The sequence below is a fragment of the Burkholderia metallica genome (assembly GCF_902832845.1).
GTDB classification, from domain to species: domain Bacteria; phylum Pseudomonadota; class Gammaproteobacteria; order Burkholderiales; family Burkholderiaceae; genus Burkholderia; species Burkholderia metallica.
The window spans coordinates 1-230,686 of the sequence record NZ_CADFDB010000009.1 but is presented as its reverse complement, the minus strand read 5'-3'; the positions used below and the strand labels follow the sequence as shown (position 1 = coordinate 230,686).

At 67.6% G+C, this 230,686-nt stretch carries 179 protein-coding genes, 2 tRNA genes and 4 pseudogenes (1 of these 185 cut by a window edge); 130 read left to right on the top strand and 55 right to left on the bottom strand.

What is annotated here, in order from left to right:
• Positions 1-1,173 carry the 3' portion of a phosphate regulon sensor histidine kinase PhoR gene (phoR, locus tag HWX08_RS24355; RefSeq protein WP_174921328.1) on the top strand. It extends 147 nt beyond the left edge of the window, so only the last 1,173 of its 1,320 coding nucleotides appear in the window; its start codon lies beyond the left edge, outside the window; the stop codon is at positions 1,171-1,173.
• Between the two features lie 127 nt (positions 1,174-1,300).
• Here the strand turns inward: phoR and ppk1 are convergent, their stop codons facing one another.
• On the bottom strand, positions 1,301-3,364 hold the full coding sequence (gene ppk1, locus HWX08_RS24350; protein WP_107310447.1) for a polyphosphate kinase 1: 2,064 nt from the start codon (positions 3,362-3,364) through the stop codon (positions 1,301-1,303).
• A 278-nt stretch (positions 3,365-3,642) separates the two neighbouring features.
• Between ppk1 and ppx the strand changes: the two genes are divergently transcribed.
• Complete coding sequence (gene ppx, locus HWX08_RS24345) at positions 3,643-5,157, top strand: exopolyphosphatase (RefSeq protein ID WP_069256311.1); 1,515 nt, start codon at positions 3,643-3,645, stop codon at positions 5,155-5,157.
• Between the two features lie 88 nt (positions 5,158-5,245).
• Here ppx and HWX08_RS24340 read toward each other — a convergent pair whose 3' ends face one another.
• Positions 5,246-5,680, bottom strand: a complete 435-nt coding sequence (locus HWX08_RS24340) for a hypothetical protein (protein ID WP_174921327.1) — start codon at positions 5,678-5,680, stop codon at positions 5,246-5,248.
• A gap of 326 nt (positions 5,681-6,006) precedes the next feature.
• Between HWX08_RS24340 and HWX08_RS24335 the strand changes: the two genes are divergently transcribed.
• Positions 6,007-6,243 (top strand): hypothetical protein, encoded by a 237-nt coding sequence (locus tag HWX08_RS24335; RefSeq protein WP_069256312.1) that lies wholly within the window; start codon positions 6,007-6,009, stop codon positions 6,241-6,243.
• A 192-nt stretch (positions 6,244-6,435) separates the two neighbouring features.
• A pseudogene (locus HWX08_RS34785) lies at positions 6,436-6,552 on the top strand (IS3 family transposase); the annotation flags it as partial.
• A 24-nt stretch (positions 6,553-6,576) separates the two neighbouring features.
• Here the strand turns inward: HWX08_RS34785 and HWX08_RS24330 are convergent.
• A pseudogene (locus HWX08_RS24330) lies at positions 6,577-7,120 on the bottom strand (DUF932 domain-containing protein); the annotation flags it as partial.
• 355 nt (positions 7,121-7,475) lie between these two features.
• Between HWX08_RS24330 and HWX08_RS24325 the strand changes: the two are divergent.
• From HWX08_RS24325 to HWX08_RS24310, 4 genes are all read left to right on the top strand, one after another.
• Entirely contained in the window at positions 7,476-17,261 is a 9,786-nt protein-coding gene (locus HWX08_RS24325; RefSeq protein WP_174921326.1) for a hemagglutinin repeat-containing protein, read from the top strand.
• Positions 17,258-18,142 (top strand): PoNe immunity protein domain-containing protein, encoded by an 885-nt coding sequence (locus tag HWX08_RS24320; RefSeq protein ID WP_174921325.1) that lies wholly within the window; start codon positions 17,258-17,260, stop codon positions 18,140-18,142. Before HWX08_RS24325 ends, HWX08_RS24320 begins: the two co-directional genes overlap by 4 nt.
• A gap of 55 nt (positions 18,143-18,197) precedes the next feature.
• A complete protein-coding gene (locus HWX08_RS24315; protein ID WP_425128475.1) occupies positions 18,198-19,940 on the top strand; it encodes a ShlB/FhaC/HecB family hemolysin secretion/activation protein in 1,743 nt (580 codons plus the stop codon).
• Between the two features lie 228 nt (positions 19,941-20,168).
• Positions 20,169-21,428 carry an IS256 family transposase gene (locus HWX08_RS24310; protein WP_174921323.1) on the top strand — a complete coding sequence of 420 codons (1,260 nt, stop codon included), beginning with the start codon at positions 20,169-20,171 and terminating at the stop codon, positions 21,426-21,428.
• Positions 21,429-21,522: 94 nt separating this feature from the next.
• Here the strand turns inward: HWX08_RS24310 and HWX08_RS24305 are convergent.
• Positions 21,523-21,599: transfer RNA gene (locus tag HWX08_RS24305), tRNA-Pro, on the bottom strand.
• Positions 21,600-21,760: 161 nt separating this feature from the next.
• On the opposite strand from HWX08_RS24305, the gene sixA reads away from it, so the two are divergent.
• Positions 21,761-22,222, top strand: a complete 462-nt coding sequence (sixA, locus tag HWX08_RS24300; RefSeq protein WP_069256315.1) for a phosphohistidine phosphatase SixA — start codon at positions 21,761-21,763, stop codon at positions 22,220-22,222.
• Positions 22,223-22,393: 171 nt separating this feature from the next.
• A complete protein-coding gene (locus HWX08_RS24295; protein WP_011351620.1) occupies positions 22,394-23,200 on the top strand; it encodes a GNAT family N-acetyltransferase in 807 nt (268 codons plus the stop codon).
• Positions 23,201-23,402: 202 nt separating this feature from the next.
• Here HWX08_RS24295 and HWX08_RS24290 read toward each other — a convergent pair whose 3' ends face one another.
• Complete coding sequence (locus HWX08_RS24290; RefSeq protein ID WP_167375364.1) at positions 23,403-23,573, bottom strand: hypothetical protein; 171 nt, start codon at positions 23,571-23,573, stop codon at positions 23,403-23,405.
• Positions 23,574-23,709: 136 nt separating this feature from the next.
• Between HWX08_RS24290 and HWX08_RS24285 the strand changes: the two genes are divergently transcribed.
• On the top strand, positions 23,710-23,886 hold the full coding sequence (locus tag HWX08_RS24285; RefSeq protein WP_174921322.1) for a hypothetical protein: 177 nt from the start codon (positions 23,710-23,712) through the stop codon (positions 23,884-23,886).
• 18 nt (positions 23,887-23,904) lie between these two features.
• Here the strand turns inward: HWX08_RS24285 and HWX08_RS24280 are convergent, their stop codons facing one another.
• From HWX08_RS24280 to HWX08_RS24255, 6 genes are all read right to left on the bottom strand, one after another.
• On the bottom strand, positions 23,905-25,293 hold the full coding sequence (locus tag HWX08_RS24280; protein ID WP_174921321.1) for an MATE family efflux transporter: 1,389 nt from the start codon (positions 25,291-25,293) through the stop codon (positions 23,905-23,907).
• Between the two features lie 10 nt (positions 25,294-25,303).
• Positions 25,304-25,627, bottom strand: coding sequence for a DUF2288 domain-containing protein (locus HWX08_RS24275; RefSeq protein WP_174921320.1), 324 nt, complete (start codon positions 25,625-25,627; stop codon positions 25,304-25,306).
• 75 nt (positions 25,628-25,702) lie between these two features.
• Entirely contained in the window at positions 25,703-27,322 is a 1,620-nt protein-coding gene (locus HWX08_RS24270) for an acyl-CoA synthetase (protein WP_174921319.1), read from the bottom strand.
• A 55-nt stretch (positions 27,323-27,377) separates the two neighbouring features.
• Positions 27,378-27,680: a hypothetical protein gene (locus tag HWX08_RS24265; protein ID WP_167375358.1), complete on the bottom strand. Its 303-nt coding sequence runs from the start codon at positions 27,678-27,680 to the stop codon at positions 27,378-27,380.
• A gap of 7 nt (positions 27,681-27,687) precedes the next feature.
• Entirely contained in the window at positions 27,688-28,389 is a 702-nt protein-coding gene (locus HWX08_RS24260; RefSeq protein WP_069256319.1) for a peptidoglycan DD-metalloendopeptidase family protein, read from the bottom strand.
• Positions 28,390-28,541: 152 nt separating this feature from the next.
• On the bottom strand, positions 28,542-29,453 hold the full coding sequence (locus tag HWX08_RS24255) for an aldose epimerase family protein (RefSeq protein ID WP_174921318.1): 912 nt from the start codon (positions 29,451-29,453) through the stop codon (positions 28,542-28,544).
• Between the two features lie 478 nt (positions 29,454-29,931).
• Here HWX08_RS24255 and HWX08_RS24250 point away from each other — a divergent pair, with 478 nt between their 5' ends.
• The 11 genes and pseudogenes from HWX08_RS24250 to HWX08_RS24200 all read left to right on the top strand — a co-directional run bounded on the left by HWX08_RS24250 (position 29,932) and on the right by HWX08_RS24200 (position 44,621).
• Positions 29,932-30,762, top strand: coding sequence for an undecaprenyl-diphosphate phosphatase (locus HWX08_RS24250; protein ID WP_069256321.1), 831 nt, complete (start codon positions 29,932-29,934; stop codon positions 30,760-30,762).
• 175 nt (positions 30,763-30,937) lie between these two features.
• Positions 30,938-31,014: transfer RNA gene (locus HWX08_RS24245), tRNA-Arg, on the top strand.
• A gap of 884 nt (positions 31,015-31,898) precedes the next feature.
• Positions 31,899-34,898, top strand: coding sequence for a type VI secretion system Vgr family protein (locus HWX08_RS24240; protein ID WP_174921317.1), 3,000 nt, complete (start codon positions 31,899-31,901; stop codon positions 34,896-34,898).
• On the top strand, positions 34,898-35,767 hold the full coding sequence (locus HWX08_RS24235) for an ankyrin repeat domain-containing protein (protein ID WP_069256323.1): 870 nt from the start codon (positions 34,898-34,900) through the stop codon (positions 35,765-35,767). The genes HWX08_RS24240 and HWX08_RS24235 overlap by 1 nt, the downstream gene beginning before the upstream one ends.
• A gap of 42 nt (positions 35,768-35,809) precedes the next feature.
• Positions 35,810-36,253 carry a hypothetical protein gene (locus tag HWX08_RS24230; protein WP_174921316.1) on the top strand — a complete coding sequence of 148 codons (444 nt, stop codon included), beginning with the start codon at positions 35,810-35,812 and terminating at the stop codon, positions 36,251-36,253.
• A 62-nt stretch (positions 36,254-36,315) separates the two neighbouring features.
• The gene (locus HWX08_RS24225; protein WP_006482386.1) at positions 36,316-36,774 is read left to right on the top strand and encodes a DUF1795 domain-containing protein; all 459 of its coding nucleotides are present in this window, start codon (positions 36,316-36,318) and stop codon (positions 36,772-36,774) included.
• Between the two features lie 21 nt (positions 36,775-36,795).
• Positions 36,796-41,058 carry an RHS repeat-associated core domain-containing protein gene (locus HWX08_RS24220; RefSeq protein WP_174921315.1) on the top strand — a complete coding sequence of 1,421 codons (4,263 nt, stop codon included), beginning with the start codon at positions 36,796-36,798 and terminating at the stop codon, positions 41,056-41,058.
• Positions 41,059-41,070: 12 nt separating this feature from the next.
• Positions 41,071-41,496, top strand: coding sequence for an NTF2 fold immunity protein (locus tag HWX08_RS24215; protein WP_076605941.1), 426 nt, complete (start codon positions 41,071-41,073; stop codon positions 41,494-41,496).
• Positions 41,497-41,968: 472 nt separating this feature from the next.
• Positions 41,969-43,390 (top strand): annotated as a pseudogene (locus HWX08_RS24210) (RHS repeat-associated core domain-containing protein); the annotation flags it as partial.
• Positions 43,390-44,016, top strand: coding sequence for an Imm43 family immunity protein (locus tag HWX08_RS24205; RefSeq protein ID WP_174921313.1), 627 nt, complete (start codon positions 43,390-43,392; stop codon positions 44,014-44,016). The pseudogene HWX08_RS24210 and the gene HWX08_RS24205, both read left to right, overlap by 1 nt.
• 44 nt (positions 44,017-44,060) lie before the next feature.
• Positions 44,061-44,621 carry an imm11 family protein gene (locus tag HWX08_RS24200; RefSeq protein ID WP_174921312.1) on the top strand — a complete coding sequence of 187 codons (561 nt, stop codon included), beginning with the start codon at positions 44,061-44,063 and terminating at the stop codon, positions 44,619-44,621.
• A gap of 551 nt (positions 44,622-45,172) precedes the next feature.
• Here the strand turns inward: HWX08_RS24200 and glmS are convergent.
• Together glmS and HWX08_RS24190 are read right to left on the bottom strand one after the other, a co-directional pair.
• Entirely contained in the window at positions 45,173-46,990 is a 1,818-nt protein-coding gene (glmS, locus tag HWX08_RS24195) for a glutamine--fructose-6-phosphate transaminase (isomerizing) (RefSeq protein WP_174921311.1), read from the bottom strand.
• A 48-nt stretch (positions 46,991-47,038) separates the two neighbouring features.
• Positions 47,039-48,133 (bottom strand): hypothetical protein, encoded by a 1,095-nt coding sequence (locus tag HWX08_RS24190; protein WP_174921310.1) that lies wholly within the window; start codon positions 48,131-48,133, stop codon positions 47,039-47,041.
• A gap of 1,364 nt (positions 48,134-49,497) precedes the next feature.
• Here HWX08_RS24190 and wecB point away from each other — a divergent pair.
• Complete coding sequence (gene wecB / locus HWX08_RS24185; RefSeq protein WP_069256329.1) at positions 49,498-50,715, top strand: non-hydrolyzing UDP-N-acetylglucosamine 2-epimerase; 1,218 nt, start codon at positions 49,498-49,500, stop codon at positions 50,713-50,715.
• Between the two features lie 61 nt (positions 50,716-50,776).
• Here the strand turns inward: wecB and HWX08_RS24180 are convergent, their stop codons facing one another.
• On the bottom strand, positions 50,777-51,154 hold the full coding sequence (locus HWX08_RS24180) for a hypothetical protein (RefSeq protein ID WP_174921309.1): 378 nt from the start codon (positions 51,152-51,154) through the stop codon (positions 50,777-50,779).
• A gap of 545 nt (positions 51,155-51,699) precedes the next feature.
• Between HWX08_RS24180 and HWX08_RS24175 the strand changes: the two genes are divergently transcribed.
• The 23 genes from HWX08_RS24175 to HWX08_RS24065 all read left to right on the top strand — a co-directional run bounded on the left by HWX08_RS24175 (position 51,700) and on the right by HWX08_RS24065 (position 89,218).
• Complete coding sequence (locus HWX08_RS24175; RefSeq protein ID WP_069256331.1) at positions 51,700-52,161, top strand: (2Fe-2S)-binding protein; 462 nt, start codon at positions 51,700-51,702, stop codon at positions 52,159-52,161.
• On the top strand, positions 52,158-54,482 hold the full coding sequence (locus tag HWX08_RS24170; protein ID WP_174921308.1) for a xanthine dehydrogenase family protein molybdopterin-binding subunit: 2,325 nt from the start codon (positions 52,158-52,160) through the stop codon (positions 54,480-54,482). The genes HWX08_RS24175 and HWX08_RS24170 overlap by 4 nt, the downstream gene beginning before the upstream one ends.
• A 765-nt stretch (positions 54,483-55,247) precedes the next feature.
• Positions 55,248-55,490 carry a hypothetical protein gene (locus HWX08_RS24165; RefSeq protein ID WP_069256333.1) on the top strand — a complete coding sequence of 81 codons (243 nt, stop codon included), beginning with the start codon at positions 55,248-55,250 and terminating at the stop codon, positions 55,488-55,490.
• Positions 55,491-55,654: 164 nt separating this feature from the next.
• Complete coding sequence (locus HWX08_RS24160; RefSeq protein WP_069256334.1) at positions 55,655-56,926, top strand: HlyD family secretion protein; 1,272 nt, start codon at positions 55,655-55,657, stop codon at positions 56,924-56,926.
• A gap of 11 nt (positions 56,927-56,937) precedes the next feature.
• A complete protein-coding gene (locus HWX08_RS24155; RefSeq protein WP_174921307.1) occupies positions 56,938-59,157 on the top strand; it encodes a peptidase domain-containing ABC transporter in 2,220 nt (739 codons plus the stop codon).
• Entirely contained in the window at positions 59,158-60,588 is a 1,431-nt protein-coding gene (locus tag HWX08_RS24150) for a TolC family protein (RefSeq protein ID WP_174921306.1), read from the top strand.
• Positions 60,570-62,174 carry an acyltransferase domain-containing protein gene (locus HWX08_RS24145; RefSeq protein WP_175807093.1) on the top strand — a complete coding sequence of 535 codons (1,605 nt, stop codon included), beginning with the start codon at positions 60,570-60,572 and terminating at the stop codon, positions 62,172-62,174. Before HWX08_RS24150 ends, HWX08_RS24145 begins: the two co-directional genes overlap by 19 nt.
• A gap of 76 nt (positions 62,175-62,250) precedes the next feature.
• Positions 62,251-68,283 carry an SDR family oxidoreductase gene (locus HWX08_RS24140; RefSeq protein ID WP_174922272.1) on the top strand — a complete coding sequence of 2,011 codons (6,033 nt, stop codon included), beginning with the start codon at positions 62,251-62,253 and terminating at the stop codon, positions 68,281-68,283.
• Entirely contained in the window at positions 68,280-72,308 is a 4,029-nt protein-coding gene (locus HWX08_RS24135; RefSeq protein ID WP_174922273.1) for a cytochrome P450, read from the top strand. Before HWX08_RS24140 ends, HWX08_RS24135 begins: the two co-directional genes overlap by 4 nt.
• Before the next feature lie 18 nt (positions 72,309-72,326).
• The gene (locus HWX08_RS24130) at positions 72,327-73,736 is read left to right on the top strand and encodes a flavin-containing monooxygenase (RefSeq protein ID WP_174922274.1); all 1,410 of its coding nucleotides are present in this window, start codon (positions 72,327-72,329) and stop codon (positions 73,734-73,736) included.
• The gene (locus HWX08_RS24125; RefSeq protein WP_174922275.1) at positions 73,733-74,449 is read left to right on the top strand and encodes an ABC transporter ATP-binding protein; all 717 of its coding nucleotides are present in this window, start codon (positions 73,733-73,735) and stop codon (positions 74,447-74,449) included. The genes HWX08_RS24130 and HWX08_RS24125 overlap by 4 nt, the downstream gene beginning before the upstream one ends.
• A complete protein-coding gene (locus HWX08_RS24120) occupies positions 74,449-75,855 on the top strand; it encodes an ABC transporter permease (protein ID WP_174922300.1) in 1,407 nt (468 codons plus the stop codon). The genes HWX08_RS24125 and HWX08_RS24120 overlap by 1 nt, the downstream gene beginning before the upstream one ends.
• Before the next feature lie 51 nt (positions 75,856-75,906).
• Positions 75,907-76,686, top strand: a complete 780-nt coding sequence (locus tag HWX08_RS24115) for an outer membrane lipoprotein-sorting protein (protein WP_174922276.1) — start codon at positions 75,907-75,909, stop codon at positions 76,684-76,686.
• Complete coding sequence (locus tag HWX08_RS24110) at positions 76,683-78,020, top strand: hypothetical protein (protein WP_174922277.1); 1,338 nt, start codon at positions 76,683-76,685, stop codon at positions 78,018-78,020. Before HWX08_RS24115 ends, HWX08_RS24110 begins: the two co-directional genes overlap by 4 nt.
• Positions 78,021-78,036: 16 nt before the next feature.
• Positions 78,037-78,453: a DUF4345 domain-containing protein gene (locus HWX08_RS24105; RefSeq protein WP_069256343.1), complete on the top strand. Its 417-nt coding sequence runs from the start codon at positions 78,037-78,039 to the stop codon at positions 78,451-78,453.
• 1 nt (position 78,454) lies between these two features.
• Positions 78,455-79,564: an esterase/lipase family protein gene (locus HWX08_RS24100; RefSeq protein WP_425128474.1), complete on the top strand. Its 1,110-nt coding sequence runs from the start codon at positions 78,455-78,457 to the stop codon at positions 79,562-79,564.
• Positions 79,565-79,567: 3 nt separating this feature from the next.
• The gene (locus HWX08_RS24095; RefSeq protein ID WP_174922279.1) at positions 79,568-80,587 is read left to right on the top strand and encodes a lipase secretion chaperone; all 1,020 of its coding nucleotides are present in this window, start codon (positions 79,568-79,570) and stop codon (positions 80,585-80,587) included.
• A gap of 412 nt (positions 80,588-80,999) precedes the next feature.
• Positions 81,000-81,776 (top strand): Crp/Fnr family transcriptional regulator, encoded by a 777-nt coding sequence (locus HWX08_RS24090; protein ID WP_174922280.1) that lies wholly within the window; start codon positions 81,000-81,002, stop codon positions 81,774-81,776.
• A gap of 166 nt (positions 81,777-81,942) precedes the next feature.
• Entirely contained in the window at positions 81,943-84,342 is a 2,400-nt protein-coding gene (locus tag HWX08_RS24085; RefSeq protein WP_174922281.1) for a putative bifunctional diguanylate cyclase/phosphodiesterase, read from the top strand.
• A 19-nt stretch (positions 84,343-84,361) separates the two neighbouring features.
• Positions 84,362-85,099 carry an iron-containing redox enzyme family protein gene (locus tag HWX08_RS24080; protein ID WP_069256347.1) on the top strand — a complete coding sequence of 246 codons (738 nt, stop codon included), beginning with the start codon at positions 84,362-84,364 and terminating at the stop codon, positions 85,097-85,099.
• Positions 85,100-85,214: 115 nt separating this feature from the next.
• Complete coding sequence (locus HWX08_RS24075; protein ID WP_174922282.1) at positions 85,215-85,961, top strand: response regulator transcription factor; 747 nt, start codon at positions 85,215-85,217, stop codon at positions 85,959-85,961.
• 319 nt (positions 85,962-86,280) lie between these two features.
• Positions 86,281-88,110, top strand: a complete 1,830-nt coding sequence (locus HWX08_RS24070; protein WP_174922283.1) for an acyl-CoA dehydrogenase — start codon at positions 86,281-86,283, stop codon at positions 88,108-88,110.
• 127 nt (positions 88,111-88,237) lie between these two features.
• On the top strand, positions 88,238-89,218 hold the full coding sequence (locus HWX08_RS24065) for an NADPH:quinone oxidoreductase family protein (RefSeq protein WP_174922284.1): 981 nt from the start codon (positions 88,238-88,240) through the stop codon (positions 89,216-89,218).
• Positions 89,219-89,283: 65 nt separating this feature from the next.
• Here HWX08_RS24065 and HWX08_RS24060 read toward each other — a convergent pair whose 3' ends face one another.
• Positions 89,284-89,928, bottom strand: coding sequence for an SGNH/GDSL hydrolase family protein (locus tag HWX08_RS24060; RefSeq protein WP_174922285.1), 645 nt, complete (start codon positions 89,926-89,928; stop codon positions 89,284-89,286).
• A gap of 30 nt (positions 89,929-89,958) precedes the next feature.
• Positions 89,959-90,495: a PadR family transcriptional regulator gene (locus HWX08_RS24055; protein WP_069256350.1), complete on the bottom strand. Its 537-nt coding sequence runs from the start codon at positions 90,493-90,495 to the stop codon at positions 89,959-89,961.
• Positions 90,496-90,644: 149 nt separating this feature from the next.
• On the opposite strand from HWX08_RS24055, the gene HWX08_RS34630 reads away from it, so the two are divergent.
• The 6 genes from HWX08_RS34630 (at position 90,645) to HWX08_RS24025 (ending at position 98,361) form a co-directional block, all read left to right on the top strand.
• Positions 90,645-92,669, top strand: coding sequence for an oxidoreductase (locus tag HWX08_RS34630; protein ID WP_174922286.1), 2,025 nt, complete (start codon positions 90,645-90,647; stop codon positions 92,667-92,669).
• Between the two features lie 43 nt (positions 92,670-92,712).
• Positions 92,713-93,153, top strand: coding sequence for a nuclear transport factor 2 family protein (locus HWX08_RS24045; RefSeq protein ID WP_069256352.1), 441 nt, complete (start codon positions 92,713-92,715; stop codon positions 93,151-93,153).
• A 261-nt stretch (positions 93,154-93,414) separates the two neighbouring features.
• Entirely contained in the window at positions 93,415-95,505 is a 2,091-nt protein-coding gene (locus tag HWX08_RS24040; RefSeq protein WP_174922301.1) for a TonB-dependent receptor, read from the top strand.
• Positions 95,505-96,302, top strand: a complete 798-nt coding sequence (locus HWX08_RS24035; protein ID WP_174922302.1) for an ABC transporter ATP-binding protein — start codon at positions 95,505-95,507, stop codon at positions 96,300-96,302. Before HWX08_RS24040 ends, HWX08_RS24035 begins: the two co-directional genes overlap by 1 nt.
• Positions 96,303-96,307: 5 nt before the next feature.
• Positions 96,308-97,327 carry an ABC transporter substrate-binding protein gene (locus HWX08_RS24030; RefSeq protein WP_418219850.1) on the top strand — a complete coding sequence of 340 codons (1,020 nt, stop codon included), beginning with the start codon at positions 96,308-96,310 and terminating at the stop codon, positions 97,325-97,327.
• Entirely contained in the window at positions 97,324-98,361 is a 1,038-nt protein-coding gene (locus tag HWX08_RS24025) for a FecCD family ABC transporter permease (protein ID WP_069256355.1), read from the top strand. The genes HWX08_RS24030 and HWX08_RS24025 overlap by 4 nt, the downstream gene beginning before the upstream one ends.
• Before the next feature lie 68 nt (positions 98,362-98,429).
• Here the strand turns inward: HWX08_RS24025 and HWX08_RS24020 are convergent, their stop codons facing one another.
• Positions 98,430-99,806, bottom strand: coding sequence for an ATP-binding protein (locus tag HWX08_RS24020; protein ID WP_174922287.1), 1,377 nt, complete (start codon positions 99,804-99,806; stop codon positions 98,430-98,432).
• The gene (locus tag HWX08_RS24015; RefSeq protein ID WP_069256357.1) at positions 99,807-100,532 is read right to left on the bottom strand and encodes a response regulator; all 726 of its coding nucleotides are present in this window, start codon (positions 100,530-100,532) and stop codon (positions 99,807-99,809) included.
• A 246-nt stretch (positions 100,533-100,778) separates the two neighbouring features.
• On the opposite strand from HWX08_RS24015, the gene HWX08_RS24010 reads away from it, so the two are divergent.
• The 3 genes from HWX08_RS24010 to HWX08_RS24000 all read left to right on the top strand — a co-directional run bounded on the left by HWX08_RS24010 (position 100,779) and on the right by HWX08_RS24000 (position 102,349).
• Positions 100,779-101,525 carry a MipA/OmpV family protein gene (locus HWX08_RS24010; protein ID WP_069256358.1) on the top strand — a complete coding sequence of 249 codons (747 nt, stop codon included), beginning with the start codon at positions 100,779-100,781 and terminating at the stop codon, positions 101,523-101,525.
• Between the two features lie 271 nt (positions 101,526-101,796).
• Positions 101,797-102,132 carry a hypothetical protein gene (locus tag HWX08_RS24005; RefSeq protein WP_174922288.1) on the top strand — a complete coding sequence of 112 codons (336 nt, stop codon included), beginning with the start codon at positions 101,797-101,799 and terminating at the stop codon, positions 102,130-102,132.
• 58 nt (positions 102,133-102,190) lie between these two features.
• On the top strand, positions 102,191-102,349 hold the full coding sequence (locus HWX08_RS24000; protein ID WP_174922271.1) for a hypothetical protein: 159 nt from the start codon (positions 102,191-102,193) through the stop codon (positions 102,347-102,349).
• A 159-nt stretch (positions 102,350-102,508) separates the two neighbouring features.
• Here the strand turns inward: HWX08_RS24000 and HWX08_RS23995 are convergent, their stop codons facing one another.
• On the bottom strand, positions 102,509-103,741 hold the full coding sequence (locus tag HWX08_RS23995) for a lytic transglycosylase domain-containing protein (protein WP_069256360.1): 1,233 nt from the start codon (positions 103,739-103,741) through the stop codon (positions 102,509-102,511).
• 77 nt (positions 103,742-103,818) lie between these two features.
• Between HWX08_RS23995 and HWX08_RS23990 the strand changes: the two genes are divergently transcribed.
• On the top strand, positions 103,819-104,103 hold the full coding sequence (locus HWX08_RS23990; RefSeq protein WP_174922289.1) for a hypothetical protein: 285 nt from the start codon (positions 103,819-103,821) through the stop codon (positions 104,101-104,103).
• A 33-nt stretch (positions 104,104-104,136) separates the two neighbouring features.
• Here HWX08_RS23990 and HWX08_RS23985 read toward each other — a convergent pair whose 3' ends face one another.
• Entirely contained in the window at positions 104,137-105,297 is a 1,161-nt protein-coding gene (locus tag HWX08_RS23985) for a porin (protein ID WP_069256361.1), read from the bottom strand.
• Positions 105,298-105,779: 482 nt separating this feature from the next.
• Between HWX08_RS23985 and HWX08_RS23980 the strand changes: the two genes are divergently transcribed.
• Genes HWX08_RS23980 through HWX08_RS23965 form a run of 4 tightly spaced genes read left to right on the top strand, consistent with a single transcriptional unit; the run spans position 105,780 to position 110,742 of the window.
• Positions 105,780-106,289 (top strand): sigma-70 family RNA polymerase sigma factor, encoded by a 510-nt coding sequence (locus HWX08_RS23980; protein ID WP_174922290.1) that lies wholly within the window; start codon positions 105,780-105,782, stop codon positions 106,287-106,289.
• 3 nt (positions 106,290-106,292) lie between these two features.
• Complete coding sequence (locus HWX08_RS23975) at positions 106,293-107,282, top strand: FecR domain-containing protein (RefSeq protein ID WP_174922291.1); 990 nt, start codon at positions 106,293-106,295, stop codon at positions 107,280-107,282.
• Positions 107,283-107,336: 54 nt separating this feature from the next.
• The gene (locus tag HWX08_RS23970; RefSeq protein WP_174922292.1) at positions 107,337-109,913 is read left to right on the top strand and encodes a TonB-dependent siderophore receptor; all 2,577 of its coding nucleotides are present in this window, start codon (positions 107,337-107,339) and stop codon (positions 109,911-109,913) included.
• A gap of 55 nt (positions 109,914-109,968) precedes the next feature.
• Positions 109,969-110,742: a hypothetical protein gene (locus HWX08_RS23965; RefSeq protein WP_174922293.1), complete on the top strand. Its 774-nt coding sequence runs from the start codon at positions 109,969-109,971 to the stop codon at positions 110,740-110,742.
• A gap of 15 nt (positions 110,743-110,757) precedes the next feature.
• On the opposite strand, the gene HWX08_RS23960 is transcribed toward HWX08_RS23965, so the two are convergent.
• Positions 110,758-111,648 carry a LysR family transcriptional regulator gene (locus tag HWX08_RS23960; RefSeq protein WP_069256366.1) on the bottom strand — a complete coding sequence of 297 codons (891 nt, stop codon included), beginning with the start codon at positions 111,646-111,648 and terminating at the stop codon, positions 110,758-110,760.
• A 112-nt stretch (positions 111,649-111,760) separates the two neighbouring features.
• Between HWX08_RS23960 and HWX08_RS23955 the strand changes: the two genes are divergently transcribed.
• Together HWX08_RS23955 and HWX08_RS23950 are read left to right on the top strand one after the other, a co-directional pair.
• Entirely contained in the window at positions 111,761-112,186 is a 426-nt protein-coding gene (locus HWX08_RS23955) for a VOC family protein (RefSeq protein WP_069256367.1), read from the top strand.
• A gap of 137 nt (positions 112,187-112,323) precedes the next feature.
• The gene (locus HWX08_RS23950) at positions 112,324-112,908 is read left to right on the top strand and encodes a flavin reductase family protein (RefSeq protein ID WP_069256368.1); all 585 of its coding nucleotides are present in this window, start codon (positions 112,324-112,326) and stop codon (positions 112,906-112,908) included.
• Positions 112,909-112,950: 42 nt separating this feature from the next.
• Here HWX08_RS23950 and HWX08_RS23945 read toward each other — a convergent pair whose 3' ends face one another.
• A complete protein-coding gene (locus tag HWX08_RS23945; RefSeq protein WP_069256369.1) occupies positions 112,951-113,847 on the bottom strand; it encodes a LysR family transcriptional regulator in 897 nt (298 codons plus the stop codon).
• Between the two features lie 97 nt (positions 113,848-113,944).
• Here HWX08_RS23945 and HWX08_RS23940 point away from each other — a divergent pair, with 97 nt between their 5' ends.
• The 3 genes from HWX08_RS23940 to HWX08_RS23930 are packed head-to-tail and all read left to right on the top strand — an operon-like array spanning position 113,945 to position 116,953.
• Positions 113,945-115,243, top strand: a complete 1,299-nt coding sequence (locus HWX08_RS23940; RefSeq protein WP_069256370.1) for a CitMHS family transporter — start codon at positions 113,945-113,947, stop codon at positions 115,241-115,243.
• A gap of 40 nt (positions 115,244-115,283) precedes the next feature.
• Complete coding sequence (locus tag HWX08_RS23935) at positions 115,284-116,642, top strand: acyclic terpene utilization AtuA family protein (protein WP_174922294.1); 1,359 nt, start codon at positions 115,284-115,286, stop codon at positions 116,640-116,642.
• The gene (locus tag HWX08_RS23930; RefSeq protein WP_069257978.1) at positions 116,642-116,953 is read left to right on the top strand and encodes an AtuA-related protein; all 312 of its coding nucleotides are present in this window, start codon (positions 116,642-116,644) and stop codon (positions 116,951-116,953) included. Before HWX08_RS23935 ends, HWX08_RS23930 begins: the two co-directional genes overlap by 1 nt.
• 28 nt (positions 116,954-116,981) lie before the next feature.
• On the opposite strand, the gene HWX08_RS23925 is transcribed toward HWX08_RS23930, so the two are convergent.
• Positions 116,982-117,803 carry a carbon-nitrogen hydrolase family protein gene (locus tag HWX08_RS23925; RefSeq protein WP_174922295.1) on the bottom strand — a complete coding sequence of 274 codons (822 nt, stop codon included), beginning with the start codon at positions 117,801-117,803 and terminating at the stop codon, positions 116,982-116,984.
• Between the two features lie 176 nt (positions 117,804-117,979).
• Positions 117,980-118,777 carry a helix-turn-helix transcriptional regulator gene (locus HWX08_RS23920; RefSeq protein ID WP_174922296.1) on the bottom strand — a complete coding sequence of 266 codons (798 nt, stop codon included), beginning with the start codon at positions 118,775-118,777 and terminating at the stop codon, positions 117,980-117,982.
• Positions 118,778-118,992: 215 nt separating this feature from the next.
• On the opposite strand from HWX08_RS23920, the gene HWX08_RS23915 reads away from it, so the two are divergent.
• Genes HWX08_RS23915 through HWX08_RS23900 form a run of 4 tightly spaced genes read left to right on the top strand, consistent with a single transcriptional unit; the run spans position 118,993 to position 124,112 of the window.
• On the top strand, positions 118,993-121,344 hold the full coding sequence (locus HWX08_RS23915; RefSeq protein ID WP_174922297.1) for a hypothetical protein: 2,352 nt from the start codon (positions 118,993-118,995) through the stop codon (positions 121,342-121,344).
• Positions 121,341-122,561, top strand: coding sequence for a hypothetical protein (locus HWX08_RS23910; RefSeq protein ID WP_208454961.1), 1,221 nt, complete (start codon positions 121,341-121,343; stop codon positions 122,559-122,561). Before HWX08_RS23915 ends, HWX08_RS23910 begins: the two co-directional genes overlap by 4 nt.
• A 25-nt stretch (positions 122,562-122,586) precedes the next feature.
• Positions 122,587-123,246, top strand: a complete 660-nt coding sequence (locus HWX08_RS23905; RefSeq protein WP_226261757.1) for a DUF1266 domain-containing protein — start codon at positions 122,587-122,589, stop codon at positions 123,244-123,246.
• Positions 123,247-123,305: 59 nt separating this feature from the next.
• Complete coding sequence (locus HWX08_RS23900; RefSeq protein WP_244122765.1) at positions 123,306-124,112, top strand: topoisomerase IV; 807 nt, start codon at positions 123,306-123,308, stop codon at positions 124,110-124,112.
• Positions 124,113-124,154: 42 nt separating this feature from the next.
• On the opposite strand, the gene HWX08_RS23895 is transcribed toward HWX08_RS23900, so the two are convergent.
• Both HWX08_RS23895 and HWX08_RS23890 read right to left on the bottom strand, forming a co-directional pair.
• Positions 124,155-125,084 (bottom strand): phosphatidate cytidylyltransferase, encoded by a 930-nt coding sequence (locus HWX08_RS23895; RefSeq protein WP_069256375.1) that lies wholly within the window; start codon positions 125,082-125,084, stop codon positions 124,155-124,157.
• A gap of 37 nt (positions 125,085-125,121) precedes the next feature.
• Positions 125,122-125,754: a lysophospholipid acyltransferase family protein gene (locus HWX08_RS23890; RefSeq protein ID WP_069256376.1), complete on the bottom strand. Its 633-nt coding sequence runs from the start codon at positions 125,752-125,754 to the stop codon at positions 125,122-125,124.
• A 456-nt stretch (positions 125,755-126,210) separates the two neighbouring features.
• On the opposite strand from HWX08_RS23890, the gene HWX08_RS23885 reads away from it, so the two are divergent.
• The 13 genes from HWX08_RS23885 (at position 126,211) to HWX08_RS23825 (ending at position 145,810) form a co-directional block, all read left to right on the top strand.
• Entirely contained in the window at positions 126,211-126,816 is a 606-nt protein-coding gene (locus HWX08_RS23885) for a CDP-alcohol phosphatidyltransferase family protein (protein WP_069256377.1), read from the top strand.
• Positions 126,817-126,896: 80 nt separating this feature from the next.
• Positions 126,897-128,666 (top strand): bifunctional alpha/beta hydrolase/class I SAM-dependent methyltransferase, encoded by a 1,770-nt coding sequence (locus HWX08_RS23880; protein ID WP_174922298.1) that lies wholly within the window; start codon positions 126,897-126,899, stop codon positions 128,664-128,666.
• Positions 128,663-130,075, top strand: a complete 1,413-nt coding sequence (locus HWX08_RS23875) for a phosphatase PAP2/dual specificity phosphatase family protein (protein WP_175807091.1) — start codon at positions 128,663-128,665, stop codon at positions 130,073-130,075. The genes HWX08_RS23880 and HWX08_RS23875 overlap by 4 nt, the downstream gene beginning before the upstream one ends.
• Positions 130,075-130,524 carry a hypothetical protein gene (locus tag HWX08_RS23870; RefSeq protein WP_175807089.1) on the top strand — a complete coding sequence of 150 codons (450 nt, stop codon included), beginning with the start codon at positions 130,075-130,077 and terminating at the stop codon, positions 130,522-130,524. Before HWX08_RS23875 ends, HWX08_RS23870 begins: the two co-directional genes overlap by 1 nt.
• A gap of 572 nt (positions 130,525-131,096) precedes the next feature.
• A complete protein-coding gene (gene bcsB, locus HWX08_RS23865) occupies positions 131,097-133,436 on the top strand; it encodes a cellulose biosynthesis cyclic di-GMP-binding regulatory protein BcsB (protein WP_175807086.1) in 2,340 nt (779 codons plus the stop codon).
• A gap of 3 nt (positions 133,437-133,439) precedes the next feature.
• Positions 133,440-134,669 carry a cellulose synthase complex periplasmic endoglucanase BcsZ gene (gene bcsZ / locus HWX08_RS23860; protein ID WP_069256382.1) on the top strand — a complete coding sequence of 410 codons (1,230 nt, stop codon included), beginning with the start codon at positions 133,440-133,442 and terminating at the stop codon, positions 134,667-134,669.
• Positions 134,654-138,544, top strand: a complete 3,891-nt coding sequence (locus HWX08_RS23855; RefSeq protein WP_175807084.1) for a cellulose synthase subunit BcsC-related outer membrane protein — start codon at positions 134,654-134,656, stop codon at positions 138,542-138,544. The genes bcsZ and HWX08_RS23855 overlap by 16 nt, the downstream gene beginning before the upstream one ends.
• Positions 138,545-138,561: 17 nt before the next feature.
• Entirely contained in the window at positions 138,562-140,523 is a 1,962-nt protein-coding gene (gene bcsE / locus HWX08_RS23850) for a cellulose biosynthesis protein BcsE (protein ID WP_174922018.1), read from the top strand.
• Positions 140,520-140,738: a hypothetical protein gene (locus tag HWX08_RS23845; RefSeq protein ID WP_069256385.1), complete on the top strand. Its 219-nt coding sequence runs from the start codon at positions 140,520-140,522 to the stop codon at positions 140,736-140,738. The genes bcsE and HWX08_RS23845 overlap by 4 nt, the downstream gene beginning before the upstream one ends.
• Positions 140,735-141,514 carry a cellulose biosynthesis protein BcsQ gene (gene bcsQ, locus HWX08_RS23840; RefSeq protein ID WP_174922017.1) on the top strand — a complete coding sequence of 260 codons (780 nt, stop codon included), beginning with the start codon at positions 140,735-140,737 and terminating at the stop codon, positions 141,512-141,514. The genes HWX08_RS23845 and bcsQ overlap by 4 nt, the downstream gene beginning before the upstream one ends.
• Positions 141,511-144,048, top strand: a complete 2,538-nt coding sequence (gene bcsA / locus HWX08_RS23835; protein ID WP_069257980.1) for a UDP-forming cellulose synthase catalytic subunit — start codon at positions 141,511-141,513, stop codon at positions 144,046-144,048. Before bcsQ ends, bcsA begins: the two co-directional genes overlap by 4 nt.
• 26 nt (positions 144,049-144,074) lie before the next feature.
• A complete protein-coding gene (gene bcsG / locus HWX08_RS23830; RefSeq protein ID WP_174922016.1) occupies positions 144,075-145,631 on the top strand; it encodes a cellulose biosynthesis protein BcsG in 1,557 nt (518 codons plus the stop codon).
• Positions 145,613-145,810, top strand: a complete 198-nt coding sequence (locus HWX08_RS23825) for a hypothetical protein (RefSeq protein ID WP_174922015.1) — start codon at positions 145,613-145,615, stop codon at positions 145,808-145,810. The genes bcsG and HWX08_RS23825 overlap by 19 nt, the downstream gene beginning before the upstream one ends.
• Positions 145,811-145,980: 170 nt before the next feature.
• On the opposite strand, the gene HWX08_RS23820 is transcribed toward HWX08_RS23825, so the two are convergent.
• Genes HWX08_RS23820 through HWX08_RS23805 form a run of 4 tightly spaced genes read right to left on the bottom strand, consistent with a single transcriptional unit; the run spans position 145,981 to position 149,204 of the window.
• Positions 145,981-146,865, bottom strand: coding sequence for a pirin family protein (locus HWX08_RS23820; RefSeq protein ID WP_174922014.1), 885 nt, complete (start codon positions 146,863-146,865; stop codon positions 145,981-145,983).
• Between the two features lie 31 nt (positions 146,866-146,896).
• Positions 146,897-147,289, bottom strand: a complete 393-nt coding sequence (locus HWX08_RS23815) for an OsmC family protein (RefSeq protein WP_069256390.1) — start codon at positions 147,287-147,289, stop codon at positions 146,897-146,899.
• A gap of 48 nt (positions 147,290-147,337) precedes the next feature.
• A complete protein-coding gene (locus HWX08_RS23810; RefSeq protein WP_174922013.1) occupies positions 147,338-148,918 on the bottom strand; it encodes a cation:proton antiporter in 1,581 nt (526 codons plus the stop codon).
• A gap of 25 nt (positions 148,919-148,943) precedes the next feature.
• Positions 148,944-149,204, bottom strand: a complete 261-nt coding sequence (locus tag HWX08_RS23805; protein ID WP_069256392.1) for a XapX domain-containing protein — start codon at positions 149,202-149,204, stop codon at positions 148,944-148,946.
• A gap of 275 nt (positions 149,205-149,479) precedes the next feature.
• On the opposite strand from HWX08_RS23805, the gene HWX08_RS23800 reads away from it, so the two are divergent.
• Entirely contained in the window at positions 149,480-150,166 is a 687-nt protein-coding gene (locus HWX08_RS23800; protein ID WP_069256393.1) for a hydrolase, read from the top strand.
• Between the two features lie 63 nt (positions 150,167-150,229).
• Here the strand turns inward: HWX08_RS23800 and HWX08_RS23795 are convergent, their stop codons facing one another.
• Positions 150,230-151,153: a LysR family transcriptional regulator gene (locus HWX08_RS23795; RefSeq protein WP_174922012.1), complete on the bottom strand. Its 924-nt coding sequence runs from the start codon at positions 151,151-151,153 to the stop codon at positions 150,230-150,232.
• Positions 151,154-151,254: 101 nt separating this feature from the next.
• Here HWX08_RS23795 and HWX08_RS23790 point away from each other — a divergent pair, with 101 nt between their 5' ends.
• The 8 genes and pseudogenes from HWX08_RS23790 (at position 151,255) to HWX08_RS34440 (ending at position 157,450) form a co-directional block, all read left to right on the top strand.
• Positions 151,255-151,422, top strand: coding sequence for a DUF1427 family protein (locus tag HWX08_RS23790; protein ID WP_069256395.1), 168 nt, complete (start codon positions 151,255-151,257; stop codon positions 151,420-151,422).
• An 18-nt stretch (positions 151,423-151,440) separates the two neighbouring features.
• Positions 151,441-153,330: an amidohydrolase gene (locus HWX08_RS23785; RefSeq protein WP_174922011.1), complete on the top strand. Its 1,890-nt coding sequence runs from the start codon at positions 151,441-151,443 to the stop codon at positions 153,328-153,330.
• 1 nt (position 153,331) lies between these two features.
• The gene (locus HWX08_RS23780; protein WP_174922010.1) at positions 153,332-153,793 is read left to right on the top strand and encodes a DoxX family protein; all 462 of its coding nucleotides are present in this window, start codon (positions 153,332-153,334) and stop codon (positions 153,791-153,793) included.
• Between the two features lie 26 nt (positions 153,794-153,819).
• Positions 153,820-154,737 carry a glyoxalase gene (locus HWX08_RS23775; RefSeq protein ID WP_174922009.1) on the top strand — a complete coding sequence of 306 codons (918 nt, stop codon included), beginning with the start codon at positions 153,820-153,822 and terminating at the stop codon, positions 154,735-154,737.
• On the top strand, positions 154,734-155,429 hold the full coding sequence (locus HWX08_RS23770) for a YoaK family protein (RefSeq protein WP_174922008.1): 696 nt from the start codon (positions 154,734-154,736) through the stop codon (positions 155,427-155,429). Before HWX08_RS23775 ends, HWX08_RS23770 begins: the two co-directional genes overlap by 4 nt.
• Positions 155,426-156,907: an alginate export family protein gene (locus HWX08_RS23765; RefSeq protein WP_174922007.1), complete on the top strand. Its 1,482-nt coding sequence runs from the start codon at positions 155,426-155,428 to the stop codon at positions 156,905-156,907. Before HWX08_RS23770 ends, HWX08_RS23765 begins: the two co-directional genes overlap by 4 nt.
• A 42-nt stretch (positions 156,908-156,949) precedes the next feature.
• Positions 156,950-157,150 (top strand): annotated as a pseudogene (locus HWX08_RS34445) (DUF3331 domain-containing protein); the annotation flags it as partial.
• Entirely contained in the window at positions 157,148-157,450 is a 303-nt protein-coding gene (locus HWX08_RS34440) for a DUF3331 domain-containing protein (RefSeq protein ID WP_244122769.1), read from the top strand. The pseudogene HWX08_RS34445 and the gene HWX08_RS34440, both read left to right, overlap by 3 nt.
• Positions 157,451-157,574: 124 nt before the next feature.
• Here HWX08_RS34440 and HWX08_RS23755 read toward each other — a convergent pair whose 3' ends face one another.
• Positions 157,575-159,161, bottom strand: a complete 1,587-nt coding sequence (locus HWX08_RS23755) for an acid phosphatase (RefSeq protein WP_174922005.1) — start codon at positions 159,159-159,161, stop codon at positions 157,575-157,577.
• A 222-nt stretch (positions 159,162-159,383) separates the two neighbouring features.
• On the opposite strand from HWX08_RS23755, the gene HWX08_RS23750 reads away from it, so the two are divergent.
• The 3 genes from HWX08_RS23750 (at position 159,384) to HWX08_RS23740 (ending at position 161,747) form a co-directional block, all read left to right on the top strand.
• A complete protein-coding gene (locus tag HWX08_RS23750) occupies positions 159,384-160,769 on the top strand; it encodes a cytochrome-c peroxidase (protein WP_174922004.1) in 1,386 nt (461 codons plus the stop codon).
• Between the two features lie 109 nt (positions 160,770-160,878).
• On the top strand, positions 160,879-161,265 hold the full coding sequence (locus HWX08_RS23745; RefSeq protein ID WP_174922003.1) for a hypothetical protein: 387 nt from the start codon (positions 160,879-160,881) through the stop codon (positions 161,263-161,265).
• A gap of 11 nt (positions 161,266-161,276) precedes the next feature.
• On the top strand, positions 161,277-161,747 hold the full coding sequence (locus tag HWX08_RS23740) for an NUDIX hydrolase (RefSeq protein ID WP_174922020.1): 471 nt from the start codon (positions 161,277-161,279) through the stop codon (positions 161,745-161,747).
• 117 nt (positions 161,748-161,864) lie between these two features.
• On the opposite strand, the gene HWX08_RS23735 is transcribed toward HWX08_RS23740, so the two are convergent.
• Positions 161,865-163,574, bottom strand: a complete 1,710-nt coding sequence (locus HWX08_RS23735) for a glutamine--tRNA ligase/YqeY domain fusion protein (RefSeq protein ID WP_174922002.1) — start codon at positions 163,572-163,574, stop codon at positions 161,865-161,867.
• A gap of 254 nt (positions 163,575-163,828) precedes the next feature.
• On the opposite strand from HWX08_RS23735, the gene HWX08_RS23730 reads away from it, so the two are divergent.
• From HWX08_RS23730 to HWX08_RS23720, 3 genes are all read left to right on the top strand, one after another.
• The gene (locus HWX08_RS23730; RefSeq protein ID WP_011351716.1) at positions 163,829-164,038 is read left to right on the top strand and encodes an ornithine acetyltransferase; all 210 of its coding nucleotides are present in this window, start codon (positions 163,829-163,831) and stop codon (positions 164,036-164,038) included.
• A gap of 176 nt (positions 164,039-164,214) precedes the next feature.
• A complete protein-coding gene (locus HWX08_RS23725) occupies positions 164,215-164,769 on the top strand; it encodes an RBBP9/YdeN family alpha/beta hydrolase (RefSeq protein ID WP_174922001.1) in 555 nt (184 codons plus the stop codon).
• 327 nt (positions 164,770-165,096) lie between these two features.
• Positions 165,097-165,435: a L,D-transpeptidase family protein gene (locus HWX08_RS23720; protein WP_174921977.1), complete on the top strand. Its 339-nt coding sequence runs from the start codon at positions 165,097-165,099 to the stop codon at positions 165,433-165,435.
• A 41-nt stretch (positions 165,436-165,476) separates the two neighbouring features.
• Here HWX08_RS23720 and HWX08_RS23715 read toward each other — a convergent pair whose 3' ends face one another.
• Positions 165,477-166,697, bottom strand: coding sequence for a CaiB/BaiF CoA transferase family protein (locus HWX08_RS23715; RefSeq protein WP_174922000.1), 1,221 nt, complete (start codon positions 166,695-166,697; stop codon positions 165,477-165,479).
• Positions 166,698-167,028: 331 nt separating this feature from the next.
• On the opposite strand from HWX08_RS23715, the gene alaS reads away from it, so the two are divergent.
• On the top strand, positions 167,029-169,653 hold the full coding sequence (alaS, locus tag HWX08_RS23710; protein WP_174921999.1) for an alanine--tRNA ligase: 2,625 nt from the start codon (positions 167,029-167,031) through the stop codon (positions 169,651-169,653).
• Between the two features lie 133 nt (positions 169,654-169,786).
• Here alaS and HWX08_RS23705 read toward each other — a convergent pair whose 3' ends face one another.
• Positions 169,787-170,701, bottom strand: coding sequence for a LysR family transcriptional regulator (locus HWX08_RS23705; protein WP_174921998.1), 915 nt, complete (start codon positions 170,699-170,701; stop codon positions 169,787-169,789).
• A 123-nt stretch (positions 170,702-170,824) separates the two neighbouring features.
• Between HWX08_RS23705 and HWX08_RS23700 the strand changes: the two genes are divergently transcribed.
• Complete coding sequence (locus HWX08_RS23700) at positions 170,825-172,084, top strand: YbfB/YjiJ family MFS transporter (RefSeq protein ID WP_174921997.1); 1,260 nt, start codon at positions 170,825-170,827, stop codon at positions 172,082-172,084.
• 121 nt (positions 172,085-172,205) lie between these two features.
• Positions 172,206-172,742 (top strand): NUDIX domain-containing protein, encoded by a 537-nt coding sequence (locus HWX08_RS23695; protein WP_174921996.1) that lies wholly within the window; start codon positions 172,206-172,208, stop codon positions 172,740-172,742.
• Between the two features lie 35 nt (positions 172,743-172,777).
• On the opposite strand, the gene HWX08_RS23690 is transcribed toward HWX08_RS23695, so the two are convergent.
• Positions 172,778-173,335, bottom strand: a complete 558-nt coding sequence (locus tag HWX08_RS23690) for a fimbrial protein (RefSeq protein WP_244122764.1) — start codon at positions 173,333-173,335, stop codon at positions 172,778-172,780.
• A 500-nt stretch (positions 173,336-173,835) separates the two neighbouring features.
• On the opposite strand from HWX08_RS23690, the gene HWX08_RS23685 reads away from it, so the two are divergent.
• From HWX08_RS23685 to HWX08_RS23660, 6 genes are all read left to right on the top strand, one after another.
• The gene (locus HWX08_RS23685) at positions 173,836-174,276 is read left to right on the top strand and encodes an acyl-CoA thioesterase (RefSeq protein WP_069256412.1); all 441 of its coding nucleotides are present in this window, start codon (positions 173,836-173,838) and stop codon (positions 174,274-174,276) included.
• A 7-nt stretch (positions 174,277-174,283) separates the two neighbouring features.
• Positions 174,284-175,219 carry a branched-chain amino acid ABC transporter permease gene (locus tag HWX08_RS23680; RefSeq protein ID WP_069257983.1) on the top strand — a complete coding sequence of 312 codons (936 nt, stop codon included), beginning with the start codon at positions 174,284-174,286 and terminating at the stop codon, positions 175,217-175,219.
• On the top strand, positions 175,212-176,468 hold the full coding sequence (locus HWX08_RS23675; RefSeq protein ID WP_069257984.1) for a branched-chain amino acid ABC transporter permease: 1,257 nt from the start codon (positions 175,212-175,214) through the stop codon (positions 176,466-176,468). The genes HWX08_RS23680 and HWX08_RS23675 overlap by 8 nt, the downstream gene beginning before the upstream one ends.
• The gene (locus HWX08_RS23670) at positions 176,465-177,217 is read left to right on the top strand and encodes an ABC transporter ATP-binding protein (RefSeq protein WP_174921995.1); all 753 of its coding nucleotides are present in this window, start codon (positions 176,465-176,467) and stop codon (positions 177,215-177,217) included. Before HWX08_RS23675 ends, HWX08_RS23670 begins: the two co-directional genes overlap by 4 nt.
• Positions 177,214-177,918 (top strand): ABC transporter ATP-binding protein, encoded by a 705-nt coding sequence (locus HWX08_RS23665; RefSeq protein ID WP_174921994.1) that lies wholly within the window; start codon positions 177,214-177,216, stop codon positions 177,916-177,918. The genes HWX08_RS23670 and HWX08_RS23665 overlap by 4 nt, the downstream gene beginning before the upstream one ends.
• A gap of 167 nt (positions 177,919-178,085) precedes the next feature.
• Positions 178,086-178,832 (top strand): glucose 1-dehydrogenase, encoded by a 747-nt coding sequence (locus tag HWX08_RS23660; RefSeq protein ID WP_069256415.1) that lies wholly within the window; start codon positions 178,086-178,088, stop codon positions 178,830-178,832.
• An 83-nt stretch (positions 178,833-178,915) separates the two neighbouring features.
• Here HWX08_RS23660 and HWX08_RS23655 read toward each other — a convergent pair whose 3' ends face one another.
• The 5 genes from HWX08_RS23655 to HWX08_RS23635 all read right to left on the bottom strand — a co-directional run bounded on the left by HWX08_RS23655 (position 178,916) and on the right by HWX08_RS23635 (position 185,238).
• The gene (locus tag HWX08_RS23655) at positions 178,916-179,410 is read right to left on the bottom strand and encodes a heme-degrading domain-containing protein (RefSeq protein ID WP_069256416.1); all 495 of its coding nucleotides are present in this window, start codon (positions 179,408-179,410) and stop codon (positions 178,916-178,918) included.
• A 98-nt stretch (positions 179,411-179,508) separates the two neighbouring features.
• A complete protein-coding gene (gene iolB / locus HWX08_RS23650; protein WP_069256417.1) occupies positions 179,509-180,327 on the bottom strand; it encodes a 5-deoxy-glucuronate isomerase in 819 nt (272 codons plus the stop codon).
• A 41-nt stretch (positions 180,328-180,368) separates the two neighbouring features.
• Positions 180,369-181,298, bottom strand: a complete 930-nt coding sequence (iolE, locus tag HWX08_RS23645) for a myo-inosose-2 dehydratase (protein WP_107312328.1) — start codon at positions 181,296-181,298, stop codon at positions 180,369-180,371.
• A gap of 61 nt (positions 181,299-181,359) precedes the next feature.
• The gene (gene iolD / locus HWX08_RS23640; protein ID WP_174921993.1) at positions 181,360-183,243 is read right to left on the bottom strand and encodes a 3D-(3,5/4)-trihydroxycyclohexane-1,2-dione acylhydrolase (decyclizing); all 1,884 of its coding nucleotides are present in this window, start codon (positions 183,241-183,243) and stop codon (positions 181,360-181,362) included.
• 36 nt (positions 183,244-183,279) lie between these two features.
• The gene (locus HWX08_RS23635) at positions 183,280-185,238 is read right to left on the bottom strand and encodes a bifunctional 5-dehydro-2-deoxygluconokinase/5-dehydro-2-deoxyphosphogluconate aldolase (protein WP_069256420.1); all 1,959 of its coding nucleotides are present in this window, start codon (positions 185,236-185,238) and stop codon (positions 183,280-183,282) included.
• 315 nt (positions 185,239-185,553) lie between these two features.
• Here HWX08_RS23635 and HWX08_RS23630 point away from each other — a divergent pair, with 315 nt between their 5' ends.
• From HWX08_RS23630 to HWX08_RS23595, 8 genes are all read left to right on the top strand, one after another.
• The gene (locus HWX08_RS23630; RefSeq protein WP_069256421.1) at positions 185,554-186,480 is read left to right on the top strand and encodes a sugar ABC transporter substrate-binding protein; all 927 of its coding nucleotides are present in this window, start codon (positions 185,554-185,556) and stop codon (positions 186,478-186,480) included.
• Positions 186,481-186,548: 68 nt separating this feature from the next.
• The gene (locus HWX08_RS23625; RefSeq protein ID WP_174921992.1) at positions 186,549-188,123 is read left to right on the top strand and encodes a sugar ABC transporter ATP-binding protein; all 1,575 of its coding nucleotides are present in this window, start codon (positions 186,549-186,551) and stop codon (positions 188,121-188,123) included.
• Positions 188,124-188,149: 26 nt separating this feature from the next.
• On the top strand, positions 188,150-189,175 hold the full coding sequence (locus HWX08_RS23620) for an ABC transporter permease (RefSeq protein WP_174921991.1): 1,026 nt from the start codon (positions 188,150-188,152) through the stop codon (positions 189,173-189,175).
• Between the two features lie 50 nt (positions 189,176-189,225).
• Entirely contained in the window at positions 189,226-190,137 is a 912-nt protein-coding gene (locus HWX08_RS23615; RefSeq protein WP_174921990.1) for a sugar phosphate isomerase/epimerase family protein, read from the top strand.
• A gap of 59 nt (positions 190,138-190,196) precedes the next feature.
• The gene (gene iolG, locus HWX08_RS23610; RefSeq protein ID WP_174921989.1) at positions 190,197-191,210 is read left to right on the top strand and encodes a bifunctional inositol 2-dehydrogenase/D-chiro-inositol 1-dehydrogenase; all 1,014 of its coding nucleotides are present in this window, start codon (positions 190,197-190,199) and stop codon (positions 191,208-191,210) included.
• Between the two features lie 39 nt (positions 191,211-191,249).
• Positions 191,250-192,176, top strand: a complete 927-nt coding sequence (locus HWX08_RS23605; protein ID WP_174921988.1) for a TIM barrel protein — start codon at positions 191,250-191,252, stop codon at positions 192,174-192,176.
• A 32-nt stretch (positions 192,177-192,208) separates the two neighbouring features.
• Positions 192,209-193,381: a Gfo/Idh/MocA family protein gene (locus tag HWX08_RS23600; RefSeq protein ID WP_174921987.1), complete on the top strand. Its 1,173-nt coding sequence runs from the start codon at positions 192,209-192,211 to the stop codon at positions 193,379-193,381.
• Positions 193,382-193,653: 272 nt separating this feature from the next.
• A complete protein-coding gene (locus HWX08_RS23595) occupies positions 193,654-194,538 on the top strand; it encodes a MurR/RpiR family transcriptional regulator (RefSeq protein WP_069256427.1) in 885 nt (294 codons plus the stop codon).
• A 57-nt stretch (positions 194,539-194,595) separates the two neighbouring features.
• Here the strand turns inward: HWX08_RS23595 and HWX08_RS23590 are convergent, their stop codons facing one another.
• Positions 194,596-196,116 (bottom strand): CoA-acylating methylmalonate-semialdehyde dehydrogenase, encoded by a 1,521-nt coding sequence (locus tag HWX08_RS23590; protein WP_174921986.1) that lies wholly within the window; start codon positions 196,114-196,116, stop codon positions 194,596-194,598.
• Between the two features lie 113 nt (positions 196,117-196,229).
• Between HWX08_RS23590 and HWX08_RS23585 the strand changes: the two genes are divergently transcribed.
• From HWX08_RS23585 to HWX08_RS23555, 7 genes are all read left to right on the top strand, one after another.
• Positions 196,230-197,165 carry a LysR family transcriptional regulator gene (locus tag HWX08_RS23585; RefSeq protein WP_174921985.1) on the top strand — a complete coding sequence of 312 codons (936 nt, stop codon included), beginning with the start codon at positions 196,230-196,232 and terminating at the stop codon, positions 197,163-197,165.
• 116 nt (positions 197,166-197,281) lie between these two features.
• Positions 197,282-197,509 (top strand): sulfurtransferase TusA family protein, encoded by a 228-nt coding sequence (locus HWX08_RS23580; protein ID WP_006402122.1) that lies wholly within the window; start codon positions 197,282-197,284, stop codon positions 197,507-197,509.
• A 212-nt stretch (positions 197,510-197,721) separates the two neighbouring features.
• Positions 197,722-198,144 (top strand): peptidase, encoded by a 423-nt coding sequence (locus HWX08_RS23575; RefSeq protein ID WP_174921984.1) that lies wholly within the window; start codon positions 197,722-197,724, stop codon positions 198,142-198,144.
• Positions 198,145-198,415: 271 nt separating this feature from the next.
• Positions 198,416-199,120, top strand: a complete 705-nt coding sequence (locus HWX08_RS23570) for a response regulator transcription factor (protein ID WP_006490421.1) — start codon at positions 198,416-198,418, stop codon at positions 199,118-199,120.
• Positions 199,117-200,499, top strand: coding sequence for a FecR family protein (locus HWX08_RS23565; protein ID WP_174921983.1), 1,383 nt, complete (start codon positions 199,117-199,119; stop codon positions 200,497-200,499). Before HWX08_RS23570 ends, HWX08_RS23565 begins: the two co-directional genes overlap by 4 nt.
• A 10-nt stretch (positions 200,500-200,509) precedes the next feature.
• The gene (locus tag HWX08_RS23560) at positions 200,510-202,897 is read left to right on the top strand and encodes a CHASE2 domain-containing protein (RefSeq protein ID WP_107312341.1); all 2,388 of its coding nucleotides are present in this window, start codon (positions 200,510-200,512) and stop codon (positions 202,895-202,897) included.
• Positions 202,898-202,934: 37 nt separating this feature from the next.
• Positions 202,935-203,552, top strand: a complete 618-nt coding sequence (locus HWX08_RS23555; RefSeq protein ID WP_069256433.1) for a DUF4136 domain-containing protein — start codon at positions 202,935-202,937, stop codon at positions 203,550-203,552.
• A gap of 64 nt (positions 203,553-203,616) precedes the next feature.
• On the opposite strand, the gene galU is transcribed toward HWX08_RS23555, so the two are convergent.
• Positions 203,617-204,501 carry a UTP--glucose-1-phosphate uridylyltransferase GalU gene (gene galU / locus HWX08_RS23550; protein ID WP_069256434.1) on the bottom strand — a complete coding sequence of 295 codons (885 nt, stop codon included), beginning with the start codon at positions 204,499-204,501 and terminating at the stop codon, positions 203,617-203,619.
• An 87-nt stretch (positions 204,502-204,588) separates the two neighbouring features.
• Positions 204,589-207,456 (bottom strand): valine--tRNA ligase, encoded by a 2,868-nt coding sequence (locus HWX08_RS23545; RefSeq protein ID WP_174921982.1) that lies wholly within the window; start codon positions 207,454-207,456, stop codon positions 204,589-204,591.
• A gap of 224 nt (positions 207,457-207,680) precedes the next feature.
• Here HWX08_RS23545 and HWX08_RS23540 point away from each other — a divergent pair, with 224 nt between their 5' ends.
• Together HWX08_RS23540 and HWX08_RS23535 are read left to right on the top strand one after the other, a co-directional pair.
• Positions 207,681-210,044, top strand: coding sequence for a UvrD-helicase domain-containing protein (locus HWX08_RS23540; protein ID WP_069256436.1), 2,364 nt, complete (start codon positions 207,681-207,683; stop codon positions 210,042-210,044).
• On the top strand, positions 210,041-210,838 hold the full coding sequence (locus HWX08_RS23535; protein ID WP_174921981.1) for a 5'-methylthioadenosine/adenosylhomocysteine nucleosidase: 798 nt from the start codon (positions 210,041-210,043) through the stop codon (positions 210,836-210,838). Before HWX08_RS23540 ends, HWX08_RS23535 begins: the two co-directional genes overlap by 4 nt.
• Before the next feature lie 66 nt (positions 210,839-210,904).
• Here HWX08_RS23535 and HWX08_RS23530 read toward each other — a convergent pair whose 3' ends face one another.
• The gene (locus tag HWX08_RS23530; protein WP_069256438.1) at positions 210,905-212,143 is read right to left on the bottom strand and encodes an MFS transporter; all 1,239 of its coding nucleotides are present in this window, start codon (positions 212,141-212,143) and stop codon (positions 210,905-210,907) included.
• 407 nt (positions 212,144-212,550) lie between these two features.
• Between HWX08_RS23530 and HWX08_RS23525 the strand changes: the two genes are divergently transcribed.
• Positions 212,551-214,224 carry a methyl-accepting chemotaxis protein gene (locus tag HWX08_RS23525; protein ID WP_174921980.1) on the top strand — a complete coding sequence of 558 codons (1,674 nt, stop codon included), beginning with the start codon at positions 212,551-212,553 and terminating at the stop codon, positions 214,222-214,224.
• Positions 214,225-214,248: 24 nt separating this feature from the next.
• Here the strand turns inward: HWX08_RS23525 and HWX08_RS23520 are convergent, their stop codons facing one another.
• The 4 genes from HWX08_RS23520 to HWX08_RS23505 are packed head-to-tail and all read right to left on the bottom strand — an operon-like array spanning position 214,249 to position 219,145.
• Positions 214,249-215,124 (bottom strand): efflux RND transporter periplasmic adaptor subunit, encoded by an 876-nt coding sequence (locus HWX08_RS23520; protein WP_069256440.1) that lies wholly within the window; start codon positions 215,122-215,124, stop codon positions 214,249-214,251.
• Between the two features lie 12 nt (positions 215,125-215,136).
• Complete coding sequence (locus HWX08_RS23515) at positions 215,137-215,340, bottom strand: DUF1656 domain-containing protein (RefSeq protein ID WP_011351756.1); 204 nt, start codon at positions 215,338-215,340, stop codon at positions 215,137-215,139.
• A complete protein-coding gene (locus HWX08_RS23510; RefSeq protein WP_069256441.1) occupies positions 215,337-217,538 on the bottom strand; it encodes an FUSC family protein in 2,202 nt (733 codons plus the stop codon). The genes HWX08_RS23515 and HWX08_RS23510 overlap by 4 nt, the downstream gene beginning before the upstream one ends.
• Before the next feature lie 14 nt (positions 217,539-217,552).
• Positions 217,553-219,145, bottom strand: coding sequence for an efflux transporter outer membrane subunit (locus HWX08_RS23505; protein ID WP_084636013.1), 1,593 nt, complete (start codon positions 219,143-219,145; stop codon positions 217,553-217,555).
• 157 nt (positions 219,146-219,302) lie between these two features.
• On the opposite strand from HWX08_RS23505, the gene HWX08_RS23500 reads away from it, so the two are divergent.
• Both HWX08_RS23500 and HWX08_RS23495 read left to right on the top strand, forming a co-directional pair.
• Positions 219,303-220,244 carry a LysR family transcriptional regulator gene (locus HWX08_RS23500; RefSeq protein WP_174921979.1) on the top strand — a complete coding sequence of 314 codons (942 nt, stop codon included), beginning with the start codon at positions 219,303-219,305 and terminating at the stop codon, positions 220,242-220,244.
• A gap of 117 nt (positions 220,245-220,361) precedes the next feature.
• The gene (locus HWX08_RS23495) at positions 220,362-220,514 is read left to right on the top strand and encodes a hypothetical protein (protein WP_167375365.1); all 153 of its coding nucleotides are present in this window, start codon (positions 220,362-220,364) and stop codon (positions 220,512-220,514) included.
• Between the two features lie 67 nt (positions 220,515-220,581).
• Here the strand turns inward: HWX08_RS23495 and HWX08_RS23490 are convergent, their stop codons facing one another.
• Genes HWX08_RS23490 through wrbA form a run of 4 tightly spaced genes read right to left on the bottom strand, consistent with a single transcriptional unit; the run spans position 220,582 to position 223,887 of the window.
• Positions 220,582-221,412, bottom strand: coding sequence for a metallophosphoesterase (locus HWX08_RS23490; RefSeq protein WP_107312350.1), 831 nt, complete (start codon positions 221,410-221,412; stop codon positions 220,582-220,584).
• 25 nt (positions 221,413-221,437) lie between these two features.
• Positions 221,438-222,859, bottom strand: coding sequence for an FAD-binding oxidoreductase (locus HWX08_RS23485; protein WP_174921978.1), 1,422 nt, complete (start codon positions 222,857-222,859; stop codon positions 221,438-221,440).
• A gap of 18 nt (positions 222,860-222,877) precedes the next feature.
• The gene (locus HWX08_RS23480; RefSeq protein ID WP_069256445.1) at positions 222,878-223,270 is read right to left on the bottom strand and encodes a DUF2069 domain-containing protein; all 393 of its coding nucleotides are present in this window, start codon (positions 223,268-223,270) and stop codon (positions 222,878-222,880) included.
• Positions 223,267-223,887, bottom strand: coding sequence for an NAD(P)H:quinone oxidoreductase (gene wrbA / locus HWX08_RS23475; RefSeq protein WP_069256446.1), 621 nt, complete (start codon positions 223,885-223,887; stop codon positions 223,267-223,269). The genes HWX08_RS23480 and wrbA overlap by 4 nt, the downstream gene beginning before the upstream one ends.
• A 145-nt stretch (positions 223,888-224,032) precedes the next feature.
• On the opposite strand from wrbA, the gene HWX08_RS23470 reads away from it, so the two are divergent.
• On the top strand, positions 224,033-225,364 hold the full coding sequence (locus HWX08_RS23470; RefSeq protein ID WP_069256447.1) for a YihY family inner membrane protein: 1,332 nt from the start codon (positions 224,033-224,035) through the stop codon (positions 225,362-225,364).
• Between the two features lie 16 nt (positions 225,365-225,380).
• Here the strand turns inward: HWX08_RS23470 and HWX08_RS23465 are convergent, their stop codons facing one another.
• The gene (locus HWX08_RS23465) at positions 225,381-225,698 is read right to left on the bottom strand and encodes an Mpo1-like protein (protein ID WP_069256448.1); all 318 of its coding nucleotides are present in this window, start codon (positions 225,696-225,698) and stop codon (positions 225,381-225,383) included.
• A gap of 158 nt (positions 225,699-225,856) precedes the next feature.
• Between HWX08_RS23465 and HWX08_RS23460 the strand changes: the two genes are divergently transcribed.
• From HWX08_RS23460 to aroC, 3 genes are all read left to right on the top strand, one after another.
• On the top strand, positions 225,857-226,312 hold the full coding sequence (locus HWX08_RS23460; protein ID WP_107312353.1) for a CBS domain-containing protein: 456 nt from the start codon (positions 225,857-225,859) through the stop codon (positions 226,310-226,312).
• 139 nt (positions 226,313-226,451) lie between these two features.
• Complete coding sequence (locus HWX08_RS23455) at positions 226,452-228,386, top strand: MFS transporter (protein WP_107312354.1); 1,935 nt, start codon at positions 226,452-226,454, stop codon at positions 228,384-228,386.
• 234 nt (positions 228,387-228,620) lie between these two features.
• Positions 228,621-229,721 carry a chorismate synthase gene (gene aroC / locus HWX08_RS23450; RefSeq protein WP_043183141.1) on the top strand — a complete coding sequence of 367 codons (1,101 nt, stop codon included), beginning with the start codon at positions 228,621-228,623 and terminating at the stop codon, positions 229,719-229,721.
• Between the two features lie 139 nt (positions 229,722-229,860).
• On the opposite strand, the gene HWX08_RS23445 is transcribed toward aroC, so the two are convergent.
• The coding region (locus HWX08_RS23445; protein ID WP_175807082.1) for an electron transfer flavoprotein-ubiquinone oxidoreductase at positions 229,861-230,686 on the bottom strand (826 nt) is incomplete at its 5' end.

The window sequence follows — 230,686 nt, the reverse complement described above, 5'->3', positions numbered from 1 at the left end:
ACGCAGCGTCTGTGGCGGCTGCTCGATGCGCCGGTCTACGGCGAGGTGCCGAGCGCGCCGGGCATCTGGGGCGAGATCTACTATCGCCTGCACAAGCTCGCGAAGCAGTGGCACGCGCAGGTGCGGCAGGTCGAGCAGCAGCATTCGCGCTTCATCCAGGCGATCCAGGCGTCGCCGAACGGCGTCGCGATGCTCGACGACCACGACCAGATCGAGTGGTGCAACGCGATCGCCGAGGTGCACTTCGGCCTCGACGCGAAGCGCGACCTGCGCCAGCACATCACCAACCTGGTGCGCCATCCCGAGTTCGTCCGCTATCTGAATGCGCAGCATTACGACGAGACGCTCTTGATGCGCGGGATGGGCGATTCTCGCCAGAACGTGCTCGAAGTGCAGGTGTTTCCGTACGGCGAGAACCGCAAGCTGCTGCTCACGCAGGACATCACCGAGCTCGAGCGGACCGACGCGATGCGACGCGACTTCGTCGCGAACGTATCGCACGAGCTGAAAACGCCGCTCACCGTGCTGTCGGGTTTCCTCGAGACGATGCGCGAGCTGCCGCTGAACGAGGAAGACCGCGCGCGCTATCTCGAGATGATGGAGCAGCAGGCATCGCGGATGCGGCACATCGTCACCGATCTGCTGGTGCTCGCGAAGCTCGAGGGCGAGAGCAAGCCGCCGGTCGATCGCGCGATCGACATGCGCGCGGTGTTCGACCATCTGAAGGAGGACGCTCAGACGCTGTCGAACGGGCATCACGACATCGCGTTCTCGATCGACGAGACGCTCGGCGTCACCGGCGCGCAGACGGAGCTGTTCAGCGCGTTCGCGAACCTCGTCACCAATGCGATCCGCTATACGCCGGAAGGCGGCAAGATCGTCGTGACGTGGCGGCGCGAAGGCGCGCAAGGCGTGTTTTCCGTCACGGACAGCGGCTTCGGGATTCCGGCCGCCGATCTGCCGCGGCTCACCGAACGCTTCTACCGCGTCGACCGCAGCCGCTCGCGCGATACGGGCGGCACGGGGCTCGGGCTCGCGATCGTCAAGCACGTGCTGCAGCGGCACGACGCGCACCTGTACGTGCAGAGCGAGGAAGGGCGCGGCAGCACGTTCACCGCCCGGTTCCCGGGCTCGCGTATCATCGCGATCCGGCCGGCCGCGTTCGAGGCCTGAGCGCGCAGCGGCCTGCGTCGCTCGTTCGGCGAGCGGCGGCATGCCGGCTCCGCAATCGAAAAGAGCAGCCCGCGGGCTGCTCTTTTTCCTGGGCGGTGCGGCGCGCGACGCGCGCCGCGCGGCCGGCTCACGAGCAGAACTTCGCGAGCAACCCGAGTTGCGCGTTGCGGATCGTCTTGCCCGTGCGGCGCCGGCGGTAGTGGCCGTCGCTCTGCATCTGCCACGCCGACTGGTTGTCGCCGAGGCACACCGACAGACCTTCGGCGATCACGCGTCGCTTGAGCTTGCGATCGCGGATCGGGAACGCGACTTCGACGCGGCGGAACAGGTTGCGGTCCATCCAGTCGGCGCTCGACAGATAGACGTCCTCCGCGCCGTTCGCGTGGAAGTAGTAGATCCGGTGGTGCTCGAGGAAGCGGCCGACGATCGAGCGCACGGTGATGTTTTCCGACAGCCCCGGCACGCCCGGCTTCAGCGCGCAGACGCCGCGCACGATCAGGTCGACCTTGACGCCGGCCTGCGACGCTTCGTACAGCGCGGCGATCACCGATGGCTCCAGCAGCGCGTTCATCTTCGCGACGACACGCGCGCGCTTGCCGGCCCGCGCGTTGTCGATTTCCGCGCGGATCGCTTCGATGATGCGCGGATGCAGCGTGAACGGCGATTGCCACAGCTCGTGCAGCGTGAGTTCGCCGCCGATGCCGGTCAGTTGCTGGAACACGTGGTGGACGTCCTCGCAGATCTTCTGGTCGGCCGTCATCAGCCCGAAGTCGGTATAGAGGCGCGCGGTGCGCGGGTGGTAGTTGCCGGTGCCGAGGTGAACGTAGCGGCGCAGCGACGCGTTGCCGCCCTGCACGACGCGCCGCACGATCAGCATCATCTTCGCGTGGCACTTGTGGCCGACCACGCCGTACACGACGTGCGCGCCGACGGCTTCGAGCTGCGACGCCCAGTTGATGTTGGTTTCCTCGTCGAAGCGCGCGAGCAGTTCGACGACGACGGTCACTTCCTTGCCGTTGCGCGCGGCTTCCATCAGCGCGTCCATCAGCGGCGAATCGGTGCCGGTGCGGTAGATCGTCTGCTTGATCGCGACGACGCTCGGATCCTTCGCGGCCTGCTGCAGCAGTTCGAGCACCGGCTGGAAGCTCTCGTACGGGTGGTGCAGCAGGATGTCGCCGTTGTCGATCGCGTCGAACATCGTCGGCGTGTTCGCGATCGCGGCCGGGGTCGACGCGGTGAACGGCGTGAACTTCAGGTCGGGGCGGTCGACGAGATCGGGAATCTGCATCAGCCGCACGAGGTTCACCGATCCGGCCACGCGATAGCAGTCCTTCTCGCCGAGTTCGCTTTCCACGAGCAGGCGTCGCACGATGTGCGGCGGCGTGTCGGCCGACACCTCGAGGCGCACCGCGTTGCCGAGGTGGCGCGCCGGCAGTTCGCCCTGCAGCGCAACACGCAGGTTCGTGATTTCGTCTTCGTCGACGAACAGTTCGCTGTTGCGCGTGATGCGGAACTGGTTGCAGCTCTTCACGACGAGTTGCGGGAAGAGTTCGCCGACGAAGCGCTGCATGAACGAGCTCAGCAGCACGAAGCCGTGCTCGAAGCCCGACAGCGCGTGCGGCATGCGCACGACGCGCGGCAGCGCGCGCGGCGCCTGCACGATGCCCATCACGGCCTGGCGGCCGAATGCGTCGCGGCCTTCGAGCTCGACGACGAAGTTCAGGCTCTTGTTCAGCACGCGCGGGAACGGGTGGGCCGGATCGAGGCCGATCGGCGTCAGCACGGGCAGCAGCTCGTCGAGAAAGTAGTGCCGCGCCCATTCGAGCTGCTCGTCGTTCCACGAGTCGCTCGCGTGGAAGTAGATGCCTTCCTGTTCGAGCGCGGGCAGCACGGTTTCGTGCAGCATCGTGTACTGTCGATGAACGAGCCGCTGCGCGCGTTCGACGACGAGATCGTAAGCATGTTGTAACGACATGCCGTCGGGCGTCAGTGCGCCGGGATTGTCGCGGATCTGCTCCTGAAGGCCGGCCATCCGGACTTCGAAGAATTCGTCGAGGTTGCTGCTGGTGATGCAGATGAAGCGCAGGCGTTCGAGCAGCGGGACTTGCGGATCGGACGCCTGGGCCAGCACGCGCTCGTTGAAACCGAGGATGCCGAGCTCACGATTGAGAAGCGGGTAACGGACGGACATCGGCAGAGTAGGGGGGGATTCGGGCGATGATTCGAAAGGACGCTCGGAAACTCTCACGGTACGATGACGTGCTGATGACAATAATGTATTTATATCGGGAAATTCTACGCTGTAACCGTTTCGTCTCATAAATGTTTCGACGCTATGCAAACGAGCGGTGTGCATGCCCGTGAAGCGTGGCAATGGCAAGCGTTCCACGCTTAAAATGTCGCCTTTGATTGATCGCTGAGGGTGGCCGGACCGGCCGCCGCGAGCGAACGCGCACGGAGCCCCTTCAGATGGTTACAACTCCCCACTTGCTGGCTGCCGTGGATCTCGGCTCGAACAGTTTCCGGCTCATCGTCGGTCGTGTCGAGGAAACGCCGGCGGGCAGCCAGATCTACCCCGTCGATGCGCTGCGCGAGCCCGTCCGGCTGGCCGCGGGCCTGTCGAGCGACAAGATGCTCGATCGCGCGTCGCAGGAGCGTGGCTGGGAGGCGCTCAAGCGGTTCGGCGAGCGCCTGCGCGATTTCCACCCCGATCACGTGCGCGCGGTGGCGACCAACACGCTGCGGGTCGCGAAGAACGCGGGCGAGTTTCTCGGCGAAGCCGAGGCGGCGCTCGGTTTTCCGATCGAAGTGATCGCCGGCCGCGAAGAAGCGCGGCTGATCTATGCGGGTGCTGCGCATTCGGTGCCGGCGAGCGCGGGCAAGCGGCTCGTCGTCGATATCGGCGGCGGCTCGACCGAATTCATCATCGGCTCGCACTACACGCCGATCGTGATGGAGAGCCTGTATATCGGCTGCGTGAGCCACAGCCGTACGTTCTTCCCGGCCGGCAACGTCGACGAATACACGATGCGGCAGGCCGAACTCGCGGCCAAGCGCGAGATCCAGATCATTTCGAGCGAGTACAAGAAGGCCGGGTGGGACCAGGCGATCGGTTCGTCCGGTACCGCGCGCGCGCTCGCGGAGCTCGTCGAGGCGAACGGCTTCAACGATCCGGGCATCACGCATGGCATTTCGCGCGGTGGCCTCGAGCGCCTGAAGCGGGCGCTGATCAAGTCGGAGAACGTCAACCGGCTGAAGCTGATCGCGCTGAAGCCCGACCGCGTGCCGGTGCTCGCCGGGGGCCTCGCGATCATGCTCGCGGTGTTCGAGGAACTGGGGGTCGATTACGTCGACACGACCGACGGCGCGCTGCGCCTGGGCGTGCTGTACGACCTGCTCGGCCGGACGCAGCACGAGGACATGCGCGCGGTGACCGTCGAGGGCTTCACGCGCCGCTACGGTGTCGATCGCGCGCAGGCCGAGCGCATCGGCGCGCTCGCGGTGCGCTTCTACGACGAACTCGATGAAGGCGGCGAAGAGGCGCGCGAGGAGGGGCGGATGTTCCTTGGCTGGGCGGCCGCGTTGCACGAGATCGGCCTGTCGATCTCGCACAGCGCGTATCACAAGCATTCGGCCTATATCGCGAGCAACGCGGACATGCCGGGTTTTTCGCGCACCGACCAGGCGCGCCTCGCCGCGCTCGTGCTCGGTCACGCGGGCAAGCTCGGCAAGCTGTCGCAGGCGCGCGAGGTCGAGTGGCCGCTGCTGTTCTGCCTGCGGCTCGCGGCGCTGCTGTGCCGGCGCCGGACCGATGCGGGGCTGCCGGACATTTCCGTTTCGCAGATGAAGAAGGGCGGGTATGAAGTGCGCCTGCCGAGCGCATGGGTCGAGCAGAACCCGCTCACCGACTACAGCCTCAGCCAGGAAGCGGCGGAGTGGGAGAAGGTCGGTATTCCGTATCGCGTGGTGTATACCGGCGCGTAAAGGGTCGAAGCGCAGGTCGAGGCGGGGCCGGGATGGGCTGTTGCAGCTGCCCTCTCGGCATTGCCCGCGCGATCGCCCTGACGGCCGCTCAATCCGCCGAACAGACGATCGCGGTCAGGAACGGAAACGCCTGCTTGACCGTCGCGTCGCTGCCTGCCTTGCGCACGGCTTCCTCCACCGCACTTTTCGTGCCGCGCACCACGACACCGTAGGCCCAGTCTCCGATCGGCTTGCCCTCGCCCGGGCGGAAGATCGGGTCGTTCGCCTGGTAGCCGAGTACGACGTACACGCCGAAGCCGAACGCCGTCAGCGCGTGGTTCGTGCGGAACGCGTTGACCGAATTCGATTCGACATGCATCGGTTCTGACTGGATATCGCCGGCCGCAAGCAGCGGCGCGACGAACTTGTGACCGGTCGAATGGCAGTCGAGCGCGTCGTCGAGCGCCTTGGCCGACGCGGTGCCGGCCGTCGCGAGCGCGAGCAGCGATGTGCAGAGGGCTGTCTTCAGAAGGTCGTTTTTCATGCGCGGACAATGCGAGTTGTTCATACGTATTATCGCGTGTTCGCGGAAATGTCGCGTGCGGGGTGCGTGGTCGGTGGGGGCGGACTTATCCGGGATTTCGTGGGCGTGAGCTGCTTTACGGCTTTCGTTATCGCGGCAGGCTTCACAGGCATCAAGTCGGCCGGCGCTGCTTCGGGCGGCTCGTCAGGTGATGCGGTGCGAGGCCATGCTGTTCTGCAGCGCATCAGCGCGGCTCTTATCGGTGGTGGCGGTCATGGCGGTCCTCAGGGCGTCGGAAGGTTGTACTGCATTCGTGCTAGGCTCGGATTCACATTGCGGAGGTTGTCATGCAGCGAACCATCGAGTACCGCGGCTTTGAAATTGATGTCCAACTGACCTCATCCGCTCCGGACATGTACGACGTCACGTTCCAGATAAAGGGCCACGACAATCTCGGTATCCTGGGTGAGCGCGGACATCGGATACAGATTCGAAACGGCCCATTTACCCGACGCTGGGCATACCTCGTGGCCGAGATTGCAGGACAGGCGGCGATCGACGTTTTGCTTGGTCCCGCCGAGTGATTTGCGTCCTCGGTCGTCAATTCGAGAGTCAGGTTCTTTGCTTGGCTGAGAGTCTCGGCTGGCGTGCTTTTATCTGCTGGGGCAGTCCTCGTGCCTCGATTGCGGTTCCGTTTTCTTGCCCGCTCGCGTTCCGCGTGAGTGGGCTATTTTTTGTTTTTGGTGGTCATGATGCGGTCGTCAAACTTCATCGTGAGAGAAGGGCGCGTGTACCAGGAACGGGGGCTTTCGTTGCGCCCCAAACGACCTCGACGCAACAAATCGGCTCGGCGCACGCAGCCCAAACAGTCTGTCAGTGCAGTCAATGAGGTCTGCGTCGAACTGCGAGCGGTGCTAGACCTTGATCGCACCGGCGCTGTTACCCCACGCGATTTGTAACGTGTTATTGCAGACGACACGTACTGACGTGAACTGTGTGGTAGTCGCCAGGGTACCGTCGCAGGCCGTGACCAACAGCAGATAGCCGTTGATCTGATCCTTGCCCTTGAGTGTGCCGGATTGGCCCGTGCGGGTGAGCGCCCAGAGTTTGCGACCTTCCTTCAGTACGCCGGCTGTCTCGAGCTGGAACCTGCCGATCTCCGTCAGATCGCGATAAATCTCCAGGGTCTCCTCGGGTTGCACGACCTGGTAGCGTGCGCTCACAACGGACAGCGGTGCCTTGTTGTCCGAGCGGTACCGCACCATCTGTTCAGGAGACGCGTGGATCGAACCGAGACTACGGCCGCCTGCGGCGACGAAGCGTACTTCGGCTTCGTCGATGCGCCAGTCCATGCCGACAGCACGCGCCCAGACTTCGAGTGGTTGTTTGGGGGGGGCGAACTTGTTGCCGGCCGTGCCACGGTTCGGTTCCAACGTAGGCCATGGTTTGCACGAGGCGCATTGAAAACTCATGTTCGACAGAGATGGCATAACGCCCGGCCGATGCCGGGCAGATTGGGTTGAATGAGAGGGGAGCGGAAGAAGTAGACCGCGAGAACGACGGCCACGAGGGTGGCGATTAGCGGATCTTCGTGTTTCGATAAGGGTAATAGAGATTGGCGGCGATCGATATATTTTCGAGATATTGAGATTGACCTGTTAACGCTGACAGGTCCGTATAACAGACGTCTCGCTGCCACCACAATTTGACAGTCTTTAACCCGCATCGAGATGGAAGAAGACAACTTCTGCGAGACAATGTGATGGTCCGTTGATCCGTAGTGCGCCGTGGCGCGATTTGCGAGTAGACCAGAACCATGAACAAAAATAATTACCGACTGGTATTCAGTCGCGTCCGGGGCATGCTGATTGCCGTCGAAGAAACTGCCAGCGCATCAGGCAACGCGGGCCGAGGCGAAGTTGTGTCAGCAGCTCGGGTATCACATGTGTTCGCACGATTCGCGCTGCGCCATGCGGCATTTGCGGTACTGGTCGCGGCCGGTGCAACGCCCATATGGGTGAATGCACAGATCGTGGGCGGCGGAGTCCACACACCTTCGGTGATTCAGACGCAAAATGGATTGCCTCAAGTTAATATTAATAAGCCCGGAAATGCTGGTGTATCTTTAAATACCTATAATCAGTTCGACGTACAAAAACCTGGTGCGATACTCAATAACTCGCCCACAATCGTTAACACACAGCAAGCGGGCATGATCAACGGCAACCCGAATTTCGGGCCGAACGACGCCGCACGGATCATCGTCAACCAGGTCAACAGCAATAACCCAAGCTCGATTCGCGGCTTTGTCGAGGTCGCTGGCCAGAAAGCCGAAGTCATCATCAGCAATCCGGCCGGATTGCAAATTGACGGCGGCGGATTCATTAACACTTCTCGTGCCGTTTTAACGACGGGGGTACCCTATTACGGCGCGGACGGTTCTGTGGCCGGATTCAATGTGAATCGCGGGCTTGTCACGGTATCCGGATCCGGCCTCAATACGGCAAATATCGATCAGGTTGACATCATCGCGCGGGCCGTTCAGGCGAATGCCGCCATTTACGCGAAAAATCTGAACGTCATCGCTGGTTCGAATCAAGTTAATCACGACACGCTTTCGGTGACGCCGATTCAGGGCGATGGCGTGGCCCCGGCGGTTGCGATCGACGTCGGCCAGCTCGGCGGTATGTATGCCAACCGCATTTTCCTCGTCAGTTCGGGGAGCGCTGTCGGTGTCCAGAACGCCGGCACGCTCTCGGCGGACGCGGCCGGCATGACGCTCACGACCGACGGGCGGTTGGTGCAGTCGGGCAAGATCAGTTCGCTTGGCAACGTCGCGGTGTCGGCTGGTGGCGGCATCGACAACAACGGTACGACCTATAGCCAACAATCCGTGTCGATGAGTACCGGCGCGGACATGACGAATAGCGGGACGCTTGCCGCGCAGCACAACGTTGGCGTGAACGCCGGGTCGCTGAATTCGACGGGCGCAATTGGCGCCGGCGTCGATAGCAACGGCACGGTCACGCAAGCCGGTGATCTGCAAGTGACGACGACGGGTCAATTGACTGCGACCGGCCAGAACATCGCAGGCGGTACCACGACCTTGCGCGGCTACGGCGTCAATCTGGCCGGCAGCAAGACGGCGACGAATGGCACGCTGGATGTGAACGCGACGGCGGGTGATATCAACCTGTCGAACGCGACGACGAGTGCACAGGGTGCATTGAACGCGACCGCAGCGGGCGCGATCGTCAACGACCACGGCAGCCTGTCCAGCCAAAGCGGTGCCACGCTGACGGCGGGCAGCGTGTCGAATCAAGGCGGCACGGTGTCGTCGCAAGGCCCTTTGACGGTTAAATCGTCCGGGGCGATTTCGAATCAGGCCGGCACGCTGGTGTCGCAGAACACCGCCGACGTGGAAGGCGGCGCAATCGCCAATCAGCAAGGCATCATCCAAAGCGCAGGCCAAATGAAGGTGGTCGCCGCGTCGCTTCAGAATACCGCCGGGCGTGTTACGTCCCTGAATGGCGACGGTCTGTCCATTACCACGAGCGGCCAGCTCACAAACGCAGCAGGCACGACCGCGAACGGCGCGCAAGGTGGCGTCATCGGCGGCGACGGCACTGTCGCAATTCAGGCCGGCAGCATCGCAAACCAAGGATCGATCAGCGCCGCGACCGATTTAACGGTCGGTGCGCAATCCGTGGACAACGGCAGCGGAACGCTGACGGCCGGTCAGAACGCATCGATCGATGCCGGCGTACACCTGGCTAATGCTTCCGGCAGCATTTCTGCCGGCGCGTTAGCAAACGTTCGCGCGACCAATCTGGACAATAGTTCAGGTTCGATTCAGGCAAGCCAGTTGTCATTGACGGCAAGCGACCTTGCGAACCGGTCGGGCGCGATTACGCAAACCGGCACGAATCCGACCACGATCGCGGTTTCGGGGACGCTCGACAATAGTTCAGGTACGGTGCAGACGAACAGTGCCGATCTGAGTCTGACGCCCGCGACGCTCATTAACGATCACGGCAAAATCGCACACGCCGGCAGCGGTACGCTGACCATTGGGACGGGTGCGCTGTCGAATAATGGCGGTTCGATCGCGACCAATGGTGCGCTTGCACTGACCGCCGCCGCTGTGTCGAATCAGGCGGGTACGCTTTCCGCGCAGCGGCAGGCTACGCTCGGCGTTCAGTCGCTCGATAACAGCGCGGCCGGTTACATCGGTGCCGATAGCGTAACGATCAAATCCCAAGGAGCGGTCAACAACAAAACCGGTGCGATCGAGTCGAATCACGCGTTGACGGTCTCGGCCGACAGCTTGGCAAATGACGGCGGTGCCGTTAAGGCACTCGGCACGGATGCGTTGTCCGTCACGACGACGAACGCGCTGACGAACACGGCAGGCGGCACGATCGGCGGCAACGGCAACGTGTCGGTTTCGGGCGGCACCGTCGACAATTCAAACGGTTCGTTGCTGGCCGCACAATCGCTGTCGGTGCAGTCGAACGGCCAGCTCGGAAATGCGGCCGGCCTGATTCAAGCGAACGGCAATTTGAAGGTCGCAGCACAAGGCGCGGTGCTCAATAACGGCGGGCAAATTGAGGCGAACGGCGCAACGGCGGCGCTCCAACTGTCCGGGGCGAGCATTGATAATAGCGACGGACGGATTGCAAATATCGGCACGGGCGCGACGACGATCGACGGCGGCACATCGATCACGAACACCGATGCATCCGGCAAAGCGGGTGCCGGCACCATCGGCGGCAATGGCGATGTGACGCTGACCACGCAAACGCTCACGAATGCGCAAGGCGGTCAAACATTGGCCGGCCACGACCTGACGTTGAACGTCGCCAGTAGTGCGAACAATGCTGGCGGCGTACTGTCGGCCGCGAATAACCTGACGCTCAACGGCGCGAACGCTACCCTTTCCAATTCGAATGGATCGGTGCATGCAAACGGCGTGCTGTCGTTGACTGCCGCATCGATTGACGACACCTCCGGCAAGATCGGCAATGACGTCGGTAGCGGTGGCAGCGTGTCGATCCAGACAGGCGCGTTGTCGAATGCTGGCGGTGCGATCGGCAGCGATCAGGATTTGTCGCTGACGACGGGAACGTTGAACGGCGACGGTTCTATCGTCGCAGGTCGTAACGGTTCGATTATGCTCGGGAGCGACTACACGCAGACGGCCGCGAACAAGCTTCACGCGAACGGCAACCTCACGTTTTCCACGTCGGGAAAACTGACGAACCAAGGCGTGATGGATGCCAACGGCGCGCTCACGGTGAATGCGGCGAACGTCGACAACCAGAGCGGTGCGGATTTGAATTCCGCAAACACGACGGTCAACGCGAACGGCGGCACGATCGATAACGCAGGGCGCATCGAAGGCGATTCGGTCACGACCAACAGCGCGACGTTGAACAACACAGGGACCGTGATCGGCGCCAACGTGACGGCCAACGCCAATACGATCACGAACACCGGTGCGACTGCTGTCTTCGCCGCCGCCAACCAATTGAACCTGTACGCAACAAACCAACTGTCGAATACGGGGGGCGCGAACCTGTTCAGCGTCGGCGATATCAACATCGCGGCGAATGGTCAGCGTGACGCCAACGGGTTGCTCGCCAACCGCACGCAGAACGTACTGAACGATCAATCCACGATCGAAGCACAAGGCAACATTGAGCTTGCGGCCAGCACGTTCACTAATTCGCGCCCCGCGCCGACCGTCACGACCGAAACGACCGATACAACGACCACGCATCAAACGAAGCGACAGCAGTTCATCGGTTGCCCGACCGGTAACGCTGCGCCGAACCATGGCGTGTGTTCGTATGCGACGTGGTCGGGCCCATACAAAACGCCGCAGACGGCAACCTACTCGGCAAGCCAGATCGTGTCCCAATCGAACGGGACCGATCCCGTCGATCGCGTACTTGTCGTGAACGTCAACGGTCGGCAACAAACGTTGTACTACAACACGTTGACGGTGAACGGTGACGGCAGCGTCACGGCAGCGTATTGGGTCGGTTACGATCCGCACATCAACTACGCACCGGATACAGAATATGCGACGCGCAGCGACGGTCATAACGGCTATCAGCGTGTCGAGATCTGGCGCGATACCACGTCCACGACCCAGCAAGACAAGGTGACGAGCCAGGCGCCGCAAGCGCAGCTCGTCGCGGGCGGCAGTATCACGATGGCGAACGTCGGTACGATCAATAACGACTACAGCGTGATCACGGCCGGCAAGTCGATTCAGATCGGCAGCACGCAGCAGAACGGCTCGGTGGGGAGCGGCAGTTACGGCGGTACGGTCGTCAACAACGTTGGTCAGACGCTGTATCAGTACCAGTCCGACAATATTGTATCGATGTATGCGTGGAACGAAGACACCACGCAGGATCGCGGCACGATCGTTGAGCCTCCGGTTGTCCATACGCCGGTCGCGATTGGCGGTACGGGCGGCACGATCATCGCGAATCAGTCTGTGACGATCGACGCACAGAGCGTCAATAACCAGAACGTCGCCGCGCAGAATTCCGCGACCGGCGCAACGGGCGGCACGCTCGGCAACAATTCGGCCAATCAAGGCGTGTCGGGCGGCAATCTGACCAAGGTCAGCGCGGCCAGCGGTTCGACAACGGTTCCCGCGCTGCAATCGGTCGCGAGTACAACCGGCGCATTGTCGATCACGCTGCCGACGAGCGGCATGTACTCGATTCATCCCGCGCCGGGGCAACCGTATCTGGTCGTCACCGATCCGCGCCTGACGACCTATACGAATTTCATTTCGAGCGACTACATGCTCGGCCAGTTGAACCTGAACCCCGCGAGTATCGAGAAGCGCTTGGGCGACGGGATGTACGAGCAGCAGATGGTGCGCAACCAGATTACGCAGTTGACGGGGCGCACCTTCCTGCCCGGCTACGCGAGCGCCGAAGACGAATATCGGGCGTTGATGACGAACGGCGCGAACTACGCGAAGTCATTTGGTTTGGTGCCTGGTATGGCGCTGACCGCCGCGCAAATGGACGCGCTGACGAGCGATATCGTGTGGCTGGTCGACCAGACCGTGACGCTGCCCGATGGCAGCACGACCCACGTGCTGGCACCGGTCGTCTACATGGCACAAACGCATGCGAACGACCTGCAACCGACCGGAGCGTTGATCGCGGCCGATGACGTTGAAATTCATACGACTGGTACCACGACGAATACGGGCGTCATCAAGGGCGGCACGAAAACGGTACTCACCGCGACCGATATCCTGAATCGCGGCGGCACGATTTCCAGCGACAGCAAAAACGGTACGACCGTCGTGTCGGCGAGCAATGATGTTGTGAACGCGTCGGGTATGATCACCGGAAACCGTGTCGCCGTATCGGCGGGTCGCGACATCGTCAATACGACACTGGTTGATGCAGTCGGTGCAACTGATGCATCGGGTGCAAGCAAGGTCAGTACGAGCCTGATCGGCCAGCAAGGCACGATTGCGGCGACGGGCGACTTGTCCGCGCAGGCTGGACGTGACCTGACGCTGCACGGCGCGAACCTGTCGGCCGGTGGCAATGCCCAGGTAACGGCAGGTCGTGATGTCAACGTCGATACGGTCCAGTCCTCGACGAACCAGTCGATGCACCTGAGCGATCAGCGGCATTGGGAAGAATCCACGACGCAGAACGTGACGAGCGGCATTACCGCAGGCGGCAATCTGGCAGTGCAAAGCGGCAACGATACGACACTCAAGGGTACGACCGTTTCGGCCGGTAAGGATTTGTCGGCGATCGCGGGCGGCAATCTCACGGCGACAACCGTAACGGACGAACATCGTCTGGATAACGTTGCGGTCGACGGTCGCGCGCGTAAGGAAGTCGATCACACCTACGACCAGACCGCCGTCGGCACGACGTTCTCGGCCGGACAGAATGCGACGCTTGCCGCGATCAACGCTACCGATGCATCGAAAGGCAATGTGACCCTGACCGGCTCGTCGGTCACGTCGGGCACCAACAGCGCGACGCCGGGCGGTGTGGCGATCGCGGGCAGCGGCAACGTGACGATCAACGAGGCGCGTGAGGAACACGACAGCTACCAGAACGTACAGACGAAACGCGGCAGTTTCATGTCGGGTTCGACCACGAAGGAATCGCACGATACGCGCGCTAATATCGGTGTGGCAAGCACCGTGTCGGGCGATACGGTCAACGTTCAATCCGGCAAGGACCTGACGATTCAGGGCAGCAACGTCGTCGGGACCAACGATGTGAATCTCAAAGCGCTGGGCGATGTGAAGATCACGACATCGCAGAACACGGTGCAGTCGGCCAACAGCTTCGAGAAAAAGGATTCGGGTTTGATGTCGAACGGCGGTATGTCGGTTACGATCGGCACGCGTTCGATGACGGATCAGCAGCATTCGACGGAAGTCACCAACACGGGCAGCATGGTAGGTTCGGTGAACGGCAACCTGAATGTGACCGCCGGGAACGACCTGCACTCGACGGGCAGCACCCTGCACGCGGGCAACGATATGTCGCTTGGCGGGAAATCCGTCACGATCGATTCCGCTTACGACACGATGAGTCAGGCCGAACAGCAGCAATATCGGCAGGCCGGCGTGTCGGTCGGCATCACGAGTCCGGTGATTGCGCTCGCGCAGACGGGGCGGCAGATGGTCGAAGCTGCTGGAAAGACCAAGGGCGACGCCCGATTGACCGCGCTGACTGCGGCAACGACCGGGCTTGCCGCGAAGAACGCCTACGACGCAACGGGTGGTGGCGATCCGTCGGCGCTCGGAAAGACTGTAGGCGTCAATATTTCGGTGGGCGCGAGCAAGAGCGACAACCAGTCGCAATCGCAGGCAAGTACGGCCGTCGGTAGCGCGGTATCGGCTGGCCGGAACGTAACGGTCACTGCGACTGGTGCTGGTGCTGGCAGCAATATCGACGTCATCGGCAGCACAATTTCGGCGGGCGGCGATGCGAAACTTGCCGCAGACGGCAAGGTGAATCTGCAAGCGGCGGAAAATACGAGCAGCCAGTCTTCGACAAACAGCGGCGGCAGCTTTGGTGTCGGTGTGTCGATCGGGGGCGGTAAGCAGAACGGCATTGCATTCACAGCTGGCGTCGCAGGCAACCGGGGGAATTCGGACGGTAATTCGACTTCGTGGACGAATACGCACGTGACGGCGGGCGATACGCTGACGATTCAATCTGGTGGCGACACGAACTTGAAGGGAGCCGTTGCGTCGGGCAAGCAGGTCGTCGCCAATGTGGGCGGCAATCTGAACGTAGAAAGCTTGCAGGACACGGACCACTACAACTCCAAGCAACAAGGTGCAGGGGTGTCGGTCAGCGTATGCGTTCCGCCGTTGTGTGCTGGCCCATCGAGTGTATCCGGCAACATCAGCCAGCAGAAGATGAACAGCGACTACGCTTCGGTTACTGAACAGTCGGGCATCAAGGCGGGCGACGGTGGCTATCAGGTTGACGTGAAGGGTAACACCGACCTCAAGGGCGGCGTTATTGCGAGTAGCGACAAGGCCGTGCAGGACGGCGTGAACAGCCTGACGACGGCGACGCTGACGACGAGCGATATTCAGAACCACGCGTCCTACGATGCATCGTCGGTCGGGATTTCGGGCGGCTATGGCGGCGGTATCGGCAAGAATCAGAAAGGTACCGCAGACAACGTGAACCCGGTGGGCGGCACTGAATTGCCCAAGACCCAGAGTGGCTTGGCTGTCACCCCGCCGGTCGTGCTCAGTGCATCGGACGATGCAAGTTCGACCACGCGTAGCGGGATCAGCGGCGGGTCGCTCAAGATCACTGATAGCGCCAAGCAACAGCAGCTCACCGGCAAGACTGCCGATGAAACAGTCGCGAGTGTCAACCGAGACACGTCGAATACAGGTGGTGCGCTTGCCCCGATCTTCGACAAGGACAAGATCCAGGCCGGGTTCGATATTACGAGCCAGTTCATCAATCAGATGGGTACGTTTGTCGATAACCGGCTGAAGGAAGCAGATGCTGCGCAAGCCGCCGCGAAGAATCAGGCATTGACACCGGAGCAACGTCTTGAAGCGCAGCAAAAGGCCGATCAGTTGACTGCCGAGTGGGGACCTGATGGATCATACCGACAGGTCCTGTCGGCACTGACGGCGGCAGCGGGCGGAAACGTCACGGGTGGCATGGGCCAGTTCGCGCAAACCGGAGTGGTCAACTATCTTCAACAACAGGGCGCGTCGTATATCGGCGACCTTGTAAAGAACGGCACGATTACCGAAGGTAGTCCGCTGCACGCCGCGATGCACGCCATCGTTGCGTGCGCGGGTGCTGCTGCAAGTAGCCAAAGCTGCGGAGCAGGTGCGCTCGGCGCTGCAACGGCAAGTTTGCTGACGAATCTGTTTGCCCCGCCCGGACCGGACATGACCGAGCAAGAAAAGGAGGCGAAGCAGAATCTGATCTCCTCTATCGTCGCGGGCGTGGCATCCGCGAGCGGCGTAGGCGGATCATCGGGGGCTGTTGCGGCGACGAACAGCGCGACAGCAACGACGCAGAACAACTGGCTTGCCAGCGAACAACGTGTGCAAGCACAGAAGGAATGGGATGCGTGCAAGGGCAATACTGTATGTCAGTTGCAGACGGCCGGAAAATGGACCGCGATTAGCGGGAAGCAAGACCTCCTGACGGCGAACGGCTTCATCAAAGGTGTCAGCGAAGGATTGGGACGCGATGTCGTCGGTATGGCTCAGTTCATGATGCACCCGGTTGACGGTATCAATGCACTGAGCGCATTGATCTCGCGGCCGGAAATTCGCGCGCAGCTCGGCGAACAGTTGTACGCGTCGTTGAACACGCAGATTGCCGAAATCAATACGGCTCTGACGGCCGGAGGCGACGCGAATGCCGAGCTGCTTGGCAAGAATATCGGCGGTCTGGTCTACCAAGTCGGGAGCGTTGCGACCGGAGTATACGGCGCAGCTAAGGCGACTATCGCGCTCGGTAGCGCAGGGATCGATTTGACGACTCAAGCGCTTCTCAAGTTGGCGGACAAATCCGGAGAATTCGGAACCCTGACGAATCTCAAGAGCTTGTTCGGTCCGAGCGGCCAACCCCTGATGGACTTTAGCAAGCTGACGAGCGCTCAGAAAGGCACTGTCGGCGAAGTGCTGGGCGGTGCAACCATTGACCGGATTGCGCCGGGCGCCGAGCGTCTTGGCCGGATCCCCGTCGTCGGCGAGCAAGGTATTGATGACCTGTATAAAGTCAACAAGCCGGGAGTTGACTACGTTATCGTTGAATACAAATATGATACGTCGAAGCTCAAGAAAACTGCTGACGGTTTGCAAATGAGCGATGATTGGTTAAATGGAGTAAACACCGGTACAGATCGAGTCCTCAATGCCGTTGGAAACGAAGCTGTTGCAGATAGCGTTAAGGATGCTCTTGATGCCGGTCGTGTCGAAAAATGGTTGGTGCATACTGATCCGTATGGAAGTGTAACGGTTGGTATTCTGGACAAAAATGGGAAATTTGTTATTCAGCCAAATTCTGGAGTTGTTGGGAAAAATCCATGAGAGATAAAATTGCGCCGGCTGATTATTGGATTAAGCGAATTGAGTATTCGGAAAAAAGAATTGAGGCTATGCTTGGTCGCATAAAGGAGCCCGCCGGTGATCCTGCCTATCGCCCTCAATATGTTTTTGACTTGGCGCTGAAGCATTTGGAATTGATTTTAAAGCGATATTCTGGTGGGGATCCGATTCATGATTTGGCGCAATACTTTTCAGGGCTACTCGATGCGTGGGAGCAGTCTGTAAGGCTGGGGGAAGATGTATTTACAGATGAGCAAAAGGCATTGCGCCGGAGCTGGGCGAGGAACCTAGATTTCTACATTATCAGCTTTTGGTTGGTTGGATTGGCTTTGATGCTGGAAATTCCGGACGATCAATGGCGACGTTTGATTGCGCTGATTGGGAATGAAGGTGAGGATGTACTGCTTGATCGAGTGATCGCTAGTCGTGACCACGACCGAAAAATCGGCACGGAACTTCGGCACCCGAAACCCTACCGGCGATTGCTCGATGCCGTCGATGCGCCAGCCGCCGGTCAAGCAAAGCAGCTCCGGCTCTTTGTCGAAAACTGGTACCGGGAGCTGGATCGAGCGCCAAAAAAAGGAGGCGTTCCGGCAATATACGATAAACCTTACTGGTATGGCTTCGATGAAAACATCGAAGGTGGCGCATATTTTGGATTTTGGTGTATCGAGGCTGCTGCTGCGGTCAAGGCGTTCAATCTTGATGACAATCAGTGCGCGGGTTTGAAGCATTATCCATGGGACCTTGTTCATCCAGAACAATCAAATACGAATGGTGACCACTCGCAAAGTGATGTTTCTGTGGCCGCACCCTCAACGCCGCCAAAGCGCGGGTTGCTGAAACGTCTGTTCGGAAAATGAATTTCTCTTTCGGATCGGTTCCGGGATCTAGATTGCAATGAAAACAACAAACCGGATGACGGTAGTGTCGCTGACGGCTCTCATGACGTTCGCCACACATGCGCAGCAGGCCCCCACGCCTGCTGACCGTGCTGCCGCCGCGCGCGCAAACGCGGAACAGGATCGGCAGGCGCAGCAGCAACGCGACGCGCAGCAGCGTGACGCGGCGGTGCGTGCCCCTTCCGTGCGGTCTGAAGTGCCGCACGCCGGAACGTACCCGCAGTTGCCGAGCGAACAGCCGTGTTTTCGTATCGACCGCTTCGCGCTCGACGTCCCGGATTCGCTGCCCGATGCCGCGAAGTCGGCCGGCGCCTCAGCGCTGCCGATGGATCGCTTTGCGCTCGCGCGCGAATGGCTCGCTCACTACGCGGGCCAGTGTGTCGGTAAGCAAGGTGTCGATACGATCGTTAAAGGCTTGTCTCGGGAAATCTTGGCACGCGGTTACATCACGACGCGCGTATTGCTGCCGGAACAAGACTTGAAGACCGGCACGCTGAAGCTCGCACTGATTCCGGGCGTGATTCGACACGTGCGCTTCGCCGACGAACAATTACGCGGCACGTGGAAAACAGCGTTCCCGACCAGCGACGGTGAACTATTGAACCTGCGCGACCTCGAACAAGGCCTCGAACAGATGAAGCGCGTGACGAGCCAGGACGTGTCGATGCAGATCGTGCCGGCCGACGTGCCGGGGGAGAGCGATGTCGTCCTCGACGTGAAGCGCGGTAAGCCGTGGACGGTCGTCGCCTCGATCGACAATTCGGGCACACGCGCGACGGGCAGACTCCAGGGCAATCTGTCAATTGGAATCGACAACCCGCTTGGCCTGAACGACGTGTTTAACGTCGGCGTGAGTCAAGACCTTGAATTTGGCGACAAGCGCCTTGGGTCACACGGCTGGAACGGGTTCTATTCGATTCCTTGGGGCTACTGGACCGCCACGATTGCGGCGTACACGAACACCTACTATCAACAGATTGCTGGTGTGAACCAGACGTTTGTTGCAAGCGGCAATTCAAAGACGCTGGATTTCAAACTGGCGCGCGTGCTGCTGCGCAGTCAGAACGACGTGTTTGGTGGGTACGTCCGCCTGTCGCGCCGCTTTGGCGAAAGCTTCATTGAAGACACAGAAATCACGCAGCAGCGGCGCAACAACACGGTTATCGAACTTGGCCTGACCGATCGTCACTACTTCGACGGGGCTCAGTTCGATGGCACGCTCGCCTATCGTCAGGGCGTTGGCGGTCTCGGCGCGAGGGACGACATCCTCGCGGCGGGCGGCGGCCCAACCTACCGCTACCGAATGGCGGTGTTGGATGCGAACTTGTCGGTGCCGTTCGCGATCGCCAAACAGCCGTTCCGCTACGTGACGAGCATCCGTGGCCAGTACACGGGTAACACGCTGTACTACATCGATGACTTGACCATTGGCAGTCGCTACACGGTGCGTGGTTTCGATGGTGAAACGATGTTGGCGGCGGCGCGTGGCATCTATTGGCGCAACGAACTCCAAATGCCGATTGGGCAAACCGGACAAGCGATTTATGCCGGACTGGATTACGGCCGTGTATGGGGACCGCAGCCGGTTGTGTTGATCGGCACGCAGTTGGCTGGTGCAGTGATTGGCGTGAAGGGTAGCGTTGCGACGCGGTTTGGTGGATACGGTTACGACTTATTTGCCGGCACACCGGTCTACAAGCCATCTGGATTTCCGACTGCACGTGTGAACTTTGGCTTTCAGGTGACAGCGCAGTTTTGAGCGATGGCGGGATGCGAGACAGGGCGCAGGCTAAACGGAAGGCATGCTCAAGGGAGCGGAGTGTAGGCGAATACGCGCCAAACCGAAGGTCGTGTAAAGCAGCGGACACACGGTGGTAGCTTACTTAATTAGATGATCACGTATAAATCAATGATTCGAGGCGTAGTTCTCGGAGCCTATCCGAACCTTTGTGTGTGAGGCATAAACTGATGGCCAAGGAGCCACTTTATGCCACGCAAACGCAAGGAAGAAGTGCCGATTGAGCCGGGCAAGGGCTTGAACCTGGACCCGGAACTGATCAAGCAACTGGTGCCCGGAACGCTGGATCGGGCCACGATCAACGAGCAGCTCGCGGCGCTCAAGAAGGCGATCTTCGAGCGCGCGCTGGGCGGCGAACTGACCCACCACCTTGGCTACGAGAAGGGTGAAGCCAAACCGGGCGGCCGCACGAACCATCGCAACGGCACCAGCCGCAAGCGCGTTGCAACCGACGACGACTTGCTCGACGTCGAGATTCCGCTTGAACGCGAAGGGACGTTCGACCCGGTGCTAATTGCCAAGGGCGAACGACGCTTTACCGGCTTCGACGACAAGATCATCGCGATGTATGCACGCGGCATGAGCGTGCGGGAGATTCAGGGCTTCCTGCTGGAGATGTACGGCATCGAGGTATCGCCGGACTTCATCAGTACCGTCACTGACGCGGTGATCGACGAAGTGCGCGAGTGGCAACAGCGACCGCTCGAGCCGATGTACCCGGTCGTGTTCTTCGACGCCTTGCGCGTCAAGATCCGCGACGAAGGCGTGGTGCGCAACAAGGCGATCTACCTGGCGCTGGGCGTGCGCCGCGACGGCACGCGTGACGTGCTGGGCCTCTGGATCGAGCAGACCGAGGGCGCCAAGTTCTGGCTGCGGGTGGTGAATGACCTGAAGCTGCGCGGCGTGCAGGACATCCTGATTGCCGTGGTCGACGGCCTGAAGGGTTTCCTGGAAGCGATCAATACGGTGTTCCCGGAAACGACGGTCCAGACCTGCATCGTGCATCTGATCCGGAACCCGCTGGACTTCGCGAGCTGGAAAGATCGGAAATCGGTCGCAGCAGCGCTCAAGGAGGTCTATCGGGCACCGTCGGCCGAAGCGGCCGCCGTGGCGCTGGATGCGTTCGACACGAGCCCGTGGGGTACGAAATACCCACCGATTGCCGCCCTCTGGCGCCGGGCCTGGGATCAGGTGATTCCGTTCTACGTGTTTGCGCCTGACATCCGGAAAATTGTATATACGACCAACGCGATCGAGTCGCTGCACATGCAGCTTCGGAAGATCATCAAGGCGCGCGGCCACTTCCCGTCGGACGAAGCCGCGCTCAAATTGATCTGGCTGGCGCTGCGCAACGTCGTGGCCAAGTGGACCGGTTCCCGGCACGATGGGAAAAGTGCAATGACCCAGTTTGCGCTGCTTTACCCGGAACGATTCAACATCGGAGTCTGAATCTCAACCCGCCTCACACACGAAATTCCGGATACCTCCACCGAATAAAGAAAAAGGGGTTACACGCTTGTGGCATGTAACCCCTTGATTCCTTTGGTCGGAGCGAAAGGATTCGAACCTTCGACCCTCTGATCCCAAATCAGATGCGCTACCAGGCTGCGCTACGCTCCGACGAGCCAGAGATTCTATCGTTGAACGGTCGCCCCGGTCAATCCCCATATGCGGGTAAATGACGCGGCGGCGAACCGTTCGCAATTTGCGACAATTCCTACGGTAGTCGGCGAACCCGGACGCATGGGCGAGGGGCCGCTCACCGAAGCAAGGAGAACATCATGATGAACCTGATCCTGTGGCGCCACGCCGAAGCCGAGGACTACGCGACGAGCGATCTCGCGCGCCAGTTGACCGTCCGGGGCCGCAAGGACGCGCAGGCAATGGCCAAATGGCTGCGCGCCCGCGTCGAGACGAATACCGTGATCCTCGCGAGCCCGGCGGCCCGCACCGTTCAGACCGTCGAGGCACTGACCGACCAGTACCGGACGGTCGACGCGCTCGCACCCGGCGGCAGCGTCGACGACGTGCTCGCGGCGGCCGGCTGGCCGGACGGCATCGCGCCGACGGTCGTGATCGTCGGGCATCAGCCGACGCTCGGCAGCGTCGCCGCGCAGCTGATCGCCGGCGGCGACGACAGCTGGAGCGTCAAGAAGGGCGGAATCGTGTGGCTTGCAAGCCGCACACGCGACGGCAGCCGGCAGGCCGTGCTGCGGGCGGTATTGACGCCCGACCTGGTGTGAAGCCCGTCCTGAAGTGCTTTGCAGGGAATCATCATACGGTTCTGCAAGCTTTCTGCTAAAGTCAATTCGGCGACACGTCATTGAAAGGACACGGTCGTGCCACATAACGGTCACGGCCGATTACTACATTGGCGGGCATGTCGCCTTATTCCTTACGACCAGGAAAGCCTAATGCGAGAACTGCCGACGCCTACGCTCCCTTTTGCCTCGCTTCCCCTCGACACGTCGCGGCGCCACCTGCCGCGCGCTGCTGAAACCGTCACATCGGAGTATCGCCTGCGCGCCGCGTGGGCGCGTACGGAAGACGAACTGCGCGAGGCCCAGCGCCTGCGTTACAGCGTGTTCGCCGAAGAAATGGGCGCGCAGGTCAGCGGCCCCTCCGGTCTCGACGTCGATCCGTTCGATGCGTACTGCGATCACCTGCTGGTTCGCGATCTCGACACGCTGAAGGTCGTCGGCACGTACCGCGTGCTGCCGCCGCATCAGGCCGCGCGTGTCGGCCGTCTGTACGCCGAAGGCGAATTCGACCTGTCGCGCCTCACGCACCTGCGCGGCAAGATGGTCGAAGTCGGCCGCTCGTGCGTGCACAGCGACTACCGCAGCGGCGCCGTCATCATGGCGCTGTGGGGCGGCCTGGGCGCGTACATGATGCAAAACGGCTACGAGACGATGCTCGGCTGCGCGAGCGTGTCGATGGCCGACGGCGGCCACTATGCGGCGAACCTGTACCAGTCGCTGTCCGCGGGCTCGCTGACGGCGCCCGAGTATCGCGCGTTCCCGCACACGGCCCTGCCGGTCGATGAGTTGCAGACGGGCACCGTCGTGGCGCCGCCGCCGCTGATCAAGGGTTACCTGCGTCTCGGCGCGAAGATCTGCGGCGCACCGGCCTGGGATCCCGACTTCAACTGCGCGGATTTCCTGACGCTGTTCCGCCTGTCCGACATCAACGCGCGCTACGCCCGTCACTTCCTGGGCTGAGCCGGTCCGAACTGCGTCGCGCCGCCGGGCGCGCGCAAGCGAACGCCGTCGCATGGCATCGGCCGCGCGACGGCGTTTGTTCGTCTGATCGACGTGTATGAACCGGGCCCTGTTAATTTCGGCGATACGCAACCACCTGCGTGCCGCGGGACGGCACGTTCGCGACCGGCCCCGGGGGGGCGGCCGGACGGCAGCGGCGCGCTTAGTGCTTGCGCCGCCAGTCGAGCAGGTGGTGTTCGGCCATCCAGTGATGAATCATCCCTTCGCCTTCATGTCTGCGCTTGTATTCGCGCGACTCGAAGTACGACAGGGCGGCGAGCACCATCAGGCCCACGCACAGGCCAATCAGGCCGGCAATTTCTTCAGACGACATGGCAGCCTCCTTTCCTCGGCTTAGTGCCATGCGTACATAGTAGGACATGCGCGGGCCGACTCCGAAACGGGAATTCCGCTAGACTCGGCCCGGTCCCGGCGCGCGATGGGCGTGCCGATTTCCGGAGCCATACCCGATGACCCGTTTCATGCTGGCCGTGCTGGCCGCATCGTTCCTCGCCGGCTGTACCAGCGATCCGCATCAGGCTCGTCGCGGCCATCCGCCGGAAGATCCGGCCGACTATCATGGCGTGCCGACCGACATGACGCCGCCGTCGATGCTCGACGCGCCGTCGCCGAAGCCCACGCAATAAGGCCGGTTCGGCCGGCCGTCAGGCGCGGGCCGCGGATGCGTCGGCGCCGATGTGCCGCAACAGCCCCGGCAGGTAGCGCGCGAGCGTCGCGCCGCGCGCGGCCATGAACAGCAGCAGCGCGAACCAGAGGCCGTGATTGCCGTACGTGCCGACGGCGGCGAGCGTGGCCACGACGAAGATCGCGAGCGACGCGACCATCGCGCGCATCAGCGATTGCGTCTGCGTCGCACCGATGAAGACACCGTCGAGCAGGAAACCCCAGACCGACACGATCGGCGAAATCGCGGCCCATGGCAGGTAGCGCAGCGCCACTTCGCGGATCTCGGTCTGGTCGGTCAGGCGCGCGACGATCCAGCCGCCGGCGGCCCAGTACACGAGCGCGAACAGCAGCGCGCCGAGCGCCGACCAGAGCAGCGTGACGCGTACGGCCTGCCGGAAGGCGCGGCGGTCGCGCGCGCCGGCCGCCGCGCCGACGAGCGCTTCGGCCGCATGCGCGAAGCCGTCGAGGCCGTACGCCATGAACGTCTGGAAATTCAGCAGCAGCGCGTTTGCCGCGAGCGTCGCATCGCCCTGTTCTGCACCGAGGTGCGCGAACCAGCCGAAGGCGCCGAGCAGGCACAGCGTGCGCAGGAAGATGTCGCGGTTGAGGGCGATCAGCCGCCGGAGCGCCACGCGGTCGGCGAGCGCGCGTACCGCGATCGGCGCAAGGCCGCGCGGCCGCAGCCGCCACAGCATCCACGCGCCGAGCGCGAAACCGCATGCATCCGCGGTGGCGGTCGCGGCGCCGATGCCGGCAATGCCCCAGCCGAAGCCGTACACGTAGAGCAATACGGCGCCGATGTTCACCGCATTGATGAACACCTGCGCGACGAGCGCGAGCCGCACGCGCTGCATGCCGAGCAGGTAGCCGAGCACGACGTAGTTCGCGAGCGCGAACGGGGCGCTCCAGATGCGCGCGTGGCTGTAGGCAAGCGCCGTCGCACGGACGGCATCGCTGCCGCCGAGCGCGGACAGCGCAAATGACAGCAGCGGCACCTGCAGCGCGAGCACCGCGGCGCCGAGCGCGAATGCGACGATCAACGCGCGCAGCAGGTTCAGGCGGATCCCGGCGGCGTCGCCGGCACCGTGTGCCTGCGCGACGAGGCCGGTCGTTCCCATCCGCAGGAAACCGAATCCCCAGAACACGAAATTGAAGAACAGCCCGCCGAGCGCGACGCCGCCGAGGTACTGCGCGCCGTCGAGGTGGCCGGCGACGGCCGTGTCGACCGCGCCGAGGATCGGCTGGGTCAGGTTCGCGAGGACGATCGGGAACGCGAGCGCGAGCACGCGTCGGTGCGTGATGGTGGCCGAGGTGGTCGAGGCGGCCGCGCCCGTGCCGGCCTCGTGCGGTAATGCGGATTCGGACATGACGGACGCGTCAGGCGCGTTCCTGCACGCAGACCCACGGCGATACGACGACCGCCCACAGCTCCGGGTTGCGCGCCGCGTAATCGGCGGCGGTTTCGGCCGGCATGCGCGCGACGAGGCCCGCCGACAGCCAGCACGTGACCTGCTCGGCATCGTCGTCGGCAACCGCTTCCGCGACGCTGACGAGATCGAGGTCGCGCGCGACGGACAGCAGCTTGCCCTGCGCGAAGAAGCGTTCGAGATCGCACCAGTCGATCTTGGCGGTTTCGCCGAGGAGTTTGGCGTAGAGCGGGCTGTGCGACGCGCCAGCGCCGGAGTGGTAATCAGAGGACATCGTTTTCTTGGAAAGACTGCTTGGGTGGCGCCACTATAAACCATCCGGCCGGGCGGGCCGCGCGTGGCTGCCGGCTCATGCGTCGCGTAGCGCGCGGCGCACGATCTTGCCGGTTGCGGTCATCGGCAGGCTGTCGACGAACGCGATCGCGCGCGGATACTCGTGCGCGGCGAGGCGCGTGCGCACGTGCGCCTGCAGCGCCTGCACGAGCGCGTCGTCGCCGGTGTAGCCGGGGTTCAGCACGACGAACGCCTTGACGATCTCGGTGCGCGTCGCGTCGGGCACGCCGACGACGGCCGCCATCCGGACCGCCGGATGCGTGAGCAGGCAATCCTCGATCGGGCCGGGGCCGATCCGGTAGCCGGCGCTCGTGATCACGTCGTCGTCGCGGCCGACGAAGCGCACGAAGCCATCGGCGTCGATCGTGCCCGTATCGCCGGTGAGCAGGTAGTCGCCCGCGAACTTGTCGCGCGTCGCAGCGGCGTTGCGCCAGTATTCGAGGAACATCACCGGGTCGGGGCGGCGCACCGCGATGCGCCCTTCGACGCCGGGCGGCAGCGGCGTGCCGTGCGCATCGACGATCGCGACCGCATGGCCGGGCACGGCCTTGCCGATCGCACCGGGCTGCGCATCGAACAGCGCCGCGCACGACGACAGCACCATGTTGCACTCGGTTTGCCCGTAGAACTCGTTGATCGTTACGCCGAGCGCGTCGCGCCCCCAGGCCGTCAGCTCGGTGCCGAGCGACTCGCCGCCGCTCGCGACCGATTTCAGCGACAGCGCGTAGCGTTCGCGCGGCGCCGGGACGGTGCGCATCAGCTTCAGCGCGGTGGGCGGCAGGAACGCGTGGGTGACGCCGTGCCGGGCCATCAGCGCGAACGCCGCGTCGCCGTCGAATTTCTCGAAGCGGCGGGCGAGCACGGGTACGCCGTGATGCCAGGACGGCAGCAGCACGTCGAGCAGGCCGCCGATCCATGCCCAGTCGGCGGGCGTCCAGAACAGGCGTGCGTCGCGCGGGAAGCACTGCTGCGACATCTCGACGCCCGGCAGGTGGCCCAGCAGCACGCGATGCGCGTGCAGCGCACCTTTGGGTTTGCCCGTCGTGCCGGACGTATAGATGATGACCGCCGGATCGTCCGCGGCCGTATCGGCCGGCGTGAAGTCGGGCGTTTCGGCGGCGAGTGCCGCGTCGTAGCGCAGCACGCCCGGCTGATCGGGCGCATCGTCGCCGATGCAGTAGACGGTATGCAGCGACGGCAACTGCGCGCGCAGCGGTGCGATTTTCGCGTAGCCGGCCGCGTCGGTGACGAGCGCGGCGGCCTCGCTGTTCGCGAGCCGGTATTCGAGCGCATCGACGCCGAACAACGTGAAGAGCGGCACCGCGATGGCGCCGAGCTTGTATGCGGCGAGGTGCGCAACGGCCGTTTCGGGGCCCTGCGCGAGAAAGATGCCGATCCGGTCGCCGCGTTGCAGACCGGCACGCACGAAGCTGTTCGCGAGCCGGTTAGAAGCATTCCTCAGGTCGTCGAACGTGATGCGGGAAACGTCGCCTTGCGCCGTTTCGTGGATCAGCGCGAGGCGCCCGCTGCCGTCGGCCCATTTGTCGCAGACGTCCACGCCGATGTTGTAGCGCGCCGGAACGCCCCATCGGAAGCGGGAGAGCAGGTCGTCGTAGCGGTCGGCGGCGGGCAGCATCGCGTGGTCTCCTCGGGGCGAATGGCGTCGCGGACGGACGACTTACATCAGGGTTTCACGCAGACGAATCCACAATGGCGCCTGATGGTAGGGAATCTTCTGACTCGTCCGAAAGCGGCGCCTCGATGCACGATTCCACAATGACGCATAAGATCACGAAAAACAGTGTGTGACCATGGATTTGCTTCTGATAGCTGCGGGGTTCAGCCTGATCGGAATCGGCGTACTGGTGGCGTTTGCCCGTCACGTCGATCCGTTGTCCGGCCGGTTCACCGGACGTCTGCGCAAGCGCTGACATCACCTTCCCGATTTCCACCGCGACGGCACGCGATGCGCGCCGGCATCGCGTGTCGTCCATCGGGCGCTCAGCGCGCCGGCAGGTAGCGTGACGGGTCGATCGACCGGCCGCCGTAGCGCAACTCGAAATGCAGCGCGACGCGGTCGCTGTCGCTGTTGCCCATCTCGGCGATCGACTGCCCTTGCGTCACCGACTGGCCTTCCTTCACCAGCAGCGCGCGGTTGTGCGCGTAGGCGGTCAGGTAGTCGGCGTTGTGCTTGAGGATGATCAGGTTGCCGTAGCCGCGCAGCCCGTTACCCGCATAGACCACCACACCGGGCGCCGCCGCGACCACCGGCGTGCCCGGCGCGTTTGCGATGTCGATGCCCTTCGATTTCGAGCCGTCGAACGTGCGGACCACGTTGCCGGCTGCCGGCCAGATCAGCGCGATGCTCGTGGCCGGTTTGACGGCCGATTCGACCGGTGCGGAAGGCGCGGGGCGGGCGCGGCCGGCGCTGCCGGTACCGGTGGTCGACGGCGTCGATGCGGTGGTCGTGCCGGGCGGCGGCGCGACACGCAGCACCTGGCCGACTTCGATCGCATCGGGGTTCGTCATCTGGTTCCAGCGCACGATGTTCGATACCGACGTGCGGTTGTCGCGCGCGATCTTGTACAGCGTATCGCCACGCTCGACGCGATAGAACCCGGGGCCGACAGGCGCGGAGCCGCACGCGACGAGCAGGGCGGCGCAGGCGGCTGCGAAGAGTCGCTTCGTTGTTGTTCCGAACATTGAACCTCGCAAAACCCTGCCGCTCGTGACGCGACAGGCAACACAAAACGTCCGATTTTAACGGGTTCGACCCGCGCTAGGCAGTTTGGACCGCTGCCGGGGCCGCCGCGCGCCGGTCCGGCGTGCGGCGAATCGGCGTCCCGTCCGGTGTTTCAGCCGGCGAGCGGCAGCACGCGAATCCGCAGCGTGGCCGTTTCGGTCGCGCCCGGCGCGAGCATGCGCAGCCCGAGGCCGTTGTGGATCGCATCCGGCAGGCCGAGCCACGGCTCGACGCAATAGAAGTCCGAATCCGGCTTTTCGGTCCAGGTGGTGACCGCGTACCACGGGATCGAACCCGGCACGTCGAGCGCGATTTCGATCGTGCGGCGGCGGCCCGGCATCACGATGCGCACCGGCGTGGCCGGCACGCCGTCGAGGCAGTGGAAGCGATCGAGGATGTCCGGGTCGTCGAGGCGATAACGGGCTTCGCCCGGCTCGGGCGTACTGATCGAGCCGTCCGCCTGCTGCGCGCAACGGTGCGTCGGCGGCAGTTCGAGCGTGGTTTCGGCGCGTTCGCCGTGCGGCAGCGCGAAATAGAAATGGTGGCCGGCGTAGTACGGCAGCGGCGTGTCGCTGCGATTGGTCGTCGTCAGCGCGACTTCGAGCGTGTGCGAGTCGGCCAGCCGGTAGGTCGTTTCGAACCGGAAATCGAACGGGTAGCTCGCCCGCAGCGCGTCGGTCGCGTCGAGCGTCATCGACAATGCGGCGCCATCGGCCGACGGTTGTGCGGCGAACGGCAGGTCGCGCGCGAAGCCGTGCATCGGCAGGTCGCGCACCACGCCGGCGGCGTCGCGCCAGCGGCCGAGTTCGCCGTCGACGCGATGACGGCCGAGGAACGGGAACAGCAGCGGATTGCCGCCGCGCACGCGCGCGAGGTTGCTCCAGTCGGCCGTGTCCGGCCAGAAGATCACCGGTTCGCCGTCGACATGCCATGACAGCAGGCGGCCGCCGAATTGCGGAGCGACCCGGACGAGCGACGGGCCGGCGTGAAGTTCGTGAATGTCGTGTTGCTGGAAGGTCGGCATGGCGAATCGGGTTGGGCGGGTGGACGGATACGGCGCGCTCCATTATCGGGCCGCGGCGGCTCGGGGAAAACCCTTCTCGGGAAATCGCGAGTTTTTAAGACCGCCAACGCTCGGGATAATGCCTCTAAACCGGTGAGGTTGCCGGGTCATGACACTTCGTGGAGGGGGCCATGGATCTGGCAATGGCAATGGGACTCGCACTGTTCGGCATGTTTACCGGCAGCACGGTATTATTTTTCTATCAGCTCGGCCGCTGACGGCAATTCCTGCCGACATCGAAAGGCCCGCCATGCAAATGGCGGGCTTTTTGCTTTCTGAGTGCTTACAAATTGCAAGCGTTTGTGTGCAACGCCGCAATATCCGGCCAAATGCCTTGGCGCGGTAATCCGGGCTCGGCATAATCGGGGCGCGTTTTTTCGGACGCGCCTCGCGTCGTCCGCTTCTCTTCCCGCTTAATCTTCATTAAAAGGACCGACGCGTGAGCCTCTGGTTTCTGGTATTCCTGAGCGTCCTGCAGGGCGTTACCGAACTCTTTCCGGTCAGCAGCCTTGGCCATACGCTGCTCGTGCCGGCGCTGTTCGGCATGCACATCGACAAGCACGCCCCGCAACTGCTTCCGTTCCTCGTTGCGCTGCACCTCGGCACCGCGCTGGCGCTGCTGTGGTATTTCCGCGCGCGCTGGATCGCGCTGATCGGCGGCTTCTTCGCACAGCTCGGCGGCCGCAAGAACGACGATGGGCACCTGATGTGGGCGCTCATCATCGGTACGATTCCGACCGGCATCGTCGGGCTGCTCCTCGAGAAGCGCATCGAGCGCGTGTTCCACGACCTGCGGATCGTCGCGATCGCGTTGATCGTGAACGGCGTGCTGCTGTGGCTCGGCGATCGCATCCAGCGTAGCCGCGCGCATCAGGCGCCCGAGAAGATGACGTTCAAGCAGGCGTTCTTCGTAGGTCTCGCACAGATCGGCGCGCTGATTCCGGGCTTCTCGCGCAGCGGGCTGACGATGATCGCCGGCAATGCGGCGGGGCTGACGGCGGAGAAGGCCGCGGAATTCTCGTTCCTGCTCGGTACGCCGATCATCTTCGCGGCGGGCGTGCTCGAACTGCCGAAGCTGTTCCATGCGCGCGACCAGCTCGCCGATGCGCTGCTCGGCGGCGTGCTGACGGCCGTCGCCGCGTACCTGAGCGTGCGGTTTCTGATGCGTTATTTCGAAGGGCGCGGCCGGCTGGCTTCGTTCGGCGTGTATTGCGTGATCGCGGGTGTGTTCTGCCTGGGCTGGTTCATGCTTCATCCGCAGCCGGTTTGACGCTGCTGCGGCCGGCCTTGCGTGATGTTTCGCGATGATCGGGTATAATTTCGGGCTCGGCTTTCTTGCCGGGCCCGTTTTGTTTCGTTTCGGGGTTTCGCGTTCGGTGGTTGTGACGTCCGAGTGAAGCCCGGTGGCAAAGGTGGCCCGTGCCGGCCGTGTCTTTTCTCCCCGACCGCCCTTAGCTCAGTTGGATAGAGCAACGGCCTTCTAAGCCGTAGGTCACACGTTCGAATCGTGTAGGGCGGGCCAGTGAAATCAATAGGCTAGGTTGTTTTTTGCGGCCTGTCTTCAGCCTTCGATAATTCCGTGTAGGTGTCATATAGGCGTTCTCAGTCAACGCAGATTCAAATCAATCTGGGTTGGGTGGCGCGGCGACTGCAAGTGATCGCAGTCAGGACGTGCATCGAGTGGCCAACGTACATGCAATTTGCTTGCCGTATGAAGCGAGTCTGAATGCTGGAACGCATCCGCCATCGATGGCTCGTTCTTTGCAGGCCCGACTACCTGTCAGATCGAGTCCCGGCTAATACAAATCACCCAATTGGGTCGCGCTGCTTGCAGCCATGACCCATCTAGCATTGAAGTGGAACTGGCCATTGGTTAGTTCGTTTCGAGCGAGCGTGTCTTTTGCGCACGCCGATGGGTCTACGTTCAGCATTCGCCTGAACGGGAGTAACACCGCACGCTTATGCTGCGGAAACAACTGGACCTTCGCCGTGCTCGCAAATGCCAGCTTTACGACAGGCCGCTTGAAGCTGCGGCGAGCTTCTATGGATCGTGCAGAGTCGTTCACGTCGCCACAGACCGCCACTCGCGATCGTGTGCCCATCCTGTCGCCAGGATGAACGTGCCCGCGAGATATGGATCGACCATTTTCCCCGTACGTTCCTGTCACAAGCTTCATGTAAATCGTATTGGTTTCGGCAGAAACCGGTGCGGTACTGCGACGCGGCGAGCCCTGAGCCGGTTCCCAACCGCTTATTTGATTGGCGCGTGGAAAGGATGTCAGCAAGGAAATTGCAAAGGAATTTCAGGTATCTTTCGCTGGCAAACGTTTTGTCCTACAGTAGCGGGGCCTCACGCTGGTGAGCCAGTTGGGGACAGAACCTGAGACGATAATAAAGGGATTTCAAATGAGCTTCGCCCCGAATGGCGGTATTCCGGCCGGCTCCGGCGGGAATCTGTTGGGCTCGCTGAGCGCGCTTGGCGGCCTTGCCGGGCCGGTTGCGTCCACGGTGGCAGGCCAGATCGGCCCGCTCGCCGGCCTCGCAAGTCATATCGACACCGTGCAACGCGCTGTCCAGCTTGCGCAGACCGGCTTCTCGCTAATGAACAAAACGCCGGCCGCGATTGTGGACGCGCTCAACAATGCGGCTGGCGGTGTCGCTCGGCTGACTCAGCTAAATCGATACGTGACGATCGAGTCGCCGCTCGGTTCGGACGTGTTGCTGGTCAGCACCGCGATCGTCGATGAACATGTCAATCGATTGCCGGAGATTCACCTTGATTTGCTGTCACACCAGCATGATCTGGCACCCGAACAGTTGATCGGTCAACCGATCAAGATCCGCTTCGACCAGAATGCGCGGCAGTCGACGCTGGAGCGCATCGTCTCGTCAGGCGGGGCCGATAGCATCCGTTACTTCGACGGCTACGTTACGTCGTTCGACCGAGCGGGCAACCCGGGCAAGGTGACGCAATATCAAATGACGGTGGCGCCGTGGTTCTGGTTTCTGACGCGCTCGACCGACTGCCGGATTTTCCAGAACAAGACCGCTCAGGACATCCTCACCGAGATTTTCCAGGATCACGGCTTCACTGATTTCGAGTTCGACATCCGGACCGCGCAAAAGCCGCTCGAATATATCGTGATGTACCAGGAGTCGTATTACAACTTCTGTGCGCGTCTGATGGAGCAGGAAGGCCTGATTTGGACGCACCGCTACGAGAAGGAAAAGCACTTCCTTGTCATCGGCGATACGAATTTCGTTTTCCGCCCGATCGACGGGTTGGCCAATTTGCCGTATGCGGCCACCGCGGCGAGTGAAGACAACGGTATCGACCAGTTGCATGAAGGGCGACGTTTCGGCGTCGGCAAGATCGCCTTTCGCGACTTCAATCACCAGAACCCGTCGTCGCCGCTGATGCTGGCGCAGGCCGAGCCGGAGAACCTCCGCCATGCGGGGCTCGAGACAACGGAGCGTTTCGAACACCAGTCGTTGTTCGACCACGGCGATGATGGCGACCGTTACGCACGCATTGCGATGCAAGCAGAAGAAGCGAGCGCGCATCGGTATACCGGCAGCGGCTACGCATGGCGGATGACGGCTGCAGGCAGCGTGACGGTGACGAACCATCCAGTCATGGCCAACAATCAGGAATACGCCATTCTGCACGTTCGCCACGAGGCCGTGAACGACTACACGGAACACAACGCAAAGCTGCCGTACCGCAATACATTTTCTCTGCTCCCGAAGAAGTTTCCGTATCGTTCGCCCAGAAATACCCCGAAGCCCGTCATCCACGGCACCCAGTCGGCAATTGTGGTCGGCCCCAAGGGCGAAGAAATTCACACGAACGGGAGTGCGGTCAAGGTGCACTTCCTGTGGGACCGCCGCGGCAAGCTGGACGGCTCGGATTCGATGTGGATTCGCGTGTCCCAACCATGGGCGGGCGACGGTTGGGGTGCGGCCGCCATTCCACGGATCAAACAGGAGGTCTTGGTCGCGTTTAATCAGGGGGACCCCGACAATCCGGTCATTGTGGGCCGCGTCTACAACGGCGAGCAGGGCAATCCTTATCACGGCGCCGCAGGGCAGACGATGGGGATCAAGAGCCAGACCCACAAGGGCGCAGGCTCGAACGAATTGCGGTTCTCCGACGTGAACGGCGCGCAAGAAGTCTTTCTGCACGCGCAGAAGGATATGAACACGGTCATCAAGGATTCGGAAACGCATACGGTCGAAGCCGGCGCGCGCACGGTGTCGCTGCTCAAAGGCAGTGAGACGAAGCAGATCGCGCAGGGCGGATTGAAGGAAACCATCGCGCTGACTCGCGACACCACGGCGAACGTGATCAATACGAAGGCCATCGCAAGCAAGGCCGGGCCCGGCATGCAAAGCCATCAGGCGAGCGATGGAATCGAGCATCGTGTCGGGGATGGCGTCGTGACGATGACGCCGGACAGCATCAAGCTGACCTTTGGACCATCAACGATCGTCATCAACGCGAACGGCATCTATCTCGACGGGCCGGTCATCCATCTGAATCGCGGCAGTGCGCAATCCGCGGAACAGGCGCTCGCGCTCGAGTGGGCGGCAGAGCAGGCGACGATCGCGAAAGGGCTGGCGAGCCCCGACCCGGCGACGCGCGCGGCGGCGGCCAAGCTGGCGAGCTCGCTGAAGGCGCAGCAACTGGCGAAACTCGCGGATCACGTGTATCACCCGAACGATCCGCCGCCGACCGGGTGGAAGATGGCGACCAACGATCCGGAAGCGTTGAAGGCGTTCGGACTCAAGCCGAGCGACTTCGAGAAAAGCGGTAGCAACTTCGGGTCGCAGATGTATATCCCGGATCCGAATGTCTTCGGCGACAGCATGAAGCCGACGGTAGCGTTCAAGGGTACCCAGCAGCTCTTCGGCGAAGACATGAGCAACAACATGGCGCAAGGGCTCGGCGCCGATGCGCCGTATTACCGCAATGCGGTCACGATCGGCAAGAACATCGAGACCACGGGCGCGTCGGCCGGCGTCGATTTCACCGGGCATTCGCTCGGTGGCGGACTGGCGTCCGCTGCAGCCGAGGCCAGCGGCGGTTCGGCCGTGACCTTCAATGCTGCCGGCCTCAATCCGGAGACCGTCGCGCAATACGGCGGGACCGCCCAGGCGGCCAACATCACCGCCTATCGCGTCGACGGCGATATCCTGACCGGCCTGCAGGAAGGCCGCCTCGGACCGATCAGCGACGGTACGGCGGCGCTGATGCCCAAGGCGGTTGGCAGTCCCGTCACGCTCGACGGTGAAAGCGTGACCACGGTCGGCCGTCACCTGATGGGTGACGTGACGAACGGGATTAACCAGCAGGTCGCGAAGGATCAGCTCGACCTCGTTTCCCAACTGAATTCATCTTACTGATGCGATACAAGAAAGCGATAACCGCCGGCGCGATTGCCGCACTCGTTGGAGTGTCCTCGCCGCTCTGGTGGCCCACTCAAGCCCAAGGGACGAACATGACTGGCTTCAAGCGTTACGCACCGGAAGATTTCTTTTCGGGGCAGCAACTCACATTGGCTCAGGCCATTCATGACGGCGATCTCGGCCGGGTTCAGCAGCTCGCGCCGAAGACGGATCTGAATGCGCCGGGCGCGAAGAATACGACGCTGCTCTCGTATGCAGTGCAGGAAATCGTCCCGGTCAAGAACGACGCGTCGAACCCGAGGTACCAGATCATTTCTGTGCTCGTGAAGAACGGCGCAGATCCCAAGGCGCCGGTTGGCAGCAGCGGCGGATCGGTCGTCGATGTCGCATTGCGAGCCGATACGCCCAATCTCCTGCGCGTGTTGTTGAGCAGCGGGCTCGATCCCAACTGGCTATACAACGGCGACACGCCGATGATCTTCGCGGTTGCAGAGAACCGGTTGCTGCCCCAGCTGAAGCTGCTGGTCGAGCACAAGGCGAACGTGAATGCGCGCGATTCGCTCGGAAAGACTGCACTCTTCGAGGCGACGATGATTCAGCAGTGGGACGTCGTCGACTACCTGCTCTCGCACGGTGCGGATCCGAAGATTGCCAGCCAGCTCGGCGTGTCGTACGGGTGGGTGCTGCAGAACGAGTTGAAGAACCATACGGCCGCGGACTCGCCGGCGCGTACCCGTATCGAAGAGATTCGTCGCAAGATCGTCACGGCCGGCGCGCCGTGGCCGCCGCTCGATCCGAAGGCGCAACGCGCCGCGATGCGTGCCCGCGGCGAGAAGGTCGTGACGCCGGCCGGCCAGACGGATTGAACGCACTCGCGACCGTTGAAGTGTCGTGCAACGATTCGGGAAATGATGAACGTTTTTGATTCGACGCCGCGTGTCAGGCGAGAGACGGTCCTCGGCGTATCCGAGGTGCTGTACGTCCTCTCGCTGATGATGCCGGCGATGCATTTCGAAAAAGAAGCGTCGCTCAGCGGGCTGTCGGTTCTCGCCCAGGGCTGGTGGGGACTTTTCATGCTCAATCCAGCATGGCTCGCCAATCCGCTTTACGTTGTTGCGGCCGTCCAGCTTGCCCGGAACCGATATACGCGCGCGAGCCAGTTTTCGGCCGCTGCGCTCGCGTGTGCGCTCTGTTCACTATTCACGACGAAGTGGTACTTCAACGAAGCGGACGCGACGCCGATATCTGGCTACGGCGTCGCGTCTTACGTGTGGCTCGTCGCGCATATCGTATTGCTCGCGGGCAGCTTGCGCTTGCGCCGGGAAAGCACCGTCGCGCTACCGGGAAAATGAGTGTCGGCGTGTGGACGCTGATTTCGACCCATTCCAACAATACACTTCACGAGAGATCTAGCATGACGGATTCCGAAAACCGTATCCGGATTCACGAAGGCAGTATCGTCCTGCCGAACGGTTTCGAGGATCGCACGACCAACCTGTTCGTGCCAGCTGATACGGCTGCGCAGCCGAACCTCAGTGTCGCACGCGACTGGCTCAAGGACGGAGAGACCCTTGCGCCGTATATCGATCGTCAGATCGCGCTGCTCAAATCGAGGTTGCAGGGACACCGGGTGCTTTCGCGTCAGGCCGAACGGCTTGGACCTGAAACCGATGGAATGCCTGGGGAGCGCATCGACGCGGCCTATCGGAACGGCCCCAAAACCGTATTTCAACGGCAAGGTGCATTCATTGTTGCCCCGGGACGCGTGCTGATCTTTACCGCATCGAGCGCGAAGAGCTTCGGCGAAACGCTCGACGCATTGTGGCGCAACTGGCTCGACGGCTACCGTCCGGCAGAACAAGAGTCGGCATAACAACAGCAAAGGACAATCATCGTGTACGAAGCCGCACGAGTCACTGACCCGATCGATCACACCAGCGCGCTTGCGGGCTTTCTGGTCGGCGCCGTGCTGGGCATCGCCCTGATCGCCGCAGTCGCCTTTGCCACATTCACATGCGGATTCGGCGTTGCGTTGCTGGCGGGCATGATGGCCGGTATCGGAGCGCAGGCTCTCCTGTCAATAGGGGAGTCGATCGGGAAGATGTTCAGCTCGCAATCCGGCAACATCGTTACCGGTTCACCGGACGTCTACGTCAACTCCCTGTCGGCGGCCTATGCGACGCTGAGTGGCGTGGCTTGCAGCAAGCACAATCCCATCCCGCTTGTCGCGCAAGGATCGACGAACATTTTCATCAACGGGCGGCCCGCAGCGCGGAAGGACGACAAGATTACCTGCGGCGCGACGATCGCCGATGGCTCTCACGACACGTTCTTTCACGGTGGCACGCAGACTTACCTGCCGGTCGATGACGAGGTGCCGCCGTGGCTGCGGACCGCGACCGACTGGGCGTTTGCGCTGGCGGGGCTGGTCGGTGGGCTTGGCGGACTCTTGAAGGCAGCCGGCGGGCTCTCGCGCGCAGTTCTACCGTGCGCCGCAAAATTCATCGGCGGGTTCGTCCTTGGAGAAGCCTTTGGGCGCTACGTCGCCGGCCCTGCGATCAACAAGGCGATAGGCGGGATGTTTGGCAACCCGGTCGACGTGACGACCGGGCGGAAGATCCTGCAGGCCGAATCAGAAACCGACTTTGTGATCCCGAGCCCGATGCCGGTTTCGGTCGAACGATTTTATTCAAGCAGTATTGACTATGCGGGAACGCTCGGCCGCGGTTGGGTGCTTCCGTGGGAGCGTCGTTTGCATGCGCGTGACGGGCGCCTCTGGTTTACCGACGCGCAAGGACGCGAGAGTGGGTTTCCGCTGCTGAGATCTGGGCAAGCTGCATTCAGCGAAGCCGAGCAGCAATACCTGACCTGTACGCCGGATGGACGTTACATCCTGCATGACATTGGCGAGACGTATTACGACTTCGGCCGATACGAGCCGGACTCCGGCCGCATCGCATGGGTGCGCCGCATCGAGGATCAGGCGGGGCAGTGGTGCCAGTTCGAGCGCGATAGCCGCGGCCGCGTCAGCGAGATTCTGACGTGCGGCGGATTGAACGCCGTGCTCGATTACGAGCAGGAACACGGACGGCTTAGCGCGGTCACGCTCGTTCATGGCAACGAGCGCCGGCTGGCCGTCGCTTACGGATACGATGAGAACGGTCAGCTGGCGTCGGTGACGGATGCAAATGGGGCGGTCGTGCGCCAGTTCGCATATACCAATGGCCTGATGGCGAGTCATGTGAACGCACTGGGTTTCACGTCGAGTTACGTGTGGTCGAGGATAGAAGGGCAGCCGCGGGTTGTCGCGACGCGTACCAGCGAAGGCGAGGACGCAACGCTCGAATACGACATCGAAGGCCGTCAAACTCGCGTTCGGTATGCCGATGGCCGCACCGCGCACTGGCGCTTCGACGCACAGTTTCAGATTGTCGAGTACACCGACTTCGACGGGGGACTCTACCGGATCAAGTACAACGACGCTGGCATGCCGGTGATGCTGATGCTGCCGGGTGAGCGCACGGTCGAGTTCGAGTACGACGACGCAGGCCGGATCGTCGCCGAGACGGATCCGCTCGGTCGCACGACTCGCACTCGCTATGACGGCAACAGCATGCGGCCCGTGGAGATTGTCGGGGCCGACGGCGGCACCTGGCGCGCGGAATACGATCCGCAGGGCCGGCTGCTGTTGAGTCAGGATCCGCTTGGTCGGGAAAATCGCTACGAGTACCCGAAAGGGTTGACCGCGCTGCCGATCGCGCACGTTGACGCGCGTGGCGGTCGCTCGACGCTGGAGTGGAACGGCCTCGGCGAGCTGGTCGGCTACACGGACTGTTCCGGCAAAACCACGCGGACGATTTTCGATGCGTTCGGCCTGCCGCTCGCGCGCGAGAACGCACTGGGGCAACGCATCTCGTATGATCTGCGTCCCACCGGCGAGCCGCGCCAGATTAGGTATCCAGACGGCAGCGCGGAGACATTCGAGCACGATGCGGCAGGATTGATGGTTAGACACGTCGACCGTGGCGGACACGTCCAGCAGTTGCTGCGGAATACTCGCGGGCAGCTAATCGAGACGATCGATCCTGCCGGAAGGCGGCTTTGCTATCGCTACGATGCACAAGGACGGCTTCGCGAGCTCCGACAGGGCCACGCCCACTACACATTCACGTATAGCGCGGGCGGCCGCCTGTTGACCGAGACCCGTCCGGATGGCGTGCAGCGACGGTTTGAGTATGGGGAAGCCGGTGAATTGTTGGCGGTAGACTTTGTTGGTGCGCCGGAGGGCCGTTCGGCGCAAGATCGTCCGATTCGAACCATCCGATTGGAACGTGACCGGATGGGAAATGTGAAGGTGCAACATACGCCGACTGAAGTCACGCGCTTCGAGTACAACAAGGGTGATCAGTTAGTGAGGGTAGAGCGGACGCCGACGTCAGCCGGCATAGCACTTGGGATCTCGCCGGACGTTGTGAGCTTCGAATACGACAAGGCCGGTCGACTGCTTGCCGAGCATGGTGCGAATGGCAGCGTCGAATATGCGCTCGACGCACTCGATAACGTGATGGCGCTCGAGTTGCCGCACAATCAGACGCTACAGATGTTGAGTTACGGCTCTGGGCACGTGCACCAGATCCGCTGCGGCGATCAAGTGGTGAGTGACTTCGAGCGTGACGACTTGCATCGTGAGGTCACGCGTACACAGGGACGGCTGACTCAGCGTTTTGCCTACGACCCGCTTGGCCGAAAAGTCTGGCAGTCCGCTGGCTTCCAACCGGACGCACTCGGTCGAGGACGCGGGCAGTTGTGGCGTAACTACGGCTACGACGCGGCGGGCGAACTGATCGAGACCAGCGACTGCCTGCGTGGCAGCACGCAGTACAGCTACGATCCGGCCGGACAGCTGACACGTCGTGTAAACACCATGGATAGGGAGCTGGAGGAATTCGCTTGGGACGCCGCCGGAAATCTGCTCGACGAAGCGGAGCGGCGAAGTCGTGGGTACGTCGAAGGCAATCGCCTGCGCATGTGGCAGGACCTGCGCTTTGAATACGACGCGTTCGGCAACCTGGCGGCAAAGTTTCGCGGGGCGAACCGGACGCAGCGCTTCACGTATGACGGGCAGGACCGGCTGATTGCGGTCCGAACGCAGGACGTGCGTGGCGTGGTCGAAACTCATTTTGCCTACGATCCGCTCGGTCGGCGCATCGCGAAAACCGATACCACTTTCGATGTGCGCGGCGCGAAGCAACGCACCGAGACGAAATGGTTTGTTTGGGAGGGGTTGCGACTGGCTCAAGAGGTCCGCGAGACTGGTGTGAGCAGCTATGTGTACAGTCCAGACGCACCTTACTCGCCAGTGGCGCGCGTCGACGCGGTAATTGCAGAGGCGCTGGCTGCAACAGCAATCGACACGGCCAAACGTGCCGCGCGGATCTACTACTTCCATACCGATCTCGTGGGAGCGCCGCTCGAAGTGACCGACGAGGCGGGGGAGTTGGCGTGGGCCGGGCAATATGCGGCTTGGGGTAAGGTCGAATCGAGCAGCCGGCAAGTGACGGTCGCGCGCACCGATCAGCCGTTGCGCTATGCTGGGCAATATGCCGACGACAGCACGGGCCTCCACTACAACACGTTCCGATACTATGATCCGGACGTAGGGCGGTTCATCAACCAAGATCCCATCGGATTGTTGGGTGGTGACAATCTGTACGCGTATGCGCCCAATCCAACCGGATGGATTGATCCGTGGGGATGGTGTGTTACACCTACTGTTTCCCGGGGGGCCGCCGGTCAGCCACTTCGTGCAACCGCGACAATCACGGCTGCGGACCTCGGCACCGGAACCGTAACGAATGCGTCGTCTCGAGCGTGGGCGAGATTATTGGGGTATCCAACTGACGATGCCGGCCATATTCTAGGAAAACTTCTCGGCGGGAGTGGTGGAAAGGACGGTGTCTTCCCTCAGTTACCGGGCATCAACCGTGGTTTGTTCAGGGATTTCGAGGGACGGGTCGCAGCGTATGTGAAGAGGGCTGGCTCGGCTGATGTGGACATCCAATTTGTCTACGGTAATGGCGGCACTCGGCCTACACAGATAATCTATGACGTATTCCAGAATGGGCAAAAGATTATGGGCGATATTTTCAATAATTAAAGGTTGAAGATGATGGATGCTAATATTGAACAAGCGCGATCGGCATTGCGATCATTCATGTTGGAAATGAATAAATGGGAAAAGGATTTTTACAAGAAAAAGCGTAGTGCGCTGGAAAGTGGTGGCGATGTTTCTGAAATTGATGATCGTGCACGGAAAGATCTTTCGGCCATTTTGGAGAAATGGGCGTTCCAAGAAAAAACAAACCAAGGTCGTTTGATTGACTTGGGTTGTTCGGATCCTCCGACATACGATCCTGGCACTGACGTCGAAGACAGCGTGGAATCCACTGACGGCGAGGTGGTTTTCACCATTCGCCAGACATTGGGAATGTTGACGCTATCCCGATTCACGATGAAGGAAAAGGCGGGTAAATGGATGGTGAAGAAAAAAGAATTTCTTAATTTTAAGGATAAATGGCAGCGTTCAGTTCTCTAACAACGTCGCTCGACCTGTTGCTCTGGTCGGGCGTTGTTAAGGCTGACATGTATTCTGATATGCGTGAAAGTTGGATGCGGAACTGTCTGCGCGGATCTGATGCGCTTTAATTGGATTGGCGAGAGTGGCTTGTGAGAGTCGTTAGTTGGGGGCGGTCAGTTTCTAGGCCTCTATGCACGGTAGCGGAGCAGCAACATCGTCACTCGATCAGTTGAGGTGAATGCGAGAGGCACTTCGTCCATATGGACTGAAGTTGCTGGAATCAGAATGGAAAGGTTGGCACGCATAGTATCGATTTCGATATTGCAAGGGACACGAATCAAGCCGATGCGGTTCCTATCATCTGTTCTACACGATGGTCCAGTGTCCGGTATGTCGCTTTGAAGAGGTACTTCGTCAGATCCATCAACTCGCGCGCCAGGCCGGTGGGCGCTGTCTTTCGGAGCAGTATGCGGGCCGCGGCACACCACGCTTGGCCAGAAAAGTCTGGCAGTCCGCTGGCTCCCAACCAGCCGCACTCGGTCGAGGACGCGGGCAGTTGTGGCGTAACTACGGCTACGACGCGGCGGGCGAACTGATCGAGAACAGTGACTGCCTGCGTGGCAGCACGCAGTACAGCTACGATCCGGCCGGACAGTTGACACGTCGTGTGAACACCATGGATCGCGAGCTTGAGGAATTCGCTTGGGATGCCGCTGGCAATATGCTCGATGGCGCACCCGGCAAGAGTCGCGGATACGTCGAAGGCAACCGTCTGCGGATGTGGCAGGACATTCGCTTCGAATACGATCCGTTCGGCAATCTGGCGACGAAGCTTCGCGGAGCCAACCAGCAGCAGCGCTTCACTTACGATGGGCAGGACCGGCTGATCGCGGTGCGCACGCAGGACGCGCGTGGCGCGGTCGAAACGCGCTTCCAGTACGATTCATTGGGCCGGCGTATTTCGAAGACCGATACCACGTTCGACGTGCGTGGCGTGAAACTGCGCAGCGAGACGAAACGGTTCGTATGGGAAGGCTTGCGCCTCGCGCAGGAAGTGCGCGAGACAGGCGTGAGCAGCTATGTGTACAGCCCTGATGATCCGTACTCACCAGCGGCCCGCGTCGATGCGGTGATCGTGGAGGCCCTGGCCGCGGCCGCGATCGAGACGGCGAAGCGCGCGTCGCGGATTTACCACTTCCATACGGATCTGGCAGGGGCGCCGCAAGAGGTCACCGACGAGGCTGGCGAACTGGCGTGGGCGGGGCAATACACGGCGTGGGGCAAAGTCGAGCCGAGCAAGCGTCAGCTCGCGACCGCGCGGACGGATCAGCCGCTGCGCTATGCCGGTCAGTATGCCGACGAAAGTACGGGGCTACACTACAACACGTTCCGGTTCTATGATCCGGACGTGGGAAGGTTTATTAATCAAGATCCGATTGGGTTGGTGGGCGGCGACAATTTGTACGCATACGCATCAAACCCATTGACCCGAATCGATCCGATGGGGTGGTGTTCCACTAAGCTCGGGGAAAATATGGGGGCTCGCCCACATGATGGTATGGCGAACCACCACCTGATTCCTGAAGAACTCATGAAGCACCCCGACTTTGCAGCCATGTTCAGCCGGTTGCGCGGCATGGGATTCGACGGTGATGGTGCGTCTAATGGCATATTCCTGCCCGGAAGCTCCAAGCTTGCCCAAACGCTGGAGCTTCCTGGACACTGGTCGAACCACGGGCAATACACTGCGGCCATTGAGACTGAGCTAACGAAACTTAACCAACAATTCCTGGCGGGCCGTCTCAGTGATACGCAACTTGTGCTCGGTGTCGGGCGCATTCAAAATATGGCGAGAGAAGGCTTGGAGTCCGGTAAATATTTGGTTGATGCAATAACGGGAAGGTTACTTTGATGAATGCACGTTTCTTCGTTGTTAAATATCGCGCTGGAGGCGCAGGCTGCCCTCCATACCTGTCGGGAGAATTGAACCGTGATGAATGGGAGTGGCCGATGTATGTGGCTGATCCATTTGGCGTCGATGTAAAGCATGAATATATTTTCGCGCTATCAGATCCGTCGATTTCAATTGATTTTGATTTCTACGGAACGCAAACGAATTACGTGTCAAAAGAGTTTTTGAATGCATGTGAAAAATTGGGGGTTAGGTATAGAGCAATCCCCATTGACATCGTTGCGGGCGGAAAACCGGCAGGTAATAAAGCGTATTCAATTTTCTTGCCGGCAGATCATGAGTCTCTGCTTGATCGACAAAGGTCGAGCTATTCCGAAGACCGGGATCTGGAAACAAAAGAGATTGCCGAGAATAAGTTGTTTCCAGGGACTCCAATGTATAGTTGGATCAAAAACTTCATTCCGCGCGACGATCGCGATAGCAATCTTTTCAGATGTACCGAAACAATGGATCTGGTATGTAGCCAGGGGTTTAAATCGGAGGTGGAGCGATGCGCATTGAAAGGCATTGATTTTTTGCCGATCGATGAAAACTATTCGTACGACCCGTGGGGTGAGGCACCGTAGGCCGCCATTTATCTTGGCACTATGATTTGGATGTGGGGCAATACGTGAGTGACGTATACGGTCTGAGGCAGGATGAGGCATTTCAGCCACTCGTCCAAGTCGACGATGACGCTGAAATCGCATATGACAAGAGCGTAGCTATACGAGCAACCGCTCTTTGCGGGCGAGGTTTTGGTGGAGACTACGACCCCGTTAAGCTTGCGTGGGGCACTTCTCGCAGAAAAAAGACCAGCGATGTTCATGCGATGCTGTCCCCATTTCTCATGTTTAGTGAGAGGGCGCTGGATGTATTGGCGCCGGTACTTCGTGACAGCGGGGAGATATTGCAGGTCGAAGCCCCGATAAAAGACATGTCCGGATTTCATGTAACCCGGGTGATAGAGAATGCTGTCGATATGGATGCATCAAAATTCAAAGTCTATCCTCGGGCGACGGTTTTTAATAAAATATTTCTTCTGAAGAGTCGCGTTGAAGGGGTTGATATATTTCGCCTAAAAGAAAGTCCTGCTACAGTATTTGTATCCGAGCGTTTTAGAGAGCTTGTAGAGCAAAATAAATTAAAAGGGTTCGATTTCGGAGAGGTCATTTCGCAATCTGAGAAGTAGGATTTCGCAACTCCCGGTGACTGGTCAGAGCATGGCCCGGGTGGCCTCGATTTCACGAGAGTAACTTGTGAGAATCATACGTTGGGGGTGGTCGACTTCTGGGCCTCTATGCGCCGGTAGGCCGACGAAAGGAATTTTGCGGAGCAACAACGTTGTCACTCGATCAGTTGAAGCGAATGCGAGAGGCGCTTCGTCCATACGGACTGAAGTTGCTGGAATCAGAATGGAGAGGTTGGAACGCGCAGTATCGATTTCGATGTCGCAAGGGACACGAATCAAGCCGATGCGGCTCCTATCTGTTCTACACGACGAGCGGTGTCCCGCCACCGATCTGTTTGGCAAGAAGGGGCGCGCGTGGCTCGGCGTTCGACCGCTCCGTTGGACGAGCGACTCGGTGTTGAGCAGCGACTGCGCGAACTGGACCGCCTCGGCGAGGATCTGCGTGAAGTGGAGAAAGCGCTTGCGCAAGCGACCGTCGACGACGCGCGATTACGAGTGATGCTGACAATCACCGGCGTCGACCCCCGCCCCCCGGTTTCCCCATCTCCCCATCACTCGACCGTCACCGATTTCGCCAGATTCCTCGGCTTGTCGATATCCGCCCCCCGCAAACACGCCGCGTGATACGCAAGCAACTGCAACGGCACGACGTGCAGGATCGGTGACAACAACCCGTAGTAATCCGGCATCCGCAGCACCGACACGCCTTCGCTGTTGTCGATCCGCGTATCGGCATCGGCGAACACGTAAAGCTGCCCGCCGCGCGCCCGCACTTCCTGCATGTTCGACTTCAGCTTCTCCAGCAGCGCATCGTTCGGCGCGATCGTCGCAACGGGCATCGTGTGCGTCACGAGCGCGAGCGGCCCGTGCTTCAGCTCGCCCGCCGGATACGCCTCCGCGTGGATATACGAAATCTCCTTCAGCTTCAGCGCCCCTTCGAGCGCGATCGGGTAGTGCAGCCCGCGCCCGAGAAACAGCGCATTCTCGTGCTGCGAGAATTCCGCGGCCCAGCGCTCGATCTGCGGCTCGAGCCCGAGTACGTCCTCGAGCGCGCCGGGCAGCCGCCGCAATTGCATCGTGTAGCGCGCGAGTTGCGCGTCATCGACGTAGCCGCGCAGCCGCCCGAGCGTGACCGCGAGAATGAACAGCGCGACGAGCTGCGTCGTGAACGCCTTGGTCGACGCGACGCCGATTTCCGGGCCGGCCCGCGTCAGGAAACGCAGGCCGGTCTGTCGCATCATCGCGCTGGTCGGCACGTTGCAGATCGCCAGCGTGTCGACGTGGCCGAGTGCCTGCGCGTACTTCAGCGCGGCGAGCGTGTCGGCGGTCTCGCCGGATTGCGACACGCTGACCACCAGCGTATTCGGCATCGCGAGCGCGTCGCTGTAGCGGTACTCGCTCGCGATCTCGACCTGCGCGGGCACGCGCGCGATCGTTTCGAGCCAGCGGCGCGCAGTCAGGCCGGAATAGTGGCTCGTGCCGCACGCGAGAATCAGCACGTTGTCGATCTGCTCGAACGCCCGCGCGGCGTCGGGCCCGAACACGGCCGGATCGAACAGTCCCGCATCCGGAATGGTCGCGGCCACGGCCTGCGGTTGCTCGAAAATCTCCTTCTGCATGAAATGCCGGTACGGCCCGAGTTCGACCACGGCCTGCGCGGACGAAATGGTCTGTACCGCGCGTTCGACCGGAGCGCCGCTGCGATCGAGTACGCGCACGCCGCCGGGCGTCAACTCGACGATGTCGCCTTCCTCGAGAAAGATGAAGCGATCGGTGATGCCGGCGAGCGCAAGCGCGTCGGAGGCGAGAAAGCATTCGCCGTCCGTCACGCCGACGACGAGCGGCGAGCCGGCCCGCGCGCCGATCAGCCGTTGCGGCTCGTGCTTGCTGAACACGGCGATCGCGTACGCGCCATGAAGCTGCGAGGTCGCCGCGCGCACGGCGGCGAGCAGGTCGCCGCGATACTGGCTGTGGATCAGGTGCGCGACGACCTCGGTGTCGGTCTGGCCGTCGAACTCGTAGTGCGCGGCGGAAAGTTGCTTGCGCAACGTTTCGTGGTTTTCGATGATGCCGTTGTGCACGAGCGCGATTTCGTCGCGCGAGAAGATCGGATGCGCGTTGCAGGTTGCCGGCGCGCCATGCGTCGCCCAGCGCGTATGCGCAATGCCGGTGCTGCCGGTCAGGCCGGCAGTGCGCACGTGCGCATCGAGATCGGCGACGCGCGACACGCTGCGCTCGCGACGCGCCTGGCCGTCGACGACCGTCGCCACGCCGCATGAATCGTAGCCGCGATATTCGAGGCGACGCAAACCTTCAATCAGAATCGGGACGATGTCCCGTTGCGCGACCGCGCCGACGATGCCACACATGACTCGTCACCTCCCTGTTGGTCATCATGGACCGCGCGCACCGTTGTGTCAGCGCGATGCGGTTGCCGTTTCCGCCGCCGCTGCCGTCGCGAGCCCGCATCGGGCGGGTATGACGGGGGCGGCCTTCCTGCGTTCGAATGCCAGATAAAGCGATTCCTCCAGTACGTTCCAGTGCGCACCGTGCCGGTATGGGCCCGATCGCGCCTGCCAGCATGCAACCGTGCCCCAATCGTTCATCCTGAGCGCGACCAGCGCGATCAGGCTCCACGGGTAATCGGTGTCGGCGAGTTGCGGCCAGCGCTTGCCGTACTTTCGCATCCATCGCGTGTAGATCACTTCGCCAGATTGTTCGGGAACCTGAATATCGGACAGGAGCGGGAGAATCTGCGCGAGCTTCGCCGGATAAAAACTCGCATCGCTGACCTGCTGCGTGCTGGCAAGAAAGCCGGATGCGGTGCCGCGCCAGAACACCTTCAGGATCGCGGATGCCAGCCGGTTGGCACGCTGGCCCCACAAGTCCGCATGCGTGGGGTCCGCGCGCCGGGCGTAGTACGCCGCGAGCGCCTGGAACGCGCGGTGCACCTCGACGTTGTCCATCAGCAGCGCGACGTGCAGCGACGACGAGATCTGATAGACGCCGGAGGGCCTGTCGAGCAATGCGTCGAGATGGTCGACGGCGCGGTTCAGGCTGAGTTCCCACGCGGTGGGCAAGCCATCGGGCGGCGCGAAGCGCGCGAGCAGTTCGATCCACGTCGCCATCGTCGCGTCGTCGGTTTCCGCGCTCGCGCATGAGCGGTACCGGTCGTTCTTCACACAGAAGCGATCGAAGCCGCCATCGGGACGCTGGCGCGGCAGCAACCACGCAATCCATGCGAGTGCGGCCTGGCGCGCGTCGAGTTGCGCGTCGGACGCGGCGAGCAGCGCCTTCGCCGCGAAATACGGGTCGATGCCGACGCCGTTCAGGCGCACGGTGATCGCACCGTCGGCGCGTTGGTACAGCCCGTTGAGCCGGAGCTCGGCGGCGCCCGCGTGTAACGCGAAGCCGCACGCAGCGATCCAGCAGGCGACGTGCCACAGGCGGCACAGCGCGACGGTGGCCGCAACGCGCGAACGTGCGGCGGGGTAAAGCGCGGGCCGATTCATGATCGTGGGCTCCTGCGCGGCGATCCTGTTCAATCGTCGCCGGGTACGGCGTTGGCCGCGTCGCGTCCGGCGAGCATGGCTATGTTGCGGCTCGGTTCATCATGGCGCCGGTGAACCAGAGGCTGGTATCGATCCTTTGCGTTCACGAGCCGGTTCGGGGCATCGGAGCCGGCCCACGGCGCGTGGATAGTGCGTACTTCAGCTGGCCACGTCGGCACGTTCGGCACGCAGAGCGCTTGTCTTCCGCTGCTGACGCACGCGTCGCGCTTCCGCACGGCTTCGTGGACCGGGCCCCGTTCGTCCGCTGTCGGACGAATGCATCGGGGCGCATCCCACAGTCATTAAGCAAGGCGCGAGCCATCGGCCGCGTTACCGCGCGCAGCAACGGGCGGGAGCGGCGGCCGGTGCGTCGCATGGATGACGGTGATGGATTTTGATTCACCGAAGAATCAGTCCGAGCGGGCGCGAATGCCGGCACGCGATCGGCGGTGCGGTCCGCACGTGTCATGCGGCGAGCGAATTGTCTGCCGAACCTGTGCGGCTTCTGCAGTACACCGCCGTGCGGGGATACGTGTCGCGCGGGTCGATGCGTGTGCATCGCCAGGATGGTTCTACGTTTCGTTTGATCACACGCCTTGAATGAACCGGACTCCGATGTAACGGCCCCGTTCAGGGCTTGCGTTACACGTTCGAAACATTTCCCACGCTTCGACTCGTGTGACGTGAACGGTGTTGCGTGTCGAATAAATCCCCGGTACGTGACTGCGGTCGAGTCGTCGATTGCGTTGCCTGCTGCACAGACGAAAGTGGCGGATCGAGGAAGCGCAACGCGCTTCGACAGAAGCGTGAGATTCGATGCGCTATGGAGCCTGCCGTGAAGTCGAGATTCGTCGGACGACGTCACCGAAAACACCGTGCAATTGCCTGAATGGTTGGCTGTTTCGCACTAGGCCGGCGATGCGGCACGCGTAGCAGTTGTGAAACATTCCGTTGCGCACTGCGTATGCTCGCGGCGTGCGGTGTGAAGCGGGTACGGCCGCAGGCCCGCTGGTTTGAATATTGCTGTAGTGGAAGGGCGATAGCGAACACACGTAACGCCAAGCCAAGCCGAACCAGACCAAGCCAGTCCAAGCCAGTCCAAGCCAAGCCAGACGAGGAACGACTCATGACGTGACTGATCGAGTGCAACGGGACGCCGGTAGTACGACGATTCGCGTGGCGTTGACCACGTGGACCGGGCGGCGCGCTCGCTGCGCGACACCGCAACGTGTCGATCGCATGCGAGTACGGGAGGCGCCGCCTGAATACATGCTTCGCGCCACGAGCAGGGTCATTCAGCGCGAAATGGCTCAACGAGGATAACGATGAAAAAGATTTTGCTTGTGTTCGGGACTCGGCCGGAGGCCATCAAGATGGCCCCGCTGGTGCGTGCATTGAAGGCGCAGGCAGGGGTCGACGCCAGGGTATGCGTGACCGCGCAGCACCGCGAAATGCTCGATCAGGTGCTGACGCTGTTCGACATCAAGCCCGACTACGATCTCAACGTGATGCGGCAAAGCCAGACGCTGACCGACGTAACGACCGGTATTCTGCAGGCAATCGGCATCGTCTTCGACGAGTTGCGTCCCGACGTCGTGCTGGTACACGGGGACACGACGACCACGCTCGCGGTCAGTCTCGCGGCGTTTTATCGCTACCTGCCGGTCGGACACGTGGAGGCCGGTTTGCGCAGCGGCGACATTTGGTCGCCGTGGCCGGAGGAGTTGAACCGCCGCGTGACCGACGCGGTGTCGTCGTGGCATTTCGCGCCGACCGGGCAGGCGCGCGACAACCTGCTCAGCGAGGGCATACCGGGTGGAGCCGTCGTGCTGACCGGCAATACGGTGATCGATGCGTTGCACGAGGTCAAGCGCATGCTGGACAGCACCGCGGCGCTGACGGAGAAGGTCGCCGGACAGTTTCCGTTTCTCGAACCATCGCGGCGTGTCGTGCTGATCACCGGGCATCGTCGCGAAAGTTTCGGCGCGCCGTTCCAGCATTTCTGCGACGCGCTGTGCACGCTCGCGAACCGCTATCCCGACGCGCAGTTCGTCTATCCGCTGCACATGAATCCGAACGTGCGGGAACCGGCGCGCGCTCGGCTGGGCAGCGTGCCGAACATCTACCTGATCGAGCCGCAGGAATATCTGTCGTTCGTATTCCTGATGTCTCGCGCACATTTCATCATCACCGATTCGGGCGGCATTCAGGAAGAAGGGCCGGCGCTCGGCAAACCGGTGCTGGTCACGCGCGAGACGACCGAGCGCCCCGAGGCGATTCAGGCGGGCACCGCGCGGCTCGTCGGCACCGATCAGGAGCGGATCGTGTGGGAAGCATCGCGGCTGTTCGACAGCGAGAGCGCGTACGGGGAAATGGCGCATGCGAGCAATCCGTATGGCGACGGTCATGCGAGCGAGCGGATCGTTCACGCGTTGATGCGCAATCCGGCGGGGGCCGCGAGGGCGACGAGCTTTTCGATGGGGGCGTCGGACCTGCCGCGCAATGCGCTCACGCTGGGGTTGCAGGCGTTGAGGTCGCCGTGAGCAATGCGATGGCGTGAAGCGGCCGCTTCGAGCGGCAACGCCGTGTGAAGGCGGCGGTGTTTCATGCGCGAATCGATTGCGTATATCCGGCTTTCGTGTGTGCGGGCCGGTTCGCAGACGGAAGACGAGGTCGCGGGTCGACATCCGGCAGGTGACTTCGGGCACCGCCACGCGCGTTGCATGCCGGACACACGCGTGCATCGCGATGCCCGCGCCCAGGATCGATGCGAAACGCATGCATTGTCGTCGGATTCGGCGTGTTGTCCTGCGTCGAGCAGGCGACGACATGGATGATCGCCTGTTCGATCGGACCGTTTGCATCGCGCGTGCCGATGCGTGAGGCGCGCTTGCGATCCATCGCTTCAAGCACAGCACGAAGACCGTGGCGGACGCGCCCATGCTGTCGCGTGGCACTGCCGCGATCCAGCGGTGCATTCATCATTCTTCCGCGAGTCTTCCGGTCGAGGCGCTGCGTCCTAAAACCCTGGGCTCGCCCAATATCTCCCGCGGATGGCGTGCGGCTGCCTCGCGTCCCCATCGCAACAGGGCCGCTGCATTGATCGGTTGCGTCCGCGCCATGCCCGTCACGCGTTACCGATTCTCCGCCGAAATTCCCCTGTTTCCCCCCATCAGTCCCGCGATACGCGCCCGGCGCAAACCAGCCGCACATCGGTTAGAGTTGGAGCCCGGGCCATTCCGCATACGATTCTGTCAGCTCGGACAGCGGCGTGTTGCCTGAGTGACGGTTTGCATGGGCCAGAATCGACGCTGGCGCGTGTGCCGGTTTCAACCCGGATCGCATGCCCGACAGCCGTCCCCGGCCAGCGCGCCGATTGCAACGCATCAACGCATTGACCGCCGGGTCTGCCGGCGGCGTAGTCCACGAGACGGCACGGGCCGGCGCAGCAGCACGCACCCGCTGTCGTTCGAATCCCCACCCGGCGCCCGTGGTGCGAGGCGGGCGCCCCGACCAGGAGGTGAACGATGATCACGCTGACCGTCAACGGTAGCGAGCAGCATTTCGACGGCAATCCCGACATGCCGTTGCTCTGGTATCTGCGCGACGTCCTCGGCCACACGGGCACCAAGTTCGGCTGCGGCATGGCGCTGTGCGGCGCGTGCACCGTGCATCTCGACGGCGTCGCGATTCGGTCGTGCATCACGCCCGTCGCAGCCGCGTCCGGCAAGGGCGTGACGACGATCGAGGGACTGTCGACGGACCTGACCCATCCGCTGCAGCAGGCGTGGCAGGAACTGAACGTCGCGCAGTGCGGCTACTGCCAGTCCGGGCAGATCATGCAGGCCGCGTCGTTGCTGAAGACGAATCCCCATCCGACCGACGCCGACATCGACGATGCGATGTCCGGCAACATCTGCCGCTGCGGCACCTACACGCGCATTCGCGCGGCGATCCGACTGGCCGTGCGCCGCGGAGGTGCCGCATGAGCGCGCCCGAACTTTCCGTCCACAACGAGAGCCGCCGCGCGCTGCTGCTCGGCTTCGCATCCGGCGGGCTGCTGCTCGCGTTCGGCGTGCCGTCGCTCGTGCGCGCGGCCACGCCGGGGCAACCGCCCGTCAGCGCGAATCCGCAGTACGGCGGTGCGGGGATGCCGCACGGGTTGCGCGACGATCCGCATCTGTTCGTCGCAATCGCACCGGACGGCACCGTTACCGTGACCTGCATCCGCTCCGAGATGGGGCAGGGCGTGCGCACGAGCGTCGCGCTCGTGGTAGCGGACGAACTGGGCGCGGACTGGGCGCGCGTGGCGGTCGCGCAGGCGGTCGGCGACGAGCCGCGCTACGGCAACCAGAACACCGACGGCTCGCGCAGCCTGCGCCAGAGCTTCGCCGCGTTGCGCCGCGCGGGCGCGGCCGCGCGCACGATGCTCGAGCAGGCCGCGGCGGCGGCGTGGGGCGTCGATGTGCGACAGGTCAAGGCGACGGTGCACGAGGTCGTCGACACGAAGAGCGGACGCAAGCTCGGCTTCGGCGAACTGGCGGCGAAAGCGGCCGCGCTGCCCGCGCCGGATCCGGCAACGGTAGTGCTGAAAACGCCAGCCGAATTCCGCTATATCGGCAAGGGTGAAACGGCGCTGATCGACGGACGCGACATCGTCGGCGGCCGCGCGCACTACGGGATCGACACGCGGCTCGACGGGATGCTGTACGCGGTCGTCGCGCGACCGCCGGCGTACGGCGATACCGTGGCATCGTTCGACGCATCGGCGGCGCAGAAGCTGCCTGGCGTCGTCAAGGTCGTGCCGCTCGAGCCGACGCCGCTGCCGTCCGGTTTCCAGCCGCTCGGCGGCATCGCGGTCGTCGCGCGCGATACGTGGACCGCGATCCAGGCGCGCGCGCAACTGAAGATCGACTGGAAGCACGGACCCAACGCGAACTACGACTCGGCCGCGTATCGCAAGACGCTCGAAGCGGCCGCCGCGCAGCCGGGCGACGTGATCCGCAACGACGGCGACGCGGCGGCGGCGCTGGCCGGCGCCGCGAAACGCGTGCGCGCGACGTACTACATTCCGCATCTCGCGCACGCGACGATGGAGCCGCCGGCGGCGGTCGCGCGCGTGGCCGACGGGCGCTGCGAAGTATGGACCTGCACGCAGGCGCCGCAAACCACGCGCGACGAAGTCGCGAAAGCACTCGGGCTGCCGACGGAGCACGTGACGGTCAACGTGACGTTGCTCGGCGGCGGCTTCGGCCGCAAGTCGAAGCCCGACTACGTGGTGGAGGCGGCACTGCTTTCGAAGGCGGTCGGCGCACCCGTCAAGCTGACGTTCACGCGCGAGGACGACATCGCGCACGACTATTTCCATGCGGTGTCGCTCGAGGCGTTCGACGGTGGAATCGATGCGTCGGGAAAAGTGGTCGCGTGGCAGCATCGCACGGTCGCGCCGTCGATCCAGTCGACGTTCAGGGCCGGCGTCGTGCACGAGCAGCCCGGCGAGCTCGCGCAGGGCATCGCAGACCTGCCGTTCGCGATTCCGAACGTGCGGATCGAGAATCCGGCCGCGGAAGCCCACACGCGGATCGGCTGGTTCCGTTCGGTCTACAACATTCCGCATGCGTTCGGCATCCAGAGCTTCGTGTCGGAGCTCGCGCACGCGGCCGGCCGCGACCCGAAGGACTTCCTGCTCGACCTGATCGGGCCCGCGCGGCGATTCGAACCGCACATCACGGTGAAGAACGTGAACTATGGCGAGGACCCGGCGCTGTATCCGATCGATACCGGGCGGCTGCGGCGCGTGGTCGAAACGGTCGCGCGCGGCGCCGGCTGGGGCCGCAAGCTGCCGAAGGGGCACGGGCTCGGAATCGCCGCGCATCGCAGCTTCGTGTCGTATACGGCGGCGGTGTGCGAGGTGCAGGTCGATGCCGACGGCAAGATCACGGTGCCGCGGGTCGACATCGCGATCGACTGCGGGCCGCAGGTCAATCCGGAGCGCGTACGCTCGCAGCTCGAGGGCGCGGTCGTGATGGGGCTCGGCATCGCGCTGCACGGCGAGATCACGTTCAAGGACGGCCGCCCGGAGCAAAGCAACTTCAACGGCTTCCAGGTGCTGAGAATGAACGAAGCGCCGCGCGAAATCCGCGTGCATCTCGTCGCACCGGACGATTATGCGACGCCGCTCGGCGGCGTGGGCGAGCCGGGTTTGCCGCCCGTCGCGCCGGCGCTGACCAATGCGATCTTCGCGGCGACCGGCACGCGCATTCGCAGCCTGCCGATTGCCGATCAGCTCGCGAAGCCGAAAGCGGGGTAACGACACATCGCGCGCCGGGCCGTTTGCGCGGCCCGGCGCGTGCGCAATCCCGCCATCCCGCCATCGCACGCCGTCCATTCATGCATCGCATGGGCATGTCAGTTCGACGGCTTCCGCCCGTGATTCGACCGCCCGGGCCGCGCTTTCCAGAATCAACTGCCGGATTTCAATCGCGACATAAACGCCCGGCATTCTCAATGAAAATAGAATAAAACGCCCGCGGACATCGGGTTTGCCCCATGGTGCGGTATCGTACAAAGAGAGTCCGGAAAGTAACCGATCATTGGCGCGTCGAATTCAGAATTGTAAAAAGTTCATTTGTTTTGAAATTCCGATGTCGGTCAATCATGCGCGATGTTTAGTTGTTTTGATGAAGGGCATTAAAGCGTAAACATTCCAGGTCGAGCCTCGGGCGGATATTCATTCTCGTTTTGCGTGGCGTGCAGGGCGTTGCGGCGCCGATGCGCGGTGGCGCCCGCACGTCTGATGGCTTGCGTCATCGGGCGCGGACGCCAGGCGGACAGGGTTTGCTTTTCAGGTGGCGATAGACGGCGCACATAGGACGAATCGGTCGATCGATACATCCGATTCAGCGGGATTGTGCGCGTTATTCAGACGAGCGGGTTAATTCAATCGGGTTCGAATAATGTAACCGCATCGTCCGAAAATTAAAGATATTTAACGTATTGATCAACGTCGCAATTGCGGCGTCGTTCGATGCCCCGCTAGATGGGTTATCTAGCATTCTCAATCTGGAGAAATGCAATGCAAGAACTGAATCATCAGGAAATCGCACAAGTTTCCGGCGGCTACTACAGCGGCCCGGGCATCCCGTCCGCGCTGGGCAACATCATCGAATGGGCCGGCAGCACCGCCGAGAACATCGGCAATACGCTGACGCTGGGCATTTTCGCCGCGCCGGTCAAGCAGGCATACAACATCGGCGAGACGATCACGACCGCCGCCGTGAACCTGCTGGACGGCCTGTTCGGCGGCCCGCAGTACTGAGACGCCCGCGTTGAGGCAACGCGGTAGACGCCGCGTTTCCCGATGATGGAACCGACGATCCGGTATGCACGGGTCTTCTTTGTATACCGGATCGCTTGTGGCTGTTCCCGCGCGTGGAAGCGGGACGGGCGCCGTTTCCGATATTTGGCGATACGTTGGCGAAAATGGAGTTCGGTCTCTTTCGTTCCGAAGCGGCACAGGCGCAACGTAGGCGCGTGCTGGGCGACATCGTGCTGGTGCACCCGCTGTCGACGACCGTGCTGACGGTCGTGGCGATGGTGATGGCGACCTGCGTGGTGCTGTTCTTCACGTTCGGCACGTATACGCGGCGCACGACGGTCGCCGGGGTGGTGATGCCGGATTCGGGGCTGGTCAAGGTGTATGCATTGCAGCCGGGCATCGTCGTCGAACGCGACGTGAAGGAAGGGCAGCACGTGAGCCGCGGACAGACGCTCTATACGGTGTCGACCGACCTGCAAAGCGCGGCCCAGGGCGCGACGCAGGCCGCGTTGATCGCACAGGCGCAGCAGCGCAAGGCGTCGCTGCTCGCGGAAATGGACAAGACGCGCAGCCTGCAACAGGACGAGCGCGACACGCTGCGCGCGAAGATCGCGAACCTGAAAGGCGCGCTCGCGCAAATCGACGACCAGCTCGCGGCGCAGCGGCTGCGCACGTCGATCGCGGCCGACGGCGCGAAGCGCTATCGCGGGCTGCTCGCGCAGGATTACATCTCGAAGGACCAGGCGCAGCAGCGCGAAGCCGACTTGCTCGACCAGCAGTCGAAGCTGAACGGGCTGCTGCGCGATCGCGCATCGACGCTGCAGTCGCTCACCGAGGCGAGCAACGAACTGTCGGGGCTCGGCTTCAAGCAGCAGAACCAGCTCGCGCAGATCGACCGCAACGTGATCGACGTCGACCAGAACCTGATCGAAAGCGAGGCGAAGCGCCGGATCGTCGTCACCGCGCCGGAGGCCGGCATCGTGACGGCCGCGATCGCCGACGTCGGCCAGTCGGTCGATACGTCCCGGCCGCTCGCGAGCGTCGTGCCGGGCGGCGCGCACTGGCAGGCGCACCTGTTCGTGCCGAGCGCGGCGATCGGCTTCGTGCGGGTCGGCGAGCCGGTGCTGGTCCGCTATCAGGCATTCCCTTACCAGAAATTCGGCCAGTACGAGGCCAGGGTCGTGTCGATCGCGCGCACGGCGCTGTCGGCGACCGAACTCGCGAACGACGGCGGCCCGGCGGCGACGCCGGGCGAGCAGCGCGACGCGACCTTCTATCGCGTGATCGTCGCGCTCGACGCGCAGCACGTGACCGCGTACGGCGCGAAACAACCGTTGCAGGCCGGCATGACGCTGCAGGCGGACATTCTGCAGGAACGCAGGCGCCTGTACGAGTGGGTGCTAGAGCCGCTGTACAGCCTGACCGGAAAACTCTGACGAGCACGCGCATGGCATTACTCGATCGACTTTCGTTCGGCCTCGGCCGCAAGCTGCCGATGGTCCTGCAGACCGAAGCAGCGGAATGCGGCCTCGCGTGTCTCGCGATGGTGGCCGGCTATCACGGCCACCACGTGGATCTCGCGACGCTGCGCGGGCAGTTTCCCGTGTCGCTGAAAGGGGCGGGCCTCGGGCGCGTGATCGAGGTCGCGCAGCGGCTGTCGCTCGGCACGCGCGCGGTGAAGCTCGACATGGATCAGCTCGGCCAGTTGCGCGTGCCGTGCCTGCTGCACTGGAACTTCAACCACTTCGTCGTGCTGAAGGAAGTGAACGGCAAGACCGCGACGATTCACGATCCGTCGCACGGCGTCCGCAAGCTCTCGCTCGCCGACGTCTCGCGCGCGTTCACCGGCGTCGCGCTGGAGCTGTGGCCGACCTCGGGCTTCGCGCCGCGCGCGGCGCGGCCGCAGGTCAAGCTGCGCGAACTGCTGGGCCCGGTGTCGGGGCTGTCGCGCTCGCTCGCACAGATCCTCGTGCTGGCGATCGCGCTCGAAGTCTTCATGCTCGTGCAGCCGTTCTTCCTGCAGTGGGTGATCGACGAAGTGATCGTGAGCGCCGATCGCGACCTGCTGACGGTGCTCGCGCTCGGCTTCGGGCTGCTGCTGCTGATGCAGCAGGCGACCGGCGCGATTCGCGCGTGGGCGCTGATGTACGTCGGCGTCACGCTCAACATCCAGTGGCGCGCGAACGTGTTCACGCATCTGCTGAGCCTGCCGGTGCGCTACTACGAGCGGCGCCATCTCGGCGACGTGGTGTCGCGCTTCGGCTCGATCGACACGATCCAGCAGACGCTGACCACGTCGTTTCTCGGCGCGGTGATCGACGGGCTGATGACGCTGGTCACGCTCGCGATGATGTTCGTGTACAGCCGGGTGCTCGGCCTCGTCGCGCTGGCCACGATGGCGCTGTATGCGCTGGTGCGCTGGATGTGGTACGCGCCGCTGCGGCGTGCGACGGAGGACCAGATCGTGCATGCGGCCAAGCAGCAGAGCCATTTCCTCGAGACGGTGCGCGGCGTGAAGACGATCAAGCTGTTCAACCGTCAGGCCGAGCGTCGCGCGAGCTGGATCACGCTGCTGGTCGAGCAGGTCAATGCGAGCCTGCACGTGCAGAAGCTGCAGATCTTCTATCAGCAGCTCAACGGGCTGCTGTTCGGCATCGAGAACGTGCTGGTGATCTGGCTCGGCGCGCGGATGGTGATGGACGGCCAGTTCACGGTCGGCGTGCTGATGGCGTTCAACGCGTACAAGAGTCAGTTCGACAGCCGGGTCGGCAGCCTGATCGACAAGTATTTCGAGGTCAAGATGCTGCAGTTGCAGGGCGAGCGGCTGGCCGACATCGTGTTCGCGGAAGCGGAACCCGACGCGACCCTGCGCAACGTGCCGGGCGAGGCCGAGGAACTGGATGCGAGCATCGAGATCGACGGGCTGTCGTTCCGCTACGCGGACGGCGAACCGCTGGTGCTGGACGGCGTCAGCGCGACGATCGCGGCAGGCGAATCGGTCGCGATCGTCGGGCAGTCCGGTTGCGGAAAGACGACGCTGATCAGCGTGCTGCTCGGGATTCACGAGCCGACGGGCGGCGCGGTGCGCATCGGCGGGCTCGACGTGGCCCGGCTCGGCATCGAGCGGCTGCGCGGGCTGGTCGGCACGGTGCTGCAGGACGACGTGCTGTTCGCGGGCTCGATCGCGGACAACATCAGCTTCTTCGATCCGGAAGCGGACCCGCATTGGGTGGCCGAATGCGCGCGCATCGCGGCCGTGCACGACGACATCGCGGCGATGCCGATGGGCTACAACACGCTCGTCGGCGACATGGGCACGGTGCTGTCGGGCGGCCAGAAGCAGCGCGTGCTGCTGGCGCGCGCGCTGTACAAGCGGCCGCGCATCCTGGTGCTCGACGAAGCGACGAGCCATCTCGACATTCAGCGCGAGATGCAGGTCAACGCGGCCGTCACGCAGCTCGCGATGACGCGGCTCATCGTCGCGCACCGGCCGGAGACGATCGCATCCGCGCAGCGCGTGATCATGCTGCAGGGCGGGAAGGTCGTGCTCGACCAGTCGACCGCGGCCATGCGCGCGGCTGCCGCGGCGAAGTCGGCGGCCGTTCCGGCAGCGTCGCGCCAGGCGCCGCACGATGCCGGCCCGGTACAGCCGGTCGCGGGGCGCTAGATGATGAAGCGCTCCCTCGCCATCGTGCTGGCGGCCGTCGCACTCGCAGCGGTGGCGCCGCCCGCGTGCGCGCAGATGCTCGACGTCTATCGCACGCGCGACGACGTCGCGGCGACGCAGGCCGGCTCGATGGTGTCGGCCACCGCCTGCGGCGCACGGCGCGTCGACGACCGGCCGCTCGCGCTCGAGGACGCGATCCTGCAGGCGATCTGTTCGCATCCGCAACTGAGTCGCACGTGGGCGGACGCACGCGCGGCGACGGCCGAGGTCGGCGTGTCGAAGGCCGCGTACCTGCCGACGCTGAATGCGACGGCCGGCATTGAGCGCGACAACGTGAACACGACCTATACGGGCGGTTTCTCGAACGGGCAGCGCAGTACCAGCCGCTACGGCATGCTCAGCCTGAGCTGGGTGCTGTTCGATTTCGGCAAGCGCGGCGCGAACCTCGACCGTGCGCGCGCGTTGCTGCGCGCGGCCAACGCGACGCACGACGACGCGTTGCAGAGCGTGTTCTACAACGCGGCGCAGGCGTTCTACGCGCTGCGCGACGCGCAGGCGGCGCTGGAGGCGGCGCAGGCGGTCGAACGCGCGGCGCAGGAGAGCCTCGCCGAAGCGAGCGCACGACACGCGGGCGGCGCGGGCACGCTCGGCGACGCGTTGCAGGCGCAGACGACCTATCGCAAGGCGCTGCTCGACCGCGTGAGCGCGGAGGGCGATTTGCAGAACGCGATCGGCACGCTTGCGACGACGCTCGGCGTCGACGCGGACACGCCGCTGCGCATCGCGGATGCGGAACCGTCGCCCGATCGCGACGAGTTCACGCGCGGCGTCGCGAGCCTGATCGCCGAAGCGAAGCGCGATCACCCGAAGCTGGTCGCCGCGCGCGCGAAGCTCGAAGCGGCGCGCGACCAGATTCGCACCGTGCGCGCGCAGTCGCTGCCGACGATTTCGCTGACGGGCAGCCTGTCGCGCAACAACCCGTCCTATCAGCAGCAGCCGTCGCTGTTCCAGTTGCAGAGCAGTCACGGCAATTCGATCGGCATCCAGATCTCGATCCCGCTGTTCGAAGGATTCGCGTCCGGGTATCGCATCGCGGAAGCGAAGGCGCAGGCGGACGCGCAGGAAGCCGACGTGCGCAACACCGAACTCCAGGTGTCGCTCGACGTGTGGAAGAGTTACCAGAGCCTGCAGACCGACACGGCGAACCTCGACAACTCGCAGCATCTGCTCGACACCGCATTGCATTCGCTCGACATCGCGCGCGGCCGCTACAAGGCCGGTGTCGGCACGTTCACGGATCTGCTGAATGCACAGTCGGCGCTCGCCGATGCGCGGCGCCAGCGCGTGCTCGCGGTGTCGAAGTGGCGCACCGCGCGACTGAAGCTGGCCGAGAGCCTCGGGAGGTTGGGATTATGGAACGACGCGGGTTGAGTGACGCGCGGCCGAACGCGGTCGACGCAACGGCGCGAGGGTGCGCATTCCTGTTCCCGGGACAGGGGGCGTTCTATGCGGGCGCGCTGCGGAAACTGGGCCGCGAACACCGCAGCGTGCGACAGGTGCTCGACACGATCGACGCGATCGCGAGCGAACGGCTCGGCCGTCCGCTGACGGGCGCGCTGTGGCGCGACGATGCGGGGATCGATACGTGGTTGCGCGAAGCGCCGGACCTGTTGCAGCTCGGCATCTTCGGCGCGTCGGTCGGGATGTTCGGCGTGCTGCATGCGCGCGGCGTCGCGCCCGACGTGCTGATCGGACACAGCTTCGGCGAGATCGCGGCGCTGGTGTGCGGCGGCATGTATTCGATCGAGCAGGGCGCGCGGATCGTGTGCGACCGGATCGCGTCGTTGCAGGCGGCCGCGCCGGCCGACGGCATGATGGCCGCGATTGCGGCGGACGCCGACGCGACGCGCGCGCTGATCGAATCGAGCGCGATCACGCACGCGGTGCGCAACGTGTGCGTCGCGGTCGAGAACCACGCGTCGCAGACCGTCGTGTCCGGCCCGCGCACCGCGCTGGAATGCTTCGTCTCGGTATGCGCGGCGCAGGGCGTAAGCGCGCAGACAATCAGGTCTCCGTATGGTTTTCATCACCCCGATCTCGCCGATGCGCGCGCGCAGTTCGCCGCGCGGCTCGCCGCGTATCGGCCCGGCCCGCTCGCGATTCCGGTGTATTCGCCGATTCTCGGCCGCCGCTACAGCAGCAGCGACGATCCCGGGGCGCGGCTTGCGTCGCATTTCGTCCTGCCGGTGCGGTTCGCGGACGCGATTCGCGCCGCGCGCGCGGACGGCATCACACGCTATGTCGAATGCGGCGCGCTCAATGCGCTGGCGCGCATCGTCGTGCGCATCGCGGGGCCCGGCACGGTCAGGACGTTCGGCGGCCCGTCGAACGCGGCAGAGGAATCGAGCGTCGTCACGACGATCACCCGTTATTTCCAGGAGGACACCATCATGAAAGACGATATTCGCATCAGCAACGCAGGCTCCGGTTTCGACGCGTTCTGGCATGCGCGCGGACCGCACATCGTCGACTGGCTCAAGGGCGAACTGCGTCACGCGTTCGACGCGGCGAGCGCGGCACCGGCCGGCGCCGCACCGACCCCCGCGCCGTTCGCGCCGCAGCCGGAGCCGGCCGTCGCGTCCGCGCCGCGTCTCGCGGCCGTGGGCGGCCCGGCACTGACGGCGGTGCCGGCGCCGTCAGTGCCGCACGACCCGGGCACGGCCCCGACGGCACCCGCCGCGGCGCGCCCCGCGCACGTGCCGCGCGAGCGACTGTTCTCGGAACTCGTCGATATCTACGCGCAGGCGATGGAGTATCCGGCCGAAGTGTTCTCGGAATCGATCGAGCTGGAAGCCGAACTCGGCATCGACTCCGTCAAGCAGACCGAGATCATCCAGCGCATCACCGCGCGCTACGCATTGCCGCCGCTGCCGGCGAATTTCCGCAGCGGCGATTTCAGGACGATGGGGCAGATCGTCGATTTCGTCCACGAGAACCAGGGGAAGGCGGCCGCCTGACGGCCGCGGGCCGAAGCGTTGGTCGGCAGGGGGGGGCCCTGCCCGTAATCACCCGTTCTCGATAGGCAGGCAATCCATGTCGAATACCAGCATGCGCGGCAAGCTCGTCCTCGTGACGGGCGGCGCGAAAAACGTGGGCAAGGCGATCTGTAGGCGTTTCGCCGAGCAGGGCGCGCACGTGATCCTGAATTTCTTCCACTCGCTCGACGCGTCGAAGGAGACGGCCGACGAACTGCGCGCGCTCGGCGCGACCGTCGACGTGATCCGCGCGTCGGTCGCGCAGCAGGCGCAGGTCGACCGGATGTTCGACGAGATCGAACGGCGCTACGGTCGGCTGGACGTGCTCGTCAACAACGCGGCGTCCGGCGCGCTGCTTGGCGTCGACGAGATCGGCGCCGAGCATTTCGATCGCGCGCTCGACACCAACCTGAAAGGCGCGTTCTGGTGCGCGCGCCGCGCCGCGGCGCTGATGGCGCGCTCGGGCGGCGGCGCGATCGTCAACGTGTCGTCGGTGGGCGCGACGCTCGTGCCCGCGAACTATCTCGTCGTCGGCACCGCGAAGGCGGCGCTCGAATCGTTGACGCGCTATCTCGCGGTCGAGTACGCGGGCCGCGAGATCCGCGTGAACGGCGCATCGTCGACGCTGATCGACGGCGACGTCGCCGCGCAGTTTCCGGACCCGGAGAACACCAAGCGTTCGAGCATCGCGGCGACGCCGCTGAAGCGGCTCGCGCGCGCGGAAGACCTCGCCGATCTCGTCGTGTTTCTCGCGTCGGATGCCGCGCGCTGGATCACCGGGCAGGTAGTCGTCGCGGACGGCGGGTTGTCGCTGTGCAGCGAGGGCCTGTCGCCGCGCGCGGAATGGGCGAGTGCCGCGCAGGAGGTGGGCGCCGCGGCCGCCGCCGCGGCGCAGCCGGCCCCCGCGCCGGCCGAACGTAAGGCCGAACGAGCGGCCGAACGAGCGGCCGAACGCGCAGCCGCGCCGGCCGACGACGCACCGGACAGCGACGACATCGCCGTGGTCGGCATGGGCGTCGCATTGCCCGGCGCGAGCGATCCGGATGCGTTCTGGCGCGCGCTGCTGGACGGTCCCGAGCTGTTCGGCAACGTGCCGCCGGATCGCTGGGATTACCGCTCGTTCTACTCGCCAGACACGTCGGCGGAAGACAAGAGCTATCAGTCGCGCTCGGTCTTCATCGAGCAGTTCGAGCCGTGCGCAAAGGTGCGCGCCGAGCTCGATGCCGGCACCGCGCCGCGCGAACTCACGACGCTGTGGCTGCGCCATGCGCTGTGCCAGTCGCTCGAAGGCGTGACGTTGCGCGCTGCCGATCGCGTCGCGTTCCTCGTCGGCTATACGGCGGACGGCAGCCAGCATCTCGAGGAAGGGATGGTGCTGGCCGCCGCGCGCGCGCGCCTGAACGCGGTGCTGATCGACGCCGGTGTCGACGCGGCCGAGCGCACGCGTCGCGTGGCCGCGATCGATGCGGTGCTGAGCGCGCGCTATGCGCGCGGCGCGGGCGACCTCGCATCGTTCTTCCCGCATCGCGTCGGCCTGAACGCGATGAAGGGCGTGCTGCCGGACGACGCGGAATACATGATGGTCGACACCGCGTGTTCGTCGTCGCTGTATTCGATCGATCTCGGGATCAAGGCGCTGCTGCTCGGCAAGCAGGACGTGGTCGCGTGCGGCGGCGCATTCGCGCTCGCGCCGCGCGGCTCGATCCTGTTTTCGAAGCTGCACGGGCTGTCGCGCAGCGGCGAGGTGCGGCCGCTCGATCGCGACTGCGACGGCGTGCTGTTCGCGGACGGCGCGGGCGTCGTGATCCTGAAGCGCGTCGCGCGGGCGCGCGCGGACGGCGACCGCATTCTCGGCGTGCTGAAGTCGTTCGGCTCGTCGTCGGACGGCAAGGGCAAGGCGATCTACGCGCCGAATTCGGCCGGCCAGCGCATCGCGATCGACCGCGCGTACGCGCGCACCGCGACGGTGCCCGCCGACGTCGACTGGGTCGTCGCGCACGCGACCGGCACGCCGGCCGGCGATCTCGCCGAATTCCAGAGCCTGCGCGACGCGATCCGGCGCGACAGGCCGGTGCAGGTGACGTCGAACAAGTCGCTCGTCGGGCACACGGGCTGGGCGGCGGGCGTCGTATCGGTGATCCAGGTGCTGCTCGGCTTGCGGCATCAGGTGATTCCGCCGCAGCATCGCTTCAGCGAGCCGCCGCCGGAGTTCGACATTGGCGCCACCAGCCTGCGGATTCCGGTCGCGCCGGTCGCATGGCCGGCGCGGCCCGATGCGGCGCGCGTCGCGGCGGTGTCGGGGTTCGGCTTCGGCGGCACGAACGGTCACCTGATCGTGTCGGAATATCGCGCCGATCTGCCGGCCGGCGACGCGAGCGGCCGCTTCCGGCGCGAACCGCTCGCGATCGTCGGGTGGTCGGCGAAGTTTCCCGGCCTCGACGGCGACGCGCAGGTCGCGGCGTGGCTGCGCGGCGAAGGGCGTGCGCCCGATGCCAGTTTCGGCGTCGGCTATCCGCTGCCGAGCTTCGCGCGCGTGAAGATGCCGCCGGCCGTGCTGCGCGCGCTCGACCGCTGCCAGCTGATGGCGCTCGACGCCGCGCACGATCTGCGCGAACGCCTCGGCACGTTCTGGCGCGAGCATGCGGACACGATCGGGCTCGTGATGGGGCACATGGGCCCCACGCGCAACGCGGCGCTGTATGCGAGCCGCTGCTATCTCGACGACATCGCGACGGCGGTGCTCGACGCGACGCGGCCGGACGAGCGCGCGGCGACCGAACGGCTGCTGCACGGGCTGCGTGAGACGACGCAGCAACTCGTCGCGCCGACCACCGAAAACTCGTTCCCCGGGATGATGCCGAACGTGATTCCGGCGCGCGTCGCGAACTATCACGATCTGCACGGGATGAACATGACGGTCGATGCGGGCCACGCGTCGACGCTGGCCGCGTTCGAGGCGGCCGAGCGCTTCCTGTGCAGCGGCGAGCTCGATATGGCGATCGTCGGCGGGATCAACGGCAACGTCGCGGAGGAGGTGAGCCCGGCCTTCGGGCTGCCGCTCGCGGAGGGCATCGTGCTGTTCGCGGTGACGACCGTGCGGCGTGCGCGGGCCGAAGGGCTGCCGGTGCTCGCGGTGGTCGGCGGCGGCGACGCGGCGGCCGCGGTCGATCCGGCCGCGCCGTGCGACGCAGCGGGCCGCGCGGTCACGTATGCGGGCGCCGATGCGGCGGTTGACGTGCTGCGCGCGATCGTCGCGCGTACGGCCGGCACGACGCTGGCGCGCGACAGCGGCGGCGACCGGCTGCGCTATGCACTGCACGTCGCCTGCGAACCGGCGGCGCAAGCGGCCGAGCCGCGCGAGCAGCACGAGCAACACGAGCCGCGCGAGCCGCAATCGGCGGCCGTGCCGGTGCAGGCGCCGCTGCCTGCGCCGACCGCCCCCGTCCCCCCCGGCACGTTGCTGCCCGGCACGCTGCGCCGGACCGGTGTCGCGGCCGACGGCGAACCGCTCGGCGTCGCGCGATACCGGATCGAATGGCGCGATGCGCGGTGGCAGCCGGCGGGCCGGTCGACGCCATTTATCACGCCGCGCTGCGTGATCGTCACCGACATGCCTGACGCGCTGGCCGCGCAGGCCGATCCGGGCCCCGGCTGCGTGGTGCTGTCGACGCGGCCGTTCACCACGCGCCGGCCCGGCTGGCACTGGATCGAGCGGATCGACGAAACGGCGCTCGACGGGCTGCCCGACGACATCGGCCACGTGCGCGTGCTCACGTCGCTCGATGCGCGCGCGCTCGCCCCGGGCGCCGCGGCGCCGGCCGCGCCCGCGCGGCTCGCGCTGCACGATCTCGCGTTCGTCGCGATCAAGCGCTGCCATGCCGCGCTCAAGCGTGACGGCACGTTCGTCGCGCTGCTGCTCGATGCGCTCGCGGGCGACGTGCCGCATCCGGATGCGGGGCTGTTCACCGGTCTCGTGAAGGCGCTCGCGATCGAGATGCCGGAAGCGCGCCCGGTGGCGGTGCTAACCGACGCACGCGCGCTGCCCGATGCGCTGCGCGATGCCGAGCGCGAAAGCGGCGCACGCCACTGGCTGCCGGTCGTCGCGCTGGGCGGCGGGCGTCGCCGCACGCCGCGCGTGATCGAGGACGCAGGCGAGCTGCGCGCCGACGAGCGGCTGTCGCTCGGCCCGGACGCGGTCGTCGTCGCGGTCGGCGGCGCGCGCGGGATCACCGGCGAACTGATGAAGACACTGGCCGCGTACGTGCGTCCGACGCTGTACCTGATCGGCAGCAGCGCGCTCGACGACGTCGATCCCGACCTGCTCGCGATGGACGACGAAGCGTTCGCGAAGAGCCGCCCCGACTACATCCGCCAGCAAAAGGCGCTGCATCCGGAACGGCCGCTGCCGGCAATCATTCGTGCGTTCGAGCGGCGCGCCGACGCGCGCACCGCGTGCCTGAACATCGAGGCGATGCGCGCGTTCAGCGGCGCGCATCGCGTGACGTACCTGCGCGCCGACGTGCTGGACCCGGACAGCGTGCGCGCAGCCATCGACACGATTCTCGCGCGCGAGTCGCGCGTCGACCTGCTGGTCAACGCGGCCGGGCTGAACCGTTCCGCGTCGGTGCCCGTGAAGTCGCTCGACGATTTCGTCGCGGTGCGCGACATCAAGGTGCGCGGCTACTGGAACCTGCGCAACGCGTTCGGTGCGCGGCAGCCGCGCCTGTGGTGCAACTTCGGGTCGTTCATCGGCCTCACGGGCCAGGCGGGCGAAACCGACTACGCGTCGGGCAACGACTTCCTGAACACGCAGGCGTCGTATCACCGCGCGGCGCTCGGCCACGACGAGTTCACGATCGGCTGGACGCTGTGGCGCTCGGTGGGGCTCGGCTCGAATCCGGTCACACGCGCGTTTCTGGAGAAGAGCGGCCTGTTCACGAGCATGCGCACCGAGGAAGGGCAGCATCACTTCATGCGCGAGCTCGGTCTCGGCGAGCGCGCGGCGATGTCCGTGCATCTGGGCGACGCCGAGCGGCGCGCGATCGAAACGCTTCTGCCCGGCTACTTCGATCTCGATGAAGCGGCGCCGGCCGGCGCCGCCTCGCGCGAGCCGGATTTCTATCTCGGCGACGAACTGGCGCGCACCGACGACAGCGTGACCTTCGAGCGCGTGTTCGATCTCGAGCGCGATGCGTACCTGCAGCATCACGTCGTCAACGGCTTTCCGACGCTGCCGGGCACGTTCGTGCCCGAAGTGGCCGCGGAAGCCGCGCTGCGACTCGTGCCGGGGCTCAAGGTCGTCGGGTTCGCGGACGCGCGGTTCCTGCATTTCCTGCGCGTCTACGACGCGAAGCGGCCGAGCGTGAAGCGCATCCACGCGCGGATCGTGTCGCGCGACGCCGACGCGGTGCTCGTGCACGTGCGGATTGCCGGCGACGTGCTGGCGCCGGGCGGCCAGGTGCTCGTGCGCGACAAGCCGCACTTCGAGATCACCGTGCGCCTGGCCGCGGCCTACGCGCCGGCGCCGGTATGGAGCGAACCGGCGGGCGGGGCGTTCACGCCCGTCGCCGATCCGTACCACTTCGACGCGGCGCCCGTGCGGCTGACCGGCATGTTCGTGTCGACGACCGACACCGGCATGAGCGACGCGGGCAAGCAGGCGCGCTTCCGGCTGAACGTGCCGGACGGCGATCCGGTGTTCTCGCGCTTCGTGGTGCCGAGCATCCTGCTCGACGGGCTCGCGCGCGTGGCGGCGCTCGATCATGTCGCCGGCGACTACATTCCGCTCGCGGCGCCGATGTCGATCGGCCGCATCGACCTGTACGAAGCCGGCAACGACTGCGAGCTGTCGAGCCGCCACGCGTCGATCGCGCTGCGTGTCACACCGCGCGCGTTCGCGCTCGAAGGGCCGGCGAGCAGCGGCAACCGGTTCGTCGCGGTGCGCCCGGACGGTGCGATCCTGATGCAGATGCGCGACGTGACGGGCATCGTGATCGGCTACGTGCACCGCGTGACCGGTGCGTTCGCCGCGCGTGGCGAGATCGACGTGCTGCTTGCCGCCCGCGCGGCTTCCGAACAGGTGTCCGCATGAGCACGAAGCGTCTCGCACCCGGCCCGCGCGGCAGCGTCGTGATGGGCAACCTCGCGGAATACAAGCGCAATCCCGTCACGATGCTGCTGAAGCTGCAGCAGCAGTACGGCGACATCGCCCGCAACCGGCTGGGCCCGTTCCTCACCCATGCGCTCGCGCATCCGGACGGCGTCCAGCACGTGCTGCAGGACAATCACCGCAACTACGTGCGCGGCCGCTTCTACGACAACTTCAAGATGTTCTTCGGCGACGGGCTGCTGACGACGGACGGCGAGTTCTGGCGGCGCCACCGGCGCGTCGTGCAGCCGCTCTTTCATCGCAAGCAGGTGGAGTCGCACACGGCCGCCGTCGGCGACGCGGCGCTCGCGCTCGTCGAACGCTGGCTCGGGCAGCCCACGCATGCGCCGTTCGACGTCGTCGAGGAAATGATGCGCGTGAGCCTGCGCATGCTCGGGCTGATGCTGTTCAACGCGGACATCTCGCGGCACGCGGACGAGGTCGGGCCGGCCGTGCGCTTCGGCATCGAGGCGATGATGCCGCAGGGCAACCTGAACGACTTCGTGCCGCGCTGGATGCCGACGCCGTTCCACCGCCGGATCGCACGCGCGCGTCGCGGCATCGACGCGATCGTCGATGCGATCGTCGCCGAACATCGCGCGGGGCGCTGCGACACGAGCGACGTGATCTCGCTGCTGCTCGCCGCGCGTGACCCCGATACGGGCGCGCCGCTGACCGAGCGCGAGGTGCACGACGAGGTGATGACGGTGTTTCTCGCCGGCCACGAGACGACCGGCAGCGGGATGGCGTGGGGGCTCTATGCGCTCGCGCAGCATCCGGACGTGCTGCGCCGGCTGCGCGACGAGCTCGATGCGGTGCTCGGCGGCCGCGCGCCCAATGCCGACGACATCGCGCGCCTGCCGTATCTGGTGCAGACCGTCGACGAGATCCTGCGTCTCTATCCGCCGATCTGGGGCTTCACGCGCGACCTGGTGGACGACGACGAGATCGGCGGCTATCACGTGCCGGCCGGCTCGTCGGTATTCATGTCGCCGTACGTCACGCATCGCCATCCGGCGCTGTGGGCCAACCCGGACGCATTCGATCCCGAGAATTTCGGCTCGCACGCGCCGGCGCGGCACAAGTATGCGTATTTCCCGTTCGGCGGCGGGATGCGCAAGTGCATCGGCTACCAGACCGCGCTGCTGCAGATGCGCGTGCTGATCGCGGTGGTCGCGCAGCACGTCGACCTGAGCGCGGTGCCCGGACGCTCGCTCGACACGGGCGCGACGATTTCGCTGCGTCCGCGCGACGGGATCTATCTGGTCGCCCGGCCGAGGTCGCGCGAGCGCGCGCGTGCCGCGCCGGCTGTGCGCGACGCCCACGTGCCGGCTGCGCGTGGTGCGGCTTGTCCGTATGCGGGCGCGCAGGTGTCGACGACCGACGATGCGCGCTCGGCAGGCGCGGCGCCGGCCGTCACCGCCGAACGTGCCGCCGGACCGACGCTCGCACCCGATGTGCTGGCGCTTCTGCAACGCGATGCGATTGCATCCTCGGCACCGCGCGACGCCGAAACCCATACCGACGACGCGCCGACCCACCGCTTCACCTGGCGGCCGGTCGAAATCGAACCGCTGCCCGAGCTGCCGGCGCCCGAGCTGAGCGGCAAGCGGATCGCGATCGTCAACGGGCTGGGCCGCACGGTCGAGCGCGTGGTGGCGGCACTCACGCGCGCGTGTGCGAAGCCGGTCGTGTTCGCACCGGCCGACGGGGTCGATCCGGCGGCGGCCGCCGGCACGTTCGTCGTGCAGTCGGGGCCGTTCGACGGCATCGTCGATCTCGGCGTCGAAGCGCCGTTCGTCCTCGACGCGAGCGACCGATGGGAAGCGCCGCTGCGCCGCACGGTCGCGTTGCTGCAGGCGTGCTACGGCGACTGGGTGCAGGAGGAGGCGACGTCGCGGCTGTTCTATCTCGCTGTGACGTGGATGGACGGCGTGATGGGCCATGGCGACGACGCGCTCGTGCAGCCGCTCGGCGGATTGTGGGCGGGGCTCGCGAAGACGCTGCCGCAGGAGCTGCCGAACTGCAACGTGCGCGTGTTGGACATCGCGCCGGACGAAACCGGCCGCGTCGACGGCTTGATCGCGCGCGAGCTGTATCGCTGGGGGCGCTTCGAGGTCGGCCATCGCGGCGGGCGTCGCCACACGCTCGTCGCCACCCGCGACGACCTGCCGGCGCACGCGGCGCCCGACTGGGGGCCCGATGACGTCGTGCTGTTCTCGGGCGGTGCGCGCGGCATCGGGTTCCTGGCCGCGTGCGAGATCGCGAAGCGCCATCGCTGCACGGTGATCGTCACGGGCCGCGACGCGCTGCCGGCCGGCGACGAGCCGTGGCTCGCGCTCGACGACGCGGGCTTCAGGCGCTACGGGCTCGACCTGCTGCGTCAGGCGACGCCGGAACGGCCGCCGAAGGCGATCCGGCACACGCTGCGGCAACTCGAACGGCGCCGCGCGCTGAAGGCGTCGCTCGATGCCGCGGCCGCACTCGGCCTGCCGGTGCGCTACCGCGTATGCGACGTGACCGATGCGCACGCCGTGCGCGCGCTGTGCGACGAATTCGGCGCGCGGCTGCGCGGCGTAATCCACAACGCCGGCATCGATCAGCCGGTGCGATTGCCGCGCAAGTCCGCGGACGAATTCATCGGCACCGCGCGCGTGAAGGTGCGCGGTTTCATGAACCTGTACGCGGCGGTGCGCGAGCGGCCGCGCGTCGACTGCTTCGTCAACGTCGGCTCGCTGACCGGCCGCTGGGGAGGCATGACGGGCGAGACCGACTATGCGGCCGCGAACGAGGCGCTCGCGCGGCTCGGCTGGTGGGCGCGTCGCGATGCGCCGGTGCGGGCCGTAAAGACGCTCGTGTGGCCGACCTGGGACGGCGTCGGCATGATCACCAACCTTGCCGTCACGCGGCGCTACGTGACGCCGATGCGCATCGGCGACGGCGTGCGTCACTGGCTGGCGGAGCTTGCGGCACCCGCGACGCAGACCACTTCCTCCACGCCCGGCAGCGGCGAGCCGATGTACATGGGCGCGGTCGGCCGTGCGCTCACGCCGATCCAGCTGCGCGGCTTCGATGCGGTCGACGGCTTGCCCAATCTCGGCGAACTGGCGACACGGCGGCACCACGCGGGCGAACCGCGGCGCTTCCGGCCGTTCGCGTTTTTCTCGACGCGCTTTCGCGTGGCGGGCGCCCCTTATACGCGCGCATTCCGCTTCGGCGGTCGCGCGGTGGCGCCCGCGTCGCTGCTGCTCGAGCACGCGCGCGTCGTCGCCGACTGGGTGGCGCCGCCCGACGGCGAGCGTGCGTACCTGCACGAAGCCGTCGACGTGACGATCGCGCTCGATGCGCTCGCCGACGCGCTCGACGGCCAAGGCGATCTCGCGCTCGACTCCGACGTGACCGGCCGCACGGCCGACGACGGCTGGCGCGTGACGGTGCGGTGCGCATCGCTTGCCGGACGCGCGCTGCTCGATGCGACGTTCGTCTACCGAAGCCATCCGCCGGCGGGCACGACGGTGCCGTTGCCGCACGACGCGCCGGACGATGCGGTATGGCCGACCGCGCGCGCGAGCTGGCGCGGCGACCTGTTGCCCGACGCGCGCTGGGCCAGCGGCATCGCGCAGGTCAGGGCCGCGGATGCCGACGCGTTGTGGCGTGTGCCGGGCGACGACGACGGCGCGCGCGGCGCGGTGCCGTGCCCGCAATTGTGGCTGCCGGTCAATCATCTGGAGAGCGTATTGAACGTGCTGCTCGGTGCATGGCCCGAGCGCGGCGAGCCGCCGCGTACGTGGCGCATCGGCCGCATCGTGTTCGGCGCCGCGCCGGCCGGCGACGCCGAATTGCTGTTGCGCTATCCGCACGGCCGCTTCGCGATCGCCGATCGCGGCGGCGCATCGATCGCCGACCTGCGCGACGCGCGGCTGGCCGGCGCGACCGACCTGCAGGCCGCGGCCGCGTCGGCTCTTTGAACGGAACAGGAGATCACCATGACGGAGCGCAACGACGGCGCGCGGTACTGCATCATCGGCGCGGGCGCGGCAGGGATCACCGCCGCGAAGAACCTGCTCGCGGCCGGGATCGATTTCGACGTGATCGAGCGCGAGGACGACGTCGGCGGCAACTGGTACTACGGGCGGCCGAGCGGCGCCGTGTATCGCTCGATCCACATGATCAGCTCGAAGCGGTTTTCGGAGTACACCGATTTCCCGATTCCGGACGACTATCCGACCTATGCGCGCGGCGATCAGGCGCTCGCATACCTGCGTGCGTATGCGCGGCGCTTCGGCGTGTACGACCGGATCGAGTTCGGCCGCTCGGTGCTCGAGATCGCGCCCGTTGCCGGCGGCACGCAGTGGCGCGTCGAGCTGGATCGCGGCGAAGTGCGCACCTATCGCGGCGTGATCGTCTGCAACGGCCATCTGTCGCATCCGCAACTGCCGGACTATCCGGGCCGCTTCGACGGGCTGCAACTGCATTCGTCGCAGTACCGCACGCCGGAGATCTTCGCCGGCAAGCGCGTGCTCGTGGTGGGTGCGGGGAACTCGGGCTGCGACATCGCCGTCGAGGCGTCCCACCATGCGCGCGCGGTGTTCCACAGCACGCGGCGCGGCTACTACTACTGGCCGAAATTCCTGTTCGGCATCCCGGCGGACCAGTGGGCCGAATGGCCGCTGCGGCTGCGCATGCCGCTGTGGGCGCGCCGCTTCTTCGGCGAGCGGCTGCTGCGGCTGACGACGGCCGGGCAACCGGAGGACTACGGGCTGCGCAAGCCCGATCACAAGCTGTTCGAATCGCATTTCATCATCAACTCGACGCTGTTCTATCACCTGGGCCACGGCGATCTCGACGCGCGGCCCGACGTGCGTGAACTGAAGGGCGATCGCGTGGCGTTCACGGACGGCAGCGAGGAGCCGGTCGACGTGATCGTGTACGCAACCGGCTACCGGCCGAGCTTTCCGTTCATCGACCAGGCGCATCTGCAATGGCGCAAACAGCAGCCGTCGCTGTACCTGAACATGTTCGACGCACAGCATCGCGACCTGTTCTTCATCGGGCTGTTTCAGACGTCGACCGGCAACTGGCCGCTGATGGACTATCAGGCGCAGCTGCTCGCCCGCTACCTGCATGCCCGCGACGCGGCGCCGCGCAAGGCCGCGCGGATCGACCGGCTGATCCGGCGCGGGCGCTCGGACTGGAGCGGCGGCATCGCGTTTCATCGCACGCCGCGGCACGTGATCGAGGTCGAGCATTTCGCATACCGGCTGCACTTGCGGCGGCTGATCCGCGGCTTGCCGGCCGTGCCGGGCGCGGCGGCGACGACTGCGCGTGGCGTGCAAGGGACGCAAGGGGCGCAACGCGCGCCGTCGGCCGCCGTGCGCGCGGGAGGGGCGTCGTGAGTCTCGTGAACGTCGAACATGTGTCGAAGACCTACCTGCTGGACAGCGTGCGCGTGACCGGACTCGCCGACGTGTCGGCGACGCTCGATGCGGGCCGCTTCACCGTGTTGAGCGGCCCGTCGGGCAGCGGCAAGACGACGCTGCTGAACATGATCGGCTGCATCGACCGCCCCGACAGCGGGCGCGTGACGATCGCCGGCCACGATACCGCGGCGCTGTCCGACGATGCGTTGTCCGACTTTCGCGCGCGCCACGTCGGTTACGTGTTCCAGACCTTCAACCTGCTGCCGGTGCTGTCCGCGTACGAGAACGTCGAGTATCCGCTGCTGATGGCGGGCTGGGCGCCGGCGCGGCGCGCGGCGCAGGTGCGCGACCTGCTCGACGCGGTGGGGCTTGCCGACAAGGCGCGGCACCGGCCGAGCCAGTTGTCGGGCGGCCAGCGCCAGCGCGTCGCGATCGCGCGGGCGCTGGCGGCCGAGCCGGCGATGGTGCTGGCGGACGAACCCACCGCGAACCTCGACAGCGCGACCGGGCAAGCGATCATCGAGCTGATGCGCACGATCCAGCGCGAGCGCGACGTGTCGTTCATCGTGTCGTCGCACGATCCGCAGGTGGTGAGCGTCGCCGACGAGGTGATCCGGATTCTCGACGGCCGCATCGTCGGCCAGGAACGGGCCGATGGCGCCATCGCGATACAGAAGGAGGGCAGATGATCCATACGCTGATGCTCGCGCTGCGCAACCTGCAGCGCAACCGCCGGCGCTCGCTGACCACGCTGCTCGCGATGATCGTCGGTGTCAGCGCGATCCTGCTGTTCGGCGGTTTCAGCCGCGACATCACGCTCGGCCTGCAGACCGATTTCGTGCAACGCAGCGGCCACCTGCAGATCCAGCGGCAGGGCTATTTCCTGTACGGCACGGGCGATCCGGCCGCGTACGGCATCCGCAACTATCCGGCGCTGATCGAGACCCTGCGGCGCGACCCGCAGCTCGCGCCGCTGCTGCAGGTCGTCACGCCGACGCTGCAGTTCGGCGGGATCGCCGGCAACTTCGCGGCCGGCGTGTCGCGTACCGTGATGGGCTTCGGCGCGATTCCGGACGACCAGTACCGGATGCAGCAGTGGAACGCGTACGGTTTTCCGCTGCGCCCGCGCGCGTTCGCGATGCGCGGCAGCGCCGACGATGCGGCGGTGGTCGGTCTCGGCGTCGCGCGCGTGCTGCATCTGTGCGGGCCGCTGCACGTGCCGGATTGCCACGATGCGCCGCCGGGCCCGGCCGAGCCCGCCGCCACCGGCCCGGACGCGAATGCGCCGGCCGACGTGCTCGCGCTCGCCCGGGGCGAGGCCGGCACGCAGCCGGCCGGCGACGGCGCGACCCATGTCGAAGTGCTGACCGCGAGCGCGGGCGGCGCGCCGAACGTCGGCCGCTTCTCGGTCGTGAAGGCCGAGCAGCAGGGCGTGAAGGAACTCGACGACGTGTATCTCGCGGTGCGGCTGCCGCAGGCGCAGCGGCTCGTATACGGCGGCGCCGCGCCGCGCGCGACCGCGATCGAGATCCAGCTCGCGCGCACGGCCGACCTGCCGGCCGCGCGCGCGCGTATCGAACAGCTGCTGCACGGCGGCTTCGACGGTCAACCGCTCGACGTCGTCGATTTCGCGACGCTGAACCCGTTCTACGACCAGACCAACCGGATGTTCTCGGTGATCTTCGGTTTCGTGTTCGTGCTGATCAGCGCGATCGTGCTGTTCGTGATCAGCAACACGATGAGCACCGCGATCATCGAGCGCACGGTCGAGATCGGCACGCTGCGCGCGATGGGCATGCGGCGCGGCGGCATCCAGGCGCTGTTCGTGTGCGAAGGCGCGCTGCTCGGCGTGGCCGGCGCATCGCTCGGCGTGCTGGTCGCGCTCGCGATCGCCGCGGCCGTCAATCACAGCGGGCTGGCCTGGACGCCGCCCGCGCGCATCGACGCGGTCGCGCTCACGGTGCGCGTGTGGGGCGAGTGGCGAACCATCGCCGTCACGTTCGCGGGGCTCGCATGCGTGGCCGGGCTGTCCGCGTGGCTGCCGTCGCGGCACGCGGCGCGGCTGTCGATCGTCGACGCGCTGCGGCACGTGTGATGCCGTGCGGATGCGGGTTGTTTCGTTCATTTCACTTTCGGGAGAGCGCACGTGCGTCGCCTGTTCGTTTCATGCTGTCTGAGTCTTTCGTTCCTCGCCGGCGCAGCCCTTGCGCAGCCGGCGCCCGATCCGCAGAAGGTGCTCGCGGCGAGCGATGCGGTGCGCACGCCGGAGAAATCGTTCGTGCTGACCGCGACGCTGATCGAGTACCGGTCGGGCAAGCAGGTCGACGGCAACACGCTGTCGATCTATTCGAAGCCGGACGCGCCCGGCGGCGCGTTCCGCACGCTGGTGCGCTTCGTCGCGCCGGCGCGCGACACGGGCAAGCTGATGCTGAAGAACGGCAACGACCTGTGGTTCTACGATCCCGCGAACCAGGCGAGCGTGCGGATCTCGCCGGATCAACGACTGCTCGGGCAGGCCGCGAACGGCGACGTCGTAACGGTCAATCTCGCGCACGACTACACGGCCGTGCTGAAGGGCATCGAGGACATTGCCGACGGCGACCGGCAGACGCGCCGCGCTTACCGGCTGATGCTGACCGGGCACGGCGAAGGGCTCACCTATCGGCGCATCGAGATCTGGATCGACACGGCGAACAACCGGCCGCTGAAGGCGCGCTTCTATTCGGAAAGCGACCGCCTGCTGAAGACCGCGTTCTACCGGCGCTACGCGATGCAGCTCGGCGTCGAGCGGCCGACCGAGACCGTCATCATCGACGGGCTCGACAGCAACTGGGTCACGGTCATGCGTTTCTCCGACTACGCGTGGCGCGACATTCCCGATGCGTGGCTGCAGCGCGACTACCTGTCCCGCTTCCAGGCGCAATGACGATGCGGCGTCGATGCCGGATCGCCGCGCTCGCGTGCATGCTGCTGCCGGCGCTCGCGCGTGCGGCGGCCACCGGCGGCGCGGATGCGGCGAGCAGCGCCGGTGCGGTGGATGCGGTGGGCGCGGTGGACGCGGCCGATGCGGCGGCGCTCGATCTCGCCGATCGGCCCGCCGCGGCGCCGGCCGATACCGCGAAGCCGTGGAAGCTGGCCGTGCAGGACGCGCTGCGCGCGAGCCGCTATCGCGACGGCGCGCACGCCGGACGCAACCAGCTGTCGGTCGAATTCGAATACGGGCAGTGGCTGACGCCGACGTTCGCCGCGCATTTCTCGATGCGCGTCGACCGCTTCGATCCGCTCGGGACGTCGCGCACGTCGTCGCGCGACGTGACGCTCGTGAAGGAGGCGTATGCGAGCTGGCGCGCGGCACCGACGTTCGTCGTCGACGCGGGGCGCTTGAACGAGCGGCTGGGCGCGGCGATCGGCTACAACCCGACCGACTTCTTTCGCTCGGGTGCCGTGAGCCTCGACGTCCCGCCCGATCCGGACAGCCGCCACACGAACCGGCTCGGCACCGTCGCGCTGCGCGCGCAGCAGGTGTGGGACACGGGCTCGCTCGCGGCGCTGCTGTCGCCGCGGCTCGAGCGCCGCAGCCTGCCGGGCGATCCGGCCGCGTCGTCCGACCTGCAGCGCACCAACGGCGTCGATCGCTGGATGCTCGTCGCGAGCCAGCGGCTGAGCGCGGCGCTCCAGCCGCAGTGGATCGTCTACGGCGAAAGCGGGCAGGCGCCGCAGGTCGGCCAGAATCTGAGCGTGCTGCTCGGCAACTCGGTGGTCGCGTACGCCGAATGGACGGGCGGCTACCGGCGCTCGCTGATCGCACGCGCGACCGGCGCGGCCGGCGACCGCGCGTTCCGCACGAGTTCGTCGGTGGGCGCGACCTGGACGCTGCCGGTCGATCTGTCGCTGACCGCCGAATTCCAGAGCAACGGCGGCGGCGCGGACGCCGCGCAATGGCGTTCGCTGCAGCGCGCGAGCCCGGCGGCCTGGGGCCGCGCGGTACAGACGTCGATCGCCGCGCAGGAACTGCAAACCCGCCACGGCGTGTTCCTGATGGCCGCATGGCGCAATATCGGCGTGCGCCGCCTCGACCTGTCGGGCTTCGTGCAGGCCGATCTCGGCGGCGGCCGCCAATACTGGCTCGAGCTGCGGCGGCGCTTCGACCGGTTCGACGTCGCGCTGCAATGGCTGCATCAGGGCGGGCCGTCGTGGAGCCGCTTCGGGGCGATGCCGGAGTCGGGCAGCGTGCAGGTGCTGGGGATTTTTTATCGATGACGCAAGGAGAGTTCGAATGAGCAAACGCGCGCTTCAGGCGGCGACCGCCGTGCTTGCGCTGGTCCCGTCGGTCACCGGGGTGCTCGGCATGATGGGCATCCACGATCCGCTGTACGCGTCGCTCGGCATCGCGCTGCCGGCCGACGCGACGCTCGACGGCAACCTGCGCTTCTACGCGGGCGTTTGGTTCGGGCTCGGGCTCGCGGCGTTCTCGGTGATCCCGGCGATCGAGCGTCAGGGGCGGCTGTTCGCGACGCTGTGGGCGATGATCTTTCTCGGCGGCCTCGGCCGGCTGATCTCGCTGGCGGCGCTCGGGCCGCCATGGCCGCCGTTCATCGGCTTCACGGTGCTCGAAGTCGTCGGCGCGCCGTTGTTCATCGCGTGGCAGCGGCGCGTGGCCGCTCGCGCAATCCTGGAGAACGCACATGCATGACATCGACATCGAACGCCGCGTCGCGCCCGCGCGACGCCTGTCGCGGGCCTGCGCACGGTTTGCGTCACGCGCCGTGCTGGCCGCTTCACTTTTCGCCTGCGTTGGCGTGGCCGCGCCGCCGGCCGGTGCGCAGACCGTGACCGATACCGCGGTCGACGACTATGCGGCGACCCGCTATCCGATCATCCTCGTGCACGGCCTGACCGGCACCGACGACTATTTCGGCGTGGTGCCGTACTGGTACGGGATGCAGGCCGACCTGAAGCGGCATGGCGCGACGGTCTACGTCGCCGACCTGTCGGGGTTCCAGAGCGATCTTGGCCCCAACGGGCGCGGCGAGCAGTTGCTCGCGTACGTGAAGCAGGTGCTCGCGGTCACGGGCGCGGCCAAGGTGAACCTGATCGGGCACAGCCAGGGCGGGCTGACGTCGCGCTACGTGGCGTCGGTCGCGCCCGCGCTCGTCGCGTCGGTCACGACGATCGCGACGCCGCACCGCGGCTCGCAGTTCGCCGATTTCGTGCTCGGCGCGCTGAAGCTCGACCCGACGGGCCTGTCGACGCCCGTGTTCGGCGCGCTGCTGAATGTGTTCGGCATCCTGACCAGCGACAGGCACAACACGAATCAGGACGCGATCGCCGCGCTCGACGCGCTCGGCACGACCCGCGCCGAGCAGTTCAACCGGCTGTTCCCGAGTCCGGGACTCGGCGGGGGCACGTGCCGTACCGGCGCGCCGGCCGAGACGATCGGCGGCAACGTGCATCTGCTGTATTCGTGGAGCGGCGCCGCGTACCAGCCGGTGTCGCTGCTCGGCCTCGTGACGGGCGCCGTCGACACCAGCGTGATTCCGGTCGTCGATCCGGTGAACGTGCTGGACCCGTCGACGCTCATGTTCCTGACGGCCGGCAACGTGATGGCGCTCGCCGGTGCGGGGCCGAACGACGGCTTCACGTCCACGTGCAGTGCGTTGTTCGGCACGGTGATCTCGACCCGCTACCGCTGGAACCACTTCGACGCGATCAACCAGTTGCTCGGCCTGCGCGGCGCTTATGCGGAAGATCCGGTCGCCGCGCTGCGCGTGCATGCGAATCGGCTGAAACTGCAGGGCGTCTGAGCGATGACGGTCCGGACGATGCTGGCTCGCGCGGCGCTCTACGGCGGCGCGGGCATGATCGCGGCGGCAGCGGTGTGGCATGCTTTCGGTACGCCAGCCGTGCCGCCGCGCGCCGTGGCGCTGCCGCCGTCGGCAGTGGCGCCCGACGCCGCGATGCCGCAGCCCGCGCGGGCCGCGTCCGAGGTCGCGCTGCCGGCGTCGCTGGCGGGTTCGCGTGCGCCGCGCCTGCCGGTCGGGCCGGACGGCCATCTCGCGAAAGTGCATGCGGTGCGGGACTTCTTCGATTACTTCCTGCTTGCGCAGCACGACCTGACGCCGGCCGCGCTCGACGAGCTGGTCGCGCGCGAGGTCGCCGCGCAGCCGATCGGCGCGGCCGCACGGCGCGAAGCGCTCGACGTCTGGCCGCGCTATCGCGCGTGCGTTGCCGCTTTCGACGCGCAGCCGGGTGCGGCGCAGACCGGCGCGAATCTCGATCCGGACGAGATCGCGGGCGAACTCGAGCGGCGCGCGATGCTCGCGAGCCGCTGGCTCGGCGACTGGAGCACACCGTTCTTCGGTACCGAATGGCGGCAGCAACGCGACGATCTCGACCGGATCCGGATCGCGCGCGATCCGGCGCTGAGCGACGCACAGAAGCGCGACCGTCTCGCGGCGCTCGATCAGTCGTTGCCGCCGGGCCTGCGCGACGCACGCGAGCAACTGGCGCGGCAGCGGGAGACGGTCGCGACGGTGGCCCGGCTCGACGCGCAGCGCGCGGAACCCGACGTACTGCGTGCGCAGCTCGGCGCCGACGTCGCCGCGCGCGTCGTGCAACTGCGGCAGGACGACGATGCATGGCAGGCGCGCTATCGCGACTACACGGCCGAACGCGAGCGGCTCGACGCGCAGCAGCTCGCGCCCGACGCGCGCGATGCGCAGCTCGCGCAATTGCGGCAGCGCGACTTCCCGGACCCGGCCGACGCGTTGCGCGCCGCGTCGCTCGACACGGGCGCCGCCGCCGCCGCGCAAGCACACGCGAGATAGCGTGTCGCGCCCGCGCGCCCACCCGACCATTCCACGTTTTACGCTCGGGAAGTGTGGGGTATGTCACCCAGCCCGCATTATTTCGATTCAGGCGTGATTTTGATTTGAAACGGTAATTGCATTCCGGTGTATTGGCTATTGACGATCATTTTCAATAAACCATGGGTGAAACAACTTTATAAAGCCTTTATTTAAATGGATGCTACTTGATTGGCAACGCAGGAATCGTCGGGCGGCAGGCGAAACTGTCAAATTACTTCATGTAACCAAATCAGCATGGCGCTGACGGCAGCGCTGCGTGATACCTTTTTACCCGATGCGACCGGACATAAAACCGCAAAGCCGGTTCATTTCAACGTAGTCCGAAGTTTTTGGTGGCCAAGGGGCAGGGATATAACGTACGAGGTGCGTCGTGACACACCAGGAAAACAATGTCATCGAGCTGCCGCATGCACTGGGTGCCAATCATTTCCTGTCAGCGCTGGATGGAATAATCCGCTCGGAATTGGCGCCGCATTTGCAGCTGGCGAATCTCAAGACCGGTCAGGTGCTGTGCGATGCCGGCCGGAATCTGGAGGCCGTCTATTTTCCGGTGACGGCGGGCATTTCGCTGCAGTACACCGCGGGCGGCAGGATGACGCTCGGCGTGACGGAAATCGGCCGCGAGGGCGTTGTGTGCGACGACGTCGTCGGCAGCGCGATGCAGCGGCGCGTGGTCGTCTATCGCGGCGGCTTCGCGTACCGGCTGTACGCGCGCCGTTTCGCCAGCGCGTGCGACGCATCGGCCGCGATGCGGCGGCAGGTGTTCATGCGCATGCAGCTGATTCTGTCTCAGGCGTCGCAGGTGATGTTCTGCGGCCGCCATCACGTGATGCGGCAGCAGCTCGGCCGATGGCTGCTGGTCGCATACGAGCGCTCGCGCAGCATCGAGATCCCGGTCACGCACGGCATGCTCGGGCAGATGCTGGGCGTGCGGCGCGAGACCGTCACCGAAGCGACGCGGCAGCTTCAGGAACTGGGCGTGATCGATCAGCACCGCGGCGCGATCGTGCTGACCGACCTCGCGAATCTCGAGCGGCAGGGGTGCGATTGCCACCGGATCATCCGGGACGAGACGCGCCGCATTCTCGCGATCGATCCCGCGACCGACGGCGCCGCCGCATCGTCGCGGAGCATCAGGACGCCCTAGCTGCCCGTGCGGCACAACGGCTGTCGCGTTCGCGGCCGCGCCGGATTCCTGTCATGGCCGCCCGGCGTGCCGCGCGCAAGCCGAAGGCGGGAAGGGGGAGAGACATCCATGCCGGAACGCCGGCAGACGCCGGGCCGGCGGCGTCGAGAATAATCAGAAATTCAGTATGGACAACCAATCGAACCTCCAGCGTCAGCGCAGCTCGTTTCACGTGTGGCCGTGGAGTCCGGCGCTCGGCATCCTGCCGATCGTGGTCGTGATCGGCGCGCTGGCCGGTTTCGTCGCCGTCAGCCTGATCGTGATCATGTCGCTGCGCGTGTACGTCGGCGGCGAAAGCAGCTGGTCGAAGGCGCAGAAGGACGAGATCATCCTGCTGACCCGCTACGGGCAGACCGGCGATGAAACGCTGTTCGACGACTACCTGGCGGTCGACCGGACCCTCGCGTTCCTCGGCGTTGCGCGCCGTGCGATGACCGGCGTGCCGGCGGATCGCGGCGCCGCGCGCCGGGCGATGATCGAGGCCGGCATCAATCCCGTCGATGCGGCGGCGGTGGTGTGGTTCTATCCGGTCCTGAGCAGCTTCGCGGGCCTGAACGCCGCGCTGCAATACTGGGAGAGCGCGGACCGCCAACTGGCCGGCCTGCGCGCGGTGGCCGACGCGCTGCGCGAGTCCGTGCATGCGGGCGACCTGCGCCGCACGAGTCGCCTGAACCGCGAGATCTGGAGTATCAATTCGCGCATCGAGCCGCTGCCGAAGCGTTTTTCCGACGAACTGAGCGCCGAATTCCGCTCGGCCGTGATCCAACTGTTCCTGTCGTACCTCGCCGCGTCGCTGCTGATCATCCTGCTGTCGATACGCTGGGCGAGCCGCGCGCAACGGCAGCAACTGTCGATGCAGACCGAACTCGACCGCAGCCAGGCGTTCGCCGAGGCCGCGCTGCGCTCGGTGGCCGACGCGATCGTCACGATCGGCCTCACGCGCAGCATCGAGACGGTCAACCCGGCAGCCGAGCAGTTGCTCGGCGCGTCGTCGGATCAGTGCGTCGGCAAGCCGATCAACGACGTGCTCGACCTGATCGATACGTCGACGGGCATGTCGATCAAGCTGCTCGCGTCGCTCAGCAACTGCGGCGACCACACGTTCACGCGCGATCTGGACCTGCTCCGCGTATGCGGCTCCGCGGTGTCCGTGCGCGCGTCGCTGTCGAAGATGGACAACGCGGCGGGCCGCTGCGTCGGCTACGTGCTGATCCTGCGCGACATGACGCGCGAATACCAGTTGATCGAGAGGCTGACATGGCAGGCGTCGCACGACGCGCTGACCGGACTGATCAACCGGACCGATTTCGAGCGGCGCCTGGGCGACGCTCTGGCCGAGCGTGCGGGCGGGATGCTGATGGTGCTCGATCTGGACGGCTTCAAGGAAGTCAACGACGTCTGCGGTCACGCGGCCGGCGACGCGCTGCTGCGCGATGCGGCGACGGTGTTCCGGAGCTGTCTCGACGATGCCGACCTGGTCGGCCGGCTTGGCGGCGACGAATTCGGCATCCTGCTGCCGCCCGCGCGCACCGGTGCGCCGGACGGCGGCAAGGCCGAGCGCATCCGCGCGGGCCTGGAGGACTTCACGTTCCTGTGGCAAGGCGAGCCGTTCAAGATCAGCGTGAGCATCGGCGTGCTGGATCTCGCGTGCCGGCCCGATAACGTCGAGACGGCGATGCAGATGGCCGACATCGCGTGCTACGTCGCGAAGGACCGCGGCCGCAATCGCGTGCACGTCGCCGATTCGCGCGACATGAATTCGAGCCGCCAAGCATATCACATGCAATGGAGCCGCCGCGTGAAGACGGCGCTCGAAACGAATTCGTTCAAGTTGTATGCGCAACGAATCGTGCCGATCCAGGCGGGACACGACGCGCGCGAGCGCGCGGAGATCCTGCTGCGCATCCCGGACGCCGACGGCAAGCTGATCTCGCCGGTGTTCCTGCCGGCCGCCGAGCGATACGGCCACATGACGATGATCGACCGCTGGGTCGTGCGCACCGTGATCCGGCGTCTCGCGCGGCTGGAGCAGCGCCGCTACGTCGAATACAACGTGAACCTGTCGGCGATGTCGATCACCGACGAGCGCTTCGTCGAGTTCGTGATTGCCGAGCTGTCGGCGTCGGGGCTCGATCCGTCGCTGCTCTGCTTCGAGATCACCGAGACCAGCGCGGTGCGCAACCTGGAGGTCGCGTCGCGCTTCATGTGCGAATTGCGCGATCTCGGCTGCCGGTTCGCGCTCGACGATTTCGGCGCGGGCATGTCGTCGTTCTCGTACCTGCGCCAGTTGCCGATCGACTATCTGAAGATCGACGGCAGCCTCGTGTCGGACATGACGTCCGACAGCATCAAGCGCGGCATCACGTACGCGATCAACGACATCGCGCACGTGATGAAGTACCGCACCGTCGCCGAGCACGTCGAGGACACGACGACGGCCGACACGCTTCGCGCGATGGGCGTCGACTATTGCCAGGGCTATTACTTCGGCCGCCCCGCGCCCTGGCAGGAAGGGGGCTTTCATTGAACCAGCGAGGAACGAACGCATGAGTGCTCCATTTGAACTGACCGGCGACCTGATGGACCTGGCCAGCTATCCGGGCTGGCTGCGCGACGTGGTTGGCGCGACCGACGAGCTGAAGGCGCGCATCCTCGCGCATCCGGTGTTCGCGGCGATGAGCGCGGGGACCTTGCGCGCAGCGCAGTTGCGCGCGTTCTTCGTGACCGGCTGGGCGGTGGTCAGCCAGTTTCCCGAGTACATGGCGATGAACCTGGTGAAGACCGCCGCGTACCGGTCGCGCGGCGACGAGAAGGCGCGGCGCTATCTGATCCGCAATATCCGCGTCGAGCAGAATCACGTCGATCACTGGGCGAACTGGGCCGAGGCGTCCGGCGTGGCGATCGACACGATGCTGCGCGGCGACGCGCCGCCGGACGGATTCGCGCTGAGCCACTGGTGCTGGACGAGCGCGAGCGCGGGCGCGCTCGCGCCGAGCATCGCCGCGACCAATTACGCGATAGAAGGCGTGACGGGCGAGTGGAGTGCGCTGCTGTGCGCGTCGCGCTACGAAGCGCGGTTCGAGCCGGCCGTGCGGCATCGCGCGATGCGCTGGCTCAAGCTGCATGCCGACTACGACGACCGGCATCCGTGGGAGGCGCTCGACATCGTCGCGACGCTGCTCGGCCGGTCGCCGGCAGCCCGCGACGTGCGGGACGTCGAGACGTCGATCCGCAAGAGCCTGAGCTATTTCATGACGAGTCTCGATTGCTGCATGCGTGGGTAGGCGGCGGCTTCGTGCGATCGCGGGTTCGGGCCGGCTGCCCCGGGCGTTGTGCCGGATGGCGGCACGGCGTGACGTCGCGATGCGCTGTCGGGGCCGCCGTGCTGGATGATTTTTCATGGCCATGCAGGTTCTTGTCGTAGAGTCCGATCCGCGCGCGCGCGACATGATTCGCGCGTTTCTGCGCGACTGCCGGATCGACACGTCGGTGCTCGACGACGTGTCGATGCTGTTGCCGCACGTGCGCGCGGCGCCGCCGACCGTGATCGTGCTGCGGGTCGAGCGGCCCGCCACGGCGGTCCACATGGCGCTCGGCGCGCTGCGGCGCGCCGGTCACGACATGCCGGTGATCGTGATCAGCCGCGGCGCGCACGTGGTCGACAAGGTCGTCGCGCTCGAGATCGGCGCGGACGACTACGTGGTGGAGCCGTTCGAGCCGATGGAACTGGTCGCGCGGGTGCGCAGCGCGATGCGCCGTTATGCGCCGACGTGGTTGCTGCCGCCGCGCGAGCCGGGTTTCCCCGCGCCCTATGCGTTCGGCGACATCAGCGTGAATTTCACGACCCGGCGCGCGACCCGCGCGGGCGCCGACCTCGGGTTGCGCGCGAGCGAATTCGCGCTGCTCGAACTGTTCATCTCGCGGCCGATGCGCGTGCTGTCGCGCGCGGAAATCCTCGCGCTGCTGGGGCTCGATGCGACGGGGCGTTCGGAGCGCGGGCTCGACGTGCTGATCTTCCGGCTGCGCAACCTGATCGAGCGGGCGGTCGGCGACTATCGCTACATCCGCACCGTGCGCGGCAAGGGCTACATGTTCGTTCCGCTCGATACGCCGGCGAACGTAGACGACGCGTCGCCGCCCGCGTGAGCGGCGCGTGACGCGAGCGCGCCGCACATCGGCTCTTGCGTAATGCGCGCCGGCACTGCCCGGCGTCGATCGTCCCGATCCACCGCCGGGTTATTCGCCATTGTCGTTTTAGAACGACCGTGCTAAATTTCTCGCCAGCATTTGCAGTCACCGACCCAACCATCCGGTTCCGGCAACCGGAGCGAACGGGTGCGCCGGCGCGCACCCGACAGGAGACAGACGTGATGAAGCCTGAATCGATCGAGCGCATGCGGATCGACCGGCGCGCGCAGCGCAACGACCCTGCGCGGTGCGCGCCGGCCACACGGAGGGCTTCACGATGAGCCTGCTGATGTCGCGACGCGATCTCGCGTTCCTGCTGTACGACTGGCTCGACGCCGGTGCGCTCGCCGCGCTGCCGCGCTATGCGGAGCACAGCCGCGAGACGTTCGACGCGGTGCTCGACACCAGCGAGCGGATCGCGGCCGAGCTGTTCGCGCCGCATGCGGCGCGCGGCGATCGCGAGGAGCCTCACTTCGACGGCGAGCGCGTGACGCTGATTCCCGAAGTCGCGCCGGCCGTGCGCGCGTTCGCGGACGCCGGCCTGATCGCGGCGGGCCAGGACGAAGCGCTCGGCGGGATGCAACTGCCGAAGCTCGTCGAGGCCGCATCGTTCCTGTTCTTCCAGGCCGCGAACATCGCGACCGCCGCGTACCCGTTCCTGACCGTCGCGAACGCGAACCTGCTGATCGCGCACGGCAGCCCCGCGCAGATCGACGCGTTCGCGCGTCCCGAGCTGGAAGGGCGCTTCTTCGGCACGATGTGCCTGTCCGAGCCGCAGGCCGGCTCGTCGCTGTCCGACATCGTCACGCGCGCGGACTTCGAATGCGCATCGCCGCTCGGCCCGCGCTACCGGCTCACCGGCAACAAGATGTGGATTTCCGGCGGCGAGCACGAGCTGGCGGAGAACATCGTCCATCTCGTGCTCGCGAAGATTCCCGACGAACACGGCCGGCTGCTGCCCGGCACGCGCGGCATCTCGCTGTTCGTCGTGCCCAAGTACCTGCCGGCCGCCGACGGCGCCGCGCGCGGCGAACGCAACGACGTCGCGCTCGCCGGGCTGAACCACAAGATGGGCAATCGCGGCACGACCAACTGCCTGCTGAACTTCGGCGAAGGCACGCGTCACCGCCCGGAAGGGCGGGCCGGCGCGATCGGCTATCTGGTCGGCGAGCCGAATCACGGGCTCGCTTACATGTTCCACATGATGAACGAGGCGCGCATCGGTGTCGGCGCGGGCGCGGTGGCGCTCGGCTATACCGGCTACCTGCACGCGCTCGACTATGCGCGCAACCGGCCGCAGGGGCGTCCGCTCGGGCCGGCAGGCAAGGACGCGGCCGCGCCGCAGGCGCCGATCGTCGCGCATCCGGACGTGCGGCGCATGCTGCTCGCGCAGAAGGCGTACGTCGAGGGCGGGCTCGCGCTGATCCTGTACTGCGCGCGGCTCGTCGACGAAGCGCGCGCGCACGTCGACGCCGACGCGCGCGCCGAGGCCGCGCAGCTGCTCGACATCCTGACGCCGATCGCGAAAAGCTGGCCGTCGCAGTGGTGCGTCGCGGCCAACGATCTCGCGATCCAGGTGCACGGCGGCTACGGCTACACGCGCGACTATCCGGTCGAGCGGCTCTATCGCGACAATCGTCTGAACCCGATCCACGAAGGCACGCACGGCATCCAGGCGCTCGACCTGCTGGGCCGCAAGGTCGCGCAGGACGACGGCGCGCTGCTGCGCACGCTCGATGCGCGCATCGCCGCGACGCTCGAGCGCGCGCGCCCGGCCGGCGGCGACCTGTGCACCCACGCCGATGCGCTGGCGCGGCGCTGGGCGCGGCTCGTCGACGTCACGCGCGCGCTGGCCGCGCTCGGCGATCCACAGGTGCGGCTTGCGAACGCGAGCGTCTATCTGGAGGCGTTCGGCCATCTCGTCGTCGCGTGGCTGTGGCTCGACGTGACGCTGGCCGCGCACGGGCACGACGGCGATTTCCACGACGGCAAGCGTGCCGCCGCGCGTTACTTCTTTCGTTGGGAGCTGCCGAAGGTGGATGCGCAGCTCGATCTGCTGGCGAGCGTCGACACGACGACGCTCGACATGTGCGACGCTTGGTTTTGAGCATCGCGGTGCACGGATAAGGGTGTCGCGATGCCGGTGCGGCGCACCGGTATCGCGCACCGCTCGCGCGGGCGCGTCCCGCTGCCGTATCGATGCGCGCCGATGGCGCGCAAGGAGAGAAGAGCACATGAAAGCCTTGTTGTGTACCGCATTCGGTCCGATCGACCGCTTGCGCATCGAGGAAGTCGCGGCGCCCGAACCGGCCGCGGGCCAGGTGCGGATTCGCGTGAAGGCGGCGTCGCTGAACTTCCCCGATGCGCTGATCGTGCAGGGGCTGTATCAGGTGAAGCCGGCGCTGCCGTTCTCGCCCGGCGCGGAGTTCGCCGGCGTGATCGACGCGGTGGGCGACGGCGTGAGCGCGTGGCGGCCCGGCGACCAGGTGGTCGCGTTCACCGGGCACGGCGGGTTCGCCGAGCAATGCGTGGCCGACGTGCATCAGATCGCCGCGTTGCCGCCGGGCATGACGTTCGAGCAGGGCGCGGCGCTCGTGCTCGCGTACGGCACGTCGCTGCACGCATTGCAGCAGCGTGCGCGTCTGCAGGCGGGCGAGACGCTGCTGGTGCTGGGCGCGGCCGGCGGCGTCGGGCTCGCGGCGATCGAGATCGCGAAGGCGCTCGGTGCGCGCGTGATCGCCGCGGCATCGAGCGCGGACAAGCTTGCGCTGTGCCGCGAAGCGGGCGCCGACGAGACGATCGACTATGCGACCGAGGACCTGCGCCGCCGCGTGGACGAATTGACCGGCGGCCGCGGCGCGGACGTCGTCTACGATCCGGTGGGCGGTGCGTACACCGAAGCGGCGCTGCGCGCGACCGCATGGCGCGGCCGGTTCCTGGTGGTCGGTTTCGCGGCCGGCGAGATTCCGAAGATCGCGCTGAATCTCGCGCTGCTCAAGGAGCGCGACATTCTCGGCGTGTTCTGGGGCGACGCGGTGCGCCGCGATCCGAAACAGCACGTCGCGAACATGCGGCTGCTCGCCGAATGGTTCGCGGCCGGCAAGGTGCGACCGGCGATCACCGAGCGCGTGCCGCTCGGCGGTGCGGCCGATGCGATCGCGCGGATGGCGAACCGGCAGGTGAAGGGCAAGGTGGTGATCGTACTGGACGCGTGAGCGGCGTTGCGCGCGCGGCGCGCCGATCGAAGCTGGCCGGCTGGGGTTCGGCGCGCGGGGGCGGGTTACGCGATCTGCCGCAGCAGGGCCGCCACACGCTGCCCGAGCGCGCGATGCTGATCGGCCGCAAAGTGAACGCCATCGATCGGGCTGACTTCGATGACCGTGCCGGCATCGAGGAAATGCGCGCCGGCGTTCGCCGCGACCTGTGCGTACAGCGGCGCAAGCTGCCGCGATTTCGCGGCGCCGCCCACGAAAATATCGCCGAGGAAGCCGACTTCGACGATCGGCGCAGGCGCCATCAGTACGCGCTGCGGCGCCGCGCCGTGCGGGCCGGCACCGTACGCGGCGATTTCGGCAAGCAGCACGCCGACCGACGTCGCGATGTCGGCGGGCGTGACCGAGAAGCGTGACTTCAGATCGTTCGTCCCGAGCATCAGCACGACGACGTCGACGGGCAGGTGGCTTTCGATGCACGCGCGCAGATACGACAAGCCGTTCTTGTGCCGGCCTTCGATCGGATCGTCATGCACGGTCGTGCGTGCGGGCAAACCTTCTTCAATGACCCGCCAGCCGGAGCCAAGCGCGTGCGCGAGCACGCCGGTCCAGCGCTTGTCATGGGCGAACCGCTCCAGACCGCCCGCACGCGTCATCGGGCGCGTGCCGTGCGTGTTCGAATCGCCGTAGCAGAGCACGGTTTTCTGCGTCATCGTCATCTCCTCCGTCAGTCGCTCAGTCGCTCAGTCTTTCGGCAAGCGCAGCACGTCGAGCGCGTGCTGTGAAAACTCGACCCAGAACCGCTCGTTCGCGATGCCGGCCTGCAGCACCAGATGCTGCAGGCGCTTCGCGCGCGAATCCGCTTCTTCCGGAAAATCGCGCGCCTCGATCCGCAGGTACAAGTCGAGTTTCTCCTGGTGCAGCGCGATGCGCCGCCTGATTTCGTTCTCGAGGCCGGCCGGCCCGAGCACCGCCTCCGCACGCAGGCGCACCATCAGCGCTTCGCGCAGCGGCGTCGGATCGTCCTGTTCGGCGATCCAGCGCCGCAACTCCTTCTTGCCGGCCGGCAGGATCCGGTATGCGCGCTTGCGGCCGCGCCCCGATTCGGCCGGCAGCGATTCGATCCAGCCCGTTTCTTCGAGACGGCCCAGCTCGCGATAGATCTGCTGGTGCGTCGCCTGCCAGAAATAGCCGATCGAACGATCGAAGCGATCGGCGAGTTCGGAGCCTGAACCGGGGCGTTCGGCGAGGGCGGTGAGAAGGGCATGGGGCAGGGACATGTCGGATCGGAGGAGGCCGCTGAATGAACCGCATCTTGCCATATCGGGGCCCGGGTGCAAGGCGACGGTCACGTTTGTGCAACATGTTGCATAAACGAAAGTGGCGGACTATCATTCGTGCAACTTGTTGCATAAAAATGGAGTCCCCGATGACATCGCGCTATCCGCATCTGACGACCCCGCTCGAGCTCGGCTTCACGTCGCTCAGGAACCGTGTGCTGATGGGGTCGATGCACGTGGGCCTCGAGGAAGCGCCCAACGGTTTCGAGCGGATGGCGGCGTTCTACGCGGAGCGTGCGCGGGGCGAGGCCGGCCTGATCGTCACCGGTGGTTTCGCGCCGAACGAACGCGGCCGCCCGGCGGCGGGCGGCGCGATGCTGACGACCGAAGCAGAAGCCGAACGCCATCGAGTCGTGACGCGCGCAGTGCACGCGCAGGGCGGCAAGATCGCGCTGCAGATCCTGCATTTCGGGCGTTATGCGTATCACCCGGCGCTCGCCGCGCCGAGCGCGCTGAAGGCGCCGATCAACCCGTTCATGCCGCACGCATTGAGCCGCGATGAAGTCGACGAGACGATCGCCGATTTCGTGCGATGCGCGGCGCTCGCGCAGCATGCGGGCTACGACGGCGTCGAGATCATGGGATCGGAGGGCTACCTGATCAACGAATTCATCGCCGCGCGCACGAACCATCGCGACGACGAATGGGGCGGTGCGTACGAGAACCGCATCCGCTTCGCGGTCGACATCGTGCGGCGCGTGCGCGAGCGGGTCGGTGCGAACTTCATCGTGATCTACCGGCTGTCGATGCTCGATCTCGTCGAAGGCGGCTCGACGCTCGACGAGGTGATCCGGCTCGCGCAGGCGATCGAAGCGGCCGGTGCGACGATCATCAATACCGGCATCGGCTGGCACGAGGCGCGCATCCCGACCATCGCGACCAAGGTGCCGCGTGCCGCGTACGCATGGGTCACGCGGCAGTTGATGGGCAAGGTCGGCATTCCGCTCGTCGCGACCAACCGGATCAATACGCCGGAAGTCGCCGAGCAACTGCTCGCCGACGGCTATTGCGACATGGTGTCGATGGCGCGGCCGTTTCTCGCCGACGCCGAGTTCGTGCGCAAGGCGCGGGAAGGGCGCGCGGACGAGATCAACACGTGCATCGGCTGCAACCAGGCGTGCCTCGACCACACGTTCAGCGGCAGGATCACGTCGTGCCTCGTGAATCCGCGCGCATGCCATGAAACCGAGCTCGTGATTCGCCCCGCGCAGCAGCGCAAGCGGATCGCCGTGGTCGGCGCCGGGCCGGCGGGCCTCGGCTGCGCGGTCACCGCGGCCGAGCGCGGTCACGCGGTGACGTTGTACGAAGCCGGCGCCGAGATCGGCGGCCAGTTCAACCTCGCGAAGAAGGTGCCCGGCAAGGAAGAATTCAACGAGACGCTGCGCTATTTCCGCCGGCAGATCGAGCTGCGCGGCATCGCGCTGCACGTCAATACGCGTGCGACCGCCGAGATGCTGCTGGAGGGCGGATTCGACGAAGTGGTGATCGCAACGGGCATCGTGCCGCGCACGCCGCCGATCGACGGCGTCGGTCATCCGAAGACACTCGGCTATCTCGACGTGCTGCGCGACGACAAGGCCGTCGGCAACCGTGTCGCGATCGTCGGCGCGGGCGGCATCGGCTTCGACGTCGCCGAGTATCTCGCTCATCGCGAACGCGGCGAACAGGGCGACGCGGGCCGGTTCTTCGCCGAGTGGGGTGTCGACCCGTCGTACGCGAACGCCGGCGGCTTGCGCGATGCGCGGCCCGAGCCGGCGGCGCGCGAGATTCATCTGTTGCAGCGCAAGGCGTCGAAGGTCGGCGACGGGCTCGGCAAGACCACCGGCTGGATTCACCGCACGGCGCTGAAGGCGCGCGGCGTCGGGATGTCGTCGGCGGTGACCTACGCGCGCATCGACGACGACGGTTTCCACGTGACGATCGACGGCGTCGGGCAGACGCTGCCGGTGGACAACGTCGTGATCTGCGCGGGACAGGAGCCGTTGCGTGTACTCGCGGACCAACTGGAGGCCGCCGGACGCACGGTTCATGTGATCGGCGGCGCGTACGAAGCCGTTGAGCTCGATGCGAAGCGTGCGATTCACCAGGGCACGACGCTGGCCGCGACCCTGTGAGACCGATCCGATTCTTTTCCGCCCGACGTGACAGGAGTTTTCGATGACGAACCCGCCCATGCAACTTTCACCGGCTGTCGCGCAATCGCTCGACACGTGGCACGCGATGGTCGAACGCAAGGATTTCAGCGCGCTGGACTCGATCGTCCATCCGGACGCGGTGTTCCGTTCGCCGATGGCGTTCAAGCCGTACGGGCCGGCGCCCGCGCTGCTGATGGCGCTGCGCACGGTGATCACGATCCTCGACGATTTCGTCTATGACCGCCAGTTCGCGACCGACGACGGCAGGAGCGTGGTGCTGGAATTCAGCGCGGTCGTCGGCGACAAGGCGCTGAAGGGGATCGACATGATCCGATTCGACGACGAAGGGCGGATCGTCGAATTCGAGGTCATGATCCGGCCGTTCAATGCGCTGCAGGCGCTCGGCGCGGAAATGGGCGCGCGGCTCGGGCAGCAGTTGCCGGCGTTCAAGGCCGGCGGCTGAGCGCAGGGCCGCTCGGCGCGGCCAGAACAACCTGACAAAATCCTGACGAACCAGGTTGATATTTTGTATCATCTGACGTTTTGCGTCGCCGGCTGCCCGGGTGTCCGGGTTCGACTGCGAGCGACGACGCCTGACGAAGATCGATACGACGTGACGAATACCAGACTCAAACCGGCGCGCGGGGAGCGGCATGCTGCCGCGTCGCGCCGGGCCGCCCGCGCGTGGCGCGCGCGCGGCTGCTCGACCCTGCTGGGGTGCGCGATGGCGACCTCCGGCGCATTGGCCGCCGAGGCGAGCGCGCCGGCACCGGACGAGCGGCATGCGCTGCCGGCGATCAACGTCAGCGCGCGAAGCGCGCCTGCCGACCCGCTGACGCAACCGCTCGAAACGGGGTCGCGGCTCGGGCTCGCGAGCCTCGACACGCCCGCGAGCGTCGAGACGGTCACGGCCGACACGATCGACGCGCGCGGCGATCGCACGGTGCTCGACGCGGTCACGCGCACGGCCGGCTTCGCGAGCGCGACGGCGCCCGGCAACGGCGGCACCGCATTGAGCGTGCGCGGCTTCAGCGGCCAGGAATCGGTGATGACGCTGCTCGACGGTGTGCGGCTGATGCCGGCCGCCGGCACGATCACGTACCCGTTCGATACGTGGTCGGTCGAGCGCATCGACGTGCTGCGCGGCCCGGCGTCGGTGCTGTACGGCGAGGGGGCGATCGGCGGCGTCGTGAACGTCGTGCCGAAGCGCCCGCAGCGCACGCGCGAGACGACGCTGCAGTTCGGCGTCGGCCCCGACGGCGCGAAGCGTGCCGCGTTCGATACGACGGGCGCGCTCGGTCCGCAACTGTCGTACCGCTTCCATGCGAGCGATGCACGGGCGAACGGTCTCGCGGAGCGGGCCGACACGCATACGACGGCCGTCGGCGGCGCGCTGACATTCGACGTGAGCCCGACGTTTGCGCTGACGCTCGACTTCGACTACGGCCGCCAGATGCCGGCGACGTACTATGGTGTGCCGGCGCCGAACGGCGTGCTCGATCCGTCGCTGCGCAAGCTCAACTACAACGTCGCCGATGCGACGATTGCCTACTACGACCAGTGGACGCGCCTGTCGGCCCGCTACCGGCCCGCGGCCGGCGTGACGATCGACAATCAGCTCTACTATCTGACGTCGAATCGCCACTGGCGCAATGCCGAATCGTATGGGCTCGATGCCGCGACGGGCCTCGTCACGCGCGGCGACTATCTCGACATCGGCCACCATCAGCGGCAGATCGGCGACCGGCTGAGCGCACGCGTCGACGGTACGCTGTTCGGCCGCGCGAACCGCTTCGTCGTCGGCACGGAATTCAGCCAGATCACGTTCAGCGGCACCAACAATTCGCCGTATGGCGGCGAATCGACGGTGCCCGCGCACGGCTTCGCTCCCGGGGTGTTCACGAGCCCGGACCCGACCGTGCCGCAGTTCAGTACGCGGGCGCGGCAGGCCGCGGTGTTCGCCGAGAACCGGCTCGAAGTGCTGCCGCGGCTCGCATGGGTGAGCGGGCTGCGCTACGACCATATCGCGTTCAGCCGCGAGCAGGCGGCAAGCGGCGCGGGCTTCGACAAGCGTTTCGCAAACGTCGGCTGGCGCACCGGCTTCGTGTACGAAGTCGCGCCGACGCTCAGCGCGTATGCGCAGTACACGACGGGCGCGGAAGGGCTCGGCTCGCTCGTGACGCTGTCCGCGTCGCAGGCGAACTATCGGCTCGCGACCGGCGAGCAATGGGAGGCCGGGCTCAAGCAGACGCTGCTCGACGGCCGCGCATACTGGACGTTCGCCGTGTACGACATCACGAAGCGCAACCTGCTCAGCGCCGATCCGTTCAATCCGGCGCTACGCCAGCAGGTCGGGCGGCAATCGTCGCGCGGGATCGAGCTGACCGGCGGCGCACGGTTGCCGCACGGCTGGACGATCGATGCGAACGTCGCGCTGCTGCGTGCGCGCTACGACGCGTTCAACCAGACGACCGGCGGCACGACGGTGTCGCGGGCCGGCAACGTGCCGTCGAACGTGCCGCAGCAGAGCGCGAACCTGTGGCTCGGCTGGGCATTCGCCGAGCGCTGGCACGCGAACGCGGGCGTGCGCTACGTCGGGGCGACCTACGGCGACGATGCGAACCGCGTGCAGGTGCCGTCGTATACGGTGTTCGATGCGTCGCTGCGCTGGCGGCCGACGTCGCGCACCGAGCTTGCGCTGTACCTGCGCAACCTCGCGAACCGCACGTACGCGGTGACGACGTCGAACGGCGGCGAGCAATGGCTGCTCGGTCCGTCGCGCTCGGCGGAGCTCGTCGCGACGATGCGCTTCTGATGCGGCGCGACGTGCATTCCGTCACCCACATGCTCGACATCGAGCGCGTGAGCTGGTCGCCTGGCGGCGCGGTCGTCGTGCTCGATTCGGTGACGCTGACGGTGGCCGAAGGCGAGTTCGTCGGGCTGGTCGGCCCGAACGGCAGCGGCAAGACGAGCCTGCTGCGCTGCGTGTTCCGTTACGCGCGGCCCGCCGCGGGTCGCGTTGCACTCGACGCGCAGGACGTGTGGCGCATGCGGCCGCGCGCGGTCGCACAGCGCATCGCGGTGCTGCAGCAGGAGACGCCGGACGATTTCGGGCTGACGGTCGATGAACTGGTCGGCATGGGCCGCACGCCGCACAAGGGGCCGTTCGATGCGGAGTCGGCCGACGATCGCCGGATCGTCGAATCGGCCCTGCACGACGTCTGCCTCGTCGAGCGCCGCGCGCAACGTTTCGCGTCGCTGTCGGGCGGCGAGAAGCAGCGCGCGCTGCTGGCCCGCGCACTTGCTCAGCAGCCCGAACTGCTGCTGCTCGACGAACCGACCAACCATCTCGACCTGCGTCACCAGCTCGAACTGCTCGCGCGCGTGCGCCGCCTCGGCATCGCGACGCTCGCGACGATTCACGACCTCAACCTCGCGGCCGCGTATTGCGACCGGCTCCATGTGCTTGCGCACGGGCGGGTCGTCGCGTCGGGCGCGCCGGCCGACGTGCTGACCGAAACGCTGCTGCGCGACGTGTTCGGCGTCGCCGCGCTCGTCGATCGTCATCCCGTCACGGGCCGCCCGCGCATCACGCCGCTTCATCCGGAATGAACGCCATGCCGCTTGCTTTTTCGTCCACCGTGTTGCCGTCCGCTTTGTCGTCCGCTTTTTCGACCACCCTGTGTCGGCTCGTTGCCGCGATCGTGCTCGGCTTGACGGCGGTTCACGCGGGCGCCTATCCCGTCACCGTGCGCAGTTGCGATCGCGACGTGACGTTCGAGCGCGCGCCGACGCGTGCGGTGAGCAACGACGTGAACCTGACCGAGATGATGCTCGTGCTCGGCCTGAAGGACCGGCTCGTCGGCTATACGGGCATCGGCGGCTGGAAGACGGGCACCGCGCGCGTGCGCGACGCATTGCGCGGCGTGCCCGAACTGGCGAGCCAGTATCCGTCGCTCGAGGTGCTGGCGGCCGCGCGCGCCGACTTCTATCTCGCGGGCTGGAACTACGGGATGCATGTCGGCGGCGCGGTGACGCCCGCGACGCTTGCGCCGTTCGGCATCCGTACCTACGAGCTGACCGAATCGTGTTCGCACGTGATGAAACAGTCGGCCGCGTCGTTCGACGACGTGTTTCGCGACCTGACCAATCTCGGCCGGATCTTCGGTGTCGACGCGCGCGCCGCGCAGGTCGTCGCCGCGATGCGCGCGCGGCTCGCGGCCGTATCGCGCGCGATCGGGCATCCGGCACCGCTGCGCGTGTTCGTGTACGACAGCGGCACCGACAAGCCGATGACGGCCGGCGGGCTCGCGATGCCGAGCGCGCTGCTGGCGGCGGCCGGCGCGCGCAACGTGATGGACGACCTGCCGCGCAGCTGGACGCAGGTGAGCTGGGAAAGCGTGGTCGCGCGCGATCCGCAGGTGATCGTGATCGTCGACTATTCGGCGGTGACGGCCGCGCAGAAGCGGCAGTTCCTGCTGAGCCAACCGGCGCTCGCGCGCGTGGCCGCGATCCGCGACCGGCGCTTCGTCGTGATTCCGTACGATGCGGCGACGCCGGGCCCGGAAAACGTCGCGGCCGTCGAAACGCTCGCGCGCGCGCTGTATCCGGCCGCGTTCGCCGGGCCGGCGCGATGAGCGCGCCCGTGCGGGTCTCGCGGCCCGGCATGCGCGTGGTGCTGCCGGCGCTCGCGCTGCTGCTGGTCGTGTCGATCGTCGCGTCGGCCGCATTCGGCCCGGCGCCGATCGCGATGCCGGCCGCGGTGCGGATCGTCGCCGCGCACGTCGCGTCGGCGTTCGGCGGTGCCGACGCGATCGTGGCGGCGGGCGACGACAGCATCGTCTGGCTGATCCGGATGCCGCGCGCGCTGCTCGCGGCGATCGTCGGCGCGACGCTGGCCGCGGTCGGCGTCGCGCTGCAGGCAGCGACCGCGAACCGCCTGGCCGATCCGCACCTGCTCGGTGTGAGCGCGGGCGCGATGCTCGGCGCCGTCGCGGTTACCGTGATGGCCGGCGCGGCCTTTGGCCCGTTCACGCTGTCGGCCGCGGCGTTCGCGGGCGCGCTCGCGGCGACCGCGTGCGTCGTCGCGCTCGCTTACCGGCGCGGCCGGCTCGAATCGGACCGGCTGCTGCTCGCGGGCGTTTCGGTGTCGTTCATGATGGCCGCGTTCGGCAACCTGCTGCTGTATCTCGGCGATCAGCGCGCCGCGTCGTCGGTGCTGTTCTGGATGCTCGGCGGCGTCGGGCTCGCGCGCTGGGATCTGCTGCCGGTGCCGGCCGTGTGCGCGGTGCTTGCCGGCAGCGCGTTGTACGCGCGCCGTCGCGAACTGAATGCGCTGATGTCGGGCGACGTCGCCGCGGCGTCGCTCGGCGTGCCGAGCGCGCGGATGCGGCGCGAGGTGTTCGTCGTCGCGTCGTTCGCGACGGGCGCGATGGTCGCGGTCAGCGGCGCGATCGGCTTCGTCGGGCTCGTCACGCCGCATCTGTGCCGTCGCGCGGTGGGCGCCGAGCACGGCCGGCTGCTGCCGGTGGCCGCGCTGACGGGCGCGATCCTGCTCGTGTGGGCGGACGTGGCCGCCCGCACGCTCGCGGCGCCGGAAGATCTGCCGATCGGGATCGTGACCGCGATGTTCGGCAGCCTGTTCTTCGTCGCGCTGCTGCGCCGTCGCTGAGCGGCCGCGATGCACGCGCCGGCGGGCCGGCGCACGGGGGAGGGCGGCCGGTGCGCCGGCCGCGCGCGTTATTGCCGCGGGACGGCCATGCCGGTGCTGCCGCCGAACGTGCCGGCATGCGCGGCGGCTTCCGGCAGGTCGAACAGATTGTCCGGCAGCGTTCGCACAGGCAGCGTGATCACGAAGCGTGCGCCGCCGAGCGGCGAATCCTCGAGCCGCACGTCGCCGCCGTGCACCAGCGCGACACGCCGCACGATCGCGAGTCCGAGCCCGAAGCCGCCAGTCTGCCGGTCGCGGCTGGAGTCGAGCCGCTGGAACGGTTCGAACACGCGGGCGCGTTCGGCGGCCGGGATGCCGGGGCCGTCGTCGTCGACGCTCAGCACGAGTGCGCCGGACGGGTCGCTCGCGGCGGCGAGCAAGACCTTGCGCGACGCGTAGCGCGCGCCGTTGCGGATCAGGTTCAGCAACGCGCGGGCAACCAGCTTCGGGTCGCATACGTGGGTGGACGGTGCGCCGTGTGCCGACACGTCGAGCGTGATGCCGCGATCGACGATGTCGTTTGTGACGTTGCCGGCGACGCTGTCGATCAGCGCGTCGACGTCGACGTCCATCGGTGCGAGTTCGCTCGCCCCCTGTTCGAGCCGGCCGATCGTCAGCAGCTCGGTGACGAGTTCGTCGAGTTCGCGCACGTCGCGCCGCAGCGCGTCGCGGCGCTCGCGCATGCGCCCCGTCTCGTCGGGTTCGGCCAGCAGCGCGAGCCCGAATTCGAGTCGCGCGAGCGGCGTTTTCAGTTCATGCGAGATGCCGTGCATCATTTCGCGCTGCTGCTTGATCGACGCCTCGATGCGCGCGGCCATGTCGTTGAACTGCTGCGACAGCTCGTAGATGTTCGACTTGCCGGACAGCTTCACGCGGGTCGACAGCGTGCCGGCGCCGAATGCGCGTGCGGCTTCCTGCAGCCTGCGCAGGTCGCGCCAGTGATAGTGCACCCACAGCACCACCGCGAGCAGCGTGCTGAGCGCGAGCAGCATGTACGCATAGATCTTGATGTCGAGGCTGAAGGCTTCGATCGGCCGCGCGTGCAGCACCGAACCATCCGCGATCGGCATGTAGTAATCCTTGCCGTCGTAGCTGATCGCGATCAGGCCGGCGTCGAGATCGCGCAACGGCCCGCCGCTCAACTGCGCGCGGGCAGCGGCCATCGACATGAAGTCGAACCTTTCGTTGCCGTGTTTCGCGAGTTCGCGCAGCGCGAGCTTGCGCTGTTCGCCCGGATGACGTTCGAGGTAGTCGTTGAGCACGAATGCGTAGGTGGTCAACGAATCGCGTTCCGCCTGCGCGCTGCGGTCGTAGAAGATCCGGTCGAACGACAGCTGGATGAACACGATCGACGCGGCAACGAACAGGATCACGACGAGGTACAGCCTGATCAACGGGCGCAGCATTTATTCGTCCCACGCGGAAGGGCTGAACAGGTAGCCGCGACCCCAGATCGTCTTGATCTTGTGCGGCTCCGACGACGCATCCTCGAAGCGGCGGCGCAGCTTCGAGATGCCGGAATCGACCGAGCGGTCGAGCCCGTCGAACTCGATCCCGCGCAACTGCTTCAGGATGTCGTCGCGGCTCAGCACGGTGCCGGCCGCGCGCGCGAGGATCAGCAGCAGGTTGAATTCGGCGGTCTTCAGGTCGACCGGCTCGCCGCGCCACGTGACGGTGCGGTTGGGCGGCGAGATCGTCAGCTCGCCGAACACGAGCGCATCGGGCGCGGCTGCGCGCGCTTCCGCGGCGGCCGGCTGCGCACGGCGCAGCAGCGCGCGGGCGCGGGCGACCAGCACGCGCGGCTCGATCGGCTTCGTCACGTAGTCGTCGGCGCCCGTCTCGAGGCCCGCGACCTGGTCGTACACGTCTGCGCGCGCGGTCAGGATCAGCACCGGGACGTTGGTGAACGCGCGGATGCGCCGGCAGACTTCCATCCCGTCGAGATTCGGCAGCATCAGGTCGAGTATCACGAGGGCCGGCTGGTGCTCGCGCACCGCCGCGACGGCGAGGTCGCCGCGCCGCACGACCGTCACCGCGAATTCATAGCCGTCGAGGTATTCGCGGACGAGCTGCGCCAGGCGGTCGTCGTCCTCGATCAGCAGGACGCGGTATTTGAGCGGATCTTCGTTCATGGTCTCCTCAGGATGCACGCGCGATCTCGCGCACGGGCGAGCCGGTGTGCGGCGCGGCACGCGAATTCTATCCGGCGCACCGTGGGCCGGGGGCGCGGTACGACAATCTCGAACAATCGAACACAATTGCGCACAGATTCTCCGTAGATTCAGGACAGTCTCCGCGGAGAGCGGCACCTAGACTGCGGGCTCCGTCACTCTTATCTCGATATTGTGCGCCCGATACTCCGCCGCTACCGCTATTGCATGCCGCTCGCCGGCCTGACCCTCGCCGCCGCCGCCCATGCGGAAAACCAGTATTCGCTGTCGCTCGGCGGCGGGTTCGCCCCGCGCTACCAGGGCAGCAACCAGTATCGCGGCGTCGTTGCGCCGTCGTTTTCCGCCACGTTCGGCAATGGCTTCTTCATTGACGGCACGCAGGGCGCCGGCTACCGGCTGGACCTGCCGCACGGTGCGTTCGTGTCGGCGGCGGTGAGCTACGACGCGGGCCGCGCGGACGAGAACCGCTTCGACCTGCCGGGCTCCGACCACCTGAAGGGGATGGGCCGGATTCCGGGCTCGGTGCTCGTCGGCTTGCGTGCGGGCGTGGCGTTGCTGGACGGCGGCGAACTGACCGTCACGGTCGACACGCCGGTCACGCATACGTCGCGCGGCCTGTCCGGGCATGTCGACCTCGCGGTGCCGATATTCAAGGCCGCGCGGCACACGATCGTCGTGACGGGCAGCGTGCACGCCGGCACGGGCCGCTACATGCAGACGTTCTACGGCGTGACCGATGCGCAGTCGGCGACGAGCGGGTTCCGGCCGTATTCGACGAGCGGCGGAGTCGACAGCGCGACGCTGTCGCTCGCATGGAACTGGGATCTGTCGCAGCACTGGTCGGCGCACGCGACCGGCGGCATGACGCGGCTGCTGGGGCGCTATGGTGACAGCCCGATCGTCCAGACACGCAGCAACTACTACGGCATCGCGGGCGTGACGTACAAGTTCTGAATGGATCGCCGGCGCGTGCAGGGCGCACGCGCTGCGTCGGCGTCGCGCCGTCGACGCGAATCGGTGCGGTAACATGCGCTCGGGTTCGGCGTCAGGCCGGCCCTGCGATGCCGGTGCGCCGACGCGGGTCGGCCGGGTCGCGAAAGACCGCCATGCGCTGGCCGGCTTTGTCAGGAAGCGGTCGACAGCATGCGGAACCGATCATGCATGCGATGCCCGGTCGTGCACGAATGCCGCACATGCACCGCCGGGTCGCGACAGGGAGAAACCGATGAAGAACACGATCGCGATGCTCGTTGCAGTCGTTGCGAGCGCAACCTTTGCAGGATGTGCCGACATGGATACGAAGCACCCCAATGCCACCGCGGGTGGAGCTGCGACGATTCCCGCGCAGCCGGGCGCCGCGCAGGCGTGCAAGGCGGACGCCGCGCCGGACGACGCGCTGGTCGGCAAGGCCGAGGCCGACGCGGGCGCGCTGCTCGACGGTTGCCTGTGGCGCGTGCTCGAGCGCGACGGCAAGTCGTTGCCGGGCACGATGGATTACCGGGAGGAACGTCGCAATCTCGGCATTCGCGACGGCAAAGTGATCTGGGTGCGGCGCGGGTAACGGATTCGGCCGCCGGCGACGATCGGTCGGGGGCGATGGCGTTCGTGCAGGCGGGAAAATGGGGACGTGCGCGGCGTGGGCCACGCCGTCGCAAGCCCGTGTGTTCGTGAGCGCGGCGCGGGCGCAGCACGACGTTCCATGCAAGAACGGCACCGCCGAGCTGCAGTGGGTCGACGACATGAACGCGCCCGAACTCGAGCCGACGCAGGGGAAGTAAGCGCGATGGCCGAAATCGATCTGAAAAAGGACGCCGTCTCGGTGGAGACGGACCGCGTCAACGCGCAGGTTGAACAGATGTGTCCCGCACGCGAACCCACGCTGTGGGTCAGCTTCCATTTCGACGGCTTCGGCTTCCGCGAGAAGGCCTGCCCGTGCGCTACTTCGAGATATACCAGAGCGCGTCGGTGCTGACGCGCGTAGCCGGCGTGGCCGCGGCCGGCGCCTGGGGCGTCGCGGGCGGCGGCGTGTTCGACGTGACCGCGGTGGGCCACGTAGCCGGCTGGTTCGACGGACTCGACACGGGCGGGGGAGTCGCCGTGCTCGCGGTCGATGCCGATCCAGACGTCGACGGCGTGTTCAGATACCAGAGTGCGTCGGCCGACGCCGTGCGCTTGGCCGGTGCATTCGCGGCCGGTTGTTTCGCGGCGGCCGCCGTGGCAGCCGTCGGCGCGGGCGCACCCGCACGCTGCGTTCCCGTTCCAGCCCCGCCCTGAGCGGTCATCCCCGCCGTCCCCCGCTGCGCGCGCGCCTCGAACGGCCCGAGCTGGAAGATCAACGTTTGCGCGGGACGCGTCAGGACGGCATACGGAAACTGCAGCTCCCACGACATCAGCACGCGGCCGGACGACGTCTCGGTGAAGATCGCCGGCACGTGCTTCATGTCGCTGAACTGTACGTACACCCGCGCGCCGTCGTCGAAGACCTGGGTCGGCTTCGCCTGGTCGGCACCCGTGACCGTCCATCCGAAGTTGTACGAGCCGGCCGGGCCGGCGGGGCCGCCCTGCGGCGGCGGAGGCGGGGACGCCGGCGAGATCGTGCGTGCGCGCGTGACGGGCGGCGCCGACACGCTCAGGCTCGCGAACGGGTTGTACGTCTGCGCCTGTTGCGGCGGCGTGAAGGACGGTGGAAGGATGGGCATGGGAGTATCCGGCGAATCCGGCATGGTCCGGATTGCATCATAGACCTTGCGCGCATACGCGAGGCGCTTGTCGGGCGACGCGGAGTTGTACGCGCCGATCGCGTTCCAGTTGGGGCCGAGCTGGCGGATGTTCTGCGACAGGATCCACGCGCCGACGTATGCGTTCGTGCACGCGTCGAACAGGCTCTCCCGCGTGATGCCTTCGCGCGCGAGCGTCGGCAGCCACGTGCTGTTGATCTGCATCAGCCCGATGTCGACCGTGCCGTTGGTATTCGTGTTGATCGCGTTCGGATTCATCCCCGATTCGACCTGCGCGATGCCGCGCATCAGGCTGACGCTCACGTGCTGGAACGCGGCCGCGTCGTCCAGGCAATCGGCCCGCGCGACGCCCGCGAGCGTGCACGACAGCGCAATCGCCGACGCGATTTTCAGCGTGGCTCGGTGGATCGAACGGGTTGTCTGACGCGGCATGGCAGGATGGGGCGGAATCCGGGCGCCCGGTGCAAGGAAATTACGCAGACGCGAAGTGTGCCATAGCGAACCGTCAAATGGCTCGCGTCAAACTTTCCTTTGCATTTGCCCGTGCGTGCGCCGGCATTCCTGTCGTGCCGGATCGCCGCCCGAGGCGATGCGGGATCGGTAAGAATGGCCGGCATTGTGGCGAATTCCAATGCAATGGCGGCGACCGCAAGCTGACGTATTACGTCAGTTGCGCGTTGAAACCGGCGGAGAACCGGGCGAAAGGGAAAATCGGCCGGCGGCCGAGGGCGGGGCGAAAGAAGGCAACAAAAAAATCGGCGGCCGAAGCCGCCGCATACGCAATGCCGAGTTGACCAGCCGCGCGGTGCGCAGCCGGCCACCCTGCATCAGAAGCGGTGACGCAGGCCGAGGTTGACCATCGTCTGCGAGCTCGTGCCCGCATAACCGTACGACCCGATCGATGCCTGCGCGGCCATCGAGCCGCCGTTGCCGTCGCCGGTCTGGCCGCTCGCGTGCTGGTACGCGGCGGTCAGATAGACGTCGGTGCGCTTCGACAGGGTGTAGTCCGCGCCGGCCGAGACCTGGTGATAGGTCGCCGACGTGTCGCCGCCCGAGCGCGTGTAGCTGTAGCCGACGCCGACGAGCAGCGCGTTCGTCGCCTGGTAGTTCACGAAGCCTTGGCCCGTGTTGTAGTGCTCGTTCGAGCCGAACACCGAGCTTCCATCGCGGCGGTACTGCGCGTTGCTGTAGCCGACGCCGAACGTGAACGGGCCGGCGACGTACTGGCCCGCGATGCGCGCGATGCCGATCGAGTGCGCGCTTGCATAGCCGTTGTTGATCGGGCCGTCGAACGTGCCGTCCGACGAACTCGTCCAGCCGCTGCGCAGCGTGTTCGACGCGGGGCCGTTGGTCGTGTGGAAGTAGCCGCCCGCGACGCTGAACGGCCCGCGGTTGTACGACACGGCGGCCGAATACGAATTCGCGGCGCCGGTGCTGCCGGCGATGCCGCCGAACGAATACATCGCGGAGAACTGCAGGCCCGCATAGACGGCCGACGTGTACTTCACCGCGTTGTCGACGCGAAAGCTGTTGTCGTAGTTGTCGACGTCGCCTGGCGTCGCGAACGCGCTGCCCAGATAGTTGTCGGCGGTGATGCCCTGCACGAGATCGACGAGCGGGTCGTACTGGCGGCCGAACGTGAGCGTGCCGTAGCGGTCGCTCGTCAGGCCGACGAATGCCTGCCGGCCGAACATGCGGTTGCCCTGGCCGAGCCGGCCGTTGCTCGGGTCGAAGCCGTTCTCCAGCTGGAACAGCGCCTTCAGCCCGCCGCCGAGATCCTCGGTGCCTTTCACGCCCCAGCGGCTGCCGGCGAGGTTGCCCGCGCTGCTGTTGCCGAGCATCCATGCGTTGTCCTTGCCCTGCGCGTGGTTCACGTAGGTGATCGACGTGTCGATCACGCCGTACAGCGTGACGCTGGACTGCGCATGCGCGACGGGTATCGCCGCGAACGACGCGAGCGAAATCAGCGAGAGGGTCGTGCGTTTCATGTCATCTCCTTGCGCATTCGTGTGTTCGTGATCCGGAATGGCAGGAGACTACCGAGTCGCTATAAAACGGCAAAAATGAAATTCTCCGTTGTGGCCTGATCCCGACAGGCGTGTTCCGGGAAATTCATTTTTGAGGGATTTGAATTATTGAACGATGCGTATCAATGGGTTGCCATTTTCGCGATTTTTCATCGCGTTTTGCATGGGATGTGATAATTCGGCGCGATTTTCGGGCGAATGGCCGTAATCTCGATATTGTTATCGATCCGTCAAATCATTATTTAACGAATCGAATTGGCCGGCCCGGAGTGGATGTGATATTCGCGTGCGGCGCGCATTCGGCGGACGGGACGCGGCTTGACCCTCCGCCGCCGCAGCGATGTCGCCCGCCCACCAAGACAGCAGCCGCCACCTTACTTTTGTATATAATAATCATTCTCATTTACAAAATCGTTGACGCCTGCGCACTGCGGAACCCGGCCATGTCTGCTGACAAGCTGTCTCTCCATCGAGAAATCGACGTCCTCTACACCGGCCACCACGCGTGGCTGCGCGGCTGGCTGAGCCGGAAGCTCGGTTGCGCGCATCGCGCGGCCGATCTCGCGCACGACACGTTCATGCGCCTGCTGGCGCGCGACGAGCCCATCGGCGCCGACGAGCCGCGCGCATTCCTGACGACGGTCGCGCAGCGCGTGCTGAGCAATCACTGGCGGCGCGAGCAGATCGAGCGCGCGTATCTCGATGCGCTCGCGCTGCGCCCCGAAGCGGTTGCGCCGTCGCCGGAGGAGCGGGCCGTCGTGATCGAGACGCTGCTCGAGATCGACCGGCTGCTCGACGGGCTGCCGCCTGCGGCGAAGCGCGCGTTCCTGCTCGCGCAGCTCGACGGGCTCACGCAGGCCGAGATCGCGCGCGAACTCGGCGTGTCGCTCGCGACGGTGAAGCGCTATCTCGTGAAGGCCGGCACGCAGTGCTTCTTCGCGACGGCGGCCTGACCGATGGCCGCCCCGGGAACACCGGCGGTGCCGCCGCAGGTTGCGCGTCGCGCGGTCGAATGGTGGGTCGAGCGGCAGGCCGGCCGAACCGGCGCAGCGTTCGACGCCGCGCTCGCGCGCTGGCGCGCGGAGGATCCGGTGCACGACGCGGCGTGGCGCCATATCGAAACGATGCAGCGCCGGTTCGGCGCGCTCGCGGCCGGGCTCGATCCGCAGGTCGCGCAGGCGGCGCTGCTGCCGCCGCGTGCGGGCCGCCGCCGCGCGGCCGTGAAGGCGCTGGCCGTGCTGCTGTTCGCGGGCGGCGCCGCGTGGATGGCCGAGCCCGCGCGGCGCGCGGCGATCTGGCCGGCCGACCTGCGCACGGCGGTCGGCGAGCGGCGCACGGTGACACTTGCGGATCGCACGGTCGTCGTCCTCGATACCGACACGGCGCTCGACGTGCGCTTTAACGACGCGGCGCGCCACCTGCACCTGCTGCGCGGCACGATCATGGTCACCAGCGGCCACGACGATCGCGTGCCCGCGCGAGCGCTCGTCATCACGACCGCACAGGGAGAACTGCGGCCGCTCGGCACGCGCTTCGCGGTACGGCAGCGCGACGGCGACACGCGTGTCGAGGTGTTCGAAGGCGCCGTGCGCGTGCAGCCCGGCGCCGCGGCGGCGGCCGACGCGCGCGTGATTGCAGCCGGAGCGGGCGCGGATTTCACGCGCGACGCGATCGGCGCGCCGGCCGCGCTCGACGCGTTTGCGTCCGCGTGGACGGGCGGCATGCTCGTCGCGTCGCGCATGCGGCTGGCCGATCTCGTCGCCGAACTCGACCGCTATCGCCGCGGCAGCCTGCGCTGCGATCCGGCCGTGGCCGACCTGCGCGTGTCGGGCACCTATCCGCTCGACGATCCGCAGCGCGTGCTCGACACGCTGAAGGCGACGTTGCCGATCGACGTTCGTTACCTGACGCGTTACTGGGCGACGGTCGTGCCGGCACGGTCATGAGCGCGCCGAAAAATATTTCCGCCGACCTGAGCTGTTTTCCGACGTTCGCGTGACATGGGTAGTGAAAGCAGCTCCGGCCCATCGTCCACCGACATCCCGATCATGGTTTCCATCCGTCTCACGTATCGGCGCCGTCCGGCGCCTGCCCGACATGTGCCGCGCGCATCGCGCCCGGCCGCACCCGCCGCGCCGGGCCGCCTCGCGCGCCGGCTGGCCGGCGCCGTCCTGGTGTCGGCGCTGCTGCCGCTGCCCGCGTTGGCCGACACCGACGCCGATGCCGCACCGTCCGCGCAGCGCGAGTCGCGCCGCGCGTTCGACATTCCGGCCGGGCCGCTCGAAGCGGCGCTGAACCGGTTCGGCCGCGACGCGGGAATCCTGCTCGCGTTTCCGGCCGAGCTGACGGCCGGCCTGACGAGCGGCGGCGTGCAGGGCCGCTTCGATGTCGATGGCGCACTCGAGCGCTTGCTGGCAGGCACGGGGCTCGTCGCGTTGCGCCAGGCGGGCGGCGGTTACACGCTCAAGCGCGCAAGCGGTCCGGTTGCGCCGCCCGTGGCGGCCGGCATAGCGACGGGCGCCGAGTTGCCCGCGATCGATGTGCGCACCCGCGCATTGCGGGCCGAAAGCTATCGCGCGCCGAAGGACGCGGGCGTGCTGCGTTCCGACATCCCGCTGCTCGACACCGCGCAGGCCGTCAACATCGTGCCCGCGCAGGTGCTGCGCGACCAGCGTCCGCGCAATCTCGACGACGCGCTCGGCAACGTGAGCGGCATCACGCAGGGCAACACGCTCGCGGGCACGCAGGACACGATCATGAAACGCGGCTTCGGCAGCAACCGCGACGGCTCGATCATGCAGAACGGGATGCCGCTCGTGCAGGGCCGCGCGTTCAACGCGGCGACCGACAGCGTCGAGGTGCTGAAGGGGCCGACGTCGCTGCTGTACGGGTTGATGGACCCGGGCGGCGTCGTCAACGTCGTCAGCAAGCAGCCGCAGCTCGCACGCTACAACGCGATCTCGCTCGGCGCGTCGACGTTCGGGCATGGCAAGAACGGCGGCAGCGCGACCTTCGATTCGACGGGGCCGATCGGCGATTCGCGGCTCGCGTACCGGCTGATCGTCGACCAGTCGAACGAGCAGTACTGGCGCAACTTCGGCGAATACCGGCAGACCTTCGTCGCGCCGTCGCTCGCGTGGTACGGCCGCGATACGCAGGTCGTCGCGTCCTACCAGTACCGGAAATTCCATACGCCGTTCGATCGCGGCACCGCGCTCGACCCGCGCACCAACGCGCCGCTCGACATTCCCGCGCGGCGGCGCATCGACGAGCCGTTCAACAACATGGACGGCGAATCGCACCTCGCGCAACTGAGCGTCGATCACCAGTTCAACGCGGACTGGAGCGCGCATTTCGGCTACAGCTACAATCGCGAGACCTACGACGCGAACCAGTTGCGCACGACGGGCGTCGATCCGGTGAAGGGCACGATGACGCGCAGCAACGATGCGACGCACGGGTCGCTCAGCACCGACAGCTACGGGATCGGCTACGTGAACGGCAAGCTGACGCTCGCCGGGATGCGGCACGACGTGCAGGTCGGCTTCGACACCGAATACCGTCGCATCTACCGCAAGGACATGCTGCGTCAGGCGGTGAAGACGCCGTTCAGCTATGTCGATCCGGTATACGGCCTGCTGCCGCCGTCGAGCACGGTGTCCGCGAGCGACAGCGACCAGACCGACACGCTGCACGACGCGTCGGCGTTCGTGCAGGACACGATCCACCTGACCGACAAGTGGATCGTGTCGGGCGGGCTGCGCTACATCACGTACAACCAGGTCGCGGGGCGCGGCCGGCCGTTCGTCGCGAACACCGATCTCAGCGGCTCGAAGTGGCTGCCGCGCGCGGGCGTCGTGTACAAGTGGACCGACACGTTCTCGCTGTACGGCAGCTATTCGCAGTCGCTGAAGCCGTCGTCGTCGATCGCGCCGATGACGGGCTACATCATCGACGGCGCGACGCCGCCCGAGGAAGCGACCGCATGGGAGGTGGGCGGCAAGCTCGACCTGCCGGGCGGGATGACGGGCACGCTTGCGCTCTTCAACATCGACAAGAAGAACGTGCTCGTGTCGCAGTACAACGACGCAACCAAGCTGACCGACTGGCGCACGTCGGGCAAGGCGCGCTCGCGCGGCGTCGAACTCGACGTATCGGGCAAGCTCGGCGAGCGCGTGAACGTGATCGCGAGCTACGCGTACATCGACGCGAAGACCACCGAGGATCCGCTGTACGCGGGCAACCGGCTGTGGAACGTCGCGCGCCACACCGCGTCGCTCGCGGCCGTCTACGACTTCGGCACGGTGGCGGGCGGCGACGACCTGCGCATCGGCGCGGCGGCGCGCTACGTCGGCGCGCGGCCCGGCGATTCGGCGAACAGCTTCACGCTGCCGTCGTACGTGCTCGCCGACGCGTTCGCGACGTACGACACGCGGATCGGCAAGCAGAAGCTGTCGTTCCAGCTCAACGTGAAGAACCTGTTCAACCGCACCTACTACCCGTCGAGCGCGAACCGCTACTTCGTCGCGATCGGCGACGCGCGCCAGGTGTCGCTGCTCACCACGCTGCAGTTCTGACCACGCAATCGCCGCGCGGCCGTCACGGCGGCGCGCGGCTTCGGAGACGATTCAGATGAACCGGAACATGAAGACCGGCGCCGTGCGCGCCGTTGCCGCCGATGCACGACGTCGCGCGCTGCGCACGATCGCAGGCGCGGTGTTCGCGATCGGCGCGGGCCTCGGCGCAGGGGTCGCCGCGCCCGCAGTGGCGGCCGATGCGCCGCCGGCCGTCACGCGCGTCGCGATGCTCGTGCAGCTGCGCGGCCCGAACCTGGAAGTCGACGAACGCATCGGCCGGCATCTCGGCGAACGCGGCTACGCGGTGCGCCTGATCGACGAGTCGGCCACGCCCGATGCGGCGCGCGACGCCGACCTGGTCGTGATCTCGTCGACGGTGTCGTCGAAGAACGTGCGGCCCGGCTGGCGCACGCTCGACAAGCCGCTCGTCACATGGGAAAACGACCTGCTCGACGATCTCGCGATGACGGGCAAGCGGCACGACGTCGACTTCGGCGAGACGGGCAAGGAGCGCTACCTGTGGCTCGTCAATGCGCCGCATCCGATCGCGGCCGGGCTGCCGGCCGGCGCGACGAACGCGTACGGCAAGCAGGCGCCGATGAGCTGGGGCAAGCCGGGGCTCGGCGCGATCACGATCGCGACCGTGTACGGGCAACCCGACAAGGCCGCGATCTTTGCGTACGAGAAGGGCGCGACGATGGACTACGAAACGCTCGCGCCCGCGCGCCGCGTGATGTTCTTCCTCGACAACGACACGTTCACGAACCTGTCGCCGGCCGGCGTCGCGCTGTTCGATGCGGCGGTGGACTGGGCGGCCGGGCGGCGCTGAGCTGCCACGCGGCGATTACGCGGCCGGCGACGGCGAACGCCGCCGCGATGCTGCCTCGATCAGCTGCGCCAGCGTTTGCGCGGGCTCCGACATCGTGCGCCGCGCGCGATGCACGAGCCCGATGTCGCGGTGGAACGTGTGATGCCCGAGATCGATCGCGCGCACGCCGGCCGGCCAGCGGCGATACACGGCGGTCTGCGGGACGATCGCGACGCCGACGCCGTTCTCGACCAGCTTGACGATCGCATCGAGCTCGTCGAGTTCGCAGGTGTCGCGCACCGCGATGTGCATCTTGCGCAGGAAGCGGTCGACCTGGCGCCCGCCGAACGACGCGCGGTCGTAGCGCACGAACGGCTCGCTCGCGAGCAGGGCGGCCCAGTCCTTGCCCTTCACGCCGCGCGGCACGATCAACCGGAACGGTTCCTGTGCGAGCGTCGTCCAGTGCAGGTCGCTCTGCAATGCAAACGGCGGCCGGATGATCGCGGCCATGTCGATCTCGCCCGCGTCGACCCGGTTCACCAGCTCGATCGACAGCCCCGGAATCACGCGCGTGCGGCATGCGGGATGCACGCGATGGAAATCGGCGAGCGCGGCCGGCAGCAGCGCGCTCTGCACCGACGCGATCGCGCCGATCGTCACGCGCACGGCGGCCGGCGAGCCCGGCGCGGTCGAACTCAGGTTCTCGTACAGGCCGATCAGCGCCTGCGCCTGATCGAGCACGTGATGACCCCTTTCGTTGAGCCGCGCCGATCGGCCCTGCCGGTCGAACAGCGCGAAGCCGAGCTCGGCTTCGAGGCGCTGCATCTGCGCGCTCACTGCCGCCTGCGTGAGCCCGATGCGATTGCCCGCGGCGGCGAAGGTGCCTTCCCGGGCGACGGCGACGAGGGTTTTCAGTTCGCGGATCATTCATCATTTCCGTTTGTGAATGACGCAACTATATATTGATTTAATTTTTGATAGACCTTGACTACCATGGTGCGGTCCTCGCGCCACGCGAGCGTTCCCATCCGAGGCAATCATGAGTCTTTCCCCGTTTCACCTGGCGATTCCGGTCCACGACCTGCCGGCCGCGCGCGATTTCTACGGCCGCGTGTTCGGGCTCGAAGAAGGGCGCTCGAGTGCGCAGTGGGTCGATTTCAACTTTTACGGGCATCAGCTCGTGATCCACGAACATCCGAAAACCGCATCGCAGGAAGCCGCGCATACGAATGCGGTGGACGGTCACGACGTGCCGGTGCCGCATTTCGGGATCGTGCTCGACTGGCCGAGCTGGGAAGCGCTGGCCGAGCGGCTGCGTTCGTTCGGCGTGACGTTCGTGATCGAGCCGTACGTGCGGTTCCAGGGGCAGGTGGGCGAACAGGCGACGATGTTCCTGTTCGATCCGTGCGGCAATGCGCTCGAATTCAAGGCGTTCCGCGACATCGGCCAGTTGTTCGCGAAGTGACCGGCGGCGCGGTCGGCGCCGATTGAAATTGGGTGCGAGAATGCGGGCTGCGGCCCGGTTGCGCGCAGGTGCGCCGTCCGGCGCCGCGCCGCGCCGTACGGCATCCGTTCGTGCGTGCCGTTCTCCAAGGAACCCGTATGGACAGTCACATCGCTCCGGTCGAGCTGAAGAAAGCCTACCGTCTCCTCAATCACGGCCCGACCGTGCTCGTGTCGGCCCGCCATGACGGCGTCGACAACGTGATGGCCGCCGCGTGGGCGTGCGCGCTGGACTTCCTGCCGCCGAAACTGACGGTCGTGCTCGACAAATCCGCGAAGACGCGCGAGCTCGTCGAGCGCAGCGGCACGTTCGTGATCCAGGTGCCGACGGCCGCGCAATTGCAGCTCACGCACGCGGTCGGCAGCCACAGTCTCACGGAGCGGCCCGACAAGCTGCGCGAAGCGGGCGTCACGCTGTTCGACGTCGCAGGGCACGACCTGCCGTTCGTCGCCGGCTGCTCGGGCTGGCTCGCGTGCAAGCTGATTCCGGAGCCGCACAACCAGCAGGCGTACGACCTGTTCATCGGCGAGGTGGTCGCCGCGTGGTCCGACACGCGCGTGTTCCGCGACGGCCACTGGTATTTCGAATCGGCCGATCCGGCGCTGCGCAGCCTGCACTACATCGCGGGCGGCAATTTCTATGCGATCGGCGAATCGCTGCACGTCGACCCGGACGCACAGTAAGCGCCGGGCGGGCGACCGGTCCCGCCGATCCGGGCGCGCGGGTCACGCGCGCTTTTTCAATTCCGTCAGCATCGTTTCGGCGAACGCCTGCGCGACGCGCGGCAGCGTGCGCCCACGCTTCGCGACGAGCGCGATCGGCCGCACGAACGCGGGGTCGTCGATCGGCTTCATGACCAGCTCGGGCTCGGCACGCACCTCGCGCGCGGTCGCCGGCAGGATCGTCACGCCGAGGCCGCCGCGCACCATCGCGACGGCCGTCATCATGTAGGTCGGTTCGCACGCGATGTCGGGCGTGCAGCCCGCCGCGCCCAGCGCGGCATCGACGACGCTGCGCACGCTCGTGCCCTGCGCGGTGAGCACGAGCGGCACGGCCGCGACGTCGGCGGTGCTCACGCGGCGCTTGCGCGCGAGCGGATGATCCTTCGGGCACACGGCGACGAGCCGGTCGGCGCCCGCGTACAGCACCTCCAGCGACGCATCGAACGTGTCGCCGCCGGTCAGCCCGAGATCGGCTTCCTCGTTACGCACGAGCGCGGTGACGAGGCTCGCGACGCCGTCGCGGATCTCGAAGCCCGCGCGCGGCACGTCGCGCCGGAACGACTGGATCAGCTCGGGCAGCAGGCTCGACGCGAAGGTCGGCAGGCACGCGAACCGCACCGTGCCGCTCGTGCCTTCACCGAGCGCGCGCGCATCGCGCAGCACGCGCTCCATGTCGTCGAGCGAGCGCTGCAACAGCGGCAGCAGCTCGCGCCCGGTCTGCGTGAGCGCGACGCTGCGGCTGTTGCGGTCGAACAGGCGCGCGCCGACGATTTCTTCGAGCCGGCGGATCTGCACGGTCAGCGCCGGCTGCGACAGGTGCAGCCGCGCGGCCGCGCGCGTGAAGTTGCCGGCCTGCGCGACGGTGACGAACGCGCGAATGTCGCGAAGATTCAGATCCATAACGGCTCGTGATTGCTGCGATCAAATCATTTCAATTGTGCTATCGCTGCGCCGACCTTACGCTCGTCTCCAATAAAAGACAAGGTAGGAGACACGGATGCTGCCGTTACTCGGGCTTGGCACGATCGTCGTGCTGCTGGCCGCGATTCTGTCGAAGCGGATGTCGCCGCTCGTCGCGCTGATCCTCGTGCCGATCGCCGCGTCGCTGATCGGCGGCTTCGGGCTGCACACCAGCAAGTTCGTCATCGACGGGCTGAAGGGGCTCGCGCCCGTGGTCGGGATGTTCGTGTTCGCGATCCTGTATTTCGGGACGATCACCGACGCCGGCACGCTCGACCCGATCATCGACCGCATCCTGCGCGCGGTCGGCACGCGGCCGACGCGCATCGTGATGGGCACGACGCTGCTCGCGCTGCTGATTCACCTCGACGGCTCGGGCGCCGTCTGCTTTCTCGTGACGATTCCGGCCGTGCTGCCGCTGTACGACCGGCTGAACATGGACCGGCGCGTACTGGCCGCCGCCGTGTCGATGGCCGCGGGCATCAACTTCCTGCCGTGGACGGGGCCGATGATCCGCGCGTCCGCGTCGCTGCACCTGCCGGTGTCGGCGCTGTTCAATCCGCTGATCCCGGTGCAGGCGATCGGGCTCGTGTTCGTGTTCGGCGTCGCGTACTGGCTCGGGCGGCGCGAGGAGAAGCGGCTCGGTCTGTCGCGCGACGATGCGTCGATCCCGCTGCCCAAGCGCGAACTGACGCCCGACGAGCAGGCGCTGCGCCGGCCGCACCTGTTCTGGTTCAACCTCGTGCTGACGCTCGTCGTGCTCGGCACGATGGTCGTGATGGGCGAGAAGATTCCACCCGCGATCATGTTCATGGTCGGGCTGTGCATCGCGCTGATGGTGAACTACCCGAACGTCGATATGCAGCGAAAGCGCATCGACGCGCATGCGCGTGCCGCGCTGATGATGGCCGGCATCCTGCTCGCGGCCGGCGTGTTCACGGGGATCATGCAGGGCAGCGGGATGCTGAAGGCGATGGCGCAGGCGGCGGTCGGCTTCGTGCCGCCGTCGATGGCCGGCCACATCCCGGTGGCGCTCGGCCTCGCGTCGATGCCGCTCAGCATGCTGTTCGATCCCGATTCGTTCTACTTCGGCGTGCTGCCCGTGATCGCGGAGGTGGCCGGCCAGCTCGGCGTGCCGGCCGTGCAGGTCGGGCAGGCCGCGTTGCTCGGCCAGATGACGACCGGGTTCCCGGTCAGCCCGCTGACGCCCGCGACGTTTCTCGTCGTCGGCCTGTGCGGGATCGAACTGGCCGAGCACCAGAAATTCACGTTTCCGCTGCTGTTCGGCGCGTCGATCGTGATGACGATCGCATGCGTCGTGCTGGGCATCTTTTGATCATTCGCGGCGGGGCGATCCGCCGCACGACGGTACCGACATGACAGCAAAGCAACCTGAACGGCGCGTGCGCATCGGCGCGGGCGCCGGCTACTCGGGCGACCGGATCGAGCCCGCGGTCGAGCTGGCCGAACACGGGCAGCTCGACTATCTCGTCTTCGAATGCCTGGCCGAGCGCACGATCGCGATCGCGCAGCAGGCGCGCCGCGCGGACCCGGCACTCGGCTACGACCCGCTGCTCGATGCGCGGATGCGCGCGGTGCTGCCGGTCGCCGCGCCGAAGGGCGTGCGCATCGTGTCGAACATGGGCGCGGCGAACCCGCGCGCGGCCGCGCGGCGCACCTCGCAGATCGCGCGATCGCTCGGCTTTGCGCACCTGAAGGTCGCGGCGGTCGAAGGCGACGACGTGCTCGACGTCGTGCTGCGCGGCACGTTCCGCTTCGAGGAATCGGGCGACGACGTCGCCGCGTATCGCGACCGCATCGTGTCCGCGAACGCGTACCTCGGCGCCGCGCCGATCGTCGACGCGCTCGCGGCCGGCGCGGACGTCGTGCTGACCGGGCGCGTCGCCGATCCGTCGCTGTTCGCCGCGCCGCTGATACACGCGTTCGGCTGGCGGATGGACGACTGGGACACGCTTGGCGCGGCGACCGTCGTCGGCCATCTGCTCGAATGCGCGGGGCAGGTGACGGGCGGCTATTTCGCCGACCCCGGCTACAAGGACGTGCCGAACCTCGCGCGGCTCGGGTTCCCGATCGGCGAAGTCGCGGCCGACGGCACGGTCGTGATCACGAAGGTGCCGCACGCGGGCGGCCGCGTGAGCGCGGCGACCTGCAAGGAACAGCTGCTCTACGAGATTCACGATCCGGCACGCTATCTGCAGCCCGACGTCGTCGCGGATTTCACGCAGGTGGCCGTCGTCGAGGAGGCGCACGACCGCGTGCGCGTGACGGGCGGGCGCGGCACCGCGCGGCCCGACACGCTGAAGGTGTCGGTCGCCTACGTCGACGGCTGGATCGGCGAAGGGCAGATTTCGTACGGCGGCCCGGGCGCGCTCGAACGCGCGCGGCTCGCGCTCGACATCGTCCGCGAGCGGCTGGCATTGACCGGTGTCGCCGCGACCGAGTTGCGCTTCGACCTGATCGGCGTCGATGCGCTGTACGGCGACGCGACGCCCGACCGCCGCGGCGAGCCGGCCGAGGTGCGCGTGCGGGTGGCCGGCCGCGCGGCGAGCGCCGCCGAAGCGGCGCGCATCGGCAACGAAGTCGAGACGCTCTATACGAACGGGCCGGCCGGCGGCGGCGGCGCGTTCAAGTCGACGCGCGAGGTGATCGCCGTGCAGTCGGTGCTGCTGCCGCGCGCGGCCGTGACGCCGTCGTTTTCATTCGTGGAGGCATGATGCAACTGCGTGAACTCGCGCATGCGCGCACCGGCGACAAGGGCAACACGCTGAACGTGTCGGTCATCTGCCGCGACCCGCGTCATTACGATCATCTGCGCACGCATCTGGACGCCGACACCGTGAAGGCGTGGCTCGCGGGCATCGTGCATGGAGACGTCGTGCGTTACGAGCTGCCCGCGCTCGGCGCATTCAACTTCGTGCTGCGCGATGCGCTCGGCGGCGGCGTCACGCGCTCGCTCGCGCTCGATGCCCACGGCAAGTCGGTCAGTTCCGCGCTGCTGGCGATCGAGGTGCCGGCCCCGGCGTGACGGAGGTCGCCGCCGGAGCGGGGCGCGCTTACGGAATCAGCAGCTCGCGAAGGCCGCTGGCGTGCTCGATGCGCTCGCCGGCAACGTGCAGCCGCTGATCGCGACGATAGTCGTAGACCGCGCGCGACGCGGCGAGCTGGTCGAAGTCGAGTTCGACCGCGTGGCGCGATTCGGTATTGCCGGCCTCGAAGATCAGGTTGCCGAACGGATCGGCGGCGAGGCTGCCGCCTGCGAACACGACGTCGTGCGCGCTGTCGCCGACGCGGTTGGCGACCACCGCGAACACCTGGTTCTCCATCGCCCGCGCGGTGGCCGATGTGCGGTGGACGGCGCGGTACGGCTCCATGTTGCCGTCGGTGATCAGGATCAGCTCGGCGCCGAGCGCGGCGAGCGCGCGGCCGGTTTCGGGGAATTCGTTGTCGTAGCAGATCAGCAGGCCGATCCGCACGCCGCGCCATTCGATCGTCGCATAACGGTCGCCGGGCAGCACGACGCCGCGCTCGCTCACCCACAGATGCGTCTTGCGATAGCGCAGCGCGATGCCGTCCGGCGTGACGAACACGGTGGTGTTGTAGAAGCGGCCGCCGTCGTTCTCGATCAGCCCGACCACGACGGCCACGTCACGCGCCCGCGCGGCCGCGATGACCGCGCTGACGCTCGGGCCGTCGAGCGGCTCCGCGCATTCGGCGAGATTCGACGGATCGAGGAAGCCGGTGAGCTGCGCTTCCGGAAACATCACGATGTCGGTGCCGGGCGCGCAGGAGGCGATCGCTTCGAGCGTGCGCTGCAGGTTGTAGTGCGTGTCGCCGTCGCGGCCGGCGAGCTGAACGATGTCGAGCTTGAGTTTCATGGCGATGTCGGTGGCAGAGGCCCGTCGCCGATGGCGCCGGAAGGGTCGGTAAGAGGCCCCAGTATGCGCCGAAGCGGCGGATTTCCCATCCCGCCGGCGCGTTAACCCTTCGGGGGTATTGATCTGCGACGCTACCGGTGGCGGCGTGCGCCGGCCCGCGTGATTCGCGACGCGTGTCAGGCGCCGGTCTGCGCGTTCAGGAACAGCGAGAACAGTTCCGATTGCGAGTTGATCGCGAGCTTCCCGTAGATGTTGCGGCGATGCACCTTGACCGTCTCGGCGGAAATCGACAGCTTGTTCGCGACTTCCTTGTTCGAGCGGCCGCTGAGGATCAGCCGGATCACGTCGAGCTCGCGTGCGGTGAGCGGCGTGCCGAGCCGCGCCATCGCGTGCTCGAAGCGGTCCTGCGCACGGGCGCCGGCCCGCGGCGGCACCGCGGCTTCGGCGGCGGCCGGCTCGAACGCGAGCCGCTGCCGCATCAGCCCGGCTACCCACGGCCGGATCAGGTCGAGCAGCGCCACCTGCTCGGGGCCGAAGCGCCGCTTGCTGCCGAGCGACAGGCACAGCGTGCGCGCATCGTCGAGCACGACGTTGAACTGCACCTCGTCCTCGACGACGTTGTGCGTGAAATAGCGCGTGTAGTACTCGGTGTCGCGAAAGCACTCGGGCGCGACGTCGGACAGCCGGAACAGGCCGCTCGCCGGCGCATCGCGGTTCGCGATGTAGAACGGATCGAGCAGGTACAGCCCCTGCACGTAGTCGCGGAACAGCGGGTCGGGGCCGCCGCCTTCGTACGGACATTCGGCGAGCACCTGCGGGCGGCCGTCGCCGAAGATCAGCGCGACCCAACTGTCCACCGCGACGTATTCCTCGATCAGCCGGATCAGTGCCAGCCAGAAGCCCGGCTGATCGAGCGACTCGATGAGCCGCCCGACCGACCGGTGCCATGCGACATCCTGCAAGGTGAGGTTCATGCGTGTTCCGGGTCGGGCGGGACCGGTCGGGGCGCATCGTGCCGTCGTGCCGTACGCATCGACCGGACCCTGGAATGAAGTACGAGATCGTAACGCCGGACGACGCGGATGGCGAGGCCGCGCACCGTCTCCGTCTCCTGATAAGCTATCGCGATTCCGAGAGGGAGCAGTCGTCGACTCCCAGTGCCAAGACCAATTCCAAGACCGATAGCGATATGACAACGATGCCTTTGATGGGCCAGCCGCTCGACACGTTGATGAATCGGCTCGAAGCCGATCTTGAAGAAAGCGACTCGAGTCGCGCGAGTGACCTTGCGGCAAGACTGCGGGCCCAGCCGTTGCGTGCCGATTCGCTCGACGCGATCGCACGCCTGCACACACTCTGGATGCACGCCGGCGATCCGGCCGCTGCGCGCGCCGTGCTCGATGACGACGGCGCGGCCGTGCATGACGCGGCGCCACCCGACGCGCGGCCCGATATCCGCATGCAGCTCGCGCTGTACCGGCTGCAGGTCGCCCGGCACCTGGGCGAGAACGACGCCGTCAAGCACGCGATCGGCGAGATGCACGACGTCGTGCGCACGTCGCCGACACTCGATGCCGATCGTTTCGTCCGCGCACGCATTCTCGATACGCTCGAATACGATCACGCGGAGCACGCGCTCGACGCGATCGAACTGCGGCATGCGTTGAATGGCGCGCTTGCCGACCGGGCCGCGTTTCGCGCGCGGGACGAGGCGAACCGGCAATGCCTGCGTGCGTGGGCGCTGCGGCGGCTCGGCCGGGACGACGACGCGCGGGCGGCGGCCGAGGCCGCGGTGGCGGCCGTCGCGTCGGCAGGGGCGGACCAGGACATCGATGCCGATGACTGGCTGCGGATCGGCCACGCGATGATCGAGATTGCGCCGCTGCAGTTCGACACGATTCGCCAGGCCGTCGAGTCGCGCATAGCCGACTCGGCACTGCCGCCGCGCCGCGAGGCCGAGGTGAGGCTCGCGCGGCTTGCCGCGCGAGCGGCATACGCGCAAGGCGATCTCGATGGCGCGCTCGCGCGTTGCGAGATGGCGCGTTACAGCCTCGAGTCGGACGGCGGGGATGATTTCATCGAATACGAGCTGCCGTGGTTGCTCGAGGCCGGCCGCTTCGACGACGCGGGGCGGTGCGCGTTCTTCCACGTGTACCAGCTCGAAAGCAGCATGCTCGACCGGGTGGGGCGGATCATCCATGCACGCCTTGCCGAGCCGACCGATACGTCGGTCTGGTGGCCGCTGTGCGCAATGCGCGCAGCCGGTTTCGAGCCGACGCTCGAGCGACTCGTCGAGCTCGGCGCGCAAGAGCGCGATGCGCTGGCCGCGCGTTCGCCCACGCATGCCGAGATTTTTGCCGTGCTGGGCTCGCTCGACGGCGATGCGTTGCGTTACGCGGTGGCCGACGCCGCGCGCGAGGTCGCGCTGCGGCGCGCGCCCGGTCATCCGTGGATCGCGCGGCTCGCGGCGGTCTACGATGGCGAAACCGGCCGCATCGACGCGACGACCCAGGCCGCGCGCCTGCTCGCCGCCGCGCAGGAAGGCGAGATGCACGACAACCGCACTGCGATCATGCTGACCCAGGCGCGCATTGGCGCGCTGGGCGTCGCCGCCGCGCTGAAACTGCCGCTGCCGCCGTCGCTGCGCAGCGGCTTGTGGAGCTACGTATTCTCGGCCCGGGTCGAGGACCTGGCCGAGGAGGCGATCGATGCGCTGCCGGCCGCAGAACAGGCGCCGGTGCGCGCCGACCTTCAGCGCCTGCGGATCGCCGCCTACGAGCAGGGCCGCGCGCGCATGGAACGCTTCTTCGAAACCGGCAAAGGGCACCCGTACGACGCGTGTGCGCACCTGTATTCGATGCTCTGCAACAACCTCGCGATTCTCTACCGCGACGAGGACCGTTACGACGAGGCGCTGGTCCTGCATCGCAACGGGATTGCGGCGAGCTCGTTTGCCGAGCATTACTCCGGTGTCCGCTACGTGCTCGCCTGCCAGGGCAAGGACGACGAGATGGTCGAGGCCGCCGAGCAGCTCTGGCATTACGCCGCCGAATACGGTTTCAGCCGGCATGACCCGAACTGGTACGTGCGCGACGTGGTGCGCGCGCTGTATCGCCTCGATCGTTGCAACGAACTGCCGATCTGGCTCGAACGCCTCGTCGGCTGGCAGCGGGAACACGACCAGGTCGACGGCAGCCTGCCCGACGAGGCGCTGATCGCCCGCTTCGTGTTCGCGTCCCACATGGCGGCGTCGCATCCGGACCAGGCGTCGGCGCTGTACGACGCCGCGCGCGGGCAGGCCGATACGTCGAGCGATCTGGACGTGCTGATCCGGGCCGCCGATGCGGCATACGAACTAGGCCGCCGGTCCGATGTGAAGTATTTCTACGAGCGCGTGCTTGCCGGCAACCGGCACGCCGCCGAGCCGCTCGACCTGATGGAAGACGTGATCGAGCGACGGATACGGGAGGCCGATGCGCCGGCCTCGCCGGATTCAGCGACCGCCACGCCGAACAAGCGCTGGTGGAAGTTCTGGCAATGACGGCAGCAGATCGGCGGGCCGGCTACGCGCCACGCAACGCGCTGAACGCCGATGCGCTGAAAGCGGCGATTGCCGCCCGCAGCACCGCGCGGGGCGACGCCGACGCAGTGCGCGCGTGGCTGCTCAACCATTTCTACCGGCATGTCGTCGCGAACTTCGAGCCCGCGCGCACGATCGGCTCGCTCGACGATGCGCGGCAGGCGCTCGGCCAGGCCGCGCCGCCGGCGTGGGTCGCGCGACGCTTCGGGCCCGGCGCGAAGACGATCGGCGAAGCCGACGCGGGCAGGCAGGCACCCGTCGTCTGGGTCGACCCGTCCGATCCGCGTCTCCTCGCACTCGAAACCACGCTCGTCGAGTTTCTCGAGTCGCGCAAGGGAACCGGGCTCGAGGGCAAGCTCGACCGTGTCAATTGCCCCCAGGCGCTCGCGATGTGGGAACGCGAGCATGCGGAGATGGCGTCCCGGATCGCGCGCGGCTGGCGCGAGAGCCAGCCCGATGCGCTGCGCACGTGGTGCGAAACCGCCAACGGACGCTTTGTCGAATTCCTGCCCGACAGCCCGCTGCTGCGCGCCGAAATGGCGTTCGAGAGTTACGTGATGCGCCATTGCCTCGGCCAGTTCGCGGACCGGCAAGCGCTGGCGGGCGGCTACGGCGGGCGCTATGCGGAAGCGATCGAAGCGCGCCGGCTGCGGTTGCTGAGCTTCCGGGATGCGGGCGGCCAGCCGCACATTACGATCAGCGTCGAGGTGCGGGCGGACGGCGGCCTCGACGTCGATCAGGTCAAGGGCAAGCAGAACCGGCCGCCGGTCGAGCGCTACGTCGACGACGTGCTGGCCTGCCTCAATGCGCTGGGGACGACGGATCGCACGCCGCCCGACTGCATCGCGCTCGGTGTCGTCCATACGCCATCGGGGTGGTGCAGGATCGAGGACGTGACGGATGCCGCGTCGCAAGCGCGGCTCGTTGCGCGCCATCCGCAATTGTTCGGCCGGCTCGCCGAGCCGACGCCGACCGTCGAGTGGCTGGTCGCCGCGCGGCAGCCTGAACTGCTGCAGGCGTGGCCGCCGCGTGCCGGTTCGGTGCGTTACGCGGTGCGCGCGACGCTGGCGCCGGCCGTGCCGTCCGCACCTGAGGACGCCGCGCCGCCGGCCTTTGCAACCGAGGACGTGCACTGGCCCGGTTACGTCGCACCGCGTGGCGTCGGTGTCGCGCAATGACGGGGCGACGACCATGATATTCAAGGTGATCATTGCCCTGTTCGTGCTGTGGCGCATCGTGCGCTACTTTCGCCGGCGCGGTGGGCGCTATTCGGCCTTGTCGGCCCGCAAGCATTGGGCGCTGCTGCTCGCGCATCCGTACGTGGACGCGACGGAATTCTCGGGTTTCGACGATGCGGACACGAGCCACCTGAACGAGACGTCGCGCAAGTTCTTGCGTGCCCAGATGCTGCACCAGATGGAGTTGCGCACCGACGCGACGGACGACGATGCGCGCGCACATCTGGCGCGCGTGCTCGAGACGCAGTGGTTTCGCGCCGACCTGCATGCGCTGCAACCGACCGACGACCCGCGTGCGGCGCTTGCGTTCGCCTGTGCGCGGATGGCGTTCCTCGCGCGCGTGGCGATGCTGATGGGCTGGACCGAACGGGACACCGCTTGGCGCGTGTTGTTGCTCAACGCGCAGCGCGCCCAGGATTGTTTCGACAGCTGGGCGGATTTCGGCCACGCCTACGTCGCGGGCCGCAAGCAGTGGGTGGCCGGATTTCGCGCCGATCCGTTTGGCAAGGCGTTCGACGATGCGACGCTGCAACGCTGGCTCGCACCGGGTGACGGTGCGTGGGGGCAGGCGCCGTGGCCTGGGCTGGCGGCGTTCGATCCCGAGCCGGTCGCGCAACCGCGTTGATGCGTGGATACCGCCGGTCGTTTTCCCGGGCATCGCTTTTTATCGCTATCGACACTGACATGATTTCATCCATTCATCCCCTGGTGCGACGCCTGGTGCTGCCCGTCACGTGCGCGGTGCCTGCGTTCGTGTTGCCGGCTGCGGCGCACGCGATCCAACCGGCTGTCGCCGACCCTGTGCTGCGTGCGTTCATCCACGACACTTACGGCGATTGGCGCACGGACCGCAAGGGCTGGCAGGCGGATGTGGACGATTTTGTCTATGCGTCTTGCGGCTCGCTGCGCGTGGCAACGGCCGACGGCCCGCGCACCCTGCTCGCGATGTGCGGCGAGACCGCGGCAGCGGTGCAGAACGGGATGCCGGGCATGGATTCGGACGCGACGACCGGCACGATCGACCTGTACGTGCTGAAACCGGCGGCCGACGGCAAGACGCTCGAGCCGGTCATGAAGAAAACGGAGATCGCGTCGGGCGGGCGCGGCGAGCCTGGCACCGTGCGCATCGAGCGGCTCGGGCCGCACCTTTTCGGTTTCGTCATCGGCGAAAGCGACACGCGGCAAGGCTATTCTCAAAGCTTCCGCGCGATCTGGCTGCCGGTCGGCAATGCACTGGTGCTGGCGGCGGCGCGCATCGACGAGGCGCTCGACAACGCTGAGTCGACCGAATGTGCGAACGCGCGGGCGCGCTGCGAGGAACGTCGCTTCGAGATCGCGCCCGACACGACCGGCGCCGGCGACGTCTATCCGCTGACGGTCACGGAAACGGGCATGCGCGGCGACAGGGCGATCCGCGCGCGCCATACGGTGAAGTTCGACGCGGCGCGTGGCCGCTACGTCGTGCCGAAGGCATTGCGCGAAGGGTACTGATCCTTCGCGCGCGGGAACGGGCGGCGTTGCGCCGCCCGCACATCACACGTACAGATACCGCACGAGGTGGAAGAACACCGGCGCGGCGAAGCAGATCGAGTCGACGCGATCGAGCATCCCGCCGTGGCCCGCGATCATCGAGCCCCAGTCCTTCGTGCCGAGCGAACGCTTGACGGCCGACAGTACGAGCCCGCCGACGAAGCCCGCGATCACGATCGCGAGCGAGATCCCGAACGCGGCGCCGAACGAGAACGGCGTCACGCGATAAAGCGATGCGCCGCACAGCGTGGCGAGCAGGCCGCCGCCGATGAAGCCCTCGATCGTCTTCGATGGCGATAGCTGCGGCGCGATCTTGCGCTTGCCGAACAGCTTGCCGACCACGTACTGCAGCACGTCGCTGATCTGCACGACGACCAGGAAGAAGAACAGCAGCAGCGCGTTCTGCCCGGTGTAGTGCGGAATGTCGAGGATCAGCACGGCCGGCGCATGGCTCAGCCCGTACACGCACACCATCAACGCCCAGTTGATCTTCGCGTTGCGGCTCAGGAAGTCGCGCGTGTCCTGCGTGAGCGCCGACACGAGCGACATCGCGAAGAACAGGTGCACGGGCACGAAGATCGAATACATCCCGTACCAGTTGATCCCGAGCAGCAGGTACTGCACGGGGATCGCGATGAAGAACGCGATGAAGAGCGTCGTATGGTCGCTCGCGGTGGTGGGCGTCAGCGTGATGAATTCGCGCAGCGTCAGGTACGACAGCAGCGCGAACACCAGATACGTGACGTTGTTGCCGAGGCCGATCGCGACGGCCATGATCGCGATCATCGCCCACCATGCGCGGATGCGCTGGTTCAGGTTGACGATGGTCGCGCTCGTGCCGCCGCTGCGCGCGCCGAGGATCGCGCCGATCACGGTCGCGACGACGAGCACGCCCGTGACGCCCGCGACCAGTTCCCAGAAAATTGTTCGCATTTCTTGATATCCGGAAAGGGAGAAGAGGGCGCCGCGTTCAGCCGGCCGGCCGCTGCGGCGGCGCGAGCGCGACGACTGCGTCGCGCATGCGGGCGAGGAAGGTCGGCTTGTCTTCCTGGGCGCCGAGCGCTTCGTTCGCGCCGAAGTGCACCTTGCAGATCAGCGGCACCGGCCAGATCGCGCCCTTCGGCATGATCCGTTGCAGGTTCTCGAGATAGACGGGCGCGAGTGCGACGTCCGGAAACTCGGTCGCGAGGTGGAACAGCCCGCTCTTGAACGGCTGCGGCAGGATCTCCGCGCCGCGCGTGCCTTCCGGGAAGATGATGATCGAATGGCCCTGCTTGAGCGCGTCGCGCACCGGGTCGAGCGGATCGCCGCCCGATTCACGGTGACGGTCGATCAGCACGACGTTTAGCAGCTTTTGCGCGATGTGGCGCTTCATGTCGCTGCTGTCCCAGTAGTCGCGCGCGGCGACCGGCCGCACGACCGCGCGCACGTTGCGCGGCAGCGCGGCGAGGATCGCGAGCGTGTCGATGTGGCTCGTATGGTTCGAGAAGTAGATCTTCTGCGTCGGCGATGGCGGCGCCTGATGCCAGACCGGATACGCGCCGGCGACGAGCCGCACGATGGACAGCAGGAAATCGCGCTGCCAGATGTTGAGGATGTTCATCGGCGCTGCGCCTCCTGCCTGCCTGCATGGCCCGCTGCGCGTGAGCGGCGGGTGGAGCCCCGGAATGCCGGCGCGGCAGGATGCGCGCCGGACGGCCCTTGTTTAAATTTTTTCAAATTCGTGGCTGCCTGTCGCAGGTCCGCGATAATCGGACGATTTGCCGTCTCACGCTGATGCGTCGCGGCGAATGAGCCGGACGGCGGCGTGATATTCGGCTGTTGCACGAGTGCCCGTTTGCAGTTCGAATGGATCTCGCTGCGATCGGGCCAGCGGATTATCGCGAGTTTCCGTCAAAAACGCCAGATTGGCGCCGCGCGGGCGGCCCGCGCGCGTGCTTGACGCATCGGGGCCGCTCGGCGACGATGAGGGCCGTCCCTGGAAGGCCGTCCAGGGCCGTTTCGCCGCCCGGGGCATGGCGGCGGCAAACGTATCCGACCGTGCCGTACAAATAGAACGATGAGCCTCTACGCACTCAAACCGAAATTCCAGAACCGTCTGCGCCCGTTCGCGAACGCGCTTGCCGAGCGCGGCGTCACGGCCAACCAGGTCACGCTGTTCGCGGCCGGCGGCTCGATCGTCGTCGGCGCGCTCGCCGGCCTCGGCGTATTTGCCCGCGCGCTGTTCCTGCTGATCCCGCTGTGGCTGTTCGCGCGGATGGCGCTCAACGCGATCGACGGGATGCTCGCGCGCGAGCACGACCAGAAGAGCACGCTCGGCGCTTACCTGAACGAACTCGGCGACGTCGTGTCCGACATCGCGCTCGTGCTGCCGTTTCTCGCGGTCCCGGCGTTCGCGCCGGCGGACGTCTGGCTGTTCGCGCTGACGGCGGTGATCGTCGAATGCGCGGGGCTGATCGGCCCGCTGGTCGGCGTGAGCCGCCGCTACGACGGCCCGTTCGGCAAGAGCGATCGCGCGCTCGCCCTCGGCGCGTTCGCGCTGTGGATCGGGCTCGGGTTGCCGGTCGGCGACGTGGCCGCGTGGCTGTGGCGCCTGCTGATCGTGCTGTCGATCGTGACGGTGGTGCGGCGCGTACAGGCCGGCATCGCGGAAAAGGGCGGTTGAACACGCCGTTCGGCGCGGTGGCGTAGCGGGCGCCGGAGGGCGGCGCACCGGGATTCGAATAACGAAACGAGAGAGATCGCATGAGCGCACGCACGGCACGCGAGGCCGACTTCATCACGCACGACGGCGAAACGCTGTTCTATCGCCACTGGCCCGCAACGGGCGCGCACTGCCGCGGCGCCATCGTGCTGCTGCATCGCGGCCACGAACATTCGGCGCGCGTCGCGCATCTCGTCGACGAGCTCGACCTGCCCGATTTCGCATTCTTCGCATGGGACGCGCGCGGTCACGGCCGCTCGCCGGGCGCGCGCGGCTACAGCCCGAGCGCGGCCGCTTCGGTGCGCGACCTGCAGACCTTCGTCGAGCATATCCGCGACACGCACGGCATCGCGATCGAGGACATCGCCGTGGTCGGCCAGAGCGTCGGCGCGGTGCTCGCGGCCACCTGGGCGCACGACTATGCGCCGCCGATCCGCGCGCTCGTCGTCGCGTCGCCCGCGTTCCACATCAAGCTCTACGTGCCGTTCGCGCGGCCGGGCCTGCGGCTGATGCACAAGCTGCGCGGGCTGTTCTACGTGAACAGCTACGTGAAGCCGAAATTCCTCACGCACGATCCCGAGCGGATCGCGAGCTACGCGTCCGATCCGCTGATCACGCGGCCGATCGCGGTCAACATGCTGCTCGACCTGCACGACACCGCGCGGCGGATCGTCGCCGATGCGGCCGCGATCACGGTGCCGACGCAACTGCTGATCTCGGGTGCCGACTGGGTCGTGCATCGCGGCCCGCAGGACCGCTTCTTCGAACGGCTCGGCGCGGCGCGCAAGGAGCGCATCGTGCTGCCGGGCTTCTATCACGACACGCTCGGCGAACGCGATCGCGCACAGGCGCTCGCGCCGCTGCGTGCGTTCGTGCTGCGCGAATTCGATGCGCCTGGCCCGCGCGTGTCGCTCGCCGACGCCGACCGGCGCGGCGCGTTCCACGACGAGTACGCGGCGCTCGGCCGGCCGCCGTCGAACGTGTTCGCGCGTGCGTACTGGGCGCTCACGCGAGCCGGCCTGAAGGCGGGCGGCGCGCTGTCGGACGGCATCGCGCTCGGGCTGCGGCTCGGCTTCGATTCGGGCTCGACGCTCGACTACGTGTACCGCAACCGCGCGCAGGGGCGGCTCGGTATCGGCGCGCTGATCGACCGCACCTATCTCGATTCGCCGGGCTGGGTCGGCATCCGCCAGCGCAAGGTGCATCTGCAGGAACTGATCGGCGCGGCGATCCGCCGCCTGCGCGGCAGCGGCGCGCCGGTGCGGATCGTCGACATCGCGGCCGGCCACGGGCGCTACGTGCTCGACGCGATCGCATCGGCCGCCGAGCGCGACGGCGCGGCGCCCGACGACATCGTGCTGCGCGACTACAGCCCGCCGAACGTCGAGGCCGGACGCGTGCTGATCGCGCAGCGCGGGCTCGAACCGATCGCGCGCTTCGAGCGCGGCGACGCGTTCGACGACGCGTCGCTCGCGGCGCTCGAGCCGCGGCCGACGCTCGCGATCGTGTCGGGTCTCTACGAGCTGTTCGGCGAGAACGCGCTGATCGAGCGCTCGCTGCGCGGGCTCGCGCAGGCGGTGCCGCCGGGCGGCTATCTGGTCTATACGGGGCAGCCGTGGCATCCGCAGCTCGAATTCATCGCGCGTGCGCTGAACAACCACCGCGGCGAGGCGACCTGGGTGATGCGCCGCCGCTCGCAGGCCGAGATGGACGAGCTCGTCGCGCGCGCGGGCTTTCGCAAGCTCGACCAGCGGATCGACGACATGGGCATCTTCACGGTCAGCCTCGCGCAGCGGGTCGACGCGTCATGAGCGCGCTCGGCGGCGGCGCGCGCGACCTCGCCGAATCGGCCCCGGCGGCCGGCGCCGGCGCGCGCCACGCGTCGTTCGCGCTGCGCGTCGGCTGGCTCGCCGTGATGGGCGCCGTGTTCTTCTCGACCTACGGCTTCGCGAACTGGCTCGCGGCACGCCGCGCGGCGGTGCCGACCTTCGCGTTCGGCTGGGAGCACGCGATTCCGTTCGTCCCGTGGACGATCGTGCCGTACTGGTCGATCGACCTGCTGTATGCGCTGTCGTTCTTCTTCTGGACTCGCCGTGCCGACCTGCTCGATCACGTGAAGCGGCTGTTGACCGTGCAACTGATATCGGTCGCGTGCTTCATCGCGTGGCCGCTGCGCTTCGGGTTCGAGCGGCCCGACGCGGGCGGCGCGGCCGGTGCGCTGTTCACGCTGCTGATGGGCTTCGACAAGCCGTTCAACCAGGCGCCGTCGCTGCACATCGGGTTGCTGGTCGTGCTGTGGGCCGTCTATGCGAAGCATGTGCGCGGCACGCTCGCGCGCGTCGTGCTGCACCTGTGGTTCGCGGCCATCGGCGTGTCGGTGCTGACCACCTATCAGCATCACGCGATCGACGTGCCGACCGGGGCGGCCGTCGGCTGTCTCGCGCTGTTCCTGTTTCCGCTGCGCGACGCCGCGGGCCGGCTGCCGGGCGCCGACGCGTCGCCGGGCGCGGCCGGCCGCGCGCTCGCGCGCCGCTATGCGCTCGGCGCCGCGCTGATGGCGTGGGCGGCCGTGTGGAGCGTGCCGCGCGCGCAGGGCTGGGCGCTGGCGGCAGGCTGGATCGCGCTGGCGCTCGCGTGCGTCGCATGGGCCTACCGGCGTGGCAATCCCGGCGCATTCCAGAAGGATGCGCAGGGCCGGTTTCCGGTGTTCATCCGCTGGCTGCTCGCGCCGACGATCGCCGGCGCGTTCGTCAATTCGCGACTGTGGACGTTCCGGCAGCCGGCGCCCGTAAGGATCGGTGAACGCGTGTCGATCGGCCGTACGCCGACGACGCGCGAGATCCGGCGCCACGGCTTCACCGCGCTGGTCGACCTGACCGCCGAGATGCCTCGCTGGGCCGCGGCCGAGGCGTCGCTCGCGTATGCGGGCGTGCCGCAGCTCGACCTCGTCGCGCCGACGGCCGCCCAGCTCGCGCAGGCCGTCGCGGCGCTCGAACGCCTGCACGGAGAAGGGCGCGACGTGCTGGTCTGCTGCGCACTCGGTTACGGGCGCAGCGTGCTGTGCGCGGCCGCGTGGCTGGCGATGCGGCGCGGGCTCGGCGATGCGCGCGACGCGCTGGCCGCGGTGCGCGCGGTACGGCCGCATGCGGTGTGGTCGGACGACGGCGTGGCCGTGCTGCAGCAATGGATCGATCGCCGCGGCGGCGTGGGACGCGTGTGATGCGCGATCCGTCCGCGCCGTTCCGGATTGCCGCCGCGCGCGGCGCGCTCGATGCGGGCGCGTGGGCGATCGCGGCCGCGCTGGCGGCGGCCGGTGCCGGCTGGTGGATCGCGTCGGGCTGGGCGCCGACGATCGCGCGCGTGCTGCTGGCCGTCGTCAGCACCGGGTCGGGGATCGCGGCGCTGTGGTACGCGGTGCGGATCGAGATCGACCGCCGGCTGTTCGCCGCGCTTGCGCGCACGGCGGCAGGCGGCGCATCGGTCGACGACGGGCTCGCGGCGCTCGACCGCGCGCTCGCCGATCTCGGCTGGATCGACGCATCGAAGGCCGCACGCGCGCTCGACGCGCGCGTGCGCGGGGCGGTCGGGCTGTGCCGCGCCGGGGTGCTCGTTGCGATCGTGCAGTGGCTGGTCGTCGGGATCGCGATCGCGGTGCCGCAGGTCGGCTAGCCGTGCTTGCGCGCCGTACGTGCGCGGCGGCAGGCGACACCGGGCGATTGACGAGCGCCCGCGTGTCGGTAGCGGGGTGGCGATGTCGACGATTTGATACAGGTCAGTTTTCGGTGAAAGAAAGCCGATCCGGCGGCGCGGGATTGCGGTAGCATACGCGCCGCCTCGCGGCAGCGCGTTCCCGGGCGGTCTGCAACGGACCGCCGGCCGGCCGCACCGCGCCGGCGGCATGCCGTTCGGCCTGTCCGCCGACAACGGCGCAATTCTTACCATTCGTCCCGTTCATGCAGCAGTTCGTGCCGAAACGAGGCTTTTTCGCCTCACCGTTGCGAATCGGGGTAAGTTTTGTCCTATTTTTGAGATAGTGTGACGAATAGGCGAGCGCCGGTGCCAGGCGCGCGCAACGCGAAGACGGTCGATTAAAGAATTCGCCGCATCGTTTCGATAAACGAACAGGCCAGTTAGATATGAGGGGAAGCAGTGGGGATGTTCACTCACGAGCATGGCTGCTTTGCGCGCATCGGTTGCGATGCGACGGATGACGGGGCGATCCTGACGAAACGGAGCGGCGCATGAAGCCGGCCGTCTCGCTGCTCGTCCTGTCGGGCGCGCTGGTCGGCGCGTTTCACGCGGCCGCGCTGTCGGCCGCGCCGATCCCGGCCGTGCCGGCTACCGGTGCGGCTGCTGCCGCGTCCGGCGCTGCGCCGACATTGGCTTCGGCGTCGGTGCTCACGGCCACGCCTGCCGCGGCCAGCGCGGCCGCGGCCGCGGCCGGCCTGCCGTCGACGACGGTGCGCGTGCCGTTTGCGTCGCTCGGCGCGTTCGATCCGCTGCGCCTGCGCGGCGCCGACGACGCGCGCACGATCAACGCGGGCGTGCGGCTCGACCGGGTGGTCACCGGCGCGCGGCTGCGCCTGACCTACGCGTATTCGCCGTCGCTGGTGTTCCCGATGTCGCACCTGAAGGTGTCGGTGAACGGGGAGGTCATCGCGACCGTTCCGTTCGACGCCGCGCAGGCGGGCCGCACGGTCACGCAGGAGATCCCGATCGATCCGCGCTACTTCTCGGATTTCAACCAGATCGGGCTGCGGCTGATCGCGCACTACACGCTCGACCATTGCGAGGACCCGGCGAATTCCGCGCTGTGGGCCGACGTGAGCCCGAAGAGCGAGCTGATCCTCGACGAATCGCCGGTGCGCCTGCCGAACGATCTTGCGCTGTTGCCCGCGCCGTTCTTCGACCGGCGCGACAACGGCCGCGTGCGGCTGCCGTTCGTGCTGCCGGCGTCGCCCGATTCGGCGACGCTGCGCAGTGCGGGCGTGCTCGCGTCGTGGTTCGGCGCACTGGCCGACTACCGGCACGCGCGCTTTCCGGTGTCGTCCGGGCTGCCGGCCGACGACCAGGCGGTGGTGATCGGCACGGTGGCGACCCTGCCGGCCGGCCTCGCGCTGCCGTCGATCAACGGCCCGCTGCTCGCGATGACCGACAACCCCGCGGCGCCCGGGCGCAAGCTGCTCGTCGTCACGGGCCGCACGGCGGCCGAGGTCGACGACGCGGTCGCGACGCTCGTGCTGGGCCGCGTGGCGCTGTCGGGGCCGGCGGCGACGGTCGCGCACGTCGATCTCGGCGCGCCGCGCAAGCCGTACGACGCGCCGCGCTGGCTGCCGGTGAACCGGCCGATCGCGTTCCGCGAGCTCGTGTCCGATACGCGCGAGCTGGAAGTGCGCGGCACGTCGCCCGACGCGATCCGCCTGAACCTGCGCGTCCCGTCCGATCTGCATTCGTGGAACGGCGCGGGCGTGCCGATCACGCTGCGCTACCGCTACACGGCGCCGACGGTGCAGGACAACTCGACGCTCGCCGTCGAGATCAACGACCAGCTCGTGAAGTCGTACCGGCTCGGGCCGGCCCATGCCGAGGACGCGCGAGGCCGCATGCAGCTGCCGCTGCTGTCGGTGCCCGAAGGGCGCGTGACGAGCGACGTCGACATCCCGGCGTTCCGGGTCGGCAGCGGCAACCAGCTGCAGTTCCGCTTCACGCTCGACTCGCAGAAGACGGGCCTCTGTTCGAGCACCGCGACCGAGCCGCAGCGCGCGGCGATCGATCCCGATTCGACCATCGACTTCTCGCATTTCGTCCATTACGCCCAACTGCCGAACCTCGCGTTCTTCGCGAACAGCGGCTTCCCGTTCACGCGCTTCGCCGACCTGTCGCAGACGGCTGTCGTGATGCCCGAGCGGCCGTCGCGGCAGGAGCTCGAGGCCTATCTGACGATGCTCGGTCACATGGGCGAATGGACCGGCTTCCCGGCGCTGCGTGTGCAGGTCGCGCGGCCCGGCGACGTCGCCGCGCTGTCGGGCAGCAAGGATCTGCTCGTGATCGACGGCTCGCCCGCGTCGCCGCTGCTCGCGCACTGGCGCGCGGCGCTGCCGCTCGTGATCGGCGAACAGGGCAGCGCGGGCGGTGCCGGCGCCGCGCGCGTCGCGTTCTCGGTGAAGGAGCGCTGGCGCAACGGCGTCGGGCTGGCCGACGGCGGCGCGCACATCGAGCAGACGGGCCCGCTCGCGGCGCTCGCCGGGTTCGAGCTGCCGGGTAGCCACGGGCGCAGCGTCGTCGCGCTGACTGCGACCGACCCGCCGCGCCTCGGCGATCTGCTCGACGTGTTCGAGAACGCGGGGCTCGTGTCGCAACTGCAGGGCGACCTCGCGCTGGTGCGGCCGGGGCAGGTCGACAGCCTGCGCGTCGGCGAGCCTTACGTGGTCGGCTTCGTGCCGTGGTATGCGCGCGTCTGGACGCACGCGGCGCGGCATCCGGTCGTGCTCGGCGCGGTCGGCGTCGTCGCGGGGCTGCTGCTCGCGCTCGGCGTGTTCAGCGTGCTGCAGCGCATCGCCGCGCGCCGACGGGGGATGTAACGGATGGCGCGGGCAATGGCGAAGCGACGGGCAATGCGGCCGGCGCGGCGCGTCGGCGCGGTACTCGCGATGGCGGCGGCGTTCACGTGCGCGGCGGCCGGCATGGCCGCGCGCGCGCAGGCTGCAGGAGCGGGTGCGACCGGTGCGGCCGACGCGGGATGCGGCGCGGCATGGCCGCGCTGGGACGCGTTCAAGCGCGATTTCATCTCGGCCGACGGCCGCGTGATCGACGTCGGCTCGGCCGATTCGCGCACGGTCTCGGAGGGGCAGGCGTATGGACTTTTCTTCGCGCTGGTCGCGAACGACCGGCGCACGTTCGACACGATCCTCGCATGGACCGAGAACAATCTCGCACAGGGCGACCTGAGCGCGCATCTGCCGGCGTGGCTGTGGGGCCGCGCGCCCGACGGCGCGTGGCGCGTGCTCGATGCGAACGCGGCGTCGGATGCCGACCTGTGGATCGCCTATGCGCTCGTCGAGGCCGGGCGGCTGTGGCACGAGCGCAGCTACACGGCGCGCGGCGCGCTGCTCGCGAAGCGCGTGCTCGACGACGAGACGGCGAGCGTGCCGGGCCTCGGCCTCACGCTGCTGCCCGGGCCGACGGGCTTCAAGCTCGCCGACGGGCAGTGGCGCGTGAATCCGAGCTATTCGCCGCCGCAGGTGATCCGCGCGCTCGGCGCGCGGCTGCCCGACGACCGGCGCTGGGCCGCGCTCGCCGCCAGTACCGGGCGCGTGCTGCTCGACACCGCGCCGAAAGGCTTTTCGCCCGACTGGGCGCTGTATCGCGCGGGCACGGGTTTCGGTCCCGATCGCGACACCCGTGCGGAGAGCGCGTACAACGCGATCCGCGTGTATCTGTGGGCCGGCATGCTCGATCGCGCCGATCCGCTCGCCGCGCCGCTGCTCGCCCGTTTTGCGCCGTTCGCCGATTACATCGCCGAGCATGGCGCGCCGCCGGAAAAGGTCGATACGACGACGGGCGTCGCCGGGCCGAACGACGGCAACGGCGGGTTCTCGGCGGCGGCCGTGCCGTTCCTCGACGCACGCGGGCAGCGCGCGCTCGCGGACGCGCAGGCGGCGCGCGTCGATACGCTCGCGCGCCAGTCGGCGCCCGGTTACTACACGAGCGTGCTGACGCTGTTCGGGCTCGGCTGGCGCGACGGCCGCTACCGGTTCGGCGCGGACGGCACGCTCGACCCCCGCTGGGGAGGCCGTGCATGCGCCGCCCGCTGAAGCGCGCCGCGCCGCACGTCGCGGGATTCGCGTGGCTCGCGTCGTCGGTGTGCGCGGCGGCGCCGGGCACCGTGCCGGAGGCGGCGAAGGCGAACCCCGCGACGTCGGCGACGCCCGCGACCGCCGCGTCCGCCGACGCGCAGCGCCTGCTCGACACCGCGCGGATGTGGGGCGTCAAGCATCGCGACGACCTCGCGCGCGATGCGCTGCGCAAGGGGCTGCTGATCGCGCCGGGAGACCCCGGGCTGCTGGCCGAGCAGGTGCGTGTGCTGTTGCGGCTCGGCGACGCGCAAGGCGCGCAGGCGTCGCTCGCGCGTCTGCAGGCGCAGTCGCCCACGGCGCCCGCCACGCGCCGGGTGGCGGACGAATACCGCGTCGCGACGAGCGGGCGCGGCGAGATGGCGCAGATCCGCCTGCTCGCGCGCAGCGGCCGCGCCGACGAGGCGGCCCGGCGGATCGTCGCGCTGTTTCCGAACGGCGCGCCGTCGGGCGCGCTCGGCGCCGAGTATTACCAGATCGTGTCGAATGCGCCGGGCGGCCGCGAGCCGGCGGTCGCCGCGCTGCGCCGCGCGGTCGCGGCCGATCCGCGCGACACGAGTGCGGCGATGGCGCTCGCGCGGCTGCTGAACCAGCGCGCCGACACGCGTCCGGAGGCGAACCGGATCGCGTGGGCGCTCGCGAAGCGCACCGACGCCGACCATACGGACGCGATGGCGTTGTGGCGGCGCGTGCTGCAGTCGGCCGGCAGCGATCCCGCGTATCTCGATGCGCTGCATGCGTATCTCGCGCTCGTACCGGACGATACCGAATTCGTCGACCGCGCCGCGGCACTGGATCGCCAGCGCGACGCACAGCGCCAGCTCGAACGCAATCCCGACTACATTGCGCAGCAGCGCGGCCTGCGGGCGCTTGCGCGCGGCGACCTGGCCGGCGCCGATCCGCTGCTTGCGCGCGCCGCTCGGGCGCGGGCGGACGACGCCGACGCGGTCGGCGGGCTCGGCCTGCTGCGGCTGCGCGAAGGCCGGCACGACGAGGCGCGCGCGCTGTTCGCGCGCGCCGCGACGCTGTCGGCCGACCAGCGCGGCAAATGGCAGGGCCTCGCGCGCACCGCGCAGTTCTGGGGGCTGCTCGCGCAAGGCCGCGCGGCCGCCGCGGCGGGCCGTGCGCAGGACGAGGAACGCGCGGCCCGCGCGGCGCTCGCGCTGCAGCCGGACAGCCCGGACGCGAAACTTCAGCTGGCCGATGCGTTGCTCGCGCAGCGCGACTGGGCGCGCGCGGAGCCGTTACTGCGCGAACTGCTGGCCCGGCGTTCGCCGGACCTCGCGGCCGTGCGCGACACGGCCACCCTGTATGAGCGCACCGGCCGCGCGGACAAGATCGGCCCGCTGCTCGACGCGCTGCAAGGCCGCGTGACGGGCCGCGACGATCGGCGCGCGCTCGACGGCCTGCGCGCCGGCGTGCTCGCGGACCAGGCGCGCGCGCTTGCGGACCAGGGCGCCCGTGGCGCGGCCGCGCAGCGCTACGAAGCCGCCGTGCGGGCGGCGCCCGACGCACCGTGGACGCGCTTCGCGCTCGCGCGCCTCTATCGCGACATGGGGCTGCGCCAACTCGGCCGCACGGTGATGGACGACGGGCTTGCGCAAGGCGATACGCCCGAAATGCGCTACGCGACCGCGTTGTACCGCAATTCGATCGACGACGTCGCGGGCGCGCAGGCCGCGCTCGCGCCCGTCGACGACGCGCACCGCTCGGACGGGATGCGCGCGCTCGCGCGCAAGCTCGATGCCGAACACGCGCTGGCCGATGCACGCGGCACGCTCGCGCGCGGCGATCGCGCGGCCTTTGCCGCGTCGCTCGCGCACGCGCAGGCGAGTGCGCCGGACGATCCCGACATGCTCGCCGCGATCGGCGCGCAGTGGATCGACGCGGGCGAACCGGACAGCGGCCTCGCGCCGTTGCGCGACTGGATCGCCGCGCATCCGCGCGAAGCCGATACCGATGTGCGGCTGCGCTACGGCGACCTGCTCGGCAGCGCGGGGCGAGACGACGCACTCGTCGCATGGCTCGACACGCTGCGCCGCGAACCGTCGCTGACTCCTGCGCAGACGGCGAGGATCGAGGACCAGTCGCTGCGGCTCGTGCTGCGGCAGACGGACGACGCGATCGCGCAGCGCGACTACGCGCGGGCACGCACGCTGCTTGCTGGCGCGAGCCCGGCCGGCCGCGCGGACAAGCGCTATGCGCTCGAGCTGGCCGATCTCGAACGCGCGCAGGGCCGTTACGACGCCGCGCGCGATGCCCTCGCGCCGGTCGTCGCGCGCATGCCGGAAGACGCCGATACGCAGCTCGCGCTCGCCCGCATCGACGAAGACAGCGGCAACCGTGCGGCCGCGCTCGCGCGCGTGCAGGCGGTGCTCGCCCGCACGCCCGACGACGACGTCGACACGCAACTGTCGGCCGTGCGCCGCCTGAACGCGCTGCGCCGCCCGGACGACGCCGCGCAGGTGACCGACCGGCTGCAGGCCGCGTATCCGGCGCGCGCCGACGTGACGGTGGCCGCCGGGCGCGTGGCCGAGACCCAGGGCCGCTACGACGACGCGGCGTCGCTGTACCGGCTGTCGCTGTCGCAGGAACGCGCGAGCGGCGTGAGCCCCGGCCGCGACGGCCTGACGCCCGCGCAGGCCGCGTTCGCGGATCTCGCGCAGCGGCGCAATCCCGAGATCGAGACCGGCTGGACGCCCGCGTACAAGTCGGGCGACGAAGGCGTCTCGTCGTATCGCGCGCAGCAGGTGCCGATCTACGTGCAGATGCCCGTGCGCTACGACGGGCACGTGTTCGCGCAGATCGACACCGTGCATCTCGACCCGGGCACGCTCGATACGAGCAATCCGAACGCGTATGTGCTCAATACGTTTGGCCGCTACGCGGCGCTGAACGCGCAGAACGCGCTGACGCCCGCGTCGATCGCGAACCCGCCGGGCTCGCTGCACCAGTCGGCGACGGGCGTCGCGCTCGGCGCCGGCTATCTGTCGGACGCCTGGCGCGTCGATCTCGGCACGTCGCCGCTCGGTTTTCCCGTGCACTACCTCGTCGGCGGCGTGCGCTATCGCTTCGACGCGGGCCCGGCCGGGTTCTCGGTGAACGTGTCGCGGCGGCCGGAAACGAGCAGCGTGCTGTCGTACGCGGGGATGCGCGACCCGTGGACGGGCGAGGTCTGGGGCGGCGTGCGCCGCGACGGCGTGAACCTGCGCGCATCGGTCGACGTCGGCCGCACGAACCTGTTCGCGGAACTCGGCACGGGCGTGCTGTCCGGGCGCAACGTCGAGCGCAACGCGGAAGTCACGCTGCGCACGGGCTTCACGGTGCCGGTGTACGAGCGCGCGGCGATGAAGGTCAGCACCGGGCTCGTCGGCAATGCGTGGCATTACGCGCAGAACCTGCGCTACTACACGTACGGGCAGGGCGGCTACTACAGCCCGCAGCGCTACCTGTCGCTCGGCGTGCCGATCGAATGGGCGGGGCGGCACGATGCGCTGTCGTGGGACCTGACCGTCACGGGCGGGATCTCGAACAGCTATGAAAAGGATTCGCTGTATTACCCGATGTCCGCCGACCAGCGGGCCGCGCAGGTGGCGGCCGGGTTCGTGTACGCGGGCAGTTCGACGCGCGGCGTGTCATTCTCGTACGGCGTCAACGGGATCGTCGAATACCGCGTGAACCCGCACCTGAGCGTCGGCGCGCAACTGCACGTCGACCGATCGCACGACTACGCGCCGAGTTCGGCGCTCGTGTATCTGCGCTACGCGTTCGACGCGCGCGCGCAGCGCAGCTGGCTCGTCACGCCGACGCCGGTACGGCTTTATTCGGATTACTAGGTGACTGGGGGAACGTCGTGAATACGGAAATCGATGCCGCCCGCCCCGCGCTCGCCGCCACCGGCCTGCGAGGCCGCCTGCGGGCGCTGCTCGGCGTGGGGCCGGCCGGCGGCCGCGTCGGCGCGGTGAGCCGGATCGCGATCGACGGCTTGCCCGATGCGTGGACGCAACTGGAAGCCGGCGGCCTGTATGCGATCTACGCGGCCGGCGGCACGCCGGCCTGCGATGCGCTCGTGTGGGAGAGCGCGCGTCAGGCGCGCACGCGCGACGTGACGGTCGTGCTCGCACGCGACGCGGCGCACGTCGCCGAACAGATGGAGGCGCTCGGCTTCGCGGGCGGCGCGCAGCCGGCCGGATGGCCGCGCAACCTGAACGTGCTCGCGATGCCGCCCGCGGCCGAACCGGCCGACGACGACAACGCCGCCGCCGGCTTGTCCGCCGACGCACCGCGCCGCGCGGCGCCGGGCCCGTTCGCACGGCTGACCGGCGGCCTGCGCGCGATGAAGCGCTACGGTTTTCGCGCGCGCGCGCTGTATTTCGTCGAAGGCGCGCAGCGCTGGTTCAGCTGGGACGACCCGATTGCGCTCGCCGACGAGGCGCTCGCACTCGCCGACTGGTGCCGCACGCACCGGATCGCGCTCGTGCTGCTGCTCGATCCCGAAACGGCCCGGGCGGGCGACGCAGCGCGCACCGACGATGCGCCGTTCGTGCGCGACGCGAATCGCACGCCGCGCAGCGGTTTCCACGGTATCTGCTCGGGTGTCGCGCAGTTGCAGCGCACGCACGGCGAACTGCTGTGGGTCGTCGATTTCTGGCGCGCCGGCGACACGCTCGCGGCCGGCGAAGTACGGCCGCTGCGCTTCGCGCCGGGCGGCCGGCTGACGGCGAGCGTCGACGGCGGCGCGGCCGGGCCCGCGCGCCGGACGAAACTCGCGAGCGACGAGGATCGCGTGGTCGTCAGCCGCGCGGTGCTCGACGGCGCGAACCGCGTGCCGGACGGCTGGGAAATCGTCGACGACAACGCGGCCGTGGTCGCCGCGTGCGCGCATGCGCAGGCCGCGACCGCGGTGCTCGTGTTCCGCTCGCATGCGCAGCTCGAAGCGCTGTGCGCGGACGTGCACGCGCTGCGGCGGCGGTGCGGCGGCGCGCTGAAGATCGCGGTCGTCGAGCGCGGCGAAGTGCTGCGCCAGCAGTTCGAGATGCTCGTGCTGAGCGTCGGCGCGAGCCGCGTCGTCGCACGCGACCTGCCGGTGTCGCGGATGCAGGCCGCCGTGCACGCGCTGCGCGGCCAGCTCTATGCGCGGCCCGTCGCGGCCGACTATCGCGCGGCGCTCGCGGCCGCGCTCGGCGATTCGGTGCTCGGCTACCTGCCGGTCGGCGCGTTTTGCCTGCGCATTCGCGCGGTGCTCGATCGCGGCGCCGTGCTCGCGTTGCCGCATACGCTCGCGAAGATCGCGCTGCTGCCGGGCGTCGCGCACGTCGACGCGCTGCGGCATTGCCGGCCGCGCCGCGCGGGCGACATCGTGACGGCCGACGCCGCGCACCTGTACGTGTTCCTGTTCGCGTGCGAGCCGGCGGATGCCGAGGACGCGCTCGCACGCATCTTCGACGTGCCGGTCGATACGCTGTCCGATCGTGTCGTGTGCCTCGGGCGCGGCAGCATCGACACCGAGCTCGATGCGCTGAAGGCCGAGAACCGGCGTGCGCCGATCGCCGACTACAGCGATCTGTTCGCGGCCACGCAGCCGGCGGGCGCGACGCGCGCCGGTCCCGGCGACGCGTTGCCTGAAGCGGGCGAAGTGAGCGATGCGATCGACGCGATCGATACGGTCGTCGCGCTCGAGGCGATGAAGGCGCCCGGCGCGACGCCGCCGGCCGCGGCCGGCGACGCATCGTCGCCGGAATCCGTCGTTACCGCCGCACACAAGCGCGGCGCCATCCGCAGCGCGATGCCGCTGCGCAAGCAGGGGGTCGCATGATTGCCGCAATCGTCATCGGCTTCATCGTCGGCATCGTGATCGCGGTGCCGGTGTGGATCGTCGCGCAGCACCTCGGCATCGGCCGCGGCTTTCAGGCGCCGCGCGGGATCGACCGGCGCGATGCGGTGCCGTGCGAACTCGTGCCGGTCGCGCTGCGCGGGCGGCTGCTCCCCGATGCGGGGCGCGGCGAGCCGCGTGACGGAGCGCCCCGATGAAGACGATCGCCATTACGTCGACGACGGGCGGCGCGGGCCGCACGACGCTCACGGCCGCGCTCGCGGTGCTGCTCGCGCGCCGCGGCCGGCCGGTCGTCGCCGTCGAATTCGATGCGCAGAACCTGATGGGCGCGACGCTCGGCCTCGACACGCTCGCCGAGCACGGCCTCGCGCAGAGCGTGCTCGGCGGCGCCGAGCCGTGGCATGCGCATACGTGGCGCAATGCCGACGGCGTGCTGTTCGTGCCGTACGGGCAGGTCGACGCGACGGGCGCGGCCGCATGCGATGCGCGGCTCGCGGCCGATCCCGCGTGGCTCGCGCGCTCGCTCGACGAGATCGCGCTGCCGGCCGACGGCGTCGTGCTGATCGACACCGCCCGCTATCCGTCGACGCAGGCCGAGCAGGCGGTTCGCCGCGCGGACCTGACGCTCGTCGTCGTGCCGCCGGAGCCCGCCGCGTGCGCGACGACGGCCGCGCGGCTCGGAGCGCTGCGCAGCGGCGGCGGCGAACTGCAGATCGTCGTGAACCGGATGAATCCGGCGCGCGACATGCAGCGCGACGCGCTCGGCATGCTGCGCGCGGTCGCGGGGCCCGCGTCGATGCTCGAACAACGCATCCACGTCGATGCGGCCGTGCCCGAAGCGCTCGCGCGCGGCAGCTGGATCTTCGACGATGCGCCGTATTCGCAGGCGTCGCACGACCTGAACGGCGTCGCGAACTGGGTCGATGCATGGCTGGCGGCGGGTGCCGCCGGCCGGCGCGGAGCGGCGCGATGAGCGCGGGCTTCGCGCCGCGCCTGCGTGCAGCCGGCCGCCGCGCGGCCGACTGGTTCGCACGCGGCATGGGTTTGCCGGCGCAACGCTCGCGCGTCGACTGGCTCGTGCGGCTGTTCTTCCACGCACCGCCGCCGGGCCGGCCCGACTACGTGCGCCGCTGGGTGCGCGTCGCGTTCCTGCGGCTGGCGCACGAGTGGGGCGTGCTGCAGCCGCTCAGCGCGCGCGAATGGCTGTGGCGGACGATCGTGCGGGCGCCGCGCGCGGCCGACGGCCGGCCCGCGCGCGATCCGCTCGCGTGGTTCGACCGGTACGTCGTGCCCGTCTACGTGGCCGGGCGCGCGGTCGGCCGGCGCATCGGCGCACTGCTCGAGCGCCTGCCGTGGGTGCGCTGGGGCGGCTGGCTCGATGCGCGCGCGAACGGCATCGGCCGGCGCCGCTGGCTCGCGCCGCTGCTGCTCGTGGCCGGCGCGCTGCTGTGGGCCGCGGCCGGGATGTCGCCGCTGATGCCCGGCGCGCAGTTCGCGTTCTTCGCGATCGTCGCGGTGCTGGCGCTCGCGCTGCGCCGCCTGCCGGGCCATCTGCCGACGCTCGCGCTCGCCTCGCTCGCGCTGCTCGCGACGGTGCGCTACGTGTGGTGGCGCACCACGCAGACGCTCGATTTCCGCGGCCCGGTCGAGGCCGTCGCCGGCTACCTGCTGTACGGCGCGGAAGCCTATACGTGGATGATCCTGCTGCTCGGCTTCGTGCAGACCGCGTGGCCGCTCGACCGGCCGATCGTGCCGCTGCCCGACGATCCCGACACGTGGCCGACCGTCGACGTGTACATCCCGACCTACAACGAGCCGCTGTCGGTCGTGAAGCCGACGGTGTTCGCCGCGCAGAGCATCGACTGGCCGAGCGCGAAGCTGCGCGTGTACCTGCTCGACGACGGCAAGCGGCCCGAATTCGAGGCGTTCGCGCGCGAGGCCGGCATCGACTACGTGACGCGCGACGACAACCGCCATGCGAAGGCCGGCAACATCAACCGCGCGCTGCCGAAGACGCACGGCGAGTACATCGCGATCTTCGACTGCGATCACGTGCCGACGCGCTCGTTCCTGCAGACGACGATGGGCGTGTTCCTGCGCGATCCGAAGTGCGCGCTGGTGCAGACGCCGCACCATTTCTTCTCGCCCGATCCGTTCGAGCGCAACCTCGGCACGTTCCGCGAGATTCCGAACGAGGGCAACCTGTTCTACGGGCTCGTGCAGTCGGGCAACGACCTGTGGAACGCGACGTTCTTCTGCGGCTCGTGCGCGGTGCTCAAGCGCAGTGCGCTGGAAGAGGTGGGCGGCGTCGCGGTCGAGACCGTGACCGAGGATGCGCACACCGCGCTGAAGCTGCACCGGCGCGGCTATACGTCGGCCTACCTGCCGACCGTGCAGGCCGCCGGCCTCGCGACCGAAAGCCTCGCCGGCCACGTGAAGCAGCGCACGCGCTGGGCGCGCGGGATGGCGCAGATCTTCCGCATCGACAACCCGTTCCTCGGGCGCGGGCTCGGCCTGATCCAGCGGATCTGCTACGGCAACGCGATGCTGCACTTCTTCTACGGGATTCCGCGGCTCGTGTTCCTGACGATCCCGCTCGCGTACCTGTTCTTCCACCTGTATTTCATCAGCGCGTCCGCGATGGCGCTCGCGAGCTACGTGATCCCGTATCTGGTGCTCGCCAACGTCGCGAACTCGCGGATGCAGGGGCGCTACCGCCATTCGTTCTGGGCCGAGGTCTACGAATCGGTGCTCGCGTGGTACATCGCGCTGCCGACCACCGTCGCGTTCTTCAGCCCGAAGCACGGCAAGTTCAACGTGACGGACAAGGGCGGCAAGATCGACGAAGGCTACGTCGACTGGTCGACGTCGAAGCCGTATCTCGTGCTGTTCGGGCTGAACGTGCTCGCGATCGTCGCCGGCGTCTGGCGGCTCGTGGCCGACCAGGGCGACGAGGCGTCGACGATCCTGATCACGCTCGGCTGGACCGTGTACAACCTCGCGATGCTCGGCGCGGCGTTGGCGGTGGCGCGCGAGACCAAGCAGGTGCGTGTTACGCACCGGATCGCGATGCGCGTGCCGGCCACGCTGCTGCTCGCCGACGGAACGACCGCCGCCTGCTTCACGAGCGACTACTCGACCGGCGGCCTCGGCCTCGAAGCGGTGCCGGGGCTGCCGGTCGCCGTCGGCGACACGCTCACCGTGTGCGTGACGCGCGGCGACCGGCCGTTCCCGTTTCCGGTGCGCGTGAGCCGCGTGACGCCGACCCACGTCGGCGTGAGCTTCGACGCACTGACGCTCGAACAGGAGCGCCAGCTCGTGCAATGCACGTTCGGCCGCGCGGATGCGTGGCTCGACTGGCACGAAGGCGAGCGTCCCGACACGCCGCTGCGCGGGCTGAAGGAAGTGTTGCGTATCGGCCTGGACGGGTACGTACGGATGTGGAAGGGTGCGGCGCGCGGCCTGCAGGCCATGCTGGCGCCGAAACTCGATCGGGCGCGCGACTGACGCGGCGCTCATCACGGAGTGGTTAGATGACGTTCTGGAATCTGTATTTCATCCTGAAGTTCGCGCTGTTCGCGACCGGGCACCTGCAGCCGTTCTGGCTCGCGAACCTTGCGTTCGCGGTGGCGCTCGCGGCGAGCGCGCCGATCCGCCGGCGCGCGTGGCGCATCGTCCGGCAACTCGTCGCGATCGCGATCGCAGTGCCGCTGCTCGCCCGCGAGCTGCATGCGCCGCCGCTCGCGCGGCTCGCCGAGGCCGCGCGCGAAGTGAGCACGTTCCGCGTCGATTACTGGATGGAACTGCTGCCGCGCCTGTTGCCGCCGGTGCTGCTGCTGACGATGGCCGGTGCGCTGATCGTCTACTTCATCGTCAACCGCTGGCTGCGCGTCGCGACGTTCGTGCTGGCCGCGCTGGTCGTGATGCCGCTGTGGCAGGCCGGCAGCGGACTGATGGCGCGCGTCGTCGCACCGCTGCCGCAGCAGGCGAACGTGGCGGGCACGACGCTCGCCGGCCAGCCCGAGGACCACAACGCCGCGCTCGCGACGTTCCGCACGCAGGAATCGCAGCGGCAGGTCGCGTTCGGCCATCTCGGCAACGATCCGGCCACGCAGTTCGACGTGATCGTGCTGCATATCTGCTCGCTGTCGTGGGACGACCTCGATGCCGCGAAGGTGCGCAACCATCCGATGCTGAGCCACTTCGACTACCTGTTCACCAACTTCAGCACGGCCGCGAGCTACAGCGGCCCGGCGGCGATCCGCGTGCTGCGCGCGAGCTGCGGGCAGGAAGCGCACGCCGACCTGTACAAGCCGGCGCCGCAGCAGTGCTACCTGTTCTCGCAACTGGCGAGCGCGGGCTACAAGGTGCAGTCGCTGCTGAACCACGACGGCCATTTCGACAACTTCCTGCAGGTGGTCCACGACAACATCGGGGTGCCCGACGCGCCGCCGGTGTCGAACGCGGCCGCGCCCGTCGCGATGCATGCGTTCGACGGCTCCGAGATCAAGAGCGACTACGCGACGCTCGCGAACTGGTATGCGCAGCGCGCGTCGGTGCCCGGGCCGGTCGCGCTGTACTACAACACGATCAGCCTGCACGACGGCAATCGCGTCGTCGGCAGCACGCTGACGAGCATCGATTCGTATCCGCAGCGCGCGACCAGGCTGATGGACGATTTCGATCGCCTGGCCGACCTGATCGCCCAGTCGGGCCGCCGCGCGGTGATCGTGTTCGTGCCCGAGCACGGCGCCGCGCTGCGCGGCGACAAGTACCAGGTCGCGGGCCTGCGCGAGATCCCGACGCCGCGCATCGTGCACGGGCCGGTGGGCGTGCGGCTCGTCGGCTTTGCCGGCAACCACGGCGCGACCACCGTGATCGATCAGCCGACCAGCTTCCTCGCGCTCGCGCAACTGCTGTCGAACCTCGTGTCGAACAGCCCGTTCAAGCCGGGCGCGACGCTCGCGCAATACGCGGCCGACCTGCCGCGTACGCGGATGGTCGGCGAAAACGAAGGCACCGTGACGATGCAGACGGGCACGGGCTACGCGGTCAAGACTCCGGATGGCGTATGGATCGACGAACAGTGATACCTCCCGGCGACGCCGACGACGATCGGCTGTCGCAACCGAACGACGTGCTCGGTCTCGCGCGGCACCTGCCCGCGCTCGATCCCGAGCGTTACGTCGACGAGCAGGCGCGCCGCGCGTTCATCGAATCGCTCGAGCGCTGGCCGACGCTCGCGAAGCTGATGGGGCTGAAGGGCTGAAACGGGGCCGGGCGCGACGTCGTCGCAGCAGCAGCGACAACAAGGCGCGCAGCGGTGGTGCACACAGTCGGGCGTCGTCGGCGGCCGGGTGCCGTGCCGAGGCCGCGCCGCCGACCGGCCGATGCGACTGCCGGCAGCGCACGTGAGCACGGCCGGCCCCTTCCTTCGCGCTACTGCGCGTGGCGCACCGGTTGGCGCGTCCATTCGTTTTCTTCGCCGGGCACCTTGCCGAAGGTCTGGTCGGCCCATGCCGCGCGTGCCGCATCGATCTTCTCGCGCGCGCTCGACACGAAATTCCATTCGATGAACCGCTCGCCCGGCAGGTGTGCGCCGCCGAGCAGCATCACGCGCGCGCCGTTCGCGCTCGCGAGCTCGACGGTCGCGCCCGGTTCGAGCACGGCCATCGTCGCGGGGGCGAGCGGCGTGCCGTCGATCGCGAGATCGCCGTCGACGAGGTACACGCCGCGTTCGTCGTGCTCCGCATCGAGCGCGAGCGTGCCGCCTTCGGCGAACGCCGCATACGCATAGAGCGTCGGCGAGAACACCGCGACCGGCGACGCGAGCCCGAACGCGGTGCCCGCGATCACACGCACGTTCACGCCGTCGCGCGTGAACGACGGCAGCGTGTCGGCCGCATGGTGGACGAACGCGGGCGCGGTGTCCTCGTGCTCGACCGGCAGCGCGACCCAGGTCTGGATGCCATGCACCGGCTGCTCGCGCGGCCGATCCTCGTCGGGCGAGCGCTCCGAATGCACGATGCCGCGGCCGGCCGTCATCCAGTTCACGTCGCCCGGCACGATCTTCTGCCGGAAGCCGAGGCTGTCGTGATGCATCAGCGAGCCGTCGAACAGGTAGGTCACGGTCGCGAGGCCGATGTGCGGATGCGGCAGCACGTCGATGCCGCTGCCGGCCGGCAGCACGGCCGGCCCCATCTCGTCGAAGAAGATGAACGGGCCGACGAGGCGCGCGGCGCGCGCGGGCAGCACGCGGCGCACGACGAGGTTGCCGATGTCGCTTTCGCGCGGCGTGAGCAGGGTCTTGATCGAGTCGGACATGGCGGGATTCCCGTGGTCGATGCGGAGCGCGTCAGGCGATCGCGGTGTCGATGGCGATCGGATGCGTGAGGATCTTGTGCACGGGGCACGCGTTCGCGATCTGCAGCAGGCGCTCGCGCTGTTCGCCGGACAGGTCGCCTTCGAGCGTGATGCGCCGCACGATCGTGCTGCCCTCGGTGCCCGGCTCGTGCGCGAGCTTCACGTGCACTTCGGCGAGCGGCCAGCCCTTGCGTTGCGCGTACATTTTCAGCGTGATCGCGGTGCACGCGCCGAGGCTCGACAGCAGCAGCGCGACCGGGGTGGGCGCCGCATCGCCGCCGCCGAGCGACGCCGGTTCGTCGGCGCGCCACTGGTGGACGCCGTCGCTGAAGTGGACAAGGTAATCGACGGAGCCGATGCTCGCTTCGACGGACAGTTCGCTCATTGCAGTTCCATGAAGAGAAGAGGGGGAGGCCTGCGGCCGGGCTGCGCGTTACGGTTCGAGCAGCCGCTGCAGCCGCAGTTCCTCGAAATCGAGTTCGGACTCGATCCGGTGCAGCACGGCATCGTCGACCTTGCCGTCGCGATGCAGGTCGAGCAGCACGCGGCGCGACACGCCGACGAGCTCGAGTTCGACGCGCAGCATGCGCGCGCGCACGTTGGCCGTCTCGGCGCCGTGGCGATGCGCGCGCTCGTTGAAGCTGACGCGGTTCCGGTATTCGGCGAGCAGCCGGTCGAGCGACGGCCGCTCGAGCGTCGAGCCGCGCTGTTCGAGCGCAGCGAGTTCGGCGAGCGCCGCGCCGAACGCATGCGCGCGCACCGCGTGCTCGGACATCGTGTGGCGCGTGGCCGGGTGCAGCTTCAGCACGCGGATCAGCGGCGCGAGCGTGCCGCCCTGCACGACGAGCGTCGCGATGATCAGCAGGAACGTGCTGAACAGGATCAGGTCGCGGCCGGGGAAGTTGGCCGGCAGCGCGATCGCGGCCGCGAGGCTCACGACGCCGCGCATGCCCGACCAGCCGAGCACGACGGCCTCGCGCCACGACCACGGCGCGTGGCCCGCGCGCGGCGCGCGCAGGCGGCCCGGCAGCCACATTGCGGCGAACACCCACACGATGCGCGCGACGATCGCGGCCGCGGTGGCGGGCAGCGCGACGCGCAGCCCGGCCAGCAGCACCGCGCCCTCGTGGTTCACGCGCGCGAGGATCGCGTGCAGCGCGAGCCCGATCAGGATGAACACGAGCGCGTCGAGCACGAACACGATCGCTTCCCACGTCGCCTTCGCCTTGATCCGCATGTCGGCATCGAACACGCGATGCTGGCGCACGCCGAGCACGAGCCCGCAGGTGACGACCGACAGCACGCCCGAGCCGTCGACCGCTTCCGCGATCCCGTAGCTGCCCCATGCCATCGCGAACGTCACGACGATGCCGAGCATCGGGTCGCGCAGGCGCGGCAGCACCCAGCTCATCGCATGGCCGCACGCGAGGCCGACCGCGATGCCGATCAGCGTGAGCGAGAAGAACAGGCCGGTGGCGCTCGCGGGCGTGATCGACACGGCGAGCGCGGCCGATACGGCCATCTGGTACAGCAGCAGGCCCGACGCATCGTTGACGAGGCTTTCGCCTTCGAGCACCGCGACGAGCCGCGCGGGCAGCGGGTGGCGCTGCAGGATCGCCTTCGCGGCGACGGCGTCGGGCGGCGACACGATCGCGCCGAGCGTGAAGCAGGCAGCCCAGGGCAGCGCCGGGTTCACCGCATGCACGGCGAGCGCGACCGCGACGGTCGTAAATACCACCGCGCCGAGCGCGAGCGACGCGATCGACGCCAGCGCCTGCCGGAATTCCTTCCAGGCGGTGTAGAACCCGCTCGACATCAGCAGCGGCGGCAGCACGGCCGCGAGCAGCAGCGCCGGGTCCATGTCGGGCACGCGCCTGCCGGCGACCGCGACCACGCAGCCGCCGAGCAGCAGCACGACGGCCGGCGGAATCGACAGGCGTTCGGCGAGCCACGTGAGCGCGCCCGCGCCGCAGATCAACAGCAGGAGGTAATGAAACAGCTCGACGTTGGTCATGCGCGGCCGGCGGCGAACGGTTGCATCACGACGGCTTGCGGTCGTTCGCGCCGCCGCCCGGGAGCGCACCGAACATGTGCTGGCTGCATTGCGCGTCGCGCCACGCGGTGTTCAGGCGATGACCCGCGAGCATCCGGCGTGCGACGGGCAGGATCTGTTCGCCGGCCAGCATGCCGAGCAGGCCAGTGAGCGCGATGATCGGCGGGGCCGGCGAATTCACGCCGAGCGCGCCGTAGATCACGCCGGCGAGGATGCCGGCGAACAACGACAGGAGATACGGTTTCATGGCGGGCGTCCGGTGAGGGCAGACGAGCGGCGCGGGGCGCGCCGTCAGGATTGCGAAAGCGTATCGGGTTTGCGTGAAGAAAAAAAGCACGAATCGCTCCGAACGGGCATCGATGCACGAATCGGATCGATTCCATTTCTTGGGTGTTCGCGCCGCGTGTTTGCGGATTAAATATTTCGAGCCGGATGACGATCCGGCGCCGACCTCCCCAGGCTCCTCCCGTTTTCACGGTCGAGGCAGGCCCCCCTTTTTCCGTTCACAGGACACCTTGCGCCATGAGCAATCCGAAACTTGAAGTACTGACGCCGCAGAACAGCCAGCTGATCTTCATCGACCAGCAGCCGCAGATGGCGTTCGGCGTGCAGTCGATCGATCGCCAGACGCTCAAGAACAACGTCGTGGGGCTCGCGAAGGCCGCGAAGGCGTTCAACATCCCGACCACGATCACGACGGTCGAGACCGAGGCGTTCTCCGGCCATACCTTCCCCGAGCTGCTCGACGTGTTCCCGAACCAGCAGACGCTCGAACGCACGTCGATGAATTCGTGGGACGACCAGAAGGTGCGCGACGCGCTCGCCGCGAACGGCCGCAAGAAGGTGGTCGTGTCGGGTCTCTGGACCGAAGTCTGCAATACCACGTTCGCACTGTGCGCGATGCTCGAAGGCGGCTACGAGATCTACATGGTGGCCGACGCATCGGGCGGCACGTCGCAGGCCGCGCACGACTTCGCGATGCAGCGGATGGTGCAGGCCGGTGTCGTGCCCGTCACGTGGCAGCAGGTTCTGCTCGAATGGCAGCGCGACTGGGCGCGCCGCGACAGCTACGACGCGGTGATGGCGATCGCGAAGGAGCACTCGGGCGCCTACGGGATGGGGGTCGACTACGCGTACACGATGGTCCACAAGGCGGCGCCGCGCACCGCGACGCCGCACGCGTCGCTCGCGGCCGTCCCGGCGAAGTAACGGGCCGCCGGCCGCGATCGTCGCGACGGACGCGACGATCGCCTGCCAGGGCCCGTCGTGCGTTCAGGCGCCGGGCAGCGCCCACGGCGCGTGCGAGAAATGTTCCACGAGGAAGTCGAGCAGCACCGTCACGCGCGCGGCGCGCAGCATGCCGGGCGGCGTGACGAGGTTCACGTTGATGTCGGCGATCTTCCAGTCGGACATCACTTCCTCGAGCTCGCCGCGCTGCATCGCGTCCCACACCAGGAACTCGGGCTGCAGCGCGAGGCCGTGACCGCCGACGAGCGCGGGGAGGATCACGTCCGCGTTGTTGGTACGGATGCGGCCCTGCACGGACACGCCGGCCTCGTCGCCCGATGCCGGGTGGCGGAAGCGCCAGTATTCGGGCGTCGGCAGGTTTGTGTAGGTGAGGCACACGTGCTGTTCGATGTCGCGCGGATGCGTGGGGCGGCCGCGCCGGTCGAGGTAGGCCGGCGATGCGACGAGCGGCCGGCGCACCGCGCAGAGCCGGCGCGAGCGCAGCGACGAATCGCTCAGCTCGGCGATGCGGATCGCGACGTCGAAGCCGCCGGACACGATGTCGACGATGTGATCGGTGAGCACGAGGTCGATGTCGACGCGCGGATAGCGTTCGAGAAACGTGGGCAGCACCGGCGCCAGATGGCGCAGCCCGAACGACATCGGCGCATTCACGCGCACGAGGCCGTGCGGTTCGAGCGCCTGCGCGGACGCTTCGCTCTCGATCAGCTCCGCGTCGGCGAGCAGGCGCATCGCGCGGTCGCGCAGCAGTTCGCCGGTCGGCGTGAGCGACAGCTTGCGCGACGTGCGGTACAGCAGCATCGCGCCGAGGCGCTTTTCGAGTCGCGCGATGGCTTTCGACACGGTCGGTTGCGAGATGCCGAGCAGATCGGCGGCTTTCGCGAACGAGCCCGTCTCCGCGACGCGCGCAAAGATGGCCCAGGCTTCGAGATCAGGAAGGTGTTGCATGGTCGGGGCGGATGGCAGGGAAGCGGGGAACGGATGCGGCGCACCGCGAGGCGCGGGCGTGCGATGCAGGTGATTCTAATCCGGCCGGGAGAAAAATCGTTATGGAATCTTATCTACTTTCGTTGGGTGCCGGCGTGCTGATCGGCATCGTGTACAGCGTGATCAAGGTGCGTTCACCCGCACCGCCGCTGATTGCTCTTGTGGGTCTGGCCGGCATGCTGGTCGGCGCCCAGGCCATCGCGCCGGTCCGTCACTGGCTCGGCTTCTGACCGCATCGAGGACACTTCATGAGCGCAACCGCTACTCAACCCGATCTCATCCTGCACAACGGGCGCATCACGACGCTCGATCGTGCGAACCCCGTCGCCACCGCGGTGGCGATCAAGGACGGCCGCTTCGTCGCGGTCGGCGCCGACGCGGACGTCGTGCCGCTCGCGGGCCGCGCGACGAAGGTCGTCGATCTCGCCGGGCGCCCCGTGCTGCCGGGCCTGATCGACAACCACACGCACGTGATTCGCGGCGGCCTGAACTACAACCTGGAGCTGCGCTGGGACGGCGTGCGTTCGCTCGCGGTCGCGATGGAGATGCTGAGGCGCCAGGTCGCGATCACGCCCGCGCCGCAATGGGTGCGCGTGGTCGGCGGCTTCACCGAGCACCAGTTCGCGGAGAAACGCCTGCCGACGATCGACGAACTCAATGCGGCCGCGCCCGATACGCCGGTGTTCATCCTGCACCTGTACGACCGCGCGCTGCTGAACGCGGCCGCGCTGCGGGTGGTCGGCTACACGAAGGACACGCCCGAGCCGCCGGGCGGCACGATCCTGCGCGATGCCGCGGGCAACCCGACCGGCCTGCTGCTCGCGAACCCGAACGCGACGATCCTCTACGCGACGCTCGCGAAAGGCCCGAAGCTGCCGTTCGACTACCAGTACAACTCGACGCGCCACTTCATGCGCGAACTCAACCGGCTCGGCGTGACGGGCGTGATCGATGCGGGCGGCGGTTCGCAGAACTATCCCGACGATTACGAGGTAATCCGCAAGCTGCACGACGCTGGCGAGATGACGGTGCGGATCGCGTACAACCTGTTCACGCAGAAGCCGAATGCGGAGAAGGAAGACTTCGTGAACTGGACGAAGAGCGTCCGGTATCACGACGGCACCGACTATTTCCGCCACAACGGCGCGGGCGAGATGCTGGTGTTTTCGGCGGCCGACTTCGAGGATTTCCGCGTCGCGCGCCCGGATCTTCCCGCGCAGATGGAGGACGACCTCGAAGGCGTCGTGCGCGTGCTCGCGCAGAACCGCTGGCCGTGGCGCATGCATGCGACCTACGACGAGACGATCAGCCGCGCGCTCGACGTGTTCGAGAAGGTGAACCGCGACATTCCGCTGGACGGGCTGAACTGGTTCTTCGATCATGCGGAGACGGTGTCGGAACGATCGATGGACCGGATCGCCGCGCTCGGCGGCGGCATCGCGGTGCAGCACCGGATGGCGTACCAGGGCGAATACTTCGTCGAGCGCTACGGCGCGCAGGCGGCCGAGGCCACGCCGCCCGTCGCGAAGATGCTCGACAAGGGGATCAAGGTGTCGGCCGGCACCGACGCGACGCGCGTGGCGTCGTACAACCCGTGGGTGTCGCTCGCGTGGCTGGTGACGGGCAAGACGGTCGGCGGCCTGCGGATGTATCCGCAGCGCAATCTGCTCGATCGCGAAACCGCGCTGCGCATGTGGACCGAGTACGTGACGTGGTTCTCGAACGAGGTGGGCAAGAAAGGGCGCATCGCGGTCGGCCAGCTTGCCGACCTGATGGTCCCGGATCGCGATTTCTTCACGTGCGCGGAGGACGATATCGTCGCCACGTCCGCATTGCTGACGGTGGTCGGCGGCAAGATCGTGTGGGGCGCGGGGCCGTTCGCGTCGCACGATGCGCCGATTCCGCCCGCGATGCCCGACTGGTCGCCCGTGCGCGAGTACGGCGGCTACGGCGGCTGGGGCGCGACGCAGCGCGAGGGCGCGCCGTTGCAGCGGGCGGCGGCCGCCGCCGCATGCGGCTGTTCGAGCGCGTGCAACGTGCACGGCCATGCGCATGCGAGCGCGTGGGGCCGCGCGTTGCCGACGTCGGATGCGAAGGGCTTCTGGGGCGCGTTCGGCTGTTCGTGCTGGGCGGTCTGACATGGCGACACCGACCCACTTCGACGGCATCGGCAATCCCGCATGGGTGCGCGCGCTGCTGGCGCGGCCCTGGGTGCTGCCGCTCGTGCGTATGGCGCTGGTGTCCGCGTACCTGATCGGCGGCGTCGCGAAGGCGCTGGATTTCGCCGGCGCGGTCGCCGAGCAGGCGCATTTCGGGCTGCAGCCGGCCGCGCTGTGGGCGGCGCTGGCGATCGCGGTCGAGCTCGCCGGCTCGCTGTGCGTGGTGTTCAACCGCTTCACGTGGCTCGGCGCCGGCAGCCTCGGCATGCTGACGCTGGTCGCGATGGCGGTGGCCAACGATTTCTGGAACCACACGGGCGCCGCGCGCTTCATGGCGCTCAACAGCTTTTTCGAGCATCTCGGGCTGATCGCCGCACTCGTGCTCGCGACGCTGCTCGCCGATGCGAAGCACCCGGCCGGCGACGGCCGCACCATTCGATGACGATGAAACAACCAGGAAACCCTGTCATGAAAACCATTCGTTCCGTGCTGCTCGCCGCGATGATCGCGGGCGGTCTCGCCGTCGCACCGGCCGCGTTCGCGAAGACGACGGCCACGAAGGCCGTCGCGACGCCGGCCGTCGCGGTCGGCCCGCAGTACGACACGACGCACGTCTGCGTGTCGCCCGACGATTTCGACCGCTTCACCGACAGCTTCGTCGCGACGTTCGGCGGCAAGAAGTCGAAGCAGGGCGTGTTCCAGGTCACGCCCACGCCGAGCCAGACGATGTCGCAGCTCGTGCTCACGCCGGTCGGCACGGTGTCGGTGTTCGGCTTCAAGACCCCGATTCCGTATCCGTTCTGCGCGGAGCGTACCGGCTATCTCGTCACCGATCTCGACGTCGCGATGAAGTCGGCGCGCGCGCACGGCGCGGACGTGGTCGTCGACACGTTTCCCGATCCGATCGGCCGCGACGCGATCATCCGCTGGCCGGGCGGCGTGAACATGCAGCTGTACTGGCACACCGAGGCGCCGCACTACGATGCGCTGGAAACGGTGCCCGAGAACCGCGTGTACGTGTCGCCGGAAAGCGCCGACACGCTCGTGCGCAACTTCGTCGCGTTCTCGCACGGCAAGGTCGTGTCCGACGTGCGCCGCGCGCCGGGCGTCGAGATCGGCCGGCCGAACGATACGTATCGCCGCATCCGCATCGAATCGGGCTTCGGCAAGATGACCGTGCTCGCCACCGACGGCCACCTGCCTTACCCGTTCGGCCGCGAGATGACCGGCTACGAGGTGCCGGATCTCGCCGCGACGCTGAAGAAGGCGCAGGCCGCCGGGGTGACCGTGCTCGTGCCGGCGTTCGCGTCGGACGGCCGCGACGCGGCGCTCGTGCAGTTCCCGGGCGGCTACGTCGCCGAGATCCACGCGGGCGCGGCGCGATGAAGCACGAGGATACGATCCTTGCCGCGGTGGCCGGCTTCGTCGATACGCTGAGCTTCGTCGCGCTGTTCGGGCTGTTCACCGCGCACGTGACGGGCAACTTCGTGCTGATCGGCGCGGGCATCGCGGGCTTCGGCCAGGGTGTCGTGCTGAAGCTCAGCGTGTTTCCGGCATTCGTGTGCGGCGTGATCGCGAGCAGCCTGATCGCGCGGTCGATGTCGGCACGGCCCGCGTGGCAGGGGACGCGCGTGCTGCACACGGTGCAGGGCGTGCTGTTGCTCGGCTTCTGCGCGGCCGGCCTGTGGGCGACGCCCGTCACGCAGCCCGACAGCCTGCCGGCGCTGGTCGCCGGCATCGTCGGCACGTTCGCGATGGGCGTGCAGAACGCGCATCCGCGCGTGATCCCGCGCGCCGGCGTGCCGAACACGGTGATGACCGGCAACGTCACGCAGGCGATCCTCGACGTCGTCGACATGCTGTCCGCCGGCACGGCCGACAGCGTGCGCGCGGCGGCACGCGCGCGTTTCGCGAAGATGCTGCCGGCGATCGTCGCGTTCGCGCTCGGCGCCGCGTGCGGCGCGCTCGGGTTCCGCTACGTCGGCTTCCTCGCGTTGCTCGCACCCGTCGGCGCGCTTGCGGTGCTCGCGCTGGGCGCGGCGCAATCCGTGGATGCGGTGAAGCAGGAGCGTGCATGAGCCGGCAGCGGGAACGAATACATCGCCGCCGCTTCGATCGTGCGGCGCGCCGCGCCGCGCGCGTGTCCGTCGTCGCGGGGCTGTTGCTCGCCGCGCGTGGCGAGGCGTTCGCGGAAACGGCACAGGCGCCGGCATCGGCGCCGGGCGGCGCCGCGTCGACGTGCACGGCCAAACGGCCGACCGTGTTGTTCAACCGCTGGCAGGAAGACTGGTCGGTGCTCGCGAATCCGTGCGTGCCGCGCGCACCGCTCGACGGCCTGAAATACATGCCGCTCGGCAACGATCCGGCGACCTATCTGTCGCTCGGCGTGAACCTGCGCGAGCGTCTCGAGACCAACGACGCGCCGCTGTTCGGCATCGGCTCCGCGCAATCGGACACGTACCTGATCCAGCGCGTCGAAGTGCATGCCGATGCGCATCTCGGCCCGCACTGGCAGTTCTTCGTGCAGTTGCAGGACGATCGCGCGTTCGGCAAGAACACGATCTCGCCGGTGGACAGGAACCCGCTCGATCTCGAGCAGGCGTTCGCGACCTACACGGGCGCGCTCGGCGGCGGCACGTTCAAGTTCCGCGTCGGCCGGCAGGAGATGGCGTTCGACCTGCAGCGCTTCATCGCCGCGCGCGACGGCCCGAACGTGCGGCAGGCGTTCGATGCGGTATGGGCCGACTACGAATACCGCAAGTGGCGTTTCATCGCGTATGCGACGCAGCCGGTGCAGAACCGCAGCGTGTCCACGTTCGACGACGTGTCGAACCGCGACCTCACGTTCAGCGGCGTACGCTTCGAGCGGCAGTCGGCGGGGCCCGGCGACCTGTCGGGCTACTGGTCGCGCTACAACCGCAGCAACGCGCGTTTTCTCGATGCGGGCGGCGCGGAGCGTCGCGACGTGTGGGACCTGCGCTACAGCGGCACGCAAGGCCGCTTCGACTGGGATCTCGAAACGATGCTGCAGACGGGCACCGTCGGAAGCAGCACGATCCGCGCATGGGCGGTCGGCACGATCGCCGGCTACCGGCCCGACGCACCGTGGTCGCCGCGCATCGCGCTGCAGGTCGACGCGGCGTCGGGCGACCGGCATCCGCACGACGGCCGCATCGGCACCTTCAACCCGCTGTTTCCGAACGGCTATTACTTCACGCTGGCCGGCTTCACCGGCTATTCGAACCTGATCCACGTGAAGCCGTCGGTGACGCTGAAGCCGTCGCCAACCCTGTCGCTGCTCGGCGCGCTCGGCTTCCAGTGGCGCGAGACGACCGGCGACGCGGTCTACCAGCAGGGCAACGCGGTGGTACCGGGCACCGCAGGAAAAGGCGGGTTGTGGACGGGGATGTACGTGCAGTTGCGAGCGGACTGGACGATCGCCGCGAACCTGATCGGCGCGATCGAAGCCGTGCATTTCCAGGTCGGCGACGCGATCCGGCAGGCGGGCGGACACAACGCCGACTATGTCGGGGTCGAGCTGAAGTATGGGTGGTAGCCGTTGCTTGCTGGCGGCTGGCGGCACGCTGCGGGGCGTTGAATGAATGCGCGTGTGCAGGTGCTTGCCTATTCGGACGCGATGCTGGTCGTGCGCCGGCTTGGGGCTGGCGGCGCGGGCCAGCGCTGGACGCCGGGGCGCGCGCTTCGCTCGGGCCGCTGCGCGTTGTCCGGCGAGAAGATCGTGTGCGGCGACGCCGTCTTCAGTCCGCGCGGGCGGCCGCCGTTCGAACCGGATGCGATGATCCTCGTCGCGGCGCTCGGCCGTCCGAGCGCGTCGCCGGTGCGCCCGCACGTCCAGGTGCTCGAGCGCTCGGCGCAGCTGCTGATCGTGCGCTGGGTCGAGCCGGGCCGTGCGCACTTCGGCGAGCAGTACTGGAAACCGGGGCGCGCGCGGCAGGCCGGCGTCTGCGTGCTGTCGGGCGCGCGGATCGCGTGCGGCGACGACGTGTTCCGTCCGAGCGGGCGGCCGACGCCGCCGAATGCGCGCGCGATGATTCTGGCCGTCGCGCTGGATGGCGCGGAGCCGAATCACGGCGGGTGACACGCAGCGCTTCGACCGGCGTTTGCATTCACGCGATGACAATGACGAAGGGCGGCCGGAGCCGCCCTTCGTCGCGTTGCGGCCGGCATCGCGCCGGCCGCTGCATCGCGGTGCCGCCGTGCCGTTACAGGTTCGGCGACAGTTGCAGCGCGTTCGTCAGGTCGCCCATCGGCTGGCCGCCGTTGGCCTTCAGCGCGTCGTCGCGCTGCTGCAGGCCCGCGAGGCGCGGCAGCGAGAAGCGGCGCGTGATGAAGCGCAGGATCGACGCGGTGTCGTACTGCGTGTGATCGACGAAACCCTTCTTCGCGAACGGCGACACGATGAGCGCCGGAATCCGCGTGCCCGGGCCCCAGCGATCGCCCTTCGGCGGCGACACGTGATCCCAGAAGCCGCCGTTTTCGTCGTAGGTGACGACCACGACCATGTTCTTCCACTGCGGGCTCGCCTGCAGATGGGCGAGCACGTTCGCGATGTGCTGGTCGCCGCTTGCGACGTCCGTGTAGCCCGGGTGCTCGTTCAGGTTGCCCTGCGGCTTGTAGAACGCGACCTGCGGCAGCGTGCCCGCGTCGATCGCCTTGATGAACTCGCTGCCGTCGGTGCCGCCGTCGAGCAGATGCTGCGCACGGTTCGCGCTGCCCGGCGCCTGGTTCGCGTAGTAGTTGAACGGCTGGTGGTGCGGCTGGAAGTTCGGCGCCGTCATGTTCGGGCCGTAGATCACGTTCGCGGTGCCGCTCTGCGCCGCTTGCAGCGCCTGGTTCCACGCGCCGCCGTACCATGCCCACGACACGCCCGCGTTGCTCAGCAGGTCACCGATGTTCTGTTGCGACTGCGGCGGCAGCGTCGTCGCGGCCGACGGATCGGCGAGGTTCGGGTCGCCGCCCGCTGCGGCCTTGTTGCCGCTCGGCTGGTATGGCGGCTGCATCGTGTTGATCGCGTAGAAGTCCGGCGTCAGGTTGCCCGAGTTCACGAACTTCGGAATGCCGTCGAGCGCGGAAGCCGGCGAGTTGCTCGCGAGCTGCAGCGACTTGCCGTCGGCCGCGACGGCCGAGATCGAGCCGGCGGCCGGGCTCTTGTCCGCGTTCGCGTAGAACGGCGCGCACGCGCAGATCAGGTACTGGTGGTTCAGGAACGAACCGCCGAACGCGCCCATGAAGAAGTTGTCGGCGAGTGTGAACTGCTGCGCGATCTTCCACAGCGGCAGCTTCGTCGCGTCCGGCGTGTAGTGGCCCATCACGAGGCCGCCCGAGTCGGCCCATGCGGCGAACATGTCGTTCTTGCCGCCGTTGATCTGCATCTGGTTCTCGTAGAAGCGGTGATACAGGTCGCGCGTCGTCACGCTCATCGGCGTGTTGAACCCGTTCGGGTCGTCGATCGCGAACGGTGCGTTCGGCAGGTTCGCCGTCATCGCTTCGGTCACGGCCGGCGTCACGCCCTTCGCGGTCAGGCCGCCCCAGGCCTTCGGCAGCGTCGCGAGCGGCTGGCCGTTGCGGTCCTTCTGCTGCGCGCTGGCCGCGGTCACGTTCTGCAGGCCGTTCGCGCCCGGGAAGTTGCCGTACAGGTTGTCGAAGCTGCGGTTTTCCGCGTAGATCACGACGACGTTCTTCACCGTCGACAGGCCCTGCTGCTGCACGTCGTCGCCGCCGCAGGCGGTGAGGGCGGCGGCCGCCGCAACGGCGATCGGTGTAAAGCGAATCCAGGCGTGGTTTTTCATCCGTTGTACTCTCTATCTCTCTTGTCGCGTGGGGAACCGGCGCATGCGTGTACGACCGGTTCGCGAGGTGACCGTGGCATGTCCGGCTGCACGCATTTTGAGGGGGCGATTTGACAGCCGGGTGTAGGCGTCCTTTCGATTGGCTGTCGGCGACGCGTCATGTAACGGTCATGCGGCTGACATAAACTCCGGCCGCTCATGAACCCACATTCCGACGAATCGATGAAGCCTCGCCAATCGACAGCCGGCGCGTTCGCGCGTGCGTGGCTGCACCTGACCGGCGCGCTCGCGCTGGCCACTTCGCTTGCAACCGTTGCCGGCTGTGACGGCCAGCCGGGCGCGGGTACGCCGTCCGTGCAGGCCGCGAGCGCGGCGAGCGCGCCGGGCGCCGCGAACGTGGTTGCGTCCGCAACGGTTGCCGCCAGCGGCGCGGTGGTCGAGACGAACCGGCCGCAGACGCGGGCACAAGTTTACGAAGGCGTGCGCCGGATGACGGCGCTCGGCAAGCAACTTTTCTTCGACCCTACGCTGTCAGGTTCCGGCAAGCTCGCGTGCGCGTCGTGCCACAGCCCCGATCACGCGTTCGGCCCGCCCAACGCGCTGGCCGTGCAGTTCGGCGGCGACGACATGAAGCGTCCGGGCTTTCGTGCGGTGCCGTCGCTGAAGTATTTGCAGGGCGTGCCGCAGTTCACCGAGCACTTCCACGATTCCGACGACGAAGGCGACGAGAGCGTCGATGCGGGCCCGACGGGCGGCCTCACGTGGGACGGCCGGGTCGACACGGGCGCCGAGCAGGCGCGCATTCCGCTCACGTCGCCGTTCGAGATGAACAGCACGCCGGCGAAGGTCGTGCAGGCCGTGAAGGCGGCGCCTTACGCGGACGAGTTCCGCGCGGTGTTCGGCGCGAAGGTGCTCGACGACGACGCGGCCGCGTTCAAGGCCGTGCTGCGCGCGCTCGAAACGTTCGAGCAGACGCCCGAGCTGTTCTCGCCGTACACGAGCAAGTACGACGCGTACCTCGCGGGCCATGCGCAGCTCACGCCGGCCGAACAGCGCGGTCTGCAGTTGTTCAACGACGAGAAGAAGGGCAATTGCGCGAGCTGCCACATCAGCCAGCGCGCGCTCGACGGCACGCCGCCGCAGTTCAGCGATTTCGGGCTGATCGCGATCGCGGTGCCGCGCAACCGCGCGCTGCCCGTCAATCGCGACCCGCGCTTTTACGATCTCGGCGCATGCGGCCCCGAGCGTACCGACCTGAAGGGCCGCGACGAATTCTGCGGTCTGTTCCGCACGCCGTCGCTGCGCAACGTCGCGCTGCGCAAGACGTTCTTCCACAACGGCGTGTATCACACGCTGGAAGACGTGATGCGCTTCTACGTCGAGCGCGACATCCATCCGGAGAAGTTCTATCCGGTCGTGCACGGCAAGGTGCAGATCTACGACGATCTGCCCCGGCGCTACTGGCCGAACATCAACCGCGAGGCGCCGTTCGACCGCAAGCGCGGCGAGCAGCCCGCGCTGAACGCGGCCGAGATCAAGGACGTGATCGCGTTCCTCGGCACGCTGACTGACGGATATCAGCAAACGGCCGCGCCGGCGGGGCACTAGCAGGCGTTCAACGCGGCACGCATGCTATGCTCGCTCGCTGACGGGCGCGGTGCGGGCCGGTTCGCCGGCCTGCACCGCGCCGTTCGATCGAACATCCAAGGAGAAAAACATGTCGATGCGCGCATCCCTTTCCGTCGTCACGCGTGTGCTGGCCGGCGCCGCGTGTGCAGCCGCGATGCTGCCCGCCCATGCGCAGAACAACCTGAACTTCCTGAACGACACGCCGATCAGCTATTTCACCAAGACCGACCGCGCGTCGCTGTCGAAGGCCGTGGCGCAGGTGCGCGACGAAGGCAAGGACGGCGAGACCACGACGTGGCAGAGCAGCGGCCGCGGCACGCAGATCGATGCGAAGCTCACGCCGACCACGACCGAGACCGACGGCAAGATCTGCCGTGAAGTCGCGACCGACATCACCGCGAAGGGCCAGACGATGACGCTCAAGCCCGTCTATTGCAAGACCGGCGCGGGCAAGTGGCAATTGCAGAAGCGCTGAGCACGCGCGCGATGAAGCGCGACGGCACGCGGCGCACGGTGTCGTGCGGCGTCGTGATCCTCGATGCGGCCGGCCGCGTGTTCCTCGCGCACGCGACGGACACCACGCACTGGGATATCCCGAAAGGGCAGGGCGAGCCGGGCGAATCGCCGTCGGATGCGGCGCTGCGCGAGCTGCTCGAGGAAACCGGCATCGCACTCGCGCCGGCCCGGCTGCTCGATCTCGGCCGCTTCGCGTACCGGCACGACAAGGACCTGCACCTGTTCGCGGTGCGGGTGGCCGAAGGCGAGATCGATCCCGCGCAGTGCACGTGCACGTCGCTGTTTCCGAGCCGTCGCGACGGCTCGATGATTCCCGAGATGGATGCGTATCGCTGGACCGCGCCAAGCGACGTCGACACCTATGCGAGCCGCAGCCTCGCGCGGCTGTTTCGCACGAAGCTGTCGCTGGCGGATCTGCATCGGCGTTTGATGGGCGGGTGAGCGAGCGCGGCGGCTGTCGCGTCGAAGCGCGCAATAAAAAACCGGCCCGCAGGCCGGTTTTTTCATGGTCGCGCGATGGCGGCTGTCGACGCCGCACACCGCGCGCGAAGCATGCCGTCAGGCAGGTTTGCCCCAGCTGTCGCGCAGCCCGACGATCCGGTTGAACACGGGCTGGCCCGGCTTCGAATCGACCCGGTCGGCCACGAAATAGCCGTGGCGCTCGAACTGCACGCGCGTTTCCGGTGCGATGTCGTCGTTGCCCGGCTCGAGGTAGGCCTGTACGACCTTCTTCGAATCGGGATTCAGCGCCTCGAGGAAATTCGCGCCGCCCGCGTCCGGATGCGGCTCCTTGAACAGACGGTCGTAGATCCGCACTTCGGCCGGCAGCGCATGCTTCGCGCTGACCCAGTGGATGTTGCCCTTGACCTTGTAGTTGTTCGCGCCTTCGGTGCCCGACTTGCTGTCCGGGAAGTAGTTGCAGTGCACGGCGGTCACGTTGCCGTCGGCGTCCTTGTCGAAGCCCGTGCATTCGATCACGTAGCCGTAGCGCAGGCGCACCTTGTTGCCCGGGAACAGGCGGAAATAGCCCTTCGGCGGGTTCTCGACGAAATCGTCGCGCTCGATCCACAGCTTGCGCGAGATCGGGAACGTGCGCACGCCGCGGTCCGGGTGGTGCGGATGCACGGGCGCCGTGCAGGCTTCCTCGAGGTCTTCCGGATAGTTGTCGATCACGAGCTTCAGCGGATCGAGCACGGCGACCGTGCGCGCGGCCTTGTCGTCGAGATCGTCGCGCAGCGCGCCTTCGAAGATGCTCATGTCGATCCACGAATCGATCTTCGTCACGCCGATCCGTTCGCAGAACAGGTGGATGCTCTCCGGCGTGAAGCCGCGGCGGCGCACGCCGACGATCGTCGGCATCCGCGGGTCGTCCCAGCCGTCGACGTGGCCTTCGGTGACGAGCTGCAGCAGCTTGCGCTTGCTGGTGATCGCGTACGTGAGGTTCAGCCGCGAGAATTCGATCTGTTGCGGCAGCGGGCGCGTGAACATGCCGGCTTCCGCGAGTTCGTTCAGCACCCAGTCGTACAGCGGGCGGTGATCCTCGAATTCGAGCGTGCACAGCGAATGCGTGATGCCTTCGAGCGCATCCGAGATGCAGTGCGTGTAGTCGTACATCGGGTACACGCACCACGCGTCGCCGGTGCGGTAGTGATGGGCGTAGCGGATCCGGTAGATCACCGGGTCGCGCATGTTCATGTTCGGCGAAGCCATGTCGATCTTCGCGCGCAGCACGTGCTCGCCTTCCTTGAACTCGCCGGCCTTCATGCGGCGGAACAGGTCGAGGTTCTCTTCCGGCGTGCGCTCGCGGAACGGCGACGGCTTGCCGCCTTCGGTCAGCGAGCCGCGGTTCGCGCGCATTTCTTCGGCGCTCTGGCTGTCGACGTACGCCTTGCCGCGCTTGATCAGCAGCTCGGCGAACTCGTACAGCTTGTCGTAGTAGTCGCTCGCGAAGTATTGGTGATCGACCGCATCCTTGCGCCAGTCGAAGCCGAGCCAGCGCACCGCGTCGACGATCGAGTCGACGTACTCGACGCTTTCCTTTTCCGGGTTCGTGTCGTCGAAGCGCAGGTGGCACACGCCGCCGTAGTCGCGCGCGACGCTGAAGTTCAGGCAGATGCTCTTCGCATGGCCGATGTGCAGATAGCCGTTCGGCTCGGGCGGAAAGCGCGTCTCGACGCGGCCGCCCCATTTGCCGGAGCGGTTGTCTTCGTCGATGATGTTGCGGATGAAATTGGAAGCCGCGGGGGCGTCGTTACGTTCGGTGCTCATGCGGATGGCGTCAGGTTGTGTCGGCGCGTCGCGCCGGTTTAATCCCGTGATTCTACCTGACCGGGGTCCGTCCCGCGCGGCTTGCGGTACGGCAGGGGCGGGTTCCGGCGGGTTCGGGCGGATTATCTCGATATTGTGTCGGCTGTAACACGACGTAAATCGGATTGCCCGGGCCGTTTGGCGTTGCCTATGATTGCGTCACCGATTCAATGCCGCCGCCCGGCTTGCCGCGTGGCGGGAGGAAACCAAAAATCATGATGAAGAAGACCACGTTTATCGTTCGTACCGCCGTGATCGTGGCGGCCCTGTCGCAACTCGGCGCATGCGCGATGACGCATACGCAGCGCAATGCCGGCATCGGCGCGGCCGCGGGCGGCGCGCTCGGCTATCTGGTGACGGGCGGCCCGCTCGGCACGGTCGCGGGCGCCGCGGCAGGCGGCATCGTCGGCGCGAACGTGCGCTGACCGCCCGATGACGCGAGCCGCCGACCAGGCGGCTCGTCGTCCGGTCGCGGCGCGGCCTCTTTCGCGCCCGGCCCCACGCACATCCTTCCGGTTTCAGACAGGCACCATCAGGGAGGAACGGGTGTGCGACACTGCGTCGACGCTCCATAACGATTCCACTCGTCGACGCACACGCCATGAGCCGATTTCCCGTTTTCGTCCTGCCGGGCTACGCCAATTCGGGCCCGCTTCACTGGCAGAGCCGCTGGGAGCGTGCCGATGCACGCTTCTCGCGCATCGCGATGCCCGACTGGGACCGCGCGTTCCGCAACGGCTGGTGTCTCGCGCTGGATCGCGCGGTCGAAGCCGCGCGCGGGCCGGTGCTGATCGCCGGCCACAGCCTCGGTACGCTGACCACCGCGTGGTGGGCGACGCGCTATGCGCGGCCGGCCGCGCTCGCGAAAGTGCGCGGCGCGCTGCTCGTCGCGCTGCCCGATCCGCAAGGCCCCGCCTTTCCGGCCGATGCGCACGGCTTCGGCCCCGTGCCGCTCGAACGGCTTCCGTTTCCGACCTGCGTCGTCGCCAGCAGCGACGATCCGTACGGCTCGCTCGCGTTCGCGCGCGGCTGCGCGAACGCATGGGGCAGCGCATTCCACGATATCGGCCCGCGCGGGCACATCAACGCGGACAGCGGGCTCGGCGACTGGCCCGATGCGCGCGGCTGGCTCGATGCGATGGGGACGGCGGACTGACTGCCGGTCGTGGTTCATCGAATCGGACACCTTTTGTAACCATGTGCGAATTTCATGCGATGTCTCGCGGCCCGACGTGCGCGTTGCTGCCCGTACGATTGGCTTGGACGCGACGCGCAACCGACTGCGTTTTGTGACGAACCCCATGACTTTCCGATCGACCGGGCCGATAAGGTGACGGTCTATTCAATTCGATCGGAAGGAGGGAGCCATGTCGAGCGGCTCAACGCGGAATCAGCAGGTCGGCGGGAAAAAATCGTCGGCGGCGAAAAGCACCGTCGTCGACCTTTCGGGTCAAAGCGTGCAGGCGTTTGACGGGCGGAGACGGTGTTCCGCTTCGATTGCGTGACCGGAGACAGCGAGCATCCGACCGATCGTGGTGCCTTCCGAATCATGCGGAAATACCCGTCCTATCGCAGTCGTGCCTGTAACGTGCAAATGGATTACGCGATGTTCTTCACAGGAGACGGCAAAGCGTTTCACCCGTACCACGGGCCGATGCCGCCGTCGCTCGTCTTCCTGGCCGCGGCGGATTCGGACGCGGTCGCCGTTACCGTCGACAGTCTGTCGGCCGGGCACGGTGGTTACGCGGCACTCGTGCGTTCGCCATCGCGCGCGGCGCTTGCGACGCTGGCCGGAGGCTGCGATACGCTGGCCCGGCGCTGACCGAACGGCGGGCGCTGCACTCCGGCCCGCCGCCGCCCGGCTCAGATGGCCTGTTTCGCCCGCAGCATGGCGATCTTCGCGTCGTCGTAGCCGAGCATGTCGCGCAGCACGTCGTCGGTCTGCGCGCCGAGCAGCGGCGGGGCCGTGCGCGCGTCGGGCGGCGTCGCGCTCATCCGGATCGGGTTGCGCACGAGTTTCGCATCGGCGCCGCACGGGTGCGGCAGCGACACCTGCATTCCGCGCGCGACGACCTGCTCGTTGTCGAACACCTCGTCGAGATCGTTGATCGGCCCGCACGGCACGCCGGCCGCTTCGAGCGCGGCGATCCAGTCGGCCTTGTCGCGCGTCTTCACCATCTCCGCGAGGATCGGCACCAGCGTGTCGCGGTGGCGCACGCGCGCCGGATTCGTCGCGAAACGCTCGTCGTCGGCCAGCGCGGGCCGGCCGCCCGCCTCGACGAACTTGCGAAACTGCCCGTCGTTGCCGACCGCGACGATGATCCACCCGTCGCGCGTCTGGAACGTCTGGTACGGCACGATGTTCGGATGCGCGTTGCCCCAGCGCACCGGCGGCTTGCCGCTCGCGAGGAAGTTGGTGTTCATGTTCGCGAGCAGCGCGACCTGCACGTCGAGCAGCGCCATGTCGATGTACTGGCCTTCGCCCGTCCGGTCGCGGTGCGCGAGCGCGGCGAGCACCGCGATCGTCGAATAGAGGCCGGTCGCGAGGTCGGCGATCGCGACGCCGGCCTTCTGCGGGCCGCCGCCCGGCTCGCCGTCGCGCTCGCCGGTGATGCTCATGAAGCCGCCGATCCCCTGGATGATGAAGTCGTAGCCCGCGCGGTGCGCGTACGGGCCGGTCTGGCCGAAGCCGGTGACCGAGCAGTAGACGAGGTCGGGCTTCACCGCGCGCAGCGAGTCGTAGTCGAGCCCGTACTTCTTCAACTGGCCGACCTTGTAGTTCTCGAGCACGACGTCGCTTTGCGCGGCGAGTTCGCGCACGATCTGCTGCCCCTCGGGCGTCGCGAGGTCGATCGTTACCGAGCGCTTGTTGCGGTTCGCCGCGAGGTAGTATGCGGCCTCGGCGGTATCCGCGCCGTCCGCGTCCTTCAGGTACGGCGGCCCCCAGTGGCGCGTGTCGTCGCCGGCGCCGGGGCGCTCGACCTTGATCACGTCCGCGCCGAAATCGGCAAGGGTCTGCGCGCACCACGGGCCCGCGAGCACGCGGGTCAGGTCCAGCACGCGGATATGGCTCAGGGCACCCATCGTCGAATCGTCTCCTTTCATGGCTTGGCGTCGCCCGGCGAAGCCGCGCGGCATGCCGCGTATCTTAAGGCGAATCGGTCGCGGCGGTGGCGTAGCCGGGCGGGCACGATGGCCCGGACCTGGGCCAGAGACGAGCCAGAGACGAGCCAGATCCGAGCCAAATACGCCCCCAACGCCGGTCGGAACCCGACCGACCCGGCGCCGGCCGGCCCCGCCGGCCGCGCATCCGGATCTATCCCGTATAATCGATCGTTTAAGAAACCTGCCGTCGCGCGCCCTGCCTGGGGCGCCGGCGTTTGAAGCCGTCTTTGCCAGACTGTCCCCGCACGCCATGAAAGCTGCCGAAATCCGCGAGAAATTCCTCAAATTCTTCGAATCGAAGGGCCACACGATCGTCCGCTCGTCGAGCCTCGTGCCCGGTAACGACCCCACGCTGATGTTCACGAACTCGGGCATGGTCCAGTTCAAGGACGTGTTCCTCGGCACGGACCCGCGTCCGTACTCGCGCGCCACCACGGCGCAGCGCAGCGTGCGCGCGGGCGGCAAGCACAACGACCTCGAGAACGTCGGCTACACGGCGCGCCACCACACGTTTTTCGAGATGCTCGGCAACTTCTCGTTCGGCGACTACTTCAAGCACGACGCGATCAAGTTCGCGTGGGAGCTGCTGACCACGGTCTACCAGTTGCCGAAGGAAAAGCTGTGGGTCACGGTCTACCAGGAAGACGACGAGGCGTACGACATCTGGGCGAAGGAGGTCGGCGTGCCGACCGAGCGGATCATCCGCATCGGCGACAACAAGGGCGCGCGCTACGCGTCCGACAACTTCTGGACGATGGGCGACACCGGCCCGTGCGGCCCGTGTACCGAAATCTTCTACGACCACGGCCCGGACGTGTGGGGCGGCCCGCCGGGGTCGCCTGAGGAAGACGGCGACCGCTACATCGAGATCTGGAACCTCGTGTTCATGCAGTTCAACCGCGACGCGCAGGGCAACATGACGCGCCTGCCGAAGCAGTCGGTCGACACCGGCATGGGCCTCGAGCGTCTGGCCGCAGTGCTGCAGCACGTGCACAGCAACTACGAGATCGACCTGTTCCAGAATCTGATCAAGGCCGCCGCGCGCGTGACCGAAATCACCGACCTCACGAACAACTCGCTGAAGGTGATCGCCGATCACATCCGCGCGTGCTCGTTCCTGATCGTCGACGGCGTGATTCCCGGCAACGAAGGCCGCGGCTACGTGCTGCGCCGGATCGTGCGCCGCGCGATCCGCCACGGCTACAAGCTCGGCCGCAAGGGCTCGTTCTTCCACAAGCTGGTGGCCGACCTCGTCGCCGAGATGGGCGTCGCGTATCCGGAGCTGAAGGAAGCCGAGCAGCGCGTGACCGACGTGCTGCGCCAGGAAGAAGAGCGCTTCTTCGAGACGATCGAGCACGGCATGTCGATCCTCGAAGCGGCGCTGGCCGACGTCGAAGCGAAGGGCGGCAAGGTGCTCGACGGCGAACTCGCGTTCAAGCTGCACGACACGTACGGCTTCCCGCTGGACCTGACGGCCGACGTGTGCCGCGAGCGCGGGATGACGGTCGACGAGCCGGCATTCGACGACGCGATGGCGCGCCAGCGCGAACAGGCGCGCGCGGCCGGCAAGTTCAAGGCCGCACAGGGCCTCGAATACACGGGCGCGAAGACCACGTTCCACGGCTATGAAGAAATCGCGTTCGACGACGCGAAGGTCGTCGCGCTGTACGTCGACGGTTCGTCGGTCAACGAAGTGAAGACCGGCCAGGATGCGGTCGTCGTGCTCGACCACACGCCGTTCTACGCGGAATCGGGCGGCCAGGTGGGCGACCAGGGCGTGCTCGCGAACGCCGCGACGCGCTTCGCGGTGGCCGACACGCTGAAGGTGCAGGCCGACGTGATCGGCCACCACGGCACGCTGGAGCAGGGCACGCTGAAGGTCGGCGACGTGCTGCGCGCGGAAATCGACGCGCATCGCCGTGCCCGCACGCAGCGCAACCACTCGGCCACCCACCTGATGCACAAGGCGCTGCGCGAAGTGCTCGGCGCGCACGTGCAGCAGAAGGGTTCGCTGGTCGACGCGGAAAAGACCCGCTTCGACTTCGCGCACAACGCGCCGATGACCGACGATGAGATCCGTCGCGTCGAGCAGATCGTCAACAACGAAATCCTCGCGAACGCGCCGGGCATCGTGCGCGTGATGCCGTACGACGAAGCGGTGAAGGGCGGCGCGATGGCGCTGTTCGGCGAGAAGTACGGCGACGAAGTGCGCGTGCTCGACCTCGGCTTCTCGCGCGAACTGTGCGGCGGCACGCACGTGCATCGCACCGGCGACATCGGCTTCTTCAAGATCGTCGTCGAAGGCGGCGTCGCGGCCGGCATCCGCCGTGTCGAGGCGATCACCGGCGACAACGCGGTGCGCTACGTGCAGGAACTCGACGCCCGCGTGAACGAAGCCGCGGCCGCGCTGAAGGCGCAGCCGTCCGAACTCACGCAGCGTATCGCGCAGGTGCAGGACCAGGTGAAGTCGCTCGAGAAGGAACTGGGCGCGCTGAAGTCGAAGCTCGCATCGAGTCAGGGCGACGAGCTCGCGCAGCAGGCGGTCGAAATCGGCGGCGTGTTCGTGCTGGCCGCGACGCTCGACGGCGCCGACGCGAAGACGCTGCGCGAAACGGTCGACAAGCTGAAGGACAAGCTGAAGAACGCGGCGATCGTGCTGGCGGCCGTCGAAGCCGGCAAGGTCAGCCTGATCGCGGGCGTCACGCCCGACGCGAGCAAGAAGGTCAAGGCCGGCGAGCTCGTGAACTTCGTCGCGCAGCAGGTCGGCGGCAAGGGCGGCGGCCGTCCGGACATGGCGCAGGCAGGCGGCACCGAGCCGGCGAACCTGCCGGCCGCGCTCGCGGGCGTGAAGGGCTGGGTCGAAGCGCGGCTCTGATCGTCGCGACCGATGCGATGCGGTGTCGTTGCGGCATCGCGTGGAGTGAAAAAGACCCGATCGGCATCCGGCCGGTCGGGTCTTTTCGTTGGCAGGCCGGTGCCGTGCGTGCGCCGGCCGCCCGAAGGAAGCGTCAGACCGGCGCGGTGACGGGCGGCTCCAAAGCACCGTCCGGTTGCCGCGCGGCTTCGGCGAGCGCATCGCGCAACGCGGCCAGCGCCGCCGACGCATAACCGCGTCGCCACGCGAGCAGCGTGTCGATGCCTTCCAGTTCGGGAATCGTGTGCGCGGCGATGTTGCCGGTTTCGGACTGCAGATCGAGCACCGAACGCGGCGCGACCGCGATGCCGGCCCCTGCCGCGACGCACGCGACGATCGCGTGATACGACGCGAGTTCGAGCACGCGCGCCGGCTTGACGCCGTGCGCCGCGTACCACTGTTCGACGTACTTGCGATACGCGCAGCCGCGCTCGAACGCGATCAGCGTCGGCACGATCACGTCGCGCGGCGTGCGCACCGGCGGATGGCCGCGGGGGGTGAGCAGCACCAGATCCTCGCGGAAGATCGGCACCGTCTCGAACGTGTCGGGCAGCGTGTCCGGCGCGGGCGGCCGCGCGAACAGCGCGGCGTCGATCTCGAAATCGCGCACGCGGTCGATCAGGCAGCCCGTCGTGCCCGTCGACAGTTCGAGCGACACGTCGGGCCACGCGTGGTGATAGCGGGCGAGCACGGTCGGCAGGCGGCTCGCGGCCGTGCTTTCCATCGTGCCGAGCCGCAGCCGCCCGCGCGGCGTGTCCTCGCGCACCGCGTCGCGCGCCTCGTCGGCGAGCGCGAGCAGGCGTTCCGCGTACGGCAGCAGCGTGTGCCCGGCCGGGGTCAGCACGAGCCGGCGGCCGTCGCGCACGAACAGCGCGGCGCCGAGTTCCTCTTCCAGCTGCTTGATGCGCGTCGTGACGTTCGACTGCACGCGATTGAGCTTGGCCGCCGCGCGCGTCACGCCGTTCTCGCGCACCACGGCCCGGAAAATCGCCAGCGCCGACAGATCCATGATTCTCTCCAGGCGATGATTGTATTCTTGATTATTCATTTTTCGAGAACGTTTGGTCAAGCTACGATGGAGCCATTCCGATTCCCGATCCGGCCGGCGCGTTGAACGCCGGCCCATGCCGCCATGTCACGCTCCGATGCCCCGACTGCCGCCGCCGGCGCGCCTTCCGCCAGCGATGCCGACGATGTCGACCGCCGCGCCCGCACGGCCGCGCTGGCCTGCATGATCGGCCTCGCGGTCGTGCTCGGCGTCGGCCGCTTCGCGTTCACGCCGCTGTTGCCGCTGATGCTCGCGGACGGCTCGATCGGCCTGAAGGCCGGCGGCTGGCTCGCATCGGCGAACTATGCGGGCTACTTCGTGGGCGCGGTCAGTTGCGCGGCGCTGCGCGTCGCGCCCGCGCGAATGGTGCGCGTCGGGCTCGCGGCCACCGTATTGCTTACCGCCGCGATGGGTGTGGGCCATCTGCTGCCCGTGTGGCTCGCGGTGCGCTTCGTCGCAGGTGTCGTCAGCGCATGGACGTTCGTGTTCGTGTCGCAATGGGGACTGCGGCGGTTGACCGAACTGCACGCGCCCGAGTGGAGCGGTGTGATCTACGCGGGGCCGGGCGTCGGCATCGTCGTGACGGGGCTGCTTGGCAGCGCGCTGGCCGGCCAGCGCGCGGCGTCGGGCTGGCTCGGTTTCGCGGCACTGTCGGCCGTGCTGTCGGTCTCGATCTGGCGTACGTTCACAGCCGCCCCGGCGCAAGTCGTGCCGCCGGGCGGCGCCGCGCCGCATGCGCCGGCTGCTGCCGCAGCCGTGGACACGCCGGCCCGTGCGCGCGGCCATCGCACCGACGCCGCGTGGCTCGTCGTGCTGTACGGCCTGCCGGGCTTCGGCTACATCATCACCGCGACGTTCCTGCCCGTTATCGCGCGCGCCGCGCTGCCGGCCGGTTCACCGTGGCCCGACCTGTTCTGGCCGATGTTCGGCGCGGCGCTGATCGTCGGCGCGATCGCCGCCGCGCGGCTGCCCGCGCACTGGGACAACCGGCTGCTGCTGGCGGCCGGTTGCGCGACGCAGGCGCTCGGCATCGCCGCCGGGATCGTGTGGCCGACCGCGGCCGGCTTCTCGGTCGGCAGCGCGCTGCTCGGCCTGCCGTTCACCGCGATCACGCTGTTTGCGATGCGCGAGGCGCGGCGCCTGCACGGCGAGCGCGCGGCCGGGCTGATGGGCTATGCAACCGCGTCGTACGGGGTCGGGCAGATTCTCGGCCCGCTCGTCGCGGCGCCGCTGGCCGCGCGCTTCGGATCGTTTTCCCCCGCGCTGTGGGTCGCGGTGGCCGCGCTGCTGCTCGGTGCCGCCGGCTTCGCGGCGAGCGCCACGCGCCGGCGCCTGCCGTGCTGATCGCGATGGGGCCGGATCGTCTGCGGGGCGGGCAAACTCGCTAGAATGAAGCCTTTCCCGCGCCGAGCGGGTGCGCGGGCAGCCGGCTGGCGGCTGTCCGCCGCCCGCCAGATCCCCATCGATGACCACCGCCGACTACCGCTTTTGCCCGCGCTGCGCGAGCCCGCTCACCGAGCGTGCCGATCCCGACCATGAAGGCGGCCGCGTTCGCCAGGCGTGCCCCGACGACACCTGCGGCTATGTGCACTGGAACAACCCGTTGCCGGTGGTCGCCGCGATCGTCGAGCTCGACGGCAAGATCCTGCTCGCGCGCAACGCGGCGTGGCCCGAAGGGATGTTCGCGCTGATCACCGGCTTCCTCGAGAACGGCGAGACGCCCGAGGACGGTATCGCGCGCGAGGTGTTCGAGGAAACAGGGCTGAAGGCCGAGCACGTGTCGCTCGTCGGCGTGTACGAATTCATCCGCAAGAACGAGCTGATCATCGCGTATCACGTGCGCGCGTCGGGTACGGTCGCGCTGTCGCCGGAACTGCTCGAATACAGGCTCGTCGATCCGCCGCTGCTGCGCCCGTGGCGCGCCGGCACGGGCGTCGCGCTCGCCGACTGGATGCGTGCGCGCGGCCTCGATTTCGAATTCGTCGACCGGCCGGGGCAGTGACGCGCGACCGCGGCGACGCCGGCCGGGCACGATGACTATTGATAGTCGAGCAGCACGGTGACCGCGGCGTTGACCGAGCCGCCGCCGATCTTCGCGTCGGTCTGCCGATAGGCGGCGATCAGCGGGACCGAATAGGACCCCGCGATACCGTTGTAGGGTGTCGGCCGGGACACGTTGAATGTCAGCGGCTGATTTGTCGCCGGGTCGATCAATCCGATCGCGATGCCTTTCGCCGTCGAATCGGAGCGGGGCGCAAGCACGCCGGGCATGCCGGCGACCTCGCCGTTCAGCGGATTGAGCTGATAGCCGATCTTGTTGAAGCGGGCCGGGCAGTTGCTGAGGTTGAGCCTAAACGGAGTGGGGTGCGCGGTGCTGCCGACGCCGCTGAGTTCGGTCGTTTTCGCGCCCCGCAGTTGAACCGTTTTCGATTGAACCGAACAGGTGCCCGCGATGTACTCGGCGTCGGTGGCCAGATAGATCGAGCTTGAGTCACCGAACAGGCCGGACTTGTAGCGGATGGTGAAGTACATGTTGAAGAGGGACGGCTTCAACGTGCCGTTATACGGGGTGCGGGCATCGCGGAGCAACTGCACTTCGACGTTTCTTGCCGCAGAGTTGTGTCGGCGTGAAGTAGTCGCGCGCGACGACGGTGCCGACCGCCGTGTTCGACGGAATCGCGATCCGGCCGCTGTCGAACGCGTACAGCGATTCCCCGGCGAACACGAACGCCGGCAGCAGCGAGCGGGCACGCGAGTGCGGCGCCCGCCGGGGTGACCGCGTGCCCGCAGGGAGCGGTAATCGACCGGGTTGGCGAAGGGGCGTGCTCGAACGTCAAGATAAGAAGATTCCGTGAGGTTGGGGCGACGGCGCGCGTAGCGTGGCGCGTTTGTGGGCGATTTGTAATTTTACGGATCTCAACCGCCGCAAAAGATGGGATATGCCCTAATTCATCGATAGTTATGGTGTGACGAGAACTAAAGTCTGCGACGACGGGCCGGATTTGCCTGCCGCTTGGCATTTCGCGCGAGATGTGCTTTTCTGTGCGGCACCGCGTGGCGGCCGTTGCCGCGCCCCGTAACCGAGCCTCCGATTCATGTCCGCCGCCAAACCCGAATCGCGTCCGCGCGACGCCTATCGCCATTTCCTGCCGATCACGACCCGCTGGATGGACAACGACGTCTACGGGCACGTGAACAACGTCGTCTACTACAGCTACTTCGACACGGTCGTGAACGAATACCTGATCCGCGCCGGCGTGCTCGACGTCGAACACGGGCAGACGATCGGCCTCGTGGTCGAGACGCAGTGCAACTACTTCGCGCCGCTCGTGTTTCCGCAGGCGGTCGACGCCGGGCTGCGGGTCGTGAAGCTCGGCACGTCGAGCGTGCGCTACGAGGTCGGGCTGTTCGCGCAGGGCGACCCGTCGCCCGCCGCGCAGGGGCATTTCGTGCACGTGTATGTCGATCGCGGCACGCGCCGGCCGGTGCCGCTGCCCGACGCGCTGCGCGCCGCACTCGAGCCGCTCGCGGCCTGACGTCGCGGTGCACGCGTTCGCGCTCCAGGCCTTCAACGGCCTCAGCTACGGCTTGCTGCTGTTCATGCTGTCGGCCGGCCTCACGCTGATCTTCAGCGTGCAGGGCGTGCTCAACTTCGCGCATGCGAGCTTCTACATGCTCGGTGCGTACGTCGGCTACAGCATCGCGGCCAGTGCAGGCTTCTGGCTGGCGCTCGCGCTCGCGCCGCTCGCGGTCGGGCTCCTTGGCGCCGGCTGCGAACGCGCGCTGCTGCGCCGCGTGCAGGCGCGCGGCCACACGAGCGAGCTCTTGCTGACCTTCGGCCTCGCGTACCTGATCGGCGAGGGCGCGAAGCTCGCGTGGGGCCTCGCGCCGCTGCCGGCGCCCGTGCCGGCGCTGTTCGACGGCGCGCCCGTGACCGTCTTCGGCCTCGCGCTGCCGCGCTACCGGCTGTTCATGATGGGGATGTCCGCCGCGATGCTGGTCGCGCTCGGCGCGCTGCTGCGCGCGTCGCGCCTCGGGCTCGTGGTGCGCGCGGCGCTCACGCATCGTGCGGCCGTCGAGGCGCTCGGCTACGACGTGCCGCGCGTGATGACCGCGCTGTTTGGCGCGGGCACCGCGCTCGCGGCGCTCGCCGGCGTGATCGGCGCGCCGCTCGCGGTGATCGAGCCCGCGCTTGCCGAAACCGTCGGGTCGGTCGTGTTCGCGGTCGTCGTGATCGGCGGGCTCGGCTCGCTCGGCGGCGCGTTCGCGGCGTCGCTCGCGGTCGGCTTCGCGCAGACCTTCGCGGCCGCGAGCGACACGTCGCTGCGCGATCTGACGGAATGGGCCGGCATCGCGCTGCCCGACAGCGTGGCCGCGGTGTCGGTCGCGCAACTGGCGCCGCTGGTGCCGTACCTGCTGCTCGTCGCGGTGCTGGTTGCCCGGCCGCGCGGGCTGTTCGGCGAGCGCGCCGATGCGTAACCGTCCATTCGCCGGCGTCGTGCGCTGGACCCTGTTCGCCGCCTGCGTCGCGCTGCCCGCGTGGCTGTGGCCGCACGGCGCCGTGCTCGGCTATCTCGCGCAGACGGCCGCACTCGTCGTGCTCGCGCTGTCGTACAACCTGCAGCTCGGCACGACCGGGCTGCTGTCGTTCGGGCACGCGGCGTTCGCGGGCCTCGGCGCGTTCGCGGCCGCGCACTGGTTCAACCACATTGGCGGCCCGCTGCCGCTGTTGCCGCTCGTCGGCGGCGTGGCCGGCGCCGGTTTCGGCTTGGCTGCCGGGCTGCTCGCGACGCGTCGCGCCGGCACGGCGTTCGCGATGATCACGCTCGGGCTCGGCGAATGCGTCGCGGCCGCTGCGTGGAGCGTGCCGGCCTGGTTCGGCGGAATCGGCGGCGTGCCGATCGACCGCGCGAGCGGCACGCCGTGGGGCGGCTGGCATTTCGGTGCGCCGGCGCACGCGTATGCGGTGATTGCCGCGTGGTGCGTCGCGTCGGCGTGGGCCATGCACGCGCTGACGCGCACGCCGCTCGCGCGGCTCGCGAACGCGGTGCGCGACAACCCGGCGCGCGTCGCCGCGCTCGGCACCGATCCGCGCCGCATCCGGCTCGCGATGGTCACCTGCGCATCGTTCTTCGCGGGCGTCGCGGGCACGCTGACGCTGATCGACGTCGAACTCGCGACGCCCGACAGCGTATCGATGGCGCGTTCGGCGACCGTGCTGATCGCCGCGGTGATCGGCGGGACGGGCACGTTCTTCGGGCCGGCGGCCGGCGCGGCCGTGCTGACCGCGCTCAGCATCGGCGTCGCGGGCGTGTCGCGCGCGTGGGCGCTGTATCTCGGCGTGCTGTTCGTCGCGATCGTCGTGGCCGCGCCGCGCGGGATCGCCGGCATCGTGCAGACGCTCGCGCATGCGTTGCGGCGCGGCGCGCCGGCGGCCGAGCGGTGGCGCATGCTGTGCGCGGTCGGCGCGTGCGTGTTCTGGGGCGTCGCGATCGTCTGCGCGGCCGAGCTCGGCTATGCGTGGCGCTTCGGGGAGGACGACGGCGCGGGCTTCGCGTTCGGCGCGTGGAGCGTCGATGCCGATACGCCGGCCGGCTGGGCCGTCGCGTGTTCGGCGGCGGGCATCGGCACGCTGCTGTGGGGTTGGCGCGCGCGGCTCGTATCGGGCGAGCAAAGTGGGCAGAGCCGACGGAGCGCACAGACCGCCAAGCGGGAGGACGGGCGATGAACGGCAACGCGATTGCGCTGCACGGCGTCGTGCAGCGCTTCGGCGCGCAGACGGTGCTCGACGGCGTCGAGCTGAGCATCGCGGCCGGCGAGCGCCATGCGCTGATCGGGCCGAACGGCGCGGGCAAGTCGACGCTGTTCGGCGTGATCGCCGGCGCGACGCGGCCCACGCGCGGGCGCGTCGTGCTGCACGGCGTCGAGCTGCGCGGGCGTGGGCCGGTCGTTGCGAGCCGGCTCGGCATCGGCCGCAGTTTCCAGCAGACGAGCGCGTTCGCGCGGCTGACCGTGTTCGACAACCTGCGCTGCGCGGCGCTGCATGCGCCGGTCGAACGGCGGCGCTGGTGGAACCGGCTGCGCGAATCGGCGTCGGTCGATCGCGCGGCCGAACGCGTGCTGCACGACATCGGCCTCGATGCGCACCGCGACACGCCGGCCGACGCGCTGAGCTATGCGGAACAGCGCGCGCTCGATCTCGGGATCGCGCTCGCGAGCGGCGCCCGCACGCTGCTGCTCGACGAGCCGACCGCCGGCATGAGCCGCGCGCAGGCGGCGCGGATGATCGCGCTGATCCGGGCGACGACGCAGGGTCGTACGGTCCTGCTGATCGAACACGACATGGATGCGGTGTTCGGCTTCGCCGAACGCATCACGGTGCTCGTGCGCGGCACGGTGGTCGCGACCGGCGCGCCCGATGCGATCCGCGCCGATCCGGCCGTGCGTGTCGCCTATCTGGGCGAGGGCGGCCGATGAGCGCGTTGCTCGACATTCGCGGCCTGCGCGCCTGGTACGGGCTGCAACCGGTGCTCGACGGCGTCGATCTCGCGCTGGCGCCGGGCGAGACGCTCGCGCTGCTCGGCCGCAACGGCTCGGGGCGCTCGACGCTCGCGAAGGCCGTGATGGGGCTCGTGCGCACGGCGGGCTCGGTGCGCATCGGCGGCGCCGAATGCGCGGGCGCGCGCACGTTCGAGATCGCGCGGCGCGGCGTCGCGTACGTCGCGGAAAGCCGCGACGTGTTCCCGCTGCTGACGGTCCGCGAGAACCTGCGGCTCGGGCTGCGCGGCCTCCGTGGCAGCGCCGAACGCGCGGCGCTCGAACGGCTGTTCGACCGCTTTCCGCTGCTGGCCGCGCGCGCGGACGTGAAGGCGGCGCGGCTGTCGGGCGGCGAACAGCAGGTGCTCGCGCTGGTGCGGGCGCTGGCTGCCCGCCCGCGCGTGCTGATCGTCGACGAACCGGCCGAAGGGCTCGCGCCGCTCGCGGTCGACGAAGTCGGCGCGTGTCTTGCCGCGCTGCAGGCCGACGGCGTCGCGATCGTGCTGATCGAGCAGCGGCTGCAGTTCGCGCCGCGGCTCGCGCGGCGCGTCGCGGTGATGGGGCGCGGGCGGATCGTCTACGACGGCGCGCTCGACGGCCTGGGCGGCGAGGTCGCGAACGCATGGCTGAGCGCCGGCTGACGGCGCGCGCCCGATTGTTCGGAAAACCCCACCGGTCAATTCGCGTCGAGCCGCTTTATCGCTGCCGCACCGCGCCGTAAATTGCCAGTCATGCCGGTCGCCGCATCGACGCACTGCGCGGCAACCGGCGCCATCCATCGAAGGTCTTCTGACTGAGGAATGCAATCATGAGCAAGCTGGCAAACAAGGTTGCGATCGTCACGGGCGGGTCGAAAGGCATCGGCGCCGCGATCGCGAAGGCACTGGCCGCCGAGGGCGCATCGGTCGTCGTCAACTATGCGAGCAGCAAGGCGGGCGCCGATGCGGTCGTCGGCGCGATCGTCGAGGCCGGCGGCCGCGCGGTCGCCGTCGGCGGCGACGTGTCGAAGGCCGCCGACGCGCAGCGCATCGTCGACACGGCGATCGACACGTACGGCCGCCTCGACGTGCTCGTCAACAATTCCGGCGTGTACGAATTCGCGCCGATCGAAGCGATCACCGAAGAACACTACCGGCGGCAGTTCGACACGAACGTGTTCGGCGTGCTGCTGACCACGCAGGCCGCCGTCAAGCATCTCGGCGAAGGCGCGAGCATCATCAACATCAGCTCGGTGGTGACCAGCATCACGCCGCCCGCGAGCGCGGTATACAGCGGCACCAAAGGCGCGGTCGACGCGATCACCGGCGTGCTCGCACTCGAACTCGGCCCGCGCAAGATTCGCGTGAACGCGATCAACCCGGGGATGATCGTGACCGAGGGCACGCACAGCGCGGGCATCATCGGTTCGGATCTCGACAAACAGGTGCGCGCCGAAACGCCGCTCGGCCGTCTCGGCGAGCCGGACGATATCGCGTCGGTGGCCGTATTCCTCGCGTCGGACGATGCACGCTGGATGACCGGCGAGCACCTCGTCGTGAGCGGCGGGCTGAACTGAGCGGATCGTGCCGCGCGGGTAGCAGGGGGCGCGCAAGCGGCCGCCTGACCGGCGCCGCCAGCCGCTTCATCGTCGCGCGGCGGCTACGTGCTCATCGCGAGCGCATTCGCGCCGACGTGCCAGCGCAAACACTCGACGACGAGCGCATGATCGCGCGCGTCGTCGAGCCCCGCGATCGTCATCGCGCCGACGACGCCCGCACCGGCGATCCGCAGCGGCACGCCGCCGCCGTCGAGCGCATAGTCGTCGTCCGACAGCCCCTGCGACTGCAGCGACCAGCCGGCGCGGCGAAAGCGTTCGCCGACCGCGAGCGAACTGACGCCGAAGCGCAGCACCGTGTTCTGCCGGCGGCGGATCGCGTCGCTGTCGCCGGCGCGGCTGCCGTCGAGCGCGCAGTAGAACAGCGGCGCGCGCTCGCCGACGATGCCGACCGCGATCGGCAGCCCGCGGCGCGACGCGAGGTTGACCGCGATCTCGCCGATCCGGCGGGCGATCGCCGCGTCGAAGCGCGGCAGCGCCGGATTCGACGCGTCGTCGTCGAAGGGAGGGGGTTCGAGGCGAAAGAGGGTCGTCACCATGGCGGCTCCGTGGCGTCGCCGGCTCAGCGTGCGCGTGCCGGGCGTCGCGTCGTCACGGGCCGCGCGCGGGCCCGTGTTCCGATCACTGCTTCAATGCGTCAGCGCGGCGGCGCCGCGTCGAGCATCCATTCGTGCGCGGGATCGTTCTTGAACGCCCACGCACGGCTCGGCCCGGCCATCACGTTCAGGTAGTACAGGTTGTAGCCGTGCGGCGCGACCACCGGGTGATAGCCGCGCGGCACCATCACGACGTCGTGGTTCTCGACCGCGCAGGCTTCGTCGAGGCTGCGGTCGTCCGTGTACACGCGCTGGAACGCGAAGCCCTGCGGCGGATCGATCCGGTGGTAGTAGGTTTCCTCGAGCGACGTTTCCTCGGGCGCCGCGTCGCGGTCGTGCTTGTGCGGCGGATAGCTGCTCGAATGGCTGGCCGGCGTGACGACCTCCACCACGAGCAGCCGGTCGGCCGCCGGGTTGTCGCCCATCAGGATGTCGCACACGTAGCGCGTATTGGTGCCTTGCCCGCGTACCGAGCGGCGCATCCGCTCGCCGTCCAGGCGTTGCACGGGCTTGTCGCCGCTCGTGTACGGCGCGGTGCACAGCGCGATTTCCGCGTCGCGCGTCGCGACCAGTGTGACCGTCTTGCCGCCCGGCACGTACAGCGCGTCCGGCGACACGGCGTCGAAGACGCTGTCGCGCGTGCCGAGCGCGTCGTAGGTGGCGCCGTCGACGTCCGCGCGCACCGTGCCGGTGAGCACGACCACGCACAGCTCGCGCGCGCCGGTGTCGAGCGTTTCGGTGTCGCCGGCCTTCAGGCGCAGCGCGCGGAAGCCGACGTGCTTCCAGCCGGCCGATTCGGGCGTGACGTTGCAGATTTCGCGGTCGGCCGAGGCCTTGACCAGCAGGGGAGAAATCGTCATGGGTTCGGGCTCCGTGGGGTAGGGCTCAGGCGGTCATGCGCTCACGCGCTCAGCCGGTCGACGATCGCGCGCAGCGATTCGTAGCCCTTCTTCGCATACGCATAGCTCGGCGCGACGGCCGGGTCCTGCTCGGCCTCGACGACGAGCCAGCCTTCATAGCCGGCATCTTTCAGCGTACGCAGTGTTGCCTCGTAGTCGAGCGCGCCGTCGCCGGGCACCGTGAAGGTGCCGTTGATCACGCCGTTCAGGAAGCTCCAGCCGTCGTTGCGCGCCTGCGTGACGACCTGCGGCCGCACGTCCTTGCAATGCACGTGGACCACGCGCGAGACGTGCTTCTTCAGCAGCGCCACCGGGTCGGCCGCGCCGCCGAAATACGCGTGGCCGGTGTCGAACAGCAGGAAGACCTTCGCCGGGTCGGTCAGCGCCATCAGCCGGTCGACGTCGGCGGGCGACTCGACGTACGCGCCCATGTGGTGATGGTAGGCGAGCTTGATCCCGTACGTGTCGAGCAGGTGCGCGCCGAACGCGTCGAGGCGCGCCGCATAGCGCCGCCACGCGTCGTCGTCGACGAAGCGCGGCCGCTTCGCGACCGGCGTGTCGATGTTGCCCTGGATCGTGCCCGCGCATTCGCCGTACACGACCACCTTCACGTCGTTGTACTGCAGCTTCGTCATGTGCGCGCGGCAGCGCTCGATCTCCGCGGCGAGCGCATCGGCGTCGCTCAGGCCCGGCGCGACTTCGGCGAGAAAGCCCGAATACCAGCCCGACACGCACACGAGCCCGAACTCGGCGAGTTTCGCCTTCAGCTCGGGGCCCGTCTTCGGAAACTTGTTGCCGAGCTCGAAGCCTGCGTAGCCGATTTCGGCGCCTTCCTTCAGCGCCGTTTCGAGCGGCGTCTCGCCGCCGAGCGACGGCAGGTCGTCGTTCATCCACGACAGGGGATTGATACCGATGCGGACGTTCCAGCTCATGACGTGCTTCCTTGATTCGAATGTGTTTTTCGCAGGGAGGGTTCGTGGGCAGTGCGCGCGATCAGCGCCGCTGCCGGGTCTTCGCATCGAGATACGCGCGGTGCGCCGCGTCGACGCCGGCGCGCGCCGACACCTCAGGGACCGCGACTTCCCACCACGCGCCGCCGTCGTCGGTCGTGCGCCGGTGCGTGGTGTCGATCACGAGCACCTGGCTCTTCGTCGCCGCGCGGGCACGCTTCATTTCGCGCCGCAATTCGCCGATGTCGCGCACGTGCACGGCGTCGGCGCCCATCGCGCGCGCATGCATCGCGAAGTCGATCGTCGAGCGCTCGCCGCCTTCCGGCACGCAGTCGTCGAGCATGTTGTTGAAGCTCGCGCCGCCGCAATTCAGCTGCAGCCGCTCGATGCAGCCGTAGCCGCGGTTGTCGAGGATCACGACGATCAGCTTGCGGCCGAGCATCACGGACGTCGCGAGTTCCGCATTGAGCATCATGTACGAGCCGTCGCCGACGATCACGATCACTTCGCGCGCCGGCCGCGCGAGCTTCGCACCGAGGCCGCCCGCGATCTCGTAGCCCATGCACGAGTACGCGTAGTCCATGTGGTAGTTGCCCGGCACGCCGCTGCGCCACAGTTTGTGCAGCTCGGCCGGCAGCGTGCCGGCCGCGCACACGACGAGATCGTCGCGCGCGCTGTCGCGCCCCGCATCGGCCGCGGAGTCGCGCACCGCGCCGATCACTTCCGCGTCGTACGGGAGCGTGTCCGTCGGCACGTGCGTGGTGAGTTCGGTCACGCGCGCGTTCCATGCGGCGGCCTGGTCGCGGTTGCCGGCGGTCCAGGCCGGATCGGCGCGCCAGCCGGCCAGCGCCGCCGACAACTGGCCGAGGCCCGTGCGCGCGTCGGCCACCAGTTGATGGCCGCGTTTCTTGCCCGCGTCGAACGGCTGCACGTTCAGGCTCAACAGCGTCGCGTCGCCATAGAGCGCATGCGAGCCGGTCGTGAAATCCTGCAGCCGCGTGCCGACCGCGAATATCACGTCGGCCTGCGCGGCCGCGCGGTTCGCGGCAGGCGAGCCCGTCACGCCGATCGACCCGAGATTGAGCGGATGGTCCCACGCGAGGCTGCCCTTGCCGGCCTGCGATTCGGCGACCGGCACGCCGTGCGTGTCGGCGAACGCGCGCAGCGCGTCCCATGCCTGGCTGTACAGCACGCCGCCGCCGGCGACGATCAGCGGCTTCTTCGCGGCCTTCAGCACGTCGAGCGCGTCGGCGAGTTCGAGCGCGTCGGCCGGCGGCCGGCGCATCCGGATCACCGGCGGCGCGAAGAAATCCTCAGGCCAGTCGTACGCGAAGGTCTGCACGTCCTGCGGCAGCGCGAGGCACACCGGGCCGCATTGCGCGGGGTCGGTCATCACCTGGATCGCGCGCGGCAGCGCGACGAGCAGCTGCTCGGGCGACGTGATCCGGTCGAAATAGCGCGTCACCGGCCGGAAGCAGTCGTTCGCGCTGACGTCGCCCTGTTCGAAATCCTCGACCTGCTGCAGCACGGGGTCGGGCAGCCGCGACACGAACACGTCGCCGGGCAGCAGCAGCAGCGGCAGCCGGCCGACGTGCGCGAGCGCGGCCGACGTCAGCATGTTGGTCGCACCGGGGCCGATGCTCGACGTCGCGGCCATCATCCGCTGACGGAAATTCGCTTTCGCGAACGCGACGGCCGCATTGGCCATCCCTTGCTCGTTGTGCGCGCGCAAGGTCGGCAAGCGGTCTTTTTCCGCATGCAGCGCCTCGCCGAGCCCGGCCACGTTGCCGTGGCCGAAGATCGCGAACACGCCGCCGCAGTACGGCAGGATCTCGGTGCGGCCGTCGGGCTGGACGACTTCGGCGCGCAGGGCGGCCAGGTAGCGCACGAGCGCCTGGCTGACGGTCAGTCTTACGGTAGAGGTCATGTCGGTCGGTGAAGAGGAATCGGGTGGGGCGTCGCGTCAGGCCGCGGCGGCGCGGGCAGCCGCCGCGCGGCGGCCGAGCCATGCGTCGACCAGCTGCGCGAAGTTGCCGGCGACTTCGTCGATCAGCGCCTGGTCGTCGATCCGGCCGGCGAACCAGTTCAGCGACGCGTCGGCCCACAGCGTGCGCCCGACCATGAAGCCCTTGACGATCGGGTTGGTCGCCGAGCGGAAGCTGTCGACAAGATATTGCAGCGGCTGGTTCAGCCCGAGGATCACGGCGCCGCGACAGTACGGGTCGCGCTCCGCGATCAGCGCGGCGAGCCGCGTCCAGCCGTCGGCGCTCAGCGGCGTGAGCTTCCACCATTCGGGCTTCACGCCGAGGTTGTAGAAGCGCGCGATCGTGCGCAGCACCGCGTCGTCCTCGGTGCCGGCCGGCGTGACCGCGCGCGGCGGAATCATTTCCAGCAGCAGCTCGTTGCCGCTGGCCCGCGTGGCTTCCCACAGTTCCAGCACGCGCTGCTCCTGTTCGACGCGCAGGTCGACGGCGTCGTCGGGATGATAGTGAACGAGGCACTTCACGACCTGTTCGGTCGGCCAGTGCGTGAGCGACGAGCCGACCGAGCGCGTTTCGTCGAAACGCAGCGGCCGCGAGCCCGGCAGCTCGACCGGGCGGCCGACCCACCAGCCGCGCCCGGTGGCCGAGGCCAGCGCGTCGCTGCCGTAGCCGCCGCCGTCGATCAGCACGCCGACGTGGCCTTCGATATGGCGATCGCGCTCGACCTTCTCCACCGCGCGCACGAGCAGCTGCTTCAGCGTCTTGATCCGCGCTTCGTCCGCGCCGGACTGCACCGCGAGCTCGTAGAACTGGCTGCGATGGTCGAACGCCATCACGCACAGGTCGTCCCATTCGCGGCGCGGCACCGTCACGCGATGCAGGTGCGCGAGCGTGTGGTCCGCGTCGACCACCGGGTTGCGGCTGCCGTCGAACCAGTGCGCGAGTTCGGCCGGCGTCGGCATCGCCGCGGAGCACGCATGGCGCGACACGACGATCGCGCCGCACGCGTTCGCGATGCGCGTCGACTCGGCCCAGTCGCGCCCGCGCAGCAGCCCCGACAGCAGGCCCGACAGGAACGCGTCGCCCGCGCCGAGCACGTTGAGCACCTCGACGCGTTCGCCGAGAAAGGTCGGCGCGTCGTCGATGCGGGCGGGAATGTCGCCCTCGATCACGCAGCAGCCGAGCGCGCCGCGCTTGACGACCAGCGTCGCGTTCGTGATGGCGCGCACCGCCTGGAGCGACCCGATCAGGTCGTGCGGCACGCCGCCGGCGATCAGGAACTCCTCCTCGGTGCCGACCAGCAGGTCGAATTCGCCGAGCACCTGCTGCAGCTGCCGCGTCACCTGCGCGTCCGGCACGTAGCGGTTCTCGCCCGCGCCGCGCGCGGTCAGCCCCCACAGCACGGGCCGGTAGTCGATGTCGAGAATCCGCACGACGCCGTGGCGGCGCGCATAGCCGAGCGCGGTCAGCGACGCCTCGCGCGTGCCCGGCGTCGACAGGTGCGTGCCGGTGATCGCGAGCGCGCGGCAGCCGGCGATGAAGTCCTCGCGGATCTCGTCGGCGCGCACGGCCATGTCCGCGCAGTTCTCGCGCACGAACAGCAGCGGAAACGTGTCGCGATCCTTCAGCCCGAGCAGCACCAGCGCGGTGAGGCGTTCGCGGTCGGTCTGCAACTGGCTCGTGTCGCAGCCTTCGCGCTCGAGCGTCTCGCGCAGGAAGCGGCCCATCTGCTCGTCGCCGACGCGCGAAATCATCGCGGTCTTCAGCCCGAGCCGCGCGACGCCGAACGCGACGTTGCCCGACGAGCCGCCGAGATACATCTGGAAGCTGCGCGCGTCTTCCAGGCGGCTGCCGTACTGCTGCGCATAGAGATCCACGGCCACGCGGCCGAGGCAGGCGAGATCGATGGGGCGGTCACTCGGAAAGTTCAGCAGGCTCATATCACGTGTCACGCTCGCGGCCGGCGTTCGGCGATGCCGGCGAATTAGGGGGCCGATCCGGTCGCGACCGTCCGCATCGTGTACTGCACGACGCGGGACTGCCTGCCGCAAGGAATCGGGCTACGGACGCAGTCTAGACTTTTTGGAAATCCAGTTCCCTAGGTGAAATCACGTAGAAATAAATTTCCAAATTTTTGAGGAAGTGATCTACAGTTTCATCCGGATGCATCAGTCCGCATCGGCTTCGATCGGACTGGGCCCGGCGGCGCGCAACGCGCCGTCTTCCGCCCCCGGAGATGAGGAGACAGATTGATCATGAAGACCAAGCTGATGGCCGTCGCGGCCGCCGCGATCCTGGCTGCGCCGCTCGCGCATGCCGAGAAGATCGGCGTGACGATGGCGTCGTTCGACGACACGTTCCTGACCATCCTGCGCAACAGCATTTCCGACGCAGCGAAGAAGGACGGCGCGACGGTGCAGATCGAGGACGGCGGCAACGACGTCGGCAAGCAGTTGAGCCAGGTCCAGAACATGATCGCGCAGAAGGTCGACGCGATCATCGTGAACGCGGTCGATACCGACGCGACGCCGAAGATCACGAAGATGGTGACGGCCGCGAAGATCCCGCTCGTCTACGTGAACCGCAAGCCGGTGGATTTCGACAAGCTGCCGGCCGGCGTCGCGGTCGTCGCGTCCGACGAGAAGCAGTCGGGCACGCTGCAGGCTCGCCAGGTGTGCAAGCTGCTCGGCGGCAAGGGCGACGTGCTCGTGCTGATGGGCGAGCTGTCCAACGAATCGGCGCGCGCCCGCACCAAGGACATCGAGGACGTGATCGCGACGAAGGACTGCTCGGGCATGAAGATCGTCGACAAGCGCGAAGGCAAGTGGAGCCGCACGCAGGGCCAGGACATCACGATGAACTGGCTGAGTTCCGGCACGAAGTACGACGCGATCATCTCCAACAACGACGAGATGGCGATCGGCGCGATCAACGCGCTGAAGGCCGCGCGCAAGTGGACGCCGAAGACGATCGTCGCGGGCATCGACGCGACGCCGGACGGCCTCGCGTCGATGAAGAGCGGCGAGCTGAAGGTGTCGGTGTATCAGAACGCGGCCGGGCAGGGGCAGCAGGCCGTCGCGGCCGCGCTCAAGCTCGCGAAGAAACAGCCCGTCGACCGCTACGTGAACGTGCCGTTCGAGCTGGTCACGCCCGAGAACATGAGCCAGTACGCGAAGCATTGACCGGTGATCCGTTGAACTGCGCGGGCCCGGCACGGCCGGGTTCGCGCGCGACTCGTCGAGGAACGTCCATGTTTACAGCCAGGATCGCGCGCCCGATGGCCGGCGACGATGCGTCGGCCGCTTCGTCCGGCGCGTCGGCGCCGCCGGCTTCTTCCGCGGCCGACTGCGTGCTCGAGGTGCGCGGCGTCGGCAAGTCCTTTCCGGGCGTCGTCGCGCTTGACGGCGTGCAGTTCCGCGTGCGCCGCGGCACCGTTCATGCGCTGATGGGCGAGAACGGCGCGGGCAAGTCGACGCTGATGAAGATCATCGCGGGCGTCTACACGCCCGACCAGGGCGAAATCCTGATCAACGGCGAGCCGGTCGTGCTGAACGGCCCGCTGGATGCGCTCGATCGCGGCATCGCGATGATCCACCAGGAACTCAACCTGATGCCGTACATGACGGTCGCGGAGAACATCTGGATCCGCCGCGAACCGAAGAACCGCTTCGGCCTGATCGATCACGCGGCGCTGCGCCGCCGCACGGCCGAGCTGTTCGAACGGCTGTCGATCGACATCGATCCGGAAACCGACGTGCGCACGCTGACGGTCGCGAGCCGCCAGATGGTCGAGATCGCGAAGGCCGTATCGTTCGACTCCGACGTGCTGATCATGGACGAGCCGACCTCCGCGCTGACCGACAAGGAAGTCACGCACCTGTTCCGGATCATTCGGCAGCTGCGCGAGCAGGGCAAGGGCATCGTCTACATCACGCACAAGATGAACGAGCTGTTCGAGATCGCCGACGAATTCTCGGTGTTCCGCGACGGCAAGTACATCGGCACGCACGCATCGAGCGACGTCACGCGCGACGACATCATCCGGATGATGGTCGGGCGCGAGATCACGCAGATGTTCCCGAAGGAGGAGGTGCCGATCGGCGACGTCGTGCTGTCGGTGAAGGATCTCGGCGTCGACGGCGTGTTCCGCGACGTGAGTTTCGAGCTGCGCGCGGGCGAGATCCTCGGCGTGGCCGGCCTCGTCGGGTCGGGGCGCTCGAACGTCGCCGAGGCGCTGTTCGGCGTCGTGCCGGCCACGTCGGGCGAGATCCGCATCGACGGCAAGCCGGTGCGCATCGCGACGCCCGCGCAGGCGATGAAGCACGGGATGGCCTTCCTCACCGAAGACCGCAAGGACACCGGCTGTTTCCTGAATCTCGACCTCCTCGCGAACATGGAGGCCGCGGTGCTCAGCAACCGCTACGTGAAGTTCAATTTCGTGCGGCACGCGCAACTGAAACGCGACTGCGAGGAAATGAGCCGGATGCTGCGGGTGAAGTCGCCCGGGCTGCACGAGGAGATCCAGAACCTGTCGGGCGGCAACCAGCAGAAGGTGCTGATCGGCCGGTGGCTGCTCACGCAGCCGCGCATCCTGATCCTCGACGAACCGACGCGCGGCATCGACGTCGGCGCGAAGGCCGAGATTCACCGGCTCGTCAGCGCGCTCGCCGGCAAGGGCGTCGCGGTGCTGATGATCTCGTCGGAAATGCCGGAAGTGCTGGGAATGAGCGATCGCGTGATGGTGATGCACGAAGGGCGCATGACCGGCATCGTCGATCGCAAGGACGCCGACCAGGTCCGCATCATGGACCTCGCGTCGCGCTGAGCCGAAACAAGAGTGGAGACAACGAAATGGGCAACCTGAATCCGGTCGCGGACGCGCAGACCATGACCCTCAAGTCGCGGCACACGAAGTGGCCGCCCGAGCTGAGCATCTTCCTCGTGCTCGTCGGCATCAGCCTGTTCTTCGAGATCGTCGGCTGGGTCGTCGTCGGCCAGAGCTTCCTGTTCAACGCCGAGCGGCTCGAGATCATCGTGCTGCAGATGGCCGTGATCGGCATCATCGCGGTGGGTGTGAACCTCGTGATCATCACCAGCGGGATCGACCTGTCGTCGGGCTCGGTCGTGGCCGCCGCGGCGGTCGTGTCCGCGAGTCTCGCGCAGGTGTCCGACTTCCCGCGCGCGGTGTTTCCGCACCTCACCGACCTGCCGATCATCTGGCCCGTGCTGGCCGGCGTGTGCGTCGGGCTGCTGGTCGGCCTGCTGAACGGCTCGCTGATCGCGATGACGGGCATCCCGCCGTTCATCGCGACGCTCGGCACGATGGTCGCCGCGCGCGGCTTCGCGAAGTGGTTCACCAACGGGATGCCGGTGTCGATGCTGACCGACCAGTTCGCCGCGATCGGCGCGGGCGCCAATCCGGTGATCATCTTCCTCGTGATCGCCGCGATCTTCCACGTCGTGCTGCGCTACACGCGCTTCGGCAAGTACACCTACGCGATCGGCGCGAACCGTCATGCGGCCGTCGTGTCGGGCATCAACGTCACCCGCCACCTGATCTTCGTGTACGCGATCGCGGGCCTGTTAAGCGGAATCGCCGGCACCGTGACGGCCGCGCGCGCGATCTCCGGCCAGTCCGGCATGGGCGTGATGTACGAGCTCGACGCGATCGCGGCGGTCGTGATCGGCGGTACGTCGCTGTCGGGCGGCCTCGGCCGCGTGACGGGCACCGTGATCGGCGTGCTGATCCTCGGCGTGATGACGTCGGGTTTCACGTTCATCCGCATCGACGCGTATTACCAGGAGATGGTCAAGGGCGCGATCATCGTCGCGGCCGTGATCGCCGACCAGTACCGCAACAAGAAGAAGCGCCGCTGAGCACACGCGTGCGCGCGAGCCCGCTCCCCCCATTCGCGAAGGAAACCCCGATGAAGATCGCGCTGGACCCGTACATGATTCGCCACCTGCCGCTCGACCGGCTGCCGCACGCGGTGGCCGAGCTCGGCTACGACCAGATCGAGCTGTCGCCGCGCAGCGACTTTCTCGACTGGTGGGTGATGCCGCGTGCGACCCGCGAGCGGATGGCCGCGTTCCGCCACGCGCTGCGCGCAAGCGGCGTCGGCCTCGCGTCGCTGCAGCCGATGTACCGCTGGGCGAGCCCGTTCGACGACGAGCGGCAATGGGCGGTGCGCTGCTGGAAGAAGGCGATCGAGGTGGCGGTCGAGATGGAGTGCGCGCTGATGGTGTCGGAGTTCGGGCGCGGCGCGTCGCCCGAGTGCTCGGTCGGCGAACGGCCGGGGGCGAACCCGAAGGAACTGTGCGAAGCCGCGTGGTTCCGGTCGATGGACGAATTGCTGCCGATCCTCGAGCGCGAACGCATCGTGCTGTCGGTCGAGCCGCATCCGGAGGACTGGATCGAGCAGCTGCAGCCGGCGATCGACATCGTCACGAACATCGGCTCGCCGTCGCTGAAGCTGTCGTACATCGCGCCGCACACGTTCTACTACGGCGACGACATGGCCGCGATGATCGCGCAGGCCGCGCCGATCCTCGCGCACGTGCGCGTGGCCGATACGTTCGACCACCGCAAGAGCAGCCAGCTGCGCTACATCGTGAACCCGCCGGGTTCGAACCAGATCCGCGTGCACCAGCATCTCGACATCGGGCAGGGCGAGATCGACTGGGACGTGTTCTTTCGCGCGCTCGGCGCGGCAGGCTTCGACGGCGTGATGTCGTCGTGCGTGTTCGCGTGGGAGGACCGCGCGGAAGCGTCGTCACGCTACATGCGCGACACGATCCAGCGCTACGTCGATCGTCATTTCGATCGCACCGCGCGCTGAAGAATGACTGACCGGTGCGGCGCGTGCCGCACCGCCAATGAACGACTGGAGACTGTTAGATGACCTTGCAAATCGGCGTGATCGGCTGCGGCGCGATCGGCCAGGACCATATCCGCAGATTGACCCGCACGCTGTCCGGCGCGCGCGTCGTGGCCGTCAACGACATCGATCCGCAGCAGGCGCGCGACGCGGTGACGAAGTACGGGCTCGAAGCGGAGATCTACGGCGACGGCCACGAGGTCGTCGCGGCCGCCGACGTGCAGGCCGTGCTCGTCACGTCGTGGGGGCCGACGCACGAAGCGTTCGTGCTCGACGCGATCGCGCACGGCAAGCCGGTGTTCTGCGAGAAGCCGCTGGCCGTCACCGCCGACGGCTGCATGCGGATCGTCGAAGCCGAAGTCGCGCACGGCAAGCGGCTCGTGCAGGTCGGCTTCATGCGGCCGTACGACGAAGGCTACCGCGCGCTGAAACGCGTGATCGACAGCGGCGCAATCGGCGAGCCGCTGATGCTGCATTGCGCGCACCGCAACCAGTCGGTCGGCGAGCGCTACACGACCGACATGGCGATCACCGACACGCTGATCCACGAACTCGACGTGCTGCGCTGGCTGCTCGGCGAGGATTACACGAGCGCGCAGGTCGTCTATCCGAAGAAGACGCGCCATGCATCCGCGCATCTCGCCGATCCGCAGATCGTGCTGCTCGAAACCGCGAGCGGCGTGCGCATCGACGTCGAGATCTTCGTGAACTGCCAGTACGGCTACGACATCCAGTGCGAGGTGGTCGGCGAGCAGGGCGTCGCGAAGCTGCCCGATCCGCCGGCCGTCGGGCTCAAGCATGCGGCGCGGCAGTCGGTCGAGATCATGACCGACTGGAAGGAGCGCTTCATCGCGTCGTACGACGTCGAGCTGCAGGCATTCATCGACGGCGTGCGCGCGCATGCGCTCACCGGGCCGTCGGCCTGGGACGGCTACGCGGCGGCGGTCGCGGCCGACGCGTGCGTGCGCGCGCAGAAGAGCGGCGCGGTCGAACCGATCGCGATGGCCGAGCGTCCCGCGTTCTATCGTGGCTGATCCGCGGCCACCCGCCGCTTGTCTGACGGACCGACCGACATGACGATGAAGATTGGCTGCGCCCCGTGCTGCTGGGGCGTCGACGACGTGAAGAACCCGCACCTGCCGCCGTGGCGGCAGGTGCTCGCCGAGGCCGCGCAGGCCGGTTACTCGGGCATCGAGCTGGGGCCGTATGGCTACATCCCGCTCGAACTGGACGTGGTGAGCGCCGAGCTCGAGCGGCAACGCCTGAGCATCACCGCGGGCACGATCTTCGACGATCTCGTGTCGCCGGAGAACCTGCCGAACCTGCTGCGCCAGACCCGCGACATCTGCGCGCTGATCACGCGGCTGCCCAGGCTGCCGACGCAGGACGGCCAGCGCCATGCGGCGCCGTACCTGGTCGTGATGGACTGGGGCCACGACGAGCGCGACTACGCGGCCGGGCACGGCGATCGTGCGCCGCGGCTGTCGGACGAGCGCTGGGCGCGGATGGTCGACCATATCCGGCAGATCGCGACGATCGCACGCGACGAATTCGGCGTGCGCGCGGTGATTCATCCGCACGCGGGCGGCTATATCGAGTTCGCGGACGAGATCGACCGGATCGTCGCCGATATTCCCGCCGACACGGCCGGCCTGTGTCTCGACACCGGCCACCTGCATTACTCGGGCATGGACCCGGAAACGTGGCTGCGCCGTCACGCGTCGCGCGTCGACTACGTGCATTTCAAGGACATCGACGCGGCCGTGTACGACGCGGTGATGGGCGAGCACATCGCGTTCTTCGCCGCGTGCGCGCGCGGCGTGATGTGCCCGATCGGCACCGGCGTGCTCGACTACCGCGCGATCCGCGAGGCGCTCGACGAGATCGGCTACGCGGGTTACATCACGATCGAGCAGGAGCGCGACCCGCGCAACGCCGGCACGAGCCTGCGCGACGTCGCCGCGAGCCGCGCGTTTCTCGCGTCGGCCGGTTTTGCATGATCTTGTGAACACGCACCAGGAACACCACCATCATGATTGACGGACAGATTCTGCTTGGACATTCGATTCGCTGGGGCATGGTCGGCGGCGGGCTCGGCAGCCAGATCGGCTACAGCCACCGGTCGGCCGCGTTGCGCGACGGCAGCTTCCAGTTGCTCGCCGGCGCGTTCGACCTCGACCCCGAACGCGGCCGCCAGTTCGGCGTGAAGCTCGGCGTCGCGGCCGAACGCTGCTATTCCGACTACGCGACGATGTTCGACGCCGAGGCGCGGCGCCCGGACGGCATCCGCGCGGTATCGATCGCAACGCCGAACAACACGCACTTCGAAATCTGCCGCGCGGCGCTGAACGCGGGGCTGCACGTGGTCTGCGAGAAGCCGCTGTGCTTCACGACCGACGAGGCCGAGACGCTGCAGCGGCTGTCGGTCGAGAAGAACCGGATCGTCGGCGTCGCGTACGGCTATTCCGGACACCAGATGATCGAGCAGGCGCGCGAGATGATCGCGCGCGGCGATCTCGGCGAAATCCGCATCGTGCAGATGCAGTTCGCGCACGGCTTCCACAGCGAAGGCGTCGAGGCCGCGAGCGCGGCCGCGCGCTGGCGCGTCGACCCGAAGTTCGCGGGCCCGAGCTACGTGCTCGGCGACATCGGCACGCATCCGCTGTACATCTCCGAGGTGATGGCGCCCGAGCTGAAGATACGGCGGCTGATGTGTTCGCGGCAGAGCTTCGTGAAGAGCCGCGCGCCGCTGGAAGACAACGCGTTCACGATCATGGAATACGACACCGGCGCGGTCGGCTACGTATGGTCGAGCGCGGTGAACGCGGGTTCGATGCACAGCCAGAAGGTGCGCGTGATCGGCTCGAAGGCGAGCGTCGAATGGTGGGACGAGCATCCGAACCAGTTGCGCTACGAAGTGCAGGGCCAACCCGCGCAGGTGCTCGATCGCGGAATGGGCTATCTGCATCCGCACGCGTTGCGCGAGGATCGGATCGGCGCCGGGCATCCGGAAGGGCTGTTCGAAGCGTGGTCGAATCTCTACGCGCGCTTCGCGCTGGCGATGGATGCGGCCGATCGCGGCGACGCCGCGGCATTGAAGCACATCCGCTATCCGGACGTCCATGCGGGCGTGGAAGGCGTGCGCTGGGTCGAGAACTGCGTGCGTTCCGCCGATGCGGGCGGCGTGTGGGTCGACTATCGCTGAGCAGGGCAGGCCGGTTGCGCCACGCGCTGCCGTGGCGGCCGGCCTTGGTAGACACCCTGATCTTTACGGCGCCGCGAGAGCGTCGGACAATCGCTTCCAGTATCGCCGTGGAGCGTAGGCAAGTGATGATCGAGCGCGTGGGAGCGAGCGTGCGGCGCGGGCCGTGCCGCAAACGTGATTAAATTCGCCCTTCATGCATGTATCCAGGTGAGCCCCGGGCCGCGCCCGCCCGCATCGCGCGCGCATCGGGGCCGTCAACTTCGCGCTATCCGATGAGTTCATCCGAGAAACCTCCCGCCACCGTCGAGCAGTTCCTGCAGCATCTGACGCAGGAATACGACGGCCTCAGCAATCGCCTGAAGGTGATCGCGCGCCACGTGGAAACGCATCGGGACCAGCTTGGCCTGGAAGGCATCCAGTCGCTCGCGGAGGCGTGCGGCGTCCAGCCGTCGGCCGTCGTGCGCTTCGCGAAGCATTTCGGCTTCTCCGGCTTTTCCGAGATGCAGCGGCTGTTCCGCGAGGGGCTCGCGCAGCAGATCGCGCCGGGGCGCGCGTACAACCTGCGGTTGCGCGACGTGATCGAATCGGGCTCGTCGAGCCTGCAGCCCGAACAGATCGCCGACGAGTTCATCAAGGGCAGCATCGCCGGGATGCAGCAACTGCGGCAGACGCTCGATTCGCAGGCGCTCGCGCAGGCCGTCGACCTGCTCGCCGACACGCAGGCGATCTGGATCGCGGGCTCGCGCCGTGCGTTTCCGATCGCCGTGTACCTCGACTATGCGCTGCAGCACACCGACAAGCGCATCGGGCTGTTCAGCGCGCTCGGCAGCATGCATCTCGGGCAGATCCGCTCGGTGCGCGCGGGCGACGTGATGATCGTGATCTCGTTCATGCCGTATGCGGAGGAAACCGTGCAGGTCGCGCAGCAGGCCGTGCAGCGCGGCGCGCGGCTGATCGCGATCACCGACAGCCGGATGAGCCCGCTCGCGCGGGAAGCCGAGGTGACGCTGATGGTGCAGGACAGCGCGACGTTCGGTTTCCGCGCGCTGACGGCCACGATGGGCCTTGCGCAGAGCCTGTTCGTCGCGCTCGCGTACCGGCTCGAACTGTCGTATCTGCCGACCGCCGACGGCGCGCACGGCACGCAGGCCGGCTGAACGCGATGGTCGATGCGCCGCCCGCCGAACGATCGCGCGGGCGGCACAGCGGCGGACTTACTTCGCGGTCGGCATCGCGAATTCGGCGCCCTTGCCGATGCTCGACGACCAGCGCTGCATCACCGACTTCTGGCGCGTGTAGAAGCGCACGCCTTCCTCGCCGTACGCATGCATGTCGCCGAACAGGCTCTTCTTCCAGCCGCCGAAGCCGTGCCACGCCATCGGCACCGGAATCGGCACGTTGATGCCGACCATGCCGACCTGGATGCGCCGCGCGAATTCGCGCGCGATGCCGCCGTCGCTCGTGAAGCACGACACGCCGTTGCCGAATTCATGCGCGTTGATCAGGTCGACCGCTTCGCCGAAATCTTTCACGCGCACGCAGCCGAGCACCGGCCCGAAGATTTCCTCCTTGTAGATGCGCATCTCGGGCGTCACGTGGTCGAACAGCGTGCCGCCGGTGAAGAAGCCTGCCTCGCGGCCGGCCACACGCAGCCCGCGGCCGTCGACCACCAGTTGCGCGCCTTCGTTCACGCCTTGCTCGATGTAGCCTTCGATGCGCTTGAGCGCGTCGCCGGTGACGATCGGGCCCATCTCGACTTCCGGTTGCATGCCGTCGCCGATCACCAGCTTGCGTGCGCGCTCGGCCACCAGCGGCACGATCTTGTCCGCGACGTCGCCGACCAGCACCGCGACGCTGATCGCCATGCAGCGTTCGCCGGCCGACCCGTACGCGGCGCCGATCAGCGCGTCGACCGCTTGCTCGAGGTTTGCGTCGGGCATCACGACGAGGTGGTTCTTCGCCCCGCCGAGCGCCTGCACACGCTTGCCCGACTGCACCGCGCGCTGCTGCACGTAGGCCGCGATCGGCGTCGAGCCGACGAAGCTGACCGCTTGTACATCGGGGTGGTCGAGCAGCGCGTCGACCGCGCCCTTGTCGCCCTGCACGACGTTGAACACGCCGGGCGGCAGCCCGGCCTGCGTGAGCAGGTCGGCGATGAACAGCGCGGCCGACGGGTCGCGCTCGCTCGGCTTCAGCACGAACGTGTTGCCCGTCGCGAGCGCGACCGGGAACATCCAGCACGGCACCATGCACGGGAAGTTGAACGGCGTGATGCCCGCGACGACGCCGAGCGGCTGGCGCATCGTCCAGTTGTCGATGCCGGTGCTGACCTGGTCGGTGAAGTCACCCTTCAGCAGTTGCGGCACGCCGCATGCGAATTCGATGATGTCGATGCCGCGTGCGACTTCGCCCTGCGCGTCGGAGAACACCTTGCCGTGCTCGGCCGTGATGATCGCCGCGAGGGCGTCGCGATGCTCGTTCATCAGTTGCAGGAAGCGGTGCAGCACGCGCGCGCGGCGGATCGGCGGCGTCTCGGCCCAGGTCGGGAACGCGGCATGGGCCGACGCGACGGCCTGCTGCACTTCGCTGTCGTCGGCGAGCGCCACGCGGCGCACCGCGCGGCCGAGCGCCGGGTTGAGGACGTCCTGGAAGCGGCCGCTGCGGCCGGCGACGGGCGCGCCGTCGACATAGTGGCCGACGTCGGCGTCGGAGGTGTAAGCGGGAACCGGATTCATCGTGTCTCCTGGGGAATCGGGTGGGATGGACAGCACCCAGTCTAGGCAAACGCGCGGGGCGGGAGAAGGCCGCGAAACTTGATTCACTGTTCAGAATTCTGAATAATCGATGGATGAATCAGCAAAATGTCCAGGCGCTCTGGCCGCATATCCATTCGCTGACGGTGCTGGCCGCGGCCGGCAGTTTCACGGCTGCCGCGCAGCGGCTCGGCATCAGCAAGGCCGCGATGAGCCAGCGCATCGCCGATCTCGAAAAGGCGGCTGGCGTGCCGCTCGTGCGGCGCACGACGCGCAGCGTGCGGCTCACCGATGCGGGCCAGACGCTCGTCGACAGCACGCGCGACGCGTTCGAGTCGATCGGACAGCACTTCGCGCGCGTGAAGGATCTGGCCGGCGAGCCGCGCGGGCTGCTGCGCGTGACGGTGCCGGTCGCGCTCGGGCGCCAGCAGGTCGTGCCGCACCTGCCCGATTTCCTGCGCCAGCATCCGGGCGTGCAGATCGAACTCGACCTGTCGGACCGGCTGCATTCGCTGACGCAGGAGGGCTTCGACCTCGCGATCCGCCATACGACCACCGCACCGCAGACCCACGTCGCGTGGAAGCTGTGCGACACGCGCTCGCTGCTCGTCGCGAGCCGCGACTATCTCGACGCGCGCGGCGCGCCGCGGCACCCGAGCGAACTGGTCGAGCACAGCTGCCTGTGCTACCTGCGCGACAACGAACCGGCCGCGTGGAGTTTCGAGCCGGACGGCCGGCGGCGTCAGCGCGTGAGCGTGCCGGTGCGCGGCAGCTTCGCCGCGAACAACAGCGAGGCGATGCGGGAGGCCGCGCTCGGCGGGCTCGGCATCGCGCTGCTGCCGGATTTCAGCGCGCAGCGCGACCTCGATGCCGGCCGGCTCGTCACGCTGCTCGACGGCTGGCGGCCGTCCGGCGCGTTCGGCGACCACATCTTCGCGATCCGGCCGTACAGCCCGGTCGTGCCGAGCGCGGTGCGCGCGCTCGTGCGGCACCTGCGCGAACGGCTCGCGGGCGGCTTCTCCGGCGCATGAGCCTCGCGCCCGCGGGCGCCGGCCGTGGGCCGTCCGGGCAGCCGGGGCGGCGCTGCGGTAAAATCGCCGCTTCCTCCCGCGCCGCGTGTGGCGCGTCATTCGAAGGTCGACAGCCGATGCAGATTCACAAGGAAGTGGACGCGCGCGGGCTCAATTGCCCGTTGCCGATCCTGCGTGCCAAGAAAGCGCTCGCCGATATGGAAAGCGGGCAGATCCTCAAGGTGCTCGCGACCGATCCGGGTTCGCAGCGCGACTTCGCCGCGTTCGCGAAGCAGACGGGCAACGAGATCGTCGAATCGACGACGCAGGACAAGACCTTCGTGTTCCTGATGCGCCGCCGCTGACGGCGCGCCTCGCGGTGCCGGCCGCCCGGGCGCCGTACGGCCGCGCCGCGCCGGCCACGCTTCTCTGACAATTCTTAAACCTCGCTTCGCGACCGCCTGCGTATACTGACCCGGCCGGTCGTCCGCTCCCAGCGGATGCGCCGGTCACGGTACGTCGTACGGCGGGCACGGGGGCCATGCCTGGCGCTACCGTCGTACAACGGGGAGAGGACATGTCCTTCAGACCAGGGACCATTCGAAGTCCGTCCGAAGCGGAACGCAGCGTATCGGGGCTGAGCCGTATCGAGCTCGACCCACAACAGGATCGCCACGCGCGTGCCGCGCTGGAGGCGTACGCGGATTCCGCCGCGGCCGAGATGCCGTGGCTGGCCGAGTGGCTCGACGAACGGCTGCGCGATGCCGCGCAGCGCGAGGGCTCGGGCCCGACTTACTGCGGTGCGACGATCGAGCGCGTGTTCGATCTGGCGCACGCGTGGGCGACGAGCCAGCCGGACTACGCGGCCACCGCGTGGGAGCGTGTGCGCGGGCAGTTGCAGCGGATGCTGGCACAACCGGCGCGTCCGGAGCGGCTGTCACCGCACGTGCCGGCCGACGATGTCGCCGAGCCGGCGACGGGCGTGGCGCGCGTCGACTAGGCGCCAGATTGCACGGCAGGAAGGATTATTCGAAGAAAAGACGGTAGTCCGCGCAATTTGTTGGCGAATTTCATACTACTATGATGAAATCGCCGGTTCGTCCGTGCCCCGTTTTTGAGATGCTTGGCCGGGGTCGCTGGTTTGCGCAGGTGGCGCGAGCGGCGAACGACGGCTCGACGGCCGATATCCGGACGCCGCCGCACACGTGTCGCGCGGCTGGATGAAGGCGGAGAGCTGAACTGGACGAATCGATTTCGATTTGCGGGGTGCTATGAGAATTGCTGTACTGGATGACGATCCGGCCCAGACGGATTTCGTCAGTCAAACGCTGACGGCCGTTGGCCACACGTGCTATGCGTTCAAGGAAGGCAAGGCCCTGAAGAAGCGTCTGCAGCGCGAGACGTTCGATCTGCTGGTCCTCGACTGGAACGTGCCCGACATGTCCGGCGAGGAAGTGCTGAAGTGGGTGCGTGCCAATCAGACCGAGCACAGCCTGCCGATCATCTTCATGACGAGCCGCGACGACGAGGCGGGGATCACGCAGATCCTCAACGCCGGCGCCGACGACTACGTGGTCAAGCCCGTGTCGGGCCCGATCCTGCGCGCGCGCATCGGCTCGCTGCTGCGCCGCGCGTATCCGGTCAACGCCGAGGCCACCGTTCGCGAATTCGATCAGTTCCGTTTCGACGTAAACCTGAAGCAGGCCTACGTCGGCGACAAGGCCGTGAGCCTCACGCAGAAGGAATTCGAGCTCGCGCTGCTGCTGTTCCAGCACCTCGACCGGCCGCTGTCGCGCGCCCATATTCTCGATCTCGTGTGGAAGCAGGCGACCGACATCCCGTCGCGCACGATGGATACGCATATCTCGATGCTGCGCACCAAGCTCGGCCTGCGGCCCGAAAACGGCTATCGCCTCGCGCCGATCTACGGCTACGGCTACCGGCTCGAACGGGTCGGCCAGGGAGAACCGGAGTGACCCGGCACATCATGCAGCGCGCGGCGAACCTGCGCACGGCCGCGCTGCGCGCCGTCTGCGTGGCCGCGTTTGCGTTCGCCGCGCAGCATGCGGCCGCGCAGCCGCCGGCGGCCGCGGCAGCAGGCAAGATGGTCGTGTATCGCACGCACGCGGGCGACACGCTGTACGACATCGCCGCACGCTACCTGCAAGGCACGGACGATTGGCAACTGCTTCAGCAGATCAACGGCGTGCCTGCGCCGAAGCGCCTGCAGCCCGGCATCGCGCTGAAGCTGCCGGTGGCGCGGCTGCGCAAGGAAAAGCTGACCGCGCGCGTCGTCGCGGTGCAGGGCGCGGCCGAACGCGCGTCCGGCAATAATGTCGCCGGCAATGTCTTCTCGCCGCTCGCGAGCGATGCGACGCTCGCCGAGGGCGATCGCGTACGCACGGGCCCGAACGGCTTCGTGACGCTCGAACTGTCCGACGGCACGCACATGAGCCTGCCGCCGGACAGTCAGCTCGACCTGAAGTCGCTGCGCCGCACGGTGCTGACCGGCACGCTCGATCGGGAGTTCGAACTCACGCGCGGCTCGGTCGAAAGCGAGGTCACCCACCTGAAGAAGCGCGACGACCGCTTCCAGATCCGTTCGCCGTCGGTCGTGGCCGGCGTGCGCGGCACGCGCTTTCGCGTGAACTACGACGCGGCCGGCACGGCGTCGACGCGCGTCGAAGTGCTCGACGGCACCGTCGGCGTCGCGGGCGGCCGCCAGTCGGCCACCCCGACGCTCGTGCATGCGAATTTCGGCAGCGTCGCGACGGCGTCCGGCGCGGTCGGCGCGCCCGTCGAGCTGCTGCCCGCACCGGCGCTTGCGCATCCCGACAAGGTGCAGGACGAGCCCGACGTCACGTTCGACGTCGCGCCGCTTGAACAGGCGCATGCGTACCGCGTGCAGCTCGCGCACGACGCGGGGCTGCTCGACCTGTTCCGCGAAACGCGTACCGATTCGCCGCGCGCGGTGTTCCGCAACGTGCCGAACGGAAACTACTTCGTGCGGGTCGCCGCGATCGACGCGAACGGCCTCGAGGGCCAGCCGCGCACGTACGCGTTCGAACGCCGCGCGATGGGGCTCGACGCGAGCGCGTCGCCCGGCGCGGGCGGCTACGAGTTCCGCTGGTCGCCGAACGGCGCGGGCAAGGGCGCGCGCTACCGGTTCGTGCTGTCGCGCTCGAAGGACCTGAGTGCGCCGGTCGTCGACCAGGTTGGCCTGCATGCGCGTCAGATCACCGTCGCGCACCTGCCGCCGGGCGACTATTTCTGGGCCGTGACCGTCGAGGAGTTCGAAGGCGGCAAGTTCTACGAGAAGACCAGTCCGGTCGGCGCGTTTACGCTGTCGCGCTGATCCGCGGCGCATGAAACCCGACTCCGTATCCCCGCGGCGGCATCTCGGCCGCCGCTTCCTGATCGAATGGATCGCGATCGGCTGCCTCGGGATCGCGGTGATTCTCGCGTGCGCGCTCGGCCGCCTGTCGGCGAGCGTCGACGGCCTGATCTACGACCGGCTGCTGATGCTGCGCAGCCTGCCGCTGTCGCCCGACGTGGTCGTCGTCGACATCGACAACCAGAGCGTGTCCGCGCTCGGCCGCTGGCCGTGGTCGCGCGACGTGCATGCGCGGCTGCTCGACACGCTGGCGCGCGCGCAGCCGGCCGCCGTCGTCTACGACGTACTGTTTACGGAACCGTCGCCGGAGGATCGCGCGTTCGCGGACGCGATGAGCCGCGTGCCGACCTTCCTGCCCGTGCTGCTGAGCCCCGAACAGGCGGACGGCTCGCGCGTGGTCGATCCGCCGGTGGCCGCGCTCGCGGCGCGCGCGGTCGGGCTCGGTCACATCAACCTCGAAGTCGACCCCGACGGCATCGTTCGCAGCGTTGCGCTGTTCGAAAGCGACGGCCGCGTGCGCTGGCCGCAACTGATGGTGCCCGTGTACCGCGCGATCCAGGCCGGCCGGCTGCATCCGGTCGGCGGCGTGCCCGGCGCCCACGCGCACGACCTGTCGCGCGACGCGAACGGCGAGGGCCGCTACCTGATCCCGTTCAGCCGCAACACGCCCGCCTATCCGACGCTGTCGTTCGACGACGTGCTCGAAGGGCGCGTGAAGCCCGATGCGCTGCGCGGCAAGATCGTCGTCGTCGGCGTGACCGCATCGGGGCTGTACGACCGCTTCGCGACGCCTGTGTCCGGCGAGTTCGGGCCGCTCGCCGGCGTCTATATCCATGCGAACGTGCTCGACATGCTGGCCACCGGCAGCGCGATCTCGCCTGCGTCGGGCGCCGGCCTGTTCGCCGCGTCGCTGCTGCCGCTCGCCGTGCTGCTGGGCGGCTTCCTGATGCTGTCGCCGTGGCGCGCGCTGCTGCTGACGCTGAGCCTCGCCGCGCTCGCCGTCGTCGCGAGCCTCGCGCTGCTGGTCGAGGCGCGCATCTGGCTGTCGCCGGCGCCCGCGATCTTCGGGCTGATCGCCGTCTACCCGATCTGGAACTGGCGGCGCCTGGAAATGACGATGTCGTACCTGCGCCGCGAGCTGCAGCGGCTCGCCGACGAGCCGCACCTGCTGCCGGAGGCGCCGCGCACGCGCAACGTCGGCGGCGACGTGCTCGAGCGGCAGATGGCGCTGATGGCGCAAGCCGCGCAGCGCGTGCAGGACATGAAGCGCTTCGTGTGGGACAGCCTCGACAGCATGCCGGAGCCGATCTTCGTGACCGACCTGGCCGGCACCGTGCTGATCGCGAACCATGCGGCCAAGCGCTACGGGTCGCGTCTCGCGCTGCCGCTGCCGGAAGGGCGGCCGCTGCGCACCGCGCTCGGCGAGCTGACGTTCATGAAGACCGTCGACGGCAACGCCGACCACGATGCGGCGATCCGCGAACACTGGCCGGCCGCGCTCGACCCGACGCTCGAGGCCGAACACGACGCGATGGCGCGCGGCATCGAGGTGCGCGATCGCGATGGGCTCGACCATCTGTTACGCTACGCGGCTTGCACGAACGCGCAGGGCCGCGTGACGGGCTGGATCGCCGGCCTCGTCGACGTGACCGAACTGCACGCGGCGGAGCGGCAGCGCGAGGAAGCGCTGCACCTGCTGTCGCACGACATGCGCTCGCCGCAGTCGTCGATTCTCGCGCTCGTCGAGATCGAGCGCGACCGCGCCGAGACCGACGCGATGCGCGGGCTGCTCGCGCGGATCGAGCGCTATGCGCACCGTGCGCTGTCGCTGGCCGACGAGTTCGTGCAGCTGGCGCGCGCCGAGTCGCAGGCATACCAGCTCGAGACGACGAGCTTCGTCGACGTGCTGATCGATGCGAGCGACGAGGTATGGCCGCAGGCGCAGGCGAAGCACATCCGCATCGACACCGACGTCGGCACCGGGATGTGCTGGGTACGCGCGGACCGCTCGCTGCTCACGCGCGCGTTCGTGAACCTGTTGAACAACGCGGTCAAATACAGTCCATCCGATACCGTGATCACGTGTACGCTGGCGGTCGAGCACGCATCGAAACGGATGTTCTGTACGATTCGCGATCAGGGATACGGCATTGCGCCGGAAGATCAGCGGCATCTGTTCGAGCGCTTCAAGCGGTTCCATGCCGGCGAGCGGCCCGAAATCTCGGGTTCCGGGCTTGGCATGGCATTCGTGAAGACGGTCGTCACGCGCCATGGGGGCAGCGTGTCGGTCGACAGCGAGGTGGGTGTCGGCACCGCGGTGACGGTGTCGCTGCCCGCGATGGACGAGCCGTCCGCCTGACAGGGCCGGGCGCGACGGCAGGCATTTGGGGAAAGCCATGAGAAAGGAATGGGCAGCGGCCGCGCTGGCGGTGTCGCTGTTGACGGGTTGCGCCGGCGGCGTGACGAGCGGCGTGAGCGCGATCGGGCAGCCGAACGCGTTCGCGTCCGACGCGCACGGCTACGACATCGTGCGCACGGCCGCGCAGGCGGGCGACGCCGAATACCGGCAGATCGAGGCGCTCGTGCGCGACGAACTCGCGCACCGCGGCTTCGATGTGAAACCGCTCCCGGCCGCGCGCTACCGGCTGTCGATCGCGTATGCGACGCAGCCGGCGTCGGTCGCGGCAAGCGCTGCCGGGTGTGGCGCCGCGAGCAGCGCGTGCGTGACGGTCGACGGCCCGGCGCCGCTCCCTCTGCCGTTCATGGGGCGCGTGTACCGCCATGTGCTGACGCTGCGCTTCGTCGACGCGAAATCGGGCGCCGACGTCTACCGCGTGTCGGCTGCGCTGCGAGATCGCGATCCCGGCACGCAACAGGCCGCGCCGGCGCTCGTGAAGAGCGCGCTCGCGAAGGTGCCGTTCGGCGAAGGCGGCGGTTGGCTCGTCAAGACGAAAAAAGACGACGCGGGCGCAATGCCGGGCGTCGTCTTGGTGAAGCCGGCCGACGCGCGCTGAGCGCGGTGCGGCCGGTGAGGTGAGGGCGGGCTCGCCGCTGCGAGCCGTCGCGCCCTTGCCGCGTTCAGTCGGCCGGGTGGGCGCCGTTGCGCGAGCGCAGGTATGCGTCGAAATCCGTGCCGACTTCCGCATGGCGCAGCGCGAATTCGACCGTCGCCTTCAGGTAGCCGAGCTTGCTGCCGCAGTCGTAGCGCGTGCCCTGATACTTGTAGGCCAGCACCTGCTCGTCGGCGAGCAGCGCCTGGATCGCGTCGGTGAGCTGCAGCTCGCCGCCCGCGCCGGGCTTCAGCGCGCGCAGGTGCTCGAAGATCCGCGGCTTCAGGATGTAGCGGCCGACCACGCCGAGGTTCGACGGCGCGACTTCCGGCGCCGGCTTCTCGACGATAGCCGACATCTTGACGATCGACTCTTCCCACTCCTTGCCGTCGACGATGCCGTACGACTTCGTCTCCGACGGCGGGATCTCTTCGACGCCGATCACCGAGCTGTGATAGTGGTCGAACACGTCAACCATCTGCTTCATCACGGGCGGGTTGCCGTCGAGCAGGTCGTCGGCGAGGATCACCGCGAACGGATTGTCGGCCACGAGCTTTTCCGCGCACAGCACCGCATGGCCGAGGCCGAGCGCTTCCGGCTGGCGCACGTAGAAGCAGTCGACGTGGCTCGGCTTGATGCTGCGAACGAGTTCGAGCAGCTTCTCCTTGCCGCGCGCCTCGAGCTCGGCCTCGATTTCGTACGACTTGTCGAAGTGATCCTCGATCGCGCGCTTGCTGCGCCCGGTGACGAAGATCATCTCGGTAATGCCGGCGGCGATCGCTTCCTCGACCGCGTACTGGATCAGCGGCTTGTCGACGACCGGCAGCATTTCCTTCGGGCTCGCCTTCGTTGCCGGGAGGAACCGCGTGCCGAGACCGGCGACGGGGAACACCGCCTTCGTAACTTTCAACATGATCGAACCTTTATTTCTGTAATCGACTTGTCAGACGGTCTATGTTCACGTCCGCATTATAGTGAACGCAATCGACCTTACGGTTTGTTACGCAGGCAACCGATCGAGCTGCGCGCGCAGTTTCTCGAGTGTGCTCTGGAATTCCGCGACGCGCTTCTGTTCCTGCTCGACCACGGCCGGCGGCGCTTTCGCGACGAATGCCTCGTTGCCGAGCTTGGCATTGCACTTCGCGATCTCGCCCGTCAGGCGCGCGATTTCCTTCGACAGACGTTCGCGTTCGGCCGCGACGTCGATCTCGACCTTCAGCACCAGCTTGTTCGGCCCGACGATCGCGATCGGCGCACCGTGCGCTTCCTTGTCCAGCGCCGCTTCGTCCGCGAGGATCTGCACTTCCGACAGGCGCGCGAGGGCCTGGACGTACGGCGCGAACGCGCGCAGGCGCTCGGCGTCGCCCGCGGCGAGCAGCGGTACCTTGGTCGCCGGCGACAGGTTCATCTCGCCGCGCAGGTTGCGGCACGCGTCGACGATCGCCTTCAGGTCGGCCGCCCACTGTTCGGACGCCTCGTCGATCTTCTGCGGGTTCGCGACCGGATACGCCTGCGTCATCAGCGACGCTTCGCCCTCCGCGTTGCCTTGCGGATAGCGGCCCGCGAGCGGCGCGACCTTCTGCCAGAGCGCTTCGGTGATGAACGGGATGACCGGGTGCGCGAGGCGCAGCACCGTTTCGAGCACGCGCAGCAGCGTGCGGCGCGTCGCGCGCTGCTGTTCCGGCGTGCCGTTCTGAATCTGCACCTTCGCGAGTTCGAGATACCAGTCGCAGTACTCGTCCCACACGAACTTGTAGATGCTGCTCGCGATGTTGTCGAAGCGGTAATCGGCGAAGCCCTTCGCGATGTCGGCTTCGGTGCGCTGCAGCAACGACACGATCCAGCGGTCGGCCGCCGAGAAGTCGAGGTAGCCGCCCGGGCCGCAATCGCCCGCGCCGCAGACTTCCGGCTTGTCGGTGCCGCAGTCGTGGCCTTCGCAGTTCATCAGCACGAAGCGCGTGGCGTTCCACAGCTTGTTGCAGAAGTTGCGATAGCCTTCGCAGCGCGCGAGGTCGAAGTTCACGTTGCGGCCGAGCGTGGCCATCGACGCCATCGTGAAGCGCAGCGCGTCGGTGCCGAACGCGGCGATGCCGTCCGGGAATTCCTTGCGCGTCTTCTTCTCGATCGTCGCGGCCTGCTTCGGGTTCATCAGGCCCGTCGTGCGTTTCGCGACCAGCGTGTCGAGGTCGATGCCGTCGACGATGTCGATCGGGTCGAGCGTGTTGCCCTTGCTCTTCGACATCTTCTGGCCTTCCGCGTCGCGCACGAGGCCGTGCACGTACACGGTGTGGAACGGCACCTGGCCCGTGAAGTGCGTGGTCATCATCACCATCCGGGCGACCCAGAAGAAGATGATGTCGAAGCCCGTGACGAGCACGGACGACGGCAGGAAGTGCTTCAGTTCAGGCGTTTCGTTCGGCCAGCCGAGCGACGAGAACGGCACGAGCGCCGACGAGAACCACGTGTCGAGCACGTCCTCGTCGCGCTTGAGCGCGCCCGCGTAACCCTTCGCGGCGGCCTGCGCGCGCGCTTCTTCCTCGTTGCGCGCGACGAACACCTCGCCGTTCTCGCCGTACCACGCGGGAATCTGGTGGCCCCACCACAGCTGGCGCGAGATGCACCAGTCCTGGATGTTCTCGAGCCACTGGTAATAGGTGGTCGTCCAGTTTTCCGGGACGAACTTGATCTGGCCGCTGCGCACGACGTCGAGCGACGTTTCGGTGATCGACTTGCCCGGATTGAACGTGCCTTCCGGCGCCGGCTTCGTCATCGCGACGAACCACTGGTCGGTCAGCATCGGCTCGATCACGACGCCCGTGCGGTCGCCACGCGGCACCATCAGCTTGTGCGGCTTCACGGAATCGAGGAAGCCTTGCGCGTCGAGGTCGGCGACGATCGCCTTGCGCGCGTCGAAGCGGTCGAGGCCGCGATACTGCTCGGGGCCGTTGTCGTTGATCTTCGCGTCGAGCGTCAGGATCTCGATCGGCGCGAGCTTGTGGCGCTGGCCGACCTGGTAGTCGTTGAAGTCGTGCGCGGGCGTGACCTTCACGACGCCCGTGCCGAACTCGCGGTCGACGTAGTCGTCGGCGATCACCGGAATCTCGCGGCCCGTCAGCGGCAGCGTGACGAGCTTGCCGATCAGGTGCGCGTAACGTTCGTCTTCCGGGTGGACCATCAATGCGACGTCGCCGAGCATCGTTTCCGGACGCGTCGTGGCAACGGTGAGCGAGCCCGAGCCGTCGACGAGCGGGTAGCGGATGTGCCACAGGTGGCCGTTTTCCTCTTCGCTCACGACTTCGAGGTCCGACACGGCGGTCAGCAGCACCGGATCCCAGTTGACGAGGCGCTTGCCGCGATAGATCAGGCCCTGTTCGTAAAGCGTGACGAACACGTCGCGCACGGCGGCCGACATCTTGTCGTCCATCGTGAAGTATTCACGCGACCAGTCGGTCGACGCGCCGAGGCGGCGCACCTGGCCGGTGATCGTCGAACCGGATTTTTCCTTCCATTCCCATACGCGCTCGACGAACTTCTCGCGGCCGAGGTCGTGGCGCGACACGCCCTGCGCATCGAGCTGGCGCTCGACGACGATCTGGGTCGCGATCCCCGCGTGGTCGGTGCCGGGCACCCACAGCGTGTTCTCGCCGAGCATCCGGTGATAGCGGGCGAGGCCGTCCATGATCGTCTGGTTGAACGCGTGGCCCATGTGCAACGTGCCCGTGACGTTCGGCGGCGGCAACTGGATCGCGAAATCGGGGCGGGCCGGGTCGAATGCCGGGGCCGCGTAACCGCGCTTTTCCCACTCCGGCCCCCATTGGGACTCGATGGTGTGGGGCTCGAAACTCTTCGCAAGCGTGTTGTCGCTCATGTTGGAAATCTGCCGAAAAATGCGTGAATTGGATGCCGAATCCGACGATTATAAATGGATGCACATCCACCAGCCATCGCCTTGCCGGCGCGGGCCCGTCGCGACGCGGCCGCAGCGTGCCCGCGACCCGCTTGCAACTTGCTGTCGAACGGATCGGGAACAGCATCGCGCGGCCGACTTATAATGTCGGGTCCGCATTTTCCTCGCCCGTTCGCTGCCGCTCCATGCCCGACCTGCTCGCCAATCTGAACCCCGAACAACTCGCCGCCGTCACGTTGCCGAACGAACCGGCGCTGATCCTCGCGGGGGCGGGCAGCGGCAAGACCCGCGTGCTGATCACGCGCATCGCGTGGCTGATCCAGCAGGGCTACGCATCGCCGCCCACCGTGCTGGCCGTCACCTTCACGAACAAGGCCGCGCGCGAGATGATGGCGCGCCTGTCGGCGATGATGCCGATCGACACGCGCGGGATGTGGATCGGCACGTTCCACGGCCTGTGCAACCGGATGCTGCGCACGCACTGGCGCGATGCCGGCCTGCCGCAGACCTTCCAGATCCTCGACACGGCCGACCAGCTGTCCGCGATCAAGCGGCTGATGAAGGCCGCGAACGTCGACGACGAAAAGTACCCGCCGAAGAACGTCCAGTACTTCATCAACAACGCGAAGGAGCAGGGGCTGCGCCCGGACAAGGTCGACGCGAGCGACAACTTCAACCGCAAGTTCGTCGAGCTGTACCAGGCGTACGACCAGCAGTGCCAGCGCGAGGGCGTCGTCGATTTCCCCGAGCTGCTGCTGCGCTGCTACGAACTGCTCGCGTACAACGCGCCGCTGCGCGCGCACTACCAGGCGCGCTTCCGGCACATCCTCGTCGACGAGTTCCAGGACACCAACAAGCTGCAGTACGCGTGGCTCAAGATGCTCGCGGGCGGCGAGAACGCGATCTTCGCGGTCGGCGACGACGACCAGTCGATCTACGCGTTCCGCGGCGCGAACGTCGGCAACATGCGCGACTTCGAAGACGAATTCCGCGTGCGCAACCTGATCAAGCTCGAGCAGAACTACCGGTCGCACGGCAACATCCTCGATGCGGCGAACCAGCTGATCTCGAACAACGCGCACCGTCTCGGCAAGAACCTGCGCACCGATGCGGGCCACGGCGAGCCCGTGCGCGTGTACGAGGCGAGCACCGATTCGCAGGAAGCGGGCTGGATCGTCGAGGAGATCCGTTCGCTGATCAACACCGGGATGGCGCGCAGCGAAGTGGCCGTCCTGTACCGCAGCAACGCGCAGTCGCGGTCGATCGAGCACACGCTGATGTCGTCGGGCATTCCGTACCGCGTGTACGGCGGCCTGCGCTTCTTCGAGCGTCAGGAAGTCAAGCATGCGCTCGCGTACCTGCGCCTGATCGACAACCCGAACGACGACACCGCGTTCGCGCGCGTCGTGAACTTCCCGACCCGCGGGATCGGCGCGCGCTCGATCGAGCAGCTCGCCGACGCCGCGCGCCTGTACGGCTGCTCGATGGCCGCCGCGATTCCGTACGTGACCGGCAAGGCCGGCACGAGCCTCGGCGGGTTCGCGAACCTGGTCGCGAAGATGCGCGCCGACACGCAGCACATGAACCTGCCCGACACTGTCGAGCACATCGTGCGCGCCAGCGGTCTCGCCGATTTCTACCAGGGCGAGCGCGAAGGCCAGGATCGCCTCGAAAACCTGCAGGAACTCGTGAACGCGGCCACCGCGTTCATCGCCGAGGAAGGCTACGGGCTCGACACGCCCGCCCGGTCGATCCCGCTGCGCGCGGGCGCGATCGCGGCGCCCGAGCTCGGCACGGCCACCGACGATCCGGCGCTCGACGTGCTCGATCCGGTGTCGCCCGCCGACCCGGCGCAGAACCCCGACACGATGACGCCGCTCGCGGGCTTCCTGTCGCATGCGTCGCTGGAGGCCGGCGACAACCAGGCGCAGGCCGGGCAGGACGCCGTGCAACTGATGACCGTGCACGCGGCGAAGGGGCTCGAATTCTCGGCCGTGTTCATCACGGGCCTCGAGGAAGGGCTGTTCCCGCACGAGAACAGCGTGCTCGAATCCGACGGCCTCGAGGAAGAGCGCCGGCTGATGTACGTCGCGATCACGCGTGCGAAGGAGCGGCTCTACCTGTCGTTCGCGCAAAGCCGGATGCTGCACGGCCAGACGCGCTACAACGTGCGCTCGCGCTTCTTCGACGAACTGCCGGAGCACGTGCTCAAGTGGCTGACGCCGAAGGTCGAGGCCGGTTCGCGCTGGGGCGGCCGTTCGGACAACGCCGGCTACGGGCGCGACTGGTTCGCGCGGCCCGGCGGCGGCAGCCGCGAGCAGATCGTCGATCCGGCCGTGTCCGCGCCGCTGCCCGCGTTCGCGGACAAGCAGCGGGCGGCCGATGCCGGCTTCCGGGTCGGCCAGCAGGTGTTCCATACCAAGTTCGGCGAAGGCACGGTCACCGCGCTCGAAGGCAACGGCACCGACGCGAAGGCGCAGGTGAAATTCAAGCGGCACGGCGAGAAGTGGCTCGCGCTCGCGGTCGCGAAGCTGCAGGCGGTGGAATGATGAACATCGACATCGCGGGTGCGGATTCGGCCCGTCCGCTCGGCATCCTGGCCGCGCTGCCCGAGGAACTCGGCGACCTGATCGCCGCGATGCGCGCCGACGGCGCGATGAAGACGGTCACGCTCGGCCGCCGCGACTATCACGTCGGCACCGTGCACGGCGCGGCCTGCGTCGTGACGCTCGCGCGGGTCGGCAAGGTCGCGGCCGCGGCCACGGTCAGCGCGCTGATCCACGTGTTCGGCGTCGCGGGCGTCGTGTTCACCGGCGTCGCGGGCGGCGTGTCGCGCACGGTGCGGGTCGGCGACGTCGTCGTGGCCGATACGCTGCTGCAGCACGACCTCGATGCGTCGCCGCTGTTTCCGCGCTACGAGGTGCCGCTGCTCGGCATCACGCGTTTCGCGACCGACGCGGCGCTCACCGCGCGCCTGAAGGCCGCCTGCACGCTGTTCGTCGCGGAAGAGGGCGCGCAGTTCGCCGAGCGCTTCGGGCTGGCCGGCGCGACGCTGCACGGCGGGCTCATCATCAGCGGCGACCGCTTCGTGTCGAGCGAGCACGAGGTCGTCGCGTTGCGCGACGCGCTGCCGGACGCGCTCGCGGTCGAGATGGAAGGCGCGGCGATCGCGCAGGTGTGCGCGGAACACGACGTGCCGTTCGCGCTCGTGCGCACGATTTCCGATACGGCCGACGATCACGCGACGCAGTCGTTCTCGCATTTCCTGTCGGCGATCGCGAGCAGCTATTCGTCCGGCATCCTCAAGCGTTTCCTGACGCTGCATGCGACGACGGCGGCCTGAAGCCGCCGTCGTATTTTTCCTCCGGATCGATCGAACGGCCGCGGCAACCCCGCCGCGGCCGGTTCGTCACGCGTTCTTGCGCCGGCTGCTTTCGAGGTTCGGCAGGAACACCGTCAGCACGCCGATCAGCGGCAGGAACGAGCACACCTTGTAGACGAACGTGATGCTCGTCGCGTCGGCGAGCTGGCCGAGCACGGCCGCACCGACGCCGCCGAGGCCGAACGCGAAGCCGAAGAACAGCCCCGCGACCATCCCGACCTTGCCGGGCATCAGTTCGGTCGCGTAGACGAGGATCGCGGCGAACGCCGATGCCAGCACGATGCCGATGATCACGGTCAGCACGCTGGTCCAGAACAGGTTCGCGTACGGCAGCAGCAGCGTGAACGGCGCGACGCCGAGGATCGACACCCAGATCACGTACTTGCGGCCGATCCGGTCGCCCACCGGGCCGCCGATCAGCGTGCCCGCCGCCACGGCCGCGAGGAACACGAACAGGTGGATCTGCGCGGCCTGCACCGACAGGTGGAACTTGTCGATCAGATAGAACGTGAAATAGCTGTTGATGCTCGCGAGGTAGAAATACTTCGAGAACACGAGCAGCACCAGCACGCCGATCGCGCCCATCACGCGGCCGCGCGACAGGGTCGGGTGGCCGGCCGCCGCGGCCTTCTTCTTCATCGACGGATGCTTCTTGTACCAGTGGCCGATCTGCGTGAGCACGATCATCGCGACGAGCGCGGCTGCCGAGAACCACGCGATGCTGTGCTGGCCGTGCGGAATGATCACGAGCGCGGCGAGCAGCGGCCCGAGCGCGGAACCCGCATTGCCGCCGACCTGGAACACCGACTGCGCGAGCCCGTGCTGGCCGCCCGACGCCATGCGCGCGACCCGCGACGATTCGGGGTGGAACACCGACGACCCGCAGCCGACGAGCGCCGCGGCCACCAGCAGCATCGGGAAATTCGGCGCGACCGACATCAGCAGCAGCCCCGCGAGCGTGAAGCCCATGCCGACCGGCAGCGAATACGGCTTCGGACGCTTGTCGGTATAGAGGCCGACGAGCGGCTGCAGCAGCGACGCGGTGATCTGGTAGGTGAGCGTGATCAGGCCGATCTGCGCGAACGACAGCGCGAACTGGCTCTTGAGCATCGGATAGATCGCGAGGATCAACGACTGGATCATGTCGTTGAGCATGTGCGAGAAGCTGATCGCGCCGAGCACCGGGTACACGGTGCGGGCGACGGGAGGGGCGGAAGGCTGGGAAGCGGTAGCGGCGGCGGCGCCGGAGTCGAGGCTGGTTTCCATGTGAGAGCTGAACGAGTTGAGGTGGCGGGCGCGCTCTGTCGGGGGCGGCGCGTCTTGAATCGTTGCTGCGTCAAAGAAGTGTAATGTGGCGTATCGAGAATGTCAGGACAAGTTTTATCGTGAATCGGACATTCCTCGGACGGATCGGCCGGTACCGGCTTTTTTGGCCGGGTATAACGCTGGCGGCGCGCCCGCCCGCAAGCGGAGGGGCGGCGCCGAGGCCGGTACGTGGTTTCCCGGACTCAAGAAGCGGCGATGGCGGCCGTAGTACGACCCAATGACAACAGGCGCGCCGCGCCCGGCACCGGCTATCCGCCGTGCGGGCGCAGGACGCGCGGCATGGCCAGCCATCGCGGGAACGCCGGGACCGACCTTTCCGGCCGCGTGATCAATACGGGGATAGTTCGATGAAAGCAGCATCTTTGCCTCCACAGCCCGGTGCGGCGGCCGCCGCACACGACGTTGCCGCCGGCCGCGCCGCACGGCGCGTGCGCGCGGCGCGTCGCGCGCGCCGGCCGTGGACCGTCAAGGCGACGTTGCGCGCCGCATTCGCGATCCTGCTTGTCGGAACGCTCGCGATCGGCGTGTTTTCGCTGTGGCAGATCAGCCGGCTGAATGCGTCGATCGCGTCGGTCTACGAACAGGGCCACGTCGCGAGCCGCGCGGCCGAGGAGGTCCGCGCCGAAGTGCTGCGCGCGAGCCGCGCGCAGAAGATGCTGCTGACCGCGACCACCGCGAAGGAGCGCGACGACCTGGGCGCCGACGTCGGCGCGGGGCTCGCGTCGATCGGCCAGGCACTCGGCACGCTGCAGCGCTACGCGGATCCGGCCGATGCCGACGATTCGGCGCGCCTGCGGGCATTCTCGACGGCGGTCGGCGCGTGGAGCGCGCATCTGCGCGATTTCGTCACGCTCGTGCGCGCGCAGCCGCTCGACCTGTCGCAGATGAACTGGCAGGTCGGCACGCAGGACGTGTCGCTGCTGGTCGAAACCGGCAAGCTCGAGAAGCTCGTCGCCGAACTGGTGAAGACGCGCGGCGCGAAATCGAAGGCGACGCTCGATGCGTCCGCGACCATTTTCTCGTCGTCGTTCGCGATGATCGCGGCGATGACGGGCGCGCTGATCGTGCTCGCGATCGTGATCGCCGAGCGTGTCGTGCGCCGCCTCGTGTCGCAGCTCGGCGGCGAGCCCGCGCATGCGAAGGCGATCGCCGCGGACATCGCGCGCGGCGACCTGACGCGACCGATCGAGCTGGGCCGGCACGACCGCGACAGCATCGTGCGTGCGCTGGCCGAGATGCAGACGGGGCTCGCGGCGACCGTCGGCGAGATCGCCGTCAGCGCCGAGGCGATCGCCGCCGCGTCGGGCGAGATTTCCACCGGCAACCTCGATCTGTCGAAGCGCACCGAGCAGCAGGCCGTCGCGCTCGAGCGCACCGCGGCCAGCATGGAGCAGCTCACGTCGACCGTCCGGCAGAATGCCGAGAACGCTCGGCAGGCGAGCGCGCTCGCGGCCAATGCGTCGGCCGTCGCGGAAACGGGCGGGGAAGTGGTCGGCCGCGTGGTGGCGACGATGAGCGAGATCGACGACAGCGCGAAGAACATCCGCGACATCATCGGCACGATCGAGGGGATCGCGTTCCAGACGAACATACTCGCGTTGAATGCGGCGGTCGAGGCCGCGCGCGCCGGCGAACAGGGGCGCGGCTTCTCGGTGGTCGCAGGCGAGGTCCGCCTGCTCGCGCAGCGCTCGGCCACCGCGGCGAAGGAGATCCGCGCGCTGATCGGCGCGTCGGTCGAGCGCGTCGCGAACGGCGCCGCACTTGCGCACGATGCGGGCCGCACGATGGACGACGTCGTACGCGCGGTCAAGCGCGTGACCGACATCATCGGCGAAATCTCCGCCGCATCGGACGAGCAGAGCGCCGGCATCGACGAAATCGGCCGCGCGGTCACGCAGATGGATGCCGGCACGCAGCAGAACGCGGCGCTCGTCGAACAGGCGGCCGCCGCGGCGAATGCGCTCGACGAGCAGGCGCAGGCGCTGAAGTCGCTGGTCGGGCGCTTTCGCCTCGCCGCGTAAGCGCCGCGACGCGGGGCGACGCGCTTACGACTTCTTCTTCGCGTCCGGATCGATGATGACCGTGCAGGTCGTGCCCGCCGACAGCACCACGTCGGCCGGCACCTCGTCGATCCGGATGCGCACCGGCACGCGCTGCGCGAGGCGCACCCAGTTGAACGTCGGGTTCACGTCCGCGACGAGGTCGCGGCTTTGCGGGTTGTCGCGATCGTAGATGCCGCGCGAGATGCTCTCGACGTGGCCCTTCATCACCCCGCCGCTCATCAGCCGCATCTCGGCCGGCGCGCCGATCTTCACGCGCGGCAGCTTGGTTTCCTCGAAGTAGCCGTAGACCCAGAACGAATGGCTGTCGACGATCGCGAGCTTCGCCTGCCCGGCCACCGCGTAGTTGCCCTTGAACGTCTGCAGGTTCGTGACGTAGCCGTCGACCGGCGCGACCACGCGTGTGCGTTCGAGGTTGAGCTTCGCGGCGTCGAGCGCGGCGATCGCCTGCTGATACTGCGCATCGGCGCTCGACGCGCTGTGCGCCGCGTTCTCGCGGTTTTCCTTCGACACGACGAGCGCATCGAGATCCGCGCGGCGTGCCGCGTCGTCGCGGCGCATCTGCAGTTCCGCGCGGCGGGCGGCGACGGCCGCCTGCGCCTGCTCGACCGCGATCTGGTAATGCGACGGATCGATCTGCATGATCAGGTCGCCCTTTTTCACGAGCTGGTTGTCATGCACGGGCAGCTCGACGATCGCGCCCGACACGTCCGGCGCGACGTTGACGATCTCGGCGCGCACGCGCCCGTCGCGCGTCCACGGATCGTCCATGTAGTGCACCCACAGCGAGCGCCCGATCAGGATCGCGACGAGAAGAATGACGGCGGTCGCGACGAAGCCGAAGAGTTTTCTGAGAATCATGATGGTTCGGAATCAACGGTAAACGGCAAGACTCAGTCCGCCGCAAATGCAGACGAGAAGGCAGGCCCGGAACAGCGACGGGTGCCAGACGAGACGGTAGAGGCCCGTATAGGCGAGCAGGCGGTCGACGGCCCAGGTCGCGAGCGCGCCGAGGACGAACATCAGCACCACCGTGGGCATGTAGGCATCGAGAATGGCGATTTCACGCGGCATCATGACGAGGCTCCTGGTTGGGGACGCACGGGGCGGTTGCGGTCGAGCGCGGCGAGCGGCGATTCGGGATCGAGCAGCGCCGTGCGCACGAAATGCAGATGGCTCAGGATGCGCTGCAGCCGGTGGCGTTCGTCGCGCGACGGCGTGAACGCGTCGAGCGTCTGCCGGGTCGCGTCGATCGCGTCGTTGACCGCGGCGAGCGTCGCATCGAAGCGTTCGGCGTCGGGCCGCGTGAACAGCGACGACAGCGCGGCGCGCATCGTCTCGATCGCGCGTCGCCACGGCATCGTCGGCGCATAGCGCGGGTCCGGCGGCAGCGTGGCCAGCTCGTGGCGCAGGTCGATGGCCGCGTTGCCGGTTTCGAGCACCGCGAACATCCAGCGCAGCGCGTCGCGCTGCACGTCGGGCTGGTCGGCCGACAGCGAGTGCGCCTGGTACATCAGGTCGCGCGCGCCGCTCTCGAAACGCGTGCGCAATCCGGCGAGCCGCGCGTGGCACGCCGCGACGGCCTGGTGGCGCAGGTCGGCGAGCAGCCGCTTCTTGAGCCACGGCGCGGTCGGCGGGAACATCACCGCGAATGCGATCGCCGAGACCAGCATCGACAGCAGCAGCGCGAGTGCGTCGTTCATGAAGCTGGTGGGATCGTAGTGCGTGATGCTGTCGGGGCCGGCGAGGAAGCAGAAGAAGATCAGGTAGCCCATCCCGTAGCCCGCGAGCTTCGGCTTCAGCGTCATGTAGATGCCGATCGCCAGCAACGGCGCGAGCGCCGCGCACAGCAGCCAGAAGCCGTCGATCCGCGGGTAGATGCCGAACATCAGCAGGAAGCCGGTGCAGACGGCCAGCGCGGTGCCCATTCCCATCTGCGCGGCCATCGCGGTCGGGCGGGGCGCCGACGATGCGAGCGCGCAGGTCGCCGCCGCGTTCAGCACCAGCATCACGCCGCTCGGCCAGGCGGTCTCGATCCAGAACCAGCCCAGCGCGAGAATGACCGTCGCGGTGCGGATGCCGGCGATCGTGGCGGCCGTCCGGTTGGTGCGCGGCTCGTAGCGTTCGATCCAGCGTTCGCGCTCGTGGGTCGCGGTCGCGAGCGACGCGTAGGTCGCCGCGTATTCCTGCAGGTCGGTGATGAAGCGGTATAGCAGCTCGGCGGCCGTGTCGAAGTCGAGCAGCGGGAAGCCGGGCTGCGTTTCGAGTGCCGCGCGCGTCGCCCGGATGCGGCGCGGCAGCGCGTCGCGCCACGCGAGCAGCTGCTCGGCCGAGTGCGCGGCGTCGATCGACGTGCGCACGGGTTCGCCGTGGCGCGTGAGCAGCGGCGCGATTTCGCGGAAATACGGTTCGATCGCATCGATCGCCGCCTGCGCGCCGGCCGCGTGCAGCCGGTTCATCAGCTGGTGCAGCGCGTGAAAGCGGCTCGACGCGCTCATGAACTCGCTGTTCAGCCGGGCGAGGCGGCCGCTGCGCATGCGCGTGTCCGGATTCTCGAACACGGCCATGCTGCGCGCGGCTTCGAAGCCGACCACGTCGGCGACGAAGCGCGTGTGGATGGTCTCGATGTGCGCGCGGTCGAGCTGGCCCGACAGCGCCGACGCGACGTAGTCGACGAAGCTGCCGAAGCGCTTGCGCACCGTCGTGCGCATCTGCTCGCCCGTGTATTGCGGAAACACGAGTGCGCTGACCACGCCGGCCGACACGATCCCGATGATGACTTCGGACACGCGCGTCATCGCGCTCATGAACGCACCGTCCGGGTGCTGCGACGCGGGCAGGCCGATCAGCGCGGTCGTATAGCCGGCGAGCAGGAAGCCGTAGCTGCGGAAGTTGCGGTTGCGCGCGGCACCCGCGGTGCACAGCGCGATCCACACCGCGACCGCCAGCAGGAACAGCTGCGGCTGCTGCGGGAACAGCCCGACGAACGTGAGCGTCGCGATGAGCCCGAAGATCGTGCCGGCGACCCGGTAGAAGCTCTTCGCGAGCACCGCGCCGCTTTGCGGCTGCATCACGATGAACACCGTGGTCATCGCCGTTTTCGGTGCAGGCAGGTCGAGCCGCATCGACACGCCGAGCGCGATGAAGGTCGCGAGCAGCGCCTTGAACAGATAAAGCCACGCGGCGCCGTCGGTGCGGGCCCAGTCGCCGAACGCGGTGCTCCAGGTCGCGAACGGGCCGCCGGCAGGCGTGGAGGCGGGGGAGGAGGCTGACATGGTGTCGCTCCTCGTTACCGTGCGGCCGGCACGCCGGACGCACCGGCGGCCGCCACCCGGGCGGGCCGCGCGACTGCCGCCGCGGGCTTCGCAGCCGATGCGGCAGCGCTCGCGCTGGTGCCCGCGGCGGATTCGTCATGCGACGGATGGCCGCCCGGCACGTCGGTGCCGGTTTCGACGCCGCCGCCGAGCGCGGCCATCAGCTGCGCGTGCGCGGCGAGGCGCTCCGCGTCGATCCGGGCGGCCGTTTCCTGCGCGCGCAGCAACTGCTGCTGGGCGACCAGCACGTTCACGTAATCGGTCAGCCCGCGGCGGAAGCCTTCGCGCGACAACTGGTAGCTGCGGTCGTTGGCGGCCACCGAGCGTGCGGCGTCCTTCTTCTGCGTATCGAGCGAACGGATCCGCACGACCTGGTCGGCGATGTCCTTGAGCGCGCCGACGATCGTCTGGTTGTAGCGCTCGACCGCCTGGTCGTAGCCGGCATTCGCCGCGCCGAGTTGCGCGCGCAGCCGGCCGCCTTCGAAGATCGGCAGCGACAGCGCGGGGCCGGCCGTCCAGCCGCCGTTCATCGCGCGCAGGAAGTCGGTGAACGGTGCGGTCACGCCGAAGCCGCCGACCGTCGCGAGCAGATCGATGTTCGGGTAGAACGACGCCTTTGCGACATCGATGCCGCGCGCCTGCGCGTCGACCGTCCAGCGCGCCGCGACGACGTCGGGGCGGCGGCCGAGCAGGTCGGCCGGCATCGCCGACGGCAGGCCGGCCGGCGCGTCGAGCGACAGTTGCGGCCGCTTGATCGCGTCGCCGGCGCCCGGGCCCTTGCCGGCCAGCGCGGCGAGCTGGTGCCGCGCGAGCTGGATCGCTTCCTCGTAGCTGTCGATCTGGCGCTCATAGTCGGGCAGCGTCGATTCCGCCTGGCTCACTTCGAGCTGCGTGCCGAGGCCCGCCTGCAGCCGCTTGCGCGCGAGATCGGCGAGCGCATGCTGGCGTTCGAACGTCTGATGCGCGAGGTCGAGCAGCGCGTAGTTCATCGACATGCCGACGTACGCGCGCACGACGTTGACTTCGAGTTCGAGCTTCGCCGCACGCGCGTCGGCGGCGGTGGCATGCGCGGTGTCGAGTGCGCGCTCGGTCGCGTTCTTGTCCTTGCCCCACAGGTCGAGGTGGTACGACAGGCCGAGCGTGCCGGTGTTGTTCCAGGTGTCGGCGTTCGCGAGCGGACCCGGCCCGTAGTACACGTTGTCCGGCCAGTGCTCGCGCATCAGCGACAGGTTGCCGTTGATCTGCGGCAGCTCGGCCGAACGCGCCACGCGCGCCATCGCCTGCGCTTCGCGCACGCGTGCCTCGGCGGCCGCGAGGGTCGGATTGCCGGCCTGGGCGCTGGCGATCCACGCGTCGAGTTGCGGATCGCGGTAGGCGCGCCACCAGTCGGCCGCGGGCCAGCCCGCGTCACGGTCCGCCGCACGGATCGCGGCGCCGGCATCGAGCGCGTTCGCGTCGATGCGGGCCGACTGCGGCTTGTTGTCGCCCATGCTCGCACACCCGGCCATTATTAATGAGACTGCAAGAACCGCCAGTGCGAGCGTCCCTTTTGTCGCCGGAGACTGCACGATTTTCTCCCTTTCGGATATAGATGAGTCGGATGCGATTATATTTTTCAGTGATTCCTGAATAAATGGACAAGGGTGCAAGTCATTTTTACGAATCCTGAGACAATACTTGTTCGCCTCTGTGCAACAATCCGTCCGGATTCAAACGGGTAATGGGATGGATACGCTACAAAACATGCGGGTGTTCGTCCGCGTGGTCGACGCGGGAAGCTTTACCGCGGCCGCCCAGCAGATGAATTCGACCACCGCCTACGCGTCGCGCGCGGTCTCGGACCTCGAGGCCCACCTGCGCACGCGCCTGCTGAACCGCACGACGCGCCGGATCGCGCTGACCGAAGCCGGCGAGCGCTATCTGCAGCGCTGCGAGCAGATCCTCGCGTACGTCGACCAGGCCGAAGCCGAGGCGGGCGATGCGCACGCGCGCCCGTCGGGCAAGCTGAAGGTGCATTGCTTCACGAGTCTCGGCCAGCACTATCTGGTGCCGGCCATCGCGCGCTATCGCGAGCGCTATCCGGACGTGCACGTCGAGCTGACGCTCGCGCAGCGGATGCCCGACCTGCTCGACGAGGGGTACGACGTCGCGATCGTCGTCGGCCGCGACCTGCCCGATTCGGGGCTCGTGTCGCAGCGGCTCGGCGAGAGCTACAGCGTGGTGTGTGCGTCACGCAATTACGTCGAGGTGCACGGCGTGCCGCAGCGGCCGGCAGATCTCGCGCAGCACGTCTGCCTCGGGATGGTCGCGCCGGGGTTCCAGTTCGACGAATGGGCGCTGGCGGGGCCGAACGGCGACGAGGTCGTCCCGATCACGGCGCCGCCGTTTCGCGTGAACGTCGCCGAGGCGCTCGCGGTGGCCGTACGGGAAGGGATGGGGATCGGCGGGTTGCCGCTCTATTCGGCGATCGGCTGGCTGCGCAGCGGGCACATCGTGCGCGTGATGCCCGAATACCGGTCGCACGTGATGAACATCTACGCGCTGTATCCGTCGCGCCAGTACCTCGACGCGAAAATTCGCACCTGGGTCGATTTCCTGCGCGACGAACTCCCGGCCACGCTCGCGGCCGACGAAGCCGCGCTCGAGCAGTACACGCGTGCGACATGACCGCGCGGTGGGCCGCAATCTGACGAGATTTGTCCTTCACGCAACATTTTTTTACGAACGCGTGTCAGACAGTTTGTTATTGTGGAAACTAACGAGATACGGAACCCCGGAGTAGCGATGGACACGCACCTGATGATCGGCCTTGGAGTCCTGCTGGGCGCGGCCGCGGCCGCCGCGGCGACCCGCGACCTGCTGCGCGCGATGAAGGCGAAGGCGCGGATGAAGCCGGTGCCGGTGCGGGTGCGCGAGCTCCGTCGCCCGGGCCGCTGATCCCGCGGTCACGCTCCGGGTCGCAACCACGCAACAGGCCGCGCAACGCGGCCGGCAGGCTCGGTGTTCAGCCGAGCTCGACGACCTTGTCCCATGCGAACGCGGTATTTTCCCGTTCGCCGGTGCGCCGGTGGATATAGCCGCGCGGGTTGCACACCACGCGCGTGCCGCCGTCCGCCACATAATCGAATGACGTATGCGTGTGGCCGTGGAGCCACAGATCCGCCGGCGGCCGCACCAGTTCCGCCATGTCCGTGACGAATCCCGCCGACGCCAGATCCTGCGCATAGCGCTGCGCCAGCGAGCGCCGGTGCGGCGCATGGTGGGTGACGACGATCGTGCGGCCCGCGAACGGCGCCGCGAGCTGCGTTTCCAGCCACGTGCGGCTGCGTCGATGCAGCGCGATCGCGTCGGCCGGCGAGAAATCCCGTTCCGGCGCGCCCTGCGCCGCATGCAGCGCCGCGTCGTGCGGCCAGGTCACCTGGATCAAACCCTTGAAATCGAGCATCACGCGCAGCCCGGCGTCGATCGCGTTCGCCACGCTGGCTTCGTCGGCGCCGAACAGTGAAAAATCGGCCCAGAGCGTCGTGCCGAGCACGCGGAAACGTTGGCCGGGATCGACGTAGACGTCGTTGTTCAGGTAATGCACGTTGTCGAGCGCCTGCGCCGCGTCGCGCATCGCCGTCTCCAGCGCGCCGAATTCCCCGTCGTAATACTCGTGGTTGCCCGGCACGTAGATCACCGGCACCGCCGGATCGAACGTTTCGGCGGCCCAGCGCAGGCCTTCCGCGTGATTGTGGATGTCGCCGGCCAGCACGACGAGATCCGCGTCGGCATGCGGGATCGCGTCGGGCAGGTTGCTTTCGAGATGCAGGTCGGACAGGACGCGAACTTTCACGGGCTTGGCTCCGGAGTGGGCGGCTTCAGCGCAGGACCTTGCCGGGATTCATCAGGCCGCGCGGGTCGAGTGCGGTCTTCAGCGTGCGCATCAGCGTCGTTTCCACCGGCGACTTGTAACGCTGCGCGTCGTCGATCTTCAGCTGCCCGATCCCGTGCTCCGCGCTGATCGTGCCGTGATGGCGATGCACGTTGTCGTAGACGATCCGGTTGATCGGCGCCTGGAACGCGGCCAGGAACGCCTTCGGGTCGCCGCCTTCGGGCATCTGCACGTTGTAGTGGAGATTGCCGTCGCCGAGGTGGCCGAACGTCACCATTCGCGCGCCCGGCGCGGCCTGCTGGATCGCCGCGTCGGTCTCGTCGATGAAGCGCGCGATCGACGAAATCGGCACTGCGATGTCGTGCTTGATGTTCAGCCCCTCGTCGGCCTGCGCGAGCGGGATGTGCTCGCGCAGGTCCCAGAACGCGCGCGACTGCGCGAGGTTCTCCGCGACCACCGCGTCGATCACGAGCCCGGCCTCGAACGCTTCTTCCATCAGTTTCTCGAACAGCGCGCGCGCATGCGCTTCGCTTTCGTTGTCGGACAGTTCGAGCAGCACCGTCTGCGCATGCGCTTGCGCGAACGGGTAGCGCAGTTGCGGGTAATGCTTGCCGACCAGCTGCATGCAGAAGTCCGACATCAGCTCGAAGCCGGTCAGCAGCGGCCCGGCCGCGCGCTGCGCGAGGGCGAGGAAATCGAGCGCCGCGTGCGGCGATTCGAGCGCGGCGAGGGCGGTGACCTGCGCGGCCGGCAGCGGGTGCAGCTTCATCACGGCCGCCGTGATGATCCCGAGCGTGCCTTCCGCGCCGATGAACAGGTCGCGCAGATCGTAGCCGGTGTTGTCCTTGCGCAGTCCGCGCAGTCCGTCCCAAATCTCTCCCTGCGGCGTCACCACCTCGAGCCCGAGGCACAGCTCGCGCGCATTGCCGTAGCGCAGCACCGCGGTCCCGCCCGCATTGGTCGACAGGTTGCCGCCGATCGTGCAGCTGCCTTCCGCCGCGAGGCTCAGCGCGAACAGCCGGCCGCCTTCGCGGGCGCGTGCCTGCACGTCGGCGAGGATCACGCCGGCTTCGACGGTGATCGTGTTGTTGTGCGGATCGAGTGCACGCACGCGGTTCAGCCGCGCGGCGCTCAGCACGGCCTGGCTGCCGCTCGCGTCGGGCGTGGCGCCGCCGGCTAGGCCCGTGTTGCCGCCTTGCGGCACGAGCGCGATGCCGTGTGCATTGGCCAGCCTGACGAGCGCGGCGACTTCGGCCGTGTTCGCCGGCTTCAGCACCGCGCACGCCGCGCCCTTGTAGCGGCGGCGCCAGTCGGTCAGGAACGGTTCGGTATCGTGCGGATCGGTCAGCACATAGTCGGCGCCGATCGCGTCGCGGCACGCGGAAACGAAAGCTTCGGAAGACATCATCACCTTGTCGCGTAAGGGTCAGGACGCGGCGCGCGATTTTTTCGCCGCGCGCTTGAACGGCGCGACGTACGCCAGCGCCGCCACGAAGAAGCCGACGGCAAGCGCGGTCTCGCACCAGCCGAGCGTCGCGGACAGCCCGCGATCGGACATGCCGCGCACGACGCCTTCGGCGAAATAGACGAGGATCAGCATGCTCGCCCACTGCATCGTATAGATGTTACGCCGCCAGACGCCGGGCAGCGCGAGCGCGAGCGGGATCGCCTTGAGCATCAGCGCGGAGCCGCCCGGGCGCAGCGGCGCGAGCCGCAACTCCCACGCGAGCGACAGCGCGATCAGCGCGACGAGGCACGCGGCGGCGATCAGTGCGTAGCGCGGACGGGCCGCGGCGGCGGGGCGGGCGGGCGCGTTCATGCGGCGTCGGCGGCCTGGGCATTGGCGAGGGCGGCCGCCGCGCGTGCGAGCCGCACGCCGAGCGCGGCCGCGAGCGCCTTTTCGTCCGCCGACAGCCCGGCGGCTGCCGAGCGGTCGTGCTGCGCGACGTGCGATGCGCCGTACGGCGTGCCGCCGGTGCGCGTCGTGCTGAGTGCGGATTCCGTGTACGGGATGCCGACGATCATCATGCCGTGATGGAGCAGCGGCAGCATCATCGACAGCAGCGTCGATTCCTGGCCGCCGTGGAGGCTGCCGGTCGACGTGAACACGCTCGCCGGCTTGCCGGTCAGCGCGCCGGACAGCCATTGCGGCGTGGTGCCGTCGAGGAAATACTTGAGCGAGGCTGCCATGTTGCCGAAGCGGGTCGGCGAGCCGAGCGCGAGGCCCGCGCATTCCTCGAGATCGCGCAATTCCGCGTACGGCGGGCCGTCGGCGGGGATGTCGGGGGCGGTGGCTTCGCAGACGGCGGACACGGGCGGCACCGTGCGGATGCGAGCCTGCATGCCCGGCACGCTGTCGATGCCGTTCGCGATCGCGAGCGCGAGATCGCGCGTGGCGCCGTGACGGCTGTAATAGAGGACGAGGATGTCTTTCATGGGCGACGGAGCCGCGTGCGTCCGCGCGCGTGCCCGGTGCAGTCGGCCCCTGCTGGAATCGAGCGGCTATTATAGGGGCTGAAGCCGTCGCGCAGCGCGACGGCGGCGCGCCTCCAGGCGCGCGGTATCACGAAGGAGAAGTCGTTTGCCGAAGTTGAGCGTGGATCTCGACACCATCAAGCGCCTCGCGCAGTTCGCGGCCCGGCGCAGCGCCGAGGATCGCATTCCGCAAGTGGCGGGCAGCCTGACGTTTACGACGATGCTGGCGCTCGTGCCGCTCGTGACGGTCGCGTTCGCGCTGTTCACCGCGTTCCCGATGTTCGCGTCGTTCCAGATCTCGCTGCAGGGGTTCCTGGCCGATCACCTGATGCCCGCGCAGTTCAACATCCAGATCTTCAAGTACCTGAACCAGTTCGCGTCGAAGGCGAAGGGGCTGACGACGGCCGGCCTGATCGTGCTCGTCGTCACGTCCGTGATGACGATGATGACGATCGAGTCGGCATTCAACCTGATCTGGCGCGTGCGCAAGCCGCGGCCGTTCGCACAGCGCGTGCTCGCGTACTGGGCGCTGATCACGCTCGGCCCGCTGCTGTTCGGCGTGAGCCTGTCGATCTCGTCGTACCTGTTTACGCAGTCGCTGGCGTTCACCGGCGCCGCACCGTCGACGTCGATCGTCGAGTGGCTGCTCGCGCTCGCGTCGCTGCCGCTGACGGTGCTCGCGTTCACGCTGCTGTACGTGTACCTGCCGAACTGCACGGTCGCATGGCGCGACGCCGTGATCGGCGGGCTGTTCGCGGCCGTCGCGTTCGAACTCGCGAAGCGCGGCTTCGGCTACTACGTGCGTCGCATTCCGACCTATACGGCCGTCTACGGCGCGTTCGCGGCGCTCCCGGTGTTCCTGCTCTGGGTGTATCTGAGCTGGTTCATCGCGCTGCTCGGTGCGATGGTGGCCTCCGCGCTGCCGGCGATCCGCGTCGGCCAGTTCCACCGCATCCACTATCCGGGCAGCGACCTGCTCGACGCGCTGGAAATGCTCGCGCGGCTCACCGACGCGCGCACGGCCGGCAAGCGCGGCTACACGGCGATGCGGCTCGCGACCATGTTGCGCTGCGACATGGAAACCGCGCAGCGCCTGCTGACGACGATGGAGGAGCGGGAGTGGATTGCGCGGCTCGACGGCGGCGGCGAGACCACGCCGCGCTACATCCTGCTCGCGAATCCGGAGCAGTTGACGCTTGCGCAACTGTTCGACGTGCTGGTGATCGACCGCACCGAGCTCACCTACCAGTTGCAGCGCCGCCGCAGCCACGTCGACGGCGGCGCGCTGCTCGCGGTGCTGTCGAGCGAGCGCTTCGACGTGTCGCTCGCGACGCTGATCGCCGCGCACCGCGTGGCCGGCGCGCAGCCGGCGGGTGCCCCGGGGCAGGCGCCGGGCGGCGTGTCCGACCCGCAGGCGCGGCCGCCGCGGCCCGCGTGAGCGGGGCGGCCGGCCGTTACAGCGGGATTTTTCCCGTGCAAATGTCCTTGAACATTACCCAGTCGCCCATCAGGCTGTAGATCGGGTGCCGGAACGTGGCCGGGCGGTTCTTCTCGAAGAAGAAGTGTCCGACCCATGCGAACCCATAGCCGCAGACGATCGCCGCCGGCAGCCACAGCCAGTGGCCGGTCGCGATCGCCATCGCGACGCAGCCGATCACGCCGAGCGAGCCGATGAAGTGCAGCCGTCGCGACGTCAGGTTCTGGTGTTCGTTCAGGTAATACGGGTAGAAATCGGCGAAGCTGGCGAATTGCTCCGAATGCGTATGCGCCATGGACGTCTCCTCCGGCCGCGGTTCACGGGGCCATTGTGCGGCCGGCAGACCGCTTCCGCAAGCGGGGCGCGGCCCGCCGCGCGGGCCCGCGCTTTCCTTTTGACAGGCTTTCCGATAGGATCGAAAGAGGTTTTGCATTCAAGCATGAGGGGACTACGATGCGCGTCAGCGATATTCTGAAAGTGAAGGGCAACACGCTGTTTACCGTGACGCCCGATAAGCCGCTGCGCGAAGCGGTCGATACGATGGCAGAGCACGACATCGGTTCGCTCGTCGTGATGGAGTACGGCGATCTCGTCGGGATGCTCACGTTCCGCGAGATCATCCTGCGCCTGCGCGAAAACGGCGGCGCGATCGGCGACGTGCAGGTGCGCAAGGTGATGGACGAGCCGCTCACGTGCACGCCGGAAACCGACGTCAACGAAGTGCGCCGGATGATGCTCGAGCGCCATGCGCGCTACATGCCGGTGCTCGACAAGAAGGTGCTGATGGGCGTCATTTCGTTCTACGACGTCGCGAAGACGGTCGTCGAGGCGCAGAGCTTCGAGAACCGGATGCTGAAGGCGTACATCCGCGACTGGCCGGAATCGGAAGCCGAAGCGCACAAGTCGTGAATCACGCCGCGCCCGTCGCCGTCATGCGCGGGCGCTGCCACCCGGCTCGCGGCGGCGCAGGTTCGTCCTGCGCCGCCGTTTTTCCAACGACCACACGAGGCCCGTGCAGCGTCGCCCAGACGGCGCGCACGTATTCCGCATGAGCGATCAAACGCAAGTCACTTCCGGGCGGCGTGGCGACCCGCGCGCCCACGCATCGCAGTTCGACCTGCTGCGCGAGCGCCGTTTCGCGCCGTTCTTCACGACCCAGTTCCTCGGCGCGCTGAACGACAACGTCTTCAAGATCGGCTTCACGTCGCTCGTCACCTATCACACCGCGCGGTTCGCCGGCGTCGATGCGAAGACGGCGGCCTTCCTGATTTCCGCGATCTTCATCCTGCCGTTCGTGCTGTTCTCGGCCACCTCCGGCCAGATCGCCGACAAGTACGACAAGGCGACCCTCACGCGTTTCGTGAAGACCTTCGAAATCGTGTTGATGCTGGTCGGCGCCGCCGGCTTCGTCACGCACAGCGCCGCGCTGCTGTATCTGTGCACGTTCATGATGGGGATGCACTCGACGCTGTTCGGGCCCGTCAAGTATTCGTACCTGCCGCAGCATCTCGCCGAGCATGAGCTGGTCGGCGGCAACGGCCTCGTCGAGATGGGCACGTTCATCGCGATCCTGATCGGCACGATCATCGGCGGCGCGGCCGCGGGGATCGAGGGCAATGGCGAGCGCGTGCTCGCGGTGAGCGTCGTCGTCATCGCGCTCGCGGGGCGCCTGGTCGCGCAGCGCGTGCCGTCGACGCCGGCGCCGCAGCCCGACCTCGTGATCAACTGGAATCCGGTCAGCGAAACATGGCGCAACCTCGGGCTCGCGCGCCAGAACCGCACCGTGTTCCTGAGTCTGCTCGGCATCTCGTGGCTGTGGTTCGTCGGTGCGACGTTCCTCACGTCGTTCTTCAATTTCGCGAAGGACGTGCTGTCCGCGAGCCCCGACGTCGTCACGATCCTGCTCGCGACGTTCTCAGTCGGCATCGGCCTCGGTTCTTTGCTGTGCGAACGGTTGTCGCAGCGGCGCGTCGAGATCGGCCTCGTGCCGCTCGGCTCGATCGGCATCAGCGTGTTCGCGATCGAGCTGTACTTCGCGAGCCACGCGCTGCCGTCGCCCGGCCATCTGCTGTCGGTCGGCGAATTCCTGGCCGGCGCGCGCCACTGGCGCATCCTCGCGGACCTGTTCCTGCTCGCGATGTTCGGCGGCTTCTACAGCGTGCCGCTGTACGCGCTGATCCAGAGCCGCAGCGCGCCGACGCACCGCGCGCGGATCATCGCCGCGAACAACATCCTGAACGCGCTGTTCATGATCCTGTCGGCCGTGATGGCGATGGGGCTGACGAAGGCCGGCGTCGATATCCCGGGCCTGTTCCTCGTCACGGCGCTGCTGAACGTGATCGTCGCCGCGTATATCTATCTGCTCGTGCCCGAGTTCCTGCTGCGCTTCGTCGCTTGGGTGCTCGTGCACACCTTCTACCGGATTCGCCTCGTACACGCGGAGCGGATTCCGGCGCAAGGGGCGGCCGTGCTCGTGTGCAACCACGTCAGCTACGTCGATGCGCTGGTGCTGGCCGCCGCGAGTCCGCGGCCGATCCGCTTCGTGATGGATCACCGGATCTTCAAGACACGCTTCGCGAGCTGGGTGTTCCGGCATGCGAAGGCCATCCCGATCGCGCCGCGTCACGAGGATCCCGCGATGCTCGCGCGGGCGTACGACGCCTGCGAGGCGGCGCTGAAGGACGGCGAACTCGTGTGCATCTTCCCCGAAGGGAAGCTGACGAAAACCGGCGACATCAACACGTTCCACCACGGCATCACGGAGATCCTGACCCGCACGCCGGCGCCGGTGATTCCGATGGCGCTGCGCGGGCTGTGGGGCAGCTATTTCTCGCGGCATTCCGATGCGCGGATGCCGCGCCCCATCAAGCGCGGCGCGATGAGCCGGCTGACGCTTGCCGTCGGCGAGCCGATCCCGGCGTCGGTCGCGACGCCCGACGCGCTGCAGGCTGCGGTCACCGAGTTGCGCGGCGCGCGGAAGTAGGCGGGCGCCCGGCGGCCGGCATTCGGCTGCAATCGGGCCGGAACGGGCTTCCTGCCGCACCGGTCGGGCCGCGAACGCGAGTTGGGGGCGCCTGGGCCGCGTGGCATGCGGCCCGCGGGCCCCGGACGGCTGGCATAATAGCGGCTTACCTCTTTTCTCGACCGGCAAACGATCGGCCTGCCTGCGGCCTCGGCAGCGCATCGGTTTGCCTATTTCTCTTTGGGCGGTTCCATCATGTCCGGCAATACCCTCGGCACGCTTTTCACTGTCACGACCTTCGGCGAATCGCACGGTCCCGCGATCGGCTGCGTGATCGACGGCTGCCCGCCGGGAATGGGGCTGACCGAAGCCGACATCCAGGTCGAGCTCGATCGCCGCAAGCCCGGCACGTCGCGTCACGTGACGCAGCGGCAGGAGGCCGACGAGGTCGAGATCCTGTCGGGCGTGTTCGAAGGCGTGACGACCGGCACGCCGATCGCGCTGCTGATCCGCAACACCGACCAGCGCAGCAAGGATTACGGCAACATCGTCGAGACGTTCCGTCCCGGTCACGCCGACTACACCTACTGGCAGAAATACGGCATCCGCGACTACCGCGGCGGCGGCCGCTCGTCGGCGCGCCTGACCGCGCCGATCGTCGGCGCGGGTGCGGTCGCGAAGAAGTGGCTGCGCGAGCGCTTCGGCGTCGAGGTGCGCGGCTACATGAGCGGCTTGGGCGAAATCGACGTGCCGTTCGTCGACTGGTCGCACGTGCACGAAAATCCGTTCTTCTCTCCGAACGCGGCGGTCGTGCCGGAACTCGAGGCGTACATGGATGCGCTGCGCAAGGACGGCGACTCGATCGGCGCGCGCATCGACGTCGTCGCATCGGGCGTGCCGGTCGGCTGGGGCGAGCCTGTGTTCGACCGTCTCGATGCGGATATCGCCAAGGCGATGATGAGCATCAACGCGGTGAAGGGTGTCGAGATCGGCGCGGGCTTCGACAGCGTCGCGCAGCGCGGCTCGGTGCATGGCGACGAACTGACGCCGGGCGGTTTCGTCGGCAACCATGCGGGCGGCGTGCTCGGCGGAATTTCGACCGGGCAGGACATCACCGTGTCGATCGCGATCAAGCCGACGTCGAGCATCCGCACGCCGCGCCGCTCGATCACGAAGGCCGGTGACGAAGCGACGGTGGAAACCTTCGGCCGCCACGATCCGTGCGTCGGCATTCGGGCGACGCCGATCGCCGAGTCGATGCTCGCGCTGGTGCTGATCGACCATGCGCTACGCCATCGCGCGCAGTGCGGCGACGTCGAGACGCCGACGCCGAAGATCGCAGGCAGCGCAACCTGACGCAAGCGGGCGGGGCGCAGCGCGTCACGCCCGGCGCGAAGAATGCAAAACGGGGCGCTGCTTCAGGCAGCGCCCCGTTTTCGTTTGCGGCGGTTCGCGGTGACAAAAACGCGCCGTTCGCGGCGGCGCGTTTAGGTCATTACATGTTCGGGTAATTCGGCCCGCCGCCGCCTTCCGGCGTGACCCACACGATGTTCTGCGTCGGGTCCTTGATGTCGCAGGTCTTGCAGTGCACGCAGTTCTGCGCGTTGATCACCAGCCGGTCGCTGCCGTCGTCGTTCTTCACGAACTCGTACACGGCCGCCGGGCAGAAACGCCCCTCCGGCCCCGCGTACGTGCGCAAGTTCACGTTCACCGGCACGTTCGCATCCTTCAGCGTCAGGTGCGCCGGCTGGTTCTCCTCGTGGTTCGTGTTCGAGATGAACACCGACGACAGCCGGTCAAACGTCAGCTTGCCGTCCGGCTTCGGATACTCGATCGGCTGGCATTGCGACGCCGGCTTCAGCATCTCGTGGTCCGCGTGCTTGTGATGCAGCGTCCACGGCACGTTGCCGCCCATCACCTTCTGCTCGAGCCCGACCATCAGCGTGCCCAGGTACAGCCCCTTGGCCATCCACTGCTTGAAGTTGCGCGCGCGGTACAGCTCCGTGTACAGCCACGATTGCTTGAAGGCGTCCGGGTACGCGTTGAGTTCGTCCGACTGGCGGCCGGCCTGCACCGCATCGAACGCGGCGTCGGCCGCCAGCATGCCGGTCTTGATCGCCGCGTGGCTGCCCTTGATCCGCGACGCGTTCAGGAAGCCCGCGTCGTCGCCGATCAGCGCGCCGCCCGGGAACACCGTCTTCGGCAGCGACAGCAGCCCGCCGGCCGTGATCGCGCGCGCGCCGTACGACACGCGCTTGCCGCCTTCCAGGAACGCGCGGATCGACGGATGCGTCTTGTAGCGCTGGAATTCCTCGAACGGC

What these genes read in the sequence shown, in the direction of transcription:
- HWX08_RS23780 (WP_174922010.1), top strand. Translation starts at nt 153,332, where the DNA reads ATGGCGACACCGACCCACTTCGACGGCATCGGCAATCCCGCATGGGTG.
- HWX08_RS23465 (WP_069256448.1), bottom strand. Translation starts at nt 225,698, where the DNA reads ATGGCGCATACGCATTCGGAGCAATTCGCCAGCTTCGCCGATTTCTAC.
- HWX08_RS23660 (WP_069256415.1), top strand. Translation starts at nt 178,086, where the DNA reads ATGAGCAAGCTGGCAAACAAGGTTGCGATCGTCACGGGCGGGTCGAAA.
- HWX08_RS23560 (WP_107312341.1), top strand. Translation starts at nt 200,510, where the DNA reads ATGAAACCCGACTCCGTATCCCCGCGGCGGCATCTCGGCCGCCGCTTC.
- iolB (WP_069256417.1), bottom strand. Translation starts at nt 180,327, where the DNA reads ATGACGATTTCTCCCCTGCTGGTCAAGGCCTCGGCCGACCGCGAAATC.
- HWX08_RS24145 (WP_175807093.1), top strand. Translation starts at nt 60,570, where the DNA reads ATGGAACGACGCGGGTTGAGTGACGCGCGGCCGAACGCGGTCGACGCA.
- HWX08_RS23965 (WP_174922293.1), top strand. Translation starts at nt 109,969, where the DNA reads ATGAACCGGAACATGAAGACCGGCGCCGTGCGCGCCGTTGCCGCCGAT.
- HWX08_RS23535 (WP_174921981.1), top strand. Translation starts at nt 210,041, where the DNA reads ATGATGAACATCGACATCGCGGGTGCGGATTCGGCCCGTCCGCTCGGC.
- HWX08_RS23665 (WP_174921994.1), top strand. Translation starts at nt 177,214, where the DNA reads ATGAGCGCGTTGCTCGACATTCGCGGCCTGCGCGCCTGGTACGGGCTG.
- HWX08_RS23775 (WP_174922009.1), top strand. Translation starts at nt 153,820, where the DNA reads ATGAAAACCATTCGTTCCGTGCTGCTCGCCGCGATGATCGCGGGCGGT.
- HWX08_RS23980 (WP_174922290.1), top strand. Translation starts at nt 105,780, where the DNA reads ATGTCTGCTGACAAGCTGTCTCTCCATCGAGAAATCGACGTCCTCTAC.
- HWX08_RS24015 (WP_069256357.1), bottom strand. Translation starts at nt 100,532, where the DNA reads ATGAACGAAGATCCGCTCAAATACCGCGTCCTGCTGATCGAGGACGAC.
- iolD (WP_174921993.1), bottom strand. Translation starts at nt 183,243, where the DNA reads ATGACCTCTACCGTAAGACTGACCGTCAGCCAGGCGCTCGTGCGCTAC.
- HWX08_RS24040 (WP_174922301.1), top strand. Translation starts at nt 93,415, where the DNA reads ATGGCGACCTCCGGCGCATTGGCCGCCGAGGCGAGCGCGCCGGCACCG.
- HWX08_RS23525 (WP_174921980.1), top strand. Translation starts at nt 212,551, where the DNA reads ATGAAAGCAGCATCTTTGCCTCCACAGCCCGGTGCGGCGGCCGCCGCA.
- HWX08_RS24155 (WP_174921307.1), top strand. Translation starts at nt 56,938, where the DNA reads ATGGCATTACTCGATCGACTTTCGTTCGGCCTCGGCCGCAAGCTGCCG.
- HWX08_RS24055 (WP_069256350.1), bottom strand. Translation starts at nt 90,495, where the DNA reads ATGTCCCTGCCCCATGCCCTTCTCACCGCCCTCGCCGAACGCCCCGGT.
- alaS (WP_174921999.1), top strand. Translation starts at nt 167,029, where the DNA reads ATGAAAGCTGCCGAAATCCGCGAGAAATTCCTCAAATTCTTCGAATCG.
- HWX08_RS24215 (WP_076605941.1), top strand. Translation starts at nt 41,071, where the DNA reads ATGGATGCTAATATTGAACAAGCGCGATCGGCATTGCGATCATTCATG.
- HWX08_RS24315 (WP_425128475.1), top strand. Translation starts at nt 18,198, where the DNA reads ATGACGGTAGTGTCGCTGACGGCTCTCATGACGTTCGCCACACATGCG.
- HWX08_RS24280 (WP_174921321.1), bottom strand. Translation starts at nt 25,293, where the DNA reads ATGTCCGAATCCGCATTACCGCACGAGGCCGGCACGGGCGCGGCCGCC.
- HWX08_RS23605 (WP_174921988.1), top strand. Translation starts at nt 191,250, where the DNA reads ATGACGATGAAGATTGGCTGCGCCCCGTGCTGCTGGGGCGTCGACGAC.
- HWX08_RS23765 (WP_174922007.1), top strand. Translation starts at nt 155,426, where the DNA reads ATGAGCCGGCAGCGGGAACGAATACATCGCCGCCGCTTCGATCGTGCG.
- HWX08_RS23800 (WP_069256393.1), top strand. Translation starts at nt 149,480, where the DNA reads ATGAGCAATCCGAAACTTGAAGTACTGACGCCGCAGAACAGCCAGCTG.
- HWX08_RS23975 (WP_174922291.1), top strand. Translation starts at nt 106,293, where the DNA reads ATGGCCGCCCCGGGAACACCGGCGGTGCCGCCGCAGGTTGCGCGTCGC.
- HWX08_RS24290 (WP_167375364.1), bottom strand. Translation starts at nt 23,573, where the DNA reads ATGTCGTCTGAAGAAATTGCCGGCCTGATTGGCCTGTGCGTGGGCCTG.
- HWX08_RS24070 (WP_174922283.1), top strand. Translation starts at nt 86,281, where the DNA reads ATGAGCCTGCTGATGTCGCGACGCGATCTCGCGTTCCTGCTGTACGAC.
- wecB (WP_069256329.1), top strand. Translation starts at nt 49,498, where the DNA reads ATGAAAAAGATTTTGCTTGTGTTCGGGACTCGGCCGGAGGCCATCAAG.
- HWX08_RS23615 (WP_174921990.1), top strand. Translation starts at nt 189,226, where the DNA reads ATGAAGATCGCGCTGGACCCGTACATGATTCGCCACCTGCCGCTCGAC.
- HWX08_RS34440 (WP_244122769.1), top strand. Translation starts at nt 157,148, where the DNA reads ATGATCCTCGTCGCGGCGCTCGGCCGTCCGAGCGCGTCGCCGGTGCGC.
- glmS (WP_174921311.1), bottom strand. Translation starts at nt 46,990, where the DNA reads ATGTGTGGCATCGTCGGCGCGGTCGCGCAACGGGACATCGTCCCGATT.
- HWX08_RS24255 (WP_174921318.1), bottom strand. Translation starts at nt 29,453, where the DNA reads ATGCCGACCTTCCAGCAACACGACATTCACGAACTTCACGCCGGCCCG.
- HWX08_RS23655 (WP_069256416.1), bottom strand. Translation starts at nt 179,410, where the DNA reads ATGGTGACGACCCTCTTTCGCCTCGAACCCCCTCCCTTCGACGACGAC.
- HWX08_RS23750 (WP_174922004.1), top strand. Translation starts at nt 159,384, where the DNA reads ATGAAGCCTCGCCAATCGACAGCCGGCGCGTTCGCGCGTGCGTGGCTG.
- HWX08_RS23870 (WP_175807089.1), top strand. Translation starts at nt 130,075, where the DNA reads ATGCGCGATCCGTCCGCGCCGTTCCGGATTGCCGCCGCGCGCGGCGCG.
- HWX08_RS24005 (WP_174922288.1), top strand. Translation starts at nt 101,797, where the DNA reads ATGAAGAACACGATCGCGATGCTCGTTGCAGTCGTTGCGAGCGCAACC.
- HWX08_RS24340 (WP_174921327.1), bottom strand. Translation starts at nt 5,680, where the DNA reads ATGAAAAACGACCTTCTGAAGACAGCCCTCTGCACATCGCTGCTCGCG.
- bcsA (WP_069257980.1), top strand. Translation starts at nt 141,511, where the DNA reads ATGAGCGCGGGCTTCGCGCCGCGCCTGCGTGCAGCCGGCCGCCGCGCG.
- HWX08_RS24170 (WP_174921308.1), top strand. Translation starts at nt 52,158, where the DNA reads ATGAGCGCGCCCGAACTTTCCGTCCACAACGAGAGCCGCCGCGCGCTG.
- HWX08_RS23950 (WP_069256368.1), top strand. Translation starts at nt 112,324, where the DNA reads ATGGACAGTCACATCGCTCCGGTCGAGCTGAAGAAAGCCTACCGTCTC.
- bcsQ (WP_174922017.1), top strand. Translation starts at nt 140,735, where the DNA reads ATGAAGACGATCGCCATTACGTCGACGACGGGCGGCGCGGGCCGCACG.
- HWX08_RS23555 (WP_069256433.1), top strand. Translation starts at nt 202,935, where the DNA reads ATGAGAAAGGAATGGGCAGCGGCCGCGCTGGCGGTGTCGCTGTTGACG.
- HWX08_RS23455 (WP_107312354.1), top strand. Translation starts at nt 226,452, where the DNA reads ATGAGCGATCAAACGCAAGTCACTTCCGGGCGGCGTGGCGACCCGCGC.
- HWX08_RS23520 (WP_069256440.1), bottom strand. Translation starts at nt 215,124, where the DNA reads ATGATTCTCAGAAAACTCTTCGGCTTCGTCGCGACCGCCGTCATTCTT.
- HWX08_RS23755 (WP_174922005.1), bottom strand. Translation starts at nt 159,161, where the DNA reads ATGAAAAACCACGCCTGGATTCGCTTTACACCGATCGCCGTTGCGGCG.
- HWX08_RS24110 (WP_174922277.1), top strand. Translation starts at nt 76,683, where the DNA reads ATGACGATGCGGCGTCGATGCCGGATCGCCGCGCTCGCGTGCATGCTG.
- HWX08_RS23970 (WP_174922292.1), top strand. Translation starts at nt 107,337, where the DNA reads ATGGGTAGTGAAAGCAGCTCCGGCCCATCGTCCACCGACATCCCGATC.
- HWX08_RS23815 (WP_069256390.1), bottom strand. Translation starts at nt 147,289, where the DNA reads ATGAGCGAACTGTCCGTCGAAGCGAGCATCGGCTCCGTCGATTACCTT.
- HWX08_RS23795 (WP_174922012.1), bottom strand. Translation starts at nt 151,153, where the DNA reads ATGCAACACCTTCCTGATCTCGAAGCCTGGGCCATCTTTGCGCGCGTC.
- HWX08_RS23740 (WP_174922020.1), top strand. Translation starts at nt 161,277, where the DNA reads ATGAAGCGCGACGGCACGCGGCGCACGGTGTCGTGCGGCGTCGTGATC.
- HWX08_RS24260 (WP_069256319.1), bottom strand. Translation starts at nt 28,389, where the DNA reads ATGTTCGGAACAACAACGAAGCGACTCTTCGCAGCCGCCTGCGCCGCC.
- HWX08_RS24265 (WP_167375358.1), bottom strand. Translation starts at nt 27,680, where the DNA reads ATGGACGACACGCGATGCCGGCGCGCATCGCGTGCCGTCGCGGTGGAA.
- HWX08_RS23575 (WP_174921984.1), top strand. Translation starts at nt 197,722, where the DNA reads ATGTCCTTCAGACCAGGGACCATTCGAAGTCCGTCCGAAGCGGAACGC.
- HWX08_RS23630 (WP_069256421.1), top strand. Translation starts at nt 185,554, where the DNA reads ATGAAGACCAAGCTGATGGCCGTCGCGGCCGCCGCGATCCTGGCTGCG.
- iolG (WP_174921989.1), top strand. Translation starts at nt 190,197, where the DNA reads ATGACCTTGCAAATCGGCGTGATCGGCTGCGGCGCGATCGGCCAGGAC.
- HWX08_RS23910 (WP_208454961.1), top strand. Translation starts at nt 121,341, where the DNA reads ATGACGGCAGCAGATCGGCGGGCCGGCTACGCGCCACGCAACGCGCTG.
- HWX08_RS24060 (WP_174922285.1), bottom strand. Translation starts at nt 89,928, where the DNA reads ATGACGCAGAAAACCGTGCTCTGCTACGGCGATTCGAACACGCACGGC.
- bcsG (WP_174922016.1), top strand. Translation starts at nt 144,075, where the DNA reads ATGACGTTCTGGAATCTGTATTTCATCCTGAAGTTCGCGCTGTTCGCG.
- HWX08_RS24130 (WP_174922274.1), top strand. Translation starts at nt 72,327, where the DNA reads ATGACGGAGCGCAACGACGGCGCGCGGTACTGCATCATCGGCGCGGGC.
- HWX08_RS24335 (WP_069256312.1), top strand. Translation starts at nt 6,007, where the DNA reads ATGCAGCGAACCATCGAGTACCGCGGCTTTGAAATTGATGTCCAACTG.
- galU (WP_069256434.1), bottom strand. Translation starts at nt 204,501, where the DNA reads ATGTTGAAAGTTACGAAGGCGGTGTTCCCCGTCGCCGGTCTCGGCACG.
- HWX08_RS24180 (WP_174921309.1), bottom strand. Translation starts at nt 51,154, where the DNA reads ATGAATGCACCGCTGGATCGCGGCAGTGCCACGCGACAGCATGGGCGC.
- HWX08_RS23990 (WP_174922289.1), top strand. Translation starts at nt 103,819, where the DNA reads ATGGCTCGCGTCAAACTTTCCTTTGCATTTGCCCGTGCGTGCGCCGGC.
- HWX08_RS23715 (WP_174922000.1), bottom strand. Translation starts at nt 166,697, where the DNA reads ATGGGTGCCCTGAGCCATATCCGCGTGCTGGACCTGACCCGCGTGCTC.
- HWX08_RS23510 (WP_069256441.1), bottom strand. Translation starts at nt 217,538, where the DNA reads ATGTCAGCCTCCTCCCCCGCCTCCACGCCTGCCGGCGGCCCGTTCGCG.
- HWX08_RS23960 (WP_069256366.1), bottom strand. Translation starts at nt 111,648, where the DNA reads ATGATCCGCGAACTGAAAACCCTCGTCGCCGTCGCCCGGGAAGGCACC.
- HWX08_RS23485 (WP_174921978.1), bottom strand. Translation starts at nt 222,859, where the DNA reads ATGATGTCTTCCGAAGCTTTCGTTTCCGCGTGCCGCGACGCGATCGGC.
- HWX08_RS23880 (WP_174922298.1), top strand. Translation starts at nt 126,897, where the DNA reads ATGAGCGCACGCACGGCACGCGAGGCCGACTTCATCACGCACGACGGC.
- HWX08_RS23855 (WP_175807084.1), top strand. Translation starts at nt 134,654, where the DNA reads ATGCGCCGCCCGCTGAAGCGCGCCGCGCCGCACGTCGCGGGATTCGCG.
- HWX08_RS24000 (WP_174922271.1), top strand. Translation starts at nt 102,191, where the DNA reads ATGGGGACGTGCGCGGCGTGGGCCACGCCGTCGCAAGCCCGTGTGTTC.
- HWX08_RS23515 (WP_011351756.1), bottom strand. Translation starts at nt 215,340, where the DNA reads ATGATGCCGCGTGAAATCGCCATTCTCGATGCCTACATGCCCACGGTG.
- HWX08_RS23545 (WP_174921982.1), bottom strand. Translation starts at nt 207,456, where the DNA reads ATGAGCGACAACACGCTTGCGAAGAGTTTCGAGCCCCACACCATCGAG.
- wrbA (WP_069256446.1), bottom strand. Translation starts at nt 223,887, where the DNA reads ATGAAAGACATCCTCGTCCTCTATTACAGCCGTCACGGCGCCACGCGC.
- ppx (WP_069256311.1), top strand. Translation starts at nt 3,643, where the DNA reads ATGGTTACAACTCCCCACTTGCTGGCTGCCGTGGATCTCGGCTCGAAC.
- HWX08_RS23875 (WP_175807091.1), top strand. Translation starts at nt 128,663, where the DNA reads ATGAGCGCGCTCGGCGGCGGCGCGCGCGACCTCGCCGAATCGGCCCCG.
- HWX08_RS23620 (WP_174921991.1), top strand. Translation starts at nt 188,150, where the DNA reads ATGGGCAACCTGAATCCGGTCGCGGACGCGCAGACCATGACCCTCAAG.
- HWX08_RS23635 (WP_069256420.1), bottom strand. Translation starts at nt 185,238, where the DNA reads ATGAGCCTGCTGAACTTTCCGAGTGACCGCCCCATCGATCTCGCCTGC.
- HWX08_RS23570 (WP_006490421.1), top strand. Translation starts at nt 198,416, where the DNA reads ATGAGAATTGCTGTACTGGATGACGATCCGGCCCAGACGGATTTCGTC.
- HWX08_RS23540 (WP_069256436.1), top strand. Translation starts at nt 207,681, where the DNA reads ATGCCCGACCTGCTCGCCAATCTGAACCCCGAACAACTCGCCGCCGTC.
- HWX08_RS24325 (WP_174921326.1), top strand. Translation starts at nt 7,476, where the DNA reads ATGAACAAAAATAATTACCGACTGGTATTCAGTCGCGTCCGGGGCATG.
- HWX08_RS23805 (WP_069256392.1), bottom strand. Translation starts at nt 149,204, where the DNA reads ATGAAACCGTATCTCCTGTCGTTGTTCGCCGGCATCCTCGCCGGCGTG.
- HWX08_RS23825 (WP_174922015.1), top strand. Translation starts at nt 145,613, where the DNA reads ATGGATCGACGAACAGTGATACCTCCCGGCGACGCCGACGACGATCGG.
- HWX08_RS23915 (WP_174922297.1), top strand. Translation starts at nt 118,993, where the DNA reads ATGACAACGATGCCTTTGATGGGCCAGCCGCTCGACACGTTGATGAAT.
- HWX08_RS24235 (WP_069256323.1), top strand. Translation starts at nt 34,898, where the DNA reads ATGCGATACAAGAAAGCGATAACCGCCGGCGCGATTGCCGCACTCGTT.
- ppk1 (WP_107310447.1), bottom strand. Translation starts at nt 3,364, where the DNA reads ATGTCCGTCCGTTACCCGCTTCTCAATCGTGAGCTCGGCATCCTCGGT.
- HWX08_RS24205 (WP_174921313.1), top strand. Translation starts at nt 43,390, where the DNA reads ATGAATGCACGTTTCTTCGTTGTTAAATATCGCGCTGGAGGCGCAGGC.
- bcsZ (WP_069256382.1), top strand. Translation starts at nt 133,440, where the DNA reads ATGGCGCGGGCAATGGCGAAGCGACGGGCAATGCGGCCGGCGCGGCGC.
- HWX08_RS23770 (WP_174922008.1), top strand. Translation starts at nt 154,734, where the DNA reads ATGAAGCACGAGGATACGATCCTTGCCGCGGTGGCCGGCTTCGTCGAT.
- HWX08_RS23580 (WP_006402122.1), top strand. Translation starts at nt 197,282, where the DNA reads ATGCAGATTCACAAGGAAGTGGACGCGCGCGGGCTCAATTGCCCGTTG.
- HWX08_RS23790 (WP_069256395.1), top strand. Translation starts at nt 151,255, where the DNA reads ATGGAATCTTATCTACTTTCGTTGGGTGCCGGCGTGCTGATCGGCATC.
- HWX08_RS23625 (WP_174921992.1), top strand. Translation starts at nt 186,549, where the DNA reads ATGTTTACAGCCAGGATCGCGCGCCCGATGGCCGGCGACGATGCGTCG.
- HWX08_RS23895 (WP_069256375.1), bottom strand. Translation starts at nt 125,084, where the DNA reads ATGCGAACAATTTTCTGGGAACTGGTCGCGGGCGTCACGGGCGTGCTC.
- HWX08_RS23500 (WP_174921979.1), top strand. Translation starts at nt 219,303, where the DNA reads ATGGATACGCTACAAAACATGCGGGTGTTCGTCCGCGTGGTCGACGCG.
- HWX08_RS24065 (WP_174922284.1), top strand. Translation starts at nt 88,238, where the DNA reads ATGAAAGCCTTGTTGTGTACCGCATTCGGTCCGATCGACCGCTTGCGC.
- HWX08_RS23595 (WP_069256427.1), top strand. Translation starts at nt 193,654, where the DNA reads ATGAGTTCATCCGAGAAACCTCCCGCCACCGTCGAGCAGTTCCTGCAG.
- HWX08_RS23700 (WP_174921997.1), top strand. Translation starts at nt 170,825, where the DNA reads ATGTCACGCTCCGATGCCCCGACTGCCGCCGCCGGCGCGCCTTCCGCC.
- HWX08_RS23480 (WP_069256445.1), bottom strand. Translation starts at nt 223,270, where the DNA reads ATGAACGCGCCCGCCCGCCCCGCCGCCGCGGCCCGTCCGCGCTACGCA.
- HWX08_RS23945 (WP_069256369.1), bottom strand. Translation starts at nt 113,847, where the DNA reads ATGGATCTGAATCTTCGCGACATTCGCGCGTTCGTCACCGTCGCGCAG.
- HWX08_RS24095 (WP_174922279.1), top strand. Translation starts at nt 79,568, where the DNA reads ATGACGGTCCGGACGATGCTGGCTCGCGCGGCGCTCTACGGCGGCGCG.
- HWX08_RS24010 (WP_069256358.1), top strand. Translation starts at nt 100,779, where the DNA reads ATGCCGCTCGCCGGCCTGACCCTCGCCGCCGCCGCCCATGCGGAAAAC.
- HWX08_RS23935 (WP_174922294.1), top strand. Translation starts at nt 115,284, where the DNA reads ATGACAGCAAAGCAACCTGAACGGCGCGTGCGCATCGGCGCGGGCGCC.
- HWX08_RS23725 (WP_174922001.1), top strand. Translation starts at nt 164,215, where the DNA reads ATGAGCCGATTTCCCGTTTTCGTCCTGCCGGGCTACGCCAATTCGGGC.
- HWX08_RS24080 (WP_069256347.1), top strand. Translation starts at nt 84,362, where the DNA reads ATGAGTGCTCCATTTGAACTGACCGGCGACCTGATGGACCTGGCCAGC.
- HWX08_RS23695 (WP_174921996.1), top strand. Translation starts at nt 172,206, where the DNA reads ATGACCACCGCCGACTACCGCTTTTGCCCGCGCTGCGCGAGCCCGCTC.
- HWX08_RS23810 (WP_174922013.1), bottom strand. Translation starts at nt 148,918, where the DNA reads ATGACCAACGTCGAGCTGTTTCATTACCTCCTGCTGTTGATCTGCGGC.
- aroC (WP_043183141.1), top strand. Translation starts at nt 228,621, where the DNA reads ATGTCCGGCAATACCCTCGGCACGCTTTTCACTGTCACGACCTTCGGC.
- sixA (WP_069256315.1), top strand. Translation starts at nt 21,761, where the DNA reads ATGATGAACCTGATCCTGTGGCGCCACGCCGAAGCCGAGGACTACGCG.
- HWX08_RS23885 (WP_069256377.1), top strand. Translation starts at nt 126,211, where the DNA reads ATGAGCCTCTACGCACTCAAACCGAAATTCCAGAACCGTCTGCGCCCG.
- HWX08_RS24105 (WP_069256343.1), top strand. Translation starts at nt 78,037, where the DNA reads ATGAGCAAACGCGCGCTTCAGGCGGCGACCGCCGTGCTTGCGCTGGTC.
- HWX08_RS23745 (WP_174922003.1), top strand. Translation starts at nt 160,879, where the DNA reads ATGTCGATGCGCGCATCCCTTTCCGTCGTCACGCGTGTGCTGGCCGGC.
- HWX08_RS24020 (WP_174922287.1), bottom strand. Translation starts at nt 99,806, where the DNA reads ATGCTGCGCCCGTTGATCAGGCTGTACCTCGTCGTGATCCTGTTCGTT.
- HWX08_RS24275 (WP_174921320.1), bottom strand. Translation starts at nt 25,627, where the DNA reads ATGTCCTCTGATTACCACTCCGGCGCTGGCGCGTCGCACAGCCCGCTC.
- HWX08_RS23460 (WP_107312353.1), top strand. Translation starts at nt 225,857, where the DNA reads ATGCGCGTCAGCGATATTCTGAAAGTGAAGGGCAACACGCTGTTTACC.
- HWX08_RS24025 (WP_069256355.1), top strand. Translation starts at nt 97,324, where the DNA reads ATGAGCGCGCCCGTGCGGGTCTCGCGGCCCGGCATGCGCGTGGTGCTG.
- HWX08_RS24285 (WP_174921322.1), top strand. Translation starts at nt 23,710, where the DNA reads ATGACCCGTTTCATGCTGGCCGTGCTGGCCGCATCGTTCCTCGCCGGC.
- HWX08_RS24150 (WP_174921306.1), top strand. Translation starts at nt 59,158, where the DNA reads ATGATGAAGCGCTCCCTCGCCATCGTGCTGGCGGCCGTCGCACTCGCA.
- HWX08_RS23940 (WP_069256370.1), top strand. Translation starts at nt 113,945, where the DNA reads ATGCTGCCGTTACTCGGGCTTGGCACGATCGTCGTGCTGCTGGCCGCG.
- HWX08_RS23675 (WP_069257984.1), top strand. Translation starts at nt 175,212, where the DNA reads ATGCGTAACCGTCCATTCGCCGGCGTCGTGCGCTGGACCCTGTTCGCC.
- HWX08_RS23670 (WP_174921995.1), top strand. Translation starts at nt 176,465, where the DNA reads ATGAACGGCAACGCGATTGCGCTGCACGGCGTCGTGCAGCGCTTCGGC.
- HWX08_RS24135 (WP_174922273.1), top strand. Translation starts at nt 68,280, where the DNA reads ATGAGCACGAAGCGTCTCGCACCCGGCCCGCGCGGCAGCGTCGTGATG.
- HWX08_RS23920 (WP_174922296.1), bottom strand. Translation starts at nt 118,777, where the DNA reads ATGAACCTCACCTTGCAGGATGTCGCATGGCACCGGTCGGTCGGGCGG.
- HWX08_RS23890 (WP_069256376.1), bottom strand. Translation starts at nt 125,754, where the DNA reads ATGAACATCCTCAACATCTGGCAGCGCGATTTCCTGCTGTCCATCGTG.
- bcsB (WP_175807086.1), top strand. Translation starts at nt 131,097, where the DNA reads ATGAAGCCGGCCGTCTCGCTGCTCGTCCTGTCGGGCGCGCTGGTCGGC.
- HWX08_RS23600 (WP_174921987.1), top strand. Translation starts at nt 192,209, where the DNA reads ATGATTGACGGACAGATTCTGCTTGGACATTCGATTCGCTGGGGCATG.
- HWX08_RS23530 (WP_069256438.1), bottom strand. Translation starts at nt 212,143, where the DNA reads ATGGAAACCAGCCTCGACTCCGGCGCCGCCGCCGCTACCGCTTCCCAG.
- HWX08_RS23925 (WP_174922295.1), bottom strand. Translation starts at nt 117,803, where the DNA reads ATGAAACTCAAGCTCGACATCGTTCAGCTCGCCGGCCGCGACGGCGAC.
- HWX08_RS23705 (WP_174921998.1), bottom strand. Translation starts at nt 170,701, where the DNA reads ATGGATCTGTCGGCGCTGGCGATTTTCCGGGCCGTGGTGCGCGAGAAC.
- HWX08_RS24140 (WP_174922272.1), top strand. Translation starts at nt 62,251, where the DNA reads ATGTCGAATACCAGCATGCGCGGCAAGCTCGTCCTCGTGACGGGCGGC.
- HWX08_RS23495 (WP_167375365.1), top strand. Translation starts at nt 220,362, where the DNA reads ATGGACACGCACCTGATGATCGGCCTTGGAGTCCTGCTGGGCGCGGCC.
- HWX08_RS23845 (WP_069256385.1), top strand. Translation starts at nt 140,520, where the DNA reads ATGATTGCCGCAATCGTCATCGGCTTCATCGTCGGCATCGTGATCGCG.
- HWX08_RS24295 (WP_011351620.1), top strand. Translation starts at nt 22,394, where the DNA reads ATGCGAGAACTGCCGACGCCTACGCTCCCTTTTGCCTCGCTTCCCCTC.
- HWX08_RS23995 (WP_069256360.1), bottom strand. Translation starts at nt 103,741, where the DNA reads ATGCCGCGTCAGACAACCCGTTCGATCCACCGAGCCACGCTGAAAATC.
- HWX08_RS24225 (WP_006482386.1), top strand. Translation starts at nt 36,316, where the DNA reads ATGACGGATTCCGAAAACCGTATCCGGATTCACGAAGGCAGTATCGTC.
- iolE (WP_107312328.1), bottom strand. Translation starts at nt 181,298, where the DNA reads ATGAGCTGGAACGTCCGCATCGGTATCAATCCCCTGTCGTGGATGAAC.
- HWX08_RS23785 (WP_174922011.1), top strand. Translation starts at nt 151,441, where the DNA reads ATGAGCGCAACCGCTACTCAACCCGATCTCATCCTGCACAACGGGCGC.
- HWX08_RS24175 (WP_069256331.1), top strand. Translation starts at nt 51,700, where the DNA reads ATGATCACGCTGACCGTCAACGGTAGCGAGCAGCATTTCGACGGCAAT.
- HWX08_RS24320 (WP_174921325.1), top strand. Translation starts at nt 17,258, where the DNA reads ATGAGAGATAAAATTGCGCCGGCTGATTATTGGATTAAGCGAATTGAG.
- HWX08_RS23585 (WP_174921985.1), top strand. Translation starts at nt 196,230, where the DNA reads ATGAATCAGCAAAATGTCCAGGCGCTCTGGCCGCATATCCATTCGCTG.
- HWX08_RS23930 (WP_069257978.1), top strand. Translation starts at nt 116,642, where the DNA reads ATGCAACTGCGTGAACTCGCGCATGCGCGCACCGGCGACAAGGGCAAC.
- HWX08_RS24075 (WP_174922282.1), top strand. Translation starts at nt 85,215, where the DNA reads ATGGCCATGCAGGTTCTTGTCGTAGAGTCCGATCCGCGCGCGCGCGAC.
- HWX08_RS24085 (WP_174922281.1), top strand. Translation starts at nt 81,943, where the DNA reads ATGGACAACCAATCGAACCTCCAGCGTCAGCGCAGCTCGTTTCACGTG.
- HWX08_RS24035 (WP_174922302.1), top strand. Translation starts at nt 95,505, where the DNA reads ATGCGGCGCGACGTGCATTCCGTCACCCACATGCTCGACATCGAGCGC.
- HWX08_RS23685 (WP_069256412.1), top strand. Translation starts at nt 173,836, where the DNA reads ATGTCCGCCGCCAAACCCGAATCGCGTCCGCGCGACGCCTATCGCCAT.
- HWX08_RS24310 (WP_174921323.1), top strand. Translation starts at nt 20,169, where the DNA reads ATGCCACGCAAACGCAAGGAAGAAGTGCCGATTGAGCCGGGCAAGGGC.
- HWX08_RS23900 (WP_244122765.1), top strand. Translation starts at nt 123,306, where the DNA reads ATGATTTCATCCATTCATCCCCTGGTGCGACGCCTGGTGCTGCCCGTC.
- HWX08_RS23590 (WP_174921986.1), bottom strand. Translation starts at nt 196,116, where the DNA reads ATGAATCCGGTTCCCGCTTACACCTCCGACGCCGACGTCGGCCACTAT.
- HWX08_RS24230 (WP_174921316.1), top strand. Translation starts at nt 35,810, where the DNA reads ATGATGAACGTTTTTGATTCGACGCCGCGTGTCAGGCGAGAGACGGTC.
- HWX08_RS23955 (WP_069256367.1), top strand. Translation starts at nt 111,761, where the DNA reads ATGAGTCTTTCCCCGTTTCACCTGGCGATTCCGGTCCACGACCTGCCG.
- HWX08_RS24030 (WP_418219850.1), top strand. Translation starts at nt 96,308, where the DNA reads ATGCCGCTTGCTTTTTCGTCCACCGTGTTGCCGTCCGCTTTGTCGTCC.
- HWX08_RS24160 (WP_069256334.1), top strand. Translation starts at nt 55,655, where the DNA reads ATGGAGTTCGGTCTCTTTCGTTCCGAAGCGGCACAGGCGCAACGTAGG.
- HWX08_RS23735 (WP_174922002.1), bottom strand. Translation starts at nt 163,574, where the DNA reads ATGAGCACCGAACGTAACGACGCCCCCGCGGCTTCCAATTTCATCCGC.
- HWX08_RS24270 (WP_174921319.1), bottom strand. Translation starts at nt 27,322, where the DNA reads ATGCTGCCCGCCGCCGACCGCTACGACGACCTGCTCTCCCGCTTCCGA.
- HWX08_RS24045 (WP_069256352.1), top strand. Translation starts at nt 92,713, where the DNA reads ATGACGAACCCGCCCATGCAACTTTCACCGGCTGTCGCGCAATCGCTC.
- HWX08_RS24190 (WP_174921310.1), bottom strand. Translation starts at nt 48,133, where the DNA reads ATGAATCGGCCCGCGCTTTACCCCGCCGCACGTTCGCGCGTTGCGGCC.
- HWX08_RS23730 (WP_011351716.1), top strand. Translation starts at nt 163,829, where the DNA reads ATGATGAAGAAGACCACGTTTATCGTTCGTACCGCCGTGATCGTGGCG.
- HWX08_RS23820 (WP_174922014.1), bottom strand. Translation starts at nt 146,865, where the DNA reads ATGTCCGACTCGATCAAGACCCTGCTCACGCCGCGCGAAAGCGACATC.
- HWX08_RS34630 (WP_174922286.1), top strand. Translation starts at nt 90,645, where the DNA reads ATGACATCGCGCTATCCGCATCTGACGACCCCGCTCGAGCTCGGCTTC.
- HWX08_RS24165 (WP_069256333.1), top strand. Translation starts at nt 55,248, where the DNA reads ATGCAAGAACTGAATCATCAGGAAATCGCACAAGTTTCCGGCGGCTAC.
- HWX08_RS23985 (WP_069256361.1), bottom strand. Translation starts at nt 105,297, where the DNA reads ATGAAACGCACGACCCTCTCGCTGATTTCGCTCGCGTCGTTCGCGGCG.
- HWX08_RS24240 (WP_174921317.1), top strand. Translation starts at nt 31,899, where the DNA reads ATGAGCTTCGCCCCGAATGGCGGTATTCCGGCCGGCTCCGGCGGGAAT.